Raw genomic sequence first — 228,880 nt, 5'->3', positions numbered from 1 at the left:
GGGCGTTGAGGGTCATGACAGGATGCCTTTGGCCGGGAAGGCCTTCGGGGGACTCCCCCGAACCGCCGCTTGCGGCTCAGCTGTCTGGGAATTGGAGGGGCGCATGTCTGATCTTCCCCGGAAGGCGGTCACCCGTACCGTCAAGCTGGCCGCGCTGCCGCTCGGCATAGCGGGCCGGGCCACCTGGGGGCTCGGCAAGCGGATCGGCGGCAAGTCCGCGGAGATAGTGGCGCGTGAGCTCCAACAGCGCACCGCCGAGCAGCTGTTCCGTGTTCTGGGAGAGCTGAAGGGGGGCGCCATGAAGTTCGGCCAGGCGCTCTCGGTCTTCGAGTCGGCGCTGCCCGAGGAAGTCGCGGGGCCCTACCGCGCCGCGCTGACGAAGCTCCAGGAGGCGGCCCCGCCGCTGCCCGCGGCGACCGTGCACCAGGTGTTGTCGGAGCGGCTCGGCGCGGACTGGCGGGAGCTGTTCGAGGAGTTCGAGGACAAGCCCGCCGCGGCGGCCTCGATCGGGCAGGTGCACCGGGCGGTGTGGCACGACGGCCGCCAGGTGGCGGTCAAGGTCCAGTACCCGGGGGCCGGCGAGGCCCTGCTGTCCGACCTGAAGCAGCTGAGCAGGTTCGCGGGGCTGCTGGGTCCGCTGATCCCGGGCATGGACATCAAGCCCTTGATCAAGGAGCTGCGCGACCGGGTCTCGGAGGAGCTGGACTACGAGCTGGAAGCCGAGGCGCAGCGCACGCACGCGGACGCCTTCGACGGCGACGAGGACGTGGTCGTGCCGGACGTGGTGCACCAGGGCGACCAGGTGCTGGTGACCGAGTGGATCGAGGGGACTCCGCTGTCGGAGGTGATAGCCGACGGCACCCCGGAGGAGCGCGACCGCGCCGGACAGCTGCTGGCCCGGTTCCTCTTCTCCGGCCCCGCGCGCACCGGGCTGCTGCACGCCGATCCGCACCCGGGCAATTTCCGGCTGGTCTCCGGGGCGGACGGCCGGACGCGGCTGGGCGTACTGGACTTCGGGACGGTCGACCGGCTGCCGGGCGGCTGGCCCAAGCCCATCGGCCGGTCGCTGCGGATGGCGCTGGACGATGATGCCGAGGGGGTCTACGGCCACTTGCGCGCGGAGGGGTTCGTGCGCGAGTCGATCGAGCTGGAGGCCGAGGCGTTGCTCGACTACCTGAGGCCCATGCTCGAACCGGCGGAGGCCGAGGAGTTCACCTTCACCCGGACGTGGCTGCGCGGGCAGGCCGCGCGGATCGCCGACCCCCGCTCCCCCGCGCACCAGTTGGGCCGGCAGATCAACCTGCCGCCCTCCTACCTGCTGATCCACCGGGTGACGCTGAGCACCATCGGGGTGCTGTGCCAGCTCGGCGCCACGGTCAGGCTCCGCGATGAACTGGACACCTGGCTGCCGGGGTTCCGGACCGACGAGGGCTGAGCGGGGCGGCGCGGTCCCGGGCGGCGCTCACCACCAGGCGGAGTCGAGGCGGCCTTCGATGGCGCGGAGGTTCGCACGCGCGCAGTCGACGCAGAAGTACTGTCTGGTCCCGTTCTCCACGGAGCAGGTCCAGGTGGGCGGGGCGCCGGCCGGGGACTGGGCGCCGCAGCGCGCGCAGACGACGGGCGGGGCCTCGGTTCCCGGCGGTACCGGGTGGGGAGTCGGCTGGTCCACCTCCAGACGATATCCCCGCGAGGGCCGGCGGGCGGTCCGCAACGCACCGGAGGGACCGGCCCGTTCGGGCCGGTCCCTCCGGTGGTTCTCTCGAGCCTTCTCAAGCTCGATTAGTGCATGACGGCCATGGCCAGCGCGCGCCGGGCGCGCAGCGAGACGCGCTCGGCTCGGCGCTGCATGCGCCGCGCGGCGACCACGCGCAGGGCGCGACGCTCGGCGTCGACCTCACGCATGCGGTCGTCCATATGGGCACGAGCCATGGCTTCTGGGATGAGTTGCATTTCGCGGGTCCTGTTCTGACGCGAGGTGATCGCGCCGGCGGTGATGAAGGCTGCGGTGGCGGAGCCGTGCGGCTGCTCGCTCGTGGTGGCGTGGGGGGACATGAGGGCCTGCTTCAGGGGGTCGTGCGTGAGGGGGCGGTCGATGGTTCCGTTGGCGGTCATGCCGCGACAACCGGGTTCTTGCGCGGACGGCCACGGGGACGCTTCCGGGCGACGACGACACCCTGGACGAAGAGCTCGCCTCCCCAGACACCCCAGGGCTCGCGGCGCTCCAGCGCACCGGCGAGGCAGGCCTCGACCAGCGGGCAGGTGCCGCAGAGGGACTTCGCGTACTCGACGTCGGCCGGGGACTCGGCGAAGAAGACCTCGGGGTCGTAGGTGCGACAGGCGACGGGTACGCCGAGGTTCTCGATGGCGTCGTCGAGCGCGGTCAGCGCGGTGAGGGGAGTCAAGGTGGAGTCCTCCGGGACTGCGGGCGGGGAGAGGGTCTGGGTCTTCGGTACGGACGGGGCGTGCGCTTCGAGTTGCACGGTGTTTTCTTCCTCGTCTTGTTCGGCTAGTCGTTCCGGCCGGTCGGCCGGGGGCGGCTGGGGTACCTCGCCCCTTCGGTCCGTCGTCCCTGTTCGGGGACAAACAGAAGGGCCGCGGATCCCGGGTGGGGTTCCGCGGCCCTGAAGGCGCCGGCCTGATCGTCAGATCAGACTGGATCACTCCAGGGTTCGAGCCCGCGGTAGGCCCACATCAGGTGGTGCTGCTGCTTCGTCTGCTTCGGCTGCGCCTTGAATCCGGCACTGTCGGCACCGGCTGCGGCCGCAAAGGCATAGGCGCCATGCGCCTGGGCTTCTGCTGCCAGTACTGCCACCGGTGCCTGGGTCGGTCGCTCATTGCGCTCACTGACCAGCAGCGCGCCGGACGCGGCGGGCCGGACGGTGCTGTCGGCGCACATGGCGGACAGACCGGTGACCGGCAGACCGGTACCCGTGAGGGCAAGGAGCGTGGAGGAGCCGAGCGTGCAGGAAGCGACGACCGAGCGATCGGTCATTTCGGTGGTGGTGATGAAGCTGGTCACTGGTTTCGCCTCCTCTCGGCGTCTCGGGGACTTCGGCCCGGAGGCCTGGTCCCATGCGTATTCGGATAAGTACAGCACGGATCAGGGGCTTCGGAGAAGCCACCGTTTCCGTTGCTAAGAACCTATGGGGCTTCGCTGGGCATGTGCAAACTATTTTTCCGACGAGTTTCTACGCGTCGTCAGAATCTTCCGTCCCAGGGTCCCCACCTGCACAGATGGCCAGCACGTCGGCTCCGTACCGCTCGAGCTTGCGGGCGCCCACTCCGGAGATCATCGAGAGCTCTCCCTCCTGTGAGGGTGCGGCCTCCGCGATGGCCATCAGCGTCTTGTCCGTGAAGACGCAGTAGCCGGGCATGCCCTGCTCCTTCGCCTGGACGGCGCGCCAGTCGCGCAGCCGCTCGTAGAGGCCTTCGTCCATGTCCGACGGGCAGTCCTCGCAGCGCATCAGTTTGAGCTCGCCGGCGTCGGTCAGGGTCTTGCGGCAGACCCGGCACACGGCGGGGCCGCGGCGGCCCCGCTTGCGGGCCCCTGGCTCGATCGGACCGCCCGGTCCGCTTCCCGGCGCCAGGGAGCCCGGCCTCAGGCCGTTCAGGAAGCGGCTGGGGCGTCGGGACCCCCGGCCGCCCGGAGTCCGCGAGAGGGCCCAGGAGAGCGTCAGGTGGTGCCGGGCGCGGGTGACGCCGACGTAGAGCAGCCGGCGCTCCTCCTCGACCTGCTCGTCGGTCTTCGCGTAGGTGATCGGCATCATGCCGTCGGTCAGGCCCACGAGGAACACGGCGTCCCACTCCAGGCCCTTCGCCGCGTGCAGCGAGGCGAGGGTGACGCCCTGGACGGTCGGGGCGTGCTGGGCGGCCTTGCGCTCGTCCAGCTCGACCGTCAGGTCGGCGAGGGTCGCGGAGGGCCGGCTGCGGGCGAAGTCCTCGGCGAGCCGGACCAGCGCGGCCAGCGATTCCCACTGGTCGCGGACGGCTCCGGAGCCGGCGGGCGGTGCGCTGGTCCAGCCGGTGGAGCTGAGCACGGCCCGGACCTGGGATCCGAGCTCCACGACGTCGTCGAGCAGCCGGTCGTTGCCGCCGGAGCGGGCGGCCCCGCGCAGGGCGAGGATCGCCTTCTGCACCTCGGCGCGCTCGAAGAAGCGCTCGGCTCCGCGCAGCTGGTACGGGACTCCGGCGTCGGCGAGGGCCTGCTCGTAGATCTCGGACTGGGCGTTGATGCGGTAGAGCACGGCGATCTCCCCCGCCGGGACGCCGGCCGCGACGAGGTCGCGGACCCGGTGGGCGACGCCCTCGGCCTCGGCGGGCTCGTCGGGGTACTCGGCGTAGACCGGGTCGGGGCCGGTCTCGCGCTGGGAGACCAGCTCCAGGCGGTGCTCGGCGGCGCGGCCCTTGGCCTGGGCGAGGAGCCCGTTGGCGAGGTGGACCACCTGGGGGGTGGAGCGGTAGTCGCGGACCAGCTTGACGACGGTGGCCTGCGGGTACTTGGTGCGGAAGTTCAGCAGGTGGTCGGGGGTGGCACCGGTGAAGGAGTAGATCGTCTGGCTGGCGTCGCCGACCACGCAGAGGGTGTCGCGCTCGCCGAGCCAGAGGTCCAGCAGCCGCTGCTGGAGCGGGCTGACGTCCTGGTACTCGTCGACGACGAAGTGCTGGTACTGGGTGCGGATCTGTTCGGCGATGTCGTGGCGGTCCTGCAGGATGCCGACGGTGAGGAGCAGCACGTCCTCGAAGTCGATCATGCCGCGGTCGCGCTTGAGCTGCTCGTACGTCCCGTAGATCTGGGCGATCTCGGCCAGGTCGCGGGGGGCCTCGCGGCCGGACTTGCGGGCGGCGGCCGGATAGTCGGCGGGCACCGTCTGGGTGACCTTCGCCCACTCGATCTCGCCGGTGACATCGCGCAGCTCGCCCCGGTCGAGGCGGATGCGGCAGCGCGCGCCCGCCTCGGCGACGAACTGGATCTTGCGCTCCAGCAGCCGGGGCACGTCGCCGCCGACCGCCTTGGGCCAGAAGTACTGGAGCTGGCGCAGGGCGGCGGAGTGGAAGGTCCGCGCCTGCACCCCGCCCGCGCCGAGCTCGCGCAGGCGGCCGCGCATCTCGCCGGCGGCCCGGTTGGTGAACGTGACGGCCAGCACGCTCGCCGGCATCAGCTGGCCCGAGCGGACCCCGTAGGCGATGCGGTGGGTGATCGCCCGGGTCTTGCCCGTGCCGGCTCCCGCGAGCACGCACACCGGCCCGCGCAGGGTCGTCGCGACCTCGCGCTGCTCCGGGTCCAGGCCCAGGAGCACCGCGTCGGCCGAGTCGGCTCCGGCCGTGAAGGATGAGGAGTGCGTTGCTGCTGTCACCCCGCCATGCTGCCAGGTCTCGTGAGGAGGCCGGGAAATTCGTCCACAGGCCGACCGCGTTCGTGGGACGGGATCATCGTCGTACCGGAGCCGGACCCGGGTCGGAGCCGGGGGCGGGGAGCGCCGAGGGGGCCGGGAATGGGCGCGCGGTCCCGTACGTTCAAGCACTCGGGCCAATCGGACCAAGAGCACCCACGAATGGAGAGCGCAGCATGCAGGACGCGGGAACGGTCACGATGTACAGCACGACCTGGTGCGGCTACTGCCGTCGGCTGAAGAGCCAGATGGACCGGGAAGGCATCGCCTACACCGAGATCAACATCGAGCTCGACCCCGAGTCCGCGGCGTTCGTGGAGAAGGCGAACGGCGGCAACCAGACGGTTCCCACCGTCCTCGTCACGTCCTCCGCCGGCAGCGAGTCGGTCATGACGAACCCGAGCCTGGCCCAGGTCAAGCAGGCCCTCGCCGTCTGATGTGCTGAACACCACGTAGGGAAAGCCCCCGCCCAGGCGGGGGCTTCTGCGTTCCAACTGCCCTGTTAGCGTTGGCTCTTGACCACGGGGAGGAGACGGCCGATGACTGCGACCACGTTTCGCGTCGGCGGGGATCTGGAAGTGCGCAGGCTCGGGTTCGGGGCCATGCATCTGGCCACGGACCCCGGCCCGGGCCGCGAGAACTCCCTCGCGGTGGCCCGGCGGGCCGTCGAGCTGGGCGTGACCCTGATCGACACCGCCTACATGTACGGCTGGGGCACCAACGAGGAGCTGCTGGCCGAGGCCCTGCACCCGTACCCCGACGGGGTCCTGGTCACCACCAAGGTCGGAGTCGCCCGCCCGGCGGGCGAGTGGCAGCTCGACGGGCGGCCGGCCGCGCTGCGCGAACAGGTCGAGCAGGCGCTGCGCCGGCTGCGCGTCGAGCGGATCGAACTGGTCCAGCTGCACCGCCTCGACCCGCAGACCCCCCTCGCCGACCAGATCGGCACGCTGCGGGACCTGCGGGCCGAGGGCAAGATCGGCCGGATCGGCCTGTCCGAGGTCACCGTCGGCGAGCTCGACGCGGCCCGCGAGATCGTCGACATCGCGAGCGTGCAGAACCGCTACAACCTGCTCGACCGGGAGCACGAGGCCGTGCTCGCGGCCTGCGAAGCGGCGGGCATCGCGTTCCTGCCCTGGCGCACCGTCGCCTGGGGTCTGTCCGGGGCGACGGCCGAGATCGCCGCCGTGGCGGCCGAGACCGGCGCGACCCCCACCCAGGTCGCGCTCGCCTGGCTGCTGGGCCACTCGCCGGTCGTCCTCCCGATCCCGGGCACGGCCCGGATCGCCCACCTGGAGGAGAACCTCGCCGCGGAAAGCCTCCGGCTGACCGGAGCCCAGCGCGCCCGCCTCGACAGGCTGGCCGACCCGCAGGCCGACGGCGACGGCGGCGCACTCGCCTGAGTCCGCCCGGCGGTGCTCACCGGGGGGCGGTCCGTGTGACGCGCCACAGGCGCCGGGGAGGTCCGCCGGCCGTGCTCGCGCTGGACCTCGGCCAGTCCGGGCGCCCGCATCCGTATCCGTATCCGGTTCCGACGCCGGTTCGGACTCAGACTCCGACACGCCGGCGCCTCCTGACCGGGCCGGCTGCGAGCACCGGCCCCGTCAGGTCACCCCAGAGGGCCGACCCCGCCGGTCAGGCGGTCGTGGCCGGCTTCGGGAGGGGCTTGCCGTACCAGAGTTCGACCAGGCGGGCCGCGATGGAGATGCCCGCCGGCGCGAGGACCTCGCCGGTCTCGATCGCCGTGCGCAGGTCGTCGCGGGAGAACCAGCGGGCCTCCTGGATCTCGTCGCCGTCGACGGTGATCTCGGAGGTCACGGCACGCGCCGTGAAGCCCAGCATCAGGCTGTACGGGAACGGCCAGGGCTGGCTGGCGACGTAGTCGACCTCGCCGACCTTGACGCCCGCCTCCTCCCACACCTCGCGGATGACCGACTGCTCGATCGACTCGCCCGGTTCGACGAACCCCGCGAGGGTGGAGAAGCGGCCCTCGGGCCAGTGCACCTGGCGGCCCAGCAGCGCGCGGTCCTGGTCGTCCGTGACCAGCATGATCACGGCCGGGTCGGTCCGCGGGTAGTGCTCGGCCCCGCAGCCCGGGCAGCGGCGGATGTGCCCGGCGGCGGCGACCACCGTGCGCTCGCCGCAGCGGGAGCAGAAGCGGTGCATGCGCTGCCAGTTCTCCAGGGCCACCGCGTGCACCATCAGTCCCGCGTCCCGCGCGGAGAGCAGCATTCCGGCCTCGCGCAGGCCGGCCGGGCGGGCCGACTGGTCCATGCGGCCGGGCAGCGAGTCCTTCTGCAGCGCGAAGTACCGTACGCCGTCCTCGTCGGTCCCCAGGAAGTACCGGTGGGTCTCGGTGACCGGGGCCTCGAAGGCCGGGGTCGTCACGATGGCGGTGCCGCCGTCGGGGGTGTCGTCGATCAGGACCTGGCCGCCCGAGACGACGAAGACGCGGGTGCTGGGGTGGCTCCACGCAGCGGCGAGCCACGCCTCGTCGAGGCGGTGGTGCGCGGCGCGGTCGATGCCGCTGGGCGCGGCCAGCGAGATCGGGCGCTCGGACTCGGTATGGGTGCTCACAGGTACTTCCAACTCCCCCGGTGGCGGGACACAGGCAGGCTCAGCAGGACGGACGGGTGTGCGGTGGCAGGTGCGGGCGTCGTCAAGCGGACGCCGGCTTCCAGTGGGCGGCCAGGTCGCCCCAGAGGTACGCGGCGGTCTCGACCCCCTTGGTGAGCAGGTCGAGCTCCACCTTCTCGTTCGGCGAATGCCAGCCGTCGGAGGGTACGGAGATCCCGAGGAAGAGCACGGGGGCGTTCAGGACGTCCTGGAGGTCGGCCGCCGGACCCGAGCCGCCCTCGCGGGTGAAGCGGACCTTCTGGCCGAAGGCCCTGCCCATGGCGCGTACGACCGACTGCAGCGCCGGGTGGTCCAGCGGGGTCAGGCACGGCCGGGTCGGGGCGCCGAAGGTGATGGCATGCCGGATTCCGGCCGGGACGCGCTCCGCGACCCAGGCCGTGACGGCCGTCTCGACCTCGTACGGGTCCTGCCCGGAGACCAGGCGGAACGACAGCTTCAGGTGCGCCGAGGCGGGCACGATGGTCTTGCCGCCGGGTCCCTGGTAGCCGCCGCCGATGCCGTTGACCTCGGCGGTCGGGCGGGCCCAGACGCGCTCCAGCGTGGAGTAGCCCGCCTCGCCCGAGGCGGCGTACGACTTGGCCGTACGGAGCCACTCGCTCTCGTCGAAGGGAAGCTCGGCGATCAGCGCCCGCTCCGCGTCCGTGAGCTCGGCGATGTTGTCGTAGAAGCCGGGGATCGTGACCCGCTCGTCGGCGTCGTGGAGGGCCGCGACGAGGCGGGCGGCGACGGTGGCCGGATTCGGCACGGCGCCGCCGAAGGCACCCGAGTGGATGTCCTGGTCGGGGCCGAACAGGTCGATCTCGCAGTCGGCGACGCCGCGCATGCCGGTGCAGACGGTGGGGGTGGTCTCGGACCACATGCCGGTGTCGGAGACGATCACGACGTCGGCGGCGAGGCGCGCGGCCTCGCGCTCCACGAGGGCGCGGAAGTGCGGGGAACCGGACTCCTCCTCGCCCTCGACGATCAGCTTGAGGTGCACGGCGGGGGCGGACGCGCCGGTCGCGGCGAGGTGGGCCCGGACGCCGAGGGTGTGGAAGAACACCTGGCCCTTGTCGTCCGCGGCGCCGCGGCCGTACATCCGGCCGTCCTTGATCACCGGCTCGAACGGGTCGGTGTGCCAGCCGTCGGCGAGGGCGGCGGGCTGCACGTCGTGGTGCCCGTAGACGAGGACGGTGGGGGCGGCGGGGTCCGCGCTCGGCCATTCGGCGAAGACGGCGGGGGCGCCGTCCGTCGGCCAGACCTCGGTGACCGGAAAACCGGTCTCCTTGAGCTTCGCGGCCAGCCAGTCGGCGCTGCGCCGTACATCGTCCGCGTGCTCGGGCTGGGCCGAGACGGAGGGGATGCGGAGCCAGTCGGCGAGGTCGTCGAGGAAGGCGGCGCGGTGGGTTTCGATGTACGTGCGGACGACGCTGTCCGCCGGGGTGTCGCTCATGGCCACGAGCCTAGCCGTCCGTTCGATGGTCACTTTCCGTGTCCGTTTTGCCTTGGAGGATCTGCTCAAGGCGAGCGCGGTCGGGGAGGTTCCGGGGGCGGATCGCGCGGCCGCTTCGGACGTGGAGGAAGACGCCGGTGACGTCGGCGAGGGGGGTGTTCGTGGCTTCGGCCCACGCCAGGCGGTAGACGGCCAGCTGGAGGGGGTCGGCCTCGGTGGTGCGGCCGGTCTTCCAGTCGACGATCTCGTAGCCGCCGTCGGGGGCGGTGGGAGTGGCGGGCGTGCGGTACACGGCGTCGATCCGGCCGCGGATCACCCGGCCGGCGAGGGTGAGCTGGACCGGGACCTCCATGCGGTACGGGGTCCGGTCTGCGTACTCGCTGCGCTCGAAGGCCGCCTTGAGGGAGTCGAGGTCGGCCTCGTCGGCGATGTCCTGGTCGGAGCCGTCCCCGGTGGGGGCTCCGGGGAGGTCGGTGAGGGGGTCGAGGACGTCGAGGTGGGGCAGCGGAAGCTCCTCGAAGCGGGACTCCACCCAGGCGTGGAACCGGGTGCCCTGGCGGGCGGCGGGCTGCGGGGGCTTGGGCATGGGGCGGGCGAGGTCGCGTACGAAGCCCTGCTCGTCGGAGGCGAGGCGGAGCAGTTGGCTGGCGGAGAGCGCGGGCGGGAGCTCCACGTCGCGGACGGCTGCGCGGGCTCGGCGGAGTTCGCCCTCCAGGGCGTCGAGGTCCCGGTCCCAGGAGGCGATGGCTCGGGCGTCTTCGGAGGTGAGGCGCGATGCCTGGCGGGGGCCGGGGTCGGGGCTGGGCCCGTCGCCGTCCTCGGGCCAGAGGTCCTCGCCGGGCGCGGCAGCGTGCGGACGGGGGGTGGGCGCGGCCCCGGCCCGGTCCCCGTCGCCGTCCTCGGGCCACAGGTCGTCGCCGGGCGCGGCAGAGTGCGGCCGCGGGGTGGGATCGGCGGCGTCCTCCGGCCACAAGTCGTCGCCGGGTGTGGACGGGTGCGGACGGGGGGTGGGATCGGCGGCGTCCTCCGGCCACAGGTCGTCGGGGGTCGGGGCTTCTTCTTCCCCCACCCCGCCCCTTCCCGAAACCGGGGCCGCGCCCCGGACCCCCTGCGGGGTTCCGCCCGCGGCGGCGGGCACGGCCGTGCCCGGGCGTCCGGCGGGCACGCCCCGGCCCGGCCCGGCCTGCGGCCAGGTGGCGGCCACGGCGGCGGGGTCGTCGGCCGGGTCCGGCCACGGGGCCGGGGGTTCCTCGTCGTAGGCGGGGTCTTCGCAGTGCGGGGGCCAGAGGTAGGGGTCCTCCGCGAAGTCCGGGTGCTCGCGGGCCTCCGGGTACTCCGGATCCTCCGGCGTCCCCGGGTAGCTCGAGTTACCGGGCCGGCCCGGCTCGCCCGAGTAGCCCGAGTAGCCCGGGTGGGCCAGCTGGGCCGTGTGGCCCGGCTGACCCGCGTGGCCCGAGTGGCCTGGCTGACCCGAGTGGCCCGAGCGGTCCGGTTCGCCCGGCTCGCCCGAGCGGTCCGGGGGGCGCGGGGGGGTTCGGGGTTCTGGTGGGGGCGGGTGGAGGTAGGACTCGACCAGGGTGGCTGCTGCGCGGCGGAGGGTGAGGGAGGCGGGGTCCAGGGGGAGGGGCCAGGAGTGGTCCGGGGTGGAGGTCGTGGACAGGGACGGGTTCTCCGCGTCGGCCGCGGGGGCGTCGGCCCAGGCTTCGATCTCGCCGTGGCCCGCGGCGCAGTGTTCGTACAGGGCGGTCAGGAAGCCGGACGGGCCGCGCGGCTTCCTCTGCGTCGGGCCCCACCAGTGCCCCGAGGCCAGGAGGAGGGAGCGCGGGCGGGTGAAGGTGACGTAGCCGAGGCGGAGTTCCTCGACGGCCTTGTGGGACTTGAGGGCCGACTTGAAGGCGCGCAGGCCCGGCGAGGTCCATTCCGGGGTGGGCGGGAGGGTCGGCGCGTCCCCGCGCAGGGCGTACGGGAGGACCTTCGCGTACGAGGTCCAGGCCTCCGGAGCCTTCTCCTTCGGGAACGAGCCGGCGGAGAGGTCGGGGACCACCACCACGTCCCACTCCAGGCCCTTGGACTTGTGGGCCGTCAGCACCTTGACGGTGTTCTCGCCGCCGGGGAGGGCGTGGTCCAGGCCCTTCTCGTACTGGGCCGCCGTGCGCAGGAAGGCGAGGAAGGCGAGGAGGGAGGCCTCGCCGTCCAGGGAGGCGAAGCCGGCCGCCACGTCCATGAAGCTCGACAGGGTCTCCCGGCGGCGGGCCGCCAGCGCGTGCGGGGACGAGGCCAGCTCCACGTCGAGGCCGGTCGTCGCCAGGACGCGGTGGAGGACGTCCATCAGCGGGTCCGAAAGAGAACGGCGCAGGTCGCGCAGTTCCTGGGCGAGGTGCGCGAAGCGGACCCGGGCGGCGGCGGAGAAGGGGAGCTGGTCGGGGGCGGACTGGCCCGCGCCGTCCAGGAAGGTTTCCAGGGCGTCGGCCAGCGACACGATCTCCGCCGGGTCCACGCCCTCCACCGCCGCCGCGAGGCGGTCGTCATCGGAGGAGGAGGAAGAAGAGGAAGAGGGGCGGGAGATCAGGGTGCGGGCGCGGCGGCCCAGCAGGGCCAGGTCGCGGGCGCCGATCCGCCAGCGCGGCCCGATGAGCAGCCGGACGAGCGCGGCGTTGGCGCCCGGGTCCTGGAGGACCTCGCAGACGGCGACGAGGTCCGCGACCTCCGGGAGGTGGAGGAGGCCGGACAGGCCGACGACCTCGACCGGGACGTCCCGTTCCACGAGGACCGCCTGGAGCCGTGCGAAGTCCCCGCCGGAGCGGCACAGTACGGCGATGTCGCGCGGCTCGGTGCCGGTGCGGACCAGGTGGGCGACGGAGTCACCGATCCAGTCGAGCTCCTGGGCGTGGGTCTCCAGCAGGGCGCACCGGACGGAGCCGTCGCGCTCCGCGCCCGGTGCGGGGCGCAGGGCCTCGACGCCCTCGTGCATGGCGCGCAGCGGGGCGGCGAGCTCGTTGGCCAGGTCCAGGAGGCGGCCGCCGCTGCGCCGGTTCTCGCTGAGGGAGAAGCGGGTGGCGGGGCGGCCGTCGGCGTACGGGAAGTGCTCGGGGAAGTCGTCGAGGTTGGCCACGGAGGCGCCGCGCCAGCCGTAGATGGCCTGGCAGGGGTCGCCGACTGCGGTCACCGCGTGCCCGGTGCCCCCGCCGAACAGCCCGGACAGCAGCAGCCGCTGTGCGACCGAGGTGTCCTGGTACTCGTCGAGCAGGACGACGCGGAACTCCTCGCGCAGCAGGGCGCCGACCTCGGGCCGGGTGGTGGCGAGTCGGGCGGAGAGGGCTATCTGGTCGCCGAAGTCGAGGAGGTCGCGGGAGCGTTTGGCGGCGCGGTAGCGCTCGGTCAGCTCCAGCAGTTCCAGGCGTCCCCGGGCGGCCTCGGGCACCTTGCGCAGGTCCTCGTTGCTCAGCTTCGCGTCCGCGAGGGCGGAGAGGAGCTCCGTGTCGTACGCGCGCAGGCGCTCCGGCGGTACGAGGTGCTCGGAGAGTTCTCCGTCGAGCGCGAGCAGGTCGCTGACCAGGTCGGGAACCGACTTGGTCAGGGACGGGTAGGGCCCGGGGGCCTCGCGGAGCACGCGGGCGGCGAGCTGGAAGCGGGTGGCGTCGGCGAGCAGCCGGGCGCTGGGCTCCAGGCCGATGCGCAGGCCGTGGTCCTTGAGGAGCTGTCCGGCGAAGGCGTGGTACGTGGAGATGCGCGGCTCCCCGCCCGCCGAGTCCGCTTCGGCCGGGGAGGGGTCCGGATCGCTGATCCCGGCCCGCGCGAGGGCGGTCCGTACCCGCTCGGCGAGCTCGCCGGCGGCCTTGTTGGTGAAGGTCAGGCCGAGGACCTGTTCGGGCGCGACCGCGCCGGTGCCGACCAGCCAGACGACGCGGGCGGCCATGACGGTGGTCTTGCCGGAGCCCGCGCCGGCCACGATGACCTGCGGGGCGGGCGGGGCGGTGACGCAGGCCAGCTGTTCGGGCGTGAAGGGGATCCCCAGGAGCTCCTTGAGCTGCTCGGGATCGGTGAGGACGGGTGCGGCTGCCTGCGGCGCTCTTGCGGGCGGGGCGAGCTGCGGGGAGGGCGGGACGGACGGACGCGCGGACACCTGAAAAGGCTAGCCGCCCGCACCGACAGTCCCCGCCGCGCGGGCGGGGGAGCGGGTGGCCGCACGGACCGTGCAGTGCGGGCCGTCCCTGCGGGGCGGATTCCCCTACCCGCCCTTCCACCGTTCCCCGGGCTCCGCCCGGACCCCGGTCCTCGCGCGCCAGGACGCACTGAAGGGTGTCCACCCCGGGGGTCCGTTCCAGGGGTCCACGCCTCGGGTGCTCGGCCGCCGGTCCGGCATCCGCCAGGCCGCCTACTCCACCGTCTGGCGGCCCTCCGGGCGCGCGCTGCACGAGGCGCGGAAGGAGCAGTGGTCGCAGTGCTTGCCGAGGGCGGGTGCGAAGCGCTCGTCGAGGACCCGGCCGGCGGCCGTGGCGAGCAGGTCGCCGACCCATTCGCCGCCGGCGCCGCCCTCCAGGGCATGCTGCGCCTGGATCTTGGGCACCGTGTCGCCGCCGTCGCGCTGGGCGGCGCCCTGGCGGAGCTGTACGAGTTCGGCGCCGCCCGGTGCGGGGCGCAGGCCGTCGAAGACGTCGTCGACGGCGCCTTCGCGCACGGCGAGCTGGTACACGGCGAGCTGCGGGTGGCGTTCGACCTCCTTGGCGGTCGGCGCGGACTTGCCGGTCTTGAAGTCGACGACGTAGGCGCGGCCCTGCGCATCCGCCTCGACGCGGTCCATGGAGCCGCGTACCCGGACGGCGTACTCCCCCGCTTCGAGGGTGACGTCGAAGTCGTGCTCGGTGGCCACGGCCGCCCGGCCCCCGCGGTCGGTGGTGTGCCAGCGCAGGAAGCGCTCCAGGGCGGCGCGGGCGTTCTCCTTCTCCTGGCGGGACTTCCAGGGGGCGTCGAAGGCGAGCGAGTCCCAGACGGAGTCGAGGCGTTCCATGAGGACGGCGAGGTCGGCCGGGGTGCGGCCGGAGGCGACCTCGTCGGCGAGGACGTGCACGACGTTGCCGAAGCCCTGGGCGGCGGTGGAGGGGGCGTCGGCCTTGACCTCGCGGCCCAGGAACCACTGGAGGGAGCAGGTGTTCGCGAGCTGCTCCAGGGCGGAGCCGGACAGGGCGACGGGGTGGTCCCGGTCGCGCAGCGGGACGCTGCTGCGGGTGGGCTCGTACAGCCCCCACCAGCGCTGCGGGTGCGCGGCGGGCACGAGCGGGCGGTCCTCGTCGTCGGTGAGCACGGCGAGGCGGGCGAGGCGTCGGGCGGCGGCGTCGCGCAGCGCGGGCGAGGCGTCGGGGTCGACGGTGGTGGCGCGGAGTTCCGCGACGAGCGCGGGGACGGCGAGGGGGCGGCGGGGGCGGCCGGTGACGTCCTTGACGGGGACGCCGAGTTCGGTGAGCAGGCGGGAGGGCTGGTCGCCGTCCTCGGCGGGGGCCTTTACGGCGGTGACGACGAGGCGGTCGCGGGCGCGGGTGGCGGCGACGTAGAAGAGGCGGCGCTCCTCGGCGAGGAGCGCGCCGGGGGTGAGGGGTTCGGCGAGGCCGTCGCGGCCGATGCGGTCGGCTTCGAGGAGGGAGCCGCGGCGGCGCAGGTCGGGCCAGAGCCCTTCCTGTACCCCGGCGACGACGACGAGTCCCCACTCCAGGCCCTTGGAGCGGTGCGCGGTCATGAGGCGGACGGCTTCGCGGCGGGTGGCGCGGGCGGTGAGGGTGTCTCCCGCGATGTCCTCGGCTTCGAGCTGTTCGAGGAAGTTGAGGGCGCCGCGGCCGCCGGTGCGTTCCTCCGCGCGGGCTGCGGTGTCGAAGAGCGCGCAGACGGCGTCGAGGTCGCGGTCGGCGTTGCGGCCGGCGGGGCCGCCGCGGCGGGCGCTGCGCTCGAGGCGCTGCGGCCAGGGGGTGCCGTCCCAGAGGGTCCACAGGACCTCCTCGGCGGTGCCGCCGCCGGCGAGGAGTTCGCGGGCCTTGCGCAGCAGCAGGCCGAGGCGTTGCGCTCCGCGGGCGTAGGCGGGGTCGTGGGCGACGAGCCGCTCGGGCTCCGCGAGGGCGCGGGCGAGGAGTACGTCGGAGGGCGCGGGCGTGCGGACCCCGGCGGCCCGCTCCTCGTCGCGCAGGGCGCGGCCCAGGCGGCGGAGGTCGGCAGCGTCCATTCCGCCGAGCGGCGAGGACAGCAGCACGAGCGCGGCCTCGACCCCGATCCACGCTTCGCCCGCGGCGTCGCCGGGGGTGGGCTCGTCGGCTGCCGCGGGCTCGCCGGGTCCGGGCACGGCCTCGGCACCGGGCCGACGGGTGCCGTCTTCGGCGGCGGAGGGCGTTTCCCGCCCGCCCGCCCCAGAGTCGCGAGCAGGCTCGCTCACACCGGCGCCTGCGGCCCCGGCCCCCACTCCGTCGGACGGCTCGTCCTCGGCCGCGGCCGGGGCGCCGGCGGAGCCGGGTGCGGGCTTCGGGCCTGACAGCCCGGCGGAGGACGGCCCCAGGGCGCGGGTCGGCTCGCTCACGACGGCGCTCTCGGCACCGGCCCCGGCCCCCACTCCGTCGGACGGCTCGTCCTCGGCGGCGGCGGAGCCGGGTGCGGGCTTCGGGTCGGACGGTTCGGTGTCGGATGCCGGGGCGGGGGCGGGTGGGGGCTGGGCCGTGTTCGGGGTCGTGGATTCGGCGAGGGTGCGGAGGGCTGTGAGGAGGGGGGATATGGCCGGCTCGTGGCGGAGGGGGATGTCCGTGCCGTCCGTTTCGGCCGGGACTCCCGCCGCGATCAGGGCGCGGCGCATCTGCGGCAGGGTGCGGCCGCCCGCGCGGACCAGGACCGCCATGTCCTGCCACGGCACGCCCTCCTCCAGGTGGGCCCGGCGCAGGATGTCCGCGATGTTGTCCAGTTCCGCGCCGGCCGTGGGGTACGTGAACACCTCGACGCGGCCGCCTTCGCGGGTCGACGCGAGCGCGCGGTGGGCCCGTACCGCCGCCGAGGGCAGGCGCGGCATCGGCATGCGGGCGGTCAGGTGGCGGGTGGCGGCCAGGAGGACGGCCGAGGACCGGCGGGAGACCGTGAGGGCGCGGACCTCCGCTCCCGGGAAGGAGGTCTCGAAGTCCAGGATGTTGTTGATGTCCGCGCCGCGGAAGGCGTAGATCGACTGGTCGGGGTCGCCGAAGGCGGTCAGCCGGCCCGCCGGACCGGCCAGCGCGCGCAGCAGCCGCAGCTGCGAGGCGTCCGTGTCCTGGTACTCGTCCACGTAGATCACGTCGTACAGGGACGACAGCGACGGGGTGCGCTCCGCCAGGAGGACCGCGCGGTGGAGGAGTTCCGCGTAGTCCAGGGTGCCCTGGAGGTCGAGGACGTCCAGGTACTCGGCGAGGAAGGCCGCCGCCGCCTTCCAGTCCGGCCGGCCGAGGCGGGACGCGAAGTCGGAGAGGGCCGCCGGGCCCAGGCCCAGCTCGCGGGCGCGGGCGAGCACCGCGCGGACCTCGTCGGCGAAGCCGCGGGTGGTCAGCGCGGCCCGCAGGTCGTCCGGCCACCGGATCGAGCGGATCCGGCGCTGGCCCTCCAGCAGGGTGCGGACCATGACGTCCTGCTCCGGGCCGGAGAGCAGGCGCAGCGGGTCCGCGAACAGCTCGGCGTCCTGGTGCGAGCGGACCAGTCCGTAACAGAAGGAGTGGAAGGTGGTGGCCTGCGGGGCGCGCGCTCCGCCGAGCCGCAGGGCGGTCCGGTCGCGCAGTTCCACCGCGGCCTTGCGGCTGAAGGTGAGGATCAGGATGCGGGCGGGGTCGGTCCCGGACTCCACGCGGGCCGCGACCGCCTCGACCAGGGTGGTCGTCTTTCCGGTGCCCGGTCCGGCCAGGACCAGCAGCGGTCCGCCGGTGTGCTCAACCACCGCCCGCTGCGCTGCGTCCAGCACAGGGGGATCCACCCGTTCCGCGCCGGTACGCACCAGGCGGTACGCGTCCGGGGTCCGCGTACGCCGCCGCTCGGTGCGGTGGCCGTCGGAGGAAGAGGTGTTCACGTGGGGTGCCGGTCCTGGTGGGTCTGCCGATGCGGCGGTCGCTGCCGCAGCGGTTGCTGCTGCTGTGGTGACGGCCCGGGCGGTGGCCGTGGCCGAGGCCTGAGCCTGAGCCGAAGCGGTGGCCGAAGCCGAGGCCGAAGAGGCAACGCTACGGCAAGGCGCGCGGCACGCGCAGTTTCCCCGGGACTGCCGTCCTCACTGCCATCCGGTCCCGCGCGTCCCCCGTACGGGGCTTCGCACGTCCCTTCGACCACCCCTCCGGGCCGCACATGGCGGAAGCTGTCACATGTGACCTTCGTCCCGCGCGGTGTCCCCGCCGGACCCGTCCCAGCGCGCCCGCCGCATGTCGAGCCGCGGTTCGCCGTCGCCGGTGAGCCGCAGCGGCGTGGCCTCGGCGCGGTAGTTCTCCAGCGCCCGCCGCTCGCTGCCGGGCAGCGGACGGCCGTCCGCCCGCACCACGCGCCACCAGGGCACCGCTCCCCCGTACAGCGCCATGACGCGGCCCACTTGGCGGGGTCCTCCCTCGCCGAGCCACTCCGCGACGTCGCCGTACGTCATCACCCGGCCGGGCGGAATCCGCTCGGCCGCCTCCAGCACCCGCTCCGCGTACGCCGGCAGCTCTTCGCTCATTCGGCCCATGGTGCCGCACCGGACCGACACGGAGGCGGCGAGGGCGTGGAAGCCCGTGTTCCGAACCGGCTCGCACCCTGCTGCCCGCCGCGGCCGCCGGTCCGTGCCACCATCTTCCGGGCGGTGACGCGTGATACGTGATCAAGAAGAGACGGAAGTGACGGGAAGGGAGCAGGGTGTGAGTCCTCCGGACGGCGCGGCGACGAACGACGGCGCGCGCCCAGACGAAGGCCCGCCACAGGGTCGCGAGGACAGCGCCCCCGCGGACCTGCCGCCGGCCCCGGCTCCCCTCCCGGCCCCGACCGCGGCCGCCGCCCCGACCGCGGCCGCCGCCCCGGCCCCGGCCTCCGAGGACGTCGAGACCCCGCACGGGCACGCCCCGACGGCCGCCGACCAGGTCGAGGTCGACGAACCGCTGCTCGCCGCCCGCGTGCACCGCCCCTCCGACCTCGTACGCCTCCTCGTCGGGGTCCTCGGCATCGCCCTGGTCATCGGCATCGCCGCCTTCGCCCACGGCACCACCGCGGGCCTGGAGGCCGACATCAGCAACGGCACCGGACAGGCGCCCGACATGCTGATCAAGGTCGCCGGGCTGGTGTCCAGCATCGCCGTGCTCCTCGTCCCGGTGGCCTTCGCCATCGAGCGGCTGATCAAGCGCGACGGACTGCGCATCGCCGACGGCGTGCTCGCCGCCGTCCTCGCACACGGGGTCACCCTCGCCACCGACCTCTGGGTCTCCCAGGCCGCGTCCGCGACCATCCAGGAGGCCCTCACCCGCCCCACCACGCTCGACGGCGCCCTCACCGATCCGGTCCACGGCTACCTCGCGCCCGTCATCGCGTACATGACCGCCGTCGGGATGACCCGGCGCCCCCGCTGGCGGGTCGCCCTGTGGGTGGTCCTGCTGCTGGACGCCTTCGCGATGCTGGTCGGCGGCTACACCACTCCCCTCTCGATCATCCTGACCGTGCTGATCGGCTGGAGCGTCGCGTACGGAACCCTGTACGCGGTCGGCTCGCCGAACGTCCGCCCCACCGGGCAGAACCTCCTCGCGGGCCTGCGCCGGGTCGGCTTCCAGCCGGTCAGCGCGATGCGCGCCGAGTCCCCGGAGGGTCCCGACAGCACCGAGGTCAGCGACCGGGGGCGGCGCTACCACGTGACCCTGGAGGACGGCCCGCCGCTCGACGTCACGGTCGTGGACCGGGAGCAGCAGGCCCAGGGCTTCTACTACCGGGTCTGGCGCCGCCTCACGCTGCGCGGGATCACCACCCGGCGCAGTCTGCAGTCCCTGCGCCAGGCTCTGGAGCAGGAGGCGCTGCTCGCGTACGCGGCCATCGCCGCCGGAGCCAACGCGCCCAAGCTCATCGCCACCTCCGAGCTGGGTCCGGACGCCGTGATGCTCGTCTACGAGCACCTGGGCGGCCGGAGCCTGGACTCCCTGGCCGACGAGGAGATCACCGACGAGCTGAGCCGCAACGCCTGGCAGCAGGTACGGGCCCTGCAGTCCCGGCGGATCGCGCACCGCCGGCTGACCGGGGACGCGCTCGTGGTGGATCGTTCCGCCGGCGGCGGGGAGGCGGGCACCATCACCCTGACCGATCTGCGCGGCGGCGAGATCGCGGCCGGCGACCTCGTGCTGCGCATGGACATCGCGCAACTGCTCACCACCCTCGGCCTGCGGGTCGGCGCCGAGCGCTCGGTCGCCTCGGCGGTGTCGGTCCTCGGCCCGGACGCGGTGGCGGACTGCCTGCCGCTGCTCCAGCCGATCGCGCTGAGCCGCTCCACCCGGGCGACGCTGCGCAAGCTGGCGCGGGAGCGGTCGGACCGGGAGCGGGAAGCGGTACTGGAGTCCTCGCGGGCGGCGAAGGCGGCGCGCGGGGCGGACTCCGCCTCGACCTCGGCGCGCTCCGCCGTCGAGAAGAAGGCCGAGAAGAAGGCCCTGGACGATGCGCTCGACGGTGCCCGCGAGGAGGATCTGCTGAGCCAGATCCGCCAGCAGGTGCTGCTGATCCGCCCGCAGGCGCCGGTGGAACCGGCCCGGCTGGAGCGGATCCGGCCGCGCACGCTGGTGTCGTTCATCGCGGGCGCGTTCGGTGCGTACTTCCTGGTCACGCAGATCGCACACGTCGACTTCGGCACCCTCATCGCCGAGGCGCAGTGGGGCTGGGTCGGGGTGGCCCTCGCCTTCTCGGCGCTCACCTATCTCGCGGCGGCGATGAGCCTGCTGGGGTTCGTGCCCGAGCGGGTGCCGTTCCTGCGGACCGTAGTGGCCCAGGTCGCCGGATCCTTCGTGAAGCTGGTGGCTCCTGCGGCGGTCGGCGGGGTCGCGCTGAACACCCGGTTCCTCCAGCGGGCCGGCATCCGGCCGGGGCTGGCGGTGGCCAGCGTGGGCGCCTCGCAGCTCTTCGGGCTGGCGAGCCACATCCTGCTGCTGCTGTCCTTCGGCTATCTGACGGGGACCGAGAAGACCCCCGAGATGACCCCGTCGAGGACGGTCATCGCGGGGCTGCTGACGGTGGCCGTGCTGGTGCTGGTGGTCACGGCCGTGCCCTTCCTGCGGAAGTTCGTGGCGACCCGGGTACGGGCCCTGTTCGCCGGAGTCGTCCCGCGCATGCTGGACGTGCTCCAGCGGCCGCAGAAGCTGCTGGCCGGCATCGGCGGGATGCTGCTGCTGACGGGCTGCTTCGTGATGTGCCTGGACGCCTCGATCCGTGCCTTCGGGGGCGGCGAGGCCATCAGCTACGCGAGCATCGCGGTGGTCTTCCTGGCCGGCAACGCCCTGGGTTCGGCCGCTCCGACGCCGGGCGGCATCGGAGCGGTGGAGGGCGCGCTGACGCTGGGCCTGGTCGCGGCGGGGCTGGACGGCCAGGTGGCGTTCTCGGCGGTGCTGCTGTTCCGCGTGGTGACGTTCTGGCTGCCGGTGCTGCCGGGGTGGATCTCCTTCAACTTCCTGACGCGCAAGGAAGCCATCTGAATCCGCTGGAGCCCCGTCGGCGCCCTGCCTAGGGTGGCCGGATGAACGGGTTGAACGGGACGAGCGGGTTGAGCGGCACGAGCGGGTTGAGCGGGATACGGGTCGTGCCCGACCAGGGCGAGTGGCGCGGCGGGTTCGAGGAGCGGGTGCTGGCCGGCTACCGGGCCGCGGGATGCTCGGAGCCCCTCTCCCGGGCCCTGCTGGAGCGGGTGCTGAAGGGCGTCGACGGCTGGACGGTGGCCACCGACGGCGCCGGGTGGATCGCGGTCGGGATGTCCGAGGACGACGGGGCGACCGTGGGCCGGATCCACGACCTGACGGCGCCGCCGGGGCCGGCCGCGGCGGCCGCCCGCGCGTGGGCCGAGCGGTGGTGCGCCGAGCGGGGCGCCGGGCGGGTGGAGACCCGGCTCACCGGCGCCGCCGAGGGCTCGCACGCGGTGTTCGCCGACTACCCCGTGCGGGGACAGAACCGGATGCGGGCCGCCGCCGAGCGGCCGGCCCTGCCGCCGGGCCTCACCGTCCGCCCGCTGACCGGGGCGGAGTACCCGGGCTGGTACGCCGGCGAGGAGGCCGCGTACGTCGCGGACATCGTCCGGGCCGGAGCCCTGACCCCGGAGCAGGCCAAGGCCAAGTCCGACGCGGACTTCGCCCGCTACCTGCCGCAGGGCTACGAGACCCCCGGGCACGCCTTCTACGCGCTGGAGGCCGACGGGCAGGTGGTCGGCACGGGCTGGGTGAAGCACGGCCACCTGCCGGGCGTCACCTTCGGCTTCTCGCTGGAGGTGTACGAGGAGCACCGCGGCAAGGGCTACGGCCGCGCCGCGATGTCCGTCGGCGAGTGGGCCGCGCGGCAGGGCGGCGACGGGGCGCTGATGTTCAACGTCTTCGGCGGCAACGAGGTGGCGATGAGCTTGTACGACCGCACGGGCTTCGCAGTCCTGGACGAGTTCCGCTCGCTCCCCCTCTGACGGGGGCTCCGCGGCCCGTCAGAAGATCAGCAGCAGCGAGGCCAGCAGGGCCGCCGAGCCCACGAGTTCGACGGCGCCGACCACCGGGGCCTTGAGCCCGCGGCCGGGGAGAGCGGCGGCCCGGGCCGGGTAGGCCGCGAAGGGGAGGGCCAGCCACGGGGAGAGGCAGGCCGCCAGGGCGGCGGCGACGCCGTGGTAGGCCACCGAACCGCGGTAGTGCGTACGGGAGTTCCGCTCCCTGATCATCGTCTTCACGTACGGGACCGTGCCCGCGAAGTACAGCAGGCAGGCGGCGGCCGGCGCCCACGGCGGCCCGCCCCCGCCCAGCCGCGCGGCGACCAGCAGCATCCCGCACGCCGGGACCGCCGCGACCAGGCCGTTGGCCAGGGCCCGCTCCCGGTTGTGCCGCGCGTACCAGGTGTTCACGGCCAGGAAGGGCGCCGCCGCCGCGCCGGCGAGCAGCAGCCGGGGGTGGAGCACCGCGAGCGGGATCCCCGCCAGGGCGGCCGCCGCGCCGAGGACGAGGGCCGGGCGGACGTGCCGCCGCGCCACCTCCGGGCGCCGCGCGGCGACCCGGCGCAGGCGCAGCCACTGCTGGCCGTGGAAGACCGCCGCGTAGCCGAGCAGCCAGGCCGCGAGGAGCGGGGCGTGCTGCCATCCGGGCCGCGGGGAGAGGAACGCACCCGCGAGGAAGGGCACCGTGAGCATCGCCCACGCCCCGTGCTGGTCCGGTATCCAGGAGGCCTTTTTCGGCGGCACGCTCCCCAGCCTTCCACTCGGTATGGTCCAAAACTGGTATTCGGGCTCGTAATTTTCCGGCCGCGCAACGAAGTTGGGCCCTGCCAGCGTGACATCCGCTCGACCTGTGAAAGACCGGAATTAGGTCACGCCGGTACGGGACCTTTGTCATCGAATTCGCCTCCGCACCGGGCGTAGCGTCGTGTCCGGGTCATCTTGCCCTTGGCCCCGCACCGCCTTCATTACGGCCTGGAGGGTCGCCTTGCACGAGCGCCACGTACGCCACGGACGCGACGGACACCAGGACGCCGCCGAATCCCTGATCAAGGCGGGCAGCTTCTTCAGGACCGCCGAGGTCTCCGACGACCTGCGGTCCGTCCACCACACCGGCGGCCGCGCCGCGGAGGCCTTCTACCGGGACCGGTGGAGCCACGACAAGGTCGTCCACTCCACGCACGGGGTGAACTGCACCGGCTCCTGCCGGTGGAAGGTCTACGTCAAGGACGGGATCATCACCTGGGAGACCCAGTCCACCGACTACCCCTCCGTGGGCCCCGACAGCCCCGAGTACGAGCCCCGCGGCTGCCCGCGCGGCGCCTCGTTCTCCTGGTACTCCTACTCCCCCACCCGGGTGCGCTACCCGTACGTGCGCGGGACCCTGCTGGAGATGTACCGCGAGGCCAAGGCGCGCCTCGGCGATCCGGTCGAGGCGTGGGCCGACCTCCAGTCCGACCCGGTCCGCCGGCGTGCGTACCAGCGGGCGCGCGGCAAGGGCGGGCTGGTCCGGGCGACGTGGGAGGAGGCGACGGAGATCGTCGCCGCCGCGCACGTGCACACGATCAAGGAGCACGGCCCGGACCGGGTCGCCGGCTTCTCGCCGATCCCGGCGATGTCGATGGCCTCGCACGCGGCCGGCGCCCGTTTCCACTCGCTCATCGGCGCGCCGATGCTGTCCTTCTACGACTGGTACGCCGACCTGCCGGTCGCCTCCCCGCAGGTGTTCGGGGACCAGACGGACGTCCCGGAGTCGGGCGACTGGTGGGACGCCGCGTACCTGATGATGTGGGGCTCGAACGTCCCCGTCACGCGCACCCCGGACGCGCACTGGATGGCCGAGGCCCGTTACCGCGGCCAGAAGGTCGTCACCGTTTCCCCGGATTACGCGGACAACACCAAATTCGCAGATGAATGGATGCACCCGCACCCCGGTACGGACGGTGCGCTGGCCCTCGCGATGGGCCATGTCATCCTCAAGGAATTCTTCGTCGACAAGCAGACCCCCTTCTTCACGGACTACGTCCGGCAATACACGGACCTGCCCTTCCTGGTGTCCCTCAAGGAGACCGAACAGGGCCTGGTTCCCGGGAAATTCGTCACCGCCGCCGATCTCGGCGAAGCCACCGAGAACGCGCAGTGGAAGACCGTCCTGATCGACGACACGACCGGCGCGGCCGTCGTCCCGAACGGCACGCTCGGCCACCGCTGGGGCGAGAACGAGAAGCCCGAGTGGAATCTCGACCTCGGCGACACCGTCCCGCGCCTGACCCTCCACGGGACCGCCGACGAGAGCGTGGAGATCGCCCTCCCCCGCTTCGAGGACGACGAACAGGGCGTGGACCAGCACGGGAAGCCGCGCGGCACGATCCGCCGCGGCGTGCCCGTACGGCGCCTCGCGACCGCCGCCGGGGACCGGCTCGTCACGACCGTCTTCGACCTGATGCTGGCCCAGTACGGGGTCGGCCGCGAGGGCCTGCCCGGCGTGTGGCCCACCGGCTACGAGGACGCGAGCGCCCCGGGCACCCCCGGCTGGCAGGAGTCGCTGACCTCGGTCCCGGCGGCCCAGGCGGCGCGCGTGGCACGGGAGTTCGCGCAGACCGCCGAGCAGTCCCAGGGGCGCTGCATGATCCTGATGGGCGCGGGCACCAACCACTGGTTCCACTCCGAGACCATCTACCGCTCCTTCCTGGCGCTGCTCACCCTCACCGGCTGCCAGGGCCGCAACGGCGGCGGCTGGGGCCACTACGTGGGCCAGGAGAAGTGCCGTCCGGTCACCGGCTGGGCCACCCTCGCCGCGGCCTCCGACTGGTCGCGTCCGCCGCGCCAGATGATCGGCGCGGCCTGGTTCTACCTGCACACCGACCAGTGGCGCTACGACACCCTGCCGGCGGAGGCGCTCGCCTCCCCGCTCGGCACCGGCGCCTTCGAGGGGATGACGGGCTCGGACTGCCTGGCGGCGAGCACCCGGATGGGCTGGATGCCCTCGTACCCGACCTTCGACCGCAATCCGCTGGAGCTCGGCGCGGCCGAGGACCCGGTCGGGGAAGCGGTCCGGCAGCTCAAGAGCGGCGAGCTCGGCTTCGCCGGCGAGGACCCGGACGACCCCGGCAACTGGCCGCGCGTGCTCAACGTATGGCGGGCCAACCTGCTGGGTTCCAGCTCCAAGGGCAACGAGTACTTCCTCAAGCACCTCCTGGGCACCCACTCCAACCTGCCCGAGGACGGGCCGCGCTGCACGCCCAAGGACGTGACGTACCGGGAGGAGGACGTGGAGGGCAAGCTCGACCTGCTCATGTCCATGGACTTCCGGATGACGTCCACGACCCTGCTGTCCGACGTGGTGTTCCCCGCGGCCACCTGGTACGAGAAGCACGACCTGTCCTCCACGGACATGCATCCCTTCCTGCACGCCTTCACCCCGGCCGTGGACCCGCCCTGGCAGGCCCGCTCCGACTACGACGCCTTCAAGGGCCTGGCCGAGCGCTTCGGCCAGCTCGCCGAGACCCACCTGGGCGTGCGCAGGGACCTGGTCGCCACCGCCCTGCAGCACGACACCCCGGGCGGCGAGATGGCCCAGCCCGGCGGGGTCGCGCTGGACTGGTCGAAGGGCGAGTGCGAGCCCGTACCGGGCCGGACCATGTACAACCTGGCGGTCGTGGAACGGGACTACGGGGCGGTCGGCGAGAAGTTCGCCGCGCTCGGCCCGCTCGTGGACGAGCTCGGCGTGACGACGAAGGCGATCACCTTCGACGTGGGCGAGGAGGTGGCCTACCTCGGCGCGAAGAACGGCACGGTCCGCGGCGGCGTCGCCGACGGCCGCCCGCGCCTGGAGACCGCCCAGCAGGCCTGCGAGGCGATCCTCTCCCTGTCCGGCACCAGCAACGGCCGCCTCGCCACGCAGGGGTTCGAGACGCTGGAGAAGAAGGTCGGCACCCCGATGGCCCACCTGACCGCCGAGGCCGAGGGCAAGCGGATCACCTTCGCCGACACCCAGGCCCGCCCGGTCCCGGTGATCACCTCGCCCGAGTGGTCGGGCTCCGAGGCCGGCGGGCGCCGGTACACGGCCTTCACCGTCAACACCGAGCACCTCAAGCCCTGGCACACCCTCACCGGCCGCCAGCACTTCTTCATCGACCACGACTGGCTGCACGAGGTCGGGGAGTCCCTGCCCGTGTACAAGCCGCCGCTGAACATGCACACCCTGTACGGCGAGCCCGAGCTCGGCACGGTCGACGAGAAGGCGAAGTCGGTGGCCGTCCGGTACCTGACCCCGCACAACAAGTGGGCGATCCACAGCCAGTACCAGGACAACCTCTACATGATGACGCTGGGCCGCGGCGGCCAGACGGTGTGGATGTCCCCGCAGGACGCCGAGGCGATCGGGGTCGCGGACAACGACTGGATCGAGGCGGTCAACCGCAACGGCGTGATCACCGCCCGCGCGATCGTCTCCCACAAGATGCCGCCCGGCACCGTCTACATGAACCACGCGCAGGAGCGCACGGTCGGCGTCCCCAAGACCGAGAAGACGGGCCGCCGCGGCGGCATCCACAACTCGCTGACCCGGGTGATGCTCAAGCCCACCCACCTCATCGGCGGTTACGCCCAGCTGACCTGGGCCTTCAACTACCTCGGCCCGACCGGCAACCAGCGCGACGAGGTGACGGTCATCCGCCGCCGCGACCAGAAGGTGGAGTTCTAACAACATGCCCCCTCGCGAAGCGAAGATCGGACGGGTTATGGCACAGGTCGCGATGGTCATGAACCTCGACAAGTGCATCGGCTGCCACACCTGCTCGGTCACCTGCAAGCAGGCGTGGACCAACCGGCAGGGCACCGAGTACGTCTGGTTCAACAACGTGGAGACCCTCCCCGGCCAGGGCTACCCCCGCCGCTGGGAGGACCAGGAGAAGTGGAAGGGCGGCTGGGAGCGCACCCGCTCCGGCAAGCTCCGCCTCAAGGCGGGCGGCCGCCTCGCCAAGCTGGGCAAGATCTTCGCGAACCCGGACCTCCCGGAGATCGACGACTACTACCAGCCCTGGACCTACGAGTACAAGAACCTCACCGAGGCCCCGGCGGGCGACGACCTGCCCACCGCCCGGCCCGTCTCCCAGCTCACCGGCGAGCCCATCGACAAGATCGAGTGGGGTCCGAACTGGGACGACAACCTCGGCGGCGCCCCCACGCACGCGCCGCAGGACCCGATCATCGAGCAGATCCGCGACGAGGTCGGCGAGAAGATCCGCTTCGAGTTCGAGCAGAGCTTCATGTTCTACCTCCCGCGGATCTGCGAGCACTGCCTCAACCCCGCGTGCGTCTCCTCCTGCCCCTCCGGCGCGATGTACAAGCGCGAGGAGGACGGCATCGTCCTGGTCGACCAGGACCAGTGCCGCGGCTGGCGGATGTGCGTGACCGGATGCCCGTACAAGAAGGTGTACTTCAACCACCAGACCGGCAAGGCCGAGAAGTGCACCTTCTGCTTCCCGCGCATCGAGGTCGGCATGCCGACCGTGTGCTCGGAGACCTGCGTGGGCCGCATGCGCTACCTCGGCGTGATGCTCTACGACGCCGACAAGGTGGCCGAGGCCGCCGCGGTCGAGGACGAGCACGATCTGTACCCGTCCCAGCTGGAGTGCTTCCTGGACCCCGCGGACCCGGCCGTGATCGCCGCCGCCCGCGCGGCCGGCATCACCGACGAGTGGCTCGACGCGGCCCGCGACTCCCCGGTCTACGACCTGATCGCCACCTACCAGGTCGCCCTCCCGCTCCACCCGGAGTACCGGACGATGCCGATGGTCTGGTACGTCCCCCCGCTCTCCCCCGTCGTCGAGGCGGTCGCCGCCACCGGCAGCGACGGCGAGGACGCCGGCAACCTCTTCGGCGCCATCGAGGCGATGCGCATCCCGGTCGAGTACCTCGCCGCGGTGCTCACCGCCGGCGACACCGTGCCGGTGGAGGCGGTGCTGCGCCGGATGGCCGCGATGCGCGCCTACATGCGCCGCGTCAACCTGGGCGAGGAGCGGGACGAGTCGATCGCGCGGGCCGTCGGGCTCTCCGGGCAGGAGATGGAGGACATGTTCCGCCTCCTGGCCATCGCCAAGATCGAGGACCGCTTCGTGGTTCCCAGCGCGGCCCGCGCCGAGGCCGACGCGCTCGCCGACTCGCACCCGCTGAACGACGGGGACGCAGTGGACCAAGCCTGCCCCGTCGGCGCCCTGCCCGAACCCCGCGTGATGCTCAACCTCGGCGACACCAGGAGGCGTTCGTGACCCGGGACCCGATGAGCGGCGATGCGCTGGTGCGGCTGGTCGCGGGCTGCGTGCTGCAGTACCCCGGCGACCACTTCCACGACGAACTCCCGCGGCTCCGTGCGGCCCTCGCCGGGGCGCCCGCCGAACCGGCCGCGCTGCTCGGCGCGTTCCTCGACGAGGCCGGGCGGCAGACCCCGATCGAGCTGTGCGCCCAGTACACCTCGACCTTCGACACCCGCAACCGGCGCTGCCTCTACCTCACCTGGTGGGTCGACGGGGACACCCGCCGGCGCGGGCTGTCCCTGGTCCGGCTCAAGCGGATCTACCGGGACTTCGGGCTGGAGTTCGCGGGCGAGGAGCTGCCCGACTTCCTGCCGGTGGCCCTGGAGTTCGCCGCCCGCGAGGAAGAGGCCGGCACCCGGCTGCTCCAGGAGCACCGGGCCGGGCTGGAGCTGCTGCGCCTGGCGCTCACCGAGTCCGGGTCCCCGTACGCCCGGATCCTGGAGGCCGTCTGCGCGACGCTGCCCGGGCCCTCCCCCGAGACCAAGGCGGAGGCGAAGGCCCTCGCATCGAGCGGGCCGCCGCAGGAGCTGGTGGGCGCGGGCTCGGCACTCGAACCCTTCGGGCCGGGCCTCGACATGCCGGCCGACCTCCCCGTCCGGGGCCCGACCGAACTCCCCTGGCCCACGACGGCTTCCGCCGCCTCCGTAGCTTCCGTAGCTTCCGTAGCTTCCGTAGCCTCCGAAAGGATGCCCGCCTGATGGACCTCCTCCTGTGGGGCGTACTGCCGTACGTCTCGATCGCGCTGCTGATCGCGGGCACGGTCTGGCGGGCCCGCTTCGACAAGTTCGGCTGGACCACGCACTCCTCGCAGCTGCACGAGTCGCGGCTGCTGCGCATCGGATCGCCGCTCTTCCACTTCGGCATGCTCTTCGTGGTCGTGGGCCACGTGGTCGGCCTGCTCGTCCCCAAGAGCTGGACCGACGCGGTGGGCCTGAGCGACCACGCGTACCACCTGATGGCCCTCTCCACCGGCACGGTCGCGGGCCTCGCGGCCGCCGTGGGCATCGGGATCCTGGTCTACCGGCGCTTCAAGGTGCCGGCCGTGCGCAGGGCGACGCTGCGCAGCGACCACCTGACGTACTCGTTCCTGCTCGGCGCGATGATCCTCGGGCTGACGGCCACGCTGCTGAACTCGGCCGGCATGACGGACGGTTACGACTACCGCGACGGCATCTCCCCGTGGTTCCGCAGCCTGTTCACCTTCACCCCGGACTACCAGCTGATGGCGGGCGCCCCGCTCGCCTTCAAGATCCACATCCTCTTCGGCTTCACGCTGTTCGCGCTGATCCCGTACTCGCGCCTGGTGCACATGTTCTCGGTGCCGCTGAAGTACCTGTTCCGGCCGTACGTGGTCTACCGCAAGCGGGACCCGAAGCAGCTCGCCAACCGCCCGAGCAAGCGCGGCTGGGAGCGCGTCTCGTGACCCGGCGCCCGGGCCACGGGGTCGTCCGGAGCCCCCGCCACGCGGTCTCCGACCGGCCCTTCATCGTCATCTGGGAGGCCACCCGGGCCTGCCCGCTGGCCTGTCTGCACTGCCGGGCCGAGGCGCAGACCCTGCGCCACCCCGAGGAGCTCGACGGGGCGGACGCCCGCCGGGTGATGGACCAGATCGCAGCCTTCGGGAAGCCCGGGCCGCTCTTCGTGATCACCGGCGGGGATCCCTTCCAGCGCGCCGACCTCACCGACCTGGTCGCGTACGGGACCTCCCTCGGCCTGCGCGTCGCGGTCTCCCCGTCGGGTACGCCGACGCTGACCCGGGAGAACCTCGTGGCGGTGCGGGAAGCGGGGGCCATCGCGCTCTCGCTCTCCCTGGACGGTTCGACGGCGGGGCGCCACGACGCCTTCCGGGGCGTGCCCGGGGTCTACGACTGGACGCTGGACGGCTGGCGGGCCGCCCGGGAACTCGGGCTCAAGGTCCAGATCAACACCACGGTCAGCCGCGACAGCCTGGAGGACCTGGCCGACATCGCGGCGCTGGTCAAACGCGAGGGCACGATGCTGTGGTCGGGATTCATCCTGGTCCCGGCCGGCCGCGGCGAACAGCTGGACTCCCTGACCGCCGCCGAGACCGAGGACGTCCTGCACTTCCTGTACGACTGCGGGGCGGTGATGGCCACCAAGACCACGGAGGGCCACCACTTCCGGCGGGTCGTGCTGCAGCGGACCGTCCTGGACGCGCGCGGCGAGCGACCCGTCCTGGGCGCGCTCTACGAGCGCCTCTCGGCCCGGGCCCGCGAGCTGGGGGTCTTCGACGGGGAGCGGCGGGCCGTGCGCCGGCCGCCCATGGACGTCTCCTCGGGCCGCGGCTTCGTCTTCATCTCGCACACGGGCGAGGTGCACCCCAGCGGCTTCCTGCCGCTCTCGGCGGGCAACGTGAAGAACCACCCGCTGACCGAGATCTACCGGGGTTCGGCGCTCTTCACCAAGCTCCGCGACCCCTCGCTGCTGCGCGGGAAGTGCGGGGCGTGCGAGTTCAAAACGGTGTGCGGGGGGTCGCGCTCACGGGCGTACGGCTTCACGCGCGACGTGCTGGAGGCCGACCCGTACTGCGCGTACGAGCCCGGCAGCTTCCCCCATCCGGAGGACCTCGCCGCTTTGGCCGAAAGCATGAGGCGCTGACTCACCCCGTTCCCATACGTTTCATAAGGGAACATATCGGCCACAGGAGAACACATGCGTTCAGTGATCGTCATCGGTGGCGGGATCAGCGGTCTGGCCGCCGCGTGGCAGTTGCGCGGCCAGGCCGATGTCACCGTCCTGGAGAGCCACGCCGAGGTCGGCGGGAAGCTCCGGACCGGCACCATCGCCGGCATCACCGTCGACGAGGGCGCGGAGTCCCTCATGGCCCTGCGTCCGGAGGCCGTGGAGCTGGCCGCCGCCGTGGGACTCGGCGAGGCCCTCTGCGATCCCGCGAAGGCCGCCACCGCCATCTGGACCAACGGCGCCCTGCGCCCGCTGCCCGCCGGACACGTGATGGGCATCCCCACCGACCCCTCCGCGCTGGTCGGCACCGGGCTGCTCTCCCCCGAGGGCGTCCTGCGCGTCGCCGCCGAGGAAACCCTGCCGGCCACCCCGCTCACCGAGGACTGCTCGGTCACCGCGTACCTGGCCGGACGCTTCGGCCAGGAGGCCGTGGACCGGCTCGTCGAACCCATGCTGGGCGGCGTCTACGCCGGTCTCGCCGATCGGCTCTCGCTGCGCGCGGCCATGCCCCGGATCGCGGCCCTCGCGGAGCAGGGCGCCCCGCTCCTCCCGGCCCTGCGCCGGATGCGCGCGGCGGGCGCCCCCCGCTCGGGGGCCGTCGCCGTCCAGGGCGTCGTCGGCGGCACCGGGCGCTTCCCGGCGGCCGTCGCGGAAGCCTGCGGGGCCCGCATCCTCACCGGGACGACGGCCCGCTCGCTCCAGCGGGTGGCCGACGGCCGCTGGCGCGTCCAGGCGATGACCGGCGACGGCGCGCTGACGATGGAGGCCGACGCGGTGATCCTGGCCCTCCCCGCCTTCGCGGCCGCGGAGCTGCTGCGCCCGCACTCCCCGATCGCCGAGGCCGAGCTGTCCTCGATCCCGCACGCGTCGACGGCCGTCATCACCATGGCCTTCTCCCGCGCCCAGGCCCACTTCCTCCCCCGGGGCAACGGCTTCCTGGTCCCACCGGCCGACGGCCACACCCTGAAGGCCGCCTCCTTCCTCTCCAACAAGTGGTCCTGGCTGCACGACTCGGCCCCCGAGACCTTCGTGCTCCGCGCCTCCATCGGCCGCATCGGCGAGGACGAGCTGCTCGGCCGCCCCGACCGCCACCTGGTGCGCTCGGCCATCACCGAGCTCCACCACGCGGTGGGCCCCATGGGCGAACCCGTGGCCACCCGCGTCACCCGCTGGGACCGGGGCCTGCCCCAGTACGGCGTCGGTCACCGCGAGCGCGTCGCCCGCATCCGCGAGGCCGCCGGGAAGCTCCCCGGCATCGCCCTGTGCGGTGCGGCGTACGAGGGCGTGGGCGTGGCCGCCTGCGTCGCGACGGGGCGCGCGGCGGCCAAGCAGGTCCTGGCCCAGCCGTAGGGGCCAGCCGTAGGGGCCAGCCGTAGGGGCCAGCCGTAAGGACCAGTTGTAGGGGCCGGTCGTACGGCCCAGCCGCGGTGACCGGCCGCCCGTCAAACGGCCGCCGGTCACGGCCGTAAGGCCCGGCCATCGAGCGCGGCCTTCGTATCGGGCCGGTATCAGCGGGCGCTCGGCTCTTCATCTGATCGGGCCGCGTGGCCGCGATGAAGGGAATCACGGCTTCCGCGGCCCTATCGTTCCCTATCGGTACCCGTCCGCTCAGGTACCCGTCCGCCGAACAGGAGCCTCCGCCGTGTCCTCCCCCACTCCGGCTGCCGCCGCCCCGCGACCCGTTCGCGTGCTGCTGGTGGAGGACGACGAGCTGATGCGACGCTCGTTCACCGTCTCCCTGGAGCGCTACGGGTACACGGTGCGGGCCGCCGCCGACGGACTCACCGGCCTCGAATCCTTCCGCGACGAGGACTTCGACCTGTTGATCCTCGACGTGATGCTGCCCGGTCTCGACGGCATCGGCCTGTGCCGCAAGGTCCGGGAGACCAGCCTGGTCCCGGTGCTGATGATGTCGGCGCGCGGCGACGGGCTGGACATCGTCGCCGGTCTGGAGGCCGGGGCGGACGACTACGTGGTCAAGCCCGTGGACACCAACGTGCTCGTGGCCCGCATCCGCTCGCTGCTGCGGCGCGCCACCTACGCCCCTGCCCCGCCGGACGGACAGGGCGGACAGCCCGGGCGAGCGACAGCAGGGGCAGGACCCGCCGAGGGGGAGCTGCTGTCCTTCGGGGACCTGACCCTCCACACCGGCGGCCTGGACGTGGCCGTCGGCGGAACCCCGGTGGCGCTCACCCCGACCGAGCTGAAGCTGCTGCTGGAGTTCGCCGCCCACCCGGGCATCGTGCTGGAGCGGCACACCCTGCTGCGCAACGTCTGGGACTACGGCTGGGACGGCGACAGCCGCGTCGTGGACCTGTGCGTGCAGCGGCTGCGCGGAAAGCTCGGCCGGGACCGGATCGAAACGGTCCGCGGCTTCGGCTACAAGCTCAAGCGCTGAGACCGGTGGCCCCCTTCGAGAGGCCGCGGCCGGGCCGCGTCCCCCTGCGCTGGAAGATCGCCGCCCTGGCCGCGGCCACGGCCTGCCTGGTCGCGGTGGCCGTGGGCCTCCTCGTACACCTCTGGACCGCACGGGACATCCGCGAGCGGTCCGACATGCGGGCCTCCAACTCCGTGTACACGGCCATGGACACCTACCGCCGCACCGGCACCCTGATCGACGGCGCCGAGCTCGATCCGCCCGGACTGCCCGCCGCACTGCGGAGCCCGGACGACGACGCTCGGCACACCGCCTTCGACGGGCACGTCGAAGGAAATCTCGGGCCGTCCGCCTGGGCCGCCCAGCGCGTCGGCGGACCTGGCAGCCCGGTGCTCGCCGTCCGCGTGAACATGAGCCCGGAGTTCTACGATCTGTACCGGCTCGACCTGACCATGACGGTGTCCTCGCTGATCGCCCTCGCCGCGGCCACTCCCCTCGCGGTCTACGGAGCCGGGCTGCTCGGCCGCCGGCTGAGCCGGGTCTCCGAGACCGCGAGCCGGATTGCCGCCGGGGACCTGGACGCCCGTACCGGACCCACCCGGGGCCGCGACGAACTCGACGACATCGCCGCCACCGTCGACCTCATGGCCGACACCCTCGGCCGGAAGCTGCGCGACGAGCGCCGGTTCACCGCCGACGTGGCCCACGAACTGCGCACGCCAGTCGGCGGTCTGCTGGCCGCCGCGGACCTGCTGGCGCCCGGGGAGACGGAGGACCTGCTCCGAGCCCGGGTCCGCGATCTGCGCGGGCTGGTCGAGGACCTCCTGGAGATCTCCCGGCTGGACGCGGGCGCCGAACTGCCGGTCCACGCCCGGGTCCCGCTCGGCGCGGTCGTCTCCGAGGCCGTGACGCGCACGGGCCTCGCCACGGAGGTCGACGTCGCCGAGCAGGCCGAGGGCGTGGAGACCGACCCGCGCCGCCTCGAACGGATCGTCGGCAACCTCGTCGTCAACGCCCACCGGCACGGGGACGCCCCGGTACGGGTCACCGTCGAGGGCCGCACGGTCGTCGTGCGCGACCACGGCCCCGGCTTCCCCGCCGAGCTGCTGAGCCACGGCCCGCGCCGCTTCCACACGGGCCGGACGGAGCGCGGCACGGGCCACGGCCTGGGCCTGACCATCGCCGTGGGCCAGGCCCGGGTGCTCGGCGCCGAACTCGACTTCGCGAACGCCCCGGACGGCGGCGCCGTCGCCACCCTGCGCCTGCCGGCCTGACCTCCGCCGGCCCGCCGGCCCGCCGGCTCGTCGGGTACCGGACCGATACACACCGGAGCGGCCGCCGATACCCGGCGGCCCGGGCCCCGATACATCGCCCGGACACCCTTCGAAGTGCAGCTTCCCGCGCCCGAAGAGGAGTCCCCCGTGACCGCCGCCCCCCATGCCCCGCACCCGCTCCACGCGCCGACCGGCATCGCCGCCGCCACCACCGGCCTCTCGAAGGTCTACGGCAGCGGCGAGACCCGGGTCGTCGCCCTGGACGGCGTCGACATCGCCTTCCGCGAGGGCGAGTTCACCGCGATCATGGGCCCCTCCGGCTGCGGCAAGTCCACCCTGATTCACTGCGCCGCCGGGCTCGACTCCTTCAGCTCCGGCTCCGTCCGCATCGGCACCACCGAGCTGGGCTCCCTGAACGACGAGCAGCTCACCCGGCTGCGCCGCGACCGGATCGGCTTCGTCTTCCAGGCGTTCAACCTGCTGCCGACCCTGACCGCCCTGGAGAACATCACGCTGCCGCTCACCATCGCCGGCCGGAAGCCCGACCGGCAGTGGCTGGACCACGTGGTGTCGATGACCGGCCTCTCCGACCGCCTCGGCCACCGTCCCGGACAGCTCTCCGGCGGACAGCAGCAGCGCGTGGCGGTCGCCCGGGCCCTGGTCTCCCGTCCCGCGATCGTCTTCGGCGACGAGCCCACCGGAAACCTGGACTCCCGTGCCGGGGCCGAAGTCCTCGGCTTCCTGCGCGATTCGGTGCGCGAGCTGGGCCAGACCGTGGTCATGGTCACCCACGACCCCGTCGCCGCCGGCTACGCCGACCGCGTGGTCTTCCTCTCCGACGGCCGCCTCGTCGACGAGATGACCCGGCCCACCGCGGACCGCGTGCTGGACCGGATGAAGGCGTTCGACGCCCGCTCCCGTACGAGCTGACCCCGCCGCGCTCCCGCACCGAACCAGCCGCCCGCCCGCTCCCCCGGGCCCGCCTCCCAGGATCCGCATCCCATGTTCCGTACCGCCCTGCGCAACGTGCTCGCGCACAAGGCCCGCCTGTTGATGACCGCGTTCGCGGTCATGCTCGGGGTCACCTTCGTCACCGGCAGCCTCGTCTACGGGGACAGCCTGAAGCAGGCCGCCGTCGACCGGGCGAGCGCCGGCTACGACCGCATCTCCCTCAACGTCGCACCCCACACGCTCCCCGGAGCCCCTCCTGCCACCCTCGACGCCCGCACCTCGGCCACCCTGGCCGAGGTCCCCGGGGTCGCCGCCGTCGCGGGCCGGGTCAGCGGCTTCGCCGCCGTCGCCGACCACGAGGGCCGGCTGCTCGGCAACGGCACGTTCCGCAAGGGCGGCAACTTCGCCCCGGCCGCGAACGGAACGGACCCCGCCTACCGGTTCACCCGGGGCACCGGACCGGCCGGTGAGCACACGGTCGCCCTCGACGAGGCCAGCGCCGCCCAGGGCGGCTACCGCGTCGGCGACACCGTGCGCGTCGGTACGGGCACGGGCGCGGCCTCGTACACCCTCAGCGGCGTCTTCCGCACCGACGCCTCCAAGCTCCCCCCGGGCGGCAGCCTGGTCCTGTTCGCGGACGCCACCGCCCAGGGGCTGTTCCTGCGGCCCGGCCAGTACACGAACATCGAGATCACCGCCGCACCCGGCACCGACCTGACACAGCTGGGCGCCCGGGTCGACACGGTGATCCCCAAGGACTCCACCGCCATCACCGGCGCCCGGCTCGCCCGCCTCCAGGCCGACCTCGCTTCCAGCGACAGCGACACCATGAGCCAGATCATGCTGGGCTTCGCGGCGGTCTCCCTCTTCGTGGCCACCTTCCTCATCTCCAACACCTTCACCATGCTGGTGTCCCGGCGCACCAGGGAACTGGCCCTGATGCGGGCCGTCGGCGCCTCCCGCAAGCAGGTGCGCCGGATCCTGCTCACCGAGTCCGTCCTGGTCGGACTGATCGCCTCCGTGGCCGGCATCCTGGCCGGCACCGGGGTCGCCGCGGTGCTCCAGACCCTCTCCTCCTCCGCCGCCGACGGCCCGGCCGCCCCGCTGGTCCTGCTCCCGGCCACCGCGGGCATCGCGCTGATGGTCGGCACCGCCCTGCCGGTGATCGCCGCGTGGGTTCCGGTCCGCCGGGCCATGGCCATCCCGCCCGTCGCCGCGCTCGGCGCCGCCGAGCCCGCGGCGCCCGCACGGGCCGCCTCCCCGCGCACCGGCCTCGGCGCCGCCCTGGCCCTCACCGGCACCGCGGCCGTGCTCTACGGGGCCCTCACCACCGGCAAGGACGCCCGGACCGTCATCGGCCTCGGCGCCGCCCTCACCCTGGCCGGGGTGATCACCCTCATCCCGCTCCTGTCGCGGCCCTTCACCGCCCTGCTCCGGCCGCTGCTGGTCCGCGTCAGCCCGGTGCGGGGCGACCTGGCCGCCCGCAACACCGTGCGCGATCCCCGCCGTACGGGCGCGACGGCCGCCGCGCTCGCCATCGCCCTCACCCTCGCCTCGGGCCTGTCCGTCCTCGGGGCCTCCGCCACCCAGTACCTCGACGGCGCGACCACCCGCGACCTCACCGCCGACTACCTGGTGAAGGCCGCCCCGGGCGGCCAGCGGATGACCCCCGCCACCGCCGGGCTCCTCAGGGCCGAGCTCCTCAAAGCCGAGTTCCTCAAGAGCGTGCCGGACGCCTCCTCCAGCCCGCTCAACCAGTCCACCGGGTACCGGATCGGCGGCGCCTCCTCCGTCCTGACCGGCGTCGACCCCGCCACCATCGGCCGCCTCCTGCGCTACGAGGTCACCGAGGGATCCCTCGACAGCCTCGCCCAGGGCAAGATCGCCGTGGCCGACTTCAAGGCCCGGGCGAACGGCTGGAAGGTCGGCCAGAGCCTGCCGCTCGAACGGCAGGGCAAGCGGGGCGAGGTCACCATCGGGGCCGTCTACCGGGCGGACCAGCAGAGCAACCTGCTGCCCAGCATCACCGCACCCGACTCCCTGGTCGCCCGCTACGACGCGGCTCCGCACACCGACGCGATCGTCGTGGCCACCGGCGGCGGACCCGGCCGGGCCGCCCTCGCGGGCATCACCAGGGCGCTCGGCGACAACCCCGCGCTGTCCGTCCTCGACAAGGAGGCCGTCCGCGCCGAGGACACCAGCGGCATCGGCGACCAGCTGAACGTCTTCTACGCCCTGCTGAGCATGGCCCTGGTGATCGCCGCCCTGGGCATCGCCAACACCCTCGCGATGTCCGTGCTCGAACGCCGCAAGGAGATCGGCACGCTCCGCGCCCTCGGCCTGGACCGCGCCGGAGTCAGCCGGATGATCCGCATGGAGGCCCTGCTCGTCGGCGGCCTCGGCGCGGCCGTCGGCACGGTCATGGGCGTGTTCACCGGCTGGGCGCTCGGCCGCACCCTCCAGGAGAGCGTCGTGGGCTACGCCCTGGTCATCCCCTGGGGACGGCTCGCCCTCGGGGTGCTGCTCGCCCTCGCCGGCGCCCTCCTCGCCTCCCTCTGGCCGGCCCGCCGGGCCGCCCGCGTGGACATCCCGGCGGCGACCGCGGCGCACTGACCATCCGTCCGGCCACCACCACCTCCTTCTCCCCCGCCCCCGCCCCCGCATGACCCGTATGGGTCAGCGCGGGGGCGCGGCGCGCGAGGCGCGCAGAGGATGAAGACATGCCGACACACGCCCTCCGGGTCGCCGCTGCCGCCGCCACTGCCGCCGCACTGCTCGCCACCAGTGCCTGTACCGACGGCGGAGGCAGCGAGAAGAGGGGCAAGGACGGCGCCGCGCAGGACATCAAGAAACCCGAGTGGGGCGAGTGCGAGGCGCCCACCGCGGCCCAGGGCGGCGGGCAGGTCCCCGGCAAGGACTGGCAGTGCGCCGTCCTGGACGTTCCCCTCGACTACGCCGAGCCGGAGGGGGAGACGATCCCACTGGCCCTGATCCGGGCGAAGGCCCGTGATCAGGACAAGCGGATCGGCTCGCTCGTCTTCAACTTCGGCGGCCCCGGCGGCTCCGGCATCACCAGCCTGCCCGGCGCGGCGAAGGAGTACGCGGCCCTGCGCGACCGGTACGACCTGGTCAGCTTCGACCCGCGCGGGGTCGGCGGCAGCGCGCCCGTCCGCTGTGAGGACGACAAGCAGCTGGACGCGTACTACGCCTCCGACTCCAGCCCCTCGACGCCGGAGGAGGAGAAGGCCTTCCTCGCCACCGGCCAGAAGTACCGGGACGGCTGCGAGACGAAGTCCGGCAAGGTGCTCCCCCACGTGGGCACGGAGAACGCCGCCCGCGACCTGGACCGGATCCGCCAGGCCCTCGGCGACGAGAAGCTGCACTACTTCGGCATCTCCTACGGCACCGAGCTCGGCGGGGTCTACGCCCACCTCTTCCCCAAGAACGTCGGCCGTGCCGTCTTCGACGCCGTGGTCGACCCGACCAAGAACTCCGAGGAGGGCGCCCTCGGCCAGGCCAAGGGCTTCCAGCTCGCGCTCGGCAACTTCGCCCAGGACTGCGTGAACCGCGGCGATTCCTGCGTCCTCCAGGGCAGCACCGCCAAGGAGATCGAGGCGAACATCATCAAGCTCCAGAAGGAGTTGGCGGCCAAGCCCGTCCCCGGCTCCGGGGACCGGCTGCTCACGGAGGACGCCGCGACCAACGGCATCGCCTTCGCCCTGTACTCCAAGGAGGCCTGGCCCCTGCTGGAACAGGGCCTGGACGAGGCCGAGGGCGGCCAGGGGCAACTACTGCTCGCCATGTCCGACGCCCTCAACGGCCGCGACCCGAAGGGCACGTACAGCAACATCGGGTCAGCGAACACCGCCATCAGCTGTGCCGACTCCAAGGACCGCTACACCCTCGCCCAGACCAAGGCGAAGCTGCCCGAGTTCCGCGCCGCCTCGCCCGTGTTCGGGGACTTCCTCGGCTGGGCCATGATGGGCTGCACCGACTGGCCCGTCGACGGCGCCTGGAACACCCCGGACGTCTCCGCCCCCGGCTCGGCGCCCATCCTGGTGATCGGCAACACCGGTGACCCGGCGACCCCGTACGAGGGCGCCCGCAAGATGGTGGAGCGGCTCGGCCCCGGCGTCGGCGTGGAGCTCACCTTCAAGGGCGAGGGGCACGGCGCGTACAACAGCGGCGACCCCTGCGTGCAGCAGGCCGTCAACGCCTACCTGCTCGACGGGAAGGTGCCCGGCACGGGCACCGTCTGCACGGCCTCGCAGTCCCCGGCGCCGACTTCGTCCGTCTAGACGGTCCGGGCAAGCCGGAGGGGCCGCACCCCGCGCGAGCGGGGTACGGCCCCTCCGGGTGACTGCCGTGGACCGGCCGGCTAGTAGACCGGCTTCTCGGGCTCGATCTGGTGGACCCAGCCGATGACGCCGCCGCCGACGTGGACCGCGTCCGCGAAGCCCGCGGACTTCAGGACCGCGAGGACTTCCGCACTGCGGACACCCGTCTTGCAGTGCAAGACGATGCGCTTGTCCTGCGGCAGGTCCTGGAGGGCGGTGCCCATCAGGAACTCGCCCTTGGGGATCAGCTTCGCGCCGGGGATCGAGACGATCTCGTACTCGTTGATCTCGCGGACGTCGATGATCTCGATCGACTCGTCGTTGTCGATCCACTCCTTGAGCTGCTTGGGAGTGATCGTCGAGCCGAGCGCGGCCTCCTGGGCCTCCTCCGACACGACGCCGCAGAAGGCCTCGTAGTCGATGAGCTCGGTGACGGTCGCGTTCGGACCGCAGACCGCGCAGTCGGGGTCCTTGCGGACCTTGACCTGGCGGTACTGCATCTCCAGGGCGTCGTAGATCATCAGGCGGCCGACCAGCGACTCGCCGACGCCCGTGAGGACCTTGATGGCCTCGGTGACCTGGATGGACCCGATGGACGCGCAGAGCACGCCCAGCACGCCGCCCTCGGCGCAGCTCGGGACCATGCCCGGCGGGGGCGGCTCCGGGTAGAGGCAGCGGTAGCACGGACCGTGCTCGGACCAGAAGACCGAGGCCTGGCCGTCGAAGCGGTAGATCGAGCCCCAGACGTACGGCTTGTTCAGCAGCACGCAGGCGTCGTTCACGAGGTAGCGCGTGGCGAAGTTGTCCGTGCCGTCGACGATGAGGTCGTACTGGCTGAAGATCTCCATCACGTTGTCGGCTTCGAGCCGCTCTTCGTGGAGGACCACGTTCACGTACGGGTTGATGCCCAGCACGCTGTCGCGGGCCGACTCGGCCTTGGAACGGCCGATGTCCGCCTGGCTGTGGATGATCTGGCGCTGCAGGTTCGACTCGTCGACCTCGTCGAACTCCACGATGCCCAGCGTGCCGACGCCGGCCGCGGCCAGGTACATGAGGGCGGGCGAGCCGAGGCCGCCCGCGCCCACGGCCAGCACCTTGGCGTTCTTCAGGCGCTTCTGCCCGTCCATCCCTACGTCGGGGATGATCAGGTGACGCGAGTACCGGCGGACCTCGTCAACGGTGAGCTCAGCAGCTGGCTCAACCAGGGGTGGCAGCGACACGGGAACTCCAGGGTCATCCCCACGGCAGTGGGGAGCATTTAAGGGTTGTTCTATCCCGTAACAGTGCCACGCCCGTCTTCATTCCAAGACACCCGTCCCGATCCGCGAGACGATTTCGTCCCAGTACGCGGGCATCGAGGCCCAGGGGTCCCGGTCTGCGGCCCCCCGCCGGTCAGTGAACCAGATGGTTCCCGCGCCCTGCCAGCGGGCGATCCGCAGCGCCTCCTCCAGGTGGGTGCGCGGTACTCCGTGCACGAGGTGGCAGAACGTCTCCGGCGGGTGGTCCGCCGTCCACTCCGCGACCTGCGACCAGCGGTAGTCGGCCCAGGTCCCGGAGAAGGTGACCAGCTGGTCGGCGGTCTCCGCGTACCCCTCGCAGGGGTGGGTGCCGTGTCCGAGGACGATCCGCATGCCCTCCCCCAGTCCCCGCAGGGTGTCCACGACCCGGCGCACGGAGGCCAGCTCCGCCTGCCCGGCCGGGGCGTCCGCGAGGTAGAAGCCGTCGGCTCCGTACCAGTCCCTGAAGCGGTGGGCGTCGGAGACGAGCTCCCCGAAGCACCGCTCACCGTCTCGCATCGCGAGATGCCCGAGGACCGAGCCGCCCGCCCGGCGGAGCTTCGCGGCCGCCTCCGTGCAGTGCGGGTCGGGCCGGCCGCCCGGCCCGTCCGTGACGTTGAGGACGGCCCAGTGCAGCGGGGTGCCGGGCCGGGTCAGCTCGGCCCACTCCACCGGTGCCAGCAGCGGGTGGGCGTACCCGGGGACGCCCAAGCCGATCCGGCCCGCCTCGATGGCGGCCTGGCCGGCGGCCGGCGGGGTCGTCAGATGCGGCACGCCGCCTCCATCCAGATGTCCGCGAGGGACTCCTCCAGATTGATCCGCGGCCGCCAGCCGAGCCGGTCGCGGGCGGTACGGACATCCGCCTGCTGCCAGGCTCCGCAGCCGTCCGGGTAGGGGTACGGGGGCTGGGCCGTCGCGGCCGCGAGCTGCTCGGCCGTGGCCTCGGAGCGCGGGGAGCCGATGGCGGAGAGCCCGGCGGGCCGGCCGGGGTGGCCGTGCGCCTGCGGGTGCTGGGCGTGCTGCGGTACGTCGATCTCGTGCAGCGAGCCGCCGTATCCGGCGACCCGCGCCAGCACGCCGGCCGCGTCGCGCAGCCGGACCGCCCGGCCGGTGCCGATGTTGACGACGCCCTGGGCCGCCGACAGCGAGGCGGCGTGCACGGCCCGCGCCACGTCCCGTACGTCGACGAAGTCGCGCTGGACGCCGAGGCCGCTGAGCTTGAGCTCGCCGTCACCGGACTGCATCGCGCGCCGCATGGCCTCGGCGAGCCGGCCGAGGGGGGACCCCGCGGGGGTGCCGGGGCCGACCGGCGAGAAGACCCGCAGGACGACGGCGTCCAGCCCCGAGCCGAGTACGAGCTCGGTGGCGGCCAGTTTGCTGACTCCGTACGGCCCGCCCGGTCTGGGCACGGCGTCCTCGGCCGTGGACGAACCGGGCTGGCTGGGCCCGTACTCGGCGGCGCAGCCGAGCTGGACGAGCCGGGCGCCGCAGCCGCTGCGGCGCAGCGATTCGCAGATCGTGGCGACGGCGACGGTGTTGTGCCGGGTGAGCTCGCGGGCGCCGCCCCGGGTGGCTCCCGCACAGTTGATGACGACGCCCGGGTGGACGGCGTCGAGGAACCGGGTGAGCGCGCCGGGGCTGCCGGTGGCGAGGTCGAACCGGACGTCGGCGTCGTCGCCGCGGCCGAGCGCGGTGAGCTGGACCGCGGGGTCGGCGAGCAGCCGGTCGGCGACGTAGCGCCCGAGGTATCCGTTGGCTCCGATCAGCAACACCCTCATCGCGCGGCCCCTTGGTTGGTTGGCTGGCCGGTCATTTCCTGTTTCTCCTTGGTGGATGGGTGGATCGGGGTGGGGGGGTACGGCGCTTCGGTGTCTGCTTCCGAAGGAATCAGGGCCGCCGCGCGTGCGCGGAGGCCCGCGACAGCGCGAGGACGGCGGGTACGAGGACCCCCGCCGCGGCGGCGAACGGCGCCGCCGGGACCGGGAGCAGGGCGAGTACGAGGGCCAGGGCCGCCCCCAGGGCTCCGCGGGGGGCTCCGTGGCCGAGCAGCAGCCGGGTCAGGAAGAGGAGCACGGCGATCGGTACCGCCACCGACGGGGGAGTCCCGGCCAGCGCGGCCGCCCCCGCGGCGGCCGCGGCGTACAGCACGAGCGTGCCGACGAGCAGCGGCCTCACCCCGTCGGCGAAGTCCTCCAGGGCCCGGCTCCCCGCGAGCCGGCGCCGGGCGCGGGCCGCGAAGACGGCGCCGGCCAGGTGCCCGGGGGCGACGGCCACGGCCAGGGCGATCCCGAGCGGGGTGCCGTGGCGGTGGACGGCCCAGCCGAGGGCGGCGGCGGCCAGCAGGTACACGGCGACGGGGAAGCGGCCCCCGGCGGCCCGGGCGGGCCGGCCGAGCGCGGCGACGGTGACGAGCACCGAGAAGGCTCCGGCCCAGGGCAGGCCGGCGGCGGCCGCGCCCAGGGCGAGGGCCCCGGGCAGCAGTGCGTAACCGAAGCCCCGTACCGCCCTGGCGTGGACCGGGATCCCGGCCGGCGGGGCGGGCGGGGTGCCGTCGCGGGGTGTCCGGGCGTAGAGCTCCTCCGCGAGGGAGAAGACGTCCCGGTGGCGGAACCGGGCGGCGGTGCGGTCGGTGATGCCGTGCGCCTCCAGCCCGGCGGCGATCTCCAGCGGGTCGACGGCGTGCTCGCAGAGCTCCCGGTGGCGGTGGAGCAGTGCCTTGACGGGATCCCCGCCGGAGCGGGCCCTGCGGGGCGCGGGCGGAGTCGGGTCCATGGGGGGGACGGCTTCGTCCAGGGGCACGGTCATGCGGGGGCCTCCGAATTCGCCGCGGGCACCATGACGCGGTCCGCGTCCGGCCCGGACCCGTCGGCGGGACCGGGCGCACCGGAGCCGCCCGGGCGGGCGTCCGGGGCGGGGGCGTCGGCCGCGGCACCCTCCGGGGTACCGGCGGGCCGGGCCCCGCCGGGGGCCCGGGGGCCGGTCGGGGCGGGGGCGGGCCCGGCGGACGGGGTGGGCTCCGGGTGCGGGGTGGCCCAGGTGGGGGTGGCCCAGTGGCCCGGGACCCGGGCCTCGGGCGGCTGCTCGAAGGGCACCCCGGTGCCGTCGGGGCGGGCCGGGCCGCGGGCGAGGAGCCGCAGGTAGGACTCCTGGAAGGCGGCGACGTTCTGCTCGACGGTGAAGAGTTCGAGGGCCCGGGCCCGGGCGGCCGAACCGAGCCGCTGGGCCCGCTCGGGGTCCCGCAGCAGCGAGACGCAGGCCTCGGCGAGTGCGCGCGGATTGCGCGGCGGCACCACGAGCCCGGTCCCGCCGATCACCTCGACGACGGCGCCGACGTCGGTGGACACGGTGGCCCGGCCGCAGAACATCGCTTCGGCCAGGGTGATGGGGAAGCCCTCGATGACGGAGGAGAGCACCACCACCCGCCCGGAGCCGTACGCGGCGGCCGGTGACGGTGCGTCGGGACCGCCGATCTCCTCGAAGGTGACCGGGTTCTCGCCGACCGCGTGCGCGTCGGCGGCCTCGTCGGGGAAGAGCTGCGCGGCGAGCGAGCGGCAGTCGGCCAGGTACCCGTGCCCGACCGCCTGGTTCCCCGCCCCGGCCGCACCGGCGGCCCCCGTCCCGACCGGCGTCGCGAAGATCCGCAGCCGCGCGCGCGGTTCGGCCCTGCGCACTTCGGCGAAGGCGTGCAGCAGGGCGATCAGGTCCTTGGCGGGGTCCACCCGGCCGACCCAGACGAGCGTGTGCGGGTCCCCGCACGCGGGGTCCTCGCCGATTCCGGCGAATCGGTCCGCCTCCATCCCGGGGTAGACCGTGCGCAGCCGGTCCCGGGAGGCGCCGCAGCGTTCCTGCCAGCGCCGGGCGTGCGCGTTGCCGGGGGTGAGCAGGTCGGCCTGGGCGTAGATCTCGCCGGCCAGCCGGGTGTGGAAGGCCGCGAGCAGGGCCCGTACGGCCGGCCGCTCGTCCCGCGCGGAGTGCGCGGAGTGGGCGAGGTAGTGGGCCCGTAGCTGGACCCCGTACTCGGTGACCAGGAGCGGCACTCCGAAGAAGCGTTTGGCCAGGAGTCCGGGCAGCGCCGCCACCCCGCCCGCGGCCGCGTGGCAGACGTCGACCTCGCGCAGGTCCTCGTACCAGTCCAGGGACAACGGCCGCAGCATCCGCTCCAGTTCGTCCACGAACTCCAGCAGGTCCGCGACCTGTGCCCGCTGTACCGCCCTGCTCGCCTCCGGGGCGCGGCAGGCGGACTCCACCGCCCGTACGGCCGTCTCCGAGCGCAGTGCCGCGCACAGCCCGCCCTGTTCCCAGGCGAGCCCGGCCAGCCCGTACAGCCCGTCCGCGAACCGCGCCGGGTCGGCTCCGCAGACCCCGCGGACCAGTTCCGTGAAGGCGGCGGCGAAGCGGCGCCGCTCGCGGCGGCGGTAGCTGCGCCCGTCGTCGGCCGGTGCCCACAGCGGGGCGGTCCGCACCCGGGTGACGTGGGAGGGCAGCGGCACCCGGCCGCGCTCCTCCTGCTCGGCGCTGCGGCTCAGGGCGTAGAGCTCGAACTCGTGCTGGGGAAGCCCGCGCACGAGCCGGTCGCACCACAGCCTCGCTTCCCCCGTCGCATACGGATAACCACCTTCCGTGAGCAGTCCGATCCGCACGAGTGGCACCCCCGATCTCCCGTTTCAGGCGGTCTCCGTCGGTCCGGCGACCCGCCGGGTACGAACTCAAGCGGATATGCCGAAGGCGCGACGGACGGTTGTCCGTCGCGCCACCGGAAGGGGTGAAGAGTCGTAACTTTCCCGTACGGTTCGCGTTCGAGCGCGCTAAGAACGTCAAGGAATACGAGTGGCGGGCTACGAGGCCCCCGCGAGCACTCCCCCGGAACGGCGCCGCCCGAGCCGCCGGGCGGCGGCCAGGGCCGGGTCGAGGGACTGGACGGCGGCCAGCAGCTCCCGGGTGTAGGCGTGCGCCGGCCGGTCGTAGACCTCGTCGACGGGGCCCTCCTCCACGATGACCCCGCCCCGCATGACGGCGACCCGGTCGCTGACCTGCCGCACCACGGCGAGGTCGTGCGCGATGAAGACCAGCGCGATGCCGAGCTCCCGCTGGAGCTCGGCCAGCAGGGCGGTGACCTGCCCCTGCGTGGTCACGTCGAGGGCCGAGACGGGCTCGTCGCAGACGATCAGCCGGGGCCGGGGCGCGAGGGCGCGGGCGATGCCGACGCGCTGGCGCTGGCCGCCGCTGAACTCGTGCGGGTACCGGTCGTAGTGCGCCTCTTCCAGCCCCACCCGGACCAGCAGTTCACCGACCCGGGTCCGGATCGCCCGCTGGTCCTCGTCCCCCGCCGCGCGCAGCGGGTCCGCGATGGACTCGCCGATCGAACGGCGCGGATTGAGCGAGGACACGGGGTCCTGGAACACCATCTGCACCCCGGGCACGACGCCGACGCTCTCCACTCCACCCCGCCGGACCTGCCCGGAGCTGGGCTCCAGCAGCCCGACGAGCATCCGCCCGAGCGTGCTCTTGCCGCTGCCGCTCTCCCCGACGATCCCCAGCGTCTCCCCGCCCCGCACGCACACCGACACCCCGCCGACCGCCTCCACGCGCCGCTTCCCGCGCCCGAACTCCTTGCGCAGCGAAAACGCCTCGACGACGGGCGACTCCGGCTGCTGCGGCGCCACTTCTGCCACGCCCGAATCCGCTACGCCCGAATCCGCCACGTCCAGCCCCGCCGGCGTGCGGGGCACGGGCACGGGCAGCGCCCGTACGGCCACCCCCGGCCGCCCCACCCGCACCGCGTCGAGCCGAGGCACCGCCGCCAGCAGCGCCGCGGTGTACGGATCGGCCGGAGCGGAGAGCACCGACTCCACCGAGCCCCGCTCCACGACCCGCCCGTCCCTCATGACCAGCACCGCGTCCACGTTCTCCGCCGCCACACCCACGTCGTGCGTGACCAGCAGCAGCCCGAGCCCCCGCTCCTCCCGCAGCCCGTGCAGCAGGTCGAGGATCTGCGCCTGGACGGTGACGTCCAGCGCCGTGGTCGGCTCGTCCGCGATCAGCAGCTTCGGCTCGCACGCCAGCGCCATCGCGATCAGGGCCCGCTGCCGCATGCCCCCGCTGAACTCGTGCGGCCGCGCCCGGGAGCGGCGTACCGCGTCGGGTATGCCCACCCGGTCCAGCACCTCCACCGCCCGCGCCCGGGCCTCCCGCCGCGAGGCGGAGACGTGCACCCGGTACACCTCGGCGATCTGGTCGCCGATGGCGTAGTACGGGTCCAGTGAGCTCAGCGGGTCCTGGAAGACCATCGCGGCGACTCCCCCGCGCAGCTCCCGGAGCTCCGCCGGGGAGGCCGCGCCCACGTCGGTGCCGCCGACCCGGACGGCGCCGCCGAGCCGCGCTCCGGTCCCGTGGTGCAGCCCCAACAAGGCTGCCGCAACAGTCGACTTGCCGCTTCCCGACTCCCCCACGACGCCCAGTGCGCGGCCGGGCTCCAGGGTGAAGGACACCCCGTCCACGGCCCGTACGTACTCCCCCGGCCGGCCGACCGGGAAGTCGACGGTGAGGCCGGCGACGTCCACCAGAAGCGCCTTCTTCGCGCCGGTCATGCCGGCACCACCCTTCGGTCCGCGACGGCGTACAGCACGTCGGCGACGACACCCGCGATCACGACGGCCGCGCCGATGGCGAGGACCACGCCCACCACCACGGGCAGGTCCACCACCCGTACGCCGTCGATGAGGGTCTTGCCGAGCCCGGGGATCCCGAACAGCGACTCGGTCAGCACGGCGCCGCCGATCATCGTGCCGAAGTCCACGGCACTGAGCGCGATCACCGGGGCGACCGCGCCCCGCACCGCGTGCCGGGTCACGATGGCCCGCTCCCCCACCCCGTAGGCGCGGAAGGTGCGGATGTGGTCCTCGGCGAGCGTCTCCAGCGTGGAACTGCGGCTCAGCCGGGCGTACTTCGCGCTCTCGAAGAAGCCGAGGGTCACCCACGGCAGCAGCAGGTTCCACGCCCACTGCTCGGGGTCGTCGCCGAGCGGTACGTACGTCGGGAAGGGCAGCCACCGCAGGTAGGCGCAGACGGCCATGAGCAGCAGCAGCCCGAGGATGAAGACGGGGGTCCCGGTGGCTGCGAGGGTGACCAGGGTCAGCGCCCGCTCGGTGAACCCGCCCCGGCGCAGCGCGGACAGCAGTCCGGTGCCGACGCCGATCACGAGCCAGATCACCAGCGCGCCCGGTGCCAGCGACAGGGTGGCGGGGAGCCTCTCCAGCAGCAGCTCGGTCACCTGCTGGTCGTTCTGGTACGAGAATCCGAGGCAGGGCGCCTCGCAGTGCAGGACGGTCCCGGCGCCGCCGGAGGAGTCCCGGAGGCGTCAGCGACAGAAGATGTCGGCCACCCTGTGCGCGGTCACACCAAGCAGCGCCGGCTCAATGGCGGCGCTCGCGGTGGTGGTGTGCAGGTGCGACATGCGGAGAACAATGACCGGCCATCGGACGGCTTGTCAACGCCGGTGATCAACTTCCCGGATACGCCCAGGGGTTGGGCTTGCACTGGATGCCGTTGATGTCCAGCGACTTCGTCTGCTGCTGCATGATCGGGGCGAGGGCGCCGGGTGTCCGGCAGCTCACGTGACCGTGGCCGAGCCGGTGGCCGACCTCGTGGTTGATCAGCATCTGGCGGTAGGCGAACATCTGGTCCGCCCCGTACGTCGCCGAACCCTGCGACCAGCGGTAGGCGTTGATCATCACGCGGTCGGTCGACGCGGAGTCGCAGGAGACGTTGTCGATGGTGGTGTCGAGCCCGGACTTCTTGCACCAGACGCCGGTGGTCCCGGGGCTGGCGAGCGTGATCACGAAATCGGCCTCGCCGCCCGGCACCCGCTCGAAGGTCTTCGTACCGCCGTGGCCCCAGCTCCGGTCGTCGTTCAGCGTGCGGTGCACGGCCTCGGCGAACAGCTGCGGATCCAGGCCGAGTCCCTGCTCCACGTCGACGCGGTAGCGGACCACCTTCCCCTTGCCGGGCCCCTGTGCGACACCGGGCACGGTGTCGAAGGCGCCGGAGCCCCTCAGCTTCTCGTCGATCGGGAACCGCTGCGCCATCTTCTGGTCGTACGAGAGCTCCGGCGCGGCCTTGATCGCCGCGGAGGCGTCCGGGGTGGGCCGGCCGTCGGAGCGGGAGACGGCGGAGTTGCCCTGGGCGGTGTGGCTGTTGCCCTCGTCGGCGGCGCGCACGGTGTTCTTGCCGCTGTCGCCGTCGGAGGCCGCCTGGCCCGCGACGACGACGGCGAGCACGACGGTGACGGCCGCGGCGGCCATCCCGGCGTACGTACGGCCCTTGACGCCGCGCTCGGCCGCGGGCGGCTCCTCCTCGGCGGGGGCGACCGGCGTGCGCGGCGCGGGGATCCGGCGGTGCGAACCCGTCGCGGTGAAGGCGTCCTCGGCGACCTGGACCGCCCGGCGGGAGCCGCTCGTGGCGAGGGCGTCGTCCTCGGCGACCTGGACCGCCCGGTAGGAGCCGCTCGCGGTGAAGGCGTCCTCGGGGACCGGGATCCGGCGGTGGGATCCGGTCGCGGTGAAGGCGTCCTCGGCCACCGGGACCCCGCGGTGGGAGCCCGTCGCGGTGAAGGCGTCCTCGGCCACCGGGATCCGGCGGTGCGATCCCGTGGAGGTCATCGGCGAGTCGAGGGTGACCTGCGGGAAGCCGGCCGCGGGGGTGCCGAAGGCCGGCGTTTCGTAGGCCGGCGTTTCGTAAACCGGGGTGCCGTGGACCGGGGTTTCGTAGACCGGGGTGCCGTGGACGGGCGCGTCGTGGACCGGGGCTCGGTAGACGGGCGGGGTGTCGCGGACCGGGGCCCCGCGCCAGTCCCCGTAGACGGCGCCGGTACCGGCGGCCGCGCCCCAGGCTCCGCCGGGCTCGTGCTGTTCGGGATGGCCGCCGCGCGTGCCGGGCACCGGCTCGTGGCGCGGCGGTGCCGCGTACCCGCGAGGGGCGGCGGACTGCTCGGCCCACCCGGCCGGGGCCTGGGCGGCGGCCCGGACACCGGCCCGTTCGGCCGGCTGCGGATGGCCTGAGCCTGGGCCGGGAGCCTGGACCGGCTCCTTGCGACTATGTCGTCCCACGTCTCAGCCCTTGCCGTCCTCGTCGGTGTTCACGGTGTGCCCCGGCACGGCCGGATCCGGCACGCCCGGGTCGGGCTCGGCGCCGTGCCCGTCGGTGGCGTCCAGCAGCTCCCGGAAGGCGGTCGCGACCACCTCGGGGTACTCCATCATCGCCACGTGCCCCGCCTCGGGAAGGGTGAGCAGCCGCGAACCCCGGTAGGCCGCGGCGGCCTTGCGCGCCATACGGTACGAGACGAGCTGGTCCCGGCCACCGTAGACCAGCAGGGTCGGGGCGAGCACCCGTTGTGCCTGGCGCCACAGTCCGTGCTGCCCGCCGAGGGTGTACGCGTCGACGATGCCGCGCGAGGAACGGGTCAGCGCGTCCCAGAAGTACGGCAGCGCGAGCCGCCGTTCCATTTCCTCGACGGCCGCCTCGAACACCTCGGGCTTCACCCGGGAGGGGTCTCCGTACAGGAGGTCCGTCAGCCCGCGGGTGCGCCGCTCGGCGCTCAGGCCGCGGGTGAGCCGGTCGAGCACCCCGGCCATGCCGGGTACGGCGAGCAGCGCCGTCGGCACGGCCGACCTCTGCACGCGCAGTTCGGGCAGCGCCGGGGAGACCAGCGTCAGCGTGCGCACCAGGTCGGGCCGGACGGCCGCGACCCGGGTGGAGACGGCCCCGCCGAGGGAGTTCCCGAACAGGTGCACCGGTCCGCGCCCGGCGGCGTCGAGGTGGCGGATGACGACGCGGGCGAGCCCGGTCACCGAGTAGTCCCGGTCGGCGGGCGGCGGGGACCAGCCGAAGCCGGGCAGGTCCAGGGCCTCGCCGTCGACGGAATCGGCCAGCCGCGCCATGAGCGCGGACCAGTTCTGCGAGGAACCGCCGAGCCCGTGGACGAAGAGCGCGGGCGGCAGGCCGGCCCGGACCGGCGGGCGTACCCGTACGTTCATTTCCAGCCCGGGCAGCCGGTCGGTGCGCAGCTGCTCCCCGTCGGCCACCCGCGCGGCTCCCACCTGGGGAGACGGCGCGGCGGTGGACCGTACGCCCGGCAGCTCGGTCGAAGACATGGGGCAATGTTACGAGACGATCACGCGGCTCCTCTTGTGTTCGCCGTCACAGACGCTTGCGGAACCGCCTAGCGGGGTATGCGCGATCCTCCTAGGCTCGTAGATGGAAAGGGGTTCTCCATGACTGTCGACCCTGCGGAACCGGACACCTTCCAGTCAGAGGTGCGGGAAGCCCTCGATGTGGAAGCCCCCGAGGCGGACGCGGCGGAGCAGAACACCGAGTTGAATCCGAGCGAGGACGATCCGCTGACCCCGGTGGGCCAGCGCGAAGCCTCCGACGGGGACGCCGCCGAGCAGACCCGGGTGGTGACCCTGGACGAGGACGATTACCGCTGAGCAAGCGCTGACCAGCATCTCCGGCGGGTAACCGGCGGTCCGTACCGCGAGAAAACTCGGCTTGAACCCTCCAGATTCGGTTACCGAAAAGTACGATGGCCGCGCGACGCAAGGCGCACAGTGTTCTAAAGAAAGTGGGAGGCGGCGTGACAGCCATCGAGCAGACCGAGGCAGCGCGTCCGCGGGGCACGCGACTTCCGCGCCGGGCCCGGCGCAACCAGCTCCTGGGCGCCGCCCAGGAGGTCTTCGTCGCGCAGGGTTACCACGCTGCGGCCATGGACGACATCGCGGAGCGTGCCGGAGTCAGCAAGCCGGTGCTCTACCAGCACTTCCCGGGCAAGCTCGACCTCTATCTGGCGCTCCTGGACCAGCACTGCGAGGCCCTGCTGCTCGCCGTGCGCACCGCGCTCGCGTCGACGAGCGACAACAAGATGCGCGTCGCCGCGACCATGGACGCCTACTTCGCTTACGTCGAGGACGAGGGCGGCGCCTTCCGGCTCGTCTTCGAGTCGGACCTGACGAACGAGCCGGCGGTGCGCGAGCGCGTCGACCGCGTCTCGCTGCAGTGCGCCGAGGCCATCTCGGACGTCATCGCCGAGGACACCGGACTGTCCAAGGACGAGTCCATGCTGCTGGCCGTGGGCCTGGGCGGGGTCTCGCAGGTCGTGGCCCGGTACTGGCTGTCGAGCGAGAGCCCGGTCGCCCGGGACACCGCGGTGGGGCTGCTGACCTCCCTCGCCTGGCGGGGAATCGCCGGCTTCCCGCTGCACCCGACGGACGCCTGAGCGGTGTCCGCCCGGCGTCGGCCCTGCTTTCCGGGCCGGCCCCGGCGGTCTCCGCCGGTCTGACCGGCGGCTGTTCGCTGCGAGCGTTTTCGCCGCGCGGCGGACACGTCCCCTCTCCGGGCTAATGTGGACCGGGTAACGGCGCGGCTGATCGCGCGAACCGGACCGTCGGAGGGACAAGGCCGTGGAGGTCAAGATCGGCGTGCAGCACGCACCCCGGGAGATCGTGCTCGAGAGCGACCTGAGTGCCGAGGAGCTGGAGAGCATCGTCACCGCCGCCCTCTCCGGCTCGGTGTCGCTGCTGAGCCTCACGGACATCAAGGGCCGCAAGGTCCTCGTGCCGTCCGACCGCCTGTCGTACGTCGACCTGGGCGAGCCCAGCGTGCGCAAGGTCGGCTTCGGCGCGCTCTGAGCCGAACGCTCCGACGCTGCGAAGGACCCAGAAGTAACCGGCAGCACCCAGAAGTACCGAGAACGGCCCGGTGGACGAATCCGCCGGGCCGTTTCCGTTTCCTCCGCTTCGGGTAGGAGCGCTGTGAGACACGACCCCCCGGTTCGCCCCGGTACGTCCGCCGTTCGAGAGGAACCCCCATGCTGCTGATCGAGGCGCTCGGCTCCGCTCTCCTGGGCCTCGCCCTGGCCGGAGCGGCCGTCCGTACGCTCGGCCGGCGGCTGCCCTCCCCGCGGACGGTCCTGGTGAGCGGAGTGGCCGGTGCGCTCTTCGGCGCCTATCTGACGCACACCGCGCTGGGACCCGGCCACAACACCCTGTTCGCGACGTTCATCGGCGGCGCGCTGGTCTCGGCGGTGGTCCTGTCCCTGCTGTTGCGGCCCGCCGACCGGACCGGGAGGCCGTCCCCCCGGGCTCCGTTTTCGGTTCCGACGCGGGGCTAGACGGCCCCACTGACCCATGACACCGGCCCCCGCACGGAACGTCCGCGCGGGGGCCGGTGTACGTACGCCGGGGGGCGGGGACTACGCCGCCAGGCCCAGGGCCGCCATGCGCTTGGTGTGCGCCTTGGTGATCCGGGCGAACATCTCGCCGACGGCCGCCAGGTCGAAGCCGGCCGCCATCCCGTCCACCCCGCCGACCAGCATGGTGGAGAGCGCGTCACGCTCCGCGACCACGCGCTGCGCCTGCGACAGGGCCTCGCCCATCAGCCGGCGGGCCCACAGCGCGAGCCGGCCGCCGCAGCGCGGGTCGGCCTCGATGGCGGCGCGCACCTTCTCCACGGCGAAACCGCCGTGGCCCGTGTCGTCGAGCACGCTCACGACGAGCCCGCGGGTGTCGGTGTCGAGGTGGGTGGCCACCTCGCGGTAGAAGTCACTGGCGATGGAGTCGCCGACGTACGCCTTGACCAGGCCCTCCAGCCAGTCCGACGGCGCGGTCTGGCGGTGGAAGTCGTCGACGCCCTTCGCGAAGGGCTCCATCGCGGCGGTGGCGTCCTCGTCGATCGCGGTGAGCCGGTCGCGCAGGCGCTCGAAGTGGTGGAACTCGGCGGAGGCCATCTTCGCGAGCTCGGCCTTGTCGCCGAGGGTGGGCGCGAGCTTCGCGTCCTCCGCGAGGCGTTCGAAGGCCGCGAGTTCGCCGTACGCGAGCGCCCCGAGGAGATCCACCACGGCGGCCCGGTACTGCGGCGAGGCGGAGGCCGTGGCCCAGTCCTGGGCGGCGATGCCGGCTGCCTCGGCGGGGGCGCTTTCGTCGGCGGGCGATGCGTTTTCAACGGTCGACATGCTCCGCACAATAGCTCGCCGAAAGGCACCATGAACCACCTGCTCAGTCCACGTAAACGCGCCTACCTGGTGAATTCACCCGACACAGCTGCGAGATTCCGGGGTACAGTGGTAATGCGCCTGCCGAACACTCGGCGGGCCATCCGAATGAGGATGCCCGGTCGGTGGCCCGATCGGCTCCACCCGACCGCCCTCGGCGTGATGCGTACGTTCATACGTACCGCGTCCCACGAGGGGCCCCCTCAGCGGCATAAAGCGCCTGAGCGATGGCTCGTGGTCCCGCGCAGCTTCGTACGTACGTAGTAGTACTGCAAGCCCGGCACGGTACGACCCCCTTCGCCGCCTCGCGCCGCGTCTCACAGAAGAGGCAGCACCCTGACTACGTTCCGAGACCTCGGGATCTTTCCCGAGACGGCCGAAGCCCTTGAGGCCGTCGGCATTGTGTCCCCCTTCCCGATCCAGGAGATGACCCTCCCCGTCGCCATGTCCGGCACGGACGTCATCGGCCAGGCCAAGACCGGTACCGGCAAGACGCTCGGTTTCGGCCTCCCCCTGCTGGAGCGCGTCGTCGTCCCCGCTGACGTCGAGGCCGGCCGTTCCACGCCGGATCAGCTCACCGACGCCCCGCAGGCCCTCGTGGTGGTTCCGACCCGCGAGCTCTGCACCCAGGTCACCAACGACCTCCTCACCGCGGGCAAGGTCCGCAACGTCCGCGTCCTCGCCATATACGGCGGCCGCGCGTACGAGCCGCAGGTCGAGGCGCTCAAGAAGGGCGTCGACGTCATCGTCGGCACCCCGGGCCGCCTGCTCGACCTGGCCGGGCAGAAGAAGCTCGACCTCTCCAAGGTCAAGGCCCTCGTCCTCGACGAGGCCGACGAAATGCTCGACCTGGGCTTCCTGCCCGATGTCGAGCGCATCATGAGCTACCTGCCGGCCAAGCGTCAGACGATGCTGTTCTCGGCGACCATGCCGGGTGCGGTCATCGGACTGGCCCGCCGGTACATGACGCAGCCGACGCACATCCGCGCCGTCTCCGAGGACGGCGAGGGCGCGACCGTCGCCAACACCACGCAGCACGTCTTCCGTGCGCACAACATGGACAAGCCGGAGCTCGTCTCCCGCATCCTGCAGGCCGAAGGCCGCGGGCTCGCCATGATCTTCTGCCGCACCAAGCGCACGGCGGCCGACATCGCCGAGCAGCTCGAGAAGCGCGGCTTCGCCTCCGGCGCCGTCCACGGCGACCTGGGCCAGGGCGCCCGCGAGCAGGCGCTGCGCGCCTTCCGCAACGGCAAGGTCGACGTGCTGGTCTGCACCGACGTCGCCGCGCGCGGTATCGATGTCGAGGGTGTCACCCACGTCATCAACTACCAGACGCCCGAGGACGAGAAGACCTTCCTGCACCGTGTGGGCCGCACCGGCCGCGCGGGCAAGAAGGGCATCGCCGTCACCCTGGTCGACTGGGATGACATCCCGCGCTGGCAGCTGATCAACAAGGCGCTGGAGCTGGACTTCCACGACCCGGTGGAGACGTACTCCACGTCCCCGCACCTGTACGAGCTGATGAACATCCCGGCCGGCACCAAGGGCGTCCTGCCGCGCGCCGAGCGCACGCGGGCCGGCCTGAACGCCGAGAACCTGGAAGACCTGGGCGAGACCGGCGGCCGCGGTGGCCGTGGCGGCCGCGACGGTGGACGTGACAGCGGTCGTGACGGTGGCCGCGACCGTGGCCGCGATGCCGCTCGCGACGGTGGACGTGACGGTGGACGTGACGGTGGCCGCGGTGCCGCCGCCCCGGTCGCCGAGGAGCGTCCCGCCCGTACCCCGCGCCAGCGCCGCCGCACCCGTGGCGGCTCGGACCAGGGCGCCGAGCTCCTGACCCCGGTGACCACCGAGGCGGCTCCGGTCACGCCGGTCACCCCTGTCGCCGCGCCCGCCGCGGCGGCGGCGGCGGTCCAGGCTCCGGAGGCTCCGGCCGCCGACGAGGCCCGCAAGCCGCGTCGTCGCCGGACCCGGTCGGCCGCTCCGGCCGCCACCTTCGTCGCCCCCGCGACGGCTCTGGAACCGCTGGCCCCCTTCGTCGTGGAGCCCGAGCCCGACTTCCAGATGGCCCCGATGGTGGAGCCGGTCCGCGCCCCGCGCACCAGCGCCCCCCGGAACAGCGCCCCGCGTGCCCGCGCCCCCCGCAAGGCCGCGGCCGCTCCGGCCGCCGCCCCGGTGGCCGAGGTCGTCGCCCAGGCCGCCGTGGTCGAGGCTCCGGTCGCTCCGGCCGTCGTCGCCCCGGCCGTGGTCGCCGAGGAGGCCCCGGTCAAGCCGAAGCGCACGCGGACCCGCAAGGTCGCCGCTGCCGCCCCGGCCGCCGAGGTCGTCGCCGAAGCCGCCGCTCCGGTGGCGGAGGAGGCTCCGGTCAAGCCGAAGCGCACCCGCACCCGCAAGGTCGCCGCCGCCGCCCCGGAGGCTCCGGCCGCCGAGGCCGCCGCTCCGGCCGAGGAGGCTCCGGCCAAGCCGAAGCGCACGCGGACCCGCAAGGCCGTCGCCGCGGTGGAGACCCCGGAGGCGTAACGCCCTGCCGATGGCCCCGGTCCCCTTTCGAGGCCGGGGCCATCGGCGTACCCGGGGCCGGATGAAGCTCCCGTACGGGCGTACGGGCCGGTAACCTCGGGCCATGAGCAAGCCGCCGACCCTCACGCTCCCGCCCGCAGCCCGCGCGTACCGCCTGGCCACGGACCGTGGCGAGTTCGCCGTGCACGAAGCCGTGCCCGCCGGGCCGGCCCGCGCCACCGCCCTGCTGGTGCCCGGCTACACCGGCAGCAAGGAGGACTTCCTCGGCCTCCTCGGGCCGCTGACCGCCGCCGGATACCGGGTGGTCGCCGTGGACGGCAGGGGCCAGCACGAGAGCGGCGGCCCGCGCACGCAGGGCCCGTACGCCCTGGCGGAACTGGCGCGGGACGTCCTCGCGCAGACCGCCGCCCTGGGCGCGGCCGGTCCGGTGCACCTGCTCGGGCATTCGCTGGGCGGGCTGATCGTCCGGGCGGCCGTGGTGCGGGACCCGGCCCCGTACGCCAGCCTCACCTTGCTGAGCAGCGGCCCGGGCGCGGTCTGCGCGGACCAGCAGGGCCGTACGAAGCTGCTGATCTCGGCGCTGGAGGCGATGGGCGACGACATGCCGGGCATCTGGGCGGCCATGCGCGCCATGGATCCGCGCGACGCGCCCCCCGAGGACCCCACCCTCGCGGCCTTCCTGCGCGCACGCTGGCTGGGGACCGCCCCCGAGCAGCTGATGGTCACCGGCCGGGCTCTGATCGAGGAGCCGGACCGGATCGACGAGCTCGTCGCAGCGGCGCCGGGGCTGGCGAAGCTGGTGCTGTCCGGGGAGTCGGACCCGGTGTGGCCGGTGTCGGAGATGGACGCGATGGCGCACCGGCTGGGCGCGGCGCGGGTGGTGATCCCGGGGACGGAACACTCTCCGAACGCCGAGGATCCGGCGGCCACGGCGGCGGCGCTGGCGGCGTTCTGGAGGGCTGCCGAAGCGGCCTCTGACGCCTCCGAGACCCGTTAGTAGTTAGACAAGGAAAAAATTTCCTTAGCGTAGGGAATGTTTGCGGCTTACACTTCGTTAACCCTGTACAAGGAGAAACACTGACGAAGGGAGAAGCCCCATGCGCTTCGAGATTCTGCGCCTGGACGACGTCGACGGATCTGCCGTGGACAGCACCGTCGTGGACGCGGCCTCCGTCAACCGGATCGTGCAGCAGGCCGCGGCCGTCGGCCAGCGCATCCTGATCCGACCGGCTGAGACCGTGTCCAACTGACCGCGTCCAACCCCCACCGCGTCCACCCGACGCCCGGCGCCCGGCGCCGCATACTCCGAACGCCCCCGCACCGATCCCGGTGCGGGGGCGTTCGCATGCGCGGCGGGTGGGGCTACGCGGCCTCGATCACCTGGAGCACACCGTTGATGATCTGCTGGACCGCGATCGCGGAGAGCATCATGCCCGCCAGGCGCGTCACGAGGACCACGCCGCCGTCCTTGATGACACGGATGATGACGAGCGAATAGCGCATCACCACCCACAGCACGATGTGCATCGCGACGATCGCGGCCCATACCGAGAACTGACCGGTGACCCCGTCGGCCTTCTGCACGGCCAGGATCACCGAGACGATCGCGCCGGGCCCGGCCAGCAGCGGCATCCCGAGCGGGACGAGCGCGACGTTCACGTCCTTGGTCTGCTTCGGCTCGTCGGTCTTGCCGGTGAGCAGGTCGAGGGCGATGAGCAGGAGCAGCAGCCCGCCCGCGATCATCAGGGCGGGCACGGAGACGTGCAGGTAGTCGAGGATCTGCTGGCCGCAGAGACCGAAGACGGCGATGACGCCGAAGGCGACGCAGACGGCCTGCCAGGCCATGCGGCGCTGCACCTTGGCGGGGCGGCCGGAGGTCAGCGCGAGGAAGATGGGCGTGATCCCCGGAGGGTCCATAATCACAAAAAGCGTGAGAAAGAGGGATCCGAAGACGGCGAAATCGAGCACAGTGATGCCTTGCAGGAGAGGGGTGTCACGAAAAGGGGGCGGCGGAGCGGGAGGGGCGGCGGCAGTCGTCAGCCGCGTACGCGTCCACCGGCGCCGGGAACCGGGAACGCCCCGGTGGCACGGCGGGTGATCTCGCCGTAGATCTCGGGGTCGGTCGTGTACTCCCCGAGACGGCAGGTCTTGCGGCTGCCGTGGTAGTCGCTGGACCCGGTGGTCAGCAGACCGAGGTCGCCGGCCAGGCCGCGCAGGCGCGCGCGGGTGGCGTCGTCGTGGTCCATGTGGTCGACCTCGATGCCGTCGAGGCCGGCCGAGGCGAGGGCGGCTATCGCGCTCTCGGGCACGCAGGTGCCGCGCTTGACGGCGCCGGGGTGGGCGAAGACGGTGACCCCGCCGGCCGCCTTGACCAGGCGGATCGCGTCGAAGGGGTCGAGCTCGTGCTTCTCGGCGTACGCGCGGCCGCCGTCGGCGAGCCAGTCCGCGGTGAACGCGTCCGACACGGTGCGCACGACGCCCAGCTCGACGAGCACGGCCGCGATGTGCGGGCGCCCCACGGAGCCCTCACCGGCGATCCGGGCCACCTGCTCCCAGGTGATCTCCACCCCGAGGCCCCGCAGCTTGCCGATCATGGCCTGCGCGCGCGGGGTCCGGTCGTCGCGTACGAGCTCCCGCTCCCGGAAGAGCTCGGGCTCCTCGGGGTCGAAGAGGTACGCCAGCATGTGCACGCCGATGCCGTCGAGACGGCAGCTCAGCTCGGCGCCGGTGACCAGGGTCAGCCCCTGGGGCAGCGCGGCGATGGCTTCGTGGTAGCCGGCGACGGTGTCGTGGTCGGTCAGCGCCACCACGTCGAGCCCCGCACCGGCGGCGTTGCGCACCAGCTCGGCGGGGGTGTCCGTACCGTCCGAGGCCGTGGAGTGGGCGTGCAGATCGATGCGCACAGCCGGACTCCAGGGTTCACACGCGGACGGGGGACACTCCAGGATACCGTCCGCTTTTCCCGGCGCGGGCCCCCGGAGCGCCGCCGGGGCGGCCCGGGCCCGGAACCGCCGGACGGAGTCCGGCGCAGCGCCGCGAAGCCGGGGAGGCCCGCCAGGGCCGAGCCGCGCGAGCTGCGCGTCAAGAGGACAGAATGCGGGGGCTCAGGGCTCCGCAGGGCAGCAGCTCCACCTCGGCTCCCGCGTCGCGCAGGTCCGTCAGGACCAGCTCGTCGTACATCAGCAGGCCCGACTGCTCCGGCCAGACGATCGCCCACAGCCACAGCCCGCGCGCCTCCCCGGCGAAGACGGCCCGGTCCTCGGGGACGCCGGTGACGTGCCAGAGCGGCGTGGGGCGCCCTGCGGCGACCACCTTGGCGTGCGGCGGGGCGGAGACGTCCATGTAGCGGCCCGGGTCGGGGGCGTCGAGGCCCGCGAACCGCGCGCCCAGGCCGACGCCCAGCTCCTCGGCGACCAGCAGCAGCTCCCCGATGCCGCCCAGCGGGCCGGGACCCGAGCAGGCCACGGCCGTGGCCCGGCCGCCGTTGCGGTCGTCACCGGCGGAGGCGATCCCGGTGAACAGCCACCCGACGGGCAGCGGCCAGGGCATCCAGACCGGTACCTGCGCCCGGTTCACCACCACGCCCAGGCCTTCGACGCTCGGCGGGATCACGGGCTGCAGGGGATGGACGGTACCGTGCACCGCGCACTGCCAGGAGTCGGCGAAAAGACCGGGCGCCCTGACCCGGCCACCACACTTCGGGCAACTCGGTTCGCCCCTCATAGGAAGCCACGCTCCTCCCCGCCGCGCGCGCCGTCAAGATGCGATCACCCGTCCGGGCGGCCGGGCGGCCCGGCGGCGGCCGGATGCTCAGTCCAGTGCGACTGCCGTACGCAGAGGGTCCCGCAGATCCGTCCCGCGCGCGAGCCAGCGTTCCTGCAGGGCGGCCGCTCCGTGGACCCGCTTCCACGCGGCCTCGTTCGCCGTCATCGGCAGGAGGGGGAAGAAGGAGACGGGGTCCATGGGGTCGTCCAGTTCGAGGTCCTCCACCAGGCCGCCGGGCTCCGCCACGAGCACGGAGGTGAACGGCGCCCCGTCCCACAGCGGTTCGCCCACGTCCAGTGAGGCGCCGGGCGCCACGATGAGTCCTTCCACCTGGGGCGACGCCGCCAGCACGGCCAGCGGCCGCAGCAGCCTGTCGGTGGGGGCGAGCCCGCCCCGTACGGTCAGGACGAGCTCCGCGCGCGGGCCGCGGACCGGATCGGCGACCACCGCCGTCGGGTCGGTCATCGGCTGGGCGGACATGCCGAGGGTCGCGTACCGCACGAGGTCGCCCTCGGTGAAGCGGAGGACCTCGAAGCGGTCGGTGCCCAGGAAGGTCACGGCGGCGCGTGCGTCGGGTTCGCCGAGGGCGGCGCGCAGCCGGGCTTCCACAAGGGCCAGAATTTCTGCCATGGAGCGAGCATAGAACTCGTATCAGCCGGGTAAAGAGCGGCTCTTGACCATCCGTCGGCTGATATCGTTGACCGCTGGTCGGGGACGCTCTCAGAAGAGAAGTTTCAGTGCCCCGGCGACAGGACGTCCCTTACGGGGGACCGGCCGGAGGAGGTGGGGCTGCGGTGCATCGAAGTCGATCGCACAGTACGTGCGGTACCCATCGCTCTTCCCCTTCACCGACGGGCGCGCCGCGCGCCCTTTGATCCGCGCGTCTTTGAATCGACACGTCGGATCGGTCGAAGAGCGACGGAAGAACTGTGTCCTCCCGTCCTGATCCTTCCGCCTGCCCGCCCGGACCGCCGACCGGGCGGGCGCGCCATCCGGAAGGACCTCCCACCCGTACGGTCCGCAGCCGTGCGCGCGAAGGAGCCTGCCATGTCGATGCTGCCCTACCTCCGTGCCGCCGTCCGCCCCGCGCTGCGCAGGTCCACCCCGGCACAGCCCGGCTACGACACCACCCGCGACCCGTCCGCCAACAGCGCGGTGGTCGACTGCGCCGTCTACCGCGACGGGCGGCGCGACGGGCGCGCGCAGGGGGCCTCCTGCCTGACGCCCCGTGAGGCGCTGCGCGAGGTCCGCGAGGACGGCGGTTTCGCGTGGATCGGCCTGCACGAGCCGACCGAAGCCGAGTTCGCCGGGATCGCCGCCGTGTTCGGACTGCACCCGCTCGCCGTGGAGGACGCAGTGCACGCGCACCAGCGGCCGAAGCTGGAGCGCTACGACGACACCCTCTTCACCGTCTTCAAGACGATCCACTACGTCGAGCACACCGAACTCACCGCCACCAGCGAGGTGGTGGAGACCGGCGAGGTGATGTGCTTCACCGGCCCCGACTTCGTCATCACCGTCCGGCACGGCGGCCACGGCTCGCTCAAAGGCCTGCGCCACCGCCTCCAGGACGACCCGGCGCTCCTCGCCAAAGGCCCGTCCGCCGTCCTGCACTCCCTCGCCGACCACGTGGTCGACGGGTACATCGCCGTCGCCGCGGCCGTCCAGGACGACATCGACGAGGTGGAGAGCGAGGTCTTCGCCGCCCCCGCCAAAGGCAGTGCGCGCGGCGGCGACGCGGGCCGCATCTACCAGCTCAAGCGCGAGGTGCTGGAGTTCAAGCGGGCCGTCTCCCCGCTGCTGCGCCCCATGGAGCTGCTCAGCGAGCGTCCGATGCGGCTGGTGGACCCCGACATCCAGAAGTACTTCCGGGACGTCGCCGACCACCTGGCCCGCGTGCACGAGCAGGTCGTCGGCTTCGACGAGCTGCTGAACTCCATCCTCCAGGCCAACCTGGCGCAGGCGACCGTCGCGCAGAACGAGGACATGCGCAAGATCACCTCCTGGGCGGCGATCATCGCCGTGCCCACGATGATCTGCGGCGTGTACGGGATGAACTTCGAGCACATGCCGGAGCTCCAGTGGCGCTACGGCTATCCGATGGTGATGGTCGCCATCGCCGGGACCTGCTTCACCATCCACCGGGCCCTGCGCCGGAACGGCTGGCTGTGAGGGGGCGGGGGGCGCTGGCTACCCTGTGCGCATGACTCTCAGCGCGCTCGATCTGGCCCTCGTCGAGGAGGCCACCAAGAAGTCCGGCCTCATCTGGGTCCGCGGCTCCGGGGCCGACCGCGGCCTGTGGCACGCCTGGGTGGACGGCGCGGCGCACGTGCTCGGCGACGGGCCCGGGGAGCAGCCGTTCCCGGGGCTCGCGGACGGGGCGGCGGCCGAGGTGACCGTGCGCAGCAAGGACAAGGGCGGCCGGCTCGTCGCGTGGACGGCGACCGTACGCGAGCTCGTGCCCGGCAGCGAGCCCTGGGAGGCCGCGGCGGCCGAGCTCAAGGGCAAGCGGCTCAACGCGCCCGACTCCGCCGAGATGACCGAGCGCTGGGCGCGCGAGTGCCGGCTGCTGCGCCTGGAGCCGGAGTCGGTCCGGGCCACCCTCCCCGAGGGTTCCCTCGCGGCGGCTCCCCTGGGCTCCCCGGCGACGACCCGCCGGCCCATCCCGGCCGGGCTGCCGAAGCTGCTGCTGAAGCGGAAGAAGGCGGCCCGCTAGGCCGCCTCCGGAGCCGCCGGTCAGCCCTGCGGGTTCGCGCCCTGGCCGGAGCCGCCCGCCTGCTCCTTGGTCGTGGGCAGCTCGGAACCGTAGTCCACCGTCTGGTCCGGCGCGGGCGCGGTCAGCTCGACCGGCTTGCCCCATTCCGCGAGGGTCACCCGGCCGGCGCCGCCCGCGCGTTCCATGAGGAGCGGGTAGGGGGTGCCCTCCAGGGAGACGGAGAGTTTGCCGCCCTTGCCCTGGTCCGCCGAGACCTGGACGGCCCGGGTGGGCCCGACCTTGGTGTAGTCCTCGCCCTTGGTGAGCTTCCCCTCCAGCCCGAGCAGCCCGTCGAGCATGACCTGCATGTCGGTGAATCCGCGGAACTGCTTGTAGGAGGGGTCGCCCTCGGGCACCTTGACGAACTTGTCGCCGAGCTTGCCGGCCGCCTCGGACTGGCCCCAGAACGCGGCGCTCGCCTTGAGGTAGAGCTGCTCGCCGACCCGCAGCAGCTGGAAGGTGCTGTCGTCCTGGGACTTGACCTCGCCGGAGCCGCCGTCCGCCCCCAGCCGCATGTCCAGGGTGAAGGATTTGCCGCCGCTGACGAGCGTGCCGGAGAGGTGGACCGACCGTGCCCCGGTGACGGCCGTCTTCGCCTTGTCCTCGATCTGGTCGGCGGACAGCTTGCCGACCCCGTTCGTCCCCTCGTCGGGATCCGCCCCGCACCCCGTGCCGACGACGGCCAGGCCCGCGCACAGGGCACTGACGAAGGCGGCCCGGCGCAGCCGCAGGGCGGGGAAATAGGCGGTCACGGGCGGGTGCCCCTCTCGTTGCGTCGGCGAGCAGCTGGCAGCGTACCCGCCCGTCACCGGGGCTCCGCGCGGCGCCCGCGCGCAGCTCGTGGGGACGCGCGTGCGGAGGCCGCGCGGGCACTCCCCCGGCGCCGGCGGATCACGGGGGATGCCCGGGCGGACGGCCCCACCAGGAGGTTGTGTGCGGTACGGGCTAACCTGAGGGACGGCAGTACCGGTGATCGACGGATGACGCAGCTCGTAGGAGGCGCTCGGATGGCGGCAGGCGCCCCACGGATCTTCGTCTCGCATCTGTCGGGTGTGCCCGTCTTCGACCCCAACGGCGACCAGGTGGGCCGGGTGCGCGACCTCGTCGCGATGCTCCGCGTGGGCGGCCGGCCGCCCCGGCTGCTCGGCCTGGTGGTCGAGGTCGTCAGCCGGCGCCGGATCTTCCTGCCCATGACCCGGGTGACGGGCGTCGAGTCCGGCCAGGTGATCACCACGGGCGTGGTCAACATGCGGCGCTTCGAGCAGCGCCCCACCGAGCGGCTGATCCTCGGCGAGCTGCTGGACCGGCGGGTGCGCCTGGTCGCGGACGACGAGGAGGTCACCGTCCTGGACGTGGCCATCCAGCAGCTTCCGGCCCGCCGTGACTGGGAGATCGACCGGATCTTCGTACGGAAGGGCAAGTCGGGCGCGCTGCGGCGGCGCGGCGAGACCCTGACCGTGGAGTGGTCGGCGGTGACGGGCTTCTCGCTTGAGGAGCACGGGCAGGGCGCCGAGAACCTGGTCGCGACCTTCGAGCAGATGCGTCCCGCGGACGTGGCGAACGTCCTGCACCACCTGACGCCGAAGCGGCGCGCCGAGGTGGCGAGCGCCCTCGACGACGACCGGCTCGCGGACGTCATGGAGGAGCTGCCCGAGGACGAGCAGGTGGAGATCCTCGGGAAGCTGAAGGAGGAGCGCGCGGCCGACGTCCTCGAGGCGATGGACCCGGACGACGCGGCCGACCTGCTCTCGGAGCTGCCGGAGGACGACAAGGAGCGGCTGCTGACGCTGATGCGGCCCGACGACGCCGCCGACGTGCGGCGCCTGCTGTCGTACGAGGAGAACACCGCGGGCGGTCTGATGACCACGGAGCCGATCGTGCTGCGGCCCGACGCGACGGTCGCCGACGCGCTGGCCCGCGTACGGCAGTCGGACCTGTCACCGGCGCTGGCGGCGCAGGTGTACGTCTGCCGGCCGCCGGACGAGACGCCGACGGGCAAGTACCTGGGCACGGTGCACTTCCAGCGGCTGCTGCGCGATCCGCCGTTCACCCTGGTCAGCTCGATCGTGGACACCGGCCTGGCACCGCTGCGGCCGGACGCCTCGCTGCCGGTGGTGACCAGCTACCTGGCCGCGTACAACATGGTCGCGGTCCCGGTCGTCGACGAGAGCGGCTCGCTGCTGGGCGCGGTCACCGTGGACGACGTACTGGACCACCTGCTGCCGGACGACTGGCGGGAGACGGACTTCCATTCGGAGGGCCCCGGGGGTCCCGAGGATTCCGAGCGTGCGGAAGGGGCCCTCCGTGGGGACTGAACGGGGGCGCGGCGAGCAGCCGCGCGAGCGGCGCAGGGAGCAGATCCGGGAACGGCGCGAGCAGGCGCGGACGCAGGCCCGCGAGCACGGGCTGGCGGAGGCGGCCGCCGAGCGGGCGGAACGTTCTTCTTTCGAGCGCGGCGAGCGGGCGAAAGCCGGCCAGTCGACGGGCGCGAGCGCACTGTCCCGCTCGCGCACGCGCCTGGATCTGCCGCGCCCGGCCCGGCGTCGGCTGCTGCCCGAGTACGACCCGGAGGCCTTCGGGCGGCTCTCGGAGCGGGTCGCGCGGTTCCTCGGCACGGGCCGGTTCATCGTATGGATGACCGTCGTCATCATCATCTGGGTGCTCTGGAACATCTTCGCGCCGGCCGACCTGCGCTGGGACGAGTACCCCTTCATCTTCCTGACCCTGATGCTGTCGCTGCAGGCCTCCTACGCGGCCCCGCTGATCCTCCTGGCGCAGAACCGGCAGGACGACCGGGACCGGGTCAACCTGGAGCAGGACCGCAAGCAGAACGAGCGCTCGATGGCCGACACCGAGTACCTGACCCGGGAGATCGCGGCCCTGCGGATGGGTCTGGGGGAGGTCGCCACGCGCGACTGGATCCGCTCGGAGTTCCAGGATCTGATCAAAGAGATGGACGAGCGGCGGCTATTCCCCGCGGAGAGTGACGAAGGCGACCGCTAGCGGGCTTTCCTGAGGCCCGCCACCGCGCCGTACCATCGGGGCATGGCTACCGACACAAGCTCCGCCTCCGCCGCTGCCTTGCCCGAACAGGACGCGATCCTGGACGCGCTGGCGACGGTGAACGACCCCGAGATCCACCGGCCGATCACCGAGCTGGGCATGGTCAAATCGGTGGAGATCGGTGACGGCGGCGAGGTCGCCGTCACCGTGTTCCTGACCGTGTCGGGCTGCCCCATGCGCGAGACCATCACCAGCCTGGTCACCGAGGCCGTGCAGCGGGTCCCCGGCGTCACTTCGGTCGACGTCACGCTGGACGTGATGAGCGACGAGCAGCGCAAGGACCTCGCGGCGACCCTGCGCGGCGGCACCGCCGAGCGCGAGGTCCCCTTCGCCCAGCCCGGCTCGCTGACCCGCGTCTACGCGGTCGCCTCCGGCAAGGGCGGCGTCGGCAAGTCCTCGGTCACCGTGAACCTGGCGGCGGCGATGGCGGCCGACGGCCTCAAGGTCGGCGTCGTCGACGCCGACATCTACGGCCACAGCGTGCCGCGCATGCTCGGTGTGACGGGCCGCCCCACCCAGGTCGAGAACATGATCATGCCGCCGTCGGCGCACGGCGTGAAGGTCATCTCCATCGGCATGTTCACCCCGGGCAACGCGCCCGTGGTGTGGCGCGGTCCGATGCTGCACCGGGCCCTCCAGCAGTTCCTGGCCGACGTGTACTGGGGCGACCTGGACGTCCTGCTGCTCGACCTGCCGCCGGGCACGGGCGACATCGCGATCTCCGTGGCCCAGCTCGTGCCGAACGCCGAGATCCTCGTGGTGACCACCCCGCAGCAGGCGGCCGCCGAGGTCGCGGAGCGGGCCGGATCGATCGCCGTGCAGACCCACCAGAAGATCGTCGGCGTCGTCGAGAACATGTCGGGTCTGCCCTGCCCGCACTGCGACGAGATGGTCGACGTGTTCGGTTCGGGCGGTGGCCAGAAGGTCGCCGACGGCCTGACCAAGACGGTCGGCGCGGCGGTGCCGGTGCTGGGCTCGATCCCGATCGACGTCCGCCTGCGCGAGGGCGGCGACGACGGCACCCCGGTCGTGCTGTCCGACCCCGACTCCCCCGCCGGCGCGGCCCTGCGCGCCATCGCCGGCAAGCTCGGCGGCCGCGCCCGCGGCCTGGCGGGCATGTCCCTGGGGATCACCCCGCGCAACAAGTTCTGACACGAGACGTTCCGGCACACGAGAACGGGCCGGTGGACGGAATTCCGTCCACCGGCCCGTTCGTGCGTCCTACTCGTACGCCGCCAGGTCCTCGATCACCGAGAAGCCGAGCCCGTACGCGCTCATCCCCCGGCCGTACGCGCCCAAGTGCACCCCGCTCCCGGTCGATCCGGCGAGGACCCACCCGAACTCCGACTCGCGGTAGTGGAACGCCGTCGGCTCCCCGTCCACCGGCAGCGACAGCGTCGACCAGTCCGGCCCGGCGAGGTCGTCCGCGAGCTCCCACGCGGCCTCGGTCTGCTGGTCGAGCCAGTCGTCGCGCAGGCTGTGGTCCATCTGCCCCGGCCAGCTGTAGGCCAGCAGCCCCGAGCCGGCCAGCCAGGCCGCCGAGGAGACCGAGGTGGCCTCCAGGACTCCGGTGCCGTCGGCGGTGCGCCGCAGCGGGTTGCTGGCCACGGTGACGACCACCGCGAAGCGCTCCTTCTCGCCGGTGGCGATCTCGCCGCGGGCGGAGGGCTCGTCCCCGTGACCGGTCGAGCCGTGCTCCACGCTGCCGTCGGCGCCGGCGGCGACCTGCATCAGCCAGCGGGGGCCGGTGAAGGCCCCGTCCAGCCCGTACCAGGGGAAGTCGGCCCGCAGGTACCCCTCGGCCGCCCGGCGGGCGGCAGGGACGGGCGGGGCTGCCGCGTCCGGGGACTGCGGAGGGTCCTGGGGTGCGGGCGTCTGCGCCTCGGCGGGCTGCGTGCCTACCCGGCTACTGCTCGTCGTCTCCATCTGAGCGGCCTCTCGTTCCGTGGGATCCGGAACGGCCCACCCCCCTCGGGCGTCCTGGGTCCGGACTCAAAGGAGGATAGCCACCCGACCGCGGTTCACCGGGCAGGCGGGCGCGCGCGTGGTCCCGGGTGGCGTCAGGTCGCGTCGGCGTCGTAGCGCGTGCGCTGCTCCTGCGCCGGGGTCACGGGCTTCTTGACCATGTCCGGTCCGGCGCCCGCGGCGGCCGCGGGAAGGCCGCCGCCGACGGCACCGGCCGCGTCGGATTCCTTGCCGTTGACCGCGTCGGTGACGTCGTTGAGTTCCTTGCGGAGATCGAAGCTGCTCCGGATCTCCTTGAGGTCCTCGTTCTCGGTCAGCTGCTTGCGGATGAAGTTCTTCGGGTTCAGGTCCTCGAACTCGAAGTCCTTGAATTCCGGGCCGAGCTCGGAGCGGATGTCCTGCTTCGCACTGTCGGAGAACGCCCGGATCTTCCGGATGACGCCCGTGACGTCCTGGATGACCTTGGGCAGCTTGTCCGGGCCGAAGATGAGAATGGCGAGCACCACGATCGTGACCAGCTCGAGTGCGCCTATGTCGTTGAACACCTTGCCCCGCTCCTCGGCTCTCTTCACGTCAGGCCTGTCACACGGTACCCGGCCGGGTCCGCGGGCCAATACACCAGGACCGGCTGATTAGGGGACCGGTTCTGCTTTCACCCGCCCGTCATGATCCGTTCGCCGATCCGAGGACGACTTCCAGCGTGCGCTCCCGGCCCTCGCGCAGCACGGTGAGGGTGAGCCGGTCGCCCGGACGGTGGGCCCGGATCTTGATCACGAGCTCGTCGCCGCCGTGCACCCGTACCGCGTCGACCTTGGTGATCACGTCTCCCGGCCTGATCCCCGCGCGGGCTCCGGGGCCGCCCGCGGGGACGGCCGGCTTCCCGTCCGCGCCCTTCTCCCCCACCCGGGCCCCGTCCCCGGTGTAGTCCATGTCCAGGGTGACGCCGATGACGGGGTGGGTGGCGCGGCCCGTGCGCATCAGCTCCTCGGCGACGCGCTTGCCCTGGTTCACCGGGATGGCGAAGCCGAGGCCGACGCTGCCGCGCTGCTGTCCGGAGCTGTCCTTGCCGTCGCCTCCGCGGATGGCGCTGTTGATGCCGATGACCTGGGCCTTGGCGTCGAGGAGCGGTCCGCCGGAGTTGCCGGGGTTGATGGGGGCGTCGGTCTGGAGGGCGTCGACGTAGCTGACGTCGCTGCCGTCGCCCTTGTCGCCGCCGGCGGTGATGGGGCGGCCGGTGGCGCTGATGATGCCGGCGGTGACGGTGTTGGAGAGGTCGAAGGGGGCCCCGATGGCCACGACCGGGTCGCCGACCTCGACGTTCTCGGAGTTGCCGAGCGCGAGCGGCCGCAGGCCCCGTACCCCGTCGACCTTGACGACGGCCAGGTCGTACCCGGTGTCGCCGCCGACCAGCTCGGCGGTGACGCTCTCGCCGGTGCTGAAGGTGACCGTTATGGTCCGGGCGCCGTTGACCACGTGGTTGTTGGTGAGGATGTGGCCCTGCCCGTCGAGGACGAAGCCGGTGCCGGTCGAACTGCTCTCCGCGCCGCTGACGTGCAGGGTGACCACGCCGGGCAGCGCGGCGGCGGCGATCCCGGCGACGCTGTCGGGAGCCCGGCCGCGGTCGGCGCGGGCCGCCTGCGGGAGTTCGAGGCGGGTGGCGGCCTGCCGCTCGGCGAGGACCCCGGCGTAGCCGCCGATGCCGCCGGCCAGGAGGGCGATCCCGACCCCGAGGGCGATGCCCTGGCGCAGCCTGACCCGGCGCGGGCCGGCCCGGCCGTGATCCACCGCCTGGAGCGGCCGCGCGCCCCAGGGGTCGTACCGCGGCTCCTCGCCGGCGGCCGCCTGCGGCACGGTCCGCGGTACGGGTGCCCCCGGCGCGGCGACCGGCTCCGCGGGCCGGCTCCACCACTGGGGCACCGGGGCGGGGGCGGGGTCGGAGGCCGGCGCGGTCACCGGATCCCCGTCCGCGTGCGCCGCGGACCGCGGGGGCGGTACGGATGCCTCGTGCCCGCCGACGGGACCCGCGGGGCGGCTCCACCACCGGGGCAGGACGGTGGGGACCTGATCCGCCGCCGGATCGGTCTGCTGACTGTCGGACATGGGCGCTCCCCGCCTACCTGTCGGTCTCCGCCGGCCGCCCGGGGCGGCGCGTCTGGCGGAGATTCAACCAGGTTGCCCGGGTCGCCCGCCCCGGCGGGCATACCGGCGGGGCGGGCGGGCGTACCTGCCGAGGCGGCCTGGCGCGGCCCCGACGGCTACCGGTACAGGGACACCGGGCGGGCGGAGGCGGTCGGGCGGGACGGCGACGGCGAGGCCGCGAGGGGGGCGACCGGACGGAGCGTCGGGACGGCGCCCGGTTTCGGCAGCTGGTTCTCCCGGGCCACGGCGTCGACCACCGGGACCACGGGTCCCGTTCGCGCGGCCGGGGCCTCGCCCCGGGCATTGGGCTCGACCGCTTCCATCGGCAGCGAGCCGCCCAGCGCGATCGCGGCGAGCGACACCGCACCTGCGGCCACGAACGCGAAGCGGCGCCGCTGACGGCCCACGTCGTGTATCCGGAAGCCCTGCTGCGGCGGCGCGGCGGCGGCCTCGGGCGGCGCGTAGCCGAAGGACGCGAAGGGGTCGGCTCCCGCCGACGGGCCGTAGGGGCCGACGGGCCCCGAGGGGCCCTCGGAGCCGCCTCCCGGCAGTCCCTGCAGCCGCGCCAGCAGCCCCGCCGACAGCGGAGGAGGCGCGCTCTCCACGAACATGGTCTTCAGACGCCGCTGCGCATCCGCCTCGGCCTTGCACTTGGGACACGTCGCCAGGTGCGCCAGCACCCGCTCGCGCGCGTCGTGGCCCAACTCCCCGTCCACGAGGGCGGCGAGCCGGTCGCCCAGGTGCCGTTCGGCGGAGGAAGCCTCTTCGGCGGGCGACGGGGACGGACTGATCCCGCTCACTCGGCTCCGCCCTCTCCCCCGGCGCCGGGGGCACCCACGGCCACACCGGCCAGCGCGCGCTGCTCCGCGCGGGCCTCGGGAGACCGGTGCTTGAGCGCCTTGCGCAGGTGCGAACGGCCCCGGTGGATACGGCTGCGCACGGTGCCGAGCTTCACGCCGAGCGTGGCGGCGATCTCCTCGTACGACAGGCCCTCGATGTCGCAGAGCACCACGGCCGCGCGGAACTCGGGCGCGAGGGTGTCCAGCGCCTGCTGCACGTCCGCGTCGAAGTGGGTGTCGTGCAGCACCTGCTGCGGGGACGGCTCACGGCTCGGCAGCCGCTCGGCGGCGTCGTCGGCGAGGGCGTCGAAGCGGATCCGCTGCTTGCGGCGGACCATGTCCAGGAAGAGGTTCGTGGTGATCCGGTGCAGCCAGCCCTCGAAGGTGCCGGGCGTGTACGTGGACAGCGAGCGGAAGACGCGGACGAAGACTTCCTGCGTCAGGTCCTCGGCGTCGTGCTGGTTGCCCGTCAGCCTGTAGGCGAGGCGGTAGACCCGCGCACTGTGGGTGCTGACGATCTCCTCCCACGAGGGAGGGGTCCACGCCTGGGAGCCCGCATCGGCGGCGAAGGTCGCGGTGGTTGCGGTGTCTACGGTGCGGAAACGGTCAGCAATGTTGGTCACGGATTTCGGCTCACCGGCCGACCAGAAGAGGCGTCGGAGGACACCCCCACGATCCACAGGCGCAGCCGCACCTCCCCTGTCGGCTCTGGTGGTGTCCAGCGGAATCCCTACCATAGCCACCCCTCCCGTCAGCTCTGGATAAGCTTTTTTGCAGTAACTTTGCACGGGCTCCGGGCCCCGGGCCCCTCTTGCGTCTCTACTGCTCTCAACGCCCGGTCCCATCTGCGGGTTCCCGACTCCAGCGGATACAGTCACCGTTGCGCCAACTATGGGGACAGGAGAGGGTCATTACCGGCAACCGGCAGACGAGCTGGGCGTTCGCCGACGCGTTTGTCGCCGAAGACGACGCTCTGCGATGGGCCCGCGACCGGTCCAGGGAAGCGGGACTTCGATCCGTCTCCCCCGGCACCGGGGCCGCGCTGCGCCTGCTCGCCGCCACCGCCGACGCGAAAGCGGTCGCCGAGATCGGCACCGGAACCGGCGTGTCCGGCATCCACCTCCTGCACGGAATGCGCGCCGACGGGGTCCTGACCACGGTGGATCCCGAGCAGGACCGGCAGGCCTTCGCCCGCCAGGCCTTCCGCGCCGCCGGCTTCGCCGGCAACCGCGCCCGCTTCATCCCGGGCCGCGCCCTGGACGTACTGCCCCGGCTGGCCGACGGCGGATACGACCTCGTCTTCTGCGACGGGGACCCGTCCGAGTCCCTCGACTACCTCGCTGAATCGTTGCGCCTGCTGCGCCCCGGCGGCCTGGTCTGCTTCGAGGGAGTCTTCTCCGACGGCCGTACGGTCGACTCCGCGGCCCAGCCGGTGGAGGTGCTCCGCGTCCGCGAGCTGCTGCGCACCGTCCGCGAGACCCCGGCCCTGGAGGCCGCCCTGCTCCCGGTGGGCGACGGCCTGCTGTGCGCCGTCCGGCGCTGAGCCCGCCGGCGTGACCGCGTAGCCGCATCGGCCAACCCGGGCCGGCTCGGGCCGGGTCCGGGTCCGCGTCCGGGTCCGCGTCCGGGTCCGCGTCCGGGTCCGGGTCCGGTCAGCGCAGCAGCGCGAAGGTCAGCGCGGCCGTACCGCCCAGCAGTGTGCCGGCGAGGAGCTGCGCGGGGGTGTGTGCCTTCAGGACCAGCCGGGACCAGCCCACGCCGGTGGCGATCAGCACCGCGGGGATCAGCGCCGGCCCGAAGACCAGCAGCAGGACCATCACGGTGCCGCCGGCCACCGACATGTGGATGGATATCTGCCAGCCGACCGTCACCAGCAGCGACGAGACGAGACCGACGAGCATCGCGACGACGAGCGCGAGGACCTCCGCCGGGGCGCCGAGCACGCGCAGGAGGGTGATTCCGGCGACGACCGAGACCAGGCTCAGCCCCATCGGTACGACCCGCTGGCGCCTCACCCGTATGTGCTGGTCGGTCAGCGCGCCGCGCCGGACTCCGAGCAGGATGATGCCGATCGGTACCACTCCGCAGAACAGGGCCCCGAGCAGACCCCAGCCGAGACCGGTCCACGACCCGGTGCTGTGCCAGCCGATCAACAGGAGCTGGGCCACCACCAGGTTCGCCGGCGCCAGGACCTCCGTGAGGACCCGGGCGGCCTTCTGGCGGGGCGTGCAGTCCGCGAAGGCGGGCGGAGCGGGCGGGGAGAAGGTCACGGCGCGGCTCCGGCGATCACGGTGGCGGTGTCGTCTCGACCTAGATGTCGATGTCGATGTCGGTCCCGGGACCGGTCCCGGGCACAACACTGCCCCGACCGCGTATCGCGGCCGGGGCAGTGCAGAGAATGCAGCGAAAGTACTGTCAGCGCCCCTGGGGGATCAGCCGACGACCTTCTTCAGGGCGTCACCCAGGGCGTCCGCCTCGTCCGGAGTCAGCTCGACGACGAGCCGACCGCCGCCCTCGAGCGGTACGCGCATGACGATGCCCCGCCCCTCCTTGGTGACCTCGAGCGGGCCGTCGCCCGTCCGCGGCTTCATGGCCGCCATGCTCGTTCCCCTTCCTGAAACCAGTTCATCGTCAGCCGACGGCCCCATTCAGGCGCCTAATACCCGGCATCGAACACATTGCTTCCAGGCCATTATCCCGCATGTCAGGACCCGATGACCAACATCGGCTGGGAACGCTTGTGCAACGCGCTTGACCAAAACCACTCATTTCGGGGACACGCCTGCGATACTTCGCCGCTGCGGCACGAGTCCGCCCTTCCGTTTATTTGACGCACATCACATGTGCGACGCCGGTCCGGTCCGCCATGCTGGCCCTTGCACCGGCCGGTACCGGCCGGTAGCCAGCCCGCGACGAAGGGGGACCCCCGCCATGGCCGACAGCGTGCTCTACGAAGTGACCGACGGACTCGCGACCATCACGATCAACCGTCCCGAGGCCATGAACGCCATGAACACCGAGGCCAAGGTCGCCCTGCGCGACGCGGCCCGGGCGGCGGCCGCCGACCCCGCGGTACGGGCGGTCCTGCTCACCGCGGCAGGCAACCGGGCGTTCTGCGTGGGCCAGGACCTCAAGGAACACGTCGGGTTCCTGGCGGCCGACCGCGAGCACGGCTCCTCGCTGACCATGAACACGGTCGCGGAGCACTACAACCCGATCGTCCGGGCGCTGACGGAGATGCCGAAGCCGGTGGTCGCGGGCGTGAACGGCGTCGCGGCGGGTGCGGGCTTCGGTTTCGCCCTGGCGGCGGACTTCCGCGTGGTCGCGGACACCGCCTCCTTCAACACCTCCTTCGCGGGGGTCGCCCTGACGGCCGACTCGGGCGTCTCGTGGACGCTGCCCCGCCTGATCGGCGGCTCGCGCGCCTCCGACCTGCTGCTCTTCCCCCGCTCCGTGAAGGCCCAAGAGGCCCTGGAACTCGGCATCGCGAACCGCGTGGTCCCCTCGGACGAGCTGGCGGCCGAGGCGCTGGCCGTGGCCCGGCGGCTGGCGCAGGGGCCGACGGTCGCCTACGCGGCCCTGAAGGAGTCCCTGGCGTACGGGTCCTCGCGGTCGCTCTCCGACGCCCTGGACCACGAGGACGTGCTCCAGGCCCGGGCGGGGGCCTCGGAAGACCACGGGATCGCCGTCGACGCCTTCCTCGCGAAGGAGGCTCCGCGGTACCTCGGCCGCTGAGGCACCGACCCGCCGGACGGGTGGCGGGCACCGCTGCGCGGGGCGAAGTCCGCGCGGCGACCCTCCGCCCCGGACCCCGCGGGTCAGGTCAGGTCGCGGGCCACGCAGCGGGCCAGGTGGTCGTTGACCAGGCCGCAGGCCTGCATCAGGGCGTAGGCCGTCGTGGGGCCCACGAAGCGGATGCCCGCCTTCTTCAGGGCTTTGGCCAGGGCCGTGGACTCCGGGGTCACCGCCGGGATCTCGGTGGTGCTCTTCGGGGCCCGCCCGGACGCCGGGGCGTGGGACCAGATCAGGGATTCCAGCTCGCCCTCCCCCCACCCGGCCAGGGTCTTCGCGTTGGCGAGGGCCGCGTCGATCTTGGCCCGGTTGCGGATGATCCCCTCGTCGGCGAGGAGCCGTTCCGCGTCCGCCGGCCCGAACTCCGCCACCTTGGCGATCTCGAAGCCGGCGAAGGCCGCCCGGAACCCCTCGCGGCGGCGCAGGATCGTCAGCCAGGACAGCCCCGACTGGAAGGCCTCCAGGCACAGCCGCTCGTACAGCGCGTCGTCCCCGTGGACGGGACGGCCCCACTCCGTGTCGTGGTACGCGATGTACTCCTCGGTGGCCAGCCCCCAGGGGCACCTCAGGCCCCCGTCGGGGCCTGCGAGCACTCCGCTCACTGCTCGGCGGCCTTGGTCAGGTCCACGGAGCCCTCGACGGGCGCGGCCGGGGCCGCGGCCGCGGCGGTGAGCTCGGCGATCCGGGCGTCGCGCTCGGCCAGCTCCGCCGCCAGCCGCTCCAGTACGTCGTCCACGTCCGACATCCGGTAGCCGCGCGGAGCCATGGGCAGGCGCAGCTCGTCGATGTCCGCCCGTACGACGGGGCGGTTCTCCGGCAGGGCGTCGGACAGCCGGTCGGGCTCGGCCTCCGGCAGCACGGCCTCGGACCCCCCGCCGGCCACCGCGAGGGTGACTCCGGCGACGACCACGACCAGCGCGATGAGCAAGAACGCGAACACGATCAACTCCCCTGAGAGACTCCGGCCACCAGGTTAAGGTCGCAGGCGAGGCGCAAGGGCCGCCGAAGGAGGAAAGAGCAGGATGCTGCGACTGGGCAGGCGCGAGTTCGACGACCACGAGCCGGTGATCATGGCCATCGTGAACCGGACCCCTGACTCCTTCTACGACCAGGGAGCGACCTTCCGCGACGAGCCGGCCCTGGACCGGGTCGAGCGGGCGGTGGCCGAGGGCGCGGCGATCATCGACATCGGCGGGGTGAAGGCCGGTCCCGGCGAGCACGTGGACGCGGCGGAGGAGGCCCGGCGCACGGTGGGCTTCGTCGCCGAGGTGCGCCGCCGCCACCCCGACGTGGTGATCAGCGTCGACACCTGGCGCCACGAGGTCGGCGAGGCGGTCTGCGAGGCCGGTGCCGATCTGCTGAACGACGCGTGGGGCGGGGTGGACCCGAAGCTCGCGGAGGTGGCCGCACGCCACGGCGCGGGCATCGTCTGCACCCACGCGGGCGGGGTCGAGCCGCGGACCCGGCCGCACCGGACCGAGTACGAGGACGTGATGGCCGACATCCTGCGCGTCACGGTCGGCCTGGCCGAGCGGGCGGCGGCGCTGGGCGTACCCCGCGAGTCGATCATGATCGACCCGGGCCACGACTTCGGGAAGAACACCCGCCACTCCCTGGAGGCCACCCGCCGCCTGACCGAGATGGCGGAGACGGGCTGGCCGGTCCTGGTCTCCCTCTCCAACAAGGACTTCGTCGGCGAGACCCTGGACAAGCCCGTGAAGGAGCGCCTCCTGGGCACCCTGGCCACGACGGCCGTCTCGGCCTGGCTGGGCGCCCAGGTCTACCGCGTCCACGAAGTCGCGGAAACCAAGCAGATCCTGGACATGGTCCGCTCGATCCAGGGCCACCGGCCCCCGGCGGTCGCCCGCCGGGGGCTCGCCTGAGCCACGGTCCGCTCCGTCCGGGGCCACCGGCCCCCGGCGGTCGCCCGCCGGGGGCCGGCGCAGCCGTCGGCGGGTCCTACCTGCCGACTTCCTTCGTCACGAGCGCGATCGCCTCGTCCACGTCGTCGGTGACGTGGAAGAGGTAGAGGTCCTTCTCCGAGGCCTTGCCCTGGGCGATGACGGTGCCCTTCAGCCAGTCGATGAGCCCGCTCCAGTACGCCGTGCCGAACAGCACGATCGGGAAGCGGGTGATCTTCTGCGTCTGGACCAGGGTCAGGGCCTCGAACAGCTCGTCGAGGGTGCCGAGCCCGCCCGGCAGGACCACGAAGCCCTGGCTGTACTTCACGAACATCGTCTTGCGGACGAAGAAGTAGCGGAAGTTCAGCCCGAGGTCGACGTGCTGGTTGAGCCCCTGCTCGAAGGGGAGCTCGATGCCCAGGCCCACCGAGATGCCGTTGGCCTCCCGCGCACCCTTGTTGGCCGCCTCCATCGCGCCCGGGCCGCCGCCCGTGATCACCGCGAACCCGGCCTCCACGAGCGCGCCGCCGATCCGCACGCCCGCCTCGTACTCCGGCGAGCCCGCCGGCGTCCTGGCCGAGCCGAACACGCTGATCGCCGGCGGCAGCTCCGCCAGGGTGCCGAAGCCCTCGATGAACTCCGACTGGATGCGCAGGACCCGCCACGGATCGGTGTGCACCCACTCGGAGGGCCCGGCCGAATCCAGCAGCCGCTGGTCCGTCGTACTGCCGGCCTGCACCTGGCCCCGCCTCCTCAACACCGGCCCGAGCTGCTGCTCCTCGGGCCGACGACGAGCGGACCCTTCAGGGTTGCCCATGATGTGCTCCCTCCTGCTGATCGTTGGATCAGGTTAGGCGCACCGGGGTGACGACCAACGGAACTCGGCGGGTTACTGGCGTGGCCGGAAGGACTCATCGAACGAACAGGCTCTCGACAACTCACTGAAACCGATGAGGAACGAGCGATCGCCACAGAGACTCATGTCCGAGCCCATAGCTTCACATCCCATGAAGCTGGTGGTTCAGGTGAAGCTCCTGCCGACACCCTCGCAGGCGTCCGCACCGGCCTCTACCCTGCGCGCCTGCAACCAGGCGGCTTCATGGGTGGCGGAGTCGGCCTTCGAGCAAAAGGTCTTTCGGAACTTCGATCGCCGGAAGCGCACGTACAGCGAGGTCAAGGCCCGTTGGGGGCTCGGTGCACAGGCGGCGCAGCATGTGATCAAAAAAGGTTGCCGACGCATACACGGCGCGGATCGCGAGCTCACGAGCGGGTAACCTCGGCCGGCCAGGCTCCGCTCGGCACCGCCGTGCGACGGACAAACCGCTCGCCTTCCGTTCGACAGCCGCTCAGCCCTACGACGACCGCATGCTCTCGTGGCAGACCGACTCACACACGGTTTCGATCTGGACCACGGCCGGACGCCTGAAGCGGATGGCGTACACAGGCAGTCCCACCCAGCTCGAGATGGTTGCCGCGCATCGCCGCGGTGAATCGGACCTGATCCACCGCGACGGGTCGTGGTACCTCTCCGCCACCTGCGACGTACCCGAAGCCACTCCGAACGGGCAACCCACGGACTTCCTCGGCGTGGACCTCGGCATCGTCAACATCGCCACGACGAGCGACGGCGAGATCATGGCTGGGCGGCGACTCAACCGCCTACGGAAGCGTGACGGGGACGTCCACACCAAGCTTCAACGCAAGGGGAACGAATCCGCCAAGCGGCGCATCCAGCGCAGGCGCCGCAAGGAGTCCCGGCGGACTCGGGACGTCAACCACAAGATCGCCAAACGCATCGTGGCCGAGGCTGAACGCACCGGGCGCGGCATCGGTCTGGAGAACCTGACCGGGATCCGCGAACGGGTACGGCTGAGGAAGCCCCAACGGGCCGTGGTGCACAGCTGGGCCTTTGCCCGACTTGGCGGCTTCATTGCCTACAAGGCCCGCCGGGCGGGTGTGCCGGTGGTGTACGTCGATCCTGCGTACACCTCCCGCACCTGCTCCCAGTGCGGCCACGTCGACAAAGCGAACCGGGTCTCACAGGCCAGCTTCGCCTGCCGGTCCTGCGGATTCGTTGATCACGCAGACCGCAACGGCTCCCGCAACATCCGCGCCCGCGCGCAGATGCTGTGGCGAAGCGGGGCCGACTCAACGGTCCCAGCCGTCCCGCGCCAGCGGGACGGCCGGACGCGGACGGTCACACCACAACCAGTGATGCGCCGTAACGCAAGCCCTACCGCCCAGGCTGCGGGGTGCTGAGCCAGGTTCGGAGTCGTTCCTCGCAGTGGAGGATCGCCTTCGTTTCCACGCGCTCGTCGGCCTTGTGGGCCAGCAGGGCGTCGCCCGGGCCGTAGTTGACCGCCGGGACGCCCAGTGCGCTGAAGCGGGAGACGTCCGTCCAGCCGAACTTCGGCATGGCATGTCCTCCGACGGCCTCCATGAAGGCGGCGGCGGCCGGGTGGGAGAGGCCGGGGAGGGCACCGGGAGAGAGGTCGTCGACCACGAACTCGGCGATGTCGCAGTCCGCGAAGACCTCGCGGACGTGGGCGATCGCCTCGTCCGTGGTGCGGTCGGGGGCGAAGCGGAAGTTGACCGTGACCGTGCAGGCGTGCGGGATGACGTTGTTGGCGACGCCGCCGTCGATGCGGACCGCGTTGAGGCCCTCGTGGTACTCCAGGCCGTCGATCACGGGCTTGCGGGGTTCGTACGCCGCCAGCTTGGCCAGGATCGGGCTCGCCGCGTGGATGGCGTTGGAGCCCATCCAGCTGCGCGCGGAGTGGGCGCGCTCGCCGGTCGTGCGGAGCAGGACGCGCAGGGTGCCCTGGCAGCCGCCCTCGACCTCGGCGTTGGAGGGTTCGAGGAGGACGGCGAAGTCGCCGGTCAGCCAGTCGGGGTGGGCTTCGGCGACCTTGCCGAGGCCGTTGAGGTCGGCGGCGACCTCTTCCTGGTCGTAGAAGACGAAGGTGAGGTCGCGGTTCGGCTCCGGGACGGTCGCCGCGATGCGCAGCTGCACGGCGACGCCCGACTTCATGTCGGTGGTGCCGCATCCCCACAGGACGTCGTTCTCGTCGAGGCGGGAGGGCACGTTGTCGGCGATCGGCACGGTGTCGAGGTGCCCGGCGAGCACGACGCGTTCGGCGCGGCCCAGGTGGGTGCGCGCGACCACGTTGTTGCCGAAGCGGTCCACGGTCAGGTGCGGCAGGCCGCGCAAGGCGTGTTCCACGAGGTCGGCGAGTACCTTCTCGTCGCCGCTCACGGAGGGGATGTCGACGAGCCGGGCGGTCAGCTCGGCGGCGTCCAGGGTGAGGTCCAGCTCGGATTCGGACATGGAGCTGACCCTAACGCCCCGGGCTGCGGCGAAGCCTTGTCCGTCCGGCCGATGGACGCGTCATGTGGCTCAAGTACGGTGGGCGGCGTGCCGCAGACCGATCACCCCCGCCCTCGCCGCCGCCGTCGCCCGCTCCGCTGGGCCGCGGGCTTCCTGGTCCTGGTCGCGGTCGCCGGGTACTTCGTCGTGCAGCGGGCGTCGAACGGCGGTGGCGGCGTGCCCTACTGCACGGCTTCGGCCGACGGGAAGAGCGCCGCGAAGGGCTCCGGCGACTACGACGAGATGTCCCCCGAGCAGGCCGCGAACGCGGCGGCGATAGCCGCCGTCGGGGTCTCCAAGGGGATGCCCGACCGGGCCGTGACCATCGCGCTGGCGACCGCCATGCAGGAGTCGGCCCTGCGCAACCTCGACCACGGCGACCGCGATTCGCTGGGGCTGTTCCAGCAGCGGCCCTCGCAGGGCTGGGGAACGCCGGAGCAGATCATGGACCCCGTGTACTCGGCCGGGATCTTCTACGACCGGCTGGCCGAGATCAAGGGGTACTCGCGGCTCCCGCTGACGGTGGCGGCGCAGAAGGTACAGCTGAGCGGTTTCCCGCAGGCCTACGCGAAGCACGAGCCGGACGCCACCGTGCTGACCTCGGCCTTCACCGGCGGCGGCCACCTGACGTGCACCGGGCCCGCGCCCGCCCGTCCCGGTGATCCGGCGAAGGTCCGGGCGGAGCTGACCCGGCTGCTCGGCAAGAACCCGCTGTACACGCTGCCCGCGAATCCGGGCGGCGGGGCGGCGGGGCGGGAAGGCGGGGCCGCCGAGTCCGAGGTGACCCTGGTGGCGAAGGCCGGCGGCGGGGATCCGGCGGCGCGGGCCGGCCAGGTGCTCGCGCAGTGGGCGGTGGCCAGCTCCCGCGAGCTGGGGATCACGCGGGTCTCGTACACCTCCAAGTCCTGGGTCGCGGGCGAGGACGGCGACCGGTGGCGGGAGCGGGGCGCCGCGGGTGCCGGGAACAGCGCCGGGGATCCCGGCGCCGCGGGTCCGGGACAGGTACGGATCTTCGTGCGCGGCTGAGCTGCCGGCGACCGAGCTGCCGGTGGCCGAGCTGCCCGCGACCGAGCTCCCCGTGGACGGGCGTGCGACCCGTCCCCCGTACGGGGGTGACCCGTACGGCGGACACGGAGGTCCCGGCGGGCGTACAACCGCAGGTCGGAGCGGGTTCCGAGCGGTCGGCCCGGAAGCCGATTAAAAGATCCGTTACCGATCCTTTACCCACCGGCTCCGCAACTCGCGCCCCCCTCCGAGCGGTTGTCACGGCGTACTCAGCCGCTACCGCTTAGGAGCAACATGTCCCTCCCCCTGACCCGTCGGATCGCCCGTGCCGCGCTGCTCCTCGCAGCCGGGGCAGCGCCCGTGGTCGGTGCGGCCGGCGCGGCCAGCGCCGCGGGCCTGGAGTCCGTGCCGCAGCTGGGCGCGCTCACCGCGCCGGACGCGACGGTCGACGCCGCGGGCGACACCGCCACCGACGCCGTGCCGGACGCCTCCACCCTGCCGGCGCCCGCGCCCGCCGACGAGGTGACCGGCGCCGCCGGCAGCCTGCTGGCCGGGCTGCCGCTCGCCGGCGGCGGGCTTCCGGGCGGTGGCCTGCCGGGCGGGCTGCCCGGCGGCCTCCCGGGCGGGCTGCCCGGCCTCGGCTAGCAGCCACCGCCAGAAACGCCGAGGGGCCCGGGAGCACGAACTCCCGGGCCCCTCGGGCCTTCTGCGCGTACGTCCGCGAAGCGGGATACGCTACGGCGCCAGCCGCTTGACCGCCGCCGCGACGCGCTCGTCCGTGGCCGTGAAGGCCACGCGGACGAAGCGCGCGCCCGCCTCGCCGTAGAAGTCGCCCGGCGCGACCAGGACGCCGAGTCCCGCCAGGTGGGCGACCGTGTCCCAGCAGGGCTCGTCCCGGGTCACCCACAGGTACAGGCTGGCCTCGCTGTGCTCGACGCGGAAGCCGTGCGCCTCCAGGGCCGCGCGCAGCGCCTCGCGGCGGGCCGCGTAGCGCACCCGCTGCTCCTCGACGTGTACGTGGTCGCCCAGGGCCGCCACCGTGGCCGCCTGTACGGGGGCCGGGGTCATCATGCCGCCGTGCTTGCGGATCTGGAGCAGTTCGCCCAGGACTTCGGAGTCACCGGCGATGAAGGCCGCCCGGTAGCCGGCCAGGTTGGAGCGCTTGGAGAGCGAGTGGACGGCGACGATGCCCTCGTACGAGCCTCCGCAGACCTCGTCGTGCAGGACGGAGACGGGCTCGGCCTCCCAGCCCAGTTCCAGGTAGCACTCGTCGCTGAAGACGAGGATCCCGTGCTCGCGCGCCCAGGCCACGATCCGTACGAGCTCCTCCTTGGCGAGGACCTTGCCGGTGGGGTTGGACGGGGAGTTGAGCCACAAAAGCTTCACGCGGGCCGGGTCGAGATCGGTGGTGGGGTCGTCGTAGACCACCGGCTCGGCGCCGCACAGCCGCGCGCCGACCTCGTACGTCGGGTAGGCCAGCCGGGGGTAGGCGACCTGGTCGCCGGCGCCCAGGCCGAGCTGGGTGGGCAGCCAGGCCACCAGTTCCTTGGAGCCGACGACCGGCAGGACGTTGCGGTGACCGGCGGCGCTCGCGCCGAGGCGGCCGCGCACCCAGCCGGTGATCGCGTCGCGCAGGGCGGGGGTGCCCCACACCGTGGGGTAGCCCGGGGAGTCCGCGGCCTCGATCAGGGCGCGCCGGATCAGCTCCGGCACCGGGTCGACGGGGGTGCCGACGGAGAGGTCGACGATCCCGTCCGGGTGGGCCGCCGCCGTCGCCTTGTACGGCTCCAGCTTGTCCCAGGGGAAGACGGGAAGACGGGCTGAGACTGCGGCCACGGTGCGATCTCGCTTTCCGAGTGTCACGTGCTTTCCAGGATGTACGTCGTACCGGTGACTCTGACCGTGCCGGTCAGAACACCTGCCGGTCGGAACACGTGCCGGTCAAAACACCTCGGTCCCGTGCGGCTGCGAGCCGTACGGGACCGAGGGACGCGCAGGGGGCGGTACCCGACCGTCAGTGGTCGGTCGGGTTGATGTCCGCCGGGAGCGCCGCGATGAAGGGGTGGTCGCGCTCGATCAGGCCGAGCTTGGAGGCACCACCGGGCGAACCGAGCTCGTCGAAGAACTCGACGTTCGCCTTGTAGTAGTCCTTCCACTCCTCCGGGGTGTCGTCCTCGTAGAAGATGGCCTCGACCGGGCAGACCGGCTCACACGCACCACAGTCGACGCACTCGTCCGGGTGGATGTACAAGGACCGCTGGCCCTCGTAGATGCAGTCGACGGGGCACTCTTCGATGCATGCCTTGTCCTTGACGTCGACACAAGGCTCCGCGATGACGTAGGTCACGCTCTCGTTCCTCCTCATAAGGGCTTTCCATATCGCGCGGGAGCGCGGCGTCGTCGATGCCCGCCTCTAGTATCTCCGTTCCCGGGCACGATCCGAACAGGAGGGGCGGACAGAGCTGTGGAAATAACTGCCGGTGGACGGCTGGAGATCCGGATTACACCCGCTGACGTGGGTAAACGTGTCTCTGTGCGACGGGTGGAGCACAGCTCGGCCGGAACCCCTTCCTTCACGGACACCGTAGGGGTTCTCACATCCTGGAACGCGGGTGTGGTGACGATCACACGAAAGACCGGCGAGTCCGTCCGCATCGCGGAATCGTCGCTGGTCGCGGGCAAGGTCGTACCCGCCGCTCCGGCCCGCCGCAGGGGGCCCGCGGCCTCCTTCGAGGAGCTCGCGCGGGTCTGCGCTCGGTCCTGGGTGCCGCTGGAGAGCGAGCCGCTGGGCGAGTGGACGCTGCGCGCGGCCGGCGGGTTCACCCGCCGGGCCAACTCCGTACTGCCGCTCGGGGATCCCGGGGCGCCGCTGGACGAAGCACTCGCGCGAGTGACCTCCTGGTACGCCCAGAGGGGTCTTCCGGCCTACGTCCAGACCGCCACCGGGGCCGCGGGCACGCAGGAGCCGCTGTGCGCGGAGCTGGAGGACCGGGGCTGGGTCCGCGAGGTGTCGGCGGAGGTCCGTGTCGGCGGGCTGGCGGCGGTCGGGGACCTGGCCGTGGACGAGTCGGTGGTCGCGGGCGTACGGCTGACCCGCGCTCCGGACGAGGACTGGCTCGCCCGGTACGGGCGGGTGAAGGACCCGGACACCGCCCGCCGGGTGCTGGCGGCGGGGCCCTCGGTGTGGTTCGCCTCGGTACCCGGCCGGGCGATCGGGCGGCTCGTGGTGGACGGCCGGTGGGCCGGGTTCGCGGCCGTCGAGGTCGACCCCGAGCACCGGCGCCGCGGCCTCGCCTCGGCCGTGATGGCGGCGCTGGCCCGGCGCGCGCTGGAGGAGGGCGCTTCGGCGGCCTGGCTCCAGGTGGAGAGCGACAACACCGGGGCGCGGGCGCTGTACGAGGACATGGGCTTCGGGACGCACCACTCCTACCACCACTACCGCCGGGCGGCGGCGTGACCTCGCCCTGGCGGGAGCGTTTCGCCGCCGAGGCGCGGGCGGAGCGGCCCGACCTGGCCGCGCTGTGCCTGCTGCTGGCCGCTGAGGGGGACCCGGAGCTCGACGAACGGGCCATGGACTGGGCGCAGATCGAGCTGGACCGGCTGGCGGGGATGCTGCCGTACGGGCTGCGGGGCGCTCGCGCGTGGGCCTCGGCGGTGACCGAGCTGCTGGGCGGTCGGCTCGGCTTCCACGGCACCCCGGCCGACTACGACCGGCTCTCCTCCTCGCTGCTGCACGAGGTGCTGCGGCGGCGCCGGGGGCTGCCCATCCTGCTGTCCGTGGTCTGGCTGGAGGTGGCCCGGCGGGCCGGGGCCCCGGTGTACGGGCTGGCCCTGCCGGGGCACTTCGTGGTGGGCTTCGGGGATCCGGAGGAGGGTGTGGTCGTCGACCCCTTCGCGGGGGGCGCCTCGCTGGGGGCGGGTCCGGCGGAGCTGGCGGCGGGGCCGCGGACCGCGGCGCGCACGATGGACATCGTGCTGCGGATCCTGAACAACATCCGGGCGTGGGCCTCGTCGCGGCCCGAGCACTCGGGGGTGGCGCTGTGGGCGCTGGACCTGGCGCTGCTGCTGCCCTCGCATCCCGCGGCGCTGCGGTACGAGCGGGCGAAGCTGCTGGTGGAGCGGGGGGAGTTCGCGGCGGGGGCGGCGGAGATGGAGTCCTACGCGGTGGTCGTGGACGTGATCGATCCGCCGTCGGCGGTGCGGATCCGTGCGGAGGCGTTGGCCGCCCGGGCCCTGCTGAACTAGGCCGTCCCTTTCGGATCTTGCCTGGCCCGCGAGCGCCGGACGGCTGAGAAGGGCCGGAACGGCCGGAGCCCCTCCCCCGTGTGGGGAGGGGCTCCGGTCCGTTGTGGTCAGCTCGGGTTGGTGTCGATGACCGCGGTCCGCTCGGCGGTCGTCTTGCCGCGCAGCGCCTTGCCGAGGACTCCGGCGACGTCCTGCGGGGTGACGGCGGTCTTCTCGCCGGTGCCGCGCATGATGAGGACGCCGTCGAAGGTGTTCCCGTAGGCCGTCTTGAGGGCTTCCAGGTCGTACTTCTCGACGAGGTGGCCGTCCACGGCCTGCATGCTCAGGATCTTCGGCAGGGACTTGGCGCCGAGGGGGATGGACTTGGCGCCCGCCTTGACGAGGACCGGAGCCGACATCGCGGGCTGGGCGAACTCCCTCATGGCCCGGTCCAGTTCCGCCTGGTCGACGACCGGGTCCTTGGTGGCGACCGGGAGGTCGACCGGGGCGGCCTTGCCTCCGGCGACCATGTCGCGGAAGGCCTTGGTGACCATGCCGACGGAGGCGTCCACGTCGAGCGTGGAGCCCGGCTTGCCGGGGACGGCGACGGCCTTGCCGGTGTCGAAGGTGATGGTGCCCTCGGTGGCGGAGCCGGCGGTGCCGGCGAGCTCCTGGAGGGCGACCCGCAGCTTCTCCTCGTCGGTGGGCATGACGGCCTCGGCGGTGCGCTCGCTGCCGAACAGGGAGCCGATGACCGTGACGGGGTTGTAATCGCTGCCCGCCGCGTTGCGGACGGTGGTCTGGCTGTCCAGGCTCAGGCCGGCCTTCTCGGGCTTCAGCTCGACCGGCTTGCCGCCGACGTTGAGCTGGAGCGGGGCGGCAGCACGGTTGCCGAAGGCCGTCTGGAGCTTGGCGACGGCCTCGTCGCGGGTGCCGCTGATGTCCACGCCGAGGACGGTGGTGCCCTTGGGGACGTCGGAGTGGTTGAGGAGCAGGCCGGCTCCGTAGGCCACGCCGAACAGCGTGAAGAGGGCTCCGCCGAGCAGGACCAGCTTGCTGCGACCCTTCTTGGCGGGCCGGGCCGGGGCCGGCGCGGGGGCCGGGGGCCGGGGCTTGGCCTTGTTCGCGGGCGCCGGGGCGGGCGCGGACAGCGGGTGTCCGGCGGAGTCCAGCTCCGGGCCGGGCCAGCTCGGCTCCGTCCCGCCCACCGGTACGGAGCCCAGCGCGGGCCCGCCGGTCGGTCCGTTCGGGCCGCGGCCGGGGCCGGGCCAGGCCGTGGGGGGCACGATGGGCGCGCGCAGTGCCTGGGTGACGGGGTCGGCGCCGGGGCCGCCGTACACGGCGCCGGGGCCGGACGGCGGCCCGGCGGGACCCGCTCCGGGGCCCTGCGCGGGGCCCGCGGGGGCACCCGTACGGGGACCGCCGGGGCCTCCGGGTCCGCCGGGCGGCGCGGGGTAGCCGGGTCCGCCGGGCGGCGCGGGGTAGCCGGCGCCCGGACCGGTGCCGGGGCCGGGGCCGCCGGGGCCGGGGCCCATCGGGGCACCGGGGCGCGGCGCGGCGGGACTCTGGGTGAAGCCCGGCGGGGTCCCGTCGAAGCGCGGGCCGCCGGCCTGGGCCGGGGCGGGGCCGGGCATCGGACCGGAGCCGGGACCGGGACCGGGACCGTTCGGGCGGGAGCCCATCGGCGCTCCGGGGCCGGGGCCCATCGGCGCAGCCGGGCCGGGGCCCATCGGCGCGGCCGGGCGCGGCGCGGCGGGACTCTGGGCGAAGCCCGGCGGGGTCCCGTCGAAGCGCGGGCCGCCGGCCTGGGCGGGGGGCGGAGCCTGAGCCGGTCCGCGCGCCGGAGCCGGACCCTGGGGCGGTGCCGGGTTGGGCACGGGGGCGGGCGGGGAGCCCGCCTTGCGGGGTGCGAACCAGTTGCTGGTCGGGTCCTCGCCCTGACCCGGCTCCGGCGCGGCCGCCGGGGCGGCGGGCTCGGGCTCGGGGGCGGCCTCGGCTTCGGGCATGGGCTGGCGAACGACCACGGGCGGAATCGGCCGCGAACCCGGGATGTTGATCCGGATCCGGGTCGTCAGCTGGGTCTCCGTCTTCGGCCCGTCGGAATCGGGTGTGGACGGCTTCGCGGGCGGTGCGGTCACTGAACTCTCCTCCGGGATGGTCGCCGCGCCCGGACCGGGGGGCGCTGTCGTGGACGGATACTGGCCTGATCCATACGGCGGCGTACCCGAGGGGTAGGCGGCTCCGCCGCGCCCTTGGGGCCCGGAGGACGGACTGTCAGTTTCACGGCTCAAGGCAGGTTCTCCCGATCGGCTCCGCCGCCCGTCATAGCGTGCGCGGGCAGCTCGGCGGCCGGTCCACCATACTGGCCGCCGCACGCGAGCACCCGGCCGCCGGGAACGAAGGGTTCCCCTTGACCCCCCGAACGCCCCCTCCGCACACCCTCTGAGCGCCCGTCGCCCGGCTGCCGGAGGACCGCGCGGGCACCGGCCGAGCCGCTCGTCAACGTGTCGTGCGCGGCCGACGCCGTGTCACTTGGCGTTCTGGGCGGCCGAAATCGGCCGGTCCCCCAGACTGCCCATCGTGGCGCAGATCACAGCGAGCACGACTCCGCCCAAAAGGTAGGCGTACATGCCGATTCCGGACGAACCGAGCAGGAAGTCCCCCTCCGGCCGCGGGACACCGAGGATCACGTAGGCGAGGAACCAGCCGACGGTGGCCGCCCCCACGCCGATGCCGGTACCCAGGGCGATCCTGCCTCCGAGGAACAGGCCGAAGAGCGCGAGCAGGGCGAGCACCAGTCCGCCCGGGAACCACAGGTCGACGACCAGCCAGCCGGCCACGCCGGTCAGCGCGCCCGCCACCAACAGGCCCAGCAGGGCGGCGATCCGCCCCGGGTTCGACATGGTCCGCGGCGGCCCGCTCATGCCCGCACCCCCGCGAAGAGGTCGCGCTCGCGCTCGCCCGCCGGGGCGCCCGGCCGGCCGGCGGCCAACTCGTAGTACTCGTGGGTGAAGAGCGGCTGCGCCAGGTCGTTGGAGAGCGCGAAGAAGGGTCCGTCCACCGCGATCTGGGTGGCATGGGCGCGCATCGCGGCGGTCTTGGCGGCCACGAACGCCTGCTCGGCGGCCTCGTCCCCGCCGATCTCGGCGGTGATCCGCTCGTCGTCGACCACGCCCGGCACGTCGTCCGGCGCGGCCGGCGCCGGGAAGGGCACCTCGCTCCCGGCCTCGCGCAGCCGGGCGAAGCCCTCCTCGACGACCGTGCGCGGCACGCGGTTCCAGTAGAACTTCGCGATGGCGTGCGGTGCGCCGAGGTCGCGGCGGTACGCGGCTTCCGCGGCCAGTTCGGCGGCGCGGGTGGCCACGCGGTGGGCCTGGATGTGGTCGGGGTGGCCGTAGCCGCCGTCCGGGTCGTAGGTGACGAGGACCTGGGGGCGCAGTTCGCGGATCACCTCTACGAGGTACCCCGCGGCCTCGTCCACGTCGGCGGACCAGAAGGCGCCGGGCCTGCGGTTCTGTTCGGCGCCCATCATCCCGGAGTCCCGGTAGCGGCCGGGACCGCCGAGGAAACGGTGGTCGGCGACGCCCAGTTCCTTCATGGCGTCGGCGAGCTCGCCGACGCGGTGGGCGCCGAGGGTGTCGTCGCGGTCGGCCGTCAGGTGGGCGAGCCCGGGCGGGATGACCTCACCCTCCTCGCCGAGCGTGCAGGTCACCAAGGCGACATGGACGCCCTCGGCCGCGTACTTGGCCATGGTGACGCCGTTGTTGATCGACTCGTCGTCCGGGTGCGCGTGCACGAGGAGGAGCCGACGGGCGGGAAGACCGTTCATGGGGGTAACCCTACGAGAAACGGCGGCCCCGCCCCCGGACCCGGAACGCCGCTAGAACTTGAGGCCGCTGATCATGCTCGCCACGTTGGACGTCAGCTGGGAGAGCGTCGGAGCCACGGTCGAGCTCGCCAGATAGAAGCCGAGCAGTACACAGACCACTGCGTGACCCGCCTTCAGGCCCGAACGCCGGACCAGCAGGAAGACGACGACTGCCAGCAGCACCACGGCCGAGATCGATAGTGCCACGGCGTTTCACCTCCACGTCGAGCGGACATCGGGTTCGCGTACTCGCAACTCGGTGCTCGGCAGAGTCATACCCACCGTGCGCTACGGATCATAACTATCCGTACCACCACATCGATCGATTCCGGCAGCACGAGGGGCGCACGCCGCGCACGTCCGGGGTCACAGGAGTGCCGGCCGGGGCGGCTGTACGCCTCCCCGGCCGGCTGTCGGCACCCGCACGGCCGCACGGGATCCAGGCTGCACGGCCCAGATCTCGGGACAGAAACGGTCAAGTTGCCTGCATGTAAACCGAGTTGCGAGGAACCGGGTGCCGTTCACAGCTGTGGCGCGAAATGAGCGGTGCCGGGAGCCCTCGGCTCACTCCTTGGTCGGCGGAACGGGTGGCGGTACGGGTGGCGGTACGGACCGCGGGCCCGGCGGAAGGGCGGCCCGCTCGGATGCGAAATGGCAGGCCGAGGGGTGGGCGGCCGGACCGCCGGGGAGAAGGGCCGGGATCTCCAGGAGCGGGACCTCCGACGCGCAGCGCGCCTCGGCCTTCCAGCAGCGGGTGCGGAAGCGGCAGCCCGACGGCGGGTTGGCCGGGGAGGGCACGTCGCCGGAGAGGATGATCCGGTCGCGGCCCGCGCGGGCCGAGGGGTCGGGGACCGGGACGGCGGAGAGCAGCGCCTGGGTGTACGGGTGGGTGGGGTGCTCGTAGATCTGCTCGTCGGTGCCGATCTCGACGATCCGGCCCAGGTACATGACGCCGACCCGGTCGGAGATGTGCCGGACGATCGAGAGGTCGTGCGCGATGAACACGTAGGAGAGGTCGAACTCGTCCTGGAGGCGCTCCAGGAGGTTGATCACCTGGGCCTGTACGGAGACGTCGAGGGCGGAGACCGGCTCGTCGGCGACGATGATCTCGGGCTGGAGGGCGAGGCCGCGGGCGATGCCGATGCGCTGGCGCTGGCCGCCGGAGAACTGGTGCGGGTACCGGTTGATGTACTCCGGGTTGAGGCCGACCACGTCCAGGAGTTCCTGCACCTTGCGGCGCCGGTCGCCCTTCGGCGCGACCTCGGGGTGGATCTCGTAGGGCTCGCCGATGATGTCGCCCACCGTCATGCGCGGGTTCAGGGAGGTGTAGGGGTCCTGGAACACCATCTGGATGTTGCGGCGCACGGCCTTGAGGGCCTTGGCGGACAGCTTGGCGAGGTCCTCGCCCTTGTACGTGATCGCGCCCGCCGTGGGGCGTTCCAGGTTGACCAGCATCTTGGCGACGGTGGACTTGCCGCAGCCCGACTCCCCGACGATGCCGAGGGTTTCGCCGGCCCGCAGGTCGAAGGAGACGCCGTCGACGGCCTTGACGGCGCCGACCTGCTTCTTGAAGAGGATGCCCTGGGTCAGCGGGTAGTGCTTGACCAGGTCCTCCACCACGAGGATGGACTCAGCCACCGAGGCACTCCTTCCAGAAGAAGCACGCACTGGCGCGGTCCGGTGCGACCGCGGCCAGCGGCGGTACGTCGGTGCGGCAGACGGCCCGGGCCATCGGGCAGCGCGGGTTGAAGGCGCAGCCGGGCGGGATGGCGAGCAGGTTGGGCGGCAGGCCCTTGATCGCGTAGAGCTCCTGGCCCTTCTGGTCCAGGCGCGGGATCGAGTCCAGCAGGCCGCGGGTGTACGGATGCGCGGGGCGCTTGTAGATCTCGTGGACGGGGGCGGTCTCGACGATCCGGCCGGCGTACATGACGGCGATCTTGTCGGCCACGTCGGCGACCACGCCGAGGTCGTGGGTGATCAGGATCAGGCCCATGTTGAGCTCGCGCTGGAGCTCCGCGAGCAGGTCCATCACCTGTGCCTGGACGGTGACGTCCAGGGCCGTGGTCGGCTCGTCCGCGATGATGAGCGAGGGTTCGAGGGCCATCGCCATGGCGATCATGATGCGCTGGCGCATGCCGCCGGAGAACTGGTGCGGATAGTCCCCCACCCGCTCCCGGGCCGCCGGGATCTTCACCCGGTCCATCAGCTCGACCGCCTTGGCCCGGGCGTCCTTGCGGGACATCCCGCGGTGGACCTCGTACATCTCGCCGAGCTGCGCGCCGACGCTCAGGACCGGGTTGAGGGAGGACAGGGCGTCCTGGAAGATCATGGCCATCTCGGCGCCGCGGACCTTCCTGCGCTCCTCCTCCTTCATCTTCAGCAGGTCCTGGCCCTTGAAGAGGATCTCGCCGCCCGCGATGCGGCCCGGCGGCATGTCGAGGATGCCCATGACGGCCTGGGCGGTGACCGACTTGCCGGAGCCGGACTCGCCGAGCACGGCGAGGGTCTCGCCTTCGGCCACGGAGTAGTTGACCCCGTTGACGGCCTTGGCGACTCCGTCCCGGGTCTTGAATTCCACGTGCAGATCGCGCACTTCGAGCAGCATGTGCGGGGCTCCTCAGCGCAGCTTGGGGTCGAGGGCGTCGCGCACCGCGTCGCCGAGCATGATGAACGCGAGCACGGTGACGCTGAGCGCGCCCGCCGGGTAGAGCAGCATGTGCGGGGCGTTGCGGATCTGGGAGGCGGCGTTGGAGATGTCGATGCCCCAGGAGACGGTGGGCGGGCGCAGGCCCACGCCGAGGAAGGACAGGGTGGCTTCCAGGGCGATGTAGGTGCCGAGCGCGATGGTGGCGACGACGATGACGGGTGCGACGGCGTTGGGTGCGACGTGCCGCAGCAGCATCCGGCCGTTGCCGGCGCCCAGCGCCCGCGCGGCCTGGACGTAGTCGTTCTGTTTGGCGGTGATGACCGAGCCGCGGGCGATGCGGGCCAGTTGGGGCCACCCGAGCAGCACGATGAAGCCGACGACGGGCCAGACGGTGGTGCTGGTGACCACGGACAGGAAGACCAGGCCGCCGAGGACCACGGGGATGCCGAAGAAGATGTCGGCGACCCGGGAGAGCAGCGCGTCGCTCCAGCCGCCGAAGAAACCGGCGAGCCCGCCGAGCGCGGAGCCGAGGAGGGCCGCCCCGAGGGTGGCGCAGATGCCCACGGTGATGGAGGCGCGGGCCCCGTAGACGGTACGGGTGTACACGTCGCAGCCCTGGGTGTCGTAGCCGAAGGGGTGGCCCGGGGAGGAGCCCTGCTGGGATTTGGACAGGTCGCACTGGAGCGGGTCGCCGCTCGCGATGAGCTGGGGCCAGATGGAGATGACCACGAGGAAGAGGATCAGCAGCGTGGAGACGAGGAAGACGGGGTTGCGGCGCAGCTGGTGCCAGGCGTCGGACCACAGGGAGCGGGCCCGTCCGCCGGAGGCGGCTGATGGATGCAGCTCCTGGGGGCCTGCGGGGGCTCCCCCGAGCTCCTTCTCGAGGCTTTCGCCCTCCTCCAGGGCGAGATCCATGGCCCCTCCCTGGCCGGTGGGGGCGATGGACTCGTGGGGTCCGGGTCCCAGCGGATCGTAGGCGGGGCGCTCGGGGTCGGGCTCAGGCATAACGGATCCTCGGGTCCAGGACCGCGTAGAGCAGGTCGACGAGCAGGTTCGCCAGCAGGAAGACGATGACGAGGATGGTCACGAAGCCGACCACCGTCGGGGAGTTGTTGCGCAGGATGCCCTGGTAGAGCTGGTAGCCGACGCCGTGGATGTTGAAGATCCGCTCGGTGACGATGGCTCCGCCCATCAGGGCGCCGATGTCGGTGCCGATGAAGGTGACGACGGGGATCAGCGAGTTGCGCAGCAGGTGGCGGGTGACGACCCGGCGCCGGGGCAGGCCCTTGGCCACGGCGGTGCGGACGTAGTCGGCCTTGACGTTCTCGGCGATGGAGGTCCGGGTGAGCCGGGTGACGTAGGCGAGGGAGACCAGCGCGAGCACGATGCCGGGCAGGATCAGCTCGCTGAAGGGGGCGTCCGGGGAGACGGTGGGGCGGACCCAGCCCCATTTGACGCCGAAGACGAACTGGAGCAGGTAGCCCGTCACGAAGGTGGGCACCGAGATGACGACGAGGGTGAGCACCAGCACGCCGCTGTCGATGGACTTGCCGCGCTTGAGGCCGCTGATCACGCCGAGGGTGATGCCGACGACGATCTCGATGGCGATCGCGACGACGGTCAGGCGCAGGGTCACCGGGAAGGCCGAGGCCATGAGTTCGGTGACCTTCTGGCCGTTGAAGGCGGTGCCGAAGTCGCCCTGGAAGATCTGGCCCATGTAGTGGAGGTACTGCTTCCACAGGGGCTGGTCGAGGTAGAGGTCCTTGCGGATGCGCGCGGCGGTGGCCGGGTCGGGGGCCTTGTCTCCGAAGAGGGCGGCGACCGGGTCACCGAGCGCGTACACCATGAAGAAGATCAGGAACGTGCTGCCGATGAACACGGGGATCATCTGGAGCAGTCGCCGGATCACATAACGTCCCATGGACTGCTCCAGGTTCGATCCGAGGGCGGTCAGCTGACCTTGATCTGGTCGTACACCGGGACGCTGAACTGGTTGAGCTTCACGTCCGAGACGCGCTCCCCGTAGCCGGCGCTGCCGTTCTGGTACCAGAGCGGGATGGACGGCATCTGCTCGGCGAGGATCTTCTCGGCGTCCTTGAACGTTGCCGTCGCCTTGTCGGCGTCGCTCTCGCGGTTCGCCGCGTCGATGAGCTTGTCGAACTCCGGGTTGCTGAACTTGCCGTAGTTGGAGGACGCGCCCGTGTAGTAGAGCGGCTCCAGGAAGTTCTGGATCAGGGGGTAGTCGGCCTGCCAGCCGGAGCGGAACGGGCCGGTCAGCTTGAAGCCGCTCTGCTGGTTGCGGAAGTCGGCGAAGGTGCCGATCGGGTTGACCGTGCAGACCGGGCCCTCGCCGAGCGCGTTGTTGATGCTGTTGCAGACGGCGTCCATCCACTCGCGGTGCGAGCCGGTGTCCACGTTGGAGGTCAGCGAGACCTTGCCGCCGGGCAGTCCGCCGCCCTCCTGGATGAGCTTCTTGGCCTCGGTGGGGTTGAAGGAGCAGGCCTCGCCGCACGCGGTGGCGGAGAAGCCGCCCTTGTCGCCGAGGGCCGGTGAGGTCCAGTCCTTGGCCGGGGTGCGGGTCTCGCGGAAGATCTGCTTGGTGATCTCGTCGCGGTTGATCGCCATCGAGATGCCGCGGCGGACCTTCTCCGTGCCCTCCTTGCTCCACTGCGGGTCGTACAGCGGGAAGGTGAGGGTCTGGATGATGAGGGCCGGCTGGTTGATGTAGCGGTCGCCGAGGTCGTTCGCGACGTTCTTCAGCTGCTGGGCCGGGATGTCGTCGACCAGGTCGAGGTTGCCGGAGATCAGGTCGGTGTAGGCGGTGTTGTTGTCGGTGTAGACCTTCAGGTCCACTCCGCCGTTGACCGCCTTGTCCTCACCCGGGTAGGCGTCCCACTTGCGCAGCTTCATGCCGGTGCCCTTGGTGTACGAGTCCACCGTGTACGGGCCGTTGCCGACGGGCTTCTTCAGCCAGCCCTCGTGGTCGGTGAAGAAGGCCTTGGGCAGGGGGGAGAACGCCTGGTAGCCGAGGGTCTCGGGCCAGGTGGAGAACTTCTCCTTGAGGGCGACCGTGAAGGTCTTGGGGTCCTTGACGACCAGGCCGGACATGGTCTTGGACTTGGGGTCGCCCTTCTCGGGGTGGACGTCCGCGTAGCCGACGATGTCCGAGAAGAACGGCGAGTTGTTCTGCTTCTTGGTGACGTCCGCGCCGTAGTTCCAGGCGTCCACGAAGGACTGCGCGGTGACCGGCTCGTCGTTGCTGAACTTGAAGCCGTCCTTCAGCGTGATCGTGAAGTTCTGGCTGTCGGTGGTCTCGATCTTCTCGGCGAGGAAGTTCTTCGCCTCGCCGGTCTCCGGGTCGTACCGCTTGAGCCCCCGGAAGATCATGTCGAGGACCTTGCCGCCCTGCACCTCGTTGGTGTTGGCGGGCTCCAGCGGGTTCTGCGGGTCACCCCACGAGGAGCTGACGATTCCCGCTTCGCCGCCTCCGCTGTCGCTTCCGCCGCCGCAGGCGGTCGCCGCGAGGGCGACGGCCGCCGCGCATGCGGCCCACTTGGCGTGGGTGGCTCCGCGCATGGAGTGCCTCCTACTGGATCCCAAGACTCACTTAGGGCCCAATGTCACCCTATGTACGGTCCGGCACACTCCGCGTTGGACCGATTGCACCCTCGCGTCGCTCGCCTGTCACCCCTGCGAGTGCACGGCGGGCCGTCACAGCGGCCGCTCCCAGGTGTCCACCGCGTAGTGCGTCCTCATGCCGTGCGCCTCGTACAGCGCGAGCGCGCCCGTCGCGTTGGCCGCGTCCACGCCGAGGCCGACGGTGGCGCGGCCGCGTGCGGCGTAGGCGGCGAAGCCGTGGCGCAGCAGGAAGCCGCCCACACCCCGGCCGCGGGCCTCCGCGCGGACGCCGAGGTGGCCGATCCAGCCCATGCTGGTGCGGTCGTCGCGGGTGAGCAGGACCCCTGCGTCGCCGAACGCGGGCAGGCTCGCGATCCACACCAGCGACCAGTCCAGGCCGCGGCCGTCGATGTGGTCGAGCCAGGGCTCGTACGGGCGCTCCACGTGCCCGAAGTGGTCCGCGAAGGTCTCCTCGATCAGGGCGTGGGCGCGCCGGCGCTCGTGCTCGCCGCCGTCGCAGGGGCGCAGGGTGAGCCCGGCGGGCGGGGCCGGGGGCACGTCGGCGGGGCTCAGGGCGCGGGTCAGCACGCGGTGGCGGCGCACCGTGCGGTAGCCGCGGCCGGGCAGCAGGCCTGGGTCGAGGGTGCGCCCGCCGCTCGGCGCGAGCCACAGGTGGGGGCGCGGGGCTCCGGCGGCCAGCTCGCGGGCCCTGGCCTCCACCAGGTCCAGCAGCCGGGCGGCGGCCGTGCGGCGCCCCGGCAGGACCCGGAAGTGGCAGTCGACGCGGCCGGGGCCGGAGTCGGCCCACACCAGGGCGTAGCCGAGGAGCCGGCCGCTCTCGAAGGCGAGGAAGGAGTCCGCCACCAAGTCGACGTCGGGGTGGTGCAGATCGGCCTCGACGGCGCCGAGGTCGGTCTCCGGACGGCCGATCTCGATCCGGTCGATGGCGTTGAGGAGCCCGCAGATGTCCCCGGCGTCGGAGGGCCCGGCGGGCCGTACGGTGAGCATGGCGGCCATCAGACCACGGCGGCGGTCGGGGCGGCGTCAGCCGGCTGGCCGGACGGCACCGGACCGGCGCCGGACGGCCGGACCGGCGGCCGACCAGCCGGGACCGCAGCACGACGGAGCGCCCGCCGCCGGAGAGGTCCGGTGACGGGCGCCCTGTGCTGTCGCTACGGGAGGTCAGACGGCCAGAACGGCCTTCTCCTCCGCGAAGTGGCAGGCCGACTCGTGCGCGGCCAGCGACTTGACGCCCTGGAAGCGCTCCGGGATGGCGAGCAGCGGCTCCTCCACGGAGCACTTCTCCTCGGCCTTCCAGCAGCGGGTGCGGAAGCGGCAGCCCGACGGCGGGTTGGCCGGCGAGGGGACGTCACCGGTGAGGATGATCCGCTCGCGGCCCTCGCGGGCGGCCGGGTCCGGCACCGGCACCGCGGAGAGCAGCGCCTGGGTGTACGGGTGGGTCGGGTGCTCGTAGATCTGCTCGTCGGTGCCGATCTCGGCCATCTTGCCGAGGTACATGACGCCGACGCGGTCCGAGATGTGCCGGACGATCGACAGGTCGTGCGCGATGAAGATGTAGGAGAGGTTGAACTCCTCCTGCAGCTTCTCCATCAGGTTGATGACCTGGGCCTGCACCGATACGTCGAGCGCGGAGACCGGCTCGTCGCAGATGATGATCTCCGGGTTGAGCGCGAGGCCGCGGGCGATGCCGATGCGCTGGCGCTGGCCGCCGGAGAACTGGTGCGGGTACCGGTTGATGTACTCCGGGTTCAGGCCGACGACGTCCAGGAGCTCCTGCACCTTGCGGCGCCGGTCGCCCTTGGGGGCCACCTCGGGGTGGATGTCGTAGGTCTCGCCGATGATGTCGCCCACCGTCATGCGCGGGTTCAGCGAGGTGTACGGGTCCTGGAACACCATCTGGATGTTGCGGCGGACGGCCTTCAGGGCGCGGCCGGACAGCTTGGTGATGTCCTGGCCCTTGTAGAAGACCTCGCCGGCGGTGGCGCGTTCCAGGTTCATCAGCAGCTTGGCGACGGTGGACTTGCCACAGCCGGACTCGCCGACGATGCCGAGGGTCTCGCCCTGGTACAGGTCGAAGGAGATCCCGTCGACCGCCTTGACGGCGCCGACCTGCTTCTTGAACAGGATTCCCTGGGTCAGCGGGAAGTGCTTGACCAGGTTGCGGACCTGGAGGATCGGCTCGCGCACGGGGGCGTTGGTGAGCTCAGCCATGGAGCTGCTCCTTCCAGAAGTGGCACGCGCTGTGACGGCCGGCCAGTTCGGTGCCGTCCTGCTCGCTGACGGCCGTCAGGACGGGGATCTCCGACCGGCAGACGTCCTGCGCGGCGACGCAGCGCGGGCTGAACGAGCAGCCGGAGGGCAGGCGCAGCAGGTTCGGCGGCAGGCCCTTGATCGCGAAGAGCTCCTGGCCCTTCTGGTCCAGGCGCGGGATCGAGTCCAGCAGGCCGCGGGTGTACGGATGCGCCGGGCGCTTGTAGATCTCGTGGACCGGAGCGGTCTCGACGATCCGGCCGGCGTACATGACGGCGATCTTGTCCGCGACGTCGGCGACCACGCCGAGGTCGTGGGTGATCAGGATCAGGCCCATGTTGAGCTCGCGCTGGAGCTCCGCGAGCAGGTCCATCACCTGTGCCTGGACGGTGACGTCCAGGGCCGTGGTCGGCTCGTCCGCGATGATCAGGTCGGGCTCCAGCGCGATCGCCATGGCGATCATGATGCGCTGGCGCATACCGCCGGAGAAGTGGTGCGGGTAGTCGTCGACCCGCTCCTTCGCCGCCGGGATCTTGACCTTGTCCATCAGCTCGATGGCCTTGAGCCGGGCGTCCTTCTTCGACATGCCCTCGTGGACGCGGAACATCTCGCCCAGCTGGTAGCCGACGGTGAGCACCGGGTTCAGGGAGGACAGGGCGTCCTGGAAGATCATGGCGATCTTCCGGCCGCGCAGCTTGCGCCGCTCCTCGAAGCCCATCTTGAGCATGTCCTGGCCGCGGAAGAGGATCTCGCCCTGCGGGATCTTGCCGGGGGGCATGTCGAGGATGCCCATGATGGCCTGCGCCGTCACGGACTTTCCGGAGCCGGACTCGCCGAGCACGGCGAGGGTCTCGCCGGCGCTCACGCTGTAGTTGACGCCGTTGACTGCCTTGGCGACACCGTCGCGGGTGTGGAACTCGACGTGCAGGTCGCGCACTTCGAGGAGCGGCGTCTGCGGGTCCCCGTCACGCGGGGAGGGAAGGCTGGAGGTGTTGTCCATGGTGATCACTTACGCCCTCCTCAGCGCAGCTTGGGGTCGAGGGCGTTGCGGACCGCTTCGCCGAGCATGATGAAGGCGAGGACGGTGATGCTGAGGATGATCGAGGGGTACAGCAGGATGTACTGCGCCACTCGGATCTGTGCGGAACCGGTGGAGATGTCCACGCCCCACGAGATGTTCGGCGCCGCGAGGCCCAGACCCAGGTAGGACAGGGTCGCCTCGGCCGCGATGTAGCCGCCGAGCGCGATCGTGGCGACCACGATCACCGGTGCCATGGCGTTCGGCAGGATGTGCCGGAACAGGATCCGCGAGGTGCCGGCGCCGAGGGCCTTGGCGGCGTGCACGTAGTCCGCCTGCTTCACGGTGATCACCGCGCCGCGCATGACGCGGTTGATCTGCGTCCAGCCGAGGAAGGCCAGGGCGAAGACGACCGTCCAGACCGTGCGCTCGGTGAAGGCCTGGAGGACGACCATCGCGCCGAGCAGGAACGGGATGCCGAAGAAGACGTCGGTGACGCGCGACATGATCGCGTCCGTCATACCGCCGAAGTAGCCGGAGAGCATGCCCGTGATGCCACCGACGATGGTGACGATCGCGGTGACCGCGACGGCCACGATGATCGAGGCCCGGGTGCCGTAGATGAGGCGCGCGTAGACGCTGCGGCCCTGACCGTCGTAACCGAGCCACTCCGGCGAACCGACCTTGGACAGCTCGGGGTGCTGGAGGAAGTGGTTGACCAGGTCGCCCTTGGTGGGGTCGGCACTGGTGAACCAGCTCGGGAAGGCGGAGATCACCAGCAGGATGAGGATCAGCACCGAGGAGACGAGGAAGTACGGGTTGCGCCGCAGATCGGCCCAGGCGTCGCCCCAGAGGCTGCGCGCCTTCTCGGCCTTCACCGGGTCCACCGGGGCGACGGCTGCCGAGGTGTCCTCGGGCGTCGCGGCTTCGGTCTTGGTCATGTCAGGCATACCGGATCCTCGGGTCCATGACCGCGTAGAGGAGGTCGACGAGCAGGCTGGCTATGAGGTAGACGACGACGAGGACGGTGACGACACCGACCACGGTCAGTCCTTCACGGCGGAGGACCGAGTCGTAGATCAGACCACCGACGCCCTTGACGTTGAACAGGCCCTCGGTGACGACCGCTCCGCCCATGAGGGCGCCGATGTCGGTGCCCAGGAAGGTCACCACGGGGATCATCGAGTTGCGCATCAGGTGCACACCGATGACGCGGCGCTTGGGAAGACCCTTGGCCACGGCGGTGCGCACGTAGTCGGCGCGCAGGTTCTCGGCCATCGAGGTGCGGGTCAGGCGGGCCACGTAGGCGAGCGAGAGCGATCCCAGCACGATGGCCGGCGCGAGCAGCTCGCCCCAGGTCTCGTCGTTGCTGACGGTGGGCTGGATCCAGCCGAGCTGGAAGGCGAACACCGCCTTGACGATGAAGCCGAGCACGAAGACCGGCATCGAGATGATCAGCAGGGTGAGGATCAGGACCAGGTTGTCCACGAGCTTGCCGGCCTTGAGGCCGGCGACGATCCCGAGGGTCAGGCCGAGAACGATCTCGATGGCGAACGCCAGGAAGGCCAGCCGGAGCGTCACCGGGAAGGCGGCACCGATGACGTCGGTGACCTCACGGCCACTGCGGATCTGGGTTCCGAAGTCGAAGTGGAACAGGATCCCGGAGATGTAGTCCCAGTACTGCACGAGGATGTGCTTGTCGAGGCCGTGCTCGTGCCGCAGTGCGGCGAGCGTGGCGGGGTCTGTGCCCTTGTCCCCGAAGAGCCCGGCCACGGGATCGCCGGGCAGGCTGTAGACCATAAAGAAGATGAGCAGGGTCGTCCCGAAGAAGACCGGGATCATCTGGAGCAGTCGTCGTGCGACATAGCGCCCCATCATGCCTCCGTAGAAGATGCGGCAGGCGCAGCCGGACGGGCCCTTTCGCCACGCACGCGCGTGACGGATCGTCACTGCGTCGCGAAAGGGCCCCCCGGGCGCTGCATGTAGGCCCGGATGTGGGCCGGCTCCCCGCCGGCCCACATCCGTCGAAAGGAATTACGCGGTAGGACTTACTTCTTGACCTCGACCAGGTCGAGGATCGGGTCGCCGTCCTGGGCGTACTTCACGTTCTGGACCTTCTCGGAGAAGCCCGCGTTGACCTTGTAGTACCAGAGCGGGATCGACGGCATGTAGTTGACGAGTTCCTTCTCGATGGCCTGGTAGGCCTTCACGGACTCGTCGAGCGTCGCGGCGCTGTCGGCCGCGGCGATCTTGGCGTCGAGCTCGGGGTTGGTGAAGCCACCCTGGTTGCCGCCGGCGCCCGTACGGAACAGGTCGCTGATGAAGTTGGCGTTCACCGGGTAGTCGAGGACCCAGCCGGAGCGGTAGATCGACTTGACCTGCTTGGACTTGCGGGCCTGGAGGTCGGCCTGGAAGTCCGGCTTGGCGTCACCGGTGCACTTGACGCCCGTGGCCTGGGTGATGCTGCCGCAGACGGCCTCGACCCATTCCTTGTGACCGCCATCCGAGTTGAACTGGATGAAGATCTCGTTGTTCGGGACGCCGCCGCCCTCGGCGATGAGGGCCTTGGCCTTCGCCGGGTCGAACTTGGTGACGTCACCGGAGCCGGTCGGCGTGTAGCCGAGGACGCCCTTGGCGACCCAGCCGGTCGCCGGCTCACGGGTGCCCTGGAGCACGGTCTTGGTGATGGTGTCGCGGTCGATCGCCATCGACAGGCCCTGGATGACCTTCGGGGAGACCTGCTTCGGGGTCTTCCACTGGTCGGCGTAGTACGCGATGGCCAGCGTCTGGACGGCGGAGTACGCCTGGTCCACGGCGCGGTCACCGAGGTCGGCACGGTAGACCGGGAGGTCCTTCGGGCCGATCTGGCGCAGGACGTCGAGGTTGCCCGCCTTCAGGTCCTCGTACGCGGCCTCGACGCCGGTGTAGTTCTTGAGAATCACACCGCCGTTCTTGGCCTTGTCTTCGCCCTTGTAGTCGTCGAAGCGCGTGAGCTCGATCTGCTTCTTGTGCTCCCACGACTTGAACTTGTACGGGCCGTTGCCGACCGGCTTCTCACCGGCGGCCGCGGGGTCCGCGTAGAACGAGGCGGCGAGCGGGGAGAAGACCTCGTAGCCGAGCTTGTACCCGAAGTAGGGCACCGCGTTGGCGAGCTCGATCGTGAAGGTGTTCTCGTCGACGATCTTCAGGCCTTCGAGCGCCTCGGCGGTGGGCTTGGCGCCCTCGGCCTCGGGGTGAAGAGCCTCGAAGCCCTTGATGTCGGCGAACCAGGACGCGTTGCCCTGCTTGTTGTTGATGTTCGCGGCCCAGTTCCACGCCTTGACGTAGGACTCGGCGGTCACCTTGGTGCCGTCGTGGAAGGTCCAGCCGGGCTTCAGCTTGACGGTCCACAGCTTGCTGTCGTCCGTCTTGACCGACTCGGCGTTCACCATGACGAGCTTGCCGTCGGCGTCGTAGTCGACGAGCTGGGAGAACAGACCCGACATGGCGATCGAGCCGTTGGACTCCATCGTGTCGGCCGGGTGCAGGAGCTTCTCCGGCTCGCCCACCTCGATCGAGAAGATGCCGTTCGGGTCAACTTCACCCGTGGCGCCGGCCTTCTCGCCACCTCCGCCACAGGCAGTCGCTGCCAGGGCGACGACAATCGCGCCCGCTACCCACTTGGCGCTCTTGGCACCGCGCATGGGTTTCCTCCTCATGAGTCCACTGTCTGATGTGAAGGACACAGGTTCGCTTCGCCGACACCCCTGACGGCGATAGGACCGGTGTCCCGAGTGTGCTCGTGAGTCGACGCTCCCCACAGCGTGTGACCCATTGACCCGAGCTCAATGGAGCCATCCTCGGGGACGTCCTGACCGTAAACCACACTTAAGTGGTCTCGTTTTCACAACATCGCACTACGGCTAAAACCCGAAATCCGGACAAACGGATAGGAGACAGACATGAACGAAACGGACTGTTAGCTCTTCTTCCGGAGTGTCACGGTCGGTATGCGGACATCGGACCGAAACAATCCGCTTGACAAAAGCGAACAGCCCCCTTCGTCACGGTGTGCGTGACGAAGGGGGCTGTTCACAAAAGCGCGTACCGGGCGGACCCAGGTGTGACCTAGGTCCTACGCGACTACTTGCCGGACTTGGCGCGCGACGCGGTGCGCGAGCGGTCCTTCTGGTCCAGGACGACCTTGCGGATGCGGACGGCCTCCGGGGTCACCTCGACGCATTCGTCGTCGCGGCAGAACTCCAGGGACTGCTCCAGGGAGAGCCTGCGCGGGGGCACCACGTTCTCGGTGTTGTCCGCGGAAGCCGCACGCATGTTGGTGAGCTTCTTCTCCTTGGTGATGTTCACGTCCATGTCGTCGGCGCGCGAGTTCTCGCCGACGATCATGCCCTCGTACACCTCGGTGCCGGGCTCGGTGAACAGGACGCCGCGCTCCTGCAGGTTGATCATCGCGAACGGCGTGACCGACCCGGAGCGGTCGGCGACCAGCGAACCGTTGTTACGGGTCACCAGCGGGCCGAACCACGGCTCCAGGCCCTCGTGGATCGAGTGGGCGATGCCCGTGCCGCGCGTACCGGTCAGGAACTCGGTACGGAAGCCGATGAGGCCGCGGGACGGGACGACGAACTCCATGCGGACCCAGCCGGAGCCGTGGTTCGACATGTTGTCCATGCGGCCCTTGCGGACGCCCATGAGCTGCGTGACCGCGCCCATGTGCTCCTCGGGGACGTCGACCGTCATGCGCTCGACCGGCTCGTGCACCTTGCCGTCGATCACCTGCGTGACGACCTGCGGCTTGCCGATGGTCAGCTCGAAGCCCTCGCGGCGCATCTGCTCGACCAGGATGGCGAGCGCGAGCTCACCACGGCCCTGGACCTCCCAGGCGTCGGGACGCTCGGTCTCGAGGACGCGGAGCGAGACGTTACCGACCAGCTCGCGGTCCAGACGGTCCTTGACCTGGCGGGCGGTGACCTTGCGGTCCTTGACCGCGGACTTGGCGTCCGCGCCCTTGCCGCTGCCGCCGCGGCCGACCATCGGGGAGGTGTTCGTACCGATGGTCATCGAGATCGCCGGCTCGTCGACCGAGATCAGCGGGAGCGCGATCGGGTTCTCCGGGTCGGCCAGGGTCTCGCCGATCATGATGTCGGGGAATCCGGCGACCGCGCAGATGTCACCCGGGCCCGCCACCTCGGCCGGCTTGCGGGTGAGCGCCTCGGTCATCATCAGCTCGGTGATGCGGACGTTGGAGATGGTGCCGTCACGCTTGATCCACGCGACGGTCTGGCCCTTGCGGAGCTCGCCCTGCTCGACGCGCACCAGCGCGATGCGGCCGAGGAAGTTGTCCGCGTCCAGGTTGGTGACGTGGGCCTGGAGGGGGGCCTCCTCGTCGTACACCGGGGCCGGGACGTGCTCCAGGATCGTGGAGAAGAAGGGCTCCAGGCTGTCGCTGTCCGCGGGGACGGTGCCGTCCTCGGGCTTGGTCAGCGAGGCCACGCCGTCACGGCCACAGGCGTAGACGATCGGGAACTCGATCTGCTCCTCGTCGGCGTCCAGGTCGAGGAAGAGGTCGTACGTCTCGTTGACGACCTCGTCGATCCGGGAGTCCGGACGGTCCGTCTTGTTGATGCAGAGGATGACCGGCATCTTCGCCTGCAGGGCCTTGCGCAGGACGAAGCGGGTCTGGGGCAGGGGACCCTCGGAGGCGTCCACCAGCAGGACGACCGCGTCCACCATCGACAGACCGCGCTCGACCTCACCACCGAAGTCGGCGTGGCCGGGGGTGTCGATGATGTTGATCGTGATGGGCGCCCCGCCGTCCTTGGGGTGGTACTTCACCGCCGTGTTCTTGGCGAGGATCGTGATGCCCTTCTCACGCTCCAGGTCGTTCGAGTCCATCATGCGGTCGTCGAGGTGCTGGTGGGCGGCGAAGGCACCGGCCTGCTTGAGCATGGCATCGACGATGGTCGTCTTGCCATGGTCGACGTGGGCGACGATGGCGACGTTACGGATGTCGTGGCGCGTGGGCACTTCGGCGCTTCTCCCGGGATCGTGGATGGCGACGCGTACGGTCCGGCACGCGCGCCTCGACCGGGCGGAAAACCTGCCACGGCCTTACCCCATCGTACGTCGGATGGAGGGAACCGCCTGCCGGGGGGTCTGTCAAGAGGCCGGACGACTGAGCGCGACCGAGTCTTGGGTGGGGGAACTCGGCGGGACTCGATGGGGTAATGCCTGCGGAAACACGCGGGTCAACGGGTACGTACGACCTTGCCCGCCGGTGCTCCGACGGGCAAGGGACTTGAGTCACATCTGAGCTTGCGGCGCCCCGCTCAACCCGGGATGCACCCGTTCGTCATCACTTCTTCGCCTTCTTGTCCTTCGCCGGCTTCTTCCAGCCGATGTCCTGGTAGCGCGGGGCCCCCAGGCCGAAGGCGCCCGCGTTGGCGAGGCCCGGCTTCACCGCCACCAGCTCGGGGCGCTGGTAGAGCGGGATGGACCCGGCCGTCGCCCAGATCCGGGCGTCCGCCTTGCGCATCAGCTCGCGGGAGGCCGCCTCGTCCAGCTCGCCCAGCGCCTGGTCGAAGAGCTGGTCGATGTGGTCGGTGCCGACCCGGGTGTAGTTCTGTTCGACCAGCAGCGAGCCGTCGGCGGCCGGCTCCGGCTTGGCGAAGATGGGCCGGGCGTCGGTGGCCGGGTAGGCGGTCGCGGGCCACGAGTAGAGCGCCAGGTCGTACTGGCCCGAGGCGATGTGGTCCTTGAAGAAGCTCTCGTCGGCCACCTTGCTCAGCTCGGTCTGCACGCCGACCTTCTGGAGCATCTGGGAGATCCGCTCACCGACCGTGCGCAGCGCTTCCGAGCCGGGACCGGCCGGCAGGACGAAGCGCAGGGTGAGCGGCTTGCCGTCCTTGGCGAGCATGTTGCCGGAGGTGCGTACGGCCTGCTTGGCGGGGGCGGGGGCGGTGCTCGCCTGGTCCGCCGGTTCGGCGGCGGCCTCGGCGTCCAGGGCCGGGCTGCGCTTGCCGTCGACCACGGACTCGTCCACGGCGTCGTCCACCGCGTCGGCCTGGGCTTCGGCCTGGGCGCGCAGGTGCTGCTCCTGGAGGGCCGCGAAGGGGGCCGGGGCGAGCACCGGGGAGGGGCGGCTCAGCCCGCTCGCGGAGAAGGCGTCGGCGTCGACGATCTCCCCGTCCGGGGCGGAGCGCTCGTACCGGCCTTCGGGCAGGTCCAGGCCGGCCGGGGCCCCGGACCGGCCGTCGCCGTTGCGCTCGTCGTCCTGGCCGACGATGTACAGGCCGTCGTTCCCGGTGCCCGGCCCTGCCGGGGTCTTCGAGTCGTCCGTCTCCTTCTCGGCCTCCGGGCCCGCCTTCGCGCCCGCCGGCTCGGTGAGCTTGCCGCCGCGGCGCCAGCCGGCGTCCGCGAGCAGGGCCTGCGAGGCCTGGGTGTCCTGGCCGCCGAGGGCGCCGCTGTTGTCGGCGTACGCCTGCTGCCCGGCCAGCGCGAGGTGGCTGCCCACCGGCTTCGCGGGCAGGCCCAGCGGCTTCAGGACGATGTCGGCGAGCGCCTGGCGGTCCAGGGCGCGGGCCACGGCGCGGCGTACCCGCTCGTCGGCGAGCGGGCCGCTCGCGCCGTTCATGGCGAGCTGGGTGTAGGCCGGCTCCAGGGACTTGCGGACGGTGAAGCCGCGCAGGGCGGTCTGCTCCTCGGCGTACCGCTTCACCGCCTCCGCCTGCTTCTGGCGGGTGGCCTGCGCCTCCTGGGCCTTGTCCTCGTCCGCCCCGAAGGCGAGCGCCCACGACAGGGTGGCCTGGGCGGGGGTCACCGAGGCGGCCGGGCCGTGGGCCCCCGCACCCCCGGCGCCCTTGGCGGCCGCCCGGCGGGCCAGGGCGATCCGGTCGGCGCCGGTGCGGTCGATCTCGGCCAGGTCGAGCTTGCCGGCGGCCAGCGCGGCCGGGCGCTCGGAGCGGGGCACGGCGGTGAGGACCAGGGTGTCGAGCTTGGCGGGGCTGCCCCACCAGCGGGGGTTGCGGGTCAGTGAGGCCGTACCGGTCTTCTTGTCGACGGCTCCCAGCCCGAAGGGGCCCGCGGTGACCTTCAGGGTGCCCCGGGCTCCCTCGTTGAAGCTCTCCGGGGTGCCGGTGACCTGCTTGGGGTAAAGGGGGCTGAAGAGGGAGCGCCAGTCGGCGTACGGCCTGACGAAGGTGACCTTGACCTCCAGGTCCGTCTTGCCGCGCTCGATCTTCTCGATCCGGTCGTAGCCGGCGTTGCGCGCCGTCCAGTACGCGGAGTCCTTGCCGTTCAGGGCCCGCCACTGGGCGACGAAGTCGGCGGCTCCGATCTCCCGGCCGTCGCTCCAGACCGCCTGCTGGTTGAGCTTGTACAGGACGACCTGCTTGGGCTCCCGCTCTACGACTTCGGCCTTCTCCAGGTAGTCGGGGTTGGCCACCGGCCGCCCCTTGCCGTCCAGCACGAACAGGTGGGGCAGGACCGCCCCGGCGATCCGGTTGGTGGTGGCGTCCGCATCGGCCTGGAAGGCGTTGAGCGTGCCCGGCATCGAGTCCACGGCCCACCGCAGCACCCCGCCGTCGGCGACCTTGTCGCGCGCGGCCGTCGCGATGTCCTGCCCCGCGGCGGCCGGACCGCCCTCGTCTTCACCCGCGCCGCAGCCCGCGAGCAGCGGCAGTGCAAGAACTCCCGAGGTCAGGAGCGCCAAGGACCTGCGCCTTCTCTGGGACATGGGTGGTACCTCCGGGACGGGGCGTGGGGGGAGCCGTGAAAGGGGATGTTTTGATCACGTTCGGCGGTATATGGAGCTGATCACACTGGGTGCCGAAACCCACTGAAATCGACACCCCGCCGCACCCACCGCAGCCGACCCTCGCCACGCCGCGAACCCCACCCGTGCGGACCAATCCGGCTTGCGTTCCGGGCGGGCGTTCCCCCGTAAGAGGGATGAAAATGGGGGCAGGGAGGGGCGCACAGTTCGCGCCTGCGCGCCCGCAATCGCTGCACGTCCCTTCACAACCGGGGACGGGAGGCGCGACACTCGCAGGCGCACATGAGCGCTGCCACCGCACCCAAGCGGAAGTGAGGGCAAATCATGTCCCTGCAAGACGATTTGACCGCCGTACGGCGCAACCTGAACGAGCTGGTCCGCTCTGTGGAGCAGCTGGAGAGGGACGTCAAGAACACGGCCCGGCAGGCACCCTCCGCCCCCCGGCCCCCCGGCGAGGGCGGAATGGTCAGCGTCCCGGACACCCCGTACGACAGCTCGCTGTGGACGGACGCCGACGACGAGGGTCTCGGCGCCCGCGACCGCCGCGCCCCCTGACCCACCCCTTCCGCACGCCCCACCGGGCCCGGTCACCCGCAGCGACGGCGGCCGGGCCCCCGGGGCACCCCTCATCACTCCACCCGGAGTCCCTCTTGGCCACAGGCACCCAACCATCCCCCCAGCGGCCCGGCGGCGTCCACGACGCCTCGCGGGCCGCGATCGAGACCCGGCACCTGCGGACGGACCGGTGGTGGCTCTCCCCCGCCGGCACCGCGGCCGGGCTGCTCGCCTTCATCGTCTACTCGACCTGGCGGGCCTTCGCCAACGCCGACTACTACGCGGCGCCGTACGTCTCCCCGTTCTACTCCCCGTGCCTCGCGGAGAACTGCCAGGACATGCGCGGCGGCCCGAACCTCGACCTCTTCGGCAGTTGGTGGGGCCTGTCCCCCGCGCTGCTGATCCTGGTGTTCCCGCTCGGCTTCCGGCTGACCTGCTACTACTACCGCAAGGCCTACTACCGGGGCTTCTGGGCCTCGCCGCCCGCCTGCGCCGTCGCCGAGCCGCACGCCTCGTACAGCGGCGAGACCCGCTTCCCGCTGATCTTCCAGAACATGCACCGCTACTTCTTCTACGCGGCGGTGCCGGTCGCGGGCATCCTCACCTACGACACCGTGCTGACCTTCCGCGACGAGCAGTACGCGTGGGGCCACATGGGCCTCGGAACGCTGCTCTTCGTCGTCAACATCGCGCTGATCTGGGCCTACACGCTGTCCTGCCACTCCTGCCGGCACATCATGGGCGGCCGCCTCAAGCACTTCTCCAAGCACCCGGTGCGCTACCGCCTGTGGGGCTGGATCAGCAGGCTCAACAACCGCCACATGCAGCTGGCGTGGGCCTCCCTGATCAGCGTCGCCGCGTGCGACTTCTACGTCTACCTGGTGGCCAGCGGCGCCTTCTCCGACCCGAGGATTTTCTGAGATGGCTCAAGTGGAACGACAGCAGTGGGACGTCGTCGTGGTCGGCGCGGGCGGCGCCGGGCTGCGGGCCGCGATCGAGGCGCGCGAGCGGGGCGCCCGTACGGCCGTGATCTGCAAATCCCTCTTCGGCAAGGCCCACACCGTGATGGCGGAGGGCGGGATCGCCGCCTCCATGGGCAACGTCAACGAGGGCGACAACTGGCAGGTCCACTTCCGCGACACCATGCGCGGCGGCAAGTTCCTGAACCAGTGGCGGATGGCGGAGCTGCACGCCAAGGAGGCCCCGGACCGGGTCTGGGAGCTGGAGACCTGGGGCGCGCTCTTCGACCGCACGCCCGACGGGAAGATCTCGCAGCGCAACTTCGGCGGGCACGAGTACCCGCGGCTCGCCCACGTCGGCGACCGGACCGGGCTGGAGCTGATCCGCACCCTCCAGCAGAAGATCGTGCAGCTCCAGCAGGAGGACTTCAAGGAGTACGGGGACTACGAGGCCCGGCTCAAGGTCTTCCAGGAGTGCACGGTCACGAGGATCCTGAAAGACGGCGAGAGGGTCTCCGGGACCTTCTGCTACGAGCGCGAGACCGGGCGGTTCTTCGCCCTGGAGGCGCCGGCGGTGGTGCTCGCCACGGGCGGGATCGGCAAGTCCTTCAAGACCACGTCCAACTCGTGGGAGTACACCGGCGACGGCCACGCGCTGGCACTGCTCGCCGGGGCGCCGCTGCTGAACATGGAGTTCGTGCAGTTCCACCCGACCGGCATGGTCTGGCCGCCCTCGGTGAAGGGGATCCTCGTCACCGAATCGGTGCGCGGCGACGGCGGGGTGCTGCGCAACAGCGAGGGCAAGCGGTTCATGTTCGATTACATCCCGGACGTGTTCAAGGAGAAGTACGCGCAGTCCGAGGAGGAGGGCGACCGCTGGTACGAGGACCCGGACCACAACCGGCGCCCGCCCGAGCTGCTCCCCCGCGACGAGGTGGCCCGCGCCATCAACTCCGAGGTCAAGGCCGGGCGCGGCTCCCCGCACGGCGGGGTGTTCCTCGACGTGTCCACCCGGATGCCGGCCGAGAAGATCAAGCGGCGGCTCCCGTCGATGTACCACCAGTTCAAGGAGCTGGCGGACGTGGACATCACCGCCGAGCCGATGGAGGTCGGCCCGACCTGCCACTACGTGATGGGCGGCATCGCGGTCGAGTCCGATACTGCCGCCACCCTCGGGGTGCCGGGCCTGTTCGCCGCCGGTGAGGTCGCGGGCGGGATGCACGGCTCGAACCGGCTCGGCGGGAACTCCCTCTCCGACCTGCTGGTCTTCGGCCGCCGGGCCGGGCTGCACGCGGCGCAGTACGCCGCGCGGGACGCCCCGGCCGTCGGCGGGCGGCCCGAGGTGTCCCAGGCGCAGATCGACGCGGCGGCCGCGGAGGCGCTGGCCCCGTTCCACGCCGCCGAGGGCGCGGAGAACCCGTACACCCTCCACCAGGAGCTCCAGACGGCCATGAACGACCTCGTCGGGATCATCCGCCGCGAGGGCGAGATGGCCCAGGCGCTGGAGAAGCTCGCGGCCCTGCGCGTACGGGCCTCCCGGGCCGGGGTCGAGGGGCACCGGCAGTTCAACCCGGGCTGGCACCTGGCCCTGGACCTGCGCAACATGCTGCTGGTCAGTGAATGCGTGGCCCGCGCGGCCCTGGAGCGCACCGAGAGCCGGGGCGGGCACACCCGCGAGGACTGCCCGGCGATGGAGCGCGCCTGGCGGCCGGTGAACCTGCTGTGCCGGCCCGTCGCCCCGGCTCCCGAGGATCCCGCGGCGGACCGGATCGAGCTGACCCGGGTGCGCACCGATCCCATCCGATCCGACCTGCTCGCGCTCTTCGAGAAGGAAGAGCTGGTCAAGTACCTCGCCGAAGAGGAGCTGTACGAGTGAGTACCTACGATGCCGCGTTCCGGATCTGGCGGGGCGACGCGGAGGGCGGTGAGCTGCGCGACTTCACCGTGGAGGTGCACGACGGGGAGGTGGTGCTGGACATCGTCCACCGGCTCCAGGCCACCCAGGCCTCCGACCTCGCCGTGCGGTGGAACTGCAAGGCGGGCAAGTGCGGTTCGTGCAGCGCGGAGGTCAACGGGCGGCCGCGGCTGATGTGCATGACGCGGATGTCGACCTTTTCCCGCGAGGAGACGATCACCGTGACCCCGTTGCGGGCCTTCCCGATCGTCCGCGACCTGGTGACGGACGTGTCCTTCAACTATCAGAAGGCGCGCGAGGTGCCCGCCTTCGTGCCGCCCGCCGGGGTGGCTCCGGGCGAGTACCGGATGCAGCAGATCGACGTGGAGCGCTCGCAGGAGTTCCGCAAGTGCATCGAGTGCTTCCTGTGCCAGGACACCTGTCACGTGGTGCGCGACCACGAGGAGAACAAGGGCGCCTTCGCCGGTCCGCGCTTCCTGATGCGGGTGGCGGAGCTGGACATGCACCCGCTGGACGCGGCCGCCGAGGCGGGCCTGGACCGCAAGCGCACGGCGCAGGAGGAGCACGGGCTCGGCTACTGCAACATCACCAAGTGCTGCACGGAGGTCTGCCCCGAGGGGATCAAGATCACCGACAACGCCCTGATCCCGCTGAAGGAGCGGGCCGTGGACCGCAAGTACGACCCGCTGGTGTGGCTGGGGAGCAAGATCCGGCGGCGTTCGGATCAATAGCCGCCCCCAGCTGTTCACTTCGCAGGGCACAATGCCCTGAACAACGTCGTTGACTTGAATGCTCCCCTCCTTGAAGGGGAGAGGATTCTCTCCCTTTCAAGGTTGCGTGGGGATTCGTGGCTCACGCTGCCTTACGAACCGGCGGTTCGTCGGGTCTTCCACGATCAGCGCCGACCGGGTTCAGACCTGCCCGGACGAGCATCACGCGTGCGGAGTTCTTGTCCCGTGGGGACACGGCTCCGCACGCGGTGCACGTGTAGGTGCGTACTCCCAGCGGCAGTGCGTGCTTGGCTCTCGCTCCGCACCGCGCGCAGTCCATCGTGGAGTACGCCGGATGTACCAGATGCACGGCACGACCGTGCTTACGCCCCATCTCGACCAGAGCCGCTTTGGTGGCACCAATGGCGGCGTCAGCGGCCTTCCTCGCCATGCTGGACTTGGCGAGAAACCTGGGCTTGAAGTCCTCGACGGCGAGGGCGTCGTGGTCGCGGACGACACGCTTCGCCCACTTCCGGGCGGTGTCCTGCCGCTGCCGGGCCACCTTCTTGTACAGCTTCGCCGCCTGCCGCCGGGCCTCCCGGTAGCCCTTGGATCGCTTCTTTCCCTTCGGGGCGCGGCGGCGGGCCATCCTCCGCTGATACCGGGCCAGCTTGAACGCAAGCTTTTGGCCGTGTTCCAGGTGCGGAAGGTCATGGGTGTCGCTGGTGGTGGTCGCGGTCTCCGTCACACCCCAGTCGATGCCGATGACCGCGCCGGTGGCAGGTATGGGTTCAGTTTGTGCGGGGACGACGAACGAGCCGTACCAGTGGCCGACACTGTCCCGGTAGACCCGCACCGACGATGGATCGCCTGGAAGGTCGCGTGACCACACCACCGTCAGGACGATCCCGCCCGCCAGGTGGAGGCGTCCGTCCTTGAGCCGGAAGCCGCGCTTCGTGTAGTTGAGGCTCGGATCAGCGCGGTGTTTCTTCTTCCACCGGGGCATCCCGGCCCGCTGTCGCATCGGTAGCCGGTCCTTGATGTCCTTCTGCGCCTTCGCCCTAGACTTGCCGAAATCCCGCACCAACTGCTGCTGCGGAACGCTCGCACCCGCCCGCAGCCACAGAGTGTTGGCTCGCGCCTCGGTCAGCATCCGGTCGAGCTGCGCCGGACCGCACGTCCGCTTCTCTGCGCCCTCCAAACGGGCCTCGTTTACGGCATGGACCTGCTTCGACTTGGCCACGCACTCGTTCCAGACCCACCGACACCTGTCCCACTCCGCCCCGAGCAGAGCGAGCGCGGTCGACGACACACGAAGGCGGTAGGTGAACCGGGTGACCCCGGCCCCCTCCGCTGTCGCTGCCCCTGATGGTGTCACCACGCCAACGTAGAACCGCAGCGCGCCCCATTCACCAGAACACGAGCACCTCACCCGAACGAGCGACCGACACGCCTGCCGGCGGTCTGACGACGCCGAAATCACATACTCGCTTGAGGAGAATCAACCACGAATCGCCTAGTGGCGATTAGTCTTCCCCTGCCCCGCCAGGCGGGGCACCGGATGCCTCCCTGGCCAGAGCGCCGGAGCATCCGCCGGTTACCCGGTGATGTCAGGGGGCATTCGCGGTGCGGGTGGGGGATCAGCTGGCGGGCCGGTACCGCCTCGAACAGCGGCTCGGCCAGGGCGGCATGGGCGAGGTGTGGCGGGCGCACGACACGGCGCTGGAGCGGGCCGTGGCGGTGAAGGTACTGCTGGAGGCGGCCACGAACGACGAGCTGGTCGCCCGCTTCCGGCGCGAGGCCACGATCGGGGCGCGGCTCCAGCACCCCGGCATCACCGTGGTGCACGACGTGGGCCAGGAGGACGGGCGGCTCTTCATCGTGATGGAGCTGCTCGCCGGTGAGGATCTGCGCACGGCGCTGATCCGGGCCCCGGGCGGGATGCCGGTGGCGGTCGCGCTGGATCTCGCCGCGCAGACCGCCGAGGCGCTGGCCGCCGCGCACGAACGCTCGGTGATCCACCGGGACCTGAAGCCGGCCAACCTCTTCCTGCTGCCCGGGGGCCGGCTGAAGATCTGCGACTTCGGCATCGCGCACTCCTCCGACGCCACGGCCGGCTGGACGGTCACCGGCCGGATCTTCGGCAGCCCGCCGTACATGGCCCCCGAGCAGTGGCGGGGCGAGCGGGTGGACGCCCGGTGCGATCTGTACGCGCTGGGGGGCGTGCTGTACGCGCTGCTGAGCGGGGAGGCGCCCTTCGGGGAGGCCGAGAGCCCCTACGTCCTGATGCGCCGGCACATCGAGGACCCGCCGCTGCCGCTGCGCGTGGCCGGCGCCCCGGTGGCGCCGGAGGTGGAGCGGCTGGTGCTGCGGCTGATGGAGAAGGCCCCGGCGGACCGGCCGGAGTCGGCGGACGCGGTGGCCAAGGAGCTGCGGGCGCTGCTGCGGGCGGGGGCGGGGTCTGCGTTGGGCTCGGAGGTGCCCGTGGGGCGTACGGCCATGACGGCTCCGGGCGGTACGGCGACCTCGGGGGCCCCGGGGTCGCCGGGGGCCGCGCCGTACCGGGCGGATCCGGTCGGGGTTCCCGGGGGTGGCTTCGGGCCGGTCTCCGTGCCCGCGCCGGGCGGCGGGGGCGGATTCGGGCCGATCTCCGCGCCGGACACCGGGGGCGCCTTCGGGCCTGCCGCCGCGCCGGATACCGGGGCCGTGCCCGCTCCCGTACGGGAGTTCGTACGGGAGCTGCTGCTGGAGGTGGAGGAGTCGCTCCGCGTGCTGCCCCCCGGCGGCCAGGCCCGGATCGAGGTGCTGGCCCTCGCCGCCGATGCCGCGGCCCGCTTCGACGGCGGACTCGCCGGGCGGCTGCTGGCCGACGCCGAGGCCGCTGCGTGGGACGGCGGCGACGGGGCGCGGGCGGCCCGGTTGCTGACCGGGCTGGCCAAGGACACCTCCGCCCACGCCCCGGCCCGGGCCCGGCGGCTGCTGACCGACGCGCAGCAGGCACTGTTCACCGTGTTCGGCTCCAACCGGTCGGGCCCGCTGCGCGCGGTGGCGGAGGAGCTGGCCAGGGTCGCTCCGGAGCAGGCCGCGCAGATCGCGGCGGACCACTTCGCGGACGGCCCGGCCGAGAAGCGGCTCGGCGCCCGCGTCGCCACGGCCGTCGCGGCGGCCGATCCCGCCGAGGCCGAACTGAGCCTCGCGCTGATCCAGGACGCGGGGCTGCGCGGGGCCGCCACCTACGACATGGTGCTGGCCGTCGCCCCGAACGACCTGGCGGCGGCCCTGCGGCTGAGCGAGCGCATCGGCTCCGCCGGGGGCCGGCTGCTGGCGCTGTGCCAGGTGGCGCGCGACCGGGCCGAGGCCGCGGACCCGGCGGGCGGGGCCAGGGCGCTGGCGCAGGCCGAGGAGGAGTTGCCCCGGTTCCTGGAGGAGCGGGCGGCCTGGCTGCGCGAGGAGGCCGCGCACCACGCCGAGCAGGGGCAGCTCGTACAGGCGGAGCGGCTGCGGAACCAGGCCGCCCGGCTGCTGCGCCACGCCCCGCAGGAGGCCGCCGACGAGAAGGCCGGCCACGCCCTCGCCTCGCTGGCCTCCGCCCGGGCCCGCGTCGAGCAGGAGGCCCGGCCGCCGCTCGACCCGGCGGTGGCCCGGGAGCGCGCGGGCCGGGCCCGGGACCTGCCGGACGCGGCGGAGCGGGCGCGGGCCCTGGCCCGGATCGCCCGGGAGTGCGTGGCGACAGGCGGGACGCCCTGGCTGGCGGAGGCCGCCGCCGACGCCGGGAGCCCGCCGCCGGCCGGTACGGCGCTCACGGGTCGCGCCGAAACGACCCGCCGCGGGCCCGCGGCGGCCCCCGGGGAAAGGGCGTGGCGCACCGGGGCCCGACCGGCCGACCTGTACGCGGCCGGCGCGCGCATGGTGTGGCGCGAGGGGGCCGAGGTGGGCTGCGTGGGAACGGACGCGGGCGTGACCCTGTGGACGGCGTACGCCGACGAGGGCGCGGCCGCGCCGCCGCTGCCGGGAGCCGGGCAGGTGCTGGTGTCCTGCGCGGCGGACGCCGGCACGGTCTACGTCGAGGTGCGGCGGGAGGGCACGCCGGGGGTGCGGCTGCTGGCGCGCGAGCCGCGGGACGGCCGGGTGCGCTGGTGGCGCGACCTGCCCGGCACGCGGCCGCTGCCCGGCACCGAGGGCGCCGGCCTCCCCGGGTCGCGGCCGCTGCTCGGCGTCGGGCCGGTGCTGGTGCACGGGGCGCCGGGGGACCTGACCGCGCTGCGGGCGGCGACGGGCGAGATCCTGTGGCAGCACCCCGTTCCCGACCCGGCGACCCGCTCCCCCGCCACGGTGGGCGACTGCCTGGTCCTCGCGGACGATCTGCGACTGCGGGCGCTGCACCTGCCGACCGGCCGCCCGGTGTGGTCCTTCCAACGGTCCCGCCCCACGGCGCGCACGCTGCACGATCCGCGGCTCGCCGGGAGCGGCCTCGTCCACCTCCTGGACGAGGGCGCGCTGCTGGCCCTGGACCAGGGCTCCGGCCGGGAGGTGTGGCGCTCCACGCCGGGCCCCCTGGCGCGGGGCCTGCTCGTCGAACGCGGCACGGTGTACGCGGCCTCGCACGCGCCGGAGGGCCGGGACGGCTGGGACGCAGTCCTGGCGCTCGACGCGGAGACGGGCGCGCTGCGCTGGCAGCGCCAGGCGGCCCGGTGCGGCGGGGCAGGGTGCGGGCTCGAACTGCTGGGGCTGCGTCCGCAAGGCCTGTACGTCAAGGTCCCCCAGGGCGGGCGGCGCGGTCTCCTCGGCCGCTCGTCGGACCCGTACGTGGCGGTCCTGGACCCGTTCTCGGGCAGACCGCGCCGGTACTGGGACCACCCGCCGCTGGCCAAGGCCGACGCCCTGCTGATCGGCGACCACCTGGTCCTGTCCCGCCCGGAACTGACGGCGTACGGCCTGCCGTAGCCGGGAGGGCTCCGGGTGCGGGAGGGTGAATCCGCCCATACTCTCCCAAATGTGACTCCGCCGAAAAGCAGGACGCGCAGCAGCACGAAGAGACGCACCACCGCCGGGATACCCGTCCGGACCGGCCTCGCCCTCGCCGCCGGGCTGCTCGCGCTCACCGGCTGGACGACGGCCGCCGCGCCGGCCGCCCGGGCCGACGATCCCGTCACCCTGTCCCAGCAGGGGCAGGTCACCGACCGCGTGGGCGCCCTGGGCGACCGCAAGCCCGAGGTCACCGCCGCGCTGGACAAGCTGTACGCGGACCGGAGGGTCCAGCTGTTCGTCACGTACGTGCGCGACTTCTCCGGCCGGTCCGCGCAGAGCTGGGCCGACGCCACCGCCGAGAAGAACGGCCTCGGCCAGAACGACGTCCTGCTGGCCATCGCCACCGGGGCCCGGCAGTACGCCTATTCGGCCGATGTCGACTCCGGATTCACCGCGGAGCAGCTCGCGGCGGTCGCGCAGACCGCCATCGAGCCGGCCCTCAAGCAGAACGACTGGGCGGGCGCCGCGATCGGCGCCGCCAACGGCTACGACGCGGTCCTGGGCGGACAGCCCGTGCCGGTGCCGGCCGTCGTCCCCGGCGAGGCCGACCCCGGAGGCGCCGCGGCGAGCGGCGGCGAGAGCGGCGCCGGGGACTTCGTCCTCCCGGTGGTCGCGGTCGGCGCGGCCGGCGCCCTCGGGGCGTACGCGTACACCCGGCGCAAGCGCAAGGCGGCGGGCGGCAGTGGCGGCTCGAAGACCACCGGCTGGTCCGGGCAGGGGCCCGCCCCGCTCGCCCTGCCGGAGCTGGACGCCAAGGCCAAGGCCGTGCTGGTGGAGACCGACGACGCGATCCGCACCAGTACCGAGGAACTCGGCTTCGCCACCGCGCAGTTCGGCGAGGAGGCGGTGACGGCCTTCACGCAGGCGGTGGAGTTCGGGAAGGGCGAGCTGACGGCCGCGTTCCGGCTGCGCCAACAGCTCGACGACGCGTACCCGGAGGACGACGCCACCCGCCGCCGGATGCTCGACGAGATCGTGGCCCGCTGCACGGAGGCGAGCCGGCGGCTCGACGCCGAGTCGGAGGACTTCGACCGGCTGCGGGACCTGGAGAAGAACGCCCCGCAGGCGCTCGCGACGGTCGAGAGCCACTTCCGCGCCCTGACGGGCCGTACGACCACGGCGGTCGCCACCCTCACGGCGCTCGGCCGCCAGTACGCGGACTCCGCGGCGGCGCCGGTGGCCTCCAACCCCGAACAGGCCAAGGACCGGCTGCTGTTCGCGACGACCAGCCTCGGCGAGGCGCGCGCCGCGATCGACGCCGGGGACAACGGCAAGGCGGCCGTGCACGTCCGCGCGGCCGAGGGCGCCGTGGACCAGGCGGCGACCCTGGTCGACGCGGTGGAGCGGCGCGCACAGGAACTGGCGGAGGCGGCCGGGAAGCTGCCGGGCGCGCTCAACGAGACGGACACGGACCTCGCCGACGCGCGCGGGCTGCTGACCGGCACCACCGAGGGCTCCTCGACCGCCGATCTGCGCGGCCGGATCAGCCGGGCGGAGGCCGTACTGGCCGACGTGCGCCAGGAGCAGGAGGCCGGACGGTACGACCCACTGGACGCCCTGCGCCGCGTGGAGGAGGCCGACGCGGCCCTCGACGAGGCGCTGGCCGGGGCCCGCGAGCGGGAGTCGGGCCGGCAGCGGGCCGCGGCCCTGCTCGACCAGGCCCTGCTCACGGCCCGCAGCGCGATCGGCGCGGCCACCGACTACATCACCACCAGCCGGGGCGCGATCGGCAGCCAGGCCCGCACCCGGCTGGCGGAGGCCCAGCGCCACCTGGAGCGGTCCGCGTCCCTGGCGGGGTCGGACCCGGCGGGCGCGCTAGCCGAGGCCCAGCAGGCGGACTCGCTCGCGCGCCAGGCCCAGCAGTTGGCCGAGCAGGACGTACGGGGCTACCAGGACCCGTACGGCGGCGGACGGCAGCAGGGCGGCGGCATGGGAGGCGCGGTGCTCGGCGGGATCATCCTCGGCGAGATCCTCGGCGGCGGCCGCGGCGGAGGCGGCTTCGGCGGCGGCTTCGGCGGGGGCGGCGGCGGCTTCGGCGGCGGACGCGGCCCCGGCTCCTTCGGCGGCGGCGGCACCCGCGGCCGCATGGGCGGCGGCGGCCGCTTCTGACGCAGGCGCCTCCTCGCGGGGACTCCCCCTCACCCTCGTCCCCCCTTCTCCCTTCACCCCGTTCCCGGCTTCCCCCGTCCCCAAGGAGACACCGCACATGAGCAAGCAGAGCATCCTCGGCCGCGTCACCCAGCTCGCCAAGGCCAACATCAACTCCCTGCTGGACCAGGCGGAGGACCCGCAGAAGATGCTGGACCAGCTCATCCGCGACTACACGAACAACATCTCCGAGGCGGAGCAGGCCGTCGCGACCACGATCGGCAACCTGCGGATGCTGGAGGCGGACCACGAGGAGGACGTGGACGCGGCCGCGGAGTGGGGCGGCAAGGCCCTCGCGGCGAGCAAGAAGGCCGACGAGCTGCGGGCGTCCGGGTCTGCCGCCGACGCCGACAAGTTCGACAACCTCGCGAAGGTCGCCCTCGGCCGCCAGATGCAGTCGGAGAAGGAGGCGAAGACGGCCGCGCCGACGATCGCCGCCCAGACCGAGGTGGTCGACAAGCTGAAGTCGGGCCTGGACTCGATGAAGACCAAGCTGACGGAGCTGACGGCGAAGCGCGACGAGCTGGTCTCGCGGGCCAAGACCGCGCAGGCGCAGAACACGATGATGGACGCGGTCAAGAACATCGACGTGATGGACCCGACCAGCGACATCACCCGCTTCGAGGAGAAGGTCCGCCGCGAGGAGGCCATGGCCCTGGGCAAGCAGGAACTGGCCGCCTCCTCCCTGGACGCCCAGTTCGAGTCCCTGGACGACCTCGGCAAGACCTCGGAGATCGAGGCCCGGCTGGCCGCCCTGAAGGCGGGCAAGGCCGCCTGAGGGCCTGGGCCGGGCGAGGCGGGCCGTCCTGCGGGGGCGGCCCGTGCCCGTTTCTCACCAGGGGCTGCGGACCCCACCCGGCCCCGCTCACCCGTACATGCTCAGCAGTTGCTCCGCCGAGAGTTCCGTCACCGATTCCGCCACCGCGCCCGGGAGCGGGAGCTCGAACCAGACCGTCTTGCCCCGGTGGGTGCGGCGGGTGCCCCAGCCCGCGGAGAGCAGGCCGACCAGCTGGAGGCCGCGGCCGCCCTCGTCGGTGTCCCGCGCCCGGCGGCGGCGCGGCTGGACCAGGTTGGCGTCCCAGACCTCGCAGACGAGGGTCCGGTCCAGCAGCAGGCGCAGCCGGATCTCGCCCTCGCCGTAGCGCAGGGCGTTCGTGACGAGCTCGCTCACCAGCAGTTCGGTGGTGTCGAGCAGTCCCTCCAGGCCCCACGCGGGCAGCTTCGCCCGGGCCAGCTCGCGGGCCCGGCCCACCGAGCGGGCCTCGCGCGGGAGCTGCCAGTCGCCGACCGCGTCCAGCGGGAGGCCCTGGACCCGGGCCATCAGCAGCGCGATGTCGTCCTCGCCGTGCCGGGTGTCCAGGGTGTTCAGGACGTGGTCGCAGACCTCCTCCAGCGGGCGCGCGGGGTCGGCCAGCGCGTCCCGCAGGCCCCGCAGGCCCTCCTCCAGCGGGTGGGTCCGGGATTCGACCAGGCCGTCGGTGTAGAGCGCGAGCAGCGCGCCCTCGGGGAGCTCGACCTCGACCTCCTCGAAGGGTTCACCGCCCACGCCCAGCGGCATCCCGGTCGGGATTTCCAGCAGCAGCCCGGGGCGGGGCGTACCGCCCTCCTCCACCGGTTCCACCAGCACCGGCGGCATGTGGCCGGCGTTGGCGATGGTGCAGCGCCGGGTGACCGGGTCGTAGACGGCGTAGACACAGGTCGCGAGGTACACCTCCGAACGGTCGGCGTCCCGCGAGTGCAGTGCGGCCCGGGAGGCCTGCTGGGAGCCGCCGGGCGCGCCGAGGCCCCGGGCGATCTCGTCCAGCGCGGTCAGCACCTCCGCCGGTTCCAGGTCCAGCAGCGCGAGGGTCCGTACGGCGGTGCGCAGTTCGCCCATGGCCACGGCGGCCCGCAGCCCGCGGCCCATGACGTCGCCGACGACGAGCGCCGTGCGGTGCCCGGGCAGCTCGATGACGTCGAACCAGTCTCCGCCGACCTCGGTGGCGGCGTTGCCCGGAAGGTAGCGGCAGGCGATGTCGAGTCCGGCGGCCTCCGGGTCGCCCGGGGGCAGCAGGCTGCGCTGGAGCATCAGCGCGCGTTCGTGTTCGCGCCGGTAGAGGCGGGCGTTGTCGATGCACACGGCGGCCCGCGCGGCGAGCTCCACCGCGACGGCCCGGTCGCGTTCGCCGAAGGGCTCGCTGCCCTTCGTGCGGGAGAACTGTGCGAGCCCGACCACCGTGTCGTGGGCCACCAGCGGGACCACGAGCGTGGACTGTACGAGGTCCCCTGACTCGGGTCCGCCGCCTTCCACGAGCCGCGGCCGCGCCGTGCGCAGGGCGAACGCCCCCGGCGAACCCGCCGGATAGCGGTGGACCTCGCCTACGGAGACCAGCGCGCCCGGACCCGACAGCGGCGCGTCCGACACGGCCGAGGAGAAGGCCACCCGCCGCAGCGGTGCCGACGGCGCCCGTCCCGGGCCCTGGCCGGGCAGGCTGGGCACGCCCGGGCCCTGCGGGCGGGCGGGGCGGTCGTCGTCGCCGAGCAGCAGCCCCTGGTAGAGGTCGACGGCGGCCAGGTCGCAGAAGCCGGGGACGGTGACGTCGAGGAGCTCGCGGGCGGTGGTCTCCAGGTCGAGGGAGTTGCCGATGCGGTGTCCGGCCTCGTTCAGCAGGGCCAGGTTGCGCCGGACCCCGGCGGCCTCGCGGGCGGCGAGGTGGCGGCGGGTCACGTCGATGCCGATGCCGGCGACCCCGATGGGGCGGCCGGTGCCGCCGTGGACCCGGTAGAGGTTGATGGACCAGTGGCGGTTCTCCCGGCTGCCGGGGGCGGCGCCGGTGATCTGGAGGTCGTTGACGGAGTCGCCGGTCTCCAGGACCCTGCGCAGCGCCTCGGCCATCCGGTCGGCCTCGTGGGCGGGCAGGTAGTCGTGGACGGTGCGGCCGCGGTGCTCTTCGGCGGCGCCGCCGAAGACGGTCGCGAAGCGGCGGTTGGCGCGCTGCACGGTGAGGTCCGTGCCGAAGAGCAGGAATCCGAAGGGAGATTGACCGAATATCGCCTGCGAGGCGGCCAGATCGGATTCGATGCGGCGCAGCGCGCGTACGTCGACCACGACGCAGAGCGCGGCCCGCTCCGCGGTTTCGGTCTGGGTCGGCATCACATAGATCTCAGCCACCCCGTGCGCCCCGTCGCCGCCGGGGATCCGGAACGGGATCAGGCCCGTCCATTCCTTGCCGTCGAGGATCTCGGCCACCCTGCGGTGTGCGCCGGCGCGCAGCTCCGGGGGCATGAAGGCGTCGACGGGGTCGCGACCGACGGCCTCGGCCGCGGTCAGCCCGAAGAGTTCCTCGGCGCGCAGGCTCCACTGGTCGATCAGCCCGTCGGGCCCGATCGAGAAGGAAGCGACCTTTATGTAGTCATATATCGAGCCAGGCGGGCTGCTGTGCCACAGGGAGTCGCGCCAGGTCTCCCCAGACGCTTCCCCGGGCACACGGGCCTGATGTGCCTGTGCAGGTATCTCGCTCACGCGACCGTCCCCTCCAGCTCACCGCAACCGGACCGGCCATGACCGAAGTATTCAGCACCACGGCGCTCTACGACACGGCCTTCGCGATCACAAAAAGATCCCGTTGTTTTCCAGCCAAGCCTTGTGATCGTCGGCTGCCCCTCACCTTGTTACTCACCAGGAAGAGCCAATTCGAACCACACGGTCTTGCCCGACTTCCCGTGGCGGGTCCCCCAGCGCTGCGCCGAGACGGCCACGAGGTGCAGTCCGCGACCCCCCTCGTCGTCGGGTTCGGCGAGGCGTTCGCGGGGTGGATCCGGAAGCGGATCCGAAACCTCCACGAGAAGCGCCGGACCCGTGGGAGCCTCGGCGGCGGCTGGATTGCGCCGTACGAGCCGGACTCCGATGGGGCCGGAGGCGTACCGCAGGGAGTTGGTGACCAGCTCGCTGACCAGCAGTACGGTGACGTCGCCGACGGCGTCGAGGCCCCAGTCGCGAAGGGTGCCGCGCACCGCGTGGCGGGCGGTGCGGACGGCACCCGGTTCGGCGGGAAAGGCCCATTCGGCGCATTCACCGTCTGTGTCGATCACGCCGATCACTTCCCGGGCCGGCTGGCGACCCCAGTCCGGTTCGAGGGAGAACAGAACCTCGGGTACGAGTACGAGATGGGGATTAATAGCGACATACCCGATATTTGCGGCGCCGTACCACTCGGCCTCCCACCGACCGGCGCACTGTGGCGCAGACGGCGTAGCGCGTGCGCGTCACGCGCCCCGGCGGATCCCGGCGCCGGCATCGACGTCGGCGGCGGCATCGGCGCTCAGCCGGCGCCCGGCCTCGGCGACGGCCGGGCGGTCCTGGTCGAGCCAGTCCACCGAGTCAAGGTCCTCGGGGCGGAGCCAGCGCAGCTCGTCGTGGTCCTCCAGCGGGAGCGGATCGCCCGAGAGCAGCCGGGCCGTCCACACGTGCAGGACCAGGCCGGGCTTCAGCGGCCACTCCCCCGGGATCCGCTCCAGCGCCTCGGTCTCCACGCCGAGCTCCTCGCGCAGCTCACGCACCAGCGCCTCGGGTACGGATTCGCCCGGCTCGGCCTTGCCGCCCGGGAGCTCCCAGCGGCCGGCGAGCTCCGGGGGCGCGCTCCGGCGGGCGGCCAGCAGGCGCCCCTCATGACAAAGGGCTCCGCCCACGACCACTCGTACAGTCATGGACGGAGCCTATGGCAGCGGCGACGGGTGCGCCGCACTGCTCAGTTCCTCGTTCCGGTCCGGCCGGCGGTGCTGTCCTGGCCGAGCCGCTCGATCCAGTAGAGCTGCTTGTGCCCTCTGCTTTCGAGGCTGTCGGCGACCTTCTGGGCCTCGGCCCGGGTGGAGTACCGGCCGACCCGGTAGCGGTTGCCGTTGTCGTCCTCACGTATGACCAGCCACGGGAGCAGGGCACCGCTGTCGTTCATCGCGTTTCACCCTCCGCCGACGTACCTGCCCGGGAAACCGCATTGCGCATATGCCCGAGCCTACGCCCGACCTTTACTCAGCGGATACGGTTTTTCACGAAGAGGTACCTCGCAGGCGTACGCATCCGGCCATGCGTACGAGTGGGCCGTGCGCGCCGGTTCAGAGCCCGCGCACGGTCGGCAGCGGAAGGATCACGGCGGCGCCGGCGTCCGGCTTGCGGCCGGCTTCCCCGCAGGTCGCGGCGAGGGAACGACACAGGGAGCGGATCGGGCCGGAACGGACCGGGCGGTCGGCGATGTCCGGGAGCTCGTACGCGGACGCGCAGACGGCACACAGGTGCGGGGACGCGACGTCCTCGACGGTCACGTCCGGGCCGTCGACCGTGTTCGGCCTGGCCAGGTCGCACTTCCCCGTCGTCGCCGGGGCGATCAACGGGCAGCGGACGAGCGCGAGTCCGGCCGCGATGAAGGCGGAGAAGGCCTCGGCATATGTCCCGAAAAGGCCGAAGAAGACCGAGGAGGGGCAGGCCCGCGTCAACTACCCGGCCCTGAAGGACCGGGCCGGGAGGGAGGGCCCAGCCGGCTGCTGGGCGGCCTCCTCCGTCCAGCACCCTGAGCGGGTACTGCGGGGGCGCGTGACTCCGCCCCGCTGCGCCCCAGCCGCCGCAGGGCGGCACTGACTACCGCCCGGATGCGCCCCCTGGCGGATGCACCCCCTGGCCGGGCTGACAGGCCGGAGTCACCTCACCGGCAGGTGGTACGCCAGGCGGTAGCGGTCGGCCGGGACGATGACGTCGGCGGTTTCCACGGCCCGGCCGGACGCGAAGTACGTGCGTCCGATCACCAGCACCACGTGCCCCGGCACCCCGCCGAGCTGCATGCTCTCCTCCGCGAGGCCCGGCCGCGCCCCGACCTCCTCCACCACGTTGTCGACGACCACGTCGATCGCCGCCATCCGGTCGACGACCCCGGCGCCCCCGAGCGGCCCCTCCTCCGGGAGCATCACCGGCGTCCGCCCGGTCACCGTCAGCGGCTCCCAGGAGGTCGACAGCATCATCGCCTCGCCCGCGTCGCGGTAGACGTACCGCGTCCGCATCACCCGCTCGCCCGGCTCGATGCCGAGCCGTTTCGCGATGTCCGCCGGGGCGGCGGCCTGTTCGCTGCTGGAGTCCCAGGTGCCGCGGGCGCCCGCCTCCGCCTGCTCCTGCCGGAAGGGGGTCGAGGAGCCGCCGGTGCGGTAGCCGGAGCGGGCGACGCGCCGCGGAACGGGTTGTTCGCGTACGTACGTGCCGGATCCGGACCGGCCCTCGACCAGGCCCTCCGCCATGAGGACCTTGCGCGCCTCCAGGGCCACCGTGTCCGAGACCCCGTACTCCTCACGGATCCGGGCCTGTGAAGGGAGCCGGGCGTGCGGAGGCAGGGACCCATCGACGATCTTCCGTCGCAGATCCCCGGCGACGCGCAGATAGGCCGGCTGCTCGCCGAAAGTCACAGGGCCACTCCCATCAGGTTGACAGACAGCTACACCCTGGCAACCGACGGTTGTCCATCGCAAGCAAGGGCCAGAGTTTCACCCGAAGTGATGAAGGCAGGTCACCCAAACCCACGCGTCCCACGCGTTACGCGGACTCCCTCGAAGGACTCCGCGCGGGACCGGGCGAGGTGTCGCCCTCGGACTCCGCCAGCCACTCGGGAACCGTCGTCGACAGCCCGTACGCCCCGCGCAGCGCCTTCTCCACGACGACCGGGAGTGCGGCGACCGCCCGGTCCCACGCGTCGAGGAACGCGTCCCCGGTCCTCGCCCGCGCCGCCTGCTGCCACGCGAGCCGTGCGACATCCAGACGCTCCCGCTGCACCCCGGCCGGACCGGCCAGCTCGGGCCGCCCCTTCACCGTGTCCAGGAACCGCGCCTCGGCGCCCAGCGCCTCGTCCATCGTGCGCGCCCAGCCCCGGTAGGAGGGCAGCGCGTCGGCCACCTCCCCGTCCGGCTGCTCCATCAGCGCCGCGTCCACGCCCCTCATGACCCGGAGGAAGGCCACCTGCTCGGGCGTCAGCGTGCCGGCGTCGTTGCGCAGGCTGCCGCGCTGCTCCCCGTGCTCCGTGCCGATCACGCACACGATCCGCCGGTCCCCGTCGCTCCAGCTCCCGCGCGAGGGTGCGAAGTAGTACATCCCCGCGGACGGGGGCAGGGCCCAGGTGTCCATCGCGTACGCGTCCTGCGCGCTCCAGCAGTCCCGCACCGCGGTGTCCCGCACCTGCTTCACGCCCGGGAACCGGTCTTCGGTCATCGAGGTCGCGGAGGTCACCTCCGCGTCGTGGACCTCGGCGCAGTCGATCCGGTACACGGGGGCGTCCTCGGCGAGCAGGTCCCCGTCCGGCACGTTGAAGCAGTGCCCGACGCGCAGTTCGGCCGCGTCCACGAGGGTGCCCGCCACGGCCCCGTGGGCCCCCGCCCCGCGCCCGGAGCCGCTCCGTTCGCCGAGCGCGTCCACGGCCCGTACGGCCGCGGGGACCGCGACGACGGCGGCGAGGCTCATCACCAGCGACGCCACCAGCCCCCAGACGGCCAGCGCTCGGCCCCGTTCGCCCTTCCTCTTCACCTGCGCGAGGGCCACGAGCGCGAAGACGACGCCCAGCGGCGGGAAGCAGAGCAGCCCGACGAGCAGGGAGGCGAGCGCGAAGCCGTTGAGCGGGGGCGGCCCGTACCCGTACCCCTGCGGGGGCGGGGCGGGCCAGTGGTGCGGGGGCTGGGTGCTCACGGTGCTCCAGGAAGCGGGCGAACGAATGCGCGAATAGTACGCAGCGGGGGCGACCGTCGAAACGGTCGCCCCCGCCGGGTCCATCACGTCCCTACCGCGCCAGGGTCAGAACTGGAGCGCCCAGGAGTCGATCTTGCCGGTGTCGATGTTCGCGTTGTCGTTGACCCGGAGCTTCCACACTCCGTTGGCGACCTCGGAGGAGGCGTTGACCGTGACGGTCTTGACGATGTTGTCCGCGCTGCCGCCGCTGCGGTTGTGCAGGTTGTACAGGGTGCCGTCGGGGGCGACCAGGTCGACCTTCAGGTCACCGATGTAGGTGTGGACGATGTTGACCGAGACGCTCAGCGTGGCCGGGGCGTTGCCGGAGATCCCGCTGACGGTGAGCGGCGAGTCGACGGTGGAGTTGTCGGCGATCGCGTAGTCGTTCAGGTTCTCGAAGCGGGTGCCCGGGTTGGGCGGGGTGGTACCGGTGCCGACGCGGAGCAGGCGGTTCGGGGAACCGGTGCCGGGGCTGGTCACCACGTTCGGGGTCGAGGCGGCGACGAGGCCCGCGGAGATCTGGGCCGGGGTGCTGCCCGGGTTGTCCGCGAGGTAGAGGGCGGCCGCGCCCGCGACGTGCGGAGAGGCCATCGACGTGCCCGAGATGGTGTTGGTGGCCGAGTCGCCCGTGCCCCACGTGGAGGTGATCGAGGAGCCCGGCGCGAAGAGGTCCAGGACGGTGCCGAAGTTGGAGTAGCTGGCCTTGGCGTCCGTGTTGGTGGTGGCGCCCACCGTGATCGCCTCCGCGACGCGCGCCGGGGACTTGGTGGAGGCGTTGGCCGTCTCGTTGCCCGCCGCGACGGCGTAGGTGATGCCGCTGGCTATCGAGTTGCGCACGGCGGTGTCGAGCGCGGAGTCCGCGCCGCCGCCCAGCGACATGTTCGCCACGGCCGGCTTGACGGCGTTCTGGGTGACCCAGTCGATGCCGGCCACGACCTGGGCCGTCGTGCCCGAGCCCTGGTTGTTGAGGACGCGGACGCCGACGATCTTCGCCTTCTTGGCCACGCCGTACGCGGTGCCCGCGACGGTGCCGGCGACGTGCGTGCCGTGGCCGTGGCCGTCCTGGGCGGTGTTGTCGTTGTCGATGGCGTCGTAGCCGTCGGCGGCTCGGCCACCGAAGTCCGTGTGCGTCTTACGGACGCCGGTGTCGATGATGTACGCCGTCACACCCTCGCCGGCCTTGTCCGGGTAGGTGTAGCTCTGGTTCAGCGGGAGGGCCGCCTGGTCGATCCGGTCCAGGCCCCAGGAGGGCGGGTTCGGCTGCGTGGCGTCGACGGTGAACACCCGGTTCTGCACGACCGACTTGACGGCGGGGTCCGCGGCGAGCTTCTTGGCCTGCGCCTCGGAGACCTCGACGGAGTAGCCGTTGAGGGCCGCGCTGTAGGTCCGGTCGATCCTCGCGCCGTACCGCTTGGCCACGGCCTTTCCGCTGTCGGCGGTGGAGCGGGCGGCGGAGTCGTTCAGGGTCACGATGTAGCTGCCGGAGATGGTGCCCTGCGCACCGGCGTTCTCGATGACGCCTTCAGCGGCGAGCGGAGCCGCGGAGGCGGGTAGCGCGAGGGCGGCTCCGAGAGCGAGGGCCAGGGTGGCGGTCGCTCCGATGCCGGTGATCTTCCGGCGGGTGTGACGCGTCGCAGACATCTGAGGGGTCCTCCTCATAGGTGGTGCGTTGCGGGGGGTGCGCGGCCGTCGGGACTGCCTTCAGGGCATGGCTTTTAGCCATGCTCATGTCAAGCAATTCGGCCCAACGATGCGCCGCTGACGAAAGGTTGGCGTAGGAGTCGCTCCACCACAAGAGGACAACGAACACGTAACATCCGTGCCATACCTCAGCCATGAACGAGCAAAGGCTCACCGCACATGACGCACGCACTACCCGGCTACGTCTGCGCCGAAGACGGCACCCGTGCCGACGTGCGGACGGCGCCCTGGTGCTGCCCGGTCTGCGGTGGTCCGTGGGACCTCGACTTCACCCCCGATCCGGCCGCCGCGCTGGATCCCCCGGCGGGCCCCAACTCGCTCTGGCGCTACGGCTCCGCACTGCCGCTCACCGGGGCCTTCGGCGTCACGCTGGCGGAGGGGAACACCCCGCTGGTGCCGCTGGCGGAGCGGGTGCACGCCAAGCTCGACTTCCTGATGCCCACACTGTCCTTCAAGGACCGCGGTGCGGTGATGCTCGCGGAGCTCGCGCGCCGGCTGGGGCCGGAGCGGGTCGTGGCGGACAGCAGCGGCAACGCCGGTACCGCCTTCGCGGCCTACTGCGCGCGGGCCGGACTGGCCTGCGAGGTCTTCGTGCCGGAGGGCACCTCGGCGAAGAAGACGGAGCAGATGCGCGCCCACGGCGCGGCGGTGACGGTGGTGCCGGGCGGACGCGAGGCGGCGGCGGTGGCGGCCCGCGAGGCGGCCGACCTGCCGCGGGTGTTCTACGCCAGCCACGTCTTCAACCCGTACTTCCTGCACGGCACCAAGACGTACGTCTACGAGGTCTGGGAGGCGCTCGGCGGCCACCTGCCCGAGGTGATCGTCGTCCCGGTCGGCAACGGCACGCTGCTGCTCGGGGCCGCGCTGGCGGTGGAGGAACTGGCCCGCCGCGGGGTCCGCCCGCCGACGCTGGTCGCCGTCCAGTCGGCGGCCGTCGCCCCGCTGGCCTCCGCCTTCCACGCGGGCGCCGAGGACGCCGAAGCCGTCCCCCAACTCCCCACCCTGGCCGAGGGGATCGCGATCCCGGCGCCGCCGCGGGCCCGCCAGATCCTCGCGGCCGTCCGCAAGTCCGGCGGGACCTTCCTGACCGTCACCGACGAGCAGGTCCGCGCCGCCCAGCTCGACCTGGCCCGGCGCGGCCTCTTCGTGGAACCCACAGCCGCCGCCTGCTGGGCCGCTGTCGGACCCACCGCCCCCGACGACCCCCTCCGGGGCCGCACCGCGGTGGTCCCGCTCTGCGGCGCAGGCGCCAAGACGGGACTGGCCGCACCGGCCGCCTGACCGGGGGCGGGCGCTGTGCGGTGGCCACGTACCGCCTCGCCTTGCGGTAGCCCTCCGAGGCTGCCTGCCCTCGCCTGGGTTTCCGGCGAGCCATCATCCGCTGATACCCGGCGAGCTTCCCGGCCGACTTCCTGCCGTGCTCGGGATGCGGAAGATCGTGATCGTCGCTGGTGGTGGTCGCGGTTTCCTTCACACCCCAGTCGATACCCAGCATGGTGCCAGTCGCCGGAAGTGGGCACGTCTCCGTCTCGACCACGAACGAGGCGTACCAATGACCGAGGCTGTCGCGGTATATGCGCACGCTCGTCGGGTCGGCCGGGAGGTCACGGGACCACAGCACAGTCAGGCCGATGCCGCCCGCGAGGTACAGGCGGCCTCCCCTGAGGCCGAAGCCGCGCCGGGTGTAGTTGAGGGTGGGACCGGCCAGAGCCCTCTTCTTCAACTTGGGCATTCCCGCACGCCTCTTAACCTGCAGCCGGTCCTTTACATCCTTGAGCGCTCTGGTACGGGACTTCGCGAAGTCGCGGATAATCTGCTGCTGCGGCACACTGCTGCCCTCACGGAGCCATGCGAGCTGGGCGCGGGCTTCGGTCAGCATCCTGTCCAGACGCGCGGACCCGCACTTCTCGCTTTCACGGTGGGCCTTCTTAGACCGGGCGACGCACTCGTTCCAGATCCAGCGGCACCGGTCCCACTCACCCAGCAGTGTGGCGAGCGCGGTGGACGACACGCGAAGCCGGTACGTGTACCGGGCATGCCCGGCACCCTCTACCTGGACCGTTGTCGTCATGACGCGACCGTAGCGCCACGCCGTTCACGTCACTGATCGGATTCCCCCACAATCCCACGAACGAGTGATCCCACACTCGTCGGAGGTCGTGCCGCTCGGCCACGCCTTTCAGCCCTTCGCCGCCCGCTCGTACAGGGCCTTCGCCCGGTCGTCGAAGAGCGCGGCCGTGGAGTCCACGTCGGTGTCCCCGCCGCTCAGCACCCCGATGAGCTGCCCCGGCCGCCCCGGACCGCCGCGGTCGGCGATCCACGGGCTGCCGCTCGTCCCCGTCCAGAACCCGGAGCAGTTGATGTAGAGCATGGCGGGGTCGTCCTCGTCGTGCCGGCTCTGCGTCGTACAGGCGACGGGCTTGTTCTCGGGGTTGTGCTCGGACTCCGGATAGCCGACGACGGTCACCTCCCGCTCGTAGCCGGAGGTCCAGACGGGCTTCGGGGCCTCCCCGTGTCCGACGACCTCCTGCAGGCTGCGCCCCTGCGCGTCCGGTTCGACGCTGAGGAAGGCGAAGTCGGCGGTGTCCTCGCCCCACTTCGACCAGCGCTCGTCGACCTCGACGGAGCGCACCTTCCACACCCCGAGCGGCCGCTGCCCGGAGCCGCCGCCGGAGAACGCGGGGGCGAAGGCGAGCTCGCCGATGGCCAGCCCGTCGTGCGCGGCCTCGCCCGGCCGCCCGTCCTCGCCGGCCGGAGCCACGCAGTGCGCGGCGGTGGCGACGACATTGCCCTGCGGGCTGTCGACGACGCTGGCCGTGCACCAGTGCTCGCCGTTGGCCGTGAGGACGCCGACGGTCGGGAAGGCGAGCACGCCGCGGTCCTCGTAGCCGCCGGAGTCCTCGACGAACGCCACCGCGAGCAGCGCCGCGGCCCCCGCGAGGGCGGCCGAGACGATTCCGATCCCCTTGAGGCCGGGGCTCACCGCTGGGCGGCGCCGCTCGCGCCGCCGCTCGGGGCCGGCCTGGGCTTCGGGGTGGGTGCGGACATCACCTTGCTGATCCACTCCAGTGCGCCCTCCCTCATCCCGCGTACGTACGACTTCCCGTTGTGCTCACCATCCTGGATCACCTGCAGGGTGGTGTGCACGGGACCCTTGCCGTAGTCCTTCATGAACCGCTCGGCCTTGTCCCGGCCGGATTCCGCGGTGCCGATCTGGAAGTTCACGTAGACGGCCGGGCCGCCGGCCGCGATCAGCTTCGCGGCGAGCTTCTCGGGGTTGTTCTCGTCCATGGCCTGCGTGTTCCCCTTCCACAGCGGGGAATCGGGGACGATGTCGACCCCGCTCGCGATGGCCGCCTTGAAGCGGTCGGGGTACTTCAGGACGTGCTTGAAGGCACCGAATCCGCCCGCCGAGGAGCCCATGAAGGCCCACCCGTCGCGGGAGGTGAAGGTCCGGAAATTGGCCTTCGTGAAATCCGGGACGTCTTCGACCATCCAGGTGCCCATCTTGGGCTGTCCGGGGATGTCCGAGGCGTCGAAATGGTTCTTGGTGTCGGCGTTGTGCACCGGCATGACCAGGATGAAGGGCAGGCTCTTGCCGGACTTCGCCCCGTCGCTCACGGCCTGCTGGAGGCCGAGGCCGGGGCCCGTCCCCCAGTAGTTCGTGGGGTAGCCGCGGCCTCCGGGCAGGGAGATCAGGACCGGGAAGGCGCTCTCGGCGTACGCCGGGTCGTCGTACTCCTTCGGCACCCAGACCCACACGTCGCCCGTGAACCCGGACTTCTTGCCCGTCAGGGTGGTCTTGGCGATCTGGGTGCCGTCCGGCAGCCGGGAGGTCCGGACGAACTCCGCCTTCGGCCCGGTCGGCATGCGCACGCCGGGCCCGGTGTCGGAGGCGGTGGAGGCAACGGGCTTGGGCTTCCCGAACGACACGGGATCGCCCACGTCCGAGAAGAGCCCGTAGTGGTGGGCGGCCGCCCCGCCGCCCGCCACGAGGGCGAGCCCGAGCCCCCCGCTGATCAGGATCAGGCGCAGCCGGCGCCCGGGGCGGCGGCCCCCGGTCGTCGCGGCGGCTCCCGTCGCGGCTCCGCCGTCCCCGGCCGCGGCGGCGCCGCCCTCGGGCGCGGCTCCGGCGCCCCCGGTCGTGGCGGCGCCGTCACCCTGCAGGTCTTGGTGCACGGATCGTTCCCGTTCCTTCTCCGGCGCTCCCCGGGAGCGCGGGTTGGACCGTTTGGTCCCCCTCACATCCTTAACAGAGGTAGGAACGACCGGATGGGTTGCCTGGGAGCGGTGGACGTGGCGAGGACCACGCCGGGGGCGCGCGCCGTCCGCGGTGCGCGAGGCGGCCGCTCCCCCGGGCGGGTGCGTCCGATCGCGGTCAGCCCGTCTCGGGCTTCGGCCCCTTGAGCACCTTGCTGACCCACTCCAGCGAGCCCTCCTTCATGCCGCGGACGTAGTGCCAGCCGTTGTGCTCGCCGTTCTGGATGTCCCGGATGGTCATCTTGAGCGGGCCCTTGGCGTACTTCTGCTGGAACTGCGCCATGCGGTCCTTGCCGCTCTCCTTGGTCCCGATCTGGAAGTTGACGTAGACCTCGGGACCGCCCGTGTCGATCAGCTTCTGGGCGAGCTTCTCGGGGTTGTTCGCGTCCATCTCCGCCTGGTGGCCCTTCCAGAGCGGGGAGTCGGGGACGATCTCGCCGCCGCTGGCGATCACGGCCTTGAACTTGTCCGGGTGCTGGAGGACCTGCTTCATGCCGACGAAGGCGCCGGAGGAGGAGCCCATGAAGGCCCAGCCGTCGCGGGACTTGTACGTACGGAAGTTGGCGCGGGTGAAGTCCGGGACGTCCTCGGCGATCCAGGTGCCCATCTTGGGCCGGCCGGGGATGTCGGAGCCGTCGTAGTAGTACTTCGCGTCCGGGTTGAGCACCGGCATGATCACGATGAACGGCAGGCTGGTGCCGGCCTGGACGCCGTCGCTGATGGCCTTCTGGAGGCCGAGGCTGCGGTCGGCCCAGTAGTTGTTCGGGAAGCCGTTGCCGCCGGGGAGCGCGATGAGCACCGGAAAGCCGCTCTTGGCGTACTTCGGGTCGCCGTACTCCTTGGGCGTCCACACCCAGACGTCGCCCTCGAAGCCGGACTTGGCGCCCTTGATGCGGGTCTTGGCGATGATCGTGCCGTCGTCGAGCTTGGCGGTCTGCTTGAACTCGGAGCTCGGGCCGGTCGCCGGCTGCACGTCCGGGTCGCCGGTCGGCGCGGGCGGGCTCGCGGGGGCCTGCCCCGGGCTCCCCTGTGCCGCGTCCGCGGTGACGGGCGGGGTCTTGCCGAAGCTCACCGCGGAGCCGTTGCCGGAGAACCACTCCTGCTTCCAGGCGGCGAAGCCACCGCCGCCGAGGACGAGCACGAGGGCCACGGCCGCGCTGGTCCACAGCACGCGGCGGGAGCGGTCCCGGCGGGGCGGCCGCGGGGGCTCGTACGAACCGGGGCCGGCGGGGGGCCCGGGTATGTGCGGGGGGACGTACGGCTCGTCGCGGTACGCCTCGTCGCCGTGCGCGGGGTTGCCGGCGGGTCGGTACGGCTGGTTCGACTGGTGCGGCGGGTACGGCGGGTACGGCTGGTTCGACTGGTACGGCTGGTCATCGGGCCGCGGGCGCTGCGGGTCCTGGTGCACGAACTTCGCTCCGAACGGTCATGACTGCCCCCCGGTGGGACAGAAGGGACGGGGATCCCCCTAGTCCTGATGTGTGAATCCCCCGGACAGTTCCAAATCAACGCAAAAACATGATCCGAATCCCTGCCGTCCGCAACCTGAACGGCGCCCGCTCCGCCGTCAGCCCCGCAGGTAGGCCAGGACGGCGAGGACCCGGCGGTGGGATTCCTGCGCCGGGGGCAGGTCGAGCTTCATCAGGATGTTCCCGATGTGCTTGCCGACCGCCGCCTCGGAGACGGTGAGCCGGCGGCACACCTCGGCGTTGGAGTGCCCCTCGGCGACCAGCGCGAGCACCTCCCGTTCGCGGGCCGTCAGCCGCTCCAGGGGGTCGCGGCGGCGGCTGATGAGCCGGCGCACCACCTCGGGATCGACCACGGTCCCGCCGGCCGCCACCCGCGCGACCGCGTCGAGGAACTCCTCCACCTGACCGACCCGGTCCTTGAGCAGGTACCCGACGGCCGTCCCGTCTCCGGAGTCGAGCAGCTCGGCGGCGTACGAGCGCTGCACGTACTGGGACAGGACCAGGACGGGCAGGTCCGGCCGGGTCTCGCGCAGCCGCACGGCCGCGCGGAGTCCCTCGTCGGTGTGGTCCGGGGGCATCCGCACGTCGGTGACGACGATGTCGGGCCGGTGCTCGGCGACGGCGGCTTCGAGGGCCGCGGCGTCGCCTACGGCGGCCACCGTGCGGTGGCCGAAGCGGGCGAGCAGGCCGACGAGGCCCTCGCGGAGCAGCACGGAGTCCTCGGCGAGGACCACGCGCAGCGGCTGCCGGGCGGCTCCCGCACGGTCCGCCGGTCCGTCAGGAGCGGCGTGGTCCGCCGGGGTCAGCGGGTCTTCGGTGCCTTCGGAACGCAAGGGATCTCCACACGCAGCAGGGTCGGGCCTCCGGGAGGACTGGTCAGGGTCAGTCTGCCGTCCACGACGGACACCCGGTCGGCGAGGCCCGTGAGTCCGCTCCCCCGCCCCGCGTCCGCGCCGCCGCGGCCGTCGTCGGAGACCTCCACGGTGAGGCGGGTTCCGTCGTGCCGGCCGGTGACGGTGATCCGGCCCGCCCCGCTGTGCTTGGCGGCGTTGGCCAGCGCCTCGCTGACGAAGAAGTACCCGGCGGATTCGGCCTGTTCGGGCAGCCGGCCGGGGAGGTCGAAGTCGGTGTCGACCGGGATCGGCGAGCGGTCGGCGATGTCGGCGACGGCGTCGGGCAGGCCCCGGTCGCTGAGCACCTGCGGGTGGATCCCGTGGACGAGCTCGCGCAGCGAGGTCAGCGCCTGCCCGGCCTCGGCGTGCGCGGCGGCCAGTTGCGCGGCGAGCGGGCTGCCGGGCGGGGCGTCGAGCCGCGCCAGGCCCAGCGTCATGGACAGCGCGACGAGCCGCTGCTGCGCGCCGTCGTGCAGGTCCCGTTCGATGCGCCGGCGCTCGGCGTCGAAGGCGGCCGCCAGCCGGGCCCTGGAGCTGGTCAGCTCGGTGACCTTGACGGCCAGGTCGCCCCGGCCGGGGCCGAGCATCAGCCGGGTCAGGGCCGCGCGGGCCGCCGCCACCGCGCCGAGCGCGTAGAGGAGGAGCGGGAGGAGCAGCAGGCCGACGGCGGCGCACAGCAGGGCCTCGGGGTAGCCGGTGATGCCGTGGATCTTGAGGGGGTTGGCCTGTTCCCCGTCGAGGGCGAGCAGGACCGGGGTGGCGAGGAGGTCGGCCGGGACCAAGAGCGCGGTGCCGACGGCGACCAGTTCCAGCGGCCACAGGAAGGTGGCGGCGAGCACCGCGAAGCCCAGTTCCCGCCAGGTGGCCTGCTCTCGGAAGCGGGTGCCGGCCCACGCCGCGAGCCCCGTACGGTCCGGATCGCGGTGCGGGTCGGGCAGGGGCGCGGAGCCGGGGTCGAGCAGCCGCAGCCGACGGCGCTCCACGGCCGCGAACGGTACGCCGGACAGCGCGAGCGCGGCGAGCAGCGGGAGCCCCACCAGAACGACGGCGAGCACCGTCCCGCAGACGGCGAGCAGCACCAGCACGACGAAGGCGAGGGCTCCGGTGACGCCGCCGCCGAGCAGGTATCCGGCGGCGCGCCAGGGCCGGGCGGAGCGCAGGTACCGGCCGGGTTCCGGGCCGAAGGGGGAAGGCGGCATGGGTTCACGGTAGGCGGCGGGCGCGGGCGGTGCGGTAGGGCTGGCCCTACCTCCGGGACTCGCCCCTGCCCCGCTGACCGGGGGCCGCGCGGCCGGTTGGCTGGGGTCCATGCTGAAGATCGCGTTGAGGTCGCTGCGGCGGCGGTGGATGACACAGGTGGGAACGTTCACGGCGGTGGCCCTGGGGGTCGCGCTGATGACCGTCATGGGGCTGGGGCTGGCCGCGTCGGCGGGGCTGCCGGCGGGGGCCGAGGTGGGGGGCCTCAACTCGATGCTGGGCACCGCGGGCGGGGTGAGCTCGTTCGTGGCGGCCTTCGTGGTGGCGTCGACCTTCTCGTACGCCGTGGCCGCGCGCCGCCGGGAGCTGGGGCTGCTGCGGCTGGCCGGGTCGACGCCGGGGCAGTTGCGGCGGCTGGTGATGACGGAGGCGGCGGCGGTCGGGCTGGCCGGGTCCGCTGCCGGGCTCGTCCTGGGCCGGGAGGGTGCCCCGCTGATGGCCCGCTGGACCGTGGCGCAGGGGCTGGCGCCCGCCGGGTACGCGATCGGGGACCAGACCTGGCCGCTGCACACGGCGTTCTGGACGGGACTGCTGGTCGCGCTCTCGGGTGCGTACGCCGCGTCCCGGCGGGCCGGCCGGGTCGGTCCGCTGGAGGCGCTGCGCGAGGCCGTGACGGACGAGCGGCCCATGACTCCCGGGCGCTGGGTGGCCGGGGGCGGGCTGCTGCTGTGCGCGGTCGCCTTCGTGGGGTGGCGGCTCGGCTCGGACCCGGGCTCGCTGCTCAAGCGCAAGACGTACACCTTGCAGCCGATGCTGCTGATCTCCGCGTGCGGCCTGCTGGCCCCGGTGCTCGTACGGCCCGTCGTACGGCTGCTGATGTGGGTGCCGGTCCGGCTGACCTCCTACGCGGGCCGGCTGGTGCGGGCGAACGCCGGCGCCGGGGTCCGCCGGACGGCCGCGGTGGCGGCGCCGGTGCTGGTGATGGTCGCGCTGACCGGATCGCTGCTGGGCTCCGCCTCGACCATGAAGGAGGCGAAGGCGGTGGAGGCCCGTGCCCGGACCGGCGCGGACTACGTACTGACCGGGGGGCGGCTGCCGGAGTCCGCGGGGATCGCCGGCGTCCCGGCGAAGAACGCCCTCGCGGTGGCCGACACCAGGCTGACGGTGCTGGAGGAGGGGTTCGTGAAGGTGCCGACGGAGGCCTCGGCGGTCGACCCGGCGGCGCTGGCGGAGGTCGCCCGGCTGCCGGTGGTGGCGGGTTCGGTCGCCGACCTGGACGACGGCGGCATCATCGTCACGGAGGAGTGGTGGCAGCACCGGGTCGGTGATTCGGTACCGCTGTGGCTGGCGGACGGCACCGCCGCCCGGCTGCGGATCGTGGCCGTGATGCGGACGGGCACCGGCGACAACGGGGCCTACGTCACCCCGCGCAACGCGCCCGGCGCGAAGGTCTCGCGCATCGAGGTCAGGGCCCCCGCCGCCGCGGCGCCCGCGGTCCGCGAGGCGGCGGCCCGGTACGGGGCCACGGCCCACACCACGGAGGAGTGGCTGACGGCGACGCACCCGCGGACGAACCGCTTCACGGTGCTCGGCTACGTCCTGGTCCTCGGCATCGCCCTGGTCTACACGGCGATCGCGCTGGCCAACACCCTGCTGATGGCCACCTCCGACCGGGCCGGGGATCTGCGCCTGCTCCGGCTGGCCGGGGCCACCCGCGGCCAGGTCCTCGCGGTGACGACGGCCGAATCCCTGCTCGCGGCCGCGGTCGGAGCCCTCCTGGGGACGGCGGTCACCGCGGTCAACCTGGCGGGCATGCGCGCCGCCCTCGCGGTCCTCGGAGTCGACTCGCCCGTGGTCGTCCCCTGGCTCCCGATGGGTGCGGTCGCCGGAGCGTGCGCCGCGCTCTCGGCGCTCTGCACCCTGCTGCCGGCGGCCCGCGCCCTGCGCCGCCGGACGGGGCGGCGCAGGGCGCGGTCGGGTGAAGCGCCCCGCATCGCGGCCGGGTTGGCCTCGGCAGCATCAGGCTGACCGCGACGGTCGCGGCGCTGGCGATGACGAGCGACCGGTCAGGACCCGGTGAGGTGCTCGGGGCGCACCGGCGTCCTGTTCAGCTCGAGCCCGGTCGCGTCGCGGATCGCCGCGATGACGGCCGGGGTGGACGACAGGGTCGGGGCCTCGCCGATGCCCCGCACCCCGTACGGCGAGTGCGGGTCGCCCAGTTCGAGGTAGTCGACCGGGAGCGTCGGCGTGTCGAGGATGGCCGGGAGCAGGTAGTCCGTGAAGGACCCGGCGCAGCAGCTCGGCGACCGGAGCCGGACCCTCCACGACCTGGCCGGTGGGCATGACCGTGCCCTGCTCCATGGCGTTGAGCCGGCGGAACTCCACCGGGTCCATGCCCAGCTTCGCCGCGAGCTTGTCCATCTGGGCCTCGTAGGCGAAGCAGGCCTGGACGGCGCCGAATCCGCGCATCGCGCCGCACGGCGGGTTGTTCGTGTAGAGGCCGACCGCCTCGATGTCCACGTCGTCGATGACGTACGGGCCGACCGAGAGGGAGGCCGCGTTCCCGACGACCGAGGCCGTGGACGAGGCGTAGGCCCCGCCGTCGAGGACGATCTTGCACGTCATGTGCGTGAGCTTGCCGTCCCGGGTGGCGCCGTGCTCGTAGTACAGCTTCGCCGGGTGGCGGTGCACGTGCCCGAAGAAGGACTCGAAGCGGTTGTAGACCATCTTCACCGGCTTGTCCGTGCGCAGCGCGAGCACGGAGGCGAGGATCTGCATCGAGATGTCCTCGCGGCCGCCGAAGGCGCCGCCGACGCCGGCCATCGTCATGCGGACCTTCTCCTCGGGCAGGCCGAGGACCGGGGCGATCTGCTTGAGGTCCGAGTGCAGCCACTGGGTGGCCACGTACAGGTCGACTCCCCCGTCCTCGCAGGGCACCGCGAGTCCGGACTCGGGCCCGAGGAAGGCCTGTTCCTGCATGCCGAAGGTGTACGCGCCGGTGACGACGACGTCGGCGCGCTCACGGGCGGCCGCCGCGTCCCCGCGCACGATGGGCTGGCGGTGCACGATGTTCGGGTGCGGGACGTGGCCGGAGTGGTGGTCGTCGCGGTTCTCGTGGATCAGCGGCGCGCCTTCGGCGAGGGCGGAGGCCTCGTCGGTGACGAGGGGCAGCTCCCGGTACTCGATCTTGATCTTCGCGGCCGCTCGGCGGGCGGTCTCCGGATGGTCGGCGGCCACCAGGGCGACCGGCTCGCCGTGGTGGCGGACCTTGCCGTGCGCCAGGACCGGAGTGTCCTGGAACTCCATGCCGTAGTACTTCATCGGGGCCGGCAGGTCCTCGTAGGTCATGACCGCGTGGACGCCGGGCAGGGTCAGGGCCTCGGAGACGTCGATGGACAGGATTTCGGCGTGCGCGACCGTGGACCGCAGGGTCTGGCCCCACAGCATGTCCTCGTGCCACATGTCCGAGGAGTACGCGAACTCGCCGGTCACCTTCAGGGTGCCGTCGGGGCGCAGCGTGGACTCGCCGATGCCGCCCTTGGTGCGGGCGCCCTGGGTGCCCCGGGTGACCTCGGTGGGGATGCCGGTGGTGGTGCCAGCCATGATCAGACCGCCTCTTCTCGGTGTTCCCGGCGGGCGGCGGCCAGGCGCACCGCGTCCAGGATCTTCTCGTAACCCGTGCAGCGGCAGAGATTGCCGGACAGGGCCTCGCGGATGTCCGCATCGGACGGCTCGCCGACCCGCTCGACCGTGCCCGTGCCCGTGCCGCGACCCCCGTGCGCGGCACGCTGCTCGGCGCAGGCGGCCGGCCCCTCGACCGTCACCACGTCCCGGCCCTCCACCTGACCGGCCGCGACGAGGCAGGAACAGACCGGCACATCGGCGGGGCGGACGGTGCGGGAAGCGCATTCGCCCTGCTCACAGGCGTTCGTGGAGCCGGGCAGACCCAGCCGCTCGCGCAGCAGGTAGCGGCGGAGGGACTCCCTCGCCCGGGCGTCATCCGCTTCTCTCGGACGGCCGTTGACCGTGAGGTCACGCGCATGCTCACGCCACTCCTTCCGCGCCGCGGATCGTCCCGCGGCGGTACGACTCCCAGGTCCGGCCGAGCGCGCGGCGGGCCATGACGCCCACGGCGTGCCCGCGGTGGCTCGCGGTACCGCGCACGTCGTCGATCGGGGCGAAGAAATTCCATGAGCGGCTCTCCTCAGTCGCATGCGGCCAGAAGTCGTCGTCGGCCGCATGCGCAGAAGTAGACCGCGCGCCGCACGGGGCGGGGCAGTCACCGATCGCTCAGAACCGGCTTCTCCGACGGCTGTGGACGAGCGTGCTTTCGTCCATCCGCACCTCGCTGAGCTGCGTCGTTCCCCCTCCCGCACACCGCGCTCCGTGCGAAGGTAGCGATCATGCGGCTACGTGAACTCCTGGACGCCACCGAGCTCGGACTGCTCCTCCTCGTGGGCCATGCCAACGACGACACGGGCACCCCGCCCGGCGACGGCGCCCTGCTCGACCGAGTCGTCACCGCCGTCGCGACCAACGACCTGGCCGACCCCGGCCGCTTCCTCACCGGCGGCGAGCTCGTCCTCACCGGACTCGCCTGGTGGAAGGGGGACGGGGACGCCGAGTCGTTCGTACGCGTCCTGCGCCGGGCGGGCGTCACGGCCCTCGCGGCCGGCGAGGTGGAGCACGGACTCGTCCCGCACGACCTCGTGCGCGCCTGCCGGCGGCACGGGCTCCCGCTGATCGCCGTACGGCCGGAGACCTCGTTCGCCGCGATCACCGAGCACGTCCTGCGCCGATTGCACCGCCGGGACCCCGGCGAGCTCGCCGGCCTCGCCGCCCTGGTCGAACGCCACCGGCGGCTCCTCACCGACCGGGCCGCCCCCGACTCCGTACTGGAGCTGCTGCGGCACACCCTCGGCCTCGACGTGCGCGTCCTGTCCGCGACCGGACGCCAGATCGCCGGAGCCCGGCCGCCGCTGCGCGCCAAGACGGCGGCGGCCCTGGCCGCCCGCTACCTCGCCGCCCGCCGCGCGCGAGAGACGGCCCCCACCACGTCACGGTCGGCGCCCGCCCCTACTCCCTCGTGCCGGTGCCCGCGCCCGCGCCCGCACCCCTGCGCGCACCCGGACCCGGACCGGCCCCGCACGCCGCCGAACTGGGCGACTGGCTGCTCGTCATCGAGGCCGACACCTCCCGCTGGCCGGCCCCCGACCGCGAACTCCTCGACCGCACCGTCGAACTGGTCGCCGACGCCCGCGCCGCCCACGAGCAGGCCAAGACGGCGCGCAACGACCTGGCCGACCGGTCCCTCGCCCTGCTGCACAGCAGCGTCCCGGCCGAGGAGATCCCCATCCGGCTGCGCAGCACCGCGCAGGCCGTGGTCAGCGCAGTCGGCTACTGGCCGCGCTGCCAGTTCGTGGTCGCCGCGGGCGAGTGGCACGGCACCGGCCCCGTCCCCGCCGCGGCCCTGCGCGTCCTCCTGGAGGAGGCCCTGGTCCAGGAGGACGGCCCGGTGCCGGTCTCCACGGAGGACATCGCCGCCACCGTCGACGGGGACCGGGCCGTACTCCTGGTGCTGGTCCCCGAGCCCTCGGAGGCGCACCCCGACCCGGCCCTCGACCACGCCGCCCTCCATCGCAGGCTCTCCGCGGCACTCGCCCGCTGGCTCGGCCCGGCGGACGGCGTCTCCATCGGCGTCAGCTCCCCGGTGGCCGAGCCGGGGAACGCCCGCCGAGCCCTGGAGCAGGCCCACAACGCCCGGCGGATCGCCCGTGCGAGCCCCGACCGGGTGACGGTCCGCGGCCCCGAGGACCTCACCTCGCACATCCTGACCCTGCTCCCCCTCATCCCGGCCGAAGCCCGCCGGGCCTTCGCCACCCGCCTGCTGGGCCCCCTGCGCGATCACGACCGCCGCCACCGGACCGACCTCCTGAACACCCTGGAGACCTTCCTCGACTGCGACGCCTCCTGGACCGCCTGCGCCGCCCGCCTCCACCTCCACGTGAACTCGCTGCGCCGGCGCATCGCCCGCATCGAAGACCTCACGCACCGCGACCTGTCCCGCCTGGAAACCAGGCTGGACTTCCTGGCGGCCCTGAAATCCGGCTGACGGCGGCGGGGACGGGGGCGGGCCGCCGGGGCGGGGAATCCCGTGGTGCCCCGGCGGGACCTGCGACCAGACTGTCCGGGTGAGCGACTCCCACCCCTCCCTCCCCTGCCCCTGCTGCGGCCACCGCGTGCTGGCCGAGATGCCCGGCTCCTACGAGATCTGCCCCGTCTGCTTCTGGGAGGACGACGGCATCCAGTTCCGCTGGCCGGCCACCTCCGTCGGCGCGAACCGGGTCTCCCTGATCGAGGCCCAGCTCAACTACCGGACCTTCGGCGCCTGCGACCAGCACGGCCGCCCGTACGTCCGCCCGCCCTCCGCGGACCAGCCCCTCGACCCCGCCTGGCGCCCCATCGACCCGACGCGCGACTCCTTCGAGGACTGGGACTCGGAGGAACGCATCCCCTGGCCCGACGACCGCTCGGTGCTCTGCTGGTGGCTCCCCACCTTCTGGCGCCGCGACCACCCGGCAGCGCCCCCCTCTTGACGGCGCGGAAAGCTGACGAAAATCATCCGGCCGAGATCGTTGGCCCTCCAGCCCGAGCTTCGGGCCGCTACCGTGAAGCCATGACCGCACTGCCCGACTGGATGCGCCCGCCGCGCGCGGAAGGCTGGTTCGCGGAGGACCTCGACCGCCTCCCCGAGGCGCCCCGCCACACCGAGCTGATCGACGGAGCCCTCGTCTTCATGATGTCGCCCCAGAGGTCCTGGCATGGCCGCCTCGTCACCGCCCTGACCACCACGCTCATGGCGCAGGCGCCGGCCGGCTTCGAGGTCGAGCGCGAGATGACGATCCGCCTGGATGCCCGCAACCGTCCCGAGCCGGACCTCCTGCTGACAGACCTGCCCTACGACCCCGACCGCACCTGGTACGCCCCGGAGGACGTGAAGCTCGTCGTGGAGGCGGTCTCCCCCGAGTCCGCCCATCGCGATCGCACAGTAAAGCTCCGCAAGTACGCGGAGGCCGGCATCCCGCACTACTGGTGCATCGAGGACGAGGACGGGGAACCCGTCGTCCACGTCTACGAGCTCGACGAACCCACCGGCGCCTACGCGCCCGCCGGGATCTTCCGGGGTACCCTCCAGCGCCCCGTCCCCTTCGAGGTCAGCCTGGACCTCGACAAGCTCACACCGCCCCGAAACAGCTGAAAAGTCAGGACCTGCATGTCTGCCAGATCAGCGACGTGGTGTTACTTCATCCGCTCAGACGTTGAAGCGGAACGTTGAGTACAGCCCCCACCTGCGGAAACGCGGTTTCCGCCGCGCGCATTGTGTACACATGGGACACTCGGTACCCTTGAGCTCATGACGCAGCCGCTGCCCATAGAGTCCATCCGCGACGTGCGCGCCCACCTGGCCGAGGTCGTGGAGCGCGCGGACCGCGACGACGTACCCACGGTCATCACACGCCGCGGCAAGGAAGTCGCCGCCGTGGTGTCCATCGAGGTGCTGCGCAAGTACCAGGAATGGGAAGAGCGCGAGATCAACCGGATCATCGACGAGCGCATGGCCAACCCGGCACCCGGCATCCCGATCGAGGACATCATGAGGGAGACGCTGGCACGCAGTGAGTGAGTACCGCACCGTCTTCCGACCCGAAGCACAGGCAGAGCTACGCAAGATCCCCCGCGACACGGCACTCCGCATCCTGGCCAAGCTGACCGAGCTGGAGAGCGACCCCCTCGGTTTCAACACCACCGCTTTGGTGTCCCAGCCTGAGCGTCGCCGGCTGCGAGTCGGCGACCACCGCGTCGTCTACACGATCGACAACGGAGAACTGGTGGTCTGGGTCGTGCACGTCGGACACCGCTCCACCGTTTACGACACCTGACGCCAACTGATTCAACGTCAGAACATCCAGCACCCATCCAGCACGGTGACGACGAAGGGGTCGACCTCCTCGGAGGTCGACCCCTTCTGCCCTGCGCGCTTGACGAATCACCTAGCGCACAGTATCGATCCGCTCAGACGTTGAAGCGGAACTCGACGACGTCGCCGTCCTGCATGACGTAGTCCTTGCCCTCCATGCGGGCCTTGCCCTTGGAGCGGGCCTCGGCGACCGAGCCGCACTCGACCAGGTCCGCGAAGGAGATGATCTCCGCCTTGATGAAGCCGCGCTGGAAGTCCGTGTGGATCACGCCGGCGGCCTCGGGGGCGGTGGCGCCCTTCCTGATGGTCCAGGCGCGGGTTTCCTTCGGGCCGGCCGTCAGGTAGGTCTGCAGGCCCAGCGTGGCGAAGCCGACGCGGCCGAGGGTGGCCATGCCGGGCTCTTCCTGGCCGACCGACTGGAGGAGTTCGAGGGCCTCGTCGTCTTCCAGCTCGATCAGCTCGGCTTCCAGCTTGGCGTTGAGGAAGATCGCCTCGGCCGGGGCCACCAGCGCGCTCTGCTCGGCCTTGAAGGCGTCGTCCGTCAGCTCGTCCTCGTCCACGTTGAAGACGTAGAGGAACGGCTTGACCGTGAGGAGGTGCAGCTCGTGGAGGAGGTCGCCCTGCTCCGTGCCCTTCGTGATGCCGTGCGAGAAGAGGGTGTCGCCCGCTTCGAGGATCTTCGTGGCCTTCTCGACGGCCGCCAGGACCGCGACCTTCTCCTTCTGGAGGCGGGACTCCTTCGTCAGGCGCGGCACCGCCTTCTCGATGGACTGGAGGTCCGCGAGGATCAGCTCGGTGTTGATGGTCTCGATGTCGTCCTTCGGCGAGACCTTGCCGTCGACGTGGACGACGTTCTCGTCCTTGAAGGCGCGGATGACCTGGCAGATCGCGTCCGACTCGCGGATGTTCGCGAGGAACTTGTTGCCGAGGCCCTCGCCCTCCGACGCACCGCGCACGATGCCCGCGATGTCGACGAAGTCGACCGTCGCCGGGAGGAGCTTCTGCGAACCGAAGATGCCGGCCAGGACGCCGAGGCGCGCGTCCGGAACGCCGACGACGCCGACGTTCGGCTCGATCGTGGCGAACGGGTAGTTGGCCGCCAGCACGTCGTTCTTGGTCAGGGCGTTGAACAGGGTCGACTTGCCGACATTCGGCAGGCCGACGATTCCGATCGTGAGCGACACGTTGGCGACTTCCCGTAGCTGGAGGGGGCGGCGGCCCGGAGTGGGCCACCGGACAGTTTACTTTCCGTTGAGGGCGCCTCGGATGTACGCGTGTCCGGGCACGCGATCGGCGGCCTCCCCGCCTAGTTTTGAGGGGTGGAGCGATACAAGGCGCGTACGGTACGTCACCCGGCGGAGCGGTCTGCCGAGCGGTCCCCCCAGCGAGCGCCCGTACCGGTGCGCCGGCTGCCGCGGCCCCGGCTGACCGGGCTCGGCGGCGGGCTCTTCGCCTGCGCCGCGATGTTCCTGATCGGCGGCCTCGACTGGCTGCTGTTCGACGCCTCGCTGTTCCTCTACGGGCTGTTCTTCCTGCCCGTCGCTGCCGCCACCGCCCTGTGGGTGCGGCCCGCCGACCTGATCACCGCGCCGATCACCGCCCCGATCGCCTTCGCCGCCGGGGTGTGGCCCGTGTCGGGCGGCTCCGGCGGCTTCGCCGGCGAGGTGATGGGGCTGGTGTCCGCGCTGTCCCTGCACGCCGGCTGGCTCTACGCCGGCACGCTCGTGGCCGCACTGATCACGGTGGTGCGCAAGGCCGTGCTCATCGGCCGCCGACGGATGCCCCGCCGCGTCGCCTGATCCCGGCGGGACCGGCGGCGGCGGGGCGGGCGTCGGCGGGGCCGGGGCCGGCGGCTACTTCGACGCCGCGTGCGCCGCCATCGCCGCGCCCACGATGCCCGCGTTGTTCTGCAGCTCCGCCGGCACGATCCGGGCCCGTACGCCCTCGATCAGCGGCAGGAACTTCTCCGGCTTGCGGCTCACGCCCCCGCCGATGATGAAGAGGTCCGGGGAGAACAGCATCTCCACGTGCGCCAGGTACTTCCCCACCCGGTGCGCCCAGCGCTCCCAGGTCAGGTCCCCGTCGTCCTTCGCCTTCACCGAGGCCCGCGTCTCCGCGTCGTGGCCCTTCAGCTCCAGGTGGCCCAGCTCCGTGTTGGGCACCAGCCGCCCGCCCGTGAAGAGCGCGCTGCCGATCCCGGTGCCCAGCGTGAGCAGGATGACGGTGCCGTCCACCCCGCGCCCCGCCCCGTAGGCCATCTCCGCGACCCCGGCAGCGTCCGCGTCGTTCAGGACCGTCACCGGGCGGCCCTGGAGGCGCGAGGAGAGCAGCGCCGCCGTGTCCACACCGACCCAGGCCTTGTCCATGTTGGCCGCCGACCGGGTCACCCCGCCCGTCACCACCCCGGGGAAGGTCACCCCCACCGGGCCGTCCCAGTCGAAGTGGCGCACCACCTCGACGACGCGGCCGGCCACCCCGTCGGGGGTGGCCGGCTGCGGTGTCAGCACCTTGTGGCGCTCCTGCGCCAGGTCGCCACGGTTCAGGTCCACGGGAGCGCCCTTGATCCCGGAACCGCCGATGTCCACGCCGAAGATCTCCATGGACCCCACCGTACGAAAAGACCCGCCCGAGCGCCCTGCCGGGGAGATGCCTACTTCTGTACGCCCGAACCCGCGCCCGAAGCCGCACCCGAACCCGCGCCCGGCGCCGCCACGAGCTCCGCCGCCTCCGCGCGCAGGTCGCGGCGCAGTTCCTTGGGCAGGGAGAAGACGATCGACTCCTCGGCCGTCTTGACGATCTCCACGTCCGCGTACCCGCGCGCGGCCAGCCACTCCAGCACCTCGTCGACCAGCACCTCCGGCACCGAGGCGCCCGAGGTCAGACCGACGGTGGTGACGTCCTCCAGCCAGGCCTCGTCGATCTCGCTCGCGAAGTCCACGAGGTACGAGGCCTTGGCGCCCGCGTCGAGGGCGACCTCGACGAGGCGGATCGAGTTCGAGGAGTTCTTGGAGCCGACGACGATGACCAGGTCGCAGTCCTTGCCCATCACCTTGACCGCCTCCTGGCGGTTCGAGGTGGCGTAGCAGATGTCGTCGCTCGGCGGCGAGACGAGCAGCGGGAACTTGGTCTTCAGGGCGTCGACCGTCTCCATCGTCTCGTCGACGGAGAGGGTGGTCTGCGACAGCCAGACGACCTTCGACTCGTCGCGGACGGTGACCTTCTCCACGTCGTGCGGGCCGTCCACGATGGTGATGTGGTCCGGCGCCTCGCCGGAGGTTCCGATGACCTCCTCGTGGCCCTCGTGGCCGATGAGGAGGATGTCGAAGTCCTCGTTCGCGTAGCGGATCGCTTCCTTGTGGACCTTGGTGACCAGCGGACAGGTGGCGTCGATCGTCGCGAGCTTGCCGCGCGCCGCCTCCTCGTGCACCACGGGGGCCACGCCGTGCGCGGAGAACATCACGATGGAGCCCTCGGGGACCTCCTCCGTCCGCTCGACGAAGATCGCTCCCTTGTTCTCCAGGGTCTTCACGACGTACTTGTTGTGCACGATCTCGTGCCGCACGTAGACGGGCGCGCCGTACTGTTCGAGAGCCTTCTCGACGGCGATCACGGCTCGGTCCACGCCCGCGCAGTAGCCGCGCGGGGCGGCGAGGAGAACGCGGCGGGATGCGGGAGCGGGGGCGTCAGCAGTCATGGGCTCCATCGTACGGGGGTGTCCAGCAGGGCGGGGGTACCCCGTTCGGCACAAACTGGGTCGAACATCCGCACCGGCCCCACCCCCGGAGGAAAGATGGCGTCCGCGACGGATCCCAGTACGCCGCCCGGTCCGTCCAGCCCGCCGGGCGGCCCGCCCGCCGCCCCCGGCACCTCGCTGCGCCGCAGTCTGGGCTTCCGGGACCTGGTGGTCTACGGGCTGCTCTTCATCGCCCCCATGGCCCCGGTCGGCGTCTTCGGCACCCTCGACGCCAAGTCGCACGGCGCCGTCGCCCTCGTCTACCTCGTCGCGACGGTGGCGATGGCCTTCACGGCCTTCTCCTACGCGCAGATGGTGCGCGTGGCCCCGCAGGCCGGCTCCGTCTTCACGTACGCCCGCAAGGGCCTCGGCGAGGGTCCCGGGCTGATCGCCGGCTGGATGGCGATGCTCGACTACCTGCTGATCCCGGCGGTCGCGTACCTCTTCTCCGGCATCGCCATGAACGCCCTGGTCCCGGAGGTGTCCCGGTGGGTGTGGACGGCCCTGGCGGTGGTCGTGACCACCCTGCTCAACCTGTGGGGCGTACGGGCCGCCGCGCGCGTGGGCTTCGCCGTGCTGGCCATGGAGATCGCGGTCCTGCTGGTGTTCCTGGTCTCGGCGGTGACCGTACTGGCCCGGGGCGCGGAGCACCGGGCCTGGCTCTCCCCCTTCACCGGCGACGGCTCGCTCGGCGGGTTCTCCACGGCCGCCGTGCTCGGCGCGGTCTCGGTCGCGGTCCTGTCCTACCTGGGCTTCGACGCCATCGCCTCCTTCGCCGAGGAAGTGACGGGGGGCAGCGCGAAGGTGGCGCGGGCCGTGCTGTTCTGCCTGGCGCTGGCCGGGGTGCTGTTCATCGCCCAGACCTATCTGGCGGCGCTCCTGAGCCCGCTCTCGGCGGCGGAGCTGGCCGCCGATCCGGGGAAGCAGGGCTCGGCCTTCTACACGACGGTCGAGGCCTCCGTAGGGATGTGGCTGCACGACCTGGTCGCCATCAGCAAGGCCGTCGGGGCGGCCTTCGCGGCGCTGGCCGGGCAGGCCGCGGCCGGCCGGCTGCTCTTCGCGATGGCCCGCGAGCGGCGGCTGCCCCGCGCGCTCGCCCACACCTCCCACGGGACTCCGCGCCCGGCCCTGCTGGTGGCGGCGACGGTCACGCTGATCGCGGCCGTGTGGGCGGCCCGGCGCGACGACGGCCTGGACCACCTGGTCTCGGTGGTCGACGTCGGGGCGCTGGTGGCGTTCACGCTGCTGCACGCCTCGGTGGTCGGCTGGTTCGTGGTCAAGCGGCGGGAGGGGGCTCCGAACTGGTTCAAGCACCTGGTGATCCCGGCGCTCGGCGCCGCCGTGACCCTCGCGGTGATCGTCGAGGCCTCGTGGACGGCGCAACTGGTGGGGGCGGTGTGGCTGCTGGTGGGCCTGGGCGTCCTGGTGGCCCAGCGCGGGCGACGCGCGCGGGACGAAGGCTCCCGGCCCGACGCCGGTGTCGGCGCGGGCGGTTAGCCTGCGTGCATGGGTCTGAATACGTCGGCTGACGCGCCGCTGCCGGTCGGTCAGGTGTCCCGGCTCATCGGGGGCTGGATCGACAAGCTCGGTCAGGTGTGGGTGGAAGGGCAGATCACGCAGCTCTCGCGGCGGCCGGGGGCGGGGGTGGTCTTCCTGACGCTGCGCGATCCGTCGCACGACATCTCCTTGAGCGTGACCTGCTTCCGGCAGGTCTTCGACGAGGTCGCGGACTCCGTGACGGAGGGCGCGCGCGTCGTCGTGCTCGCCAAGCCGGAGTGGTACGCCCCGCGCGGTCAGCTGTCCCTGCGGGCCACCGAGATACGGCCCGTCGGCATCGGGGAGCTCCTCGCCCGGCTGGAGCGGCTCAAGCGCTCCCTCGCGTCCGAGGGGCTCTTCGCGCTGGACCGCAAGAAGCCGCTGCCGTTCCTGCCGCAGCTGATCGGGCTGGTGGTGGGGCGGGCCTCGGCGGCCGAGCGCGACGTCCTGGAGAACGCCCGGCGCAGGTGGCCGGCGGTCCGCTTCGAGGTGCGCAACGTCGCCGTCCAGGGGGTGAACGCGGTGCCCCAAGTGATCCAGGCGGTCAAGGAGCTGGACTCCATGCCCGAGGTGGACGTGATCATCGTGGCCCGCGGCGGCGGCAGCGTGGAGGACCTGCTGCCCTTCTCCGACGAGGAGGTCGTACGGACCGTCGCGGGGGCCCGTACCCCCGTGGTCTCGGCGATCGGGCACGAGCCGGACTCCCCGCTGCTGGACCTGGTCGCGGACCTGCGGGCGTCCACGCCCACGGACGCGGCGAAGAAGGTGGTCCCGGACGTCGGCGAGGAGCTGGAGCGGGTGCTCCAGCTCCAGGGCCGGGGGCTGCGCGCCGTGCGCGGGCTGCTGGACCGGGAGGAGCGGGGGCTCGCCCACGCGCTCGCGCGGCCGGTCTTCGTCCACCCCCAGCGGATGGTGGAGACCCGGGAGGCGGAGGTGGACGCGCTGCTGGCGCGCGGCCGCCGGACCCTGGGGCACCTGCTGGACCGGGCCGATTCGGAGCTGGCGCACACGCTCGCCCGCGTGGTGGCGCTGTCCCCGGCGGCCACGCTGGAGCGCGGGTACGCGGTGCTCCAGCGGGCCGACGGGCACGTGGTGCGCTCGCCCGGGGACGTGGCGGCGGGCGACATGCTGCGGGCGCGGGTGGCGGAGGGGGAGTTCGCGGTGCGGGTCACCGGGGATCCCTCGTAGCGGGTCGTTCACGGGCGGCTCACTTCGCGCTGCCGCAGCAAATTTCGATGTACTACACGAATTGAGGTGGGAGCGGGAATGGCCGAGTCCGATGCGGCGCTGGGGTACGAGCAGGCCCGGGACGAGCTGATCGAGGTCGTCCGCAAGCTGGAGGCCGGCGGCACCTCACTGGAGGATTCCCTCGCGCTCTGGGAGCGCGGCGAGGAGCTCGCGAAGGTGTGCCGCCGCTGGCTGGAGGGGGCGCGTGCCCGGCTGGACTCGGCGCTGGCGGCGCGCGAGGCGGCGGAGGGGGACGGCGGGGAGTGAGGGGGAGTGATCCCGCTCACCGGGAGGCGGATTTAGTTGAATTTTCATCTATATCCGTCGTAATCTCTCGGTATCGCTTCAGCAGTCCCGTACAGAAGTAAGGCTTCCGATGTCTCTCGTTCTCGACGCCGCCGCTCAGGACCTCCTCTTCCGCGAGGCCCGCACCGCCAACACGTTCTCCGACGAGCCGGTGACCGAGGAGCAGGTCCAGGCGATCTACGACCTGGTGAAGTTCGGTCCGACCGCCTTCAACCAGACGCCGCTGCGCATCACCCTGGTCCGCTCCCCCGAGGCCCGCGAGCGCCTCGTCAAGCACATGGCCGAGGGCAACCGGGCCAAGACCGCCGCCGCCCCGCTGGTCGCGATCCTGTCCGCGGACAACGAGTTCCACGAGGAGCTCCCGCAGCTCCTCCCGCACTTCCCGCAGGCCAAGGACGCCTTCTTCGCCGAGCGCCCGGTCCGCGAGCAGTCCGCGCTGGTCAACTCCGCGCTGCAGGCCGCGTACTTCATCATCGGCGTCCGCGCCGCCGGCCTGGCCGCCGGCCCGATGACCGGTCTGGACTTCGCAGGCCTCCAGAAGGAGTTCCTGGACGGCGACCACACCCCGCTGATGGTCGTCAACATCGGCAAGCCCGGCGAGGACGCCTGGTTCGCGCGCTCCCCGCGCCTGGAGTTCGACCAGGTCATCACGACCGTCTGAGCCCCGCCCCGCAGGCAGTGAACGAAGAGGCCGCGCTCCCCGGAATCCGGGGAGCGCGGCCTCTTCGCGTCCTGCCGCGCCCTAAGCGCCCTGCTTGAACTCCAGCGCCGCGGCCATCGCCCCGAGCTGCTCGAAGGAGGCCGTCCCGGTCACCACCGTGACGTAGCCCTGCTCCTGCCGCACGAGGGCGTCGTACTTCTCGCCGTCCCAGCGCTCCCAGACCTGGTCGCCGACCTGCTGGGTCTCCCCGGTGGCCTTCGCCTGCTTGGTGACCTTCTCGACGTACTTCTCCGTGGTGTCCGCGGACTGCTCCACCGCCACGTACTGCTGCTCCGGGTTCAGGAAGCCCAGGTGCCAGGCGCTGGCCTCCTTGCGCACGTACGCCACCGAGGTCGCCCGCCACTCCGGCGACAGCCCGGCGGGGACCGCCACGGGGTACGGGGCCGCGCGCCGGGCCGTGAGCGTTTCGACGCGGTAGTCGACCACCCGCGTCGGATCGGCCTTCTCGTCATGTGGGATGACCAAATAGATCCCCCCGACCACGAGCCCGATCACCGCCAGCGACCGGACCATGTCCACGACCGTCTGCTTGCCTTTCATACCTGCCACGACACCATCGTCCCGCATGCCCCCGGGCGATCACCGCCGGGGTCCGAAAGGCGCGCCACGGGCGGCGCAAGATGTCCGCTCAGGACAATCAGCTGACCGATATGGCGCTCATACGTGACCCGGTCTGCTCAATATGTCGACGTACCGATAGAGTCCAGGGACCCTCACTCCCGGCCGTCGCCGTACAGAAAGGTGCGCTCCGATGACCGAGCACAACCTGCCGCCCCAGCTCGAAGTCTCTCCGGAGGCACCCGACCGCAACCTCGCCCTGGAACTCGTACGGGTCACCGAGGCCGCCGCCATGGCCGCGGGCCGCTGGGTCGGACGCGGTGACAAGCTCGGCGCCGACGGCGCCGCCGTCAACGCGATGCGCACCCTGATCTCCACCGTCTCGATGAACGGCGTCGTCGTCATCGGCGAGGGCGAGAAGGACGAAGCCCCGATGCTCTTCAACGGCGAGCGGGTCGGCGACGGCACCGGTGCCGAGGTCGACATCGCCGTGGACCCCATCGACGGCACCACCCTGAACGCCAAGGGCATGCCGAACGCCATCGCCGTCCTGGCCGCCGCCGACCGCGGCACCATGTTCGACCCGTCCGCGGTGTTCTACATGGAGAAGCTGGTCACCGGTCCCGAGGCCGCCGACTTCGTCGACATCAACGCCCCGGTCTCCGTCAACATCCGCCGCGTCGCCAAGGCCAAGAACATGGCCGTGGAGGACGTCACCGTGATCATCCTCGACCGCCCCCGCCACGAGGGCATCGTCAAGGAGATCCGCGAGACCGGCGCGCGCATCAAGTTCATCTCCGACGGCGACGTCGCCGGCTCGGTCCTGGCCGTCACGGAGGACAGCGGCATCGACCTGCTGCTCGGCATCGGCGGCACCCCCGAGGGCATCATCTCGGCCTGCGCCATCAAGTGCATGGGCGGCACCATCCAGGGCAAGCTGTGGCCCAAGGACGAGGCCGAGCGCCAGAAGGCGATCGACGCCGGCCACGACCTGGACCGCGTCCTGTTCACGGACGACCTGGTCTCCGGCGACAACGTGTTCTTCGTCGCCACCGGCATCACCGACGGCGAGCTGCTGCGCGGCGTCCACTACCGCTCGGAGACCGCGACGACCTCCTCGCTGGTCATGCGCTCGAAGTCGGGCACGATCCGGCAGATCGACTCGACCCACCGCCTCTCGAAGCTCCGCGCCTACAGCGCGATCGACTTCGACCGCGCCAAGTAGGCCACGGGCGGCACGGCACCACGGAAGGGGCGCTCCCGCGTGCGGCGGGGGCGCCCCTTCCGTATGTCCCGTGACGACAGCGCGCGCTACGAGGCTCCGTGCCGCGGGGCGCGCCTACGAGGCTTCGCGCAGCTCCCCCGCCCGCCGCCGCCGGCGGGCCAGCACCACCCGGCGCTCGGCGGCCGTGAGCCCGCCCCAGACCCCGTAGGGCTCGGGCTGTATCAGCGCGTGCTCCCGGCAGGCGACCATGACGGGGCAGCGGGCGCAGACCCGCTTGGCGGCGTCCTCACGGGACAGCCGGGCGGCGGTCGGCTCCTTGGAGGGGGCGAAGAACAGCCCGGCCTCGTCGCGTCGGCACACCGCGTCCGCGTGCCATGGGCCGTCCTCTTCCCTGACCGGCACCCGCGGCTTCGGCACGACCGCCGCCGGGCGCCCCTGAAGACTCTGGACGGCGGCTACCTGCAGGGACTGGCGCGGCGGATGCGGCACGGTCTACTCCTGACGACGTATACGCGAGCGAGAGGCGACGCACCTGTCCCTACCCGCTGTGCGCGCCCCTATGCACCGTGTGCCGCCGATCCGGCCGGTTCGACCGAAAGGTGCTCCCGCCCCGCCCGGCTCCGCACGACCCCGCCCGGCCCCGCCCCCGACACCCGGAGGTCACGCGACGGACGGCGTCCAGTCGGGGCGGCGGCCCAGGAAGGCGAGCAGCGCACCGGCCGGATCGGCGTCCGGCTCGGGCGCGGGGGTGAGCGCCGGGGCGTACGCGAACCCGCGCAGCGGCTCGGCGAGCGCCCGGGCCGCCGGGGTCAGCGCCGTCGCGAGGGCGGGGGTCAGCGGCGAGGCCTGGCCGGTGGCGACCGCGAGGTCCCAGGCGTGGACGGCCGCGTCGAGGGCGGCAGCGGCGACCGCGGTCTCGGCGGGGAGCGTGAAGGGAGGCAGCGGCACCGCCACCTCGGCGGTGCCCGGCTCGACCCCGGCGAAGGCCTCGGCGGCGGCGTCGAGGGCGGGCTCCAGCAACGCGGCGGGGCTGCCTCCCGTCAGGACGCCGGTGGGCGCGAAGGGGTCCTCGGCCGGCCCCGGTCCCCCGGTGAGGCGGCTCGCGTAGGCGAGCTGGTCGCCGGCGGCGTGCTGGAGCACTTGGCCGACATTCCACTGGTCGCACGGCGTCGGCGCGCTCAGGGCGGCGGCCGGCACGGCGCCGACGACGGAGCGCAGCGCCTCGTGCGCCTGGTCGAGAAGGTCCCACCGGGATGCGGTCATGGGCCGACCCTACGAGCACCTACCGGCCGAAGGGGCCGATTTCAGCGCGGGTGGCGGGTCGCGCCGACCGGACCGCGACAGGCCCTGCGGGCCCGGTTGGCCCTGCGGGCCCTGCGGCGGGCCCCTAACCGTCCCGGCGCTTGCGGAGCCTGTTCGCGAGGTCCACCAGCCGGGCGCCGGCCTTGGGGCGGGCCTCGATGCTGCCCAGCAGCGCGAAGCCGCGGACGATCACGACCGGGGCGTGCGGGTCGGTCTCGCCGCGTCCCTCGCCGTGCACCTCGACATTGCCGAGGACCCCGCTGCCGTAGCCGCGCAGGGTGACGTTCTCCGGGACCAGGATCTCGACGTTGCCGAGGATGCTGGTCACGTTGATCTCGGTGACCTGCTGCTCGAAGACCGCCTGGGTCAGGTCGATGCTGATGTCCCCCATGACGGAGATCGCGCGGGTGTGCGCGCCCGGCCGCCAGCGGCCCTTGCGGGAGGAGCTGCTGCACACCGCCACGACCGTCTCGACCGGAGCGCCCGCCGGGGCTCCCACGGCGTACGCGGCCCCCGGCCGGGTGCCCGTGCCGGGCGCGGGCAGGTCCCGTACGAGCACGTCCAGCTCGCCGACCGTCTTCAGCGCGTACAGCGAGTCGAGCCGCTCGGAGTGCTCTTCGGCGTTCAGCCGGCCCTCGGCGACGGCGTCGGCGAGGATCTGCGCGATCCGGTCCCGGTCCGCGTCGGAGGCGCGCAGCCCGGGGGCGGGCGCGGGTGCCGGGGCGGGTGCCGGGGCGGATGGGGGCTGCTTTTCCAGGTCCACGCGACCCAGCATAGCGAGACACGATAGATCGCGATACTGGCCAGTGAGCCTTACCTCACAACAAAAGCCGCCGGAAGAGGTCCTACGCTGGTTACCGCGCTGCCAAACGGTCGTCAGCGCCGTCTGCCGAGTGAGGGAATGACTGCCGTCATGCCAGAGTTTGCGTACACCGACCTGCTGCCCCTGGGCGAGGACTCCACCCCGTACCGCCTGGTGACCTCCGAAGGCGTCTCGACCTTCGAGGCCGACGGCCGTACGTTCCTCAAGGTCGAGCCGGAGGCGCTGCGCAAGCTCGCCGAAGAGGCCATCCACGACATCCAGCACTTCCTGCGCCCCGCGCACCTCGCGCAGCTGCGCCGGATCATCGACGACCCCGAGGCCTCGGCGAACGACAAGTTCGTCGCCCTCGACCTGCTCAAGAACGCGAACATCGCGGCGGCCGGCGTGCTGCCGATGTGCCAGGACACGGGCACGGCGATCGTGATGGGCAAGCGCGGCCAGAACGTCCTCACCGAGGGCGGCGACGAGGCGGCCCTCTCCCACGGCATCTACGACGCGTACACCCGCCTGAACCTGCGCTACTCGCAGATGGCCCCGGTCACCATGTGGGAGGAGAAGAACACCGGCTCGAACCTGCCCGCGCAGATCGAGCTGTACGCGACCGACGGCGGCGCGTACAAGTTCCTCTTCATGGCCAAGGGCGGCGGCTCCGCCAACAAGTCCTTCCTCTACCAGGAGACCAAGGCGGTCCTCAACGAGGCCTCCATGATGAAGTTCCTGGAAGAGAAGATCCGCTCGCTGGGCACGGCGGCCTGCCCGCCGTACCACCTGGCGATCGTGGTCGGCGGCACCTCGGCCGAGCACGCCCTCAAGACCGCGAAGTACGCCTCGGCCCACTACCTGGACGAGCTCCCCACCGAGGGATCCCCCCTGGGCCACGGCTTCCGCGACGAGGCCCTGGAGCAGCAGGTCTTCGAGCTCACCCAGAAGATCGGCATCGGCGCGCAGTTCGGCGGCAAGTACTTCTGCCACGACGTCCGCGTCGTCCGCCTACCCCGCCACGGCGCGTCCCTCCCGATCGCGATCGCCGTCTCCTGCTCCGCGGACCGCCAGGCCACCGCGAAGATCACCGCCGAGGGCGTCTTCCTGGAGCAGCTGGAGCGCGACCCGGCACGCTTCCTCCCGGAGACCACCGACACCGAGCTCAACGGCGGCTCCGCCGCGGGCCTCGCCGACGCCGCGGACGTGGTCTCCATCGACCTGAACCAGCCGATGGAGTCGATCCTCGCGACCCTCTCCAAGCACCCGGTCAAGACCCGCCTGTCCCTGACCGGCCCGCTGGTCGTGGCGCGCGACATCGCGCACGCCAAGATCAAGGAACTGCTGGACTCGGGCGCGGAGATGCCGCAGTACCTGAAGGACCACCCGGTCTACTACGCGGGCCCCGCGAAGACCCCCGAGGGTTACGCGTCCGGCTCCTTCGGCCCGACCACGGCCGGCCGCATGGACTCCTACGTCGAGCAGTTCCAGGCGGCGGGCGGCTCCAAGGTCATGCTGGCCAAGGGCAACCGCTCCCAGCAGGTCACGGACGCGTGCGGCACGCACGGCGGCTTCTACCTCGGCTCCATCGGCGGACCCGCGGCGCGCCTGGCCCAGGACTGCATCAAGAAGGTCGAGGTCTTGGAGTACGAGGAGCTCGGCATGGAGGCCGTCTGGAAGATCGAGGTCGAGGACTTCCCGGCCTTCATCGTGGTCGACGACAAGGGCAACGACTTCTTCCAGAACCCGGCCCCGGAACCGACCTTCACCCACATCCCGGTCCGCGGCCCGGGCCTGTAGCACCGGACCGTACGGTCCGCGGCGGGCGCCGCGGACCGTACGGGGCCCCGGATCACGCTCATTCGAACAGTTAGGCTGGCCCCCGTTCCTTGTTCGACGCTCGGCGGGGGGAAAGCGGCATGCTCACGTATCAGGACGTGATGACGACCGACTACGAGCGGCTGCTGACCGCGGCCGACAAGTGGCAGTCGATGGCGGAGGAGTTCCGCAAGGTCGAGGGCCGCTACCGGGACAGCGTCCAGAAGATCCACATGAGCGGCGGCTGGACCGGCGTGAGTTCGGCCGCGTCCTTCACCAACTTCTCCGCGACCCGGTACGAGTTCCAGGCCGCCCAGACCCAGGCGAAGGCGACCGCCACCCTGCTGCGCAACGGTCACCAGCAGCTCACCGAGCTCAAGAAGACGCTGGAGGGCGCGCGCGACGGCGCGGTCAAGGCCGGCATGAGCGTCTCCGGGACGGGAGTCGTGGCCTTCGACTACGACAAGCTCGACCCGGCCGAGAAGAACGCCGTGCGCCACGACCCCGACTACATGGCGAGCGTCAGGACGGCCGAGCAGTCCTGGCGCGACTACCTCAAGGAATGCGTCAAGGCGGTCGACGAAGCAGACCAGGACCTGCGCAAGGACCTGGAAGCCGTCGTCAAGGACGGCAAGGGCGGCAAGGGCGACGGGACGGCGGGCACCGGCTTCAACGGACAGGCCGACACGGTCGCGAAGGCCGACGACGCGCAGAAGCAGGAACGCCTCGACCTCGACTGGCTCAAGAAGCGCGACGACGAAACCCTCGACGGCTACATGGAGCGGCTCCAGAAGGAGGGCCTGACCCGCCTGACGGGCAACCCGAAGCTGGCGGAGCTGGTCTCCAACGTCAGCAAGGGCACCGTGACGGCCGGCGCGTTCGCCACGGCGCTCACCGCGGTCGGCATGAACTCCTGGAAGCTGCACGGCTACTTCAAGGACGTGAAGGCGGGCAATTTCCCGAAGGCCTTCACCGCACCGGGCACCCTGATCCCGCGCGAGGCCAACGCACGGCTGGCCGGCGCGGCGCCGGGCAGCCTGCTGAGCCGGCTGCCTCCCGGCGTGGCGGGCGTGCTCACCGGCTCCGACGAGGCGGCCATGTGGGGCGGGAAGATGAAGAACGGGCGCTTCTTCCTCCCGACCGCGGCCGAGGCCAACCTCGCGACGGTCGCCAAGCAGGGCGGCGTGGGCAACGCCATGAAGGCGGCCGGTGCGCTGCGCGGACTGGGTGTGGTGGGCGGTGTCGCGGCCACCGCCTACGGCGTGGCGAACCTGGCCACGTACGACGCCGACATGGTCAAGAAGGATCCCGCGAAGTTCGCGTCCGACCTCACCGGCACGGCGTTCAGCGCTTCGATGACCCTGCTGACCGTGGCCCCCACCCCGTTGACCGCCGGCCTGGCCGTGGGGACCGGCATCGCCTACGGCGCCGCGCTCATCTGGGACAACCACGAGGCCATAGGCAACGGCCTGGAGAAGGCCGGGGAGAGCATCGCCAGTGGCGCCAAGAAGCTCGGCAGCGCGCTGAACCCGTTCGACTAGGAGGGCAGGGACATGCACGTCCAGACCACCCCGTTCACGCTGGGCACGTGGCGCAGCCACGGGACCGGCGAACTCGGGCGCGAGGGCTGGCGGGGAGAGTCCCCCGAGTGGGGGGAGATCACCGTGGCCTCGCTGCCCGGGGGGAACAGCGAGTTCGGCGCCACGGAGGTCACCGGCCCCCGGCTCCCCCGCACCGTCTTCCGCTCGCGCGGCATCCGGCCGCTCGGAACCGAGCGGCCCGGCCTGAACGAGGCGACCCTGCGCCTCGGGGGCGCGACGGTGCCGCTGGAGCGGAACCGGTGGGCGGCCACGCACCGGGGTCGCGCCCTGCGCATGCGGTACCTCGGGGACCAGTACCGGCTCTGGGCGGTCAACCGCCGTCAGTACGTCCTCATGCGCGAGGCGGACAACGAGGACCGCGGTGTCACCTTCAGGGTGAAGGAGGTCGGCATCGGCAAGTGGAAGCGGTGCGAGGTGAGCGTGACGGGCCGCGCCCTGGAGGCCGACGTCGCCCTCGCCGTCCTCTTCACCGGAGTCGACCGCTCCGTGCTCACCCGGCGGGGCGCCGTGCGCGCCGCCGTCAGGAAGACCTTCCTCATCGCGGCGGACGCCGCCCAGACCTGACCACCGCCCGGACCTGACCACCGCCCGCCGTGACCACGGCCCCGACCGACCGACGACGCGACCCATGGAGCCAGTGAGCGCATGCCTTCCTACGACCTTTCCCGCGCCCGTTTCCGCCTGAGCGACGAGCACCTCGTCGTCCTCGTCAGCATGGCGACCGGGGAACCCGTACCGGAGGAGTTCCTGGCCCGTCAGGAGGAGTTGCGGGCGTGCGGGCTGATCGACGGGAACGGGTTGCTGGCCCACGCGCTGCTCCCGCTGCTCGACACGTTGATCACCCCGTCCGTGGTCATCTCGCTGGAGACGGCCGGCCGCCAGGGGCAGCTGCACCACGGGCTGCTCATCGGTCAGGACCACGCGGTCTCCCACCAGGCCTGGCCGGGCGCGGACGAGGCGGAGTACGCCTCCGTCGAGCCCAGGACGCTGGTGTGGGCGCTGGCGAGCATGGTCAACCTGCACCAGTCGGACTCCGCGGCCGGATCCGGGACCGTCCGGGACGCGGTGGTCGAGACCCGGCTCGGGACGGTCGAGGCGGGGATCGCCGCCCTGGAGGAGCTCGCCGGCGCCGGCACCGGCGGCTCCGAAGAGGAGTACGTGCGCAAGGCGCTGGCCCGGGCCGGGGCCATCGGCGAGGAACAGACGGCCCTGCTCGCCGACCTGATCACCGCACTGAGGGCGAGCTGGCGGATGACCGCCGCGTGGCGGGGCCGCGACGAGGGCCGGGACGGTGTGGAGGGACGCGGGTTCGCGGTGTGGGACTGCGGCCCGCTGGGCTACTGGCACCGGGAGCTGCCGGCCGAGCCGGTGGCCGCCGGACAGGTGACCCCGGACGTCGGCGTGCGGCTGGTCCGGGTGACGCCGAAGCGGGTCTGGGACCTGATCGCCGACCTGCTGCCGGCCGAGGGCGAACTGCGGACTCCCTGAACGGGGCGCACGGTGAACGGCCGGGCATCCGGTCGCCAAGAGGAAGCTGAAGGGGAGGACGGAGCATGTCGGTGGACTTCGACCACGAGTGGGGACGGGCGCGTGCCGGCGCCGGCGAGGAGCCGGTGGCGACACGGCTGAACGGCCTCGAAGGCCCCCCGGGGCCCGGGGGGCAGGGCGACTTCGGCTCCACCCCGGCCGAGAAGAGGGCGGCGGCGAACACGATCGAGACCGAGCTCGAACCGGACACCAAGAAGGCCGCGGAGCACGCGGACGAGGCGACGACCACCGCGGCCGCGGGCTTCGACGGCTGGGAGACCGCCGCGGGCCTGAAGAAGGTCGCGGAGACCTGGGACGCCCAGGCCAAGAACCTCATGGGCCGTCTCGCCTCCGAGAAGAACGCCCTGCGCGGCGCCTCGGGCCTCTTCGTGCGCAACGACACCGGCCTGGGCGACCAGTTCCGCCCGATCGGCTCCCAGTCGAAGCTGAACGGCCTCTAGGGGAGGTCCCGGGCCCGCGGTGCGATGTCACGAACTGTTCGGCCCCGGGTGCAGCATGCCGTCCCGGGCCGGTCACCGGGCCCGGTTAACGTCTGACCCATGAATCGGCAGTCCTCCCTTCCCCCGGCCCGCGCCACGCGGGTCATCGCCCATCGCGGGGCCTCCCACGAGCATCCCGAGCACACCATGGCCGCCTACCGGCAGGCCATCGCCGACGGGGCCGACGCACTCGAATGCGATGTGCGGCTCACCGCCGACCACCGGCTGGTCTGTGTGCACGACCGGCGGGTCGAGCGGACCTCCGACGGACGCGGGGTCGTCTCCGAGATGACGTACGAGCAGCTGCGCGCCCTCGACTTCGGGGCGTGGAAGGGCCCCGGCCACGCCGGGGCCGGGGTGCTGCTGTTCGAGGACCTGGTGCGGGAGGCGCTGGCCGCGCCCGAGCCCGTCGGGCTGGCCGTCGAGACCAAGCACCCCGCGCGGGCGGGCGGGCGGCTGGAGGCCGAGCTCGTGCGGGTGCTGAGGGAGTACGGGCTCGCCGACGGCTCCGCCGGCCGCGTCGAGGTGATGAGCTTCTCCCGGACCGCGCTGACCCGGATGCACCGTCTCGCGCCGGGACTGCCCGCCGTGTACCTGATCGAGCGCCGGGTCCGGCCGGTCCGTCCCCCGTACGCCACCCACGCGGGCCCGGGCATCGAGCTCGTACGGCGGGATCCGGGGCTGGTGGGCCGGCTGAAGGCGAAGGGGCTCCAGGTGCGCGTGTGGACCGTGGACGAGCCCGAGGACGTGGAGCTCTGCGTCCGGCTGGGCGTGGACACGCTCATCACCAACCGGCCCCGGGACGTACGCAAGCTGCTGCTCGACCTGTGAGCACCCGGCCGGGGTGCGCCGGCCGGGTGTGGGGGGTCGTCTGGGGGTGGGGGTCCTCCGGGTGTGGGGGTCGGGGTCGTCTGATCGCCGGACCCTACGGGGGTAGGAGCCCGGCGCGGGTTACGCGAAGCGCTGGTTGGCCGACCCGTTGCAGGTCTGGAGGCGCAGCGGCTCGTGGGCCGCGGCCACCGTCAGGCACGTGCCCGGGGCGGCGGCGGGCCGGAAGGTGGCTCCGTCGCGGACGAACTGCTGGTTGGCGCCGCCGTGGCAGTTCCAGATGATCAGCGCGGTGCCGTTGCCGTAGTTGGCTCCGGGCGCGTCCAGGCAGCGGTCGTGGGTGAGTTCGACGTGGAGGGACTTCTTCGCGGAGTCGTACCACCAGCCCTGGTTGCGGCCGCCGTGGCAGTCCCAGCCGAGGACCTTGGTGTTGTTGGCGCTGGCGCCTCCGTTGGTGTCGAGGCAGTTGCCCGTCGCCTCGTTCTTGAGCGGCTTGTACAGGTCGTCCCAGGCCCCGGCCTGCAGGACGGGGGTGCCGGTGCTCGCCGGGTCGGCGCAGGACGCCTCGCGCAGGCCGGAGGCGTAGAGCTGGGTCAGACAGGACGCGAAGGCGCCGTGGCCGCGGTAGTTGGGGTGGAAGGACTGGCGGGCGGTGTTCTCGTCCCACGGGAAGTGGTCCCCGAGGTCGAGGTAGAGCCCGCGGGCCCAGCTGTCCTCCATGCAGACCTCGTGGCCGTGGAAGAGCCGCGAGTTGTCGAGGTAGGTCGCGCCCGCGGCGAGGGCGGCCGCGCGCATGCCCTTCTCGAAGGTGGGCACCGCGTAGTTGCGGCCCCAGGTGGCGTCGGAGTCGTAGCCGGCGCAGCCTCCGGGGAGCTTGCCGGGGAAGTCGGGGTTGTCGTTGAAGTCGGGGCCGATCGGGCTGGGGTAGCCCATCACGACCAGCTTGTAGTCGGTGTCGGCGTAACCGGCGTCGCGCATGACAGACTTCAGGTCGCCGATCGTCGACTGCACCTTGGGCTTCAGCCCGTCGACGCGCGCCTGCCAGCCCGGCGCGTACTTCGGCTCGCAGGTGCCCTGGCTGAGCACCCAGCGGGTGACGCAGTCGGTCATGACCGGGCCGAACTGCAGGTCGTCGTTGGCCCCGGCGACCAGCACCACCATCTTGATCTTGGTGTTGCGGGCCTTGATGGCCAGGCTGTCGCTCTGCACCAGCTCGTCGGCGTACTGCTTGCTGCCGCCGATCTTGATGTTGCCCGTGTAGCCGCCGGAGCAGGCCGCGTTGAAGGTGTAGTCGGCCGCGATGCCGGTGCGGTGGATCGCCGCGTCGGGCGACCGGTGGCACTGGTTGGACGGGGTGTTGGTCGCGGGGTCGTAGTTGCCGACGCCCTCGCCCGAGATCTCGCTGTCGCCCAGCGAGATCAGGCCGGTCTTGCGGTCCGCGAGCGGGCGGATCGCGGAGTCTCCGTAGATCTTGACTGCCTCGGCCGCCCGGATGGCCTCCAGCTCGGGCGTGAGGGGGGTGGCCGCGGCCACCGCGGAAGGCACCGCGGTGGTCGCCGCGTGGGCCATGGGGGTGATGGCGGTGACGCCCCCGAGGGCGGCCGCCGCCGCCGCGACGGCGGCGAAGGTAGATCTGAGCCTGATCCTTGATTGCGTACGGGCACGTGCCATGAACGCCTCCCCGATCTCGGTGTTACCCCCGGTATTTACTGGCCGGTAGGCGAGTTGGGAACAGTCCGAACAAGACAATTGCTCAACTTTTTGAGGAGGCACCACAGATGACCGAAGATCAGCAGTCCGTCGAGGCCCCCGGCGACCCCTCCGGGGACTTCCGCACCGAGCACGACTCCATGGGCGACGTACGCGTCCCCGCGCACGCCAAATGGCGAGCTCAGACCCAGCGCGCGGTCGAGAACTTCCCCGTCTCCGGACTGCGTCTGGAGCGCGCCCACATCGAGGCGCTGGCCCGGATCAAGGCCGCGGCGGCGGCCGTCAACGCCCGCCTCGGCGTGGTCGACGAGGACATCGCCGCCGCGATCGTCTCGGCGGCCGCCGAGGTCGCCGAGGGCCGCTGGGACGAACACTTCCCCGTCGACGTGTTTCAGACGGGTTCCGGCACCTCGTCCAACATGAACGCCAACGAGGTGATCGCCACCCTGGCCACCGAACGCCTCGGCCGCGCCGTCCACCCCAACGACCACGTCAACGCCTCGCAGAGCTCCAACGACGTCTTCCCGTCCTCCATCCACATCGCCGCCACCGCCGCCGTCACCCGCGAGCTCATCCCCGCCCTGGAGCACCTGGCCGGCGCGATGGAGCGCAAGTCCGCCGAGTTCGCCCAGGTGGTGAAGGCCGGCCGGACGCACCTGATGGACGCCACCCCGGTCACCCTGGGCCAGGAGTTCGGCGGGTACGCGGTCCAGCTCCGCTACGGCGTCGAGCGGCTGCGCGCGGCGCTGCCGCGGCTGGCCGAACTGCCCCTCGGCGGGACCGCCGTGGGCACCGGGATCAACACCCCGCCCGGGTTCTCCGCCGCCGTGATCTCCGAGGTGGCCGCGGCGACGGGGCTGCCGCTGACCGAGGCCCGGGACCACTTCGAGGCCCAGGGGGCCCGGGACGCCCTCGTCGAGACCTCGGGAATGCTCCGTACGGTCGCCGTCTCGCTCACCAAGATCTGCAACGACCTGCGCTGGATGGCCTCGGGCCCGCGCACCGGATTGGCCGAAATCAATCTCCCGGATCTCCAGCCGGGGTCCTCGATCATGCCCGGGAAGGTCAATCCGGTCGTCCCGGAGGCCGCGCTGATGGTCGCCGCCCAGGTGATGGGGAACGACGCGGCGGTCGCGGTGGCCGGCGCCGCGGGCAACTTCGAGCTCAACGTGATGCTCCCCGTGATGGCCCGCAACCTCCTGGAGTCCATCCGGCTGCTGGGCTCCGTGAGCCGCCTGCTGGCCGACCGCACCGTGGACGGAATCACCGCCAACACGGCCCGGGCCAGGGAGTACGCCGAGTCCTCGCCCTCGGTGGTGACCCCGCTGAACCGGTACATCGGCTACGAGGAGGCCGCCAAGGTCGCCAAGAAGTCCCTCGCGGAGCGCAAGACGATCCGGGAGGTCGTCCTGGAGTCGGGCTACGTGGACCGCGGCGACCTCACCCTGGAGCAGCTCGACGAAGCACTGGACGTGTTGCGGATGACCCGGCCCTGACCCCGGCGCGGCCGCCCCGCACCGGGGTCCGGATCCGGTCGTTTCCCGCCCTCGGACACCTCGGTGACCTGCAGCGCGGCGATCCTCCGGACCCCAGCCCTAAGATCTGCCCATGACAGGTACCGGAGGCCGCGGGGGCGGCAGTGCGCGGAGCTCGGCACGGGGCTCGGCACGGAGCGCGGAGCCCCGTGCCGAGCGGAGTGCGGAGCGGGGCGCCGCGGAGGGCGCCCGCTGGGCGCCCGGGGAGCAGATCCTCTGGCGCTACCGCGACCACGCGCCCGACGCGAAGGGCGCCGTCCACATCTGCCGGCCGGTGACCGTGGTGACCGACACCGACGAGCTGCTCGCGGTGTGGATGGCCCCCGGGACCGAGTGCGTCAAGCCGGTGCTGGCCGACGGGACCCCGGTCCACGAGGAGCCGCTCGCCACCCGGTACACCGCGCCGCGGACCACCGTGCGGTCGCGCTGGTTCGGGGCGGGCGTGCTGAAGCTGGCCCGGCCCGGGGACCCCTGGTCGGTGTGGCTGTTCTGGGAGCACGGCTGGCACTTCAAGAGCTGGTACGTGAACCTGGAGGAGCCGCGGACCCGGTGGTCCGGCGGCATCGACTCCGAGGACCACTTCCTGGACATCTCCGTCTACCCGGACCGCACCTGGAAGTGGCGGGACGAGGACGAGTTCGCGCAGGCCCAGCGGTCCGGTCTGATGGACCCGGAACAGGCCCGGCGCGTGCGCGAGGCCGGCCGCGCGGCGGTGGACGTGATCCGGGCCTGGGGTCCGCCGTTCTCCGAAGGCTGGCAGGATTGGCGACCGGACCCGGCCTGGGGCGTACCGGACCTGCCGGAGGACTGGGACCGCACTCCGGCGCATATGACGTCATGAGACCCTTGATGCGCCCCCGGGAGGCAATCGTAGGATCGTCCTCCGCCGGGGCGTCGGCGGTCAAATGTCGCCAGCAGCACAGCATTTGACCTAGGCCGACGCGATAGCGAGAGGTAACGAGCGGGACGCGGAAACGCGGGGTGATGGTGTCCCCGCCGCTGAGCGGGTATACCGCGACTGACCGAGTTGAGTGCAGCGCACATCGAGCGCAAACGGACGGAATGCCACGCGTGACGGAGTACCCCACCTCTCAGGAGGGCCCCCAGCCGGTTGCCTCCGGCGGTCGGACGGACGAGCCCGGCCACGGCACGGAGGAACTGGGCCACGGCAAGGCCCCGCTCCCGGCGGCCGAGGCCGTACGCACGCATGCGCAGCCCCGGGCGGCGGACCTGCCCCGCCCCCGCGCCACCGCGGAGGCGCCGTCCGCCTCCGACGGGGCCGGGGGGCCCGGCGATTCCGCCGCCGCGCCCGGCCAGGGCGCGGCCCGGGTACGGGCCGGCCGTGACGCGGCCGCGGAGGCGGGCAGCGCCCGCACCCGCGACGCCGAAGCCGCCCACGAGGCGCCGGGCCGGCAGGCCGGCGGCACCGGGGCCGACGCGACCATCGCGCGGCGGGAAGGCGACCGGCTGCGCTTCGTCGGGGCCGCGACCCGGCGGATCGCGCGCGGGATCGACCTCGACGAGATCGTGCTCGGCCTGTGCCGGGCCACCGTGCCCACCTTTTCCGACGCGATCCTCGTCTACCTGCGCGATCCCCTCCCCGTCGGAGACGAGCGGCCCGTCGGACCGGTCGTTTTGAGGCTCCGTCGAACCGACCGGCTCCGGCCGATCGACGAGTTCACGGGAGCGGCGGCCGGAGCCGGCCCGGCCGGCGTGATGACCCCCGACGGCGAGCTCGACTTCAGCCAGCTCGCCCTGGTCGGCCCGCAGGGTGACCTGCCCGCGGCCGAGCTCTGCGAGATCCGCCCCGGCGGGGCGCTGGCCGAGGTGCTGCGCGGCGTACGGCCCGTCTTCGGGTCCTCCGCCGCCGCCCGCGCCGCCCTGCCGGAGCTGCTGGGCGCGGACCACCCGGTCCCGCGCGGCCAGCGGGCCATCCTGGCCCCGCTGCGGGGCCGCCGACGCGTCATCGGCGCGGCGGTGTTCCTGCGCACCCCCGAGCGGCCGTCCTTCGAGACGAACGACCTGCTGGTCGCCGCCCAGCTGGCCACCCACACCGCGCTGGGCATCGACAAGGCCGTGCTCTACGGCCGCGAGGCCTACATCGCCGACGAGCTCCAGCGCACGATGCTGCCCGACAGCCTGCCCCAGCCCACCGGGGTCCGGCTCGCCAGTCGCTACCTGCCCGCCGCCGAGACGGCCCGGGTCGGCGGCGACTGGTACGACGCCATACCCCTGCCCGGCAGCCGGGTCGCACTCGTCGTCGGCGACGTCATGGGCCACTCCATGACCTCCGCCGCGATCATGGGACAGCTCCGCACGACGGCCCAGACGCTGGCGCAGCTCGACCTGCCGCCCGCCGAGGTCCTGCACCACCTGGACGAGCAGGCGCAGCGCCTGGGATCCGACCGGATGGCCACCTGCCTCTACGCCGTCTACGACCCGGTCTCGCACCGGATCACCATCGCCAACGCCGGCCACCCGCCGCCGGTCCTGCTGCACCTGGGCGGCCGCGCCGAGGTGCTGCGCGTACCCCCCGGCGCCCCCATCGGCGTCGGCGGCGTGGACTTCGAGGCCGTGGAGCTGGACGCCCCGGCCGGGGCCACCCTCGTGCTGTACACCGACGGCCTCGTCGAGTCCCGGCTGCGGGACGTCTGGACGGGCATCGAGCAGCTCCGCGAACGCCTGGCCACCACCGCGCAGCTGACGGGCCTGGACCACCCGCCGCCGCTGGAGGCCCTGTGCGACGACATCCTGGACATGCTCGGCCCCGGTGACCGGGACGACGACATCGCGCTGCTCGCGGCCCGGTTCGACGGGATCGCGCCCAGCGACGTCGCGTACTGGTTCCTGGACCCGGAGGAGACCGCGCCGGGCCGGGCCCGCCGGTTCGCCCGCCGCGCGCTGGCGCGCTGGGGGCTGGAGGAGCTGGAGGACTCCCTGGAGCTGCTGGTCAGCGAGGTCGTGACGAATGCCGTGCGGTACGCCGAGCGGCCCGTGACCCTGCGGCTCCTGCGTACGGACGTCCTGCGCTGCGAGGTCGGCGACGACTCCCCGCAGCTGCCCCGCCAGCGCCGGGCCCGGGACGACGACGAGGGCGGCCGCGGCCTGTTCCTGGTCAACCGGATGGCCCGCCGCTGGGGTGCCACCCGGCTGAGCAGCGGCAAGGTCGTCTGGTTCGAGCTGGGGTTGCCGGGCACGGCCGACAAACGCTGACCGCTCCGCCGTCCGGGTGGCTCCGGTGCCTACGGGTTGGGCGCCTGGGGGTCCGGCGGTTTCGGCGTCGACTTCGACGGGGTCGGGGTCGGCGTCGGCTTCGACGGGGTGGGGGTCGGCTTCGACGGCGTCGGGGTCGGGGTCGGCTTCGACGGGGTCGGAGTCGGGGCCGACGGCGTGTTGCCGGACGGCGGCGCCGGGGTGGTCGCGGTCTGGCTCGGCGTGGTCGACGGACTGATGCTGGCACTCGGCGACTGGACCTTGCCCATGTCCGCCTCGTCCAGGTCGAAGGAGCCCGTCTTGCCGCCCTTGAGCGCGGCGAGGGTGTACTCCTTCCAGATCGCGGCCGGGAAGCTGGAGCCGCCCGCGCGTCCGCCGCCGGCCGTACCGGTCAGGCTGACCTGGATGTGGGTGCCGGGCTCGTCTCCGAACATCGCGACGACGGTGACCAGTTCCGGGGTGAACCCGGTGAACCAGGCGGCCTTGTTCTGCTCGGTGGTGCCGGTCTTGCCGGCGGCCTCGTAGGCCGAGCTCTTCACGGCCTGGCCGGAGCCGTCCTCGACGACGCCGGTGAGCACCTTGGTGACGGTGTCGGCGGTCTTGCGGCTGATGGCCTGGTCGCCGATGGCGCGGACCGGCTTGTACTCGCGGTCCGCGTGCCGGGCGGACTTGACGATGCTCGGCGTGACCAGCTTGCCGTGGTTGTCGAGGGTGGCGTAGACGCCGGCCATCTCCAGGGTGTCGGCGCTCATGGTGCCGAGCGACATGGCCGGCTGGTCCTCGGGCCAGCCGTCGCGGTCCTGCATGCCGAGCTGGAGGGCGGTCTTCTTCACGTTCTGCGGTTTGACGTCCACGATCATCTGGGCGTACACGGAGTTCACCGAGGAGTTGGTGGCGGACTGCACCGTCATCATCGGGTTGCCGTAGTCGCGGTCGTCCTGGTTCTGCGGGTTGAACGGGACGCTGCTGCCGACCACCGGGCGCTTGCTGGTGCCGTCGTAGAGGGCGTTGGGCGTGATCGGCTTCCCGTCCTGGGTGCTCGCCTTGCCCTCCAGGGCGGAGGCCAGCACGACCGGCTTGAAGGTCGAGCCCGGCTGGAAGTCCTTGCGCAGGGCGTTGCTGGCCCACTGCTCGCTCTGCCCGGTGCCGCCGTACATCGCGACGATCGCGCCGGTCTTCGGGTCCACGGAGGTGGCGCCCGCCTGCACGGCGGCGTCGACGGGGCGGCCCTTGCGGTCGAGCTTGGATTCCAGCTCGTCCTGGACGGCCTTCTCCAGCGCGGCCTGCTTCTTCGGGTCGATGGAGAGGGTGATCTCCCAGCCGCCGGCCTTGAGCTGACCGTCGGTCATGCCGGTCTGCCGCTTGAGCTCCTCGTCGGCGGCCTGGATCAGGTAGCCCTTCTGGCCTTCCATCCCGCTGGGCGCCTTGGGCTTGATCGGCTCCTGGAACTTCATCTCCTGGCGCTTGGCCGGGTCCAGCTTGCCCATCTCGACCATGTTGTCGAGGACGCCGTTGAAGCGGATCATGACCAGCTGCTTGCCGTTCGGGCCGGCGGTCGCCCAGTCGTACTGGCTGGGCGCCTGGAGGACGGCGGCCAGGTAGGCGCCCTGCTCCAGGGTCAGCTTCTCCGCGTCGACCCCGTAGTAGGCCTGGGCCGCGGCCTGGATGCCGTACGCGTTGCGGCCGTAGAAGTTGGTGTTCAGGTAGCCCGCGAGGATCTGGGGCTTCTCCATCTCCTGGTCGACCTTGAGGGAGATGATCAGCTCCTTCAGCTTGCGGGTCGCCGTCTGATCCTGCGTCAGGTAGAAGTTCTTGACGTACTGCTGGGTGATCGTCGACCCGCCGGCCTTGCCCTTGCCGGTGACGGTGTTGAACACGCCGCGGGCGATGCCCTTGAGGTCGATGCCCTTGTCGCTGTAGAAGGACTTGTTCTCGATCGCGATGAAGGCCGTCTGCACGTCCGCCGGGATCTTGTCGATCGAGACGATCTGGCGGTTCGTGGTGCCGACGCGGGCCATGACCGTGCCGTCGGCGAGCTTGTAGACGTTGTTCTGCGTCAGCGCGTCCTTGTTCGGGTTCGGCGGCTCCACATAGAAGTAGAGGCCGACCAGGGCCGCCATGCCGAGCAGCACCGCCCCGAAGAAGGTGCCGAGCACCTTCTTCCAGGTGAAGAAGCGGCGTATGCCGGTCGGCTTGCCGCCCGGTTTCCCGCCCTTGCCCTTGCCGCGCCCGCGCGGCGCTCGTCGCGCACCGCGCTGCTGCTGCGCCCTTCGCGCTTCTGCTCGGCCCATCGCTCCTGCTCCGCTCGATAACCCCCCGACGTCAGCTCAGAAAGCTAACACCGCAGGCTGTGACAAAAACCGGCCACCCAATGCCCATACCGGGCAATTCGGACGTGAGAATGAGCACCCGCCCCACCGGAACCGACGCAGCCGGAGCCCGGGAGGTTGCCGGGCGCCCGGCCACCTTCCCACCAACTGCCGCTCACGAGCCCCCACCCGGCCCCCCACCGGGTGCCGTCCCGCTCCCCTCCCGCCTCCATCCCGCTCCCATCCCGCCCGAAAAAGTGATATCACTTTGCTAAGCGGCTCGACCGGCCGCCACTGAAGGAACGGGGCATTTGATGACGAACACCATGGGCCGCACCGAGACCGGCGTACGGGAGTTCCCCGCGCGGAGCGTGGGCGGCGGCCTCGCGCTGCTGCTCGGCCTGGCGGGAGTGGTGACCGGGGCCGGCCTGATCGCGCTCGGCGCGGTGTCCGGGACCGACGGCGCCAAGGTGGGCCTGATCGCGGCGGGCGTCGTCCTGGCCCTCGCCGCCCTCATCGCCATGGGCGGGCTGAACACGGTCGCGCCGGGCGAGGCCCGCGTGGTCCAGCTCTTCGGCCGCTACCGCGGCACCGTCCGCACCGACGGACTGCGCTGGGTCAACCCCCTGACCTCCCGCCGGCCGCTGTCGACCCGGGTCCGCAACCACGAGACGGCCGTCATGAAGGTCAACGACGCCTACGGCAACCCGATCGAGCTGGCCGCCGTCGTGGTGTGGCGGGTCGAGGACACCGCGCGCGCCGTCTTCGAGGTCGACGACTTCACCGAGTTCGTCGAGACCCAGACCGAGGCGGCCGTCCGGCACATCGCGATCGAGTACCCCTACGACGCCCACGAGGACGGCGGCCTGTCGCTGCGCGGCAACGCCGAGGAGATCACCGAGAAGCTCGCCGTCGAGCTGTCCGCCCGCGTCGAGGCGGCCGGCGTCCACATCATCGAGTCCCGCTTCACCCACCTCGCGTACGCCCCGGAGATCGCCTCCGCGATGCTCCAGCGCCAGCAGGCGGGTGCGATCGTCGCGGCGCGCAAGCAGATCGTCGAGGGCGCGGTCGGTATGGTCGACCTCGCCCTGACCCGCCTCGCGGAGCAGGACATCGTGGACCTCGACCCGGAACGGAAGGCGGCGATGGTGTCCAACCTGATGGTGGTCCTGTGCGGTGACCGTGCGGCCCAGCCGGTGATCAACACGGGCACCCTCTACCAGTGAGCCCCGACGACGGCGCGGACTCCCCCGCCGAGGGGCCGGCGGCCCCCAAGGCCGGGCGGCAGGCCCGCAAGCAGGTGCTGCTGCGGCTCGACCCGCAGGTGCACGACGCGCTCGCGCGGTGGGCGGGCGAGGAACTGCGCAGCGCCAACGCGCAGATCGAGTTCCTGCTCCGCCGCGCCCTGTCCGAAGCCGGCCGCCTCCCCGGCGGGGCGGGGCCCATCCCGCCCCGCGGCCGCCCCCGCGCCTCGCCGGATTCCTGAAGCCGCCTCGGCGGACCCCGGACCGGCCCGTCAGGAAGGCCGGTTCAGCAGGACGAAGCCGTCCTGCTCGGCCACCGTCCGGTACCCCTGGACCCGTGCCCGGTCCAGGGCGAGGGACTCCGCCACCACCGACAGCGGCCACCGCCGCTCCGGCGCCACCCCGGTGTCCACGATGATCCACTCGGGGTCGGGCCGGCTGTCCGCCCAGCCGTACAGGCTGACGCTCGTACGGTTCACCAGGTGCGGGACCAGCCCGTCCGATGCCTGGACCGTGGCCCCGTCCGGGATCCGGTCCATCAGCCGCTGCGCCACGGCGACCCGCGGGTCGGTCCGCCAGAAGGCCGGCTTCCCCAACTGCCCCAGCGAGTGCACCGGCAGCAGCAGCACGCAGACCCCGGCCGCGCCCGCCAGGTAGCGCCGCAGCCCGGCGGCGGTGGTGCCGCGCCGCGCCAGGGCGTCGACGAAGGCGGCGAAGACGATCGGCATCACCGTGAGGGAGTAGTGGTACCCGGTCCCCCAGTGGGCCGGGTAGTCGGAGATCCCCCGCCACAGAAGGCCCGGTACGGCGATCAGCACCAGCGGGGAGCGCAGGGCCAGGAACAGGGTCGGCGCGAGCACCGTCAGCAGCGTGGCCACCTTGGTGTCGGGGCTGACCAGCCCGATCGTGGCCTTGAACAGCAGGTCACCGAAGCCTCCCCCGGCCCCCGCCGCCGCTCCCGATGCCCCGACCTCCTCCGCGCCCCCGCCCAGGAAGGAAGCGTAGAAGTACGAGCCGCTCGGGCTCAGGGCCGGCAGCACCACCGTCATGGCCAGCAGCGTCCACGCCGCCCCCGTCACCGCGAGGGCGACGCCCAGCCGGCGCCCGCCCCGGCCGCCGCGCCACGCGATGAGCCCGCCGATCGCGGCCACGGTCAGCCCGAGGTCCTCCTTCACCAGCACCAGCGGCAGCGCCCAGCACGCGGCGGCGCGCAGCCGCCCGCTGCCGAGCGCGGCCAGCGAGCAGGTCAGGAGCGGGACGGCGAAGGCCCATTCGTGGAAGTCGAACCCGATCGCGTTCGCGAGGCCCCAGGAGAGCCCGTAGCAGAGCCCGGTCACCACGGCGGCCGTGTCGCCCAGCGTCCGGCGCGCCCAGAGGGTCAGCGGGAGCACGCTCGCGGCGATCAGCGCGGCCTGCGCCACGAGGAGGGTCCGCGGTGAGGGGAAGAGCAGGTACAGGGGGGCCAGAACGGCCAGGACCGGGCTGAAGTGGTCGCCCAGGGCGGGGAAGTCCGGCCCCTTGACCTCCGAGACCGGCAGCCGGCCCTCGGCGTAGGAGCGGACGGCCTGTTCGAAGATCGCCAGGTCGAAGCTGTGGGAGTGCAGCCGCGCGTGGGTCCGCAGCGACAGCACCGTGTAGACGAGGAAGAGCCCGCCGGCCAGCGCCCACACCCACCACGGGACCGACCGCGGGGCCTGCGAGGAGGGCTCCGCCCCCGGCTGCCCCGCGGGGCCCGACTGCTGGGGTGGGAGCGCTGCGGTGACGCCGGCGGGAGGTGCGTGCATGGCGGGCCTTTCGGGTGCGGGGCCGATGCCCACAACGTGCCAGCCGCCCCGGGCCCCCGTCCCGATCCGCGCTCCGGACGCCCGCCGGTCCCTACGAATGGGTGCACACCCTCCGGAGATCATCTCTGCACTGCGTGTATACATCGAGGGTATACACCGCGTGTATAGTCGTCGCCATGTCCATCAGTCACGCACTCCTCGGCCTCCTGGAGGCCGGTCCCCGGCACGGTTACGACCTCAAGCGGACCTTCGACGAGAGATTCGGCCACGACCGGCCCCTCGCCTACGGGCAGGTCTACTCGACCATGTCCCGGCTGCTGAGGAACGGTCTGGTCGAGGTCGACGGGGTGGAGAGCGGCGGCGGCCCCGAGCGCAAGCGGTACGCGATCACCGACGCCGGGATCACCGACGTCGAGGGCTGGCTCGCCCAGCCCGAGAAGCCCGAGCCGTACCTCCAGACGACCCTCTACACCAAGGTCGTCCTCGCCCTCCTCACCGGCCGCAGCGCCCAGGAGCTGCTGGACACCCAGCGCGCCGAGCACCTGCGCCTGATGCGCATCCTCACCCAGCGGAAGCGCAAGGGGGACCTCGCCGACCAGCTGGTCTGCGACCACGCCCTGTTCCACCTCGAAGCGGACCTGCGGTGGCTCGAACTCGCCGCCGCCCGCCTCGACCAGCTCGCCCAGGAGGTACGCCGATGACCCCGGCCGGCACGCTGCTCAGCGCCACGGACCTCCGCAAGGCCTACGGCGCCACCCACGCCCTCGACGGCGCCGAGTTCTCCATCCACGCCGGCGAGGTCGTCGCGATCATGGGCCCCTCCGGGTCCGGCAAGTCGACCCTGCTGCACTGCCTCGCCGGGATCGTCACCCCCGACTCCGGCACCATCACCTACGCCGGCCGCGAGCTCTCCGCCATGAACGACGGCGAGCGCAGCGCCCTGCGCCGCGGCGAGTTCGGCTTCGTCTTCCAGTTCGGCCAGCTCGTCCCCGAGCTCACCTGCGTCGAGAACGTCGCCCTGCCGCTCCGCCTCACCGGCGTGAAGCGCAAGGAGGCCGAACGCACCGCCCTGGAATGGATGGAGCGGCTCCAGGTCGACGACCTCGGCCGCAAGCGCCCCGGCGAGGTCTCCGGCGGCCAGGGCCAGCGCGTCGCCGTCGCCCGCGCCCTCGTCACCAGCCCCCGGCTGATCTTCGCCGACGAACCCACCGGCGCCCTCGACTCCCTCAACGGCGAACTGGTCATGCAGTTGCTCACCGAGGCCGCCCGGTCCACGAACGCCGCCGTCGTCCTCGTCACGCACGAGACCCGCGTGGCCGCGTACTCCGACCGCGAGATCGTCGTGCGCGACGGCAAGTCCCGCGACATGGAGCGCGCGGTATGAGCCACGGGAACCCGAAGAACCGCGAGAACCGCGGGAACCACGGCAAACCCAGCAGCCCCGGCGGACCCGGCGGGCAGGGCGCACTCGCCGTCTGGCTCCGCGACCTCGGGCTCGGTGTCCGGTTCGCCTTCGGCGGCGGCCGCCAGGGCTGGACCCGCACCCTCCTCACCGGCCTGGGCGTCGGCCTCGGCGTCGCCCTGCTGCTCGTCACCAGCGCGATCCCCAGCGCCCTGGCCGCCCGCGACGCGCGCGGCGCCGCCCGCCAGACGTTCACCTCGCCCACCGCCGAGCAGCCGGGTCCCGGCACGCTGCTGATCACCGATGTGAACCAGTCGTACCGCTCGCACGGGATCGACGGACGGCTCGTGCAGCCCGAGGGACCCGACGCCCCGCTGCCCCCGGGCGTGCAGGAGTTCCCCGGCCCCGGCGAACTGGCCGTCTCCCCCGCCCTCGACAGGCTGATGAAGACCGGCGAGGGCAAGCTGCTGCGCGACCGCCTCGACGGGAAGATCGTCTCGACCATCGGCGAGGCGGGCCTGGTGGGCCCCGGCGACCTCTACTTCTACGCGGGCAGCGACCGGCTCGCCGAGCTCCAGAAGGAAGCGCCCAACTACATCCAGCGGATCACCGCCTTCGAGAACACCGCGGAGAAGGAGGGCCTGGACCCCGTCCTCACGCTCCTCGTGGTGCTCACCTTCGTCGCCCTGCTGATGCCGGTCGCCGTGTTCATCGGCGCCGCCGTCCGCTTCGGCGGCGACCGCCGCGACCGCCGGCTCGCCGCCCTGCGCCTGGTCGGAGCCGACGGCCGGATGGTCCGCCGGATCGCCGCCGGCGAGGCCGCCGCCGGATCGCTGATCGGCCTCGTCCTGGGCACCGGCTTCTTCCTGGCCGCCCGTCAGCTGGCCCCGGCCATGGACCTCTACCAGCGCAGCGTCTTCCCCTCCGACCTCGACCCGACGCCGTGGCTGGCCGTGCTCATCGCACTGGCCGTACCGGCGGCGGCCGTCGCCGTGACCCTGTTCGCCCTGCGCGGCGTGGTCATCGAGCCGCTCGGCGTGGTCCGTACGGCGACCCCGGGCAAGCGCCGGATCTGGTGGCGGCTGCTGCTCCCGCTGGCCGGACTCGGCCTGCTGGCCCCGTTGATCGGCAAGGGCAACGACAGCGGACAGTTCAACCAGTGGCAGGTCTCGGGCGGCGTGGTCCTGCTCCTCGTCGGCATCACCGTCCTGCTCCCCTGGGTGCTGGAACGGGTCGTCGGCCGGATCGGCGGCGCGGGCCCGGTCTCCTGGCAACTGGCCGCCCGCCGGCTCCAGCTCACCAGCGGCAGCTCCGCCCGGCTGGTCAACGGCATCGCCGTCGCGGTCGCCGGGGCCATCGCCCTGCAGATGCTCTTCGCCTCCACGGAGGACTCGTACACCCGCGAGACCGGCCACGACCCGACCCGGGCCTCGATCTCCGTCATGCAGCGCACCCGCGGCGGGGGCGAGGCCCTCGTGCAGGCCCTGGCCGGGACCAAGGGCATCACCCAGGTCGTCGCGGAGTCCTCGACCAATGCCGGGCGCAGCACGGACATGAGCTACTCGGACACGGCGATCTCGGTGACGACCGGCACCTGCGCCGCCCTCAAGGAGTACGCGGTGCTGCCCTCCTGCAAGGACGGCGACGCCTTCGTCATCACCGGCGGCGGCGCTCCGAGCGGCATGACCGGCGATACCGCCGAGCCGGGCGAGAAGCTGTTCGCCGGGAACATCTTCAAGGACAGCGAGGGCGACGGCGCGAAGCCGGTCGCCTGGACGGTGCCCGCCGACGCCCTCACCGTGCGGGCCCGCAAGGGCCCGATGGGCGAAACGCTGACCGGACTGCTGGTCACCCCGGCCGCCGCCCCGAAGGGCATGGGCGGCTACCAGTCCTCCCGGGTGTACGTGAAGCTGGACCCGAAGGTGCCCGACGCGATGGAGCTGGCCCGCAACGCCGTCTTCAGGGCCGACCCGCTGTCCGTCCCCATGACGATCCAGGCCACCGAGGTCAACGACCGCTACGCCTCCATCCGGACCGGCCTCTTCGTGGGCTCCGCCCTCGTGCTGATGCTGATCGGGGCCAGCCTGCTGGTCTCCCAGCTGGAGCAGCTGCGCGAGCGCCGGCAACTGCTCTCGGCGCTGGTCGCCTTCGGCACCAAGCGCTCCACGCTCAGCCTCTCCGTGCTGTGGCAGACCGCCCTCCCGATCGGCCTGGGCCTGGCCCTGGCCACTGTGGTCGGGCTCGCGCTCGGCACGGTGCTGATGCAGATGGCGGGCGCCGCGATCCGGGTCAACTGGACCGCGGTCCTGTCGATGATCGGCATCGGCGGGGGCGTGGCCGTCCTGGTGACCCTGCTCAGCCTGCCGCCGCTGCTGCGGCTGATGCGCCCGGACGGGCTGCGCACGGAGTAGCCGCCGTACGCCGCCGTACGCGACGCCCTGCGCCCGCCCCTCAGTCCGTCAGCCACACGGGGAGCGGGCGTACGGCTTCGCGCAGCGCGTCGGCGACGGCACGGAACTCCTCCTCGCGGGCCGTTCCCGTCCGCATGGCCAGCGCGATCCGCCGCGAGGGCGCCGGTTCGGCGAAGTACCCGGTGGCCAGGTGCTCGTTGCGGGCGGTCTCCAGGCGCAGCGCGGTGCGCGGCAGCAGCGTGACACCGAGTCCCCCGGCGACCAGTTGTACGAGCGTGGACAGGCCGGCCGCGGTCGTGGTGACGTCCGCCCCGGCGGTGCGTCCCGCGTCGTGGCAGATGTCGAGGGCCTGGTCGCGCAGGCAGTGCCCCTCGTCGAGCAGCAGCAGCCGCAGCCCGCGCAGTTCCTCGCGCGGGATGTCCTTGCGGCCGGCGAGCGGGTGGTCGCGCGGCGCGAGCAGCACGAAGTCCTCGTCGAAGAGCGGCAGTTCGGTGACACCGGGCATCCCGAGCGGAACGGCGAGCAGCAGCAGGTCGAGCCGCCCGCCCGCCAGCCCCTCCAGCAGCGAGGCCGTCTGCTCCTCGTGCACCTGGAGGTCGAGCCGCGGGTAGCGCCGGTGGAAGAGCCCGAGCACGGTCGGCAGCAGGTACGGGGCCACGGTGGGGATCACCCCGAACCGCAGCGCCCCGGTGAAGGGGGCCCGTACCGCCTCGGCCTCCTCCAGCAGCCCGCCCATCGCGTCGAGGACGGCCCGCGCCCGTCCCGCGATCCGCTCCCCGGCGGGCGTGAGCAGCACCTTGCGCGTGGTCCGCTCCAGCAGCCGCACGCCGAGCGCCTCCTCCAGCGCGGCCACGGCCCCGGAGAGCGCGGGCTGACTCATCCCGATCGCGGCGGCCGCGTCGCGGAAGTGCAGCTGCTCGGCCACGACGACGAAGGCGCGGAGCTGAGCGAGCGTCGGCTGCTTCGCTCCCCTGCCGGCGACTGCCACTGATAGGTACCTCCGATCACTTGTCACTAGGTTAGCTATTTCCGCAATCAATGCGGCTGTGTCAGCATGTGAGATACGTCCAACCCCCTCGGAAAGCCCCCAAAAGGGTCACTTTCCTTTCCGCAAGGAGAGCGCGTGCTCACTGTCGGCGACCAGTTCCCCACCTACGACCTGACCGCTTGCGTCTCGCTCGACGCCGGAGCCGAGTTCGCGCAGATCGACCACAAGACCTACGAGGGCAAGTGGAAGATCATGTTCTCCTGGCCGCTCGACTTCACCTTCGTGTGCCCGACGGAGATCGCCGCCTTCGGCAAGCTGAACGACGAGTTCGCCGACCGCGACGCCCAGATCCTCGGCTTCTCGCTCGACTCCGAGTACGTCCACCACGCCTGGCGCAAGGACCACGCCGACCTGCGCGACCTGCCCTTCCCGATGATGTCCGACATCAAGCGCGAGCTCTGCGCCGACCTCGGCATCCTCGGCTCGGACGGTCTCCCGATGCGCGCCGTCTTCATCGTGGACCCGAACAACGAGATCCAGTTCTCCATGGTGACCGCCGGTTCCGTCGGCCGGAACCCCAAGGAGGTCCTGCGGGTGCTCGACGCCCTGCAGACCGACGAGCTGTGCCCCTGCAACTGGACCAAGGGCGAAGGCACCCTCGACGCCGGCGCGCTGCTGGCCGGTGAGTGAGCGATGTCCCTCGACACCCTGAAGTCCGCCCTGCCGGACTTCGCCAAGGACCTGAAGCTGAACCTCGGCTCGGTCATCGGCAATCAGGACACCCTGACGCGGCAGCAGCTGTGGGGCACCGTCCTGTCCTGCGCCATCGCCGCCCGTTCCCCGCGCGTCCTGCGCGAGCTGGAGCCGGAGGCCAAGGCGGCCCTGTCGCCGGAGGCGTACACCGCCGCCAAGTCGGCCGCCGCGGTCATGGCGATGAACAACGTCTTCTACCGCACCCGCCACCTGCTCTCCGACCCGGAGTACGGCAACCTGCGCGCGGGCCTGCGGATGAACGTCATCGGCAACCCCGGTGTGGAGAAGGTCGACTTCGAGCTGTGGTCGCTCGCCGTCTCCGCGATCAACGGCTGCGGCCAGTGCCTGGACTCGCACGAGCAGGTCCTGCGCAAGGCCGGCGTGGACCGCGAGACGGTCCAGGAGGCCTTCAAGATCGCCTCGGTGATCCAGGCCGTCGCCGTCACCCTCGACGCCGAGGCCGCCCTCGCGGGCGAGTGACACCCGGACGTCAACGAAGGGCCCCCGCAGCCGATTCCGGCCGCGGGGGCCCTTTCGCGCACCCCGGCGGCCGGCCCTGCCGCCGGCGTTGAAGTCGTACCAGCGGATGGGCCGGTTCCCGAGGCCGGAGGAGCAGCGGGGGCGGCGGGCCGGTCTGCTTGCCGGGAATCGGATCGCGATCAACGGGGTTGGTGGGTGATGAGCCGTTAATTGGAGGAACATGCGAGCGATTCAGGTGTACGAAGTGGGCGGTCCCGAGGTGCTGCAGGAGGCCGAGGTGGACCAGCCGCGGCCGGGTCCGGGCGAGGCGATCGTCGAGGTCGCCGCATCCGGGGTCAACTTCCTCGACGTCTACCACCGCGAAGGCCGGTACAGCCTCCCGCTGCCCTTCACCCCGGGCGCTGAGGGCGCCGGCACGGTCGTCGAAGTGGGACCCGGCGTCGCTGACGTCGCAGTCGGGGACCGGGTCGGTTGGGTGGAGATTCCCGGCACGTATGCCGAGCGGGCCGTTGTGGACTCCTCCCGGCTGGTGCCGCTGCCCGACGACATCGGCTTCGAGACAGCCGCCGCCGTGCTCCTCCAAGGCATGACCGCGCACTATCTCATCAAGGACGCCTACCCGGTTCAGGGGGGCGACACGGTGCTCGTGCATGCGGCTGCTGGTGGCATGGGGCTGCTTTTGACCCAGCTCATCACCCATCTCGGCGGCAGGGTGATCGGCACGACGTCGACCACGGCGAAGGCCGAGCTGGCGAAGCGTGCCGGGGCCGCCGAGGTGATCCTTTCCTCCGCGGTCGACGATCTCGCAGCCGAGGTGAGGCGGCTCAACGGCGGTCAGGGACTGCCGGTCGTCTTCGACGGCGTCGGCGCGCACACCTTCGATGCGAGCCTCGCCAGCCTGCGAACCCGCGGCCATCTCGTGCTCTTCGGCGCGGCAAGTGGCGCCGTGCCGCCGTTTGATCCGATGCGGCTCGCCCACGGCGGTTCGCTGACCCTGATCCGGCCCAGCCTCGGGGACTTCATCGCCGATCGGTCCGAACTGCTCCGACGGGCCGCCGATGTGTTCGAGTGGGTGCGCTCCAAGGCGCTTGAGGTCACCGTAACGGGCCGCTACGCATTGTCCGAAGCCGCCCAGGCCCACAGCGATCTGGAGGCTCGGCGTACCACCGGCAAGCTGCTCGTCATACCCGATGCGGCCGCTATGGGACGCCGCGAGGAGACGCAGAGCTGATCGCGGGTGACGAGGTCGGGGATCTTGGAGACTGAGATGTCGAGGGCATGGCCGACCGTCATCGCCAAGATCCCCGACAGCGTCGGGCACTCAGCAGGCCAAGATCAAGTTCTGGCGGGTTTCTGGCGCATCTGGGTCACACCCCTTCAAGATCCCTCAGCCGAGACCTGGCCCACCCGTCCACAGCCTCCCGGGACAGAACACCTGGGCCGTCCCTTCCGGATCTTGCCGTCAGGCCTAGCGCCGCAGCTTCGCCATCAGAGCCCGCACGTCCTCGATCATCGCCCCGTCCATCGCGTCCTCGTCCACGCCCCCGGACGCCGCCTCCGAGGGCCCGAACCACTCCACGGTCAGGGTGAAGACCGCCCCACCGTCGAGCACCGTCAGCCGCGTCCCTCCGGCCGCGCGCTGCCTGTCGAGCACCGCCCGGTCGCCGAGGCCCGGCACCTCCCGGCGGTCCCGCGCGTCCACGTGCGGCCACACGTTGCTGCCCGGGCCGGTGGCGAACTCCGGCCCGGGGTCGGTCTTCTTGTGGAGTTCGACCAGCACCTGGGCCATGTACAGGACGCGGTCCTTCTCGTGCTTCGGGCCGGTCCGGCAGTACGCCCAGTCCTGCGCGGGGCTCAGGCTCTCGCTGCTCCCGTCCCCTTCGAAGGCGCGCCCGATGGTCTCGCCCAGCGTCTTGAGCGGCGCCTCCTCGCACAGCTCGGCGGAGTGCCGGTAGTCGATGCGCGGCGTACCGGTGAAACGGTCCTGCACGGCCAGGGTGCCCGCCCAAACCGCCGAGGCGGCCAGCGCCCCGCCCAGCGCCCACCGCCACGGGGCCCGTGGACCCCGTAGCCGCTCGTGCTCGCGCGGAAGGTGCTCCGCGGACCGCTCCGCTCCGCCCGCCGCGTCCCGGTCCCCGTCGATCTCAGGCTCGCCGATCATCCCCGTATCCCCCGTCCCCGCGTCCCCGCGCCCACGGCGCGAACCGCGCTTACCTGCGCAGCGCCTTCATCAGGCCGTGCATGTCGTCGATCATCGCAGCCTGGACCGCATCGGAATCGGGCTTCGGCGGATCTTCCCGAGGGCCGGGTCCGGAGACCGGATTGCCGTCGCCGTCGACCTCGTCCGGGCCGTACGCCCACACCGTCACGTCCACGGTGAACACCGCACCCCCGTCGAGTACGGTCAGCCGCCACGACTCCTGGTACCCCATCTCCCAGATCAGTGCCCGCTCCCCGAGCCCCGGCACCGAGCGCGGTTCCGCGCGGCTCGTGCCGGCCCAGCCCGCGAGCACCGGATCCGCGCCGAACTCCGGGGCGGGGTCGGTCCGTTTGTGCAGGGCCATCGAGGCCTGGACCTCGTACGAGAGCCGGAGACCGGGCTTCTCCCGGGGGTCCATCGAGGGGCTCAGCCCGCAGTACGCCCGGTCCACTCCCGGGTGCTCGAGGAGCTTCGGGGTGGACCGCCACTGGATCACCTCGGCCAGCCGGGCCAGCGCGGGCAGCTTCGCCTCGTCGCACAGGCTCAGGGGCAGCCCGTACCGCAGCGGCGGGCGTTGGTCCTCCGGGGTCGCGGACCACCAGGCCCCGGCCCACAGCGCGGAGGCGAGCAGGGCCCCGCCGAGCGCCCACCGCCACGGGCGGCGGCCGGGCGGCACGGATCCGCCGTAGCGCCCCGATCCGTCGTGGCCCTCCAGCCCCTCCGGCCCCTCCCGACCCTCCAGCCCCTCCCGGACCTCCGGGCCCGGCAGGCCGGACGAGCCGCCGTCGAACTCAGGCTCCGTTATCACCCGTACGTGTCTCCTCCGCCTCGAAAACCGCCTGGCCCAGGGCCGTCGCACCGTGCGGCCCGGGGCCGACCGGGGAGAGCCCGTGGTGGAGCTGCTCGCGGGAGTAGGCCCGCAGGTACCCGACCACGGTGTTGGTGACGGCGACCAGCGGAACGGCGACCACCGCTCCGCCGATGCCCGCGACCAGGCCGCCGGCCGCCACCGACAGCACCACCGCGAGCGGGTGGACCCGTACCGCCCGGCCCAGGATGAAGGGCTGGAGCACGTGGCCCTCGATCTGCTGGACGGCCAGGACCACCAGCAGCACCATCGTCGCGGTGAACGGCCCCTGGGTCACCAGGGCCACGACCACGGCGAGGACGCCGGAGATCACCGCGCCGACGAGCGGGATGAAGGCGAACAGGAAGATGAAGACGGCGAGCGGCACGGCCATCGTCACGTCGAGGAAGTAGAGGCCGAGGCCGATGAACACGGCGTCGATGAGGGCCACCAGGACCGTGCCGCGCACGTACGCGGTCAGGGTCCGCCAGGCGCGCGGACCGGCGCCGGCGACGCCGGGGCGGGCGGCCGCGGGGAGCAGGCCCGTGGTCCAGGTCCAGATGCGCTTGCCGTCGTAGAGCAGGAAGAGCGTGGAGAACATCGCGAGGAGCATGCCCGTCAGCACTTCGACGAGGACCGTGACGCCTTGCAGGCCGGCGGAGGTGATCTGCTCGGTGTTGGTGCCGATGGTCTCGCTGAGGTTCTTCGCGATGTCGTTGATCTGCTTCTCGGTCACGTGGAACGGACTGTCCAGTGCCCAGAGTTTGAGTTCGTTGATGCCTTCGCGCAGCCGGGCGGAGAGCTGGTCGAGGTTGTCCATGACCTGCCAGACCACGAACCAGCCGACCAGCCCGATGACCACGAACCCGAGGATCGCGGTGACGGCCGTGGCCAGGCCGCGCGGCATGCCGAGGCGGCGCAGCCGGACCACGAAGGGCTGGAGCAGTGCGGTGACCAGGAGGGCGGCGGCGAAGGCGAGGACGACCAGGCGGACTTCGCTGATCACCCGCATCAGCACCCACAGCATCCCGGCGAGCAGCAGCAGCCGCCAGCTCGCCTCGGCGGCGACGCGCATGCCCCACGGGATGACGGACACCGGGTCGGGGCGCACGGGGGCGGCGTAGCCGGCGTGTTCGGCGCCCGGGGACGCCGACGGCGGGGAGGCGGGGGCGGGTGGGGCCTGGGCCGGTGGGGCCGGGGACGGCGCGGTGTCCGAGGTCCCGGCCTCGACTTCGGCCCGCCGCTCGGCGAGCCGGGCCTCCACGTGGCTCAGCCTGTTGCCGAGCCGGCCGAGCCAGCCTGTCTTCGCCATGTCGTTCCCTTCCCCCCGCCCTGGACCGCGTGCCGGGGCACACCACGAAAGACCGTACACGCGAGGAGCCCCGCACCGTAGGACGATGCGGGGCTCTTCGAGGTTGAGGCGCGCGGGCGCGCTCTCGTACCGGTGTGTCCGGGTGTGCCTAGTACCAGTTGTTGGCCTGGTGGAAGTTCCAGGCTCCGCACGGGCTGCCGTAGCGGGAGTTCATGTAGTTCAGGCCCCACTCGATCTGCGTGGCGGGGTTGGTGCGCCAGTCGGCGCCCGCCGAGGCCATCTTCGAACCGGGCAGCGCCTGGACGAGGCCGTACGCGCCCGAGGACTTGTTCACGGCCAGGTAGTTCCAGGTGGATTCCTGGTTGATGATCTTGGAGAAGCACTGGAACTGCCCCGCCGGGACCATCTGCTGGGCGATCGCCTTGACCTGGGCGACCGTGTAGGAGGCCTGGGGAGCGAAAGAGGACCCGTCGCGGGAGGCGGAACGGCTGGCGGCCTGCTCCTTCTCTTCACGCTCCCTCTTCGCCTTGTCGTCCGCGGCCTTCTGCGCCTCGGCCTTCTTCGCCTTGGCGTCCTGGGCGGCCTGGATGCGGGCCGCCTCCTCCGCCGAGCGCTTGGCGTCGGTGTCGGCGGCGTGGGCGATGGAGTCCGCCTGCTGCGTCAGGGACGCGTTCTGAACCTGCGCCTGCTCGCCGACCGGGATGTCAGTGAGGAGAGTCGTCCCGGACGCGGTCGTCTCGAGATCGTTCGAGGCGGGGTCGCCAGTGGCAACACCCACGACGGCGCCGACGGTGGTGACAGCGGTGGCCGAAGCCACAGCGAATCCCCGAACCGAGATCCGGCTCACACGGTTTCCTTCCAGCAGCGTCCGCAGTGACCGAGCGGGCGCAATAGTGCCCTTGACGCTGGCCTCCGTGGTGGTGCGGTCACTGGAGGCACGGGCCCGTGGGCAACTCCCTTGCGGGAGTGCCGCGTGATGCTCCGGGCGGCATACGGCGAACGATTGTGGAGTTAGCGGTACTGCGCGCATCTCACGGGAGATACAGGTGTGCCGTATGCGGGGCCTGACGGAAAACAGACTCTGCCGGACCTCGACGCCGCAGGGCAATTCTCCGTTGCGTGGGAAAGGTCACACCTGGCATGTCGTCGTTGGTTCCGGCAAACCCCTGTGCGCGAAGGCGCCGCCCGGCTAGGCTCTCTGGCCTTTGCCGGGCGGCGCCAACTCACCTTCCCGCTATGGGCGTTTTACCTGCTTTGCGGCCCGCGCGGTCCGCCGGGCGGCCCTACAGGTTCTCCAGCATCTCGGTGACCAGCGCGGCGATCGGGGAGCGCTCCGAACGCGTCAGCGTGACGTGCGCGAAGAGCGGATGGCCCTTCAGCTTCTCGACCACGGCGACGACTCCGTCGTACCGGCCGACCCGCAGGTTGTCCCGCTGCGCCACGTCGTGGGTGAGAACCACCCTCGAATTGGCCCCGATACGGGACAGAACGGTCAGCAGGACGTTGCGCTCCAGCGACTGCGCCTCGTCCACGATCACGAACGCGTCGTGCAGCGAGCGGCCGCGGATGTGCGTCAGCGGCAGGACCTCCAGCATCCCGCGGTTCAGCACCTCCTCGATGACCGCGCGCCCGGCGACCGCCGAGAGGGTGTCGAACACCGCCTGGGCCCAGGGGCTCATCTTCTCGGAGGCGTCCCCGGGGAGGTAGCCGAGGTCCTGGCCGCCGACCGCGTACAGCGGCCGGAAGACCATCACCTTCTGATGCTGCCTCCGCTCCAGTACGGCCTCCAGCCCCGCGCACAGCGCCAGTGCCGACTTACCGGTGCCGGCCCGGCCGCCCATCGAGATGATCCCGATCTCGGGATCGAGCAGGAGGTCGAGCGCGATCCGCTGCTCGGCGCTGCGGCCGTGCAGCCCGAAGGCCTCGCGGTCGCCCCGTACGAGCTTCACGTTGCCGTCGGCCGTGACCCGGCCGAGCGCCTTGCCGCGCTCGGACTGGAGGACCAGGCCGGTGTGCACGGGAAGTTCCGCGGCCTCCGGTACGTAGAGCCGCTCCTCGGAGAAGAGGAGGTCCACCTGCTCCCCGGAGAGCGCCAGCTCGCTCATGCCGGTCCAGCCGGCATCGGTGATCGCGAGTTCCGCGCGGTACTCCTCGGCCATCAGCCCCACGGAGGAGGCCTTGATGCGCAGGGGAAGATCCTTCGAGACGACCGTGACGTCGTAGCCCTCGGCCTGGAGGTTGCGCGCGACCGCGAGGATCCGCGAATCGTTGTCCCCCAGCCTGAAACCGGCGGGCAGGACGCTCTGGTCGGAGTGGTTGAGCTCGACGCGCAGGGTACCGCCCAGATCGCCCAGCGGGATGGGTGCGTCGAGGCGACCATTGAGGACCCGGAACTCGTCGAGCAGCCGCAGGGCCTGACGGGCGAAGTAGCCGAGTTCGGGATGGTGCCTCTTTGCCTCCAGCTCGGTGATCACCACGATCGGGAGCACTACCTCGTGCTCGTCGAAGCGGGTGATCGCGTTGGGGTCTGCCAGCAGGACGCTGGTGTCGAGGACGTAGGTCCGCCTGTCGGGCAGGCGGCTCTTTGTGCTGGTCACCACGGAAGGACGTACCCCCTCGGAAGAGGTCGGGCCATGAAGACCGGACCGGTCATCGGCACCCCTGCGCGGGCCGACTTCCGGCCCTCCACTCCGTCCGTGCGAACCGCACGTGCGTCCTGGTGCAAAGGGCCTCCCGGGCGGACGACCCCATGCCGTCCGCTGAGACTCGACACCCGTGGATCGGGCGTCGACCTGCAAGGGATATTCCCCGAATGGGTCCAGCCATGCCATGGCATATGACGGCCGCTCGGTGAATGCCTGGTGAAGGCCTCGCGCGAAGGGTCCCGGGAGGCGGGCAGGGCGTACGGGAAAACGGGGACGGCGCGCCACGGAGGAGTCCGGGCGCGCCGTGAGGTGCCGAGGGGGTGTCAGAGACCCGCAGGTCAGGTGCCGTACGAGGATCCTGCCGGGAGGGTCAGCTGCCGTAGCGCCGGTGGCGGGCGGCGTAGTCGCGCAGGGCGCGCAGGAAGTCGACCTTGCGGAAGGCCGGCCAGAAGACCTCGCAGAAGTAGTACTCGGAGTGCGCGCTCTGCCACAGCATGAATCCGGACAGCCGCTGCTCTCCGCTGGTGCGGATCACCAGGTCCGGGTCGGGCTGGCCGCGCGTGTAGAGGTGCTCCGCGATGTGCTCGATGTCGAGGATCTCGGCGAGCTCCTCGAAGGAGGTGCCCTTCGAGGCGTGCTCCAGCAGGAGCGAGCGGACCGCGTCGGCGATCTCCTGGCGGCCGCCGTAGCCGACCGCGACGTTGACGAGTATCCCGTCGACGTCGCGGGTGGCCTCCATGGCCTCCTTCAGGACGCTCTGGGTCCCGGCGGGCAGGATGTCGAGGTTGCCCACGTGGTGGACACGCCAGCGGCCGTCTGCGGCGAGGCCCCGGACGGTGTTCTCGATGATGTTGAGCAGCGGGCGGAGCTCGACCTCGGGCCGGTCCAGGTTGTCCGTGGAGAGCATCCACAGGGTGACGACCTCGACGTCCGTCTCGGTGCACCAGCCCAGCATCTCGGAGATCTTGTCGGCGCCGGCCTGGTGGCCCTGCACCGTGGTGCCTCCGGACGCCTTCGCCCAGCGCCGGTTCCCGTCCAGGATCACGCCGATGTGCTTGGGCGTCTCGTCATGGTCGATGCGGCCTTCCACCCGGCGTGCGTAGAGCCTGTACACAGGACGGCGTACCAGGTCGCGCAGCTTCACGATCTTCCAGCCCCTCCGAGCGATACCCCCGTGCGGAATGCGGTGGTCCCCCCGAGTCCGCCACAGACCGCCACATTACTGCGCGACGGGATCCGGCACCCAACTCGGTCCTGTCACACGTCCGTGATAGGGAGGACAACGTGACTGAAAACAATCCCTATCGGGCAGAGCCCTCGCGCTACGACTCCATGGAGTACCGGCGCACCGGCCACAGCGGCCTCAAGCTCCCCGCGATCTCCCTCGGCCTCTGGCACAACTTCGGTGACGACACCTCACTGGTGTCCCAGCGGGCGATCCTGCGCCGGGCCTTCGACCTCGGCGTCACCCACTTCGACCTGGCGAACAACTACGGCCCGCCGCCCGGCTCGGCCGAGTTGAACTTCGGGAAGGTCTTCGCGCAGGACTTCGCGTCCCACCGCGAGGAGCTGGTCCTCTCCACCAAGGCCGGCTACCTCATGCACGAGGGTCCGTACGGCGAGTGGGGCAGCCGGAAGTACCTGCTCGGGTCGCTGGACGCGTCACTGAAGCGGATGGGCGTCGACTACGTCGACATCTTCTACTCGCACCGCTTCGACCCGGACACCCCGCTGGAGGAGACCATGGGCGCGCTGGCGTCCGCGGTCCAGCAGGGCAAGGCGCTCTACGTGGGCGTGTCCTCGTACACCGCGGAACAGACGGCGGAGGCGGCCCGGCTGCTGAAGGAGATGGGGGTCCGTCCCCTCATCCACCAGCCCTCGTACTCCATGATCAACCGCTGGACGGAGGACGACGCCCTGCTGGACACCCTGGAGGAGGCCGGCATGGGCTGCATCTCCTTCGTGCCGCTCGCGCAGGGGCTGCTGACCGGCAAGTACCTCAAGGGCATCCCGGAGGGCTCGCGGGCCACCCAGGGCAAGTCCCTCAACCCGGACCTGCTGTCGGACGAGGTCGTGCGCCGGCTGAACGGGCTGAACGAGATCGCGGCGCGGCGCGGGCAGACGCTGGCCCAGCTCGCGCTGAACTGGGTGCTGCGGGACGAGCGGATGACCTCGGCGCTCATCGGCGCGTCGAGCGTCGAGCAGCTCGAAGAAAATGTGGCTTCCCTGTCCGGCGCACCGCTGTCGGAGCAGGAGCTGAAGGAGATCGACTCCTTCGCGGTGTCCACCCCCGGCGCCAACATCTGGGCCCAGCGGGGCTGACCTGCGTCTTTGCCCGGCACTGAGCGGGGACAAAAAACGGGCCGGTCCGTGGGGGGGATACGGACCGGCCCGAGGGGGGGGTTCCACCATAACCCTTCGTAAAGCCTGCTGTGCGCATCACCGCGACACGATTACGCTCCGGAGCCGTCCGGGAGCACTCCGCAGAGCCGGATCGGCCCCCACAGCCCTTACCGGGCCCGGCCGGAGCCCGTACGGGCCAACGGGCCGCCTTCCCTCCCCGGGGTGACCCCCTCGGGTGCGCCGCCTTGACGCCGGAGCCCGGCACGGGCGCCTCCGGTCCCGCCGGCGCGTGCGGCGCGGGAGTCCGGGAGCCGGCCCCCCGGCGACGGCGCCGCACCTCGCGAGGGGCGGGCCGGAGCCGGGGGGCCGGGCCCTAGGGTGGCCGGCATGGGGAACAGGGAACGGTGGCGCGACGGCGCGGCCACGCTCTACGTCGACCCGGGCGCGGCGCCGGGAATGCCCGCGAGGCGGCTGGAGCCTGCCGAGCACGTGGAGCCCGCGGAGCACCTGGGGCCGCTGGAGGGCCCGGAGCGCCTGGAGGTGCCCCTGGAGGTGGCCGCCTCCTACCGGGCCCGCACGCGCGGCCTGCTCGGGCGGGACGGGATCGAGGGGGCGATGCTCCTGACCCCGGCTTCGAGCGTGCACACCTTCGGGATGCGCTTCGCCATCGACGTGGCCCACCTCGACCGCCGGCTCACCGTCATCGCGCTGACCTCCATGGCCCCCGGCCGGCTCGGCCTCCCCCGGCTGCGCGCCCGCCACGTCCTGGAGGCCGAGGCCGGTGCCATGGCCGCCTGGGGCCTGCGCGTCGGCTCCCCGCTCCGGGTCCGTCTCACCACGCGCTAGGCGCCACCCCGCACCGGCGGTAGGTTGGGGCGGTTGAGCTGGGGTGGCAGGGGAGCGGCATGACCGAGAACGTGCGCGTCAAAGCGCTGGAACAGATCATGCCGGCGACCCACGGAGCCGACGAGGACATCGACTGGCAGGCGGCCGAGGCCGTCTGGGGCAGCCGTTTCCCCGCCGATTTCATCGCCTTCATGGGCCGCTTCGGCGCGGGCTCGATCAACGGCGAGGCGAGCGTGCTGCTGCCGCTGCCCAAGCCCGGACTCCAGTGGGACCCGGCGCAGATGGCGGAGGAGACGGCCAACGCCCGCCAGGTCTGGGAGGCGGAGGGCGGCCGGGCCGCCTTCGACGTGGACCCGGAGTCGATCCTCGCCTGGGGCGTCACCGGCGGCTCCGACATCCTCTGCTGGCTGACGACCGACCCCGACCCCGACCGCTGGCCCGTTCTGGTGGTCGGCCGGCACACCGCCGACTCCTTCGCGGTGTACCCGTACGGAATGGCCGAGTTCCTCTACCTGCTGTGCTCCGACGAGTTCGACGTGAGCCCGGTCAGCATCACCTTCTGGGACGGCGGCCACCTCAGCTTCGTGCACTGGCGCAAAGCCCAGCGCCGCTGGCAGGAGGGCCGCAACCCCGAAACGGGCGAGCCCGATCCGTACGCGGGCGACTTCGCGGACTGAGATTCCGCCGCTCGACCGCCCAGCCGTCCCCCACACCCCCTCACGTCCCCCTCCGACCCGTTCCGCCGTGCTCCATGGCCGGAAACGGGCGTTTCGGCATGTCTACGCGCGTCCGAATTGTTGATCACATATCGGAAAACACCATTCTGAAATGCCGCAGTTGGAGCATTGACCACAAGTGCCGACCCAATGGCACCAACCGCCCTCCCTCAGGAGAGAATTCCGGCCAACGGGCCATCGAGGGACACCACAGCCCGGAGTAACTCATAAGTAATAACGGGACTCAAAAGAAAATCAGGGGAATACACCCGTGCGACGAAGAATCTTCAGCGCGGCCGCCACCACGGTCGTGCTCGGTCTGCTGATACCGCTGACCGGCTGCGGCAGCTCCGGCGGAAGCGCTGATGACAGCGGTACCCTCCGCCTCGTCGCCGCCGAATACGGAGACGCCTCGACCAACACCAGTTCCAAGGCGTTCTGGGACAGGGTCACGGCCGATTTCACCGCCTCGAACCCCGACATCAAGGTCCAGGTCCAGCTCCTGCCGTGGGCCGACATCGACCGTGAAGTCTCCCGCATGGTCAAGGCCGGCAACGCCCCGGACATGGCCCTCATGGGCGGCTACTCGGACTTCGCGGCGCAGGGCAGGCTCTATTCCGCGCCCGAACTCCTCTCGGTCACCGCCGAGGCGAACTTCCTCCAACCCCTCGCCGACGCCGGCTCCGTCCGCAACACCCTCTACGGCCTGCCCTTCGTGGCGAGCAGCCGCCTCCTCTTCTACAACGAGAAGCTGCTCACGGACGCCGGGGTCATCCCGAAGGACTCCAAGAACGGCTGGCGGCCCAAGACCTGGCTGGACCTGAAGGCCGCCGCCACTGCGCTCAAGGCCAAGGGCGTGAAGACCCCGCTCGCCATGCCCCTGGGCCCGGAGGAGGCCCACGCCGAGGCGATGATCTGGGAGCTCAGCAACGGCGGCGGTTACGCCGACAGCAGCGGCAACTACAGCCTGGCCTCCGACCAGAACATCACGACCTTCGAGTGGATCAAGGAGAACCTGGTCTCCACCGGCCTGGTCGGTCCCACTCCCCCGTCGCAGCTCAACCGCGCCGACGCCTTCGCCGCCTTCGTGCGCGGCGAGGTCGGCATGCTGAACGGCTACCCCCAGCTCGCCCACGAGGCGCGCGCCAAGGGGATCACGGTCGGCGCCGTCGCGATGCCCGTCTCGGACATGCTGGGCACCGGGGAGGTCCCGCCGAACGTGGGCGTGGCCGACTGGATGATGGCCTTCAAGCAGAACGGCCACCGCGAGGAGATCGGCAAGTTCCTGGACTTCGTCTACCGGGACAAGAACCTGTCGGACTTCGCCGGGCGTTACCACCTGCTGCCGTCCACCGTCTCGGCTTCCCGCATGATGGCCGGGACCGCGGGCATGGACGAGAACGACCAGCAGTTCCTGAACGCCCTGCGCGGTGCGCAGCTCTACCCGGTCAACGACCCGTCCTGGGTGGTCATCAGCGACACCATCAAGCGCAACATCGGCCGCGCCGTGGACCCCGCCGGCGACCCGAAGGCCGTCCTGGAGGAGATCGCCTCCAAGGCGAACGAGGCCAAGAAGGCGCACTGACGCGCCGATGCGCGCCGTACGCACTGATACACGCACACGCCGATACGTACGCGCCGGTACGCACGGGCGCCGAAATACCCCCGAAGGCCCCTGCCGAAAGGGACCTTCGCCCCCTGCCGCGCCCCACCCCGCGCGGCATCATGGCTGATACGGCCTTGATCCAAGGCCGCGGCCCAGTCGCCCGCGAGCGCCCACAAGGCGCGCGGGGCGGCCGGCCCACCTCCTTCACCCTCCCCCTTCGCCCGCCCCCTGCGACTAGCTCGCGCCCTGGTTCTGCGGCGTGAAGGCCGTGCGGTACTGCTCGCAGTCGGAGTCCCAGGGCAGGGTCCCGGTGAGGGTTCCGTAGCCGGTGCGGGTGACCGACCACTCCACCGTGTACTTCCCGGTGTCACACGCGATGCGCTTGCCCCCGGGGAGCTTCGTACGGCCCGTCGCGGGCCGGTCCTTGAGCTCCTGGTGCACCCGTGCCACCTCGGCGCGCCGGGCGTCGCGCAGTACGGCGTGCACGACGATCGCCTGCTTGCCGTCCTTCGTCGTCAGCACCTTCTTGACCCCCTGCGAATCCGCCACCGACCACGCGAACTCGTAACCGGGCTGCCAGGCCAGGGTCTTGGGGTCGCCGACCTTGCGCTCGTACTCCTCGGCTCCCTTGGGGCCGGGGCGGGTGACCGTCTTGTACTGGATGCCGGGGTGGAAGCGGAACTGCGCCTCCACCTTGTGCATGTCGTCCTTGGTCCACATCGACTTCATCGCCTTCTCCCCTCCGCTCGGATCCTGGAGGTACGCCGTGCCGTCCGCGGCGGTGGCCGCGCCCGGGAGGACCGGGGCGAGGGCTGCTGCCGCGGCGGCGGCGAGGACGAGGGCGGCGGTGCGGGTGCGCTTCATGCCCGGACCAACGGGACCCTCCGGCGGGCCGGAACGACGCCGGGCGCCCTTTCACCCGTACGGGATCCGGTCGGGCGGTGGTGGACGAGCCCTACGCCTGGCCGGTCTCGAAGCGGCTGATGCGGCCTCCGCCGGGGGCGATGACGAACCGCCAGGAGGTGCTCATCTCGCCCCAGGTGTCGTTGCGGTAGCCGACGGTCAGGGTGCGGCCGCCGTCGGACTCGGACTGGACGTCCATGTGACCGCCGGAGTCGAAGATCTCCCGGTCGATCCACTCGTGGAGGTCGCGCTCCGTACCGTCGTCGGACATGGTCGCGTCGGCGGTCAGGAGCGCGAGGAAGGCGTCCTTGTCGTGCGCGTTGACCGCGCTGACGAGGGCGCCGACGACGGGGTCGGACAGCTTCCCGGGGGCGATGGCCACGGAGACCTCCTGGTCGGACGTACGGGCGCACGGCGACGGGTGTGGCCGCCGCCGGTACGGGCTTGCGTGCGCGACCAGGGAACACCCCGGGCGCGGTCGGGGCGGCGACCCTCACCCGTTCGCCACCGGACGGCGTGTCAGGCGCTCGGACCGGTGACCACCGGGAAGCCGGTGGGCCGGCCCTGCTCCTTCAGCCAGGCCAGGACCTGGTCGAGGGCCGCGACGCTCTGCGTGCGGTCGCCGCCGCCGTCGTGGAAGAGGACGGTCGGACCGTTGCCGATCTCGGCCTTGACGGTGTCGACGATCGCGGCCACGCCCGGCTTGCTGAAGTCCTTGGTGTCGACGTTCCAGCCGAGCGGGCGCATGCCGTTGGCGGCGGCCAGGGCCCTGCTCTCGGGGGTGAACGCGCCGCCGGGGGCCCGGTAGTACTCCACCTTCGCCCCACCGCCCGCGGCGTCCTCGATCTGCTTCTTCGCGTCGAGGATCTGCTGCTGCTGGTGGGCGAGGGGCTTCTTGTCCATCCCGGTGTCGTGGTCCGTGGTGTGGTCGCAGAGCCGGTGGCCGTCGGCGACGACCTTCTTGACGAGGGCGGGGTGGGCCTTGGCCTGCGGTCCGATCATGCAGAAGACCGCCTTCACGTCGTACTTCCTCAGCACCTCCAGCACCTTCGGGGTCCACCTGGGGTCGGGCCCGTCGTCGATGGTGATGTTGACCGCGTTGCCGCCGCTCTCCGACGCGTGGGCTATGCCGTCCGGGACCTGTCCGCCCGGCTTCCCGGGAGCCTGCGGCTCGGCGTCACCGCCGCCCTTCGCGGGGTCGTCGGTCTGCCGGGAGACGTTCTGGTGGTTGGTGTCGTGGCCCGGGTCGACGAGCGCCGTCACCCCCCACGCGGTCGCGGCCACCGCCACCACCGCTCCGGCGACGGCGATCCGTGCCTTCGTACCCCGCATCTGCGTGCGCGTCATGAACCCCATGTGCTGTCTCAACTCCCCATATCGACGCCGCGTGGACGTCCGCCGTGTGAGCTCGCACTGGTCAGGACGTCGGCCGGGGATGCGGGGTTCCAGCCGAATGGCCCATAAATTTCTGGTTGTAGGACTTTGATCCTTGATCGTCCCGAATTCCGTCCCGACTGAAACCGAGGCGGATCGGGCCGGCCTATACCGGACATCCCAGCCCCAAGAGCCGGGCTCCAGCCGGAGGTTCATCTCCCCATGCACAAGGAAGCAATCACCCCCGTCTTCGCCCATGCGGGGACACCGCGGAGGCGTCGCGGCCGGCCGTCGAGCCGAGCCGACGCCCCAGTCCAGATCGGCGACGCCTTCGACGTAACGGGCGGCAAGGAGCCCCGGGTCTGTCAGCCCCGCCGGCGTTTGAGGCACGGGGTCTGGGGCGGAGCCCCGGGTCTTTCAGCCCCGCCGGCGTTTGAGGCGCGGGTCCGGGCGGAGCCCGGTTTCGGGAAGGGGCGGAGTGGGGGAAGGCCCCGCGCAGCGGCCCCACCCCCACCCGGCCGCGGCCGCGGCCGACCACCGCACCCACCCGCCCCGCCCGCCCCACCCCACCCCCACCCGGGGTACGACGAGGGCCCGGCCCGGAGGATCCGCAGATCCACCGAGCCGGGCCCCGTTCACCCAAGCGTGCGCAGCTCAGCGCACGACCACCGCCCCCGAAGCCACCTCGGACTTGGCCGGACCCCCACCGCCGGAGGCCTCCGCCGCCCCCCGCAGCGGAACCTCCTTCACGAACCAGGCAGCCGCGAAGCCCAGCACCGCGATCCCCGCACCCAGCAGGAACGCCGAGTGCGTACCCGCGGCCACCGCGTGCTGGTACGCATCCCGCACGACCTCCGGCAGCTTCGCCAGACTCGCCGCGTCCAGCTGCGCCGAGCCCGCCGCGGTCGCCGCCTCGGGACCGAGCCGGTCGGTCATCGTGCTGGTGACCTGACTGGTGAACAGGGACCCCATCAGCGCCACGCCGAAGGAGCCGCCGAGCGTACGGAACAGGGTCGCCGAGGAGGACGCGACGCCCATGTCCTTCATCTCGACGCTGTTCTGCGCGACCAGCATCGTGATCTGCATCAGGAAGCCGAGGCCGGCGCCCAGCACCGCCATGTACACGCCGGACATCAGGCGGCTCGTCCCGGTGTCCATGGTCGCGAGCAGGAAGAGCCCGACGACCATGAGCCCACCGCCCATGATCGGGAACATCTTGTACTTGCCGCTGTTGGTGGTGATCCGGCCCGCGATCAGCGAGACGATCATCATCGCGAGCAGCATCGGCAGGAGGAGCAGGCCGGAGTTGGTGGCCGAGGCGCCCTGGACCGACTGCTGGAAGAGCGGCAGGTACAGCACGCCGCCGAACATCGCGAAGCCGGCCAGGAAGCCGATCACGGACATGAGGGCGAAGTTGCGGCTGCGGAAGATGTGCAGCGGCATGACCGGGTCGGCGGCCTTGGTCTCGGCGTAGAGGAAGCCGGCGATGGAGGCGATGCCGACGACGATCAGGCCGATGATCTCGGCGGAACCCCACGCGTACTCGGTGCCGCCCCATGTGGTGAAGAGGACGGTGGAGGTGATGCCGATGGTGAGCAGCGCCGCGCCGAGGTAGTCGATCTTGGGGCGCTCCCCGTGGACCTTCTTGGGGAGGTGCAGCACCGCGGTGACCATGGCCAGGGCCACGGCGCCGAGCGGGAGGTTGATGTAGAAGGACCAGCGCCAGCCCATGTGGTCGGTGATGGTGCCGCCGACCAGCGGGCCGCCGATCATGGCGAGGGCCATCACGCCGGCCATCATGCCCTGGTACTTGCCGCGTTCGCGGGGCGGGATCAGGTCGCCGATGATCGCCATGACGCCGACCATCAGACCGCCCGCGCCGAGGCCCTGGATCGCGCGGAAGCCGATGAGCTGGCCCATGTCCTGGGCCATGCCGCTGAGCGCGGAGCCGATCAGGAAGATGACGATCGAGGTGAGGAAGGAGCCCTTCCGCCCGTACATGTCGCCGATCTTGCCCCAGATGGGCGTGGATGCGGCCGTGGCCAGGGTGTAGGCGGTGACGACCCAGGAGAGGTGTTCCAGGCCGCCGAGCTCGCCGACGATCGTGGGCATGGCCGTGCCGATGATCATGTTGTCGAGCATGGCCAGCAGCATCGCGATCATGAGCGCCATCAGGACGACCCGCACGCTGCGCGGCTTCACCTCCTCCGAGGTGTCCGCCTTCTTCGTCTTTTCCACCATGTTCCACTCCCCTGGCGCATGCGCACCGGCCGTGGGACTTACTTGCCGACCGGCTAGTTCACTACACTGGGGAAGGTAGACCCGTAACTAGCCGGGCGTCAAGTAAGTAGTCAGGGGAGAGTCATGTCCAGCAGCAGTCCGCAGCAGCGTCGCGGCGACACGCGGCAGCGCATCCAGGACGTCGCACTGGAACTCTTCGCCGAGCAGGGGTACGAGAAGACGTCGCTGCGCGAGATCGCGGAGCACCTGGGGGTCACGAAGGCGGCGCTGTACTACCACTTCAAGACCAAGGAAGACATCATCATCAGCCTGTTCGACGACCTGACCCGGCCGATCGACGAGCTGATCCAGTGGGCGGAGGAGCAGCCGCGCACGCTGGAGATGAAGCGGGAGGTCCTGCGCCGCTACAGCGAGGCGATGGCGGGCGGCGCGTCGCTGTACCGCTTCATGCAGGAGAACCAGGCTTCACTGCGGGAGCTGAGCATCGGCGAGACGGTGAAGAAGCGCCTCTTCGCCCTGGTGGAGCTACTCCGGACCGGCCGGGAGGACGCCCCGCTGACCGACCAAGTGCGGTGCGTGAGCGCCCTGTTCACCCTGCACGCGGGAATGATGTTCCTCCAGCACGTGGAGGGGGACCCGGAGGAGACCCGCCAGGCCGCCCTGGAGGTCGCGACGGACCTGATCACCCAGGCCCACCGGGGGGCATAGCCCCTGCGTTCACTCGATCGAACGAACAAGAGCCCGAAAGATTACTCTCCGTAGTCGTGTCGGCTACTTTTGGTGATGTGCGCTGCGGGAGAGCCGCAGTGCCCGAGCCGAAGGCACCGCCGTCATGATGCGTCTCACCCTCACCACCACCGCTGCCGCGGCAGCCGTCTTCGCCGGCGCCCTCGCGCCGCAGGCACCCGCCGCCGCCTCCGCCCCCCTCTCCTACGTCGCCCTCGGCGACTCGTACAGCGCCGCCTCCTTCGTGCGCCCTTGGAACACCGACGGATGCGGCCGCTCCGAGCAGGACTATCCACACCAGGCCGCGCGGCGGCTGAAGTTGAAGCTCACCGATGTCACTTGCTCCGCCGCCGAGGTCGGAGCGGGGCTGCTGGGTCCGCAGTCCGAGCTGAAGGGGCCACCATCCGTGCCCCCACCGGGCGGATGGACCGCCAAACCGGCGCAGATCACAGCCGTTACGGCAGCCGCCGATCTCGTCACCGTCGGCGCCGGGGGCAACTCGGTGGGCTTCTCCGAGATCGTCGAGGCCTGTGTGAAGCGGGGACTGGCCTCTTTCGGTACGGGCAGGCCGTGCACCGATCACTACGTGCGGGGCGGGGGCGCCGCGGAGCTCGACGCCCGGTTCACCGCGCTGGAGGCCGACTTCGCGGCCCTGCTGAAGGAGATCCGCACGCGCGCCCCGCGCGCCGGGGTGGCGGTCGTCGGATATCCGGCCGTCGTGGACGAGTCCGCGGGCTGCGGCTGGGGGTCCTGGCACCAGCTCGGAACGGTCGCCAAGGGCGACATGCCCTGGATCGACAGCCTGGAGCGCCGGCTCAACACCCTTCTGCGGGAGCAGGCCCGGCAGGGCGGGGCGGTGTTCGTGGACACGTACTCCTCCAGCACCGGGCACGGGGTGTGCGCGACCGGCGAGCAGCGCTGGATGTACGGGATCAAGGACAGCCTGACCGGGCCGGGCGATCAGAGCGACCCACCCTCCGAGCTCTGCCGCTCCATCCCGGCCCAGGGCGAGGCCTGCACCGTCCTCCACCCCAACCTCCGCGGCGCCACCCACCAGGCGGACCGCGTCACCGAGGCCCTGACCGCACTGGGGGCGCTCAAAAACCGACCACCGGCGTGACCGGCGAACCGAGGCCCGAGGATCGGAAGTTCACTCGCAACGGGCAATCACCGTTGAAGAGAAGGGGATTTCACGCAGCGACGGGGATGTAGATCGAGTGCCGGGTCACGACCGCCTCCGGTTCGAACCGCGAGCAGGTCAGGGCTCTGCCGCAGCTCGTGGCACCTCCGCAGCTGCCATGCCTCGGCCGACCCCTTGGTCGTGGCCGCCTCGTCATCGGGCGACTCCGATTCCGGGGCCTACTTCTCCTTCGGCGGCAACGGCCGCCCGAACCCGCCGATCGATTTCAGTGGTGACTACGGTCAGATCCGGGTGAACGACCGGCTCCAGGCGGCCGCGGACGAAAGCCGGCTCTATGCCTCGACCTTCCGCCAGGCCCGGAGCAGCCGTGACAACGCCTACCGACTGACCGCCTTCGACCTGGCCACCGGAGAGCCCGTCTGGGGCGGGCCCACCGCCGACGACCGCCTCGACGGCGACACCGGCTACCGCTTCCTCCCCCACGACGGGAAACTCACCGTCCTCACCACGCGAACCCGCAGCTCCCACCACGGCGTCCGGGTCCTCGACGCCGCCACGGGCAAACAGCGCGACACCCGCAGCTTCCCCGAGGACCACGAGACGGTGGACACGCTGTTCGCGTACGGGGGCAGGCTCATCGGCGCCCGCTACGGCTCGCAGACGACACCGTCCAAGCCCTTCACGGCCTACGAAGGCTTCTGACCACCGACCGCCGCCCCTCACCCGGCGGACTCCTCCTGCTCCCGCTCGCCGCCGTCTTCGCAGAAGCTGTCACCGCTGGTCGCGGCGGTCATCGGGGCGGTGCTGCTCGGCGGGGGCCGGCTGAGCCCGGGACGGCGGCGGCCACCGCGTCAGGCCGTCCCTAGCGGGCTTCCCGGGACTCCCGCCACTGCGCGAGTTCGGCTTCGACGTCGAACTCCTCGAGGTGCAGCGGGGGGCCGGGCGGGGGCCTGCGCAGGGCCGCGCGGATCTTGTCGTTGACCTCCGCGAGGAGGTCGCGGACCTGCCGTTCGGTGCGGGCGGCCTTGACCGCTTCCCGGGCGTCCTCCGCCTCCTTCCGGAGCGCGAGCGCCGGCGGGAGGACCGCGAAGCCCTCGCGGTGCAGTTTGCCCTTGATCCACCAGAGCTCGTCGTACGGGGCGTCGAGCGAGGCCAGGGGCTTGCCGAAGCCGGGCAGGCTCTCGATCTCGCCGCGTTCCTCGGCCTGTCTGATCTGGCGGTCCACGAAGGATTCGAAGCTGACACCAGGCGGTTTGCGCTCGGTCACGTTGCCTCCCCAGGGTTCCTCGCCAGCATAACTCCGGGGCCTGGGGTGAGGGTTGCGCACGGTAATCGCCTCCGGCCTCAGGGGCTGCCGGGCGACGGTGGCGGCGTACGTCCTGGTCCGGGCCGGCGGCGGAATTCACGCGGCTGCCGAGTGACCGGTTACGCGTCGGTCACATTCGCATCGCATTGTCGGCTTTTAACTGGTGTTGGGACTTTTGTCCACCGGAAGACCGCATTCGGCGGTCGCCCTCCGGTTCCGTCGCTTTTCCTCGCGGAGGAAACACCCTTGTCTGCTTCCCGCTGCACGTCGGCCGCCCTGGTCGTCGCGGCCGTCACCGCGACCTGCCTGCTGCCGGCCGGGCCGGCTTTCGCCGCCGACTCGCCGCACATCCGGTTCTCCCAGCCGTACGTCCCCTCGATCGCCGCCGGAAAGACCGGCCGCGTGGTGATCGTGGCGGAGACCGGCGGCGATCCGGCGCTCAGCAGCAGCTTCCGGATCACCGCCCCGGAGCGGACGACCTTCCCCGAGGCCCGCTTCTACTGGAACGGAGACCGCGCCGGGGCGTCCTGCACCCGCTCGGGCGACGCACGGCAGCTCACCTGCGACGCCGCCGACCGCGCGGGCTTCGCCTTCCCGGCGGACAGCGGCACCCGGCTGGGCGTACTCGTACGGGTGGACACGGACGCTCCCGAGGGCACGACGCTCGACGGCGGCGAGTGGGCGGCCGGGGCCGGGTCCTCGCCCGGCCTGTACGCGGTGTCCACCCCGGTGACGGGGCCCAAGGGCGACGACGGGCAGGACGGGCACGACGGGAAGCCGGGCCACGACGGAAAGCCCGGTCACCACGGCAAGCCGGGCCGCCCCGGACCCAAGGGCGACAAGGGTGACCAGGGCGAGCGGGGCGAGAAGGGCGACCGCGGCGACCGCGGTGAGAAGGGTGACCGCGGGCCGAGGGGTCCGCAGGGACCCAAGGGCCAGAAGGGACCCAAGGGCGACGTCGGTCCGGCCGGCCCGAAGGGCGACCAGGGTCCGGCCGGAGGCCCCCAGGGCCCGAGGGGCGAGACCGGCGCCCAGGGACCGAAGGGCGACACGGGTCCGGCGGGCGGCCCGAAGGGCGACACCGGAGCGGCCGGGCCGAAGGGCGACACGGGCAACCCCGGCCCGACCGGACCGGCCGGAGTGCCCGGACCGGGCGGACCGCAGGGCCCCAAGGGCGACACCGGTCCGGCCGGCGGCCCGAAGGGCGACAAGGGAGACAAGGGCGACCGCGGCACCACCGGCCCGGCCGGACCGACGGGATCGCGCGGACCGGGCGGACCGAAGGGCGAGCAGGGCAACCAGGGCCCGAAGGGCGACCGGGGCCCCGGCGGACCGAAGGGCGAGCAGGGCGAGAAGGGCAACCGCGGACCGGGCGGGCCCAAGGGAGACCAGGGCCCGAGGGGTCCGAAGGGCCCGAGGGGTCCGAAGGGCCCGAAGGGCGACCAGGGCGACCAGGGCAAGCCGGGCACGTGCAAGTGCGGCAAGGACCACGGCGGCAAGGACCACGGCGGCAAGGGCAACAAGCCCGGCAAGCCGATGGCCCGCATCGTCAGCGACAAGCTGCACGTCCGCACCGGTCCCGGCACCCACTACGGGAAGACCGGCGTGATCAAGCACGGCGCCCAGGTCCGGGTGATGTGCAAGACCAACGGCACTTCGGTCGACGGCAACTCCATCTGGTACAAGCTCGCCGACGGCCGCGGCTGGATCTCCGCCCGCTACGCCGCGAACCTGAACCGCATCCCCACCTGCTGACCGGACCGGACCCGGCCTGACCGCCGGACCCGACCGGGCCCGGCCCGACCACCTTCGGTGCGCACCGAGGCTCCCGAGCCACGGCGCGCACCGAAGTCGTTTCCGCACCCGGACGGACCCTCGGAGGAGGAGCGGGCGGGCCGGGGAGGAGCTGTCAAGCCCCGAAATGCAGGGGCATGACGCCCTGCGCCGGCCCGGGGTTAATGGAGGCATGGGATCACGCAGAGCAGGTGACCCACCCGCACCGTCCGGGGCAAACCCCGCACGGTGCGTCAGGCGGGACAGATTCCCGCTACCGGAAGGTCCGTGTAGGCAAGGACCGTTCGGCTATCCCGTATTTCTGCTCCTAGGAGGCGAACCCTCATGAGTCACATACCCCGCACACGGCGCCTCGTCGTTCTCACGGCCTCGGCCGCCCTGGCCACAGCAGGCGCACTGCTGCCCTCCAGCGCATTCGCCGCGCCGACGACACCGTCAGCCAACACCACAACCGTTTCGATGGCACCCGGCCACGACGGTCAGCGCACCGTCTCTTGCCATTGGCACGGCCACGGCCACCACGGCTGGGGCAAGTGGCACTGCCACTACAAGTGGCAGAACCACAAGCACGGTCACGGCAACAAGGACGGTCACAGCAACAAGGACCGTCACGGCAACAAGCACGGCGGCGGCCCCTGGAACTGGAACTGGAACAACGACGGCCGCGTCCTCGGCGACTGGGCCGGCCTGACGCATAGCAGGTGACCGCACGGGCCGGGCTGGGTGGCACATCCATCCGGCCCGGACTACGCACACGGCTCGCGGGCGACCGCTTCCGGCTCCTCGAAACCCGTGGAAGAAAGTTTCGGCGGCGATGTCGAGAACCCGTGCCCGGCTCCGTCTCCTCAGTGAGAGCGGCCAGAATGGGCCGCACAGCACCGAGGAGACCACCATGGCCAAGTACCTGCTTCTCAAGCACTACCGCGGCGCCCCGGCTCCGGCCAACGACGTCCCCATGGACCAGTGGACGCCGGAGGAGATCTCGGCCCACATCCAGTACATGAGCGACTTCGCGGCGCGGCTGGAGGGGACCGGCGAGTACGTCGACGGTCAGGCGCTCGCCCCCGAGGGCACCTGGGTGCGGTACGACGGCGAGGGCCGCCCGCCGGTCACCGACGGCCCCTTCGCCGAGACGAAGGACCTGATCGCCGGTTGGATGGTGATCGACGTGGACGGCTACGAGCGCGCCGTCGAGCTCGCCGGGGAGCTCTCGGCGGCCCCCGGCGCGGGCGGCAAGCCGATCCACGAGTGGCTGGAGCTGCGTCCCTTCCTGTCGGCGCCGCCCACCATCCCGGAGTGCCCGCACTCGTGACCACGCCGATGGACGAGGCCCTGCTCCGGAGCCTCACCCCGCACGTCCTCGGGATCCTCGTCCGCCGCGGAGCCGACTTCGCGGCGGCCGAGGACGCCGTTCAGGAGGCCCTGCTCGAAGCGGTCCGGGCCTGGCCCGAGGACCCGCCCCGGGATCCGAAGGCCTGGCTGGTCACCGTGGCCTGGCGCCGGTTCCTCGACGCGACGCGGGCGGACACCGCCCGCCGCCGGCGCGAGGACCGGGTGGAGGAGGAGCCGGCCCCCGGCCCCGCGCCCGCCGTGGACGACACGCTCCAGCTCTACTTCCTGTGCGCCCACCCCTCCCTGAGCCCGTCCTCCGCCGTCGCGCTGACCCTGCGCGCCGTCGGCGGACTCACGACACGCCAGATCGCCGCGGCCTACCTCGTCCCCGAGGCGACCATGGCGCAGCGCATCAGCCGCGCCAAACGCACCGTCTCCGACGTCCGCTTCGACCGCCCCGGCGATGTCGCCACCGTCCTGCGCGTCCTCTACCTGGTCTTCAACGAGGGCTACTCCGGCGACGTGGACCTCGCCGCCGAGGCCATCCGCCTCACCCGCGGCCTGGCCGCCTCCATCGACCACCCGGAGGTGTCCGGCCTCCTCGCCCTCATGCTGCTCCACCACGCCCGGCGCGCCACGCGCACCGCCCCCGACGGCAGCCTGATCCCGCTCGCCGAACAGGACCGCACCCGCTGGGACACGGCTCTGATCGCCGAGGGCATCGGCATCCTCCATCCCGCCCTCGCCCGCGACCGGCTGGGCGAGTTCCAGGCCCAGGCCGCCATCGCGGCCCTGCACGCCGACGCGCAGACCGCCGAGGAGACCGACTGGGTGCAGATCGTGGAGTGGTACGACGAACTGGTACGCCTGACCGGCAGCCCCATCGCCCGCCTCAACCGCGCGGTGGCGGTCGGCGAGGCCGACGGCCCCCGCGCCGGCCTGGCGGCGCTGGCGGAACTGGACGCCGCGCTCCCCCGCCACACCGCGGTGGCCGCGTACCTCCACGAACGCGACGGCGACCTGTCGACGGCGGCCCGCCTGTACGCCGAGGCGGCCCGCCGGGCCCCCAACCTCGCGGAGCGCGACCACCTGACCCGCCAGGCGGCCCGCCTGAACTCCGCCGGGCGGCGCGACTGAGCCGTCAGCCGCGTCGCCGTCGCGTCACGCGCGCTTGTACGCCGTGTCCCCGACGATGAGCAGGTCCTCGTACTCGAAGGCCTCGCCCGACGGAGTCTTGCGGTAGTGGAAGCGGCGGACGTCGCGCTCCTCGCCGGTGGCGGCATCGAGGAGGAACAGGTGCACGGCCGGGACCAGGCCCAGGTCAAGGCCTTCGCCGACCGCGGTCAGTCTCCCGTCCTGGAGGTGGAAGACACTGACGTTGGCCTCGAGGTCCGTCTTCCACACCTGCTGTCCGGTGGCCAGGTCGAAGGCGTAGGCGCTGTGCCGGGTGCCGACCTTCTTCACGTAGAAGCCGCCGAGGAGGTAGAGCCTGTTGCCGTCCACCACCTCGTGCGAGCCGTAGGAGGTGATGGTCGGGTTGGGCCGGCCGTCCTTGCCGAACGAGTAGTAGGCCCGGAGGCCTTTCACGACCAGCGGGTCGGCGGAGACCACCTCCGGGCTGCCCAGGCCCCACGTGGACGGCTCCCGGTCGCCGAGCGGGTGGGACCACAGGAGTGCGCCGGCGGCCGGGTCGAAGGCGGCCGCGTGCATTTCGGCGTCCTTCGGGATGATCCTGCCCTGTTCCTTCTCCTTGCCGCCGCAGGCGAGGAGCACGCCGATGTGGCGCACGGCCGGCTTGGCCTGGGCCGGAAGGCAGTCCGGCCGCACGGGAACCGCCCAGCGGGGCGCGCCGGTGCGTATGTCGATGGCGCGCAGTCCCTGGTGGGCGAGCACGGCGAGGCCACCGCCCGCGGTCACCGGAGGATGATCGAAGTCGCTCGGGCGCCTGTCCGCGGGCGCGGCTGGGACGGCGGTGCGCCAGAGCTCGCGGCCGTTCTCCATGCCGACCGCGGCGAGCGTGGTGCACAACTGCCCCTTGTCCGAGGCGGGCCGGTTCTCGTCGTCGCGCGTGACGACCATGACGGACCGGTCGACGTCGGCCGCGGCGGCACAGATCTTGGCGTTGCCCGGCGGCCGGTACTCCCAGACCTGTTTGCCGCTCCCGGCGTCGTAACCGGCCGCCGCGTGCAACCGGCTCTGCACCAACGTGTCGCCGACCAGCCAGTCCTCGCTCCCCATGAGGTCCACCCAACTCCCGACGACCAGGTCGGAGGCCTTGACGGCGGGGGTCTTCCAGGCGACGTCCATCGAGTCGCCGGGGAACCGGCCCGCGACGAAGACGGATGCGACGGCGACGACGCAGACCAGAGCCGCGGTCACCCCGCCCCGCATCAGGATGCGACGGTTCCGGTCCCCGCGCGCGGACGCATCGTCGTTCGGCTCGTCGACGCTCGGCTCGGCGTCGTTCGATCTCGTCGTTTCCGTGGCCATGTTCGCTACTCCCCCTCCGCGTGACGCCGCCGGTCGGCAGACGGGGCGTCACACGGCTCCCCCAGCGCGATGATCATGGACAAGGGCCGGCGGGCGACTGCTCCTCGCGTACGGACCTCACTCCGGCGCAGCCACTGACCCAGCCAGGTACCCGGCGGCCCCCGCCACGGGCAGGCTCGCCCAGGTCCGCGTACCACCCCCGGGCTCCCGGGACTCCCCGAAGCCCCACGCTCCGCCGCAGTCCCGCACCACGGCGGCCATCACCCGCAGGGCGGCCCTGCGGCGGGCCTCGCAGTGGGCGGCGAGGCGGGGGTGGGAGTGGGGCGCGTGCCCGTCGTAGACCGTGAGGCGCAGCGCCTCCTCGCGGTGGCGCAGGGCGAGGTACAGGCTCCGCCCGGGGTCCAAGTACCAGGCCGCGGCGACGAGTTCCCCGACCACCTGCACGGCGGCGGGCACGACCCGGTCGAGCCGGTGGGCGTGCAGCACGGACCGTACGGTGCCGCGCGCGATCTGGGCGCTGTACGGCTCCCCGGGCACGGTCAGGCTGCACGACAGCCCGTCGGGGGAAGGTGGCGAGTCGGCCTCCGGCGAACAGGCGTCGAAGCAGCCGGGGCCGGCGGGCATGAAGGGGCTGAGCATGACGGACTCCCTGTCGTGAGATCGGTTGCTCTCGCGTTTGGTGGGGGCAGTGGCTCGTCGCCGAGGCCGGGTCGAGGCCGAGGCATGCTGCGGCGATGCACTTCCAACTCCCTTGCGTGAGCGGTGCATTACTGAATGTAGCGCGGCACGGGCCATTTTTGGCCCGCCTTGTGCGAGAAGTCAGCCGTTCGTGGCACGAGGGCCCGGCGACGCGCAAGACTGCACCCCATGACCGCGAGGACAGCTCCCACCGAGCGCCAGAAGCGACTGGGGTACGAACTCCGCCGAATGCGCACGTCAGCAGGGCTCTCAGCCGAGTTCACGGCGGGCCTCCTGGGCGTGGACCGGGGCGCGATCTCCGCCATAGAGTCGGGCACCCGCGCCATCTCGACCGAACGGATCCGCACCCTGGCGTGCAACTGCCAGGTCGATGACGAGCGGTACATCGCCGGACTGACGGACATGGCCCTACCCGCCGGCCCGCGATGGTGGGACCGCTACCGAGGCCAGGTGCCGCAAGGCTTCCTGGACATCGCAGAGTTGGAGTCCCGCAGCATCCGGATGCGGGTTGCGTACCCGCTCCACATGCCGGGTCTGCTCCAGACCTCGGACCACGCACTCGCCGTGTTCCGCATGGTCATCCCCGCACTACCCGAGCACGAGGTCGCGCTGCGGCTGGCACTGCGCGTCGAGCGACAGAAGGTCCTGGAGGGTGAGAACGCACCTGCGCTCGTGGCCGTCGTGCACGAGGCCGCCCTGCGGATGAGGTTCGGCGGTGCGGGCGTCCTACGAGCACAGCTGAACCACTTGATCCATCGCTCCGAACAGGACAATGTGACGTTGCTCGTCCTCCCGTTCGAGGCGGGCGGCATTCCGGGAGCGGGACAAACGGTGCTCTACGCGGAGGGGCCGACGGCACAACTCGACACCGTGCAGATCGACAACTCGCACGGGCCCGACTTCCTCCACGCCGAGTCCCAACTGACGAAGTACCGCGCCCACTTCGACCGGATGGAGAAGCTCGCGCTACGCCCGGGGCCCTCCCGGGACTTCATCCGCAGCATCGCTAGCGAACTGTGAGAGGGGACACCGTGACCGACGTGACCTGGGAGGACCCCTTCTGCGGCGAGGGGAACTCCTGCTACCGGATCGGGGTGGACGGGGACGGCAACAGCTACATAGCCCTCTCCGGCCAGGAGGACTCCCCCCTCACGGACACCCGCGAGGCACTGCACCAGCTGATCCGGGACATCAAGGCCGGCAAGGCCGACCACCTGCTGACGGACTGAACCCCGCCCCCGCCGGAACGGGTGACGGGGTCGGGTCCGGCCCTACTTGACGCTGCGGGGGAAGGTGATCTCCACGCGGCGGTTCTTCTTGCGGCCTTCCTCGGTGCCGTTGTCGGCGATCGGGTAGTCCTCGCTGTAGCCGCGTACGTCGAAGGTGATGCCGGGATTGGTCACCGTCTTCGCCAGCTCGGCTTGGACGGCATCAGCGCGCTTCTTGGAGAGTTCCTTGCCGTGCTCGTAGCTGCCCTGGTCGTCGGTGAAGCCGAAGACCCGAACGGTGGTGGCCTTCTGGGTGTTGATCTCCTGCGCGATGGCCTGGAGACGAGCGGCGGCCTGGGCGTTGAAGACGGCACTGTCCTCGGGGAACATCACCTCGGACTGCAGCGCCATCATGACGGTCTGGTTCGTCTCCTGGCGCCGTTCTTCGCCGCCGAGGTCTTCGACGACCTCGACCATGTCCAGCACCTTGGAGGGTGCGAGGACACCGCCCTGCGGGAGTTTCAGCCCCGGGGAGTCGGGCCTGATGGGCGGGGGCGCAGAGGCCGAGGGTTCGGTACCCGGGGGTACGGACGGCGTGACGTTGTCCGCGTGGGCACTGGTCGCGCCGACGAAATGGGCCCCGGCGATGACGAGGCCGGCGACGGCTGTGGCAGCTGTGATGCGATGGCGTTTAGTCATGGGGTCACCCGGCTATTTTGATGGTGGCCGCGGCAAAGGTCGGCAGACCGAACACGACTTCGGTGGTGGTGGCCGGTGGTGCGGGGAACTGCGCGAAGAAGGGGACGCTTCCCCCACCCTCGATAATCTGGAGACCGGTAGTGCATGCACACCGTCCCTCTGTGTCACGCAGCACGAGGTAGCGCTTTTTGCCCACAGCATCGACCAAAGTCGCGCCGGCAACCGACCCGTGGCTGGCGGTCTTCTCTTCACCGCGCAAGGGTCCGAGGCTGGAGAAGATCGCGGAGCCTGTGTTCTTGATCTGACCGGTGACGGTGACGTACCCGTCCTGGTCGCGTACTGCCGAGTTGACCTCCAATGTGATGCCGGAAGGCCCTTGCGCGGTAGCGATTACTTCGAGAGGTCCCGAGCCCTTGCTTACGGTGGGCGCAGGCTGTTGAGGGCTACTTCCCTGGGCCTGGGGAGTCTCGGACTTCGTCGGCTCCTTCGCCTTCTCGCCACCTCCGCCACATCCGGCCACCGAGAGGGCCAAGACCGCCGCAACCGCAACGGCCGCTCCCCCACGGACCTTCGCCTTCTGCCGAATGCTCATGTACGCCGCTTCCTTGTCTCTCGTTCGATGTCAGTCGGTCAGTCGCACAGTGAAGAACTGCCTCGCGAGCTTGGTCAACGAACCTGGCGATGAGGGATCCACTGTGACCACCCCACGGCCCTTGCAGTTGATGCCGAACGGGCCGGGCGTTGCCCCACCACCTGGCGTCGGCGTCGGGTTCGGACTGGGGGTGGAACCGGGCTGCAGGGCGCACCGAGGCTCGATCACAGCGGTTGCTGTGGCTTTGCCCTTCATGTTCTCGGTTCCATCGATGACCGTGTCCCCGACCGCGTCATCGGTCTCTGTGGTGACGGTAAACCTCAGGATGCCGACGCTGCATTCAGCACTAGCGCCGTTCGACTCGGCGAACTGCCGCGCCTTCGCGCAAGCCCCCTCCGGGTCGAGCCGATCACCGTCAAGGATGTCCTCCCAGTCGGCGGGCGTGAGAGTGAGGAGATCCATGCCCACGAGCAGGTTGTCCCTCGTCTCCTGTGCAGCCGCGAGAGCCGCCGCGTCGGCGGCACCCTGCGCATTGCTGCGCGTGGCCCCCGCCATCCCGACGGCGACGAAGGCCAAGGCTGCGAAGAGTAGGCAGGCCATCATCGCGGCGTAGAAGGGGAGAACCTGCCCCCGGTCACGCGCCCCCACTCCGGTACCTAGCCCGTGATCTTCTTCAAGACCGCTGTAATGGCACCCGAAATGTTGCCCGCCAGCCCAGACGCAATGATCGCCGCGATGATCAACGCAATGATCACGATGATCCCCAGGTACTCGAAGACCGTCTGCCCCTCGTCCCCGCCCCGCCGCATCCGGTTCTTCCGTTCGACGATCGCCTTGAGCAGCCTGAGCTTCAGCATGGGAGTCCTCTCCAGAGACGGCGCCGATATCGGTTCGCGGACGGTACGACGACGCACCAGCAGTTGCAAAGGGCCCCGGGACCCAATTACGGACCCACTGCGCACTCCGTCTACCCATGGCCAGCCACCCCCGGACGGGCTGTTCCCAGCCAACGGGCTATCGCCTCGCTGCGGGTGGCCGTCTGGAGCTTCGCGAAGATCCGGTTGATGTGGTTCTTGACCGTCTTCTCGCTGATAAAGCAACTGGCTGCGATCTGCTGGTTACTCATGCCGGAAGCGATGAGATCCATGACCTCCTCCTCACGCGAACTCAGGCCGAACACAGCATGGTTGGGAAGACGCTCCGTAGACTGTCCCACAGTTCGTTGCGGATGCGAAGAGGTCCGGAGTTCCGTGAGCACCGCGCTCGCCGCCGTCGGGCTGAAATGTGCCCGCCCCGCGCGGACGTCTCGGACAGCCGCGACGAGGTGATCCGGCGTGAATTCGCCGTGCACCAAGTAGCCGCCCGCACCCAGCAGCAGCGTCTCCCGGACGATCTCCGACTCCTGGCTGTACGTCAGCATCAGCACCGGCGCGAGCCGCACGAGGTGGGGCAGGGCCGAGATGCCGTCCACGCCGGGCATCCGGACGTCCAGCAGGATGACGTCGGGGGTGTGGAGCCGGGTCAGGTGGAGCGCCTCGCGGCCGTCCGCCGCCTCCGCCGCCACCTGGATGCCCTCGGCGGTGCCCAGGAGGGCCGCCAGGCCGGCCCGTACGACCGGGTTGTCGTCGGCGATGAGCACGCGCAGCGGCGCCATCACGCACCGCTCCCCGCCGCGAGGGCGGCCAGCGGCAGGGCCAGGCGGACCTGGGTTCCCGGCCGCCCGCCGGCCCGGGCCCCCATGTGGAGGCGGGCGCCGATCGCGGCCGCGCGTTCCGTCATGCCGAGCAGGCCGAAGCGGCCCGCGCCGGCCAGCGCAGGGACGTCGATGCCGCCCGGGAGCCCCCGGCCGTCGTCCTCGATCACCAGCACCAGGTCGGAGGCGGCGACGGCCGCCTCGACCGTGATCCGCCCGGCTCCCGAGTGGCGCCGGGCGTTCTCCACCGCCTCCCCCGCCACCGCCAGCAGGTGCCGGGCCACCGGGGCGGGCACGACCGGGAGGGTGCCGCTCACGCGCAGCTCGGCGAAATCGATGTCGGTGTCGGGGCCGATCCGGGCCCGGAGTTCGGCGGCCAGCGAGACCCCCGGCGCGTACGGGTCCCGGCGCAGGTCGGCCAGTACGTCCCGGGATTCCCCGACCGCGCGGCGGGCCGCGCCGGACACCAGGGCGGCCTGGCGGCGGAGGGTCGCCGGGTCGGTGGTGCGGGTCAGGGAGTCGGCGGCGAGGGCGAGGCCGTGCAGGGTCTTCGCGACGGAGTCGTGCAACTCGCGGGCCAGCCGGTCCCGTTCGGCCTGCACCGCTTCCGCCACCGCCAGGCGGGCGCGGGTCTCCAGCAGGGCTTGGCCGGCCGTCCCGAAGCGGAGGAGCAGGCCGCGCAGGCTGGCCCCGGCCGCACCCGCCAGGACGCAGAACACCGCCAGCGTCAGCGCCTCGGCGACCACCGCCACGACGGCCGCCTGGACCACCGCGTAGACCGCCGCGCCGGGCCGGCCGTAGACGATCCCGGCCAGCAGCGGCGTGCACACCGAGGCGAGGAGGAGCGGGGAGCCGGGGGTGGCCGTGAGGAGGAGGAGTCCGCTGAAGAACACCCAGTCGACCGCCAGCGGCCAGCGGTGGCGCAGGAGCAGCGGTCCGAAGCGCTCCCAGTCGCGGAAGAGGCCGTAGGACAAGAGGAACGTGAGCAGCACCGCGCCGCCCGCCAGGTGCGTCGGCGCCCCGGGCGCCGTGCGGCTCAGCACCACCGGCGTCCCCAGGGCGATCATCACGAGGCGGAAGGCGAAGACCTGGCGGCACAGCGCCTGCAGGGCGTTGGCCTGGAGGGCGATCGGCAGCTGCACCGCGGGGCGCGGAGACGGCCGGTCCCGTGCGGCGGCGGACGCCGTGGCGTCGAGCGAGGCGGTCACGGCTCAGCCGCCTCCGAACATGGCGCCGAAGTCGACGTCCGCTCCGTACACGAACCCGCCGATGAGCAGGATCATGGTCCCGGGCAGCATGAACATCGTGACGACGAAGGTGGCCTTCGGGACGGCCTTGGCGGCGCGGCGGCGGGCGTTCTGGGCGTCCGTGCGCCGCATGTCCTCGGCGATGGCGATCAGCGTGTCCACGATCGGGGATCCCAGCTCCTCGCCCTGCTGGAGGGCGGTGACGAACTGCGCGACCTGCTCGGAGTCGTTGCGGCGGCGCAGCTCGTCGAAGGCCTGGCGGCGGCTGACGCCCATGGTCATCTGCTGGAGGGTGATCCGGATCTCGTCGGACCACGGGCCCGCGTACTTGTCCGCCACCCGTTCCAGCGCGGGCCGGAAGCCGAGCCCGGCGCTGACGACCACCGCGAGGACGTCCAGGAAGTCCGGCAGGGTCCGGTCGATGTGGTCGCGGCGGATCCGGATCGCCGACCAGAGTCCGGCCTCGATCCAGAACAGCCCGAAGGCCACCATCAGCAGCGCCAGGATCAGCTGGCCGTTGATCAGCATGGCGAAGGCCCCGACGCCGCCGAGGAAGGCGTACACGGCGCGGCGGGCGGCGTAGCGGTCGATCGTCAGGCCGGACGGGTTGCCCGCCGTGTCGATCTGGCGGCGTTTGCGCGCCACCCGGTCGGGGCCCATCAGGCGCAGTATCAGCGGGGCGTAGCGGATGCCGATGCGGTCGATGAGCGAGCCGACGGCCGTCGTGCGGGTGGCGCCGACCTCCAGGGCGAGCATCAGGTCGGACGGGAGTTTGGTGTCGGCGCGGTAGAGCCGGACGCCGTGGAAGACGCCGAAGACCGACAGGCCCACGGCGAGGGCCAGGAGCAGCGCGATCATGCCGGCCTCCTCATACGTCGATCTTGGACAGGCGGCGGATGGCGAGGAATCCGAGCGCGAAGAGCCCCAGGGCGACCAGGACGAGGCTCTGCCCGATGACGGATCCGGTCATCCGGTCCAGCGCGCCCGGCATCATCGCGTCCACGAGCAGCAGCGAGCCGACGCCCATCACCGGTACCAAGTAGGCGGTGGCCGTGACCTGGGACAGCTGGGTGCGGACCTCTCGACGGGTCTCCTTGCGCTGCTCCAGCGTCACCGTCAGGTTGCGCAGGCTGCCGACGATCGCGCCGCCCGCGCGGGCGGACAGGACGAGGGTGGAGACCAGGACGACCAACTCCCGGGAGGGCAGCCTCTCTTCGATCTCGCCCAGGGCCTCCTCGATGGAGTGGCCCACCGCGAGCCGGGCGGCCACCCGGGCCAGTTCCTCGCCGGCCGGTGCCTCCAGCTCCTCGGCCGCCATGCCGATGGCCGTACGCAGGGCCAGGCCCGCCTGGGTGGCGTTGGCGAGGATCCGGGCCAGGTCGGGGAGCTGGTTGATGAAGCGCTCGGTGCGGCGCGCCCGCTGCCAGTTGAGGAAGGCGTTGGCGCCCCACAGCGCGATCAGGCCCGCGACGGGACCGAAGAAGGGGGCCAGGAAGGAGGCCGAGACCAGCCAGATCCCGGCGACCGTGGCCAGCATGTAGATGAAGTACTCGCCGACGGTGAGGTCCAGGCCGGTCACCGCGAGCTTGCGCTCGATGCCGCGCCCCAGCTTGGTCGTGCGCAGGCGCCGGTCCACGCCCGGGAAGCGGCGCGTACGGCCTATGGGCGCGGGGAGGCCGGTCGCCGAGAGGCGCTCGATGAGCGCGGCGCGCTGGGCGCGGCCGGCGGCGTACGCGTGGAGGCCGGCGACCACCAGGACGCAGGCGAGCAGCGTGGCGCCGAGGGTGAGGAGGATCAGTGGGTTCACAGGGCGGTCCGGGTGATGCGGGCGGGGAGGGGGTCGGTGAGCGGGTCGCCGGCCGGTGCCACCCCGAAGGCCTGCGGGATCGGCTGGTTGTTCATGTAGAGGCGGTCCGCGAGCCAGCGGGGCAGCGGGTAGTACTCGAAGCGGCCGTGAACGCGGCCGTCCGGACCCATGGGCATCGCTGCGAACCGGCAGACCGTCGTGATGCGGAAGGGCTCGCGGCCGTGCGAGTCGAGGAGGGAGATCTCGGTGATGCGGCGCTGGCCGTCGCCGAAGCGGGTGAGCTGGACGATGACGTGGACGGCGCTGTTGATCTGGTCCTGGAGGGCTTCGAAGGGGATCTCCACCTCGGACATCGAGGCGAGGGTCTGCAGGCGCATCAGGGCGTCGACGGAACTGTTCGCGTGCACGGTGGCGAGCGAGCCGTCGTGGCCGGTGGACATCGCCTGGAGCATGTCGAGCGTCTCGCCGCCGCGGACCTCGCCGACGATGATGCGGTCGGGGCGCATGCGCAGGGAGTTGCGGACCAGGTCCCGGATGGTGATCTCGCCCTTGCCCTCCACGTTGGCCGGGCGGGATTCGAGGCGGATGACGTGCGCCTGCTGGAGCTGGAGCTCGGCGGAGTCCTCGATGGTGATGATGCGCTCGCCCTCGGGGATCAGGCCGGAGAGGGCGTTGAGGAGGGTGGTCTTGCCGGTGCCGGTGGCGCCCGAGACGATCACGTTCAGCTTGGCCGCCACCAGGCCCGACAGCAGGAGGACCATCTGCTCGTCGAGGGAGCCGACGCCGATCATCTCGTGGAGGGTGAAGGCCCGGGGGAAGCGGCGGATCGTGAGGGTGGCGCCGGTCAGCGAGAGCGGCGGGATGATCACGTTGACGCGCTCGCCGCTGGGCAGGCGGGCGTCGACCATCGGATTGGCCTCGTCCACGCGGCGGTTGACGGTGGAGACGATGCGCTCGATGGTCTGCATCAGCTGCTCGTGCGAGGCGAAGCGGAGCGGGAGCTGCTCCACGCGGCCGGAGCGCTCCACGAAGATCTGGTCGGGGCCGTTGACCATGATCTCGGAGATGGTCGGGTCTTCGAGGAGCGGTTCGAGCACGCCGAGGCCGAGGGCCTCGTCCACGACGCGGCGGATGAGCTGGGCGCGCTCGGCGGTGGACAGGACCGGGCCCTCGCGGCTGATGATGTGGCCGAGTACGCGCTCCAGGCGCGCGCGGCGCTCGGCGGGCGCGAGCGCGGACATCTCGGCGAGGTCGATCTCCTCCAGCAGCTTCGCGCGGTACGAGGAGACCAGGCGGCCGTCCTCGCGCGGGTTGTGGCGGTCGTCGGGGGTGTTCACCCTGGAACGCAGGCTCATGGTCCGGTCAGCTCCGCTCGTCGTTGGGCATGACGGCGGTCCGGGTGACGTTGGCGGAGCCGATCCCGGGCACGACCGAGTTGATCGTGAGGGTCACCCTCATCGTGATCGCGTCCTCGGTGACGACGCGGCCGATGTCCGCTCCCGCCGCGAGGCTCGGCCTGATCGCCGCCCGGCCCGCCGCCGCCCCCTCGCCCGGATGGAGCGCCTCCACGCGCGCCGCCGTGCGGGCGGCCGTCTCGGCCTGCTGCGTCACGTAAGCGGTCCATCCCAGCTGGATCCCGCCGAGCCCGACGATGAGCAGGAAGGGCAGGAACCCGATGTACTCCAGGGCGACTTGACCCCGGTCGCGATCACCGTCGCGGCTTGTGCGCAGCCGGTTCATCTCAGTCCTCCTTCTCGTTCGGGGAGCCGCCGTGGCCGGTGATGGGGACGCCGATGTCGAAGCCCCGGAACAGGATGGGGAGGTTGAGCGTGACCGTGGCCTTGTAGAGGTTCCCCGACGGGGTGCAGGTCACGGCCGGGTCTTCCCATCCGCCGGAGATGTGCTCCAGGCCGGCCTCCTCACACGCCCGGTCGCCGTGCACCGCCCCCACCCGCGCCGCCTCGTCCGCGGCGTTGCCGACCAGGGAGTACGCGTACCCGATGAGCACGCACTCCCACACCGCCACCACGACGAGCAGGATGTACGGGAGCATGCCGACGAACTCGAACGCCACCTGCCCCTGATCGCCGCGGCCCCGTATCCGGGCCCGTACCTGGTTCCGTACCCGGCCCCGCACCCGGTCCCGGCTCCGCCCGGACACCCGTCAGCCCTCCCGCCCGCGCCGCAGCCACGGCCCCAGCGCGCCGCGGTCGCCGCGGTCGCCCCGGTCACCGCCGCGCAGCCGGGCCATCGGGCCGGAGCCCCTTACGGCCAGGGCCGCGCCGGGCTCGGCGGACGGGGAGGCGGCGGGTTCCGCGTCGGGGGCGGCGAGGAGGCCGAGCTCCCCCGCCACCGTCCACAGGGCCTGCTTGACCGTCGAGCGGTTGTCGAGGTCCTGGACCCGGCCGGCGTCGACGACGGCCTGGAGTTCCTTGAAGGCGGCCGGCACGGGGGTGCGTACCGCCCGGGTCTTGGTGATCTTCTCTATCAGGGACGGCTGGATCTCGGTCTGCTTGGTCCAGCGGTTGACCATCATCGAGGTCTCCTCCGCCTTCCTGACCTGGAGCCGCTCCCACATCCGGACCATGCGCTTGGCCGCCCGTACCGCGACCACGTCCGGGGTGGTGACCAGGACGGCCACGTCCGCGAGTTCCACGGCGGCCGCGTTGGCGCCGGTCACCTGGGTGCCGCAGTCGATGACGACCAGCTCGTAGCGGGCGCGCAGGGCGGCGATCACGTGCCGGGCCGCGCGGTCGTCGACCTCCTCGCCCCGTTCGCCGTCCGCCGGGGCCAGCAGCAGCGCCAGGCCCGTCCGGTCGTCGTAGACGGCGTCCTGCAGGACGCGCGGGGAGATGTCCTGGATGCCGGCGAGGTCGGCGATGGAGCGGCGGAACTGCACGTCGAGGTACGAGCCGACGTCGCCGGCCTGGAGGTCCAGGTCGACCAGGGCCGTACGCCGGCCGGCCGCCACCGCGGCCAGCGCGAACTGCACGGCCGCGAAGGTGGCGCCCACCCCGCCCTTGGCGCCGGTGACCGTGACGACCTTGCCGCCCGGGCCGCTGGGCAGCTCCGGGCCCCGGCCCAGGTGGCGGCGTACGCCCACGGACCACTGGGCGGCGGCCTGGACGCGGGCGGCGAGCTCCTCGTAGGTGAGCGGCAGGCCGATCAGGCCGCGGGCGCCGGAGTCCATGGCGGCGGAGAACAGCGCGGGGCTCGCGTCGGAGGTGAGGAGGACGACGCCGACGGCCGGGAAGCGCAGGGCGACCTCGCGGATGAGGTCCAGGGCGGGGAGCGGACCGATCCGCTCGTGTACGAGGACCACCTCGGGCAGTTCGTCGATCGACTCGGTGGCGAGCCGGGCGAGCATGTCGAGGAGGAAGGTGGAGTCGGGGACGGGGGCGGCCGGCTCGGCGCCCGGGAGCTGGCTGAGCAGGGTGGCGATGACGCGGGCGGATTCCGGGTCGCCGACGGCGGGGAGGATGCGGGTGGTCATCGGCGCCTCACTTGTCCCCTTCGAGGGTGTAGAAGCGGTCGCCCGGGCTGGGCGGGGAGTCGGTGCCGGGGGCCACCAGGGCCAGGCGCACGTGCTCCGCGAAGGACTCGGCGTAGGCGACGCGCTGGGTGTCCTTGGCGGACAGGGCGAAGGTGATCGGGACCGCCTCCGCGGCGCCCTTCTTCTCGCTGTCCTTGGAGTCGAGGGGGGTGAGCTTGCCGACGTTGATGACGCGGGCGTTGGCCACCATGACCACGGACTGGTCGGGGCCGTCCTGCTTCTTGCTCTTGAAGGTGCCGATGATGTTGACCTTGGCGCCGGGGGTGATCTTGCCCGCGACGCCCGTCGAGGCGTCGATCATGATGGCCATCTCCTGCTCGCCGGCCTGGAGCTTGGGCTTGTCGACGAACATGTCGCTCTGGAGCAGCGAGCCCTTCTTCAGGGCGGTGAGCGCCAGCTTGTCCCTGAGCGCGTCCAGGTCGGTGACGGCGGTCTCGGAGAGCCACCGCTTCGGGACCGTGACCTGCTCGAACTGGCCGGCCGCCAGGGGCGTGTACGGGGCTATGTCGCCCTTCACCCGGTAGGCGACGACCTCGTTGCCGACCTTGGAGTTGACGTCGCCCATCACCACGAGGACTCCGCCGAAGGCGGCGAGGGCGCACAGGACCGACAGGAGCAGCAGGATGACGCCGCGGCGCTGGCGTGAGTTCATGGCCGTCGTACCTCGCCGTTCTTCATTTCGTTCGGGCCGGTCAGTGTCTGGATCTGGGTCTGGAACTGGGGCGGAGCCGGGCCGCGGATCCGGATGCGGCTCCGGATGCGGCTGCCGTCGGCGGGGGCGGCTGCGGTGCGAGGAGCGGGGCGGCGCAGAAGCCGCAGCGGTCGCCGATGAGTTCGAAGCCGCACCAGCGGCACTCCTCGCGGCGGACCGAGGCGACGAGCTGGTAGAGCACCGAGGGGTCCGGGATGGCGGCCGCGAACTCCACCAGCTTCGGTGTGGCCCACCAGGCGGCCGAGTCGGCGGGCAGCGGGTTCTCCATGACGCCCTGGACCCGCCAGGCGGGGGCCAGGTCGGTGGCCACCCAGTCGGTGGTGAGCTGGCCGCGGGCGAAGGTGAGGTGGGTGGCGAAGTCGGGGCCCGGGGGGAGCGTGGCGCCGCCGCCGTGGGTTCCGCCGGAGCCCGAGCCCAGTTTGACCAGGTGCGGGGTCGGGTTGGCCAGTACGGCGAACTGGGCGTTCGGGGACCAGGACTTGGCGTGCGCCTTCAGCCCGACCGGCACCCGGTCCAGCTTGGCGACCGAGCCGAGCAGCGCGCCCGCGTAGACGTAGTGCGCGAGGAGGCGGGCGGCGGAGGCGAGGACTCCGGGGCTGAAGTCGCAGACGCTGAGCTGGCGGAGCTGACGTGCCAGCAGGGCGGTTCCCAGCGGCGGGAGATCGACGTCGACGAGGGCGATCCGGTCGGTCTCCAGGATGGCCCGGACGGTGTGCAGGCGGCGGACGGCGGAGGTGCGGAGCCAGGCCGGTACGAGGACCACCAGGTGGCCGTGGCGCTCCAGCAGGCCGGCCGTCAGGGCGAGCGCGCCCTCCAGGTCGAGCTCCTCGGGCGGCGGCAGCACGGCGGCGGCCGGGGTGTGCCGGTCCGGGGCGGGCAGCACCAGATCGGCGCTGGTGACAGCTATGGCGATCGGCACGCGCATCCCCCCGTTCACCCGGTCATCCGCGGGCGTTCCCCTGACCGCGGTGCGTGCGCGCGTGCTGCGCGACCGCAAACGATCAACACCCTTCCCCCTTGCCCCAGCACCATATCCACGTCCTTCCTGACAGGGCAGGGCCTTGCGCATTCCCGTGCCACCGGCACGTGTCACGGAGGTCGGGAAAATCCGGACAACAAGGATCGGAAGACGACGGGCGGGTCGATCAGTTCAAGCCATATTGCAAACACTCTTGACATGGACATTGGACTAGACCAACTTGGCTGCGGGGCACCCCACTTGCCCCGGAACCTCTTCTGACGCGCTCTCACTTCCCCACTCCCCCCACCGGAGCCCACGTGAACCGCATACGCTCCCTCGCCATCCCGCTCGCCGTGACCCTCGCCGCCGCCGGGCTCACCGCGCTGGCCACCGGCACCGCCCGGGCCGCCGACGTCAACGTCGTCCGCAACGGCGGTTTCGAGTCCGGCCTCGCCAACTGGACGTGCACCTCCGGCAGCGGCGCCGTCGTCTCCTCCCCCGTCTTCGCGGGGGCCGGCGCCCTCAAGGCCACCCCGGCCGGCCAGGACAACGCCCGGTGCAGCCAGGTCGTCACCGTCAAGCCGAGCTCGACGTACGCGCTGAGCCAGCAGGTCAACGGCTCGTACGTGTACCTCGGCGCGACCGGGACCGGCACCCAGGACGTCTCCACCTGGACCCCCGGCACCGGTGGCGGCTTCCAGAAGCTGTCCACCACCTTCACCACCGGCCCGAACACCACCCAGGTCACGGTCTACACCCACGGGTGGTACGGCCAGCCGGGCTTCGTGGTCGACGAGTTCAGCGTCTTCGGCCCCGACGGCGGAGGCGGCACCGATCCCGCGCCGACCATCCCCGGCGCTCCGGCCGGCAGCGCCGTTTCCGGCCAGAGCTCCAGCGGGCTCACCCTTTCGTGGAACACGGTCAGCGGAGCCGCCGGCTATTACGTGTATCAGGACGGCGCCCGCGTCCGGACCGTGACCTCGGGCACCTCCGCGCAGATCACCGGGCTCGCCGCGTCGACCTCGTACTCCTTCCAGGTGAGCGCGTACAACGCGGCCGGCGAGGGCGCGAAGGGCGCCGCGGTCACCGGCACCACCACCAGCGGCGGGGGCGGCAACCCGAACCCGGCGGTGCCCAAGCACGCACTGACCGGCTACTGGCAGAACTTCGACAACGGCGCGACCGTCCAGAAGATCTCCGACGTCTCCGCGCAGTACGACATCATCGCCGTCTCCTTCGCCGACGCCACGGCCACGCCCGGCGCCATCACCTTCAACCTCGACTCGGCCGGCCTCGGCGGCTACACGGTCCCCCAGTTCAAGGCGGACATCGCCGCGAAGAAGGCGGCCGGCAAGTCCGTCATCCTCTCCATCGGCGGCGAGAAGGGCACCATCTCGGTCAACGACTCGGCGTCCGCGACCAACCTCGCGAACTCCGCGTACGCGCTGATGCAGGAGTACGGCTTCACCGGGATCGACATCGACCTGGAGAACGGTCTCAACCCGACCTACATGACCCAGGCGCTGCGCGCGCTGTCGGCGAAGGCCGGGCCCTCGCTCGTCCTCACGATGGCCCCGCAGACCATCGACATGCAGTCGACCCAGGGCGGCTACTTCAAGACGGCTCTCGCCGTGAAGGACATCCTGACCGTCGTGAACATGCAGTACTACAACAGCGGCTCGATGAACGGCTGCGACGGCAACGTGTACCACCAGGGCTCGGTGGACTTCCTCACCGCGCTGGCCTGCATCCAGCTGGAGGGCGGGCTCGATCCCTCGCAGGTGGGCATCGGGGTCCCGGCCTCCCCCAGCGGCGCGGGCAGCGGCTACGTCTCGCCGGCCGTCGTGAACAGCGCGCTGGACTGCCTGACCAGGGGCACGAGCTGCGGGACCTTCAAGCCGTCGAAGACCTACCCGGGACTGCGCGGCGCGATGACCTGGTCGACCAACTGGGACGCCAAGGCGGGTAGCGCTTGGTCCAACGCGGTGGGTCCGAAGGTCCACGGCCTGCCGTAGCAGGTAGGTGTGTGGGGACGGCCGACCGGTGGCCGCCACCGTCCCGTCAGTGGCCGGTCACCGGTCGGCCCGTTGGCCGATTCGGATTCTTGACCCGGACATGCCACGAGAGCACGCTGTGCGCGTCCGCACGGCTACCCCCACACTCCCACCCAGGAGAACGCATGCGGCTCCACCACCGCCGAAGGGCCGCCATCACGGCGGCCCTTCTCGCGCTCGCGCTCGGCGCACCCGCCTACGGCATGAGTGCGACGGCTGCCCCGCCACCCACCCCGTCGACCGCCACCCAGGACGAGTCGATCGTCCAGTACGAGATCCAGGGCCCGTCCACCGCGGTCGAACGCACCGCCCTGCTCCGTACCGGCGCCTCCATCGACGAGGTCGACACCCGCTCGGTCGTCGTCAGCGCCGACACGATGCAGGCCAAGAAGCTGCGCGCACTCGGCTACGAGCTGACCGCGCTGCCCGGACCGCCGGACCGTTCCGACGGGCGCGACATCGCCGCCGGGATCAACGACTTCCCGTCGAAGGACGCGCTCTACCACAACTACGCCGAGGCGAGCGCGGAGATCGACCAGCGCGTCGCCCAGTACCCCTCGATCATCAGCAAGCGGGTCATCGGAAAGTCCTACCAGGGCCGGGACCTCGTCGCGATCAAGATCAGCGACAACGTCGCGACCGACGAGGCCGAGCCCGAGGTGCTCTTCACCGCGCACCAGCACGCCCGCGAGCACCTGACCGTCGAGATGGCCCTGTACCTGCTCAAGGAGTTCGGCTCCAAGTACGGGACGGACGCGCGGGTCACCAACATGGTCAACGCCCGCGAGATCTGGATCATCCCCGACCTCAATCCGGACGGCGGCGAGTACGACATCGCCTCCGGCTCGTACCGCTCCTGGCGCAAGAACCGGCAGCCGAACGCCGGCTCCTCCTACGTCGGCACGGACGAGAACCGCAACTGGAACTACAAGTGGGGCTGCTGCGGCGGCTCCAGCGGCAGCAAGAGCTCCGAGACCTACCGGGGCCCGGCCGCCGAGTCGGCGCCCGAGGTGAAGGCCGTCTCGGACTTCGTGCGCAGCCGCGTGATCGGCGGCAAGCAGCAGATCACGGCCGCCATCGACTTCCACACGTACAGCGAGCTGGTGCTGTGGCCGTACGGGTGGACGTACAACGACACGGCGCCCGGACTGACCGCCGACGACCTGGCCGTGTTCAAGAAGATCGGCACCAGCATGGCGGCCAGCAACGGCTACACGCCGGAGCAGTCGAGCGACCTGTACATCACGGACGGGACGATCGACGACTGGCTGTGGGGCGACCAGAAGATCTTCGGCTACACCTTCGAGATGTACCCGGCCGGTTCCGGCGGCGGCGGCTTCTACCCGCCGGACGAGGTCATCGCCAATGAAACGGCGCGCAACAAGGAAGCGGTGCTCCAGCTCCTGGAGAACGCGGACTGCATGTACCGGTCGATCGGCAAGCAGGCGCAGTACTGCCCGTAGGGCTGGTCGTCGGGTGAACCGGGGGCGCCCCACCGCCAGGGGGGCGCCCCTCCTCCGTGTCCGCTCAGTCCTTCGCCGCGTCCTGGGCATTGCGCCAGACCGTGAGGTCGACGGTGACGAACCGGGTCGACTCCTTGGCGCCCGTCCTGCCGCGGAAGGTCACCACGGCGATGTGCCCCGCCTTGCTCAGCACGCAGACCTGCGAGCCGTCCGTGAGCTCGTCGAGGCCGAGCTTCTCGGTGAAGCGCGTCACCGTGCGGCAGGTCTCCAGGGAGCCCTTCTCGGAGTTGTTCAGCAGGACGAGCTTGCCGTTGTCGGTGCCGAACTTCTCGTCCCCGAACAGGGTGTCCCGGTAGTAGAAGAGGTCACCCTTTCCGTAGAGCACGCCGCTGTTGGTCTCTGCGGGGCGCGGCGGATTGTCGGCGAACAGCACCTGGTGGTTCTCGGGCATCTCGATGCGCTGGTACGAGACCGGCTGCGGGTCGGCGCGCTTCTCGGTCCCGCCCGGCGAGGCGCTCGCGCTCGCCGTGCCGCTCCCGCTGCCGGGCGACCCGGCCGCACCGTTCTTCTTGGAGTCGTCCGGCAGCAGGTTCCCGATGACGGCGAGCCCGATGACCGCGCCCACGACGGACAGGGTGACGATCAGCCCGGTCCGCTTGGGACGGGCCGGGGCGGGCGGGTACGCGGGCTGCCCCCACCCGGGCTGCGCGTACGTGGGCTGCGGGTACGAGGGCTGCGCGTACGAAGGCTGCTGCCGCGGAGGCTGCGCGTACGGCGGCGGCGTCCCGTAGCCGGTCGGCACCGTCGCCTGCCCGGGCCGCGCCGGAGCGGCCTGCGCCGGGGCCGCCTGCGTCGGGGCGGCGGCAAGGCCCGTGGGCGTGTACCCGGGCGCGGCGGCGGGGGCCGGGGGCGCGCTCGGCGCCGGAGGCTGCGCGGAGACCTCGGTCGGAGTCGCAACGGCCGCCTTCGGCGGCGGAGTGGGGGCCGGGGCGGGCAGCAGCTGCACCCGCTCGGTGATGGAACCGGCGACCGCGCGCGGCAGCCAGTCCTCGCCCTGGCGCAGCGGCTCGGTGCCCGCGGCCGCGTGGCACAGCGCGATGACCTCGGTCAGCGCCGGGCGGTCGGCCGGGTCGCGGCTGAGGCACCGGGTCACCACGTCCCGCAGCTCGTCGGGCAGCCCGCCGAGATCGGGGTCCTCGTGCACGATCCGGTAGAGCACCGCGTGCGAGGGCCCGTCCCCGTAGACGGAGGACCCGGTCGCGGCGAAGGCGGCGATCTGGCCGAGGGCGAAGACGTCGGTGGCCGGGGTGACCGTGCCCGCCGAGGCCTGCTCGGGCGCCATGAACGCCGGGGTGCCGATGCTGACGCCCGTACTGGTCAGGGCGGTGCTGTCGGCGGCGCGGGCGATGCCGAAGTCGATGACGCGCGGGCCGTCGGAGGCGAGGAGGACGTTGGCGGGCTTCAGGTCGCGGTGGACGATGCCCGCGCCGTGGATCACCGTCAGGGCCTCGGCGACCCCGACCGCCAGCAGCAGCACGCTGCGCGGCGGCAGCGCGCCGTGGTGGGCCACGGCGTGCGCGAGCGAGGGGCCGGGCACGTAGGCGGTGGCCAGCCAGGGCTGGGAGCCCTCCGTGTCGGAGTCGATGACCGGAGCGGTGTAGAGGCCCTGGACCCGCTCCGCGGACCGCACCTCCTGCTGGAAGCGCCGCCGGAACTCGGGGTCCTCGCTGAACTCGGACCGGATCACCTTGATGGCGATGGGCCGGCCGCCCGGCGTGTACGAGAGGTACACCTTGCCCATGCCGCCCGCACCGAGTACGGCCGCGAGCCGGTAGCCGCCCACGACCTCCGGATCGTCCGCCTTGAGCGGTTGGAAGATGCCTGCCGAAGGTGCGCTGCTCATGAGGATCCATCCCTGCTGGCGGCGTTCCCCGGCCCCCGCCGACGCCCCGAAGTCATCCGTGAGCGTACCCAATGCGCGGTCGGCCCCGGGACCCGGACCGCGGCGCCCGCGGCGGAAGTTGGCAGCGCCTGCCGCCACCGGTCCTCGGCCGCGCGGGCGGCTGATCCGAAGAGACGGCTTAGCCGAGCACCGCGAGGGCGTCGATCTCGATCAGCAGGTCGCCGGGGAGGCCCACGTACACGGTGGTGCGGGCGGAGGGGGCCTCCTTCAGGTTCTGCTCCTCGAAGTAGGCGTTGTAGATCCCGTTCATCTCTTCGAAGTGCGAGGTGTCGGTGAGGTAGACCCGCAGCATCATCACGTCGTCCCAGGTGGCGCCGCCCGCCTCCAGGACGGAGCGGACGTTCTCCAGCGTCTGGAGGGTCTGCTCGCGCAGGGTGGGGCCGGCCGGCGTGGGCTCCTGCCCGTCCACGTGCGGGAGGAAGCCGACCTGGCCGGCGACCTGGAGGATGTTGCCCTTGCGGACGCCGTGCGAGAACTTCGCGGGCGGGTCGGTGTGGGTGGCGGGGGTGATCGCGGTCTTGTCGGTCATGGCTGCCTGTCTTCCTGTACGGGGCCCGAGCCTGAGTACTCGCGGCCGATGGCGTCGGCGGTCTGCCGTACGAGCGGGAGGAGTTCGAGGAGCCCGGCGACGGAGAGGACCACGCCGGGGGCGGAGACGGACATCGCGGCGACCACGCGGCCGTCGGGTCCGCGTACGGGGGCGGCGAGGCAGTTCAGGGACTCCTCGTGGCCGCCGATGTCCGTGGCCCACCCCTGGGCGCGCACGAGGTCCAGCTCGCGCAGGTACGCGGCGGCGTCGGGGGTGGAGCGGGACGTGTAGGCCGGGTACTCGATGCGCGCGGCCAGGGCCCGGCGCTCCGCCTCCGGCAGGTCGGCGATCAGCAGCTTCGCGACGGCGGCGACGGTGAGGGGAACGGGCCGGCCGATGCGCGAGTACATCCGTACCGCGTCGCGGCTGTCCACCTTGTCCACGTAGACGACCTCGTCGTCCTGGTGGAGGGCGAGGTGCACGGTGTGCCCGGTGATCCGGTTCAGCTCCAGCAGGTGCGGATGCGCGACCTCGCGGACGTCGAGGTTCTCGATGGACTCGGAGGCCAGGGCGAAGAGGGAGGCGCCGAGCCGGTAGCGGCCGTCGCCCTGCCGGTACACGAAGCCGTGCGCCTGGAGGGTCCGCAGCAGCCGCAGGGCCGTGCTCTTGTGCACGTCGAGCACCTCGGCGACCTCGCCGAGCCCGGCCGGGCCCTTGGCCAGGGCGGGCAGGATCCGGAGCGCCCGCTCCACCGACTGGCTCACGCCGTGTCCCTTCGAACGCGGGCCCGTTGACCCGTCGTCACCCGGAATGTTAGACAGCATGCAGCGGCATGCGCAACGATCGTTGCGGTGCACGCAACGACCGCACACGCCCGGGAGGCCCACACCATGCCCAGCGACCCCGTCCAGGCCCTCGCCCAGGAGCCGGTGGACCACCGCTTCAAGGGACTCCCCCCGGACGCCGGGCAGGCGGGCCTCACCGTCGGGGAGCTGACCGCCCAGCGGCGCAACCTGCACACGGGCGGGTTCACCACCCCCGTGCTCACGCTCGACGCCGAGGCGCTGAGCCACAACCTCGCCGCCCTCGGCGGCTACGCCGAGCGCCACGGCCTCGCCTTCGCCCCGCACGGCAAGACCTGCATGGCCCCGCAGCTGTTCCGGCGCCAGCTCGACCACGGGGCCTGGGGCATCACCGCCGCCGTGCCCCACCAGGCCCGCGTCTACCGGGCGTTCGGCATCCGGCGCATCTTCCTCGCCAACGAGCTCGTCGACGCCGCCGCCCTGCGCTGGGTGGCCGCGGAGCTCGCCGCGGACCCGGGGTTCCGGTTCGTCTGCTACGTGGACTCCGTGCGCGGGGTCCAGCTGATGGACCGGGCCCTTCAGGGGCAGCCGCAGCGCGTGGACGTGGTCGTCGAGCTCGGCGCCGGGGAAGGCGCCCGCACGGGGGCCCGTACGGACGAGGACTGCCGGGCCGTCGCGGACGCGGTGGCGGGGACCGGCACCCTGCGCCTGGTCGGCATCGCCGGATACGAGGCGGAGGTGCCCGGCGCCGACCCGGACTCCGTGCACGCCTACTTGCGCCGGCTGACCGGCCTGGCGGCCGAGTTCGACAAGGCGGGGCGGTTCGAGGGGGTCGGGGAGATCGTCGTCAGCGCGGGCGGCTCCGCCTGGTTCGACGCCGTCGCCGACGTGTTCGCCGAGCTGCCGGAGCTCTCGCAGCCGGTCCTGAAGCTGCTGCGCTCCGGTGCGTACGTCTCCCACGACCACGGCTGGTACACCCGGCTCACCCCCTTCAACCGGGTCCCCGAGGAGGGCGGCCTGCGCCCCGCCTTCCGGCTCTGGGCGCAGGTGGTGTCCCGCCCCTCCCCCACCCAGGCGTATCTCAACGCCGGCAAGCGGGACATCGCGTACGACCTGGGGCTGCCCGAGGTGGAGCTCGTGCGCGATCCCCTCACCGGCGCCGAGCGGCCGGCCACGGGGATCCGCGTCCTCAAGCTGTCCGACCAGCACACCTGGCTGGAAACCGGCTCCGCCGAGGACGTGCAGGTCGGCGACTGGGTGGCGCTGGGGATGTCCCACCCGTGCACGATCTTCGAGAAGTGGCCGCTGATCCCGGTGGTGGAGGCCGACGGCACGGTCACGGAGTACGTCCGGACGTTCTTCTAAGCCCATGGACCTGGTCATCCGCGGGGCCCGCGTCGTCGACGGCACGGGCGGGCCCTCCTACACGGCCGACGTCGGGATCCACGAGGGCCGCATCGCCGAAGTGGGCCGCATCGCGGGCGGCGGGCGGCACACGCTCGACGCCCACGGCCTCGCCCTGGCCCCCGGCTTCATCGACATGCACGCCCACAGCGACCTCGCCCTGCTGCGCGATCCCGACCACGGCGCGAAGGCCGCCCAGGGCGTGACCCTCGAAGTCCTGGGCCAGGACGGCCTGTCCTACGCCCCCGTCGACGACCGCACGCTGGCCGAGGTGCGGGCCGCCATCGCCGGCTGGAACGGCACGGGCGAGGACATCGACTTCGACTGGCGCACGGTCGGCGGGTACCTGGACCGGCTGGACGCGCAGGGCATCGCCGTCAACGCCGCCTATCTCGTCCCGCAGGGCACCGTCCGCGCGCACGTCGTGGGCTGGGGCGACCGCCCCGCCACCCCGGCGGAGCTCGACCGCATGCGGGCCCTGGTCGCCGAGGGACTCGCCCAGGGCGCCGTCGGCATGTCCTCCGGGCTCACCTACACCCCGGGCATGTACGCGTCCGGCGCCGAACTGACCGAGCTGTGCCGGGTGGTGGCGGAGTACGGCGGCTACTACTGCCCGCACCACCGCTCGTACGGCCGCGACGCCCTGGCCGCCTACGCCGAGATGGTCGAGCTGACCCGCGAGGCCGGCTGCGCCCTGCACCTGGCGCACGCCACGATGAACTTCGGGGAGAACGAAGGCCGGGCGGGCGAGCTGCTCGCCCTGCTCGACCGAGCGCTGGCCGGCGGGGCCGACATCACCCTCGACAGCTATCCGTACACCCCCGGCTGCACCACCCTGGTCGCCCTGCTGCCCGGTTGGGCGAACGAGGGCGGACCCGAGGCGGTCCTGGCGCGCCTGCGCGACGACGCCGAGGCCGAGCGGATCCGGTACGCGCTGGAGGTGGAGGGGGCCGACGGCTGCCACGGGGTACCCGTCGACTGGTCGACGATCGAGATCGCCGGGACCACGGATCCGGCCTACGGGGCGTACGTCGGCACGCGCGTCCCCGACTGGGACACGGCCCGGGCGCTGCTGCTGGGCGACCGGCTCGGTCCGAGCATCCTGCAGCACGTCGGGCACGAGGAGAACGTACGGGCGATCATGCGCCACCCGGTCCACACGGGCGGCTCGGACGGCATCCTGCAGGGGGCGAAACCGCATCCGCGGGCCTACGGCACCTTCCCGCACTACCTCGGGCACTACGTGCGCGAGCTGGGCGTCCTCTCCCTGGAGGAGTGCGTCGCCCACCTCTCCGGCCGCCCCGCCGCCCGGCTGCGGCTGCCGGACCGGGGGCTGGTGCGCGTCGGGCACCGGGCCGACCTCGTCCTCTTCGATCCGCTGACGGTCGCCGCCGGATCGACGTACGAGCGCCCGCGCGCGCTGCCGGCCGGGATCCCGCACGTCCTGATCGACGGGCGTTTCACCGTCCGGGACGGGCGCAGGACGGACGTCCTCGCCGGGCGGGCCGTCCGTCGCACGCCGCACGGCGGCCGCTGATGGGCCGTATTCCACACTTACGATGAGCGGCATGTACGCCTTTGGCGCCTTCTTCGTACCCGCCGCCCTCTTCCTGGTCCTCTTCGGTGTGAGCGTCCGGGAGGACCGCCGGCTCTTCCGCAACGCGGTCTACCTGGGCCTCACGTTCATCTTCGCCTCGGTCGGGCTGCTGTCGCAG

The 228,880-nt window shown here is 72.1% G+C and carries 201 protein-coding genes and 7 pseudogenes (1 of these 208 cut by a window edge); 92 read left to right on the top strand and 116 right to left on the bottom strand.

Annotated features, from left to right (window positions below; translation table 11 throughout):
* Window positions 1–103: 103 nt before the first annotated feature.
* Complete coding sequence (locus AC6CKD_RS03430; RefSeq protein ID WP_498325012.1) at window positions 104–1,435, top strand: ABC1 kinase family protein; 1,332 nt, start codon at window positions 104–106, stop codon at window positions 1,433–1,435.
* A gap of 27 nt (window positions 1,436–1,462) precedes the next feature.
* Here AC6CKD_RS03430 and AC6CKD_RS03425 read toward each other — a convergent pair whose 3' ends face one another.
* The 5 genes from AC6CKD_RS03425 to AC6CKD_RS03405 all read right to left on the bottom strand — a co-directional run bounded on the left by AC6CKD_RS03425 (window position 1,463) and on the right by AC6CKD_RS03405 (window position 5,354).
* Window positions 1,463–1,669, bottom strand: coding sequence for a hypothetical protein (locus AC6CKD_RS03425; RefSeq protein WP_498325010.1), 207 nt, complete (start codon window positions 1,667–1,669; stop codon window positions 1,463–1,465).
* Window positions 1,670–1,779: 110 nt separating this feature from the next.
* Complete coding sequence (locus AC6CKD_RS03420; protein WP_498325009.1) at window positions 1,780–2,112, bottom strand: putative WhiB-interacting protein; 333 nt, start codon at window positions 2,110–2,112, stop codon at window positions 1,780–1,782.
* Entirely contained in the window at window positions 2,109–2,480 is a 372-nt protein-coding gene (locus AC6CKD_RS03415) for a WhiB family transcriptional regulator (protein WP_214949242.1), read from the bottom strand. The genes AC6CKD_RS03420 and AC6CKD_RS03415 overlap by 4 nt, the downstream gene beginning before the upstream one ends.
* A gap of 167 nt (window positions 2,481–2,647) precedes the next feature.
* Window positions 2,648–3,019: a hypothetical protein gene (locus AC6CKD_RS03410; protein WP_498325007.1), complete on the bottom strand. Its 372-nt coding sequence runs from the start codon at window positions 3,017–3,019 to the stop codon at window positions 2,648–2,650.
* Between the two features lie 169 nt (window positions 3,020–3,188).
* Window positions 3,189–5,354 carry an ATP-dependent DNA helicase UvrD2 gene (locus AC6CKD_RS03405; RefSeq protein WP_498325006.1) on the bottom strand — a complete coding sequence of 722 codons (2,166 nt, stop codon included), beginning with the start codon at window positions 5,352–5,354 and terminating at the stop codon, window positions 3,189–3,191.
* A 212-nt stretch (window positions 5,355–5,566) separates the two neighbouring features.
* On the opposite strand from AC6CKD_RS03405, the gene AC6CKD_RS03400 reads away from it, so the two are divergent.
* On the top strand, window positions 5,567–5,827 hold the full coding sequence (locus AC6CKD_RS03400; RefSeq protein ID WP_327254846.1) for a mycoredoxin: 261 nt from the start codon (window positions 5,567–5,569) through the stop codon (window positions 5,825–5,827).
* Window positions 5,828–5,929: 102 nt separating this feature from the next.
* The gene (locus tag AC6CKD_RS03395) at window positions 5,930–6,790 is read left to right on the top strand and encodes an aldo/keto reductase (RefSeq protein WP_498325004.1); all 861 of its coding nucleotides are present in this window, start codon (window positions 5,930–5,932) and stop codon (window positions 6,788–6,790) included.
* Between the two features lie 232 nt (window positions 6,791–7,022).
* Here the strand turns inward: AC6CKD_RS03395 and nudC are convergent, their stop codons facing one another.
* The 5 genes from nudC to AC6CKD_RS03370 form a co-directional block, all read right to left on the bottom strand.
* A complete protein-coding gene (nudC, locus tag AC6CKD_RS03390) occupies window positions 7,023–7,976 on the bottom strand; it encodes an NAD(+) diphosphatase (RefSeq protein ID WP_498325002.1) in 954 nt (317 codons plus the stop codon).
* A 70-nt stretch (window positions 7,977–8,046) separates the two neighbouring features.
* Window positions 8,047–9,456, bottom strand: a complete 1,410-nt coding sequence (locus AC6CKD_RS03385) for a dipeptidase (RefSeq protein WP_498325000.1) — start codon at window positions 9,454–9,456, stop codon at window positions 8,047–8,049.
* Window positions 9,457–9,466: 10 nt separating this feature from the next.
* Entirely contained in the window at window positions 9,467–13,471 is a 4,005-nt protein-coding gene (locus AC6CKD_RS03380; protein ID WP_498325430.1) for an ATP-dependent helicase, read from the bottom strand.
* 360 nt (window positions 13,472–13,831) lie between these two features.
* Window positions 13,832–17,509 carry an ATP-dependent helicase gene (locus AC6CKD_RS03375; RefSeq protein WP_498324999.1) on the bottom strand — a complete coding sequence of 1,226 codons (3,678 nt, stop codon included), beginning with the start codon at window positions 17,507–17,509 and terminating at the stop codon, window positions 13,832–13,834.
* 282 nt (window positions 17,510–17,791) lie between these two features.
* Complete coding sequence (locus AC6CKD_RS03370; protein WP_498324998.1) at window positions 17,792–18,139, bottom strand: MGMT family protein; 348 nt, start codon at window positions 18,137–18,139, stop codon at window positions 17,792–17,794.
* 178 nt (window positions 18,140–18,317) lie between these two features.
* Between AC6CKD_RS03370 and AC6CKD_RS03365 the strand changes: the two genes are divergently transcribed.
* Together AC6CKD_RS03365 and AC6CKD_RS03360 are read left to right on the top strand one after the other, a co-directional pair.
* On the top strand, window positions 18,318–21,113 hold the full coding sequence (locus AC6CKD_RS03365; protein WP_498324997.1) for a lysylphosphatidylglycerol synthase domain-containing protein: 2,796 nt from the start codon (window positions 18,318–18,320) through the stop codon (window positions 21,111–21,113).
* 41 nt (window positions 21,114–21,154) lie between these two features.
* Window positions 21,155–22,081, top strand: coding sequence for a GNAT family N-acetyltransferase (locus tag AC6CKD_RS03360; RefSeq protein WP_498324996.1), 927 nt, complete (start codon window positions 21,155–21,157; stop codon window positions 22,079–22,081).
* An 18-nt stretch (window positions 22,082–22,099) separates the two neighbouring features.
* On the opposite strand, the gene AC6CKD_RS03355 is transcribed toward AC6CKD_RS03360, so the two are convergent.
* The gene (locus AC6CKD_RS03355) at window positions 22,100–22,840 is read right to left on the bottom strand and encodes a YwiC-like family protein (RefSeq protein WP_498324995.1); all 741 of its coding nucleotides are present in this window, start codon (window positions 22,838–22,840) and stop codon (window positions 22,100–22,102) included.
* A 241-nt stretch (window positions 22,841–23,081) separates the two neighbouring features.
* Here AC6CKD_RS03355 and AC6CKD_RS03350 point away from each other — a divergent pair, with 241 nt between their 5' ends.
* From AC6CKD_RS03350 to AC6CKD_RS03300, 11 genes are all read left to right on the top strand, one after another.
* Entirely contained in the window at window positions 23,082–26,798 is a 3,717-nt protein-coding gene (locus tag AC6CKD_RS03350; RefSeq protein ID WP_498324993.1) for a nitrate reductase subunit alpha, read from the top strand.
* Window positions 26,799–26,835: 37 nt separating this feature from the next.
* The gene (gene narH / locus AC6CKD_RS03345; protein WP_498324992.1) at window positions 26,836–28,365 is read left to right on the top strand and encodes a nitrate reductase subunit beta; all 1,530 of its coding nucleotides are present in this window, start codon (window positions 26,836–26,838) and stop codon (window positions 28,363–28,365) included.
* On the top strand, window positions 28,362–29,108 hold the full coding sequence (gene narJ, locus AC6CKD_RS03340; RefSeq protein WP_498324991.1) for a nitrate reductase molybdenum cofactor assembly chaperone: 747 nt from the start codon (window positions 28,362–28,364) through the stop codon (window positions 29,106–29,108). The genes narH and narJ overlap by 4 nt, the downstream gene beginning before the upstream one ends.
* Entirely contained in the window at window positions 29,108–29,833 is a 726-nt protein-coding gene (gene narI / locus AC6CKD_RS03335; RefSeq protein WP_498324989.1) for a respiratory nitrate reductase subunit gamma, read from the top strand. The genes narJ and narI overlap by 1 nt, the downstream gene beginning before the upstream one ends.
* Complete coding sequence (locus AC6CKD_RS03330; RefSeq protein WP_498324987.1) at window positions 29,830–31,029, top strand: TIGR04053 family radical SAM/SPASM domain-containing protein; 1,200 nt, start codon at window positions 29,830–29,832, stop codon at window positions 31,027–31,029. The genes narI and AC6CKD_RS03330 overlap by 4 nt, the downstream gene beginning before the upstream one ends.
* Window positions 31,030–31,083: 54 nt before the next feature.
* Window positions 31,084–32,463 (top strand): protoporphyrinogen oxidase, encoded by a 1,380-nt coding sequence (gene hemG, locus AC6CKD_RS03325; protein ID WP_498324986.1) that lies wholly within the window; start codon window positions 31,084–31,086, stop codon window positions 32,461–32,463.
* Between the two features lie 364 nt (window positions 32,464–32,827).
* On the top strand, window positions 32,828–33,511 hold the full coding sequence (locus AC6CKD_RS03320; RefSeq protein ID WP_498325428.1) for a response regulator transcription factor: 684 nt from the start codon (window positions 32,828–32,830) through the stop codon (window positions 33,509–33,511).
* Between the two features lie 5 nt (window positions 33,512–33,516).
* Window positions 33,517–34,764: a sensor histidine kinase gene (locus AC6CKD_RS03315; RefSeq protein ID WP_498324985.1), complete on the top strand. Its 1,248-nt coding sequence runs from the start codon at window positions 33,517–33,519 to the stop codon at window positions 34,762–34,764.
* 147 nt (window positions 34,765–34,911) lie between these two features.
* Entirely contained in the window at window positions 34,912–35,694 is a 783-nt protein-coding gene (locus tag AC6CKD_RS03310) for an ABC transporter ATP-binding protein (RefSeq protein WP_498324983.1), read from the top strand.
* A gap of 72 nt (window positions 35,695–35,766) precedes the next feature.
* Complete coding sequence (locus AC6CKD_RS03305) at window positions 35,767–38,328, top strand: ABC transporter permease (RefSeq protein ID WP_498324982.1); 2,562 nt, start codon at window positions 35,767–35,769, stop codon at window positions 38,326–38,328.
* Between the two features lie 107 nt (window positions 38,329–38,435).
* Entirely contained in the window at window positions 38,436–40,013 is a 1,578-nt protein-coding gene (locus AC6CKD_RS03300) for an alpha/beta hydrolase (RefSeq protein WP_498324981.1), read from the top strand.
* 80 nt (window positions 40,014–40,093) lie between these two features.
* Here AC6CKD_RS03300 and moeZ read toward each other — a convergent pair whose 3' ends face one another.
* From moeZ to AC6CKD_RS03250, 10 genes and pseudogenes are all read right to left on the bottom strand, one after another.
* On the bottom strand, window positions 40,094–41,272 hold the full coding sequence (gene moeZ, locus AC6CKD_RS03295; RefSeq protein WP_498324980.1) for an adenylyltransferase/sulfurtransferase MoeZ: 1,179 nt from the start codon (window positions 41,270–41,272) through the stop codon (window positions 40,094–40,096).
* Between the two features lie 78 nt (window positions 41,273–41,350).
* A complete protein-coding gene (locus AC6CKD_RS03290; protein ID WP_498324979.1) occupies window positions 41,351–42,103 on the bottom strand; it encodes a spherulation-specific family 4 protein in 753 nt (250 codons plus the stop codon).
* Window positions 42,091–43,107 (bottom strand): NAD-dependent epimerase/dehydratase, encoded by a 1,017-nt coding sequence (locus tag AC6CKD_RS03285; protein ID WP_498324978.1) that lies wholly within the window; start codon window positions 43,105–43,107, stop codon window positions 42,091–42,093. The genes AC6CKD_RS03290 and AC6CKD_RS03285 overlap by 13 nt, the downstream gene beginning before the upstream one ends.
* Window positions 43,108–43,216: 109 nt before the next feature.
* The gene (locus AC6CKD_RS03280) at window positions 43,217–44,134 is read right to left on the bottom strand and encodes a hypothetical protein (protein ID WP_498324977.1); all 918 of its coding nucleotides are present in this window, start codon (window positions 44,132–44,134) and stop codon (window positions 43,217–43,219) included.
* Window positions 44,131–45,969, bottom strand: coding sequence for a DUF3492 domain-containing protein (locus tag AC6CKD_RS03275; RefSeq protein ID WP_498324976.1), 1,839 nt, complete (start codon window positions 45,967–45,969; stop codon window positions 44,131–44,133). The genes AC6CKD_RS03280 and AC6CKD_RS03275 overlap by 4 nt, the downstream gene beginning before the upstream one ends.
* A 195-nt stretch (window positions 45,970–46,164) precedes the next feature.
* Window positions 46,165–47,916 carry a dipeptide ABC transporter ATP-binding protein gene (locus tag AC6CKD_RS03270; protein ID WP_498324975.1) on the bottom strand — a complete coding sequence of 584 codons (1,752 nt, stop codon included), beginning with the start codon at window positions 47,914–47,916 and terminating at the stop codon, window positions 46,165–46,167.
* Window positions 47,913–48,680: pseudogene (locus AC6CKD_RS03265) on the bottom strand (ABC transporter permease); the annotation flags it as partial. The gene AC6CKD_RS03270 and the pseudogene AC6CKD_RS03265, both read right to left, overlap by 4 nt.
* A gap of 6 nt (window positions 48,681–48,686) precedes the next feature.
* Complete coding sequence (locus AC6CKD_RS03260) at window positions 48,687–48,782, bottom strand: Ms4533A family Cys-rich leader peptide (protein ID WP_498324974.1); 96 nt, start codon at window positions 48,780–48,782, stop codon at window positions 48,687–48,689.
* Between the two features lie 46 nt (window positions 48,783–48,828).
* Complete coding sequence (locus AC6CKD_RS03255; protein WP_498324972.1) at window positions 48,829–50,433, bottom strand: DUF3152 domain-containing protein; 1,605 nt, start codon at window positions 50,431–50,433, stop codon at window positions 48,829–48,831.
* A gap of 3 nt (window positions 50,434–50,436) precedes the next feature.
* A complete protein-coding gene (locus AC6CKD_RS03250) occupies window positions 50,437–51,477 on the bottom strand; it encodes an alpha/beta fold hydrolase (protein ID WP_498324971.1) in 1,041 nt (346 codons plus the stop codon).
* 120 nt (window positions 51,478–51,597) lie between these two features.
* Here AC6CKD_RS03250 and AC6CKD_RS03245 point away from each other — a divergent pair, with 120 nt between their 5' ends.
* The 4 genes from AC6CKD_RS03245 (at window position 51,598) to AC6CKD_RS03230 (ending at window position 53,492) form a co-directional block, all read left to right on the top strand.
* On the top strand, window positions 51,598–51,813 hold the full coding sequence (locus AC6CKD_RS03245; protein ID WP_498324970.1) for an Rv3202a family protein: 216 nt from the start codon (window positions 51,598–51,600) through the stop codon (window positions 51,811–51,813).
* Between the two features lie 146 nt (window positions 51,814–51,959).
* Window positions 51,960–52,598, top strand: a complete 639-nt coding sequence (locus AC6CKD_RS03240) for a TetR family transcriptional regulator (RefSeq protein ID WP_498324968.1) — start codon at window positions 51,960–51,962, stop codon at window positions 52,596–52,598.
* A 184-nt stretch (window positions 52,599–52,782) separates the two neighbouring features.
* Window positions 52,783–53,010: a DUF3107 domain-containing protein gene (locus AC6CKD_RS03235; protein ID WP_498324967.1), complete on the top strand. Its 228-nt coding sequence runs from the start codon at window positions 52,783–52,785 to the stop codon at window positions 53,008–53,010.
* A 179-nt stretch (window positions 53,011–53,189) separates the two neighbouring features.
* On the top strand, window positions 53,190–53,492 hold the full coding sequence (locus tag AC6CKD_RS03230; protein ID WP_498324966.1) for a hypothetical protein: 303 nt from the start codon (window positions 53,190–53,192) through the stop codon (window positions 53,490–53,492).
* Between the two features lie 81 nt (window positions 53,493–53,573).
* Here the strand turns inward: AC6CKD_RS03230 and AC6CKD_RS03225 are convergent, their stop codons facing one another.
* Window positions 53,574–54,332 carry a ferritin-like fold-containing protein gene (locus tag AC6CKD_RS03225; RefSeq protein ID WP_498324965.1) on the bottom strand — a complete coding sequence of 253 codons (759 nt, stop codon included), beginning with the start codon at window positions 54,330–54,332 and terminating at the stop codon, window positions 53,574–53,576.
* A gap of 465 nt (window positions 54,333–54,797) precedes the next feature.
* Here AC6CKD_RS03225 and AC6CKD_RS03220 point away from each other — a divergent pair, with 465 nt between their 5' ends.
* From AC6CKD_RS03220 to AC6CKD_RS03210, 3 genes are all read left to right on the top strand, one after another.
* Window positions 54,798–56,891 (top strand): DEAD/DEAH box helicase, encoded by a 2,094-nt coding sequence (locus AC6CKD_RS03220; RefSeq protein ID WP_498324963.1) that lies wholly within the window; start codon window positions 54,798–54,800, stop codon window positions 56,889–56,891.
* A gap of 103 nt (window positions 56,892–56,994) precedes the next feature.
* Window positions 56,995–57,888: an alpha/beta fold hydrolase gene (locus tag AC6CKD_RS03215; protein WP_498324962.1), complete on the top strand. Its 894-nt coding sequence runs from the start codon at window positions 56,995–56,997 to the stop codon at window positions 57,886–57,888.
* 100 nt (window positions 57,889–57,988) lie between these two features.
* On the top strand, window positions 57,989–58,141 hold the full coding sequence (locus tag AC6CKD_RS03210) for a DUF8834 family protein (RefSeq protein ID WP_243335969.1): 153 nt from the start codon (window positions 57,989–57,991) through the stop codon (window positions 58,139–58,141).
* 112 nt (window positions 58,142–58,253) lie between these two features.
* On the opposite strand, the gene AC6CKD_RS03205 is transcribed toward AC6CKD_RS03210, so the two are convergent.
* From AC6CKD_RS03205 to AC6CKD_RS03190, 4 genes are all read right to left on the bottom strand, one after another.
* Window positions 58,254–58,859, bottom strand: coding sequence for a MarC family protein (locus tag AC6CKD_RS03205; RefSeq protein ID WP_498324960.1), 606 nt, complete (start codon window positions 58,857–58,859; stop codon window positions 58,254–58,256).
* 68 nt (window positions 58,860–58,927) lie between these two features.
* The gene (locus AC6CKD_RS03200) at window positions 58,928–59,794 is read right to left on the bottom strand and encodes a PHP domain-containing protein (RefSeq protein ID WP_498324959.1); all 867 of its coding nucleotides are present in this window, start codon (window positions 59,792–59,794) and stop codon (window positions 58,928–58,930) included.
* 178 nt (window positions 59,795–59,972) lie between these two features.
* Complete coding sequence (locus AC6CKD_RS03195; RefSeq protein WP_498324958.1) at window positions 59,973–60,614, bottom strand: DUF6758 family protein; 642 nt, start codon at window positions 60,612–60,614, stop codon at window positions 59,973–59,975.
* Between the two features lie 87 nt (window positions 60,615–60,701).
* The gene (locus AC6CKD_RS03190; protein WP_498324957.1) at window positions 60,702–61,286 is read right to left on the bottom strand and encodes a suppressor of fused domain protein; all 585 of its coding nucleotides are present in this window, start codon (window positions 61,284–61,286) and stop codon (window positions 60,702–60,704) included.
* Between the two features lie 417 nt (window positions 61,287–61,703).
* On the opposite strand from AC6CKD_RS03190, the gene AC6CKD_RS03185 reads away from it, so the two are divergent.
* Both AC6CKD_RS03185 and AC6CKD_RS03180 read left to right on the top strand, forming a co-directional pair.
* Complete coding sequence (locus AC6CKD_RS03185) at window positions 61,704–62,828, top strand: magnesium and cobalt transport protein CorA (RefSeq protein ID WP_498324956.1); 1,125 nt, start codon at window positions 61,704–61,706, stop codon at window positions 62,826–62,828.
* Between the two features lie 31 nt (window positions 62,829–62,859).
* The gene (locus tag AC6CKD_RS03180) at window positions 62,860–63,372 is read left to right on the top strand and encodes a hypothetical protein (RefSeq protein WP_498324955.1); all 513 of its coding nucleotides are present in this window, start codon (window positions 62,860–62,862) and stop codon (window positions 63,370–63,372) included.
* Between the two features lie 20 nt (window positions 63,373–63,392).
* On the opposite strand, the gene AC6CKD_RS03175 is transcribed toward AC6CKD_RS03180, so the two are convergent.
* Window positions 63,393–64,163, bottom strand: coding sequence for a hypothetical protein (locus AC6CKD_RS03175; RefSeq protein WP_498324954.1), 771 nt, complete (start codon window positions 64,161–64,163; stop codon window positions 63,393–63,395).
* A 255-nt stretch (window positions 64,164–64,418) separates the two neighbouring features.
* Here AC6CKD_RS03175 and AC6CKD_RS03170 point away from each other — a divergent pair, with 255 nt between their 5' ends.
* From AC6CKD_RS03170 to AC6CKD_RS03160, 3 genes are all read left to right on the top strand, one after another.
* A complete protein-coding gene (locus AC6CKD_RS03170; protein ID WP_385370209.1) occupies window positions 64,419–65,726 on the top strand; it encodes a magnesium transporter MgtE N-terminal domain-containing protein in 1,308 nt (435 codons plus the stop codon).
* A gap of 181 nt (window positions 65,727–65,907) precedes the next feature.
* Entirely contained in the window at window positions 65,908–66,414 is a 507-nt protein-coding gene (locus tag AC6CKD_RS03165) for a DUF1003 domain-containing protein (protein WP_498325426.1), read from the top strand.
* Between the two features lie 42 nt (window positions 66,415–66,456).
* The gene (locus tag AC6CKD_RS03160; protein WP_498324953.1) at window positions 66,457–67,626 is read left to right on the top strand and encodes an Mrp/NBP35 family ATP-binding protein; all 1,170 of its coding nucleotides are present in this window, start codon (window positions 66,457–66,459) and stop codon (window positions 67,624–67,626) included.
* A gap of 69 nt (window positions 67,627–67,695) precedes the next feature.
* Here AC6CKD_RS03160 and AC6CKD_RS03155 read toward each other — a convergent pair whose 3' ends face one another.
* The 5 genes from AC6CKD_RS03155 to sigE form a co-directional block, all read right to left on the bottom strand.
* Entirely contained in the window at window positions 67,696–68,400 is a 705-nt protein-coding gene (locus AC6CKD_RS03155; RefSeq protein ID WP_498324952.1) for a hypothetical protein, read from the bottom strand.
* 134 nt (window positions 68,401–68,534) lie between these two features.
* Window positions 68,535–68,984 (bottom strand): sec-independent translocase, encoded by a 450-nt coding sequence (locus AC6CKD_RS03150; protein ID WP_498325424.1) that lies wholly within the window; start codon window positions 68,982–68,984, stop codon window positions 68,535–68,537.
* 118 nt (window positions 68,985–69,102) lie between these two features.
* Entirely contained in the window at window positions 69,103–70,539 is a 1,437-nt protein-coding gene (locus tag AC6CKD_RS03145) for a S1C family serine protease (RefSeq protein WP_498324950.1), read from the bottom strand.
* Between the two features lie 155 nt (window positions 70,540–70,694).
* A complete protein-coding gene (locus AC6CKD_RS03140) occupies window positions 70,695–71,378 on the bottom strand; it encodes an anti-sigma factor family protein (RefSeq protein ID WP_498324949.1) in 684 nt (227 codons plus the stop codon).
* Window positions 71,375–72,154 (bottom strand): RNA polymerase sigma factor SigE, encoded by a 780-nt coding sequence (gene sigE / locus AC6CKD_RS03135; RefSeq protein ID WP_243335949.1) that lies wholly within the window; start codon window positions 72,152–72,154, stop codon window positions 71,375–71,377. The genes AC6CKD_RS03140 and sigE overlap by 4 nt, the downstream gene beginning before the upstream one ends.
* Before the next feature lie 143 nt (window positions 72,155–72,297).
* Here sigE and AC6CKD_RS03130 point away from each other — a divergent pair, with 143 nt between their 5' ends.
* Window positions 72,298–72,960, top strand: a complete 663-nt coding sequence (locus AC6CKD_RS03130; RefSeq protein WP_498324948.1) for an O-methyltransferase — start codon at window positions 72,298–72,300, stop codon at window positions 72,958–72,960.
* 109 nt (window positions 72,961–73,069) lie between these two features.
* Here AC6CKD_RS03130 and AC6CKD_RS03125 read toward each other — a convergent pair whose 3' ends face one another.
* Window positions 73,070–73,687, bottom strand: a complete 618-nt coding sequence (locus AC6CKD_RS03125; protein WP_498324947.1) for a phosphatase PAP2 family protein — start codon at window positions 73,685–73,687, stop codon at window positions 73,070–73,072.
* Between the two features lie 162 nt (window positions 73,688–73,849).
* Entirely contained in the window at window positions 73,850–74,017 is a 168-nt protein-coding gene (locus AC6CKD_RS03120; RefSeq protein ID WP_003966491.1) for a DUF3117 domain-containing protein, read from the bottom strand.
* Between the two features lie 331 nt (window positions 74,018–74,348).
* Here AC6CKD_RS03120 and chcB point away from each other — a divergent pair, with 331 nt between their 5' ends.
* Entirely contained in the window at window positions 74,349–75,152 is an 804-nt protein-coding gene (gene chcB, locus AC6CKD_RS03115) for a 2-cyclohexenylcarbonyl CoA isomerase (protein ID WP_498324946.1), read from the top strand.
* A gap of 83 nt (window positions 75,153–75,235) precedes the next feature.
* On the opposite strand, the gene AC6CKD_RS03110 is transcribed toward chcB, so the two are convergent.
* Together AC6CKD_RS03110 and AC6CKD_RS03105 are read right to left on the bottom strand one after the other, a co-directional pair.
* On the bottom strand, window positions 75,236–75,811 hold the full coding sequence (locus AC6CKD_RS03110) for a DNA-3-methyladenine glycosylase I (RefSeq protein WP_498324945.1): 576 nt from the start codon (window positions 75,809–75,811) through the stop codon (window positions 75,236–75,238).
* Window positions 75,808–76,155, bottom strand: a complete 348-nt coding sequence (locus AC6CKD_RS03105) for a DivIVA domain-containing protein (protein WP_498324943.1) — start codon at window positions 76,153–76,155, stop codon at window positions 75,808–75,810. Before AC6CKD_RS03105 ends, AC6CKD_RS03110 begins: the two co-directional genes overlap by 4 nt.
* Window positions 76,156–76,231: 76 nt before the next feature.
* On the opposite strand from AC6CKD_RS03105, the gene folP reads away from it, so the two are divergent.
* On the top strand, window positions 76,232–77,092 hold the full coding sequence (folP, locus tag AC6CKD_RS03100) for a dihydropteroate synthase (protein ID WP_498324942.1): 861 nt from the start codon (window positions 76,232–76,234) through the stop codon (window positions 77,090–77,092).
* A 76-nt stretch (window positions 77,093–77,168) separates the two neighbouring features.
* Here the strand turns inward: folP and AC6CKD_RS03095 are convergent, their stop codons facing one another.
* On the bottom strand, window positions 77,169–77,927 hold the full coding sequence (locus tag AC6CKD_RS03095; protein ID WP_478690047.1) for an LOG family protein: 759 nt from the start codon (window positions 77,925–77,927) through the stop codon (window positions 77,169–77,171).
* 190 nt (window positions 77,928–78,117) lie between these two features.
* On the opposite strand from AC6CKD_RS03095, the pseudogene AC6CKD_RS03090 reads away from it, so the two are divergent.
* A pseudogene (locus AC6CKD_RS03090) lies at window positions 78,118–79,369 on the top strand (RNA-guided endonuclease InsQ/TnpB family protein).
* Here the strand turns inward: AC6CKD_RS03090 and dapE are convergent.
* A complete protein-coding gene (dapE, locus tag AC6CKD_RS03085; protein ID WP_498324941.1) occupies window positions 79,344–80,438 on the bottom strand; it encodes a succinyl-diaminopimelate desuccinylase in 1,095 nt (364 codons plus the stop codon). The pseudogene AC6CKD_RS03090 and the gene dapE overlap by 26 nt on opposite strands.
* 51 nt (window positions 80,439–80,489) lie before the next feature.
* Here dapE and AC6CKD_RS03080 point away from each other — a divergent pair, with 51 nt between their 5' ends.
* Together AC6CKD_RS03080 and AC6CKD_RS03075 are read left to right on the top strand one after the other, a co-directional pair.
* The gene (locus AC6CKD_RS03080; protein WP_498324940.1) at window positions 80,490–81,503 is read left to right on the top strand and encodes a hypothetical protein; all 1,014 of its coding nucleotides are present in this window, start codon (window positions 80,490–80,492) and stop codon (window positions 81,501–81,503) included.
* Window positions 81,504–81,776: 273 nt separating this feature from the next.
* Window positions 81,777–82,127, top strand: a complete 351-nt coding sequence (locus AC6CKD_RS03075; RefSeq protein WP_498324939.1) for an ATP-binding protein — start codon at window positions 81,777–81,779, stop codon at window positions 82,125–82,127.
* 90 nt (window positions 82,128–82,217) lie between these two features.
* Here AC6CKD_RS03075 and dapC read toward each other — a convergent pair whose 3' ends face one another.
* Together dapC and fdxA are read right to left on the bottom strand one after the other, a co-directional pair.
* On the bottom strand, window positions 82,218–83,318 hold the full coding sequence (gene dapC, locus AC6CKD_RS03070) for a succinyldiaminopimelate transaminase (RefSeq protein WP_498324938.1): 1,101 nt from the start codon (window positions 83,316–83,318) through the stop codon (window positions 82,218–82,220).
* Window positions 83,319–83,496: 178 nt separating this feature from the next.
* Window positions 83,497–83,829, bottom strand: coding sequence for a ferredoxin (fdxA, locus tag AC6CKD_RS03065; RefSeq protein WP_498324937.1), 333 nt, complete (start codon window positions 83,827–83,829; stop codon window positions 83,497–83,499).
* A 117-nt stretch (window positions 83,830–83,946) separates the two neighbouring features.
* On the opposite strand from fdxA, the gene AC6CKD_RS03060 reads away from it, so the two are divergent.
* Window positions 83,947–84,939 carry a GNAT family N-acetyltransferase gene (locus AC6CKD_RS03060; protein ID WP_498324936.1) on the top strand — a complete coding sequence of 331 codons (993 nt, stop codon included), beginning with the start codon at window positions 83,947–83,949 and terminating at the stop codon, window positions 84,937–84,939.
* A complete protein-coding gene (locus AC6CKD_RS03055) occupies window positions 84,936–85,727 on the top strand; it encodes a transglutaminase-like domain-containing protein (protein ID WP_498324935.1) in 792 nt (263 codons plus the stop codon). Before AC6CKD_RS03060 ends, AC6CKD_RS03055 begins: the two co-directional genes overlap by 4 nt.
* A 107-nt stretch (window positions 85,728–85,834) precedes the next feature.
* On the opposite strand, the gene AC6CKD_RS03050 is transcribed toward AC6CKD_RS03055, so the two are convergent.
* The 17 genes from AC6CKD_RS03050 to AC6CKD_RS02970 form a co-directional block, all read right to left on the bottom strand.
* A complete protein-coding gene (locus tag AC6CKD_RS03050; RefSeq protein WP_498324934.1) occupies window positions 85,835–87,997 on the bottom strand; it encodes a peptidoglycan binding domain-containing protein in 2,163 nt (720 codons plus the stop codon).
* Between the two features lie 237 nt (window positions 87,998–88,234).
* Window positions 88,235–88,630 carry a DUF6113 family protein gene (locus AC6CKD_RS03045; protein ID WP_498324933.1) on the bottom strand — a complete coding sequence of 132 codons (396 nt, stop codon included), beginning with the start codon at window positions 88,628–88,630 and terminating at the stop codon, window positions 88,235–88,237.
* A complete protein-coding gene (gene mshB, locus AC6CKD_RS03040; RefSeq protein ID WP_498324932.1) occupies window positions 88,627–89,535 on the bottom strand; it encodes an N-acetyl-1-D-myo-inositol-2-amino-2-deoxy-alpha-D-glucopyranoside deacetylase in 909 nt (302 codons plus the stop codon). The genes AC6CKD_RS03045 and mshB overlap by 4 nt, the downstream gene beginning before the upstream one ends.
* A 51-nt stretch (window positions 89,536–89,586) precedes the next feature.
* Entirely contained in the window at window positions 89,587–89,781 is a 195-nt protein-coding gene (locus AC6CKD_RS03035; protein ID WP_266904827.1) for a hypothetical protein, read from the bottom strand.
* A gap of 357 nt (window positions 89,782–90,138) precedes the next feature.
* Window positions 90,139–91,212, bottom strand: coding sequence for an ABC transporter ATP-binding protein (locus AC6CKD_RS03030; protein WP_498324930.1), 1,074 nt, complete (start codon window positions 91,210–91,212; stop codon window positions 90,139–90,141).
* Window positions 91,205–92,179 (bottom strand): ABC transporter ATP-binding protein, encoded by a 975-nt coding sequence (locus AC6CKD_RS03025; RefSeq protein ID WP_498324929.1) that lies wholly within the window; start codon window positions 92,177–92,179, stop codon window positions 91,205–91,207. Before AC6CKD_RS03025 ends, AC6CKD_RS03030 begins: the two co-directional genes overlap by 8 nt.
* A gap of 12 nt (window positions 92,180–92,191) precedes the next feature.
* A complete protein-coding gene (locus tag AC6CKD_RS03020; protein WP_498324927.1) occupies window positions 92,192–93,226 on the bottom strand; it encodes an ABC transporter permease in 1,035 nt (344 codons plus the stop codon).
* On the bottom strand, window positions 93,219–94,142 hold the full coding sequence (locus tag AC6CKD_RS03015) for an ABC transporter permease (RefSeq protein ID WP_498324926.1): 924 nt from the start codon (window positions 94,140–94,142) through the stop codon (window positions 93,219–93,221). The genes AC6CKD_RS03020 and AC6CKD_RS03015 overlap by 8 nt, the downstream gene beginning before the upstream one ends.
* A 29-nt stretch (window positions 94,143–94,171) precedes the next feature.
* Entirely contained in the window at window positions 94,172–95,797 is a 1,626-nt protein-coding gene (locus AC6CKD_RS03010) for a peptide ABC transporter substrate-binding protein (RefSeq protein ID WP_498324925.1), read from the bottom strand.
* Window positions 95,798–95,932: 135 nt separating this feature from the next.
* A complete protein-coding gene (locus tag AC6CKD_RS03005) occupies window positions 95,933–96,856 on the bottom strand; it encodes a GNAT family N-acetyltransferase (protein WP_498324924.1) in 924 nt (307 codons plus the stop codon).
* A 165-nt stretch (window positions 96,857–97,021) separates the two neighbouring features.
* Window positions 97,022–98,071, bottom strand: a complete 1,050-nt coding sequence (locus AC6CKD_RS03000; protein WP_498324922.1) for an ABC transporter ATP-binding protein — start codon at window positions 98,069–98,071, stop codon at window positions 97,022–97,024.
* Window positions 98,064–99,110 (bottom strand): ABC transporter ATP-binding protein, encoded by a 1,047-nt coding sequence (locus tag AC6CKD_RS02995; RefSeq protein ID WP_498325423.1) that lies wholly within the window; start codon window positions 99,108–99,110, stop codon window positions 98,064–98,066. The genes AC6CKD_RS03000 and AC6CKD_RS02995 overlap by 8 nt, the downstream gene beginning before the upstream one ends.
* Before the next feature lie 20 nt (window positions 99,111–99,130).
* Window positions 99,131–100,078 (bottom strand): ABC transporter permease, encoded by a 948-nt coding sequence (locus tag AC6CKD_RS02990; RefSeq protein ID WP_498324921.1) that lies wholly within the window; start codon window positions 100,076–100,078, stop codon window positions 99,131–99,133.
* The gene (locus AC6CKD_RS02985; protein WP_498325421.1) at window positions 100,071–101,003 is read right to left on the bottom strand and encodes an ABC transporter permease; all 933 of its coding nucleotides are present in this window, start codon (window positions 101,001–101,003) and stop codon (window positions 100,071–100,073) included. Before AC6CKD_RS02985 ends, AC6CKD_RS02990 begins: the two co-directional genes overlap by 8 nt.
* A 173-nt stretch (window positions 101,004–101,176) precedes the next feature.
* Window positions 101,177–102,811 carry a peptide ABC transporter substrate-binding protein gene (locus AC6CKD_RS02980; RefSeq protein ID WP_498324920.1) on the bottom strand — a complete coding sequence of 545 codons (1,635 nt, stop codon included), beginning with the start codon at window positions 102,809–102,811 and terminating at the stop codon, window positions 101,177–101,179.
* 439 nt (window positions 102,812–103,250) lie between these two features.
* Window positions 103,251–105,155, bottom strand: a complete 1,905-nt coding sequence (gene typA, locus AC6CKD_RS02975; RefSeq protein ID WP_498324919.1) for a translational GTPase TypA — start codon at window positions 105,153–105,155, stop codon at window positions 103,251–103,253.
* A 328-nt stretch (window positions 105,156–105,483) separates the two neighbouring features.
* Window positions 105,484–107,862 (bottom strand): ABC transporter family substrate-binding protein, encoded by a 2,379-nt coding sequence (locus AC6CKD_RS02970; protein WP_498324918.1) that lies wholly within the window; start codon window positions 107,860–107,862, stop codon window positions 105,484–105,486.
* 363 nt (window positions 107,863–108,225) lie between these two features.
* On the opposite strand from AC6CKD_RS02970, the gene AC6CKD_RS02965 reads away from it, so the two are divergent.
* The 4 genes from AC6CKD_RS02965 (at window position 108,226) to AC6CKD_RS02950 (ending at window position 112,061) form a co-directional block, all read left to right on the top strand.
* Entirely contained in the window at window positions 108,226–108,456 is a 231-nt protein-coding gene (locus AC6CKD_RS02965) for an Rv0250c family protein (RefSeq protein WP_498324917.1), read from the top strand.
* Window positions 108,457–108,551: 95 nt separating this feature from the next.
* Entirely contained in the window at window positions 108,552–109,376 is an 825-nt protein-coding gene (gene sdhC, locus AC6CKD_RS02960; protein ID WP_498324915.1) for a succinate dehydrogenase subunit SdhC, read from the top strand.
* Window position 109,377: 1 nt separating this feature from the next.
* Window positions 109,378–111,291, top strand: coding sequence for a fumarate reductase/succinate dehydrogenase flavoprotein subunit (locus tag AC6CKD_RS02955; RefSeq protein WP_498324914.1), 1,914 nt, complete (start codon window positions 109,378–109,380; stop codon window positions 111,289–111,291).
* Window positions 111,288–112,061 (top strand): succinate dehydrogenase/fumarate reductase iron-sulfur subunit, encoded by a 774-nt coding sequence (locus AC6CKD_RS02950; protein ID WP_498324913.1) that lies wholly within the window; start codon window positions 111,288–111,290, stop codon window positions 112,059–112,061. Before AC6CKD_RS02955 ends, AC6CKD_RS02950 begins: the two co-directional genes overlap by 4 nt.
* A gap of 121 nt (window positions 112,062–112,182) precedes the next feature.
* Here the strand turns inward: AC6CKD_RS02950 and AC6CKD_RS02945 are convergent, their stop codons facing one another.
* Complete coding sequence (locus tag AC6CKD_RS02945) at window positions 112,183–113,418, bottom strand: RNA-guided endonuclease InsQ/TnpB family protein (protein WP_498324912.1); 1,236 nt, start codon at window positions 113,416–113,418, stop codon at window positions 112,183–112,185.
* A gap of 254 nt (window positions 113,419–113,672) precedes the next feature.
* Here AC6CKD_RS02945 and AC6CKD_RS02940 point away from each other — a divergent pair, with 254 nt between their 5' ends.
* The 3 genes from AC6CKD_RS02940 to AC6CKD_RS02930 all read left to right on the top strand — a co-directional run bounded on the left by AC6CKD_RS02940 (window position 113,673) and on the right by AC6CKD_RS02930 (window position 119,994).
* The gene (locus tag AC6CKD_RS02940) at window positions 113,673–116,984 is read left to right on the top strand and encodes a protein kinase domain-containing protein (RefSeq protein ID WP_498324910.1); all 3,312 of its coding nucleotides are present in this window, start codon (window positions 113,673–113,675) and stop codon (window positions 116,982–116,984) included.
* Window positions 116,985–117,092: 108 nt separating this feature from the next.
* Window positions 117,093–119,177 carry a TPM domain-containing protein gene (locus tag AC6CKD_RS02935; RefSeq protein WP_498325420.1) on the top strand — a complete coding sequence of 695 codons (2,085 nt, stop codon included), beginning with the start codon at window positions 117,093–117,095 and terminating at the stop codon, window positions 119,175–119,177.
* A gap of 97 nt (window positions 119,178–119,274) precedes the next feature.
* The gene (locus tag AC6CKD_RS02930; protein ID WP_498324908.1) at window positions 119,275–119,994 is read left to right on the top strand and encodes a PspA/IM30 family protein; all 720 of its coding nucleotides are present in this window, start codon (window positions 119,275–119,277) and stop codon (window positions 119,992–119,994) included.
* An 87-nt stretch (window positions 119,995–120,081) separates the two neighbouring features.
* Here AC6CKD_RS02930 and AC6CKD_RS02925 read toward each other — a convergent pair whose 3' ends face one another.
* The 8 genes from AC6CKD_RS02925 to AC6CKD_RS02890 all read right to left on the bottom strand — a co-directional run bounded on the left by AC6CKD_RS02925 (window position 120,082) and on the right by AC6CKD_RS02890 (window position 128,586).
* Window positions 120,082–122,682 (bottom strand): SpoIIE family protein phosphatase, encoded by a 2,601-nt coding sequence (locus AC6CKD_RS02925; protein ID WP_498325419.1) that lies wholly within the window; start codon window positions 122,680–122,682, stop codon window positions 120,082–120,084.
* A gap of 185 nt (window positions 122,683–122,867) precedes the next feature.
* The gene (locus AC6CKD_RS02920) at window positions 122,868–123,296 is read right to left on the bottom strand and encodes an ATP-binding protein (RefSeq protein ID WP_498324906.1); all 429 of its coding nucleotides are present in this window, start codon (window positions 123,294–123,296) and stop codon (window positions 122,868–122,870) included.
* 165 nt (window positions 123,297–123,461) lie between these two features.
* Window positions 123,462–123,902 carry a (deoxy)nucleoside triphosphate pyrophosphohydrolase gene (locus AC6CKD_RS02915; RefSeq protein WP_498324905.1) on the bottom strand — a complete coding sequence of 147 codons (441 nt, stop codon included), beginning with the start codon at window positions 123,900–123,902 and terminating at the stop codon, window positions 123,462–123,464.
* 41 nt (window positions 123,903–123,943) lie between these two features.
* A complete protein-coding gene (locus tag AC6CKD_RS02910) occupies window positions 123,944–124,147 on the bottom strand; it encodes an SPOR domain-containing protein (protein WP_254382854.1) in 204 nt (67 codons plus the stop codon).
* A 160-nt stretch (window positions 124,148–124,307) separates the two neighbouring features.
* On the bottom strand, window positions 124,308–124,685 hold the full coding sequence (locus AC6CKD_RS02905) for a hypothetical protein (protein WP_498324904.1): 378 nt from the start codon (window positions 124,683–124,685) through the stop codon (window positions 124,308–124,310).
* Window positions 124,686–124,886: 201 nt separating this feature from the next.
* Entirely contained in the window at window positions 124,887–125,639 is a 753-nt protein-coding gene (locus AC6CKD_RS02900; RefSeq protein WP_498324903.1) for a GntR family transcriptional regulator, read from the bottom strand.
* Between the two features lie 127 nt (window positions 125,640–125,766).
* Window positions 125,767–126,906 carry a DUF4190 domain-containing protein gene (locus tag AC6CKD_RS02895; protein ID WP_498324902.1) on the bottom strand — a complete coding sequence of 380 codons (1,140 nt, stop codon included), beginning with the start codon at window positions 126,904–126,906 and terminating at the stop codon, window positions 125,767–125,769.
* Between the two features lie 105 nt (window positions 126,907–127,011).
* Window positions 127,012–128,586, bottom strand: a complete 1,575-nt coding sequence (locus tag AC6CKD_RS02890) for a S8 family peptidase (RefSeq protein ID WP_498324901.1) — start codon at window positions 128,584–128,586, stop codon at window positions 127,012–127,014.
* A 219-nt stretch (window positions 128,587–128,805) separates the two neighbouring features.
* Here AC6CKD_RS02890 and AC6CKD_RS02885 point away from each other — a divergent pair, with 219 nt between their 5' ends.
* Complete coding sequence (locus AC6CKD_RS02885) at window positions 128,806–129,927, top strand: pyridoxal-phosphate dependent enzyme (RefSeq protein ID WP_498324900.1); 1,122 nt, start codon at window positions 128,806–128,808, stop codon at window positions 129,925–129,927.
* A 22-nt stretch (window positions 129,928–129,949) separates the two neighbouring features.
* Here AC6CKD_RS02885 and AC6CKD_RS02880 read toward each other — a convergent pair.
* The 6 genes and pseudogenes from AC6CKD_RS02880 to AC6CKD_RS02855 all read right to left on the bottom strand — a co-directional run.
* A pseudogene (locus AC6CKD_RS02880) lies at window positions 129,950–130,717 on the bottom strand (RNA-guided endonuclease InsQ/TnpB family protein); the annotation flags it as partial.
* A 108-nt stretch (window positions 130,718–130,825) separates the two neighbouring features.
* Window positions 130,826–131,710, bottom strand: a complete 885-nt coding sequence (locus AC6CKD_RS02875; RefSeq protein ID WP_498324899.1) for a trypsin-like serine peptidase — start codon at window positions 131,708–131,710, stop codon at window positions 130,826–130,828.
* On the bottom strand, window positions 131,626–132,825 hold the full coding sequence (locus tag AC6CKD_RS02870; RefSeq protein WP_498324898.1) for an alpha/beta hydrolase: 1,200 nt from the start codon (window positions 132,823–132,825) through the stop codon (window positions 131,626–131,628). Before AC6CKD_RS02870 ends, AC6CKD_RS02875 begins: the two co-directional genes overlap by 85 nt.
* Before the next feature lie 199 nt (window positions 132,826–133,024).
* Complete coding sequence (locus tag AC6CKD_RS02865) at window positions 133,025–134,149, bottom strand: alpha/beta hydrolase (RefSeq protein ID WP_498325417.1); 1,125 nt, start codon at window positions 134,147–134,149, stop codon at window positions 133,025–133,027.
* A 324-nt stretch (window positions 134,150–134,473) separates the two neighbouring features.
* A complete protein-coding gene (locus AC6CKD_RS02860; RefSeq protein WP_498325416.1) occupies window positions 134,474–135,115 on the bottom strand; it encodes a response regulator in 642 nt (213 codons plus the stop codon).
* Between the two features lie 62 nt (window positions 135,116–135,177).
* On the bottom strand, window positions 135,178–136,467 hold the full coding sequence (locus AC6CKD_RS02855; protein WP_498324896.1) for a sensor histidine kinase: 1,290 nt from the start codon (window positions 136,465–136,467) through the stop codon (window positions 135,178–135,180).
* Window positions 136,468–136,624: 157 nt separating this feature from the next.
* Here AC6CKD_RS02855 and AC6CKD_RS02850 point away from each other — a divergent pair, with 157 nt between their 5' ends.
* Complete coding sequence (locus AC6CKD_RS02850; protein WP_498324895.1) at window positions 136,625–138,493, top strand: FtsX-like permease family protein; 1,869 nt, start codon at window positions 136,625–136,627, stop codon at window positions 138,491–138,493.
* A 156-nt stretch (window positions 138,494–138,649) separates the two neighbouring features.
* Here the strand turns inward: AC6CKD_RS02850 and AC6CKD_RS02845 are convergent.
* The 3 pseudogenes from AC6CKD_RS02845 to AC6CKD_RS02835 all read right to left on the bottom strand — a co-directional run.
* Window positions 138,650–140,068, bottom strand: a pseudogene (locus AC6CKD_RS02845) (xanthine dehydrogenase family protein molybdopterin-binding subunit); the annotation flags it as partial.
* A gap of 2 nt (window positions 140,069–140,070) precedes the next feature.
* Window positions 140,071–140,499 (bottom strand): annotated as a pseudogene (locus AC6CKD_RS02840) ((2Fe-2S)-binding protein); the annotation flags it as partial.
* Window positions 140,500–140,509: 10 nt separating this feature from the next.
* Window positions 140,510–140,641: pseudogene (locus AC6CKD_RS02835) on the bottom strand (FAD binding domain-containing protein); the annotation flags it as partial.
* Window positions 140,642–140,868: 227 nt separating this feature from the next.
* Between AC6CKD_RS02835 and AC6CKD_RS02830 the strand changes: the two are divergent.
* From AC6CKD_RS02830 to AC6CKD_RS02805, 6 genes and pseudogenes are all read left to right on the top strand, one after another.
* Window positions 140,869–141,207, top strand: a pseudogene (locus AC6CKD_RS02830) (PucR family transcriptional regulator ligand-binding domain-containing protein); the annotation flags it as partial.
* A 350-nt stretch (window positions 141,208–141,557) separates the two neighbouring features.
* Window positions 141,558–142,577: a PucR family transcriptional regulator gene (locus tag AC6CKD_RS02825; RefSeq protein WP_498324894.1), complete on the top strand. Its 1,020-nt coding sequence runs from the start codon at window positions 141,558–141,560 to the stop codon at window positions 142,575–142,577.
* 79 nt (window positions 142,578–142,656) lie between these two features.
* Window positions 142,657–143,061 (top strand): CPCC family cysteine-rich protein, encoded by a 405-nt coding sequence (locus AC6CKD_RS02820; protein ID WP_498324893.1) that lies wholly within the window; start codon window positions 142,657–142,659, stop codon window positions 143,059–143,061.
* 80 nt (window positions 143,062–143,141) lie between these two features.
* Window positions 143,142–143,723 (top strand): Uma2 family endonuclease, encoded by a 582-nt coding sequence (locus AC6CKD_RS02815; RefSeq protein ID WP_498324892.1) that lies wholly within the window; start codon window positions 143,142–143,144, stop codon window positions 143,721–143,723.
* A gap of 156 nt (window positions 143,724–143,879) precedes the next feature.
* Window positions 143,880–144,149, top strand: coding sequence for a type II toxin-antitoxin system Phd/YefM family antitoxin (locus AC6CKD_RS02810; RefSeq protein WP_007266282.1), 270 nt, complete (start codon window positions 143,880–143,882; stop codon window positions 144,147–144,149).
* Window positions 144,142–144,405 (top strand): type II toxin-antitoxin system RelE family toxin, encoded by a 264-nt coding sequence (locus AC6CKD_RS02805; protein WP_498324890.1) that lies wholly within the window; start codon window positions 144,142–144,144, stop codon window positions 144,403–144,405. Before AC6CKD_RS02810 ends, AC6CKD_RS02805 begins: the two co-directional genes overlap by 8 nt.
* A 133-nt stretch (window positions 144,406–144,538) precedes the next feature.
* On the opposite strand, the gene ychF is transcribed toward AC6CKD_RS02805, so the two are convergent.
* A complete protein-coding gene (ychF, locus tag AC6CKD_RS02800; protein WP_498324889.1) occupies window positions 144,539–145,627 on the bottom strand; it encodes a redox-regulated ATPase YchF in 1,089 nt (362 codons plus the stop codon).
* A 135-nt stretch (window positions 145,628–145,762) separates the two neighbouring features.
* Between ychF and AC6CKD_RS02795 the strand changes: the two genes are divergently transcribed.
* Window positions 145,763–146,242, top strand: a complete 480-nt coding sequence (locus AC6CKD_RS02795; RefSeq protein WP_498324888.1) for a DUF6542 domain-containing protein — start codon at window positions 145,763–145,765, stop codon at window positions 146,240–146,242.
* A 54-nt stretch (window positions 146,243–146,296) separates the two neighbouring features.
* On the opposite strand, the gene ppgK is transcribed toward AC6CKD_RS02795, so the two are convergent.
* The gene (gene ppgK, locus AC6CKD_RS02790; RefSeq protein WP_498324887.1) at window positions 146,297–147,043 is read right to left on the bottom strand and encodes a polyphosphate--glucose phosphotransferase; all 747 of its coding nucleotides are present in this window, start codon (window positions 147,041–147,043) and stop codon (window positions 146,297–146,299) included.
* Window positions 147,044–147,093: 50 nt separating this feature from the next.
* Entirely contained in the window at window positions 147,094–148,146 is a 1,053-nt protein-coding gene (locus AC6CKD_RS02785; protein WP_498324886.1) for a 4-hydroxy-3-methylbut-2-enyl diphosphate reductase, read from the bottom strand.
* 87 nt (window positions 148,147–148,233) lie between these two features.
* Here AC6CKD_RS02785 and AC6CKD_RS02780 point away from each other — a divergent pair, with 87 nt between their 5' ends.
* From AC6CKD_RS02780 to AC6CKD_RS02765, 4 genes are all read left to right on the top strand, one after another.
* Window positions 148,234–149,673 (top strand): APC family permease, encoded by a 1,440-nt coding sequence (locus AC6CKD_RS02780; RefSeq protein WP_498324884.1) that lies wholly within the window; start codon window positions 148,234–148,236, stop codon window positions 149,671–149,673.
* A 9-nt stretch (window positions 149,674–149,682) separates the two neighbouring features.
* Window positions 149,683–150,900 (top strand): exodeoxyribonuclease VII large subunit, encoded by a 1,218-nt coding sequence (xseA, locus tag AC6CKD_RS02775; protein WP_498324883.1) that lies wholly within the window; start codon window positions 149,683–149,685, stop codon window positions 150,898–150,900.
* A 78-nt stretch (window positions 150,901–150,978) separates the two neighbouring features.
* Complete coding sequence (locus AC6CKD_RS02770) at window positions 150,979–151,206, top strand: exodeoxyribonuclease VII small subunit (protein WP_498324881.1); 228 nt, start codon at window positions 150,979–150,981, stop codon at window positions 151,204–151,206.
* 109 nt (window positions 151,207–151,315) lie between these two features.
* Complete coding sequence (locus AC6CKD_RS02765; RefSeq protein WP_498324880.1) at window positions 151,316–151,906, top strand: malonic semialdehyde reductase; 591 nt, start codon at window positions 151,316–151,318, stop codon at window positions 151,904–151,906.
* 81 nt (window positions 151,907–151,987) lie between these two features.
* Here AC6CKD_RS02765 and AC6CKD_RS02760 read toward each other — a convergent pair whose 3' ends face one another.
* Window positions 151,988–152,506 carry a DUF4245 domain-containing protein gene (locus AC6CKD_RS02760; RefSeq protein ID WP_498325415.1) on the bottom strand — a complete coding sequence of 173 codons (519 nt, stop codon included), beginning with the start codon at window positions 152,504–152,506 and terminating at the stop codon, window positions 151,988–151,990.
* A gap of 211 nt (window positions 152,507–152,717) precedes the next feature.
* Here AC6CKD_RS02760 and glpX point away from each other — a divergent pair, with 211 nt between their 5' ends.
* Window positions 152,718–153,749, top strand: coding sequence for a class II fructose-bisphosphatase (glpX, locus tag AC6CKD_RS02755; protein WP_243335787.1), 1,032 nt, complete (start codon window positions 152,718–152,720; stop codon window positions 153,747–153,749).
* A gap of 114 nt (window positions 153,750–153,863) precedes the next feature.
* Here glpX and AC6CKD_RS02750 read toward each other — a convergent pair whose 3' ends face one another.
* From AC6CKD_RS02750 to AC6CKD_RS02740, 3 genes are all read right to left on the bottom strand, one after another.
* Window positions 153,864–154,238, bottom strand: coding sequence for a WhiB family transcriptional regulator (locus tag AC6CKD_RS02750; RefSeq protein WP_498324879.1), 375 nt, complete (start codon window positions 154,236–154,238; stop codon window positions 153,864–153,866).
* A gap of 171 nt (window positions 154,239–154,409) precedes the next feature.
* Window positions 154,410–155,012, bottom strand: a complete 603-nt coding sequence (locus tag AC6CKD_RS02745; protein WP_498324878.1) for a TIGR03086 family metal-binding protein — start codon at window positions 155,010–155,012, stop codon at window positions 154,410–154,412.
* A 124-nt stretch (window positions 155,013–155,136) separates the two neighbouring features.
* The gene (locus AC6CKD_RS02740; protein ID WP_498324876.1) at window positions 155,137–155,814 is read right to left on the bottom strand and encodes a DUF1707 SHOCT-like domain-containing protein; all 678 of its coding nucleotides are present in this window, start codon (window positions 155,812–155,814) and stop codon (window positions 155,137–155,139) included.
* A 150-nt stretch (window positions 155,815–155,964) separates the two neighbouring features.
* Here AC6CKD_RS02740 and AC6CKD_RS02735 point away from each other — a divergent pair, with 150 nt between their 5' ends.
* The 6 genes from AC6CKD_RS02735 (at window position 155,965) to AC6CKD_RS02710 (ending at window position 162,130) form a co-directional block, all read left to right on the top strand.
* Window positions 155,965–157,653, top strand: coding sequence for a fumarate hydratase (locus tag AC6CKD_RS02735; RefSeq protein ID WP_498324875.1), 1,689 nt, complete (start codon window positions 155,965–155,967; stop codon window positions 157,651–157,653).
* 119 nt (window positions 157,654–157,772) lie between these two features.
* Complete coding sequence (locus tag AC6CKD_RS02730; RefSeq protein ID WP_498324874.1) at window positions 157,773–159,212, top strand: hypothetical protein; 1,440 nt, start codon at window positions 157,773–157,775, stop codon at window positions 159,210–159,212.
* Window positions 159,213–159,224: 12 nt separating this feature from the next.
* A complete protein-coding gene (locus AC6CKD_RS02725; protein ID WP_498324872.1) occupies window positions 159,225–159,836 on the top strand; it encodes a hypothetical protein in 612 nt (203 codons plus the stop codon).
* An 81-nt stretch (window positions 159,837–159,917) separates the two neighbouring features.
* Window positions 159,918–160,760: a histidine kinase gene (locus AC6CKD_RS02720; RefSeq protein WP_498324871.1), complete on the top strand. Its 843-nt coding sequence runs from the start codon at window positions 159,918–159,920 to the stop codon at window positions 160,758–160,760.
* 65 nt (window positions 160,761–160,825) lie between these two features.
* A complete protein-coding gene (locus AC6CKD_RS02715; protein ID WP_498324869.1) occupies window positions 160,826–161,260 on the top strand; it encodes a hypothetical protein in 435 nt (144 codons plus the stop codon).
* Window positions 161,261–161,359: 99 nt separating this feature from the next.
* The gene (locus AC6CKD_RS02710) at window positions 161,360–162,130 is read left to right on the top strand and encodes a glycerophosphodiester phosphodiesterase (RefSeq protein ID WP_498324868.1); all 771 of its coding nucleotides are present in this window, start codon (window positions 161,360–161,362) and stop codon (window positions 162,128–162,130) included.
* A 120-nt stretch (window positions 162,131–162,250) separates the two neighbouring features.
* Here AC6CKD_RS02710 and AC6CKD_RS02705 read toward each other — a convergent pair whose 3' ends face one another.
* Window positions 162,251–163,798 carry a ricin-type beta-trefoil lectin domain protein gene (locus AC6CKD_RS02705; RefSeq protein WP_498324867.1) on the bottom strand — a complete coding sequence of 516 codons (1,548 nt, stop codon included), beginning with the start codon at window positions 163,796–163,798 and terminating at the stop codon, window positions 162,251–162,253.
* Between the two features lie 107 nt (window positions 163,799–163,905).
* Between AC6CKD_RS02705 and AC6CKD_RS02700 the strand changes: the two genes are divergently transcribed.
* The 3 genes from AC6CKD_RS02700 to AC6CKD_RS02690 all read left to right on the top strand — a co-directional run bounded on the left by AC6CKD_RS02700 (window position 163,906) and on the right by AC6CKD_RS02690 (window position 168,585).
* On the top strand, window positions 163,906–165,333 hold the full coding sequence (locus tag AC6CKD_RS02700; RefSeq protein ID WP_498324866.1) for a class II fumarate hydratase: 1,428 nt from the start codon (window positions 163,906–163,908) through the stop codon (window positions 165,331–165,333).
* Window positions 165,334–165,445: 112 nt separating this feature from the next.
* Complete coding sequence (gene fomD / locus AC6CKD_RS02695; RefSeq protein ID WP_498324864.1) at window positions 165,446–166,213, top strand: cytidylyl-2-hydroxypropylphosphonate hydrolase; 768 nt, start codon at window positions 165,446–165,448, stop codon at window positions 166,211–166,213.
* Between the two features lie 230 nt (window positions 166,214–166,443).
* Entirely contained in the window at window positions 166,444–168,585 is a 2,142-nt protein-coding gene (locus AC6CKD_RS02690) for a SpoIIE family protein phosphatase (RefSeq protein ID WP_498324863.1), read from the top strand.
* A 29-nt stretch (window positions 168,586–168,614) separates the two neighbouring features.
* Here the strand turns inward: AC6CKD_RS02690 and AC6CKD_RS02685 are convergent, their stop codons facing one another.
* Window positions 168,615–170,876, bottom strand: a complete 2,262-nt coding sequence (locus AC6CKD_RS02685) for a transglycosylase domain-containing protein (protein WP_498324861.1) — start codon at window positions 170,874–170,876, stop codon at window positions 168,615–168,617.
* A 332-nt stretch (window positions 170,877–171,208) separates the two neighbouring features.
* Here AC6CKD_RS02685 and AC6CKD_RS02680 point away from each other — a divergent pair, with 332 nt between their 5' ends.
* Both AC6CKD_RS02680 and AC6CKD_RS02675 read left to right on the top strand, forming a co-directional pair.
* Window positions 171,209–172,120: an SPFH domain-containing protein gene (locus tag AC6CKD_RS02680; protein WP_498324860.1), complete on the top strand. Its 912-nt coding sequence runs from the start codon at window positions 171,209–171,211 to the stop codon at window positions 172,118–172,120.
* Window positions 172,117–172,380 carry a type II toxin-antitoxin system antitoxin gene (locus AC6CKD_RS02675; protein ID WP_498324859.1) on the top strand — a complete coding sequence of 88 codons (264 nt, stop codon included), beginning with the start codon at window positions 172,117–172,119 and terminating at the stop codon, window positions 172,378–172,380. The genes AC6CKD_RS02680 and AC6CKD_RS02675 overlap by 4 nt, the downstream gene beginning before the upstream one ends.
* Window positions 172,381–172,410: 30 nt before the next feature.
* Here the strand turns inward: AC6CKD_RS02675 and AC6CKD_RS02670 are convergent, their stop codons facing one another.
* Entirely contained in the window at window positions 172,411–173,922 is a 1,512-nt protein-coding gene (locus AC6CKD_RS02670) for a DUF2079 domain-containing protein (RefSeq protein WP_498324858.1), read from the bottom strand.
* A gap of 176 nt (window positions 173,923–174,098) precedes the next feature.
* Here AC6CKD_RS02670 and AC6CKD_RS02665 point away from each other — a divergent pair, with 176 nt between their 5' ends.
* From AC6CKD_RS02665 to AC6CKD_RS02655, 3 genes are read left to right on the top strand one after another with little or no spacing between them, the layout of a single operon-like run.
* On the top strand, window positions 174,099–174,623 hold the full coding sequence (locus AC6CKD_RS02665) for a PadR family transcriptional regulator (protein ID WP_498324857.1): 525 nt from the start codon (window positions 174,099–174,101) through the stop codon (window positions 174,621–174,623).
* Window positions 174,620–175,306: an ABC transporter ATP-binding protein gene (locus tag AC6CKD_RS02660; RefSeq protein ID WP_498324856.1), complete on the top strand. Its 687-nt coding sequence runs from the start codon at window positions 174,620–174,622 to the stop codon at window positions 175,304–175,306. The genes AC6CKD_RS02665 and AC6CKD_RS02660 overlap by 4 nt, the downstream gene beginning before the upstream one ends.
* The gene (locus AC6CKD_RS02655) at window positions 175,303–177,735 is read left to right on the top strand and encodes an ABC transporter permease (RefSeq protein ID WP_498324855.1); all 2,433 of its coding nucleotides are present in this window, start codon (window positions 175,303–175,305) and stop codon (window positions 177,733–177,735) included. The genes AC6CKD_RS02660 and AC6CKD_RS02655 overlap by 4 nt, the downstream gene beginning before the upstream one ends.
* A 40-nt stretch (window positions 177,736–177,775) precedes the next feature.
* Here the strand turns inward: AC6CKD_RS02655 and AC6CKD_RS02650 are convergent, their stop codons facing one another.
* On the bottom strand, window positions 177,776–178,723 hold the full coding sequence (locus tag AC6CKD_RS02650; RefSeq protein WP_498324853.1) for a hydrogen peroxide-inducible genes activator: 948 nt from the start codon (window positions 178,721–178,723) through the stop codon (window positions 177,776–177,778).
* A 135-nt stretch (window positions 178,724–178,858) separates the two neighbouring features.
* On the opposite strand from AC6CKD_RS02650, the gene AC6CKD_RS02645 reads away from it, so the two are divergent.
* The 3 genes from AC6CKD_RS02645 to AC6CKD_RS02635 all read left to right on the top strand — a co-directional run bounded on the left by AC6CKD_RS02645 (window position 178,859) and on the right by AC6CKD_RS02635 (window position 181,187).
* On the top strand, window positions 178,859–179,413 hold the full coding sequence (locus AC6CKD_RS02645) for a peroxiredoxin (RefSeq protein ID WP_498324852.1): 555 nt from the start codon (window positions 178,859–178,861) through the stop codon (window positions 179,411–179,413).
* Window positions 179,414–179,416: 3 nt separating this feature from the next.
* Window positions 179,417–179,956: an alkyl hydroperoxide reductase gene (locus AC6CKD_RS02640; RefSeq protein WP_498324851.1), complete on the top strand. Its 540-nt coding sequence runs from the start codon at window positions 179,417–179,419 to the stop codon at window positions 179,954–179,956.
* Window positions 179,957–180,176: 220 nt separating this feature from the next.
* A complete protein-coding gene (locus tag AC6CKD_RS02635) occupies window positions 180,177–181,187 on the top strand; it encodes a quinone oxidoreductase family protein (protein ID WP_498324850.1) in 1,011 nt (336 codons plus the stop codon).
* 237 nt (window positions 181,188–181,424) lie between these two features.
* On the opposite strand, the gene AC6CKD_RS02630 is transcribed toward AC6CKD_RS02635, so the two are convergent.
* The 6 genes from AC6CKD_RS02630 to AC6CKD_RS02605 form a co-directional block, all read right to left on the bottom strand.
* A complete protein-coding gene (locus tag AC6CKD_RS02630; RefSeq protein WP_498324849.1) occupies window positions 181,425–182,117 on the bottom strand; it encodes a hypothetical protein in 693 nt (230 codons plus the stop codon).
* Between the two features lie 49 nt (window positions 182,118–182,166).
* Complete coding sequence (locus AC6CKD_RS02625) at window positions 182,167–182,964, bottom strand: hypothetical protein (RefSeq protein ID WP_498324848.1); 798 nt, start codon at window positions 182,962–182,964, stop codon at window positions 182,167–182,169.
* Window positions 182,948–184,315, bottom strand: coding sequence for an AI-2E family transporter (locus AC6CKD_RS02620; RefSeq protein WP_498324847.1), 1,368 nt, complete (start codon window positions 184,313–184,315; stop codon window positions 182,948–182,950). Before AC6CKD_RS02620 ends, AC6CKD_RS02625 begins: the two co-directional genes overlap by 17 nt.
* Window positions 184,316–184,463: 148 nt before the next feature.
* Window positions 184,464–185,162 carry an aggregation-promoting factor C-terminal-like domain-containing protein gene (locus AC6CKD_RS02615; protein WP_498324846.1) on the bottom strand — a complete coding sequence of 233 codons (699 nt, stop codon included), beginning with the start codon at window positions 185,160–185,162 and terminating at the stop codon, window positions 184,464–184,466.
* 436 nt (window positions 185,163–185,598) lie between these two features.
* The gene (gene phoH2 / locus AC6CKD_RS02610; RefSeq protein ID WP_498324845.1) at window positions 185,599–186,915 is read right to left on the bottom strand and encodes an RNA 5'-3' helicase PhoH2; all 1,317 of its coding nucleotides are present in this window, start codon (window positions 186,913–186,915) and stop codon (window positions 185,599–185,601) included.
* 415 nt (window positions 186,916–187,330) lie between these two features.
* On the bottom strand, window positions 187,331–188,104 hold the full coding sequence (locus AC6CKD_RS02605) for an isoprenyl transferase (RefSeq protein ID WP_327254716.1): 774 nt from the start codon (window positions 188,102–188,104) through the stop codon (window positions 187,331–187,333).
* A 140-nt stretch (window positions 188,105–188,244) separates the two neighbouring features.
* Between AC6CKD_RS02605 and mgrA the strand changes: the two genes are divergently transcribed.
* From mgrA to AC6CKD_RS02585, 4 genes are all read left to right on the top strand, one after another.
* Window positions 188,245–189,282, top strand: a complete 1,038-nt coding sequence (gene mgrA / locus AC6CKD_RS02600) for an L-glyceraldehyde 3-phosphate reductase (RefSeq protein WP_498324843.1) — start codon at window positions 188,245–188,247, stop codon at window positions 189,280–189,282.
* A gap of 408 nt (window positions 189,283–189,690) precedes the next feature.
* Window positions 189,691–190,149: a DUF192 domain-containing protein gene (locus AC6CKD_RS02595; RefSeq protein ID WP_498324841.1), complete on the top strand. Its 459-nt coding sequence runs from the start codon at window positions 189,691–189,693 to the stop codon at window positions 190,147–190,149.
* Between the two features lie 59 nt (window positions 190,150–190,208).
* Window positions 190,209–190,826: an SMI1/KNR4 family protein gene (locus AC6CKD_RS02590; RefSeq protein ID WP_498324840.1), complete on the top strand. Its 618-nt coding sequence runs from the start codon at window positions 190,209–190,211 to the stop codon at window positions 190,824–190,826.
* 310 nt (window positions 190,827–191,136) lie between these two features.
* The gene (locus AC6CKD_RS02585) at window positions 191,137–192,450 is read left to right on the top strand and encodes an extracellular solute-binding protein (protein ID WP_498324839.1); all 1,314 of its coding nucleotides are present in this window, start codon (window positions 191,137–191,139) and stop codon (window positions 192,448–192,450) included.
* A gap of 255 nt (window positions 192,451–192,705) precedes the next feature.
* Here the strand turns inward: AC6CKD_RS02585 and AC6CKD_RS02580 are convergent, their stop codons facing one another.
* The 4 genes from AC6CKD_RS02580 to AC6CKD_RS02565 all read right to left on the bottom strand — a co-directional run bounded on the left by AC6CKD_RS02580 (window position 192,706) and on the right by AC6CKD_RS02565 (window position 196,989).
* Entirely contained in the window at window positions 192,706–193,335 is a 630-nt protein-coding gene (locus AC6CKD_RS02580) for a hypothetical protein (protein ID WP_498324838.1), read from the bottom strand.
* A gap of 91 nt (window positions 193,336–193,426) precedes the next feature.
* Window positions 193,427–193,756, bottom strand: a complete 330-nt coding sequence (locus AC6CKD_RS02575) for a nuclear transport factor 2 family protein (protein WP_498324836.1) — start codon at window positions 193,754–193,756, stop codon at window positions 193,427–193,429.
* Between the two features lie 137 nt (window positions 193,757–193,893).
* Window positions 193,894–194,721, bottom strand: a complete 828-nt coding sequence (locus tag AC6CKD_RS02570; RefSeq protein ID WP_498324834.1) for a polysaccharide deacetylase family protein — start codon at window positions 194,719–194,721, stop codon at window positions 193,894–193,896.
* A gap of 681 nt (window positions 194,722–195,402) precedes the next feature.
* Window positions 195,403–196,989: an MDR family MFS transporter gene (locus AC6CKD_RS02565; RefSeq protein WP_498324833.1), complete on the bottom strand. Its 1,587-nt coding sequence runs from the start codon at window positions 196,987–196,989 to the stop codon at window positions 195,403–195,405.
* Between the two features lie 123 nt (window positions 196,990–197,112).
* On the opposite strand from AC6CKD_RS02565, the gene AC6CKD_RS02560 reads away from it, so the two are divergent.
* From AC6CKD_RS02560 to AC6CKD_RS02550, 3 genes are all read left to right on the top strand, one after another.
* Complete coding sequence (locus tag AC6CKD_RS02560) at window positions 197,113–197,697, top strand: TetR/AcrR family transcriptional regulator (protein ID WP_498324832.1); 585 nt, start codon at window positions 197,113–197,115, stop codon at window positions 197,695–197,697.
* A gap of 124 nt (window positions 197,698–197,821) precedes the next feature.
* Window positions 197,822–198,835, top strand: a complete 1,014-nt coding sequence (locus tag AC6CKD_RS02555; RefSeq protein ID WP_498324830.1) for an SGNH/GDSL hydrolase family protein — start codon at window positions 197,822–197,824, stop codon at window positions 198,833–198,835.
* A gap of 201 nt (window positions 198,836–199,036) precedes the next feature.
* Window positions 199,037–199,558, top strand: coding sequence for a hypothetical protein (locus tag AC6CKD_RS02550; protein WP_498324829.1), 522 nt, complete (start codon window positions 199,037–199,039; stop codon window positions 199,556–199,558).
* A gap of 160 nt (window positions 199,559–199,718) precedes the next feature.
* On the opposite strand, the gene AC6CKD_RS02545 is transcribed toward AC6CKD_RS02550, so the two are convergent.
* On the bottom strand, window positions 199,719–200,123 hold the full coding sequence (locus AC6CKD_RS02545) for a DnaJ family domain-containing protein (RefSeq protein WP_498324828.1): 405 nt from the start codon (window positions 200,121–200,123) through the stop codon (window positions 199,719–199,721).
* A 285-nt stretch (window positions 200,124–200,408) separates the two neighbouring features.
* Between AC6CKD_RS02545 and AC6CKD_RS02540 the strand changes: the two genes are divergently transcribed.
* The 4 genes from AC6CKD_RS02540 to AC6CKD_RS02525 all read left to right on the top strand — a co-directional run bounded on the left by AC6CKD_RS02540 (window position 200,409) and on the right by AC6CKD_RS02525 (window position 204,425).
* Window positions 200,409–201,917 (top strand): SH3 domain-containing protein, encoded by a 1,509-nt coding sequence (locus AC6CKD_RS02540; RefSeq protein WP_498324827.1) that lies wholly within the window; start codon window positions 200,409–200,411, stop codon window positions 201,915–201,917.
* 363 nt (window positions 201,918–202,280) lie between these two features.
* Window positions 202,281–202,661: a hypothetical protein gene (locus tag AC6CKD_RS02535; RefSeq protein ID WP_498324826.1), complete on the top strand. Its 381-nt coding sequence runs from the start codon at window positions 202,281–202,283 to the stop codon at window positions 202,659–202,661.
* A gap of 187 nt (window positions 202,662–202,848) precedes the next feature.
* Window positions 202,849–203,268 (top strand): YciI family protein, encoded by a 420-nt coding sequence (locus tag AC6CKD_RS02530; RefSeq protein ID WP_498324825.1) that lies wholly within the window; start codon window positions 202,849–202,851, stop codon window positions 203,266–203,268.
* Between the two features lie 8 nt (window positions 203,269–203,276).
* Window positions 203,277–204,425 carry an RNA polymerase sigma factor gene (locus AC6CKD_RS02525; protein WP_498325414.1) on the top strand — a complete coding sequence of 383 codons (1,149 nt, stop codon included), beginning with the start codon at window positions 203,277–203,279 and terminating at the stop codon, window positions 204,423–204,425.
* A gap of 24 nt (window positions 204,426–204,449) precedes the next feature.
* Here the strand turns inward: AC6CKD_RS02525 and AC6CKD_RS02520 are convergent, their stop codons facing one another.
* A complete protein-coding gene (locus AC6CKD_RS02520) occupies window positions 204,450–205,778 on the bottom strand; it encodes an outer membrane protein assembly factor BamB family protein (protein WP_498324824.1) in 1,329 nt (442 codons plus the stop codon).
* A gap of 117 nt (window positions 205,779–205,895) precedes the next feature.
* Window positions 205,896–206,417, bottom strand: coding sequence for an ATP-binding protein (locus AC6CKD_RS02515; protein ID WP_498324822.1), 522 nt, complete (start codon window positions 206,415–206,417; stop codon window positions 205,896–205,898).
* 228 nt (window positions 206,418–206,645) lie between these two features.
* Here AC6CKD_RS02515 and AC6CKD_RS02510 point away from each other — a divergent pair, with 228 nt between their 5' ends.
* Window positions 206,646–207,497: a helix-turn-helix domain-containing protein gene (locus tag AC6CKD_RS02510; RefSeq protein WP_498324820.1), complete on the top strand. Its 852-nt coding sequence runs from the start codon at window positions 206,646–206,648 to the stop codon at window positions 207,495–207,497.
* Between the two features lie 11 nt (window positions 207,498–207,508).
* Complete coding sequence (locus tag AC6CKD_RS02505; RefSeq protein WP_498324819.1) at window positions 207,509–207,706, top strand: hypothetical protein; 198 nt, start codon at window positions 207,509–207,511, stop codon at window positions 207,704–207,706.
* 42 nt (window positions 207,707–207,748) lie between these two features.
* On the opposite strand, the gene AC6CKD_RS02500 is transcribed toward AC6CKD_RS02505, so the two are convergent.
* The 14 genes from AC6CKD_RS02500 to AC6CKD_RS02435 form a co-directional block, all read right to left on the bottom strand.
* Window positions 207,749–208,384 (bottom strand): OmpA family protein, encoded by a 636-nt coding sequence (locus AC6CKD_RS02500; RefSeq protein ID WP_498324818.1) that lies wholly within the window; start codon window positions 208,382–208,384, stop codon window positions 207,749–207,751.
* A 4-nt stretch (window positions 208,385–208,388) separates the two neighbouring features.
* Window positions 208,389–208,976, bottom strand: a complete 588-nt coding sequence (locus AC6CKD_RS02495; RefSeq protein WP_498324817.1) for a hypothetical protein — start codon at window positions 208,974–208,976, stop codon at window positions 208,389–208,391.
* 30 nt (window positions 208,977–209,006) lie between these two features.
* Window positions 209,007–209,624, bottom strand: coding sequence for a pilus assembly protein TadG-related protein (locus tag AC6CKD_RS02490; protein ID WP_498324816.1), 618 nt, complete (start codon window positions 209,622–209,624; stop codon window positions 209,007–209,009).
* A gap of 8 nt (window positions 209,625–209,632) precedes the next feature.
* Entirely contained in the window at window positions 209,633–209,833 is a 201-nt protein-coding gene (locus AC6CKD_RS02485) for a hypothetical protein (RefSeq protein WP_498324814.1), read from the bottom strand.
* A 110-nt stretch (window positions 209,834–209,943) separates the two neighbouring features.
* Window positions 209,944–210,630, bottom strand: coding sequence for a response regulator (locus AC6CKD_RS02480; protein WP_498325413.1), 687 nt, complete (start codon window positions 210,628–210,630; stop codon window positions 209,944–209,946).
* Window positions 210,630–211,877, bottom strand: a complete 1,248-nt coding sequence (locus AC6CKD_RS02475; protein ID WP_498324813.1) for a sensor histidine kinase — start codon at window positions 211,875–211,877, stop codon at window positions 210,630–210,632. Before AC6CKD_RS02475 ends, AC6CKD_RS02480 begins: the two co-directional genes overlap by 1 nt.
* A 3-nt stretch (window positions 211,878–211,880) precedes the next feature.
* On the bottom strand, window positions 211,881–212,771 hold the full coding sequence (locus tag AC6CKD_RS02470; RefSeq protein WP_498325412.1) for a DUF5936 domain-containing protein: 891 nt from the start codon (window positions 212,769–212,771) through the stop codon (window positions 211,881–211,883).
* 13 nt (window positions 212,772–212,784) lie between these two features.
* On the bottom strand, window positions 212,785–213,723 hold the full coding sequence (locus AC6CKD_RS02465) for a type II secretion system F family protein (protein ID WP_498324811.1): 939 nt from the start codon (window positions 213,721–213,723) through the stop codon (window positions 212,785–212,787).
* Window positions 213,720–215,078, bottom strand: a complete 1,359-nt coding sequence (locus tag AC6CKD_RS02460; RefSeq protein WP_498324810.1) for a TadA family conjugal transfer-associated ATPase — start codon at window positions 215,076–215,078, stop codon at window positions 213,720–213,722. Before AC6CKD_RS02460 ends, AC6CKD_RS02465 begins: the two co-directional genes overlap by 4 nt.
* A 7-nt stretch (window positions 215,079–215,085) precedes the next feature.
* Window positions 215,086–215,463 (bottom strand): TadE/TadG family type IV pilus assembly protein, encoded by a 378-nt coding sequence (locus tag AC6CKD_RS02455; protein ID WP_498324809.1) that lies wholly within the window; start codon window positions 215,461–215,463, stop codon window positions 215,086–215,088.
* A gap of 1 nt (window position 215,464) precedes the next feature.
* Window positions 215,465–215,884, bottom strand: a complete 420-nt coding sequence (locus AC6CKD_RS02450; protein WP_498324808.1) for a TadE/TadG family type IV pilus assembly protein — start codon at window positions 215,882–215,884, stop codon at window positions 215,465–215,467.
* A 3-nt stretch (window positions 215,885–215,887) separates the two neighbouring features.
* Window positions 215,888–217,216, bottom strand: coding sequence for a CpaE/TadZ family protein (locus AC6CKD_RS02445; protein WP_498324807.1), 1,329 nt, complete (start codon window positions 217,214–217,216; stop codon window positions 215,888–215,890).
* 7 nt (window positions 217,217–217,223) lie between these two features.
* Window positions 217,224–217,928, bottom strand: a complete 705-nt coding sequence (cpaB, locus tag AC6CKD_RS02440; protein WP_498324806.1) for a Flp pilus assembly protein CpaB — start codon at window positions 217,926–217,928, stop codon at window positions 217,224–217,226.
* A 40-nt stretch (window positions 217,929–217,968) separates the two neighbouring features.
* Entirely contained in the window at window positions 217,969–218,913 is a 945-nt protein-coding gene (locus AC6CKD_RS02435; protein ID WP_498324804.1) for a hypothetical protein, read from the bottom strand.
* A gap of 353 nt (window positions 218,914–219,266) precedes the next feature.
* On the opposite strand from AC6CKD_RS02435, the gene AC6CKD_RS02430 reads away from it, so the two are divergent.
* Both AC6CKD_RS02430 and AC6CKD_RS02425 read left to right on the top strand, forming a co-directional pair.
* On the top strand, window positions 219,267–220,964 hold the full coding sequence (locus tag AC6CKD_RS02430; RefSeq protein WP_498324803.1) for a chitinase: 1,698 nt from the start codon (window positions 219,267–219,269) through the stop codon (window positions 220,962–220,964).
* A gap of 164 nt (window positions 220,965–221,128) precedes the next feature.
* On the top strand, window positions 221,129–222,466 hold the full coding sequence (locus tag AC6CKD_RS02425) for a M14 family metallopeptidase (protein ID WP_498324802.1): 1,338 nt from the start codon (window positions 221,129–221,131) through the stop codon (window positions 222,464–222,466).
* A gap of 64 nt (window positions 222,467–222,530) precedes the next feature.
* Here the strand turns inward: AC6CKD_RS02425 and AC6CKD_RS02420 are convergent, their stop codons facing one another.
* From AC6CKD_RS02420 to AC6CKD_RS02410, 3 genes are all read right to left on the bottom strand, one after another.
* Window positions 222,531–224,369, bottom strand: a complete 1,839-nt coding sequence (locus AC6CKD_RS02420) for a serine/threonine-protein kinase (protein ID WP_498324800.1) — start codon at window positions 224,367–224,369, stop codon at window positions 222,531–222,533.
* 178 nt (window positions 224,370–224,547) lie between these two features.
* Window positions 224,548–224,958: a RidA family protein gene (locus AC6CKD_RS02415; protein WP_498324799.1), complete on the bottom strand. Its 411-nt coding sequence runs from the start codon at window positions 224,956–224,958 to the stop codon at window positions 224,548–224,550.
* Window positions 224,955–225,722, bottom strand: a complete 768-nt coding sequence (locus AC6CKD_RS02410; RefSeq protein ID WP_498324797.1) for an IclR family transcriptional regulator — start codon at window positions 225,720–225,722, stop codon at window positions 224,955–224,957. Before AC6CKD_RS02410 ends, AC6CKD_RS02415 begins: the two co-directional genes overlap by 4 nt.
* 126 nt (window positions 225,723–225,848) lie before the next feature.
* Here AC6CKD_RS02410 and AC6CKD_RS02405 point away from each other — a divergent pair, with 126 nt between their 5' ends.
* The 3 genes in view from AC6CKD_RS02405 to AC6CKD_RS02395 are tightly spaced (at most 22 nt apart) and all read left to right on the top strand, a layout consistent with a single transcriptional unit that may run on beyond the window.
* Window positions 225,849–227,126 (top strand): amino acid deaminase, encoded by a 1,278-nt coding sequence (locus AC6CKD_RS02405; protein WP_498325411.1) that lies wholly within the window; start codon window positions 225,849–225,851, stop codon window positions 227,124–227,126.
* 4 nt (window positions 227,127–227,130) lie between these two features.
* Window positions 227,131–228,702, top strand: a complete 1,572-nt coding sequence (locus tag AC6CKD_RS02400; protein WP_498324796.1) for an N-acyl-D-amino-acid deacylase family protein — start codon at window positions 227,131–227,133, stop codon at window positions 228,700–228,702.
* Between the two features lie 22 nt (window positions 228,703–228,724).
* Window positions 228,725–228,880 carry the 5' end (the start) of a YdcF family protein gene (locus tag AC6CKD_RS02395; protein ID WP_498324795.1) on the top strand. It continues 876 nt past the right edge of the window, so only the first 156 of its 1,032 coding nucleotides appear in the window; its start codon is at window positions 228,725–228,727; its stop codon lies off the right edge, out of view.

It is taken from the genome of Streptomyces sp. GQ60 (assembly GCF_059758875.1).
Note: the sequence above shows the minus strand (reverse complement) of the source record. Positions and strands in the feature narration are given on the sequence as shown.

Excerpts from the sequence above, each read along its gene's own strand:
- AC6CKD_RS02890 (WP_498324901.1), bottom strand. The coding sequence starts at position 128,586 with ATGTCTGCGACGCGTCACACCCGCCGGAAGATCACCGGCATCGGAGCG.
- AC6CKD_RS03015 (WP_498324926.1), bottom strand. The coding sequence starts at position 94,142 with ATGGGACGTTATGTGATCCGGCGACTGCTCCAGATGATCCCCGTGTTC.
- AC6CKD_RS02970 (WP_498324918.1), bottom strand. The coding sequence starts at position 107,862 with ATGTCCCAGAGAAGGCGCAGGTCCTTGGCGCTCCTGACCTCGGGAGTT.
- AC6CKD_RS02580 (WP_498324838.1), bottom strand. The coding sequence starts at position 193,335 with ATGAAGCGCACCCGCACCGCCGCCCTCGTCCTCGCCGCCGCCGCGGCA.
- AC6CKD_RS03400 (WP_327254846.1), top strand. The coding sequence starts at position 5,567 with ATGCAGGACGCGGGAACGGTCACGATGTACAGCACGACCTGGTGCGGC.
- AC6CKD_RS02530 (WP_498324825.1), top strand. The coding sequence starts at position 202,849 with ATGGCCAAGTACCTGCTTCTCAAGCACTACCGCGGCGCCCCGGCTCCG.
- AC6CKD_RS03270 (WP_498324975.1), bottom strand. The coding sequence starts at position 47,916 with ATGACCGGCGCGAAGAAGGCGCTTCTGGTGGACGTCGCCGGCCTCACC.
- AC6CKD_RS02810 (WP_007266282.1), top strand. The coding sequence starts at position 143,880 with ATGACGCAGCCGCTGCCCATAGAGTCCATCCGCGACGTGCGCGCCCAC.
- AC6CKD_RS03020 (WP_498324927.1), bottom strand. The coding sequence starts at position 93,226 with ATGCCTGAGCCCGACCCCGAGCGCCCCGCCTACGATCCGCTGGGACCC.
- AC6CKD_RS03250 (WP_498324971.1), bottom strand. The coding sequence starts at position 51,477 with ATGTCTTCGACCGAGCTGCCGGGCGTACGGTCCACCGCCGCGCCGTCT.
- AC6CKD_RS02885 (WP_498324900.1), top strand. The coding sequence starts at position 128,806 with ATGACGCACGCACTACCCGGCTACGTCTGCGCCGAAGACGGCACCCGT.
- AC6CKD_RS03285 (WP_498324978.1), bottom strand. The coding sequence starts at position 43,107 with ATGAGGGTGTTGCTGATCGGAGCCAACGGATACCTCGGGCGCTACGTC.
- mshB (WP_498324932.1), bottom strand. The coding sequence starts at position 89,535 with ATGAACGGTCTTCCCGCCCGTCGGCTCCTCCTCGTGCACGCGCACCCG.
- AC6CKD_RS02995 (WP_498325423.1), bottom strand. The coding sequence starts at position 99,110 with ATGGACAACACCTCCAGCCTTCCCTCCCCGCGTGACGGGGACCCGCAG.
- AC6CKD_RS02720 (WP_498324871.1), top strand. The coding sequence starts at position 159,918 with ATGCCTTCCTACGACCTTTCCCGCGCCCGTTTCCGCCTGAGCGACGAG.
- AC6CKD_RS02785 (WP_498324886.1), bottom strand. The coding sequence starts at position 148,146 with ATGGAGCCCATGACTGCTGACGCCCCCGCTCCCGCATCCCGCCGCGTT.
- AC6CKD_RS02485 (WP_498324814.1), bottom strand. The coding sequence starts at position 209,833 with ATGCTGAAGCTCAGGCTGCTCAAGGCGATCGTCGAACGGAAGAACCGG.
- AC6CKD_RS02915 (WP_498324905.1), bottom strand. The coding sequence starts at position 123,902 with ATGACTGTACGAGTGGTCGTGGGCGGAGCCCTTTGTCATGAGGGGCGC.
- AC6CKD_RS02590 (WP_498324840.1), top strand. The coding sequence starts at position 190,209 with ATGACCGAGAACGTGCGCGTCAAAGCGCTGGAACAGATCATGCCGGCG.
- AC6CKD_RS02855 (WP_498324896.1), bottom strand. The coding sequence starts at position 136,467 with ATGCCGCCTTCCCCCTTCGGCCCGGAACCCGGCCGGTACCTGCGCTCC.
- fomD (WP_498324864.1), top strand. The coding sequence starts at position 165,446 with ATGACAGGTACCGGAGGCCGCGGGGGCGGCAGTGCGCGGAGCTCGGCA.
- AC6CKD_RS02565 (WP_498324833.1), bottom strand. The coding sequence starts at position 196,989 with ATGGTGGAAAAGACGAAGAAGGCGGACACCTCGGAGGAGGTGAAGCCG.
- AC6CKD_RS02985 (WP_498325421.1), bottom strand. The coding sequence starts at position 101,003 with ATGGGGCGCTATGTCGCACGACGACTGCTCCAGATGATCCCGGTCTTC.
- AC6CKD_RS02930 (WP_498324908.1), top strand. The coding sequence starts at position 119,275 with ATGAGCAAGCAGAGCATCCTCGGCCGCGTCACCCAGCTCGCCAAGGCC.
- AC6CKD_RS02415 (WP_498324799.1), bottom strand. The coding sequence starts at position 224,958 with ATGACCGACAAGACCGCGATCACCCCCGCCACCCACACCGACCCGCCC.
- AC6CKD_RS03230 (WP_498324966.1), top strand. The coding sequence starts at position 53,190 with ATGCTGCTGATCGAGGCGCTCGGCTCCGCTCTCCTGGGCCTCGCCCTG.
- AC6CKD_RS02460 (WP_498324810.1), bottom strand. The coding sequence starts at position 215,078 with ATGAGCCTGCGTTCCAGGGTGAACACCCCCGACGACCGCCACAACCCG.
- AC6CKD_RS03180 (WP_498324955.1), top strand. The coding sequence starts at position 62,860 with ATGACTCTCAGCGCGCTCGATCTGGCCCTCGTCGAGGAGGCCACCAAG.
- AC6CKD_RS02570 (WP_498324834.1), bottom strand. The coding sequence starts at position 194,721 with ATGACGCGCACGCAGATGCGGGGTACGAAGGCACGGATCGCCGTCGCC.
- AC6CKD_RS02510 (WP_498324820.1), top strand. The coding sequence starts at position 206,646 with ATGACCGCGAGGACAGCTCCCACCGAGCGCCAGAAGCGACTGGGGTAC.
- AC6CKD_RS02420 (WP_498324800.1), bottom strand. The coding sequence starts at position 224,369 with ATGAGCAGCGCACCTTCGGCAGGCATCTTCCAACCGCTCAAGGCGGAC.
- AC6CKD_RS02760 (WP_498325415.1), bottom strand. The coding sequence starts at position 152,506 with ATGAAAGGCAAGCAGACGGTCGTGGACATGGTCCGGTCGCTGGCGGTG.
- AC6CKD_RS02595 (WP_498324841.1), top strand. The coding sequence starts at position 189,691 with ATGGGGAACAGGGAACGGTGGCGCGACGGCGCGGCCACGCTCTACGTC.
- AC6CKD_RS02630 (WP_498324849.1), bottom strand. The coding sequence starts at position 182,117 with ATGATCGGCGAGCCTGAGATCGACGGGGACCGGGACGCGGCGGGCGGA.
- AC6CKD_RS03120 (WP_003966491.1), bottom strand. The coding sequence starts at position 74,017 with ATGGCGGCCATGAAGCCGCGGACGGGCGACGGCCCGCTCGAGGTCACC.
- AC6CKD_RS02670 (WP_498324858.1), bottom strand. The coding sequence starts at position 173,922 with ATGCACGCACCTCCCGCCGGCGTCACCGCAGCGCTCCCACCCCAGCAG.
- folP (WP_498324942.1), top strand. The coding sequence starts at position 76,232 with ATGCTGCGACTGGGCAGGCGCGAGTTCGACGACCACGAGCCGGTGATC.
- dapE (WP_498324941.1), bottom strand. The coding sequence starts at position 80,438 with ATGTCCGAATCCGAGCTGGACCTCACCCTGGACGCCGCCGAGCTGACC.
- AC6CKD_RS03420 (WP_498325009.1), bottom strand. The coding sequence starts at position 2,112 with ATGACCGCCAACGGAACCATCGACCGCCCCCTCACGCACGACCCCCTG.
- hemG (WP_498324986.1), top strand. The coding sequence starts at position 31,084 with ATGCGTTCAGTGATCGTCATCGGTGGCGGGATCAGCGGTCTGGCCGCC.
- AC6CKD_RS02495 (WP_498324817.1), bottom strand. The coding sequence starts at position 208,976 with ATGAGCATTCGGCAGAAGGCGAAGGTCCGTGGGGGAGCGGCCGTTGCG.
- AC6CKD_RS03145 (WP_498324950.1), bottom strand. The coding sequence starts at position 70,539 with ATGTCCGACAGTCAGCAGACCGATCCGGCGGCGGATCAGGTCCCCACC.
- AC6CKD_RS03260 (WP_498324974.1), bottom strand. The coding sequence starts at position 48,782 with ATGTCGCACCTGCACACCACCACCGCGAGCGCCGCCATTGAGCCGGCG.
- AC6CKD_RS02730 (WP_498324874.1), top strand. The coding sequence starts at position 157,773 with ATGCTCACGTATCAGGACGTGATGACGACCGACTACGAGCGGCTGCTG.
- AC6CKD_RS03305 (WP_498324982.1), top strand. The coding sequence starts at position 35,767 with ATGTTCCGTACCGCCCTGCGCAACGTGCTCGCGCACAAGGCCCGCCTG.
- AC6CKD_RS02560 (WP_498324832.1), top strand. The coding sequence starts at position 197,113 with ATGTCCAGCAGCAGTCCGCAGCAGCGTCGCGGCGACACGCGGCAGCGC.
- AC6CKD_RS03170 (WP_385370209.1), top strand. The coding sequence starts at position 64,419 with ATGGCGGCAGGCGCCCCACGGATCTTCGTCTCGCATCTGTCGGGTGTG.
- AC6CKD_RS03045 (WP_498324933.1), bottom strand. The coding sequence starts at position 88,630 with ATGAGCGGGCCGCCGCGGACCATGTCGAACCCGGGGCGGATCGCCGCC.
- AC6CKD_RS02910 (WP_254382854.1), bottom strand. The coding sequence starts at position 124,147 with ATGAACGACAGCGGTGCCCTGCTCCCGTGGCTGGTCATACGTGAGGAC.
- AC6CKD_RS02660 (WP_498324856.1), top strand. The coding sequence starts at position 174,620 with ATGACCCCGGCCGGCACGCTGCTCAGCGCCACGGACCTCCGCAAGGCC.
- AC6CKD_RS02710 (WP_498324868.1), top strand. The coding sequence starts at position 161,360 with ATGAATCGGCAGTCCTCCCTTCCCCCGGCCCGCGCCACGCGGGTCATC.
- AC6CKD_RS02770 (WP_498324881.1), top strand. The coding sequence starts at position 150,979 with ATGGCCGAGTCCGATGCGGCGCTGGGGTACGAGCAGGCCCGGGACGAG.
- AC6CKD_RS02685 (WP_498324861.1), bottom strand. The coding sequence starts at position 170,876 with ATGGGCCGAGCAGAAGCGCGAAGGGCGCAGCAGCAGCGCGGTGCGCGA.
- AC6CKD_RS02520 (WP_498324824.1), bottom strand. The coding sequence starts at position 205,778 with ATGGCCACGGAAACGACGAGATCGAACGACGCCGAGCCGAGCGTCGAC.
- AC6CKD_RS02525 (WP_498325414.1), top strand. The coding sequence starts at position 203,277 with ATGGACGAGGCCCTGCTCCGGAGCCTCACCCCGCACGTCCTCGGGATC.
- AC6CKD_RS03185 (WP_498324956.1), top strand. The coding sequence starts at position 61,704 with ATGTCGATGCTGCCCTACCTCCGTGCCGCCGTCCGCCCCGCGCTGCGC.
- AC6CKD_RS02705 (WP_498324867.1), bottom strand. The coding sequence starts at position 163,798 with ATGGCACGTGCCCGTACGCAATCAAGGATCAGGCTCAGATCTACCTTC.
- AC6CKD_RS03245 (WP_498324970.1), top strand. The coding sequence starts at position 51,598 with ATGACTGTCGACCCTGCGGAACCGGACACCTTCCAGTCAGAGGTGCGG.
- AC6CKD_RS03210 (WP_243335969.1), top strand. The coding sequence starts at position 57,989 with ATGCGCTTCGAGATTCTGCGCCTGGACGACGTCGACGGATCTGCCGTG.
- AC6CKD_RS02965 (WP_498324917.1), top strand. The coding sequence starts at position 108,226 with ATGTCCCTGCAAGACGATTTGACCGCCGTACGGCGCAACCTGAACGAG.
- AC6CKD_RS03025 (WP_498324929.1), bottom strand. The coding sequence starts at position 92,179 with ATGCTGCTCGAAGTGCGCGATCTGCACGTGGAATTCAAGACCCGGGAC.
- AC6CKD_RS02535 (WP_498324826.1), top strand. The coding sequence starts at position 202,281 with ATGAGTCACATACCCCGCACACGGCGCCTCGTCGTTCTCACGGCCTCG.
- AC6CKD_RS02715 (WP_498324869.1), top strand. The coding sequence starts at position 160,826 with ATGTCGGTGGACTTCGACCACGAGTGGGGACGGGCGCGTGCCGGCGCC.
- AC6CKD_RS02400 (WP_498324796.1), top strand. The coding sequence starts at position 227,131 with ATGGACCTGGTCATCCGCGGGGCCCGCGTCGTCGACGGCACGGGCGGG.
- AC6CKD_RS03010 (WP_498324925.1), bottom strand. The coding sequence starts at position 95,797 with ATGCGCGGAGCCACCCACGCCAAGTGGGCCGCATGCGCGGCGGCCGTC.
- AC6CKD_RS02955 (WP_498324914.1), top strand. The coding sequence starts at position 109,378 with ATGGCTCAAGTGGAACGACAGCAGTGGGACGTCGTCGTGGTCGGCGCG.
- AC6CKD_RS03300 (WP_498324981.1), top strand. The coding sequence starts at position 38,436 with ATGCCGACACACGCCCTCCGGGTCGCCGCTGCCGCCGCCACTGCCGCC.
- narI (WP_498324989.1), top strand. The coding sequence starts at position 29,108 with ATGGACCTCCTCCTGTGGGGCGTACTGCCGTACGTCTCGATCGCGCTG.
- AC6CKD_RS02620 (WP_498324847.1), bottom strand. The coding sequence starts at position 184,315 with ATGGCGAAGACAGGCTGGCTCGGCCGGCTCGGCAACAGGCTGAGCCAC.
- ppgK (WP_498324887.1), bottom strand. The coding sequence starts at position 147,043 with ATGGAGATCTTCGGCGTGGACATCGGCGGTTCCGGGATCAAGGGCGCT.
- AC6CKD_RS02455 (WP_498324809.1), bottom strand. The coding sequence starts at position 215,463 with ATGAACCGGCTGCGCACAAGCCGCGACGGTGATCGCGACCGGGGTCAA.
- glpX (WP_243335787.1), top strand. The coding sequence starts at position 152,718 with ATGACCGAGCACAACCTGCCGCCCCAGCTCGAAGTCTCTCCGGAGGCA.
- AC6CKD_RS03155 (WP_498324952.1), bottom strand. The coding sequence starts at position 68,400 with ATGGAGACGACGAGCAGTAGCCGGGTAGGCACGCAGCCCGCCGAGGCG.
- AC6CKD_RS02665 (WP_498324857.1), top strand. The coding sequence starts at position 174,099 with ATGTCCATCAGTCACGCACTCCTCGGCCTCCTGGAGGCCGGTCCCCGG.
- AC6CKD_RS02725 (WP_498324872.1), top strand. The coding sequence starts at position 159,225 with ATGCACGTCCAGACCACCCCGTTCACGCTGGGCACGTGGCGCAGCCAC.
- AC6CKD_RS03320 (WP_498325428.1), top strand. The coding sequence starts at position 32,828 with ATGCGACGCTCGTTCACCGTCTCCCTGGAGCGCTACGGGTACACGGTG.
- AC6CKD_RS03280 (WP_498324977.1), bottom strand. The coding sequence starts at position 44,134 with ATGACCGTGCCCCTGGACGAAGCCGTCCCCCCCATGGACCCGACTCCG.
- AC6CKD_RS03195 (WP_498324958.1), bottom strand. The coding sequence starts at position 60,614 with ATGAGGGGCGAACCGAGTTGCCCGAAGTGTGGTGGCCGGGTCAGGGCG.
- AC6CKD_RS02635 (WP_498324850.1), top strand. The coding sequence starts at position 180,177 with ATGCGAGCGATTCAGGTGTACGAAGTGGGCGGTCCCGAGGTGCTGCAG.
- AC6CKD_RS02990 (WP_498324921.1), bottom strand. The coding sequence starts at position 100,078 with ATGCCTGACATGACCAAGACCGAAGCCGCGACGCCCGAGGACACCTCG.
- AC6CKD_RS02735 (WP_498324875.1), top strand. The coding sequence starts at position 155,965 with ATGCCAGAGTTTGCGTACACCGACCTGCTGCCCCTGGGCGAGGACTCC.
- AC6CKD_RS02640 (WP_498324851.1), top strand. The coding sequence starts at position 179,417 with ATGTCCCTCGACACCCTGAAGTCCGCCCTGCCGGACTTCGCCAAGGAC.
- AC6CKD_RS02700 (WP_498324866.1), top strand. The coding sequence starts at position 163,906 with ATGACCGAAGATCAGCAGTCCGTCGAGGCCCCCGGCGACCCCTCCGGG.
- AC6CKD_RS03370 (WP_498324998.1), bottom strand. The coding sequence starts at position 18,139 with ATGAGCGAAGAGCTGCCGGCGTACGCGGAGCGGGTGCTGGAGGCGGCC.
- AC6CKD_RS03430 (WP_498325012.1), top strand. The coding sequence starts at position 104 with ATGTCTGATCTTCCCCGGAAGGCGGTCACCCGTACCGTCAAGCTGGCC.
- AC6CKD_RS02980 (WP_498324920.1), bottom strand. The coding sequence starts at position 102,811 with ATGCGCGGTGCCAAGAGCGCCAAGTGGGTAGCGGGCGCGATTGTCGTC.
- AC6CKD_RS02815 (WP_498324892.1), top strand. The coding sequence starts at position 143,142 with ATGACCGCACTGCCCGACTGGATGCGCCCGCCGCGCGCGGAAGGCTGG.
- AC6CKD_RS02765 (WP_498324880.1), top strand. The coding sequence starts at position 151,316 with ATGTCTCTCGTTCTCGACGCCGCCGCTCAGGACCTCCTCTTCCGCGAG.
- AC6CKD_RS02405 (WP_498325411.1), top strand. The coding sequence starts at position 225,849 with ATGCCCAGCGACCCCGTCCAGGCCCTCGCCCAGGAGCCGGTGGACCAC.
- xseA (WP_498324883.1), top strand. The coding sequence starts at position 149,683 with ATGGGTCTGAATACGTCGGCTGACGCGCCGCTGCCGGTCGGTCAGGTG.
- AC6CKD_RS03225 (WP_498324965.1), bottom strand. The coding sequence starts at position 54,332 with ATGTCGACCGTTGAAAACGCATCGCCCGCCGACGAAAGCGCCCCCGCC.
- AC6CKD_RS03215 (WP_498324962.1), top strand. The coding sequence starts at position 56,995 with ATGAGCAAGCCGCCGACCCTCACGCTCCCGCCCGCAGCCCGCGCGTAC.
- AC6CKD_RS03005 (WP_498324924.1), bottom strand. The coding sequence starts at position 96,856 with ATGGCCGCCATGCTCACCGTACGGCCCGCCGGGCCCTCCGACGCCGGG.
- AC6CKD_RS03385 (WP_498325000.1), bottom strand. The coding sequence starts at position 9,456 with ATGAGCGACACCCCGGCGGACAGCGTCGTCCGCACGTACATCGAAACC.
- AC6CKD_RS03080 (WP_498324940.1), top strand. The coding sequence starts at position 80,490 with ATGGACGCGTCATGTGGCTCAAGTACGGTGGGCGGCGTGCCGCAGACC.
- AC6CKD_RS02445 (WP_498324807.1), bottom strand. The coding sequence starts at position 217,216 with ATGACCACCCGCATCCTCCCCGCCGTCGGCGACCCGGAATCCGCCCGC.
- AC6CKD_RS03220 (WP_498324963.1), top strand. The coding sequence starts at position 54,798 with ATGACCCTCCCCGTCGCCATGTCCGGCACGGACGTCATCGGCCAGGCC.
- AC6CKD_RS02435 (WP_498324804.1), bottom strand. The coding sequence starts at position 218,913 with ATGCGCGTGCCGATCGCCATAGCTGTCACCAGCGCCGATCTGGTGCTG.
- AC6CKD_RS02425 (WP_498324802.1), top strand. The coding sequence starts at position 221,129 with ATGCGGCTCCACCACCGCCGAAGGGCCGCCATCACGGCGGCCCTTCTC.
- AC6CKD_RS02780 (WP_498324884.1), top strand. The coding sequence starts at position 148,234 with ATGGCGTCCGCGACGGATCCCAGTACGCCGCCCGGTCCGTCCAGCCCG.
- cpaB (WP_498324806.1), bottom strand. The coding sequence starts at position 217,928 with ATGAACTCACGCCAGCGCCGCGGCGTCATCCTGCTGCTCCTGTCGGTC.
- AC6CKD_RS02555 (WP_498324830.1), top strand. The coding sequence starts at position 197,822 with ATGATGCGTCTCACCCTCACCACCACCGCTGCCGCGGCAGCCGTCTTC.
- narH (WP_498324992.1), top strand. The coding sequence starts at position 26,836 with ATGGCACAGGTCGCGATGGTCATGAACCTCGACAAGTGCATCGGCTGC.
- AC6CKD_RS03360 (WP_498324996.1), top strand. The coding sequence starts at position 21,155 with ATGAACGGGTTGAACGGGACGAGCGGGTTGAGCGGCACGAGCGGGTTG.
- AC6CKD_RS03160 (WP_498324953.1), top strand. The coding sequence starts at position 66,457 with ATGGCTACCGACACAAGCTCCGCCTCCGCCGCTGCCTTGCCCGAACAG.
- AC6CKD_RS03075 (WP_498324939.1), top strand. The coding sequence starts at position 81,777 with ATGTCCCTCCCCCTGACCCGTCGGATCGCCCGTGCCGCGCTGCTCCTC.
- AC6CKD_RS02745 (WP_498324878.1), bottom strand. The coding sequence starts at position 155,012 with ATGACCGCATCCCGGTGGGACCTTCTCGACCAGGCGCACGAGGCGCTG.
- AC6CKD_RS02500 (WP_498324818.1), bottom strand. The coding sequence starts at position 208,384 with ATGACTAAACGCCATCGCATCACAGCTGCCACAGCCGTCGCCGGCCTC.
- AC6CKD_RS03000 (WP_498324922.1), bottom strand. The coding sequence starts at position 98,071 with ATGGCTGAGCTCACCAACGCCCCCGTGCGCGAGCCGATCCTCCAGGTC.
- AC6CKD_RS02480 (WP_498325413.1), bottom strand. The coding sequence starts at position 210,630 with ATGGCGCCGCTGCGCGTGCTCATCGCCGACGACAACCCGGTCGTACGG.
- AC6CKD_RS02515 (WP_498324822.1), bottom strand. The coding sequence starts at position 206,417 with ATGCTCAGCCCCTTCATGCCCGCCGGCCCCGGCTGCTTCGACGCCTGT.
- sigE (WP_243335949.1), bottom strand. The coding sequence starts at position 72,154 with ATGGTAGGGATTCCGCTGGACACCACCAGAGCCGACAGGGGAGGTGCG.
- chcB (WP_498324946.1), top strand. The coding sequence starts at position 74,349 with ATGGCCGACAGCGTGCTCTACGAAGTGACCGACGGACTCGCGACCATC.
- AC6CKD_RS03395 (WP_498325004.1), top strand. The coding sequence starts at position 5,930 with ATGACTGCGACCACGTTTCGCGTCGGCGGGGATCTGGAAGTGCGCAGG.
- AC6CKD_RS03095 (WP_478690047.1), bottom strand. The coding sequence starts at position 77,927 with ATGGGCAACCCTGAAGGGTCCGCTCGTCGTCGGCCCGAGGAGCAGCAG.
- AC6CKD_RS03190 (WP_498324957.1), bottom strand. The coding sequence starts at position 61,286 with ATGGCAGAAATTCTGGCCCTTGTGGAAGCCCGGCTGCGCGCCGCCCTC.
- AC6CKD_RS02680 (WP_498324860.1), top strand. The coding sequence starts at position 171,209 with ATGACGAACACCATGGGCCGCACCGAGACCGGCGTACGGGAGTTCCCC.
- AC6CKD_RS02655 (WP_498324855.1), top strand. The coding sequence starts at position 175,303 with ATGAGCCACGGGAACCCGAAGAACCGCGAGAACCGCGGGAACCACGGC.